At 69.0% G+C, this 227,000-nt stretch carries 216 protein-coding genes, 26 pseudogenes and 1 riboswitch (2 of these 243 cut by a window edge); of the genes and pseudogenes, 114 read left to right on the top strand and 128 right to left on the bottom strand.

Annotated features, from left to right (window positions below):
* The 3 genes from OG594_RS24505 to OG594_RS24495 form a co-directional block, all read left to right on the top strand.
* A protein-coding gene (locus tag OG594_RS24505; protein WP_266602427.1) for a DNA/RNA non-specific endonuclease crosses the window boundary here: on the top strand, positions 1-1,361 show its 3' portion. Its footprint begins 466 nt before the window's first position; 1,361 of the gene's 1,827 nt are visible here — the last part of the coding sequence; its start codon lies beyond the left edge, outside the window; its stop codon occupies positions 1,359-1,361.
* Positions 1,362-1,450: 89 nt separating this feature from the next.
* Positions 1,451-2,635, top strand: coding sequence for an IS701 family transposase (locus tag OG594_RS24500; RefSeq protein WP_266602425.1), 1,185 nt, complete (start codon positions 1,451-1,453; stop codon positions 2,633-2,635).
* A complete protein-coding gene (locus OG594_RS24495; protein WP_323185313.1) occupies positions 2,589-3,692 on the top strand; it encodes a Ku protein in 1,104 nt (367 codons plus the stop codon). Before OG594_RS24500 ends, OG594_RS24495 begins: the two co-directional genes overlap by 47 nt.
* A 471-nt stretch (positions 3,693-4,163) precedes the next feature.
* On the opposite strand, the gene OG594_RS24490 is transcribed toward OG594_RS24495, so the two are convergent.
* The 8 genes and pseudogenes from OG594_RS24490 to OG594_RS24455 all read right to left on the bottom strand — a co-directional run bounded on the left by OG594_RS24490 (position 4,164) and on the right by OG594_RS24455 (position 11,721).
* A complete protein-coding gene (locus OG594_RS24490) occupies positions 4,164-4,613 on the bottom strand; it encodes a spore-associated protein (protein WP_189968811.1) in 450 nt (149 codons plus the stop codon).
* 1,112 nt (positions 4,614-5,725) lie between these two features.
* Positions 5,726-6,130, bottom strand: a complete 405-nt coding sequence (locus tag OG594_RS24485) for a hypothetical protein (protein ID WP_266602421.1) — start codon at positions 6,128-6,130, stop codon at positions 5,726-5,728.
* Positions 6,127-6,914, bottom strand: a pseudogene (locus tag OG594_RS24480) (transposase). Before OG594_RS24480 ends, OG594_RS24485 begins: the two are co-directional and overlap by 4 nt.
* A gap of 171 nt (positions 6,915-7,085) precedes the next feature.
* Entirely contained in the window at positions 7,086-7,751 is a 666-nt protein-coding gene (locus OG594_RS24475; RefSeq protein ID WP_266602419.1) for a hypothetical protein, read from the bottom strand.
* 294 nt (positions 7,752-8,045) lie between these two features.
* The gene (locus tag OG594_RS24470) at positions 8,046-8,270 is read right to left on the bottom strand and encodes a hypothetical protein (protein WP_266602417.1); all 225 of its coding nucleotides are present in this window, start codon (positions 8,268-8,270) and stop codon (positions 8,046-8,048) included.
* A gap of 272 nt (positions 8,271-8,542) precedes the next feature.
* Complete coding sequence (locus OG594_RS24465; RefSeq protein WP_266602058.1) at positions 8,543-9,745, bottom strand: IS110 family transposase; 1,203 nt, start codon at positions 9,743-9,745, stop codon at positions 8,543-8,545.
* Positions 9,746-10,168: 423 nt separating this feature from the next.
* Complete coding sequence (locus tag OG594_RS24460) at positions 10,169-10,642, bottom strand: hypothetical protein (protein ID WP_266602415.1); 474 nt, start codon at positions 10,640-10,642, stop codon at positions 10,169-10,171.
* Positions 10,643-10,773: 131 nt separating this feature from the next.
* A complete protein-coding gene (locus OG594_RS24455; RefSeq protein WP_266602413.1) occupies positions 10,774-11,721 on the bottom strand; it encodes an ETEC_3214 domain-containing protein in 948 nt (315 codons plus the stop codon).
* A gap of 775 nt (positions 11,722-12,496) precedes the next feature.
* Positions 12,497-12,609, bottom strand: a riboswitch (SAM riboswitch).
* A 185-nt stretch (positions 12,610-12,794) separates the two neighbouring features.
* Here OG594_RS24455 and OG594_RS24450 point away from each other — a divergent pair.
* From OG594_RS24450 to OG594_RS24435, 4 genes are read left to right on the top strand one after another with little or no spacing between them, the layout of a single operon-like run.
* Positions 12,795-14,321, top strand: coding sequence for an integrase (locus OG594_RS24450; protein ID WP_266602411.1), 1,527 nt, complete (start codon positions 12,795-12,797; stop codon positions 14,319-14,321).
* Positions 14,318-16,186, top strand: coding sequence for a hypothetical protein (locus tag OG594_RS24445; protein ID WP_266602409.1), 1,869 nt, complete (start codon positions 14,318-14,320; stop codon positions 16,184-16,186). Before OG594_RS24450 ends, OG594_RS24445 begins: the two co-directional genes overlap by 4 nt.
* Positions 16,183-18,345: a hypothetical protein gene (locus tag OG594_RS24440; RefSeq protein ID WP_266602407.1), complete on the top strand. Its 2,163-nt coding sequence runs from the start codon at positions 16,183-16,185 to the stop codon at positions 18,343-18,345. The genes OG594_RS24445 and OG594_RS24440 overlap by 4 nt, the downstream gene beginning before the upstream one ends.
* Entirely contained in the window at positions 18,338-18,742 is a 405-nt protein-coding gene (locus OG594_RS24435; RefSeq protein ID WP_266602400.1) for a hypothetical protein, read from the top strand. Before OG594_RS24440 ends, OG594_RS24435 begins: the two co-directional genes overlap by 8 nt.
* Positions 18,743-18,790: 48 nt before the next feature.
* Here the strand turns inward: OG594_RS24435 and OG594_RS24430 are convergent, their stop codons facing one another.
* Entirely contained in the window at positions 18,791-19,420 is a 630-nt protein-coding gene (locus OG594_RS24430; protein ID WP_266602398.1) for a class I SAM-dependent methyltransferase, read from the bottom strand.
* 54 nt (positions 19,421-19,474) lie between these two features.
* Between OG594_RS24430 and OG594_RS24425 the strand changes: the two are divergent.
* Together OG594_RS24425 and OG594_RS24420 are read left to right on the top strand one after the other, a co-directional pair.
* Positions 19,475-19,642, top strand: a pseudogene (locus OG594_RS24425) (transposase); the annotation flags it as partial.
* Positions 19,643-19,680: 38 nt separating this feature from the next.
* Entirely contained in the window at positions 19,681-19,812 is a 132-nt protein-coding gene (locus tag OG594_RS24420; protein WP_266602396.1) for a hypothetical protein, read from the top strand.
* 93 nt (positions 19,813-19,905) lie between these two features.
* On the opposite strand, the gene OG594_RS24415 is transcribed toward OG594_RS24420, so the two are convergent.
* The 3 genes from OG594_RS24415 to OG594_RS24405 all read right to left on the bottom strand — a co-directional run bounded on the left by OG594_RS24415 (position 19,906) and on the right by OG594_RS24405 (position 22,634).
* Positions 19,906-20,061 (bottom strand): hypothetical protein, encoded by a 156-nt coding sequence (locus OG594_RS24415; RefSeq protein WP_266602394.1) that lies wholly within the window; start codon positions 20,059-20,061, stop codon positions 19,906-19,908.
* On the bottom strand, positions 20,058-20,216 hold the full coding sequence (locus OG594_RS24410) for a hypothetical protein (protein ID WP_266602392.1): 159 nt from the start codon (positions 20,214-20,216) through the stop codon (positions 20,058-20,060). Before OG594_RS24410 ends, OG594_RS24415 begins: the two co-directional genes overlap by 4 nt.
* Positions 20,217-20,561: 345 nt before the next feature.
* Positions 20,562-22,634, bottom strand: coding sequence for a PQQ-binding-like beta-propeller repeat protein (locus OG594_RS24405; protein WP_266602390.1), 2,073 nt, complete (start codon positions 22,632-22,634; stop codon positions 20,562-20,564).
* Positions 22,635-23,059: 425 nt separating this feature from the next.
* Between OG594_RS24405 and OG594_RS24400 the strand changes: the two are divergent.
* The 4 genes and pseudogenes from OG594_RS24400 to OG594_RS24385 all read left to right on the top strand — a co-directional run bounded on the left by OG594_RS24400 (position 23,060) and on the right by OG594_RS24385 (position 25,537).
* A pseudogene (locus OG594_RS24400) lies at positions 23,060-23,914 on the top strand (IS5 family transposase).
* Positions 23,915-24,289: 375 nt separating this feature from the next.
* Positions 24,290-24,784 (top strand): transposase, encoded by a 495-nt coding sequence (locus OG594_RS24395; protein WP_266602388.1) that lies wholly within the window; start codon positions 24,290-24,292, stop codon positions 24,782-24,784.
* 61 nt (positions 24,785-24,845) lie between these two features.
* Positions 24,846-25,313 carry an HIT family protein gene (locus OG594_RS24390; protein WP_266602386.1) on the top strand — a complete coding sequence of 156 codons (468 nt, stop codon included), beginning with the start codon at positions 24,846-24,848 and terminating at the stop codon, positions 25,311-25,313.
* Positions 25,314-25,390: 77 nt separating this feature from the next.
* Positions 25,391-25,537, top strand: a complete 147-nt coding sequence (locus tag OG594_RS24385) for a hypothetical protein (protein WP_266602384.1) — start codon at positions 25,391-25,393, stop codon at positions 25,535-25,537.
* Positions 25,538-25,772: 235 nt separating this feature from the next.
* On the opposite strand, the gene OG594_RS24380 is transcribed toward OG594_RS24385, so the two are convergent.
* Both OG594_RS24380 and OG594_RS24375 read right to left on the bottom strand, forming a co-directional pair.
* The gene (locus OG594_RS24380; protein ID WP_266602382.1) at positions 25,773-26,132 is read right to left on the bottom strand and encodes a hypothetical protein; all 360 of its coding nucleotides are present in this window, start codon (positions 26,130-26,132) and stop codon (positions 25,773-25,775) included.
* Between the two features lie 271 nt (positions 26,133-26,403).
* Entirely contained in the window at positions 26,404-27,345 is a 942-nt protein-coding gene (locus OG594_RS24375) for a helix-turn-helix domain-containing protein (protein WP_266602380.1), read from the bottom strand.
* Between the two features lie 181 nt (positions 27,346-27,526).
* Between OG594_RS24375 and OG594_RS24370 the strand changes: the two genes are divergently transcribed.
* Both OG594_RS24370 and OG594_RS24365 read left to right on the top strand, forming a co-directional pair.
* Entirely contained in the window at positions 27,527-28,267 is a 741-nt protein-coding gene (locus OG594_RS24370) for an SDR family oxidoreductase (protein WP_266602378.1), read from the top strand.
* Between the two features lie 245 nt (positions 28,268-28,512).
* Positions 28,513-29,265, top strand: a complete 753-nt coding sequence (locus OG594_RS24365; RefSeq protein WP_266602376.1) for a glucose 1-dehydrogenase — start codon at positions 28,513-28,515, stop codon at positions 29,263-29,265.
* Positions 29,266-29,695: 430 nt separating this feature from the next.
* Here the strand turns inward: OG594_RS24365 and OG594_RS24360 are convergent, their stop codons facing one another.
* The 5 genes from OG594_RS24360 to OG594_RS24340 form a co-directional block, all read right to left on the bottom strand.
* Positions 29,696-29,845: a hypothetical protein gene (locus OG594_RS24360; RefSeq protein WP_266602374.1), complete on the bottom strand. Its 150-nt coding sequence runs from the start codon at positions 29,843-29,845 to the stop codon at positions 29,696-29,698.
* A gap of 140 nt (positions 29,846-29,985) precedes the next feature.
* Positions 29,986-30,111, bottom strand: a complete 126-nt coding sequence (locus OG594_RS24355; protein WP_266602372.1) for a hypothetical protein — start codon at positions 30,109-30,111, stop codon at positions 29,986-29,988.
* A 226-nt stretch (positions 30,112-30,337) separates the two neighbouring features.
* Positions 30,338-31,720 carry an MFS transporter gene (locus OG594_RS24350; RefSeq protein ID WP_266602370.1) on the bottom strand — a complete coding sequence of 461 codons (1,383 nt, stop codon included), beginning with the start codon at positions 31,718-31,720 and terminating at the stop codon, positions 30,338-30,340.
* Entirely contained in the window at positions 31,717-32,313 is a 597-nt protein-coding gene (locus OG594_RS24345; RefSeq protein WP_266602368.1) for a hypothetical protein, read from the bottom strand. Before OG594_RS24345 ends, OG594_RS24350 begins: the two co-directional genes overlap by 4 nt.
* A gap of 576 nt (positions 32,314-32,889) precedes the next feature.
* Positions 32,890-33,657, bottom strand: a complete 768-nt coding sequence (locus OG594_RS24340; RefSeq protein ID WP_266602243.1) for a transposase — start codon at positions 33,655-33,657, stop codon at positions 32,890-32,892.
* Positions 33,658-33,720: 63 nt separating this feature from the next.
* Here OG594_RS24340 and OG594_RS24335 point away from each other — a divergent pair, with 63 nt between their 5' ends.
* Both OG594_RS24335 and OG594_RS24330 read left to right on the top strand, forming a co-directional pair.
* Positions 33,721-34,314: an HAD-IA family hydrolase gene (locus OG594_RS24335; RefSeq protein ID WP_323185289.1), complete on the top strand. Its 594-nt coding sequence runs from the start codon at positions 33,721-33,723 to the stop codon at positions 34,312-34,314.
* A gap of 489 nt (positions 34,315-34,803) precedes the next feature.
* Positions 34,804-35,721 (top strand): hypothetical protein, encoded by a 918-nt coding sequence (locus OG594_RS24330; protein ID WP_266602364.1) that lies wholly within the window; start codon positions 34,804-34,806, stop codon positions 35,719-35,721.
* A 211-nt stretch (positions 35,722-35,932) separates the two neighbouring features.
* Here OG594_RS24330 and OG594_RS24325 read toward each other — a convergent pair whose 3' ends face one another.
* The 8 genes and pseudogenes from OG594_RS24325 to OG594_RS24290 form a co-directional block, all read right to left on the bottom strand.
* A complete protein-coding gene (locus OG594_RS24325; RefSeq protein WP_266602058.1) occupies positions 35,933-37,135 on the bottom strand; it encodes an IS110 family transposase in 1,203 nt (400 codons plus the stop codon).
* Between the two features lie 303 nt (positions 37,136-37,438).
* Positions 37,439-38,597 (bottom strand): annotated as a pseudogene (locus tag OG594_RS24320) (transposase); the annotation flags it as partial.
* 65 nt (positions 38,598-38,662) lie between these two features.
* A complete protein-coding gene (locus tag OG594_RS24315; RefSeq protein ID WP_266602360.1) occupies positions 38,663-39,490 on the bottom strand; it encodes a hypothetical protein in 828 nt (275 codons plus the stop codon).
* Between the two features lie 213 nt (positions 39,491-39,703).
* A pseudogene (locus OG594_RS24310) lies at positions 39,704-40,561 on the bottom strand (class I SAM-dependent methyltransferase); the annotation flags it as partial.
* A 1-nt stretch (position 40,562) separates the two neighbouring features.
* A pseudogene (locus OG594_RS24305) lies at positions 40,563-40,754 on the bottom strand (prolipoprotein diacylglyceryl transferase family protein); the annotation flags it as partial.
* A 104-nt stretch (positions 40,755-40,858) separates the two neighbouring features.
* The gene (locus OG594_RS24300; RefSeq protein ID WP_266602358.1) at positions 40,859-41,311 is read right to left on the bottom strand and encodes a hypothetical protein; all 453 of its coding nucleotides are present in this window, start codon (positions 41,309-41,311) and stop codon (positions 40,859-40,861) included.
* Positions 41,312-41,443: 132 nt separating this feature from the next.
* Complete coding sequence (locus OG594_RS24295; protein ID WP_266602356.1) at positions 41,444-41,671, bottom strand: hypothetical protein; 228 nt, start codon at positions 41,669-41,671, stop codon at positions 41,444-41,446.
* 420 nt (positions 41,672-42,091) lie between these two features.
* Positions 42,092-44,593, bottom strand: a complete 2,502-nt coding sequence (locus OG594_RS24290; RefSeq protein WP_266602354.1) for a WD40 repeat domain-containing protein — start codon at positions 44,591-44,593, stop codon at positions 42,092-42,094.
* A gap of 608 nt (positions 44,594-45,201) precedes the next feature.
* Here OG594_RS24290 and OG594_RS24285 point away from each other — a divergent pair.
* Complete coding sequence (locus OG594_RS24285; RefSeq protein ID WP_266602352.1) at positions 45,202-45,360, top strand: hypothetical protein; 159 nt, start codon at positions 45,202-45,204, stop codon at positions 45,358-45,360.
* Between the two features lie 286 nt (positions 45,361-45,646).
* Here OG594_RS24285 and OG594_RS24280 read toward each other — a convergent pair whose 3' ends face one another.
* Both OG594_RS24280 and OG594_RS24275 read right to left on the bottom strand, forming a co-directional pair.
* Positions 45,647-45,823, bottom strand: a complete 177-nt coding sequence (locus OG594_RS24280) for a hypothetical protein (protein ID WP_266602350.1) — start codon at positions 45,821-45,823, stop codon at positions 45,647-45,649.
* Positions 45,824-46,063: 240 nt separating this feature from the next.
* A complete protein-coding gene (locus tag OG594_RS24275) occupies positions 46,064-46,327 on the bottom strand; it encodes a hypothetical protein (RefSeq protein WP_266602348.1) in 264 nt (87 codons plus the stop codon).
* 211 nt (positions 46,328-46,538) lie between these two features.
* On the opposite strand from OG594_RS24275, the gene OG594_RS24270 reads away from it, so the two are divergent.
* The 5 genes from OG594_RS24270 to OG594_RS24250 all read left to right on the top strand — a co-directional run bounded on the left by OG594_RS24270 (position 46,539) and on the right by OG594_RS24250 (position 51,965).
* Positions 46,539-47,900: a tetratricopeptide repeat protein gene (locus OG594_RS24270; RefSeq protein WP_266602346.1), complete on the top strand. Its 1,362-nt coding sequence runs from the start codon at positions 46,539-46,541 to the stop codon at positions 47,898-47,900.
* Positions 47,897-48,787 carry a glycosyltransferase family 2 protein gene (locus tag OG594_RS24265; protein WP_266602344.1) on the top strand — a complete coding sequence of 297 codons (891 nt, stop codon included), beginning with the start codon at positions 47,897-47,899 and terminating at the stop codon, positions 48,785-48,787. Before OG594_RS24270 ends, OG594_RS24265 begins: the two co-directional genes overlap by 4 nt.
* 243 nt (positions 48,788-49,030) lie before the next feature.
* Positions 49,031-49,819 (top strand): hypothetical protein, encoded by a 789-nt coding sequence (locus OG594_RS24260; protein WP_266602342.1) that lies wholly within the window; start codon positions 49,031-49,033, stop codon positions 49,817-49,819.
* A 148-nt stretch (positions 49,820-49,967) separates the two neighbouring features.
* Positions 49,968-51,419: an NF041680 family putative transposase gene (locus OG594_RS24255; protein WP_266602340.1), complete on the top strand. Its 1,452-nt coding sequence runs from the start codon at positions 49,968-49,970 to the stop codon at positions 51,417-51,419.
* Positions 51,420-51,566: 147 nt separating this feature from the next.
* Positions 51,567-51,965 carry a hypothetical protein gene (locus OG594_RS24250; protein WP_266602338.1) on the top strand — a complete coding sequence of 133 codons (399 nt, stop codon included), beginning with the start codon at positions 51,567-51,569 and terminating at the stop codon, positions 51,963-51,965.
* A 486-nt stretch (positions 51,966-52,451) separates the two neighbouring features.
* Here the strand turns inward: OG594_RS24250 and OG594_RS24245 are convergent, their stop codons facing one another.
* Positions 52,452-53,339: a LysR family transcriptional regulator gene (locus tag OG594_RS24245; protein WP_266602331.1), complete on the bottom strand. Its 888-nt coding sequence runs from the start codon at positions 53,337-53,339 to the stop codon at positions 52,452-52,454.
* A 222-nt stretch (positions 53,340-53,561) separates the two neighbouring features.
* Between OG594_RS24245 and OG594_RS24240 the strand changes: the two genes are divergently transcribed.
* The 4 genes from OG594_RS24240 (at position 53,562) to OG594_RS24225 (ending at position 56,542) form a co-directional block, all read left to right on the top strand.
* The gene (locus OG594_RS24240; RefSeq protein ID WP_266602329.1) at positions 53,562-54,344 is read left to right on the top strand and encodes a VOC family protein; all 783 of its coding nucleotides are present in this window, start codon (positions 53,562-53,564) and stop codon (positions 54,342-54,344) included.
* A gap of 117 nt (positions 54,345-54,461) precedes the next feature.
* Complete coding sequence (locus OG594_RS24235) at positions 54,462-54,764, top strand: hypothetical protein (protein ID WP_266602327.1); 303 nt, start codon at positions 54,462-54,464, stop codon at positions 54,762-54,764.
* A complete protein-coding gene (locus tag OG594_RS24230) occupies positions 54,743-55,327 on the top strand; it encodes a hypothetical protein (RefSeq protein WP_266602325.1) in 585 nt (194 codons plus the stop codon). The genes OG594_RS24235 and OG594_RS24230 overlap by 22 nt, the downstream gene beginning before the upstream one ends.
* Positions 55,328-55,357: 30 nt before the next feature.
* Positions 55,358-56,542, top strand: coding sequence for an IS701 family transposase (locus tag OG594_RS24225; protein ID WP_266602217.1), 1,185 nt, complete (start codon positions 55,358-55,360; stop codon positions 56,540-56,542).
* A 182-nt stretch (positions 56,543-56,724) separates the two neighbouring features.
* Here OG594_RS24225 and OG594_RS24220 read toward each other — a convergent pair.
* The 3 genes and pseudogenes from OG594_RS24220 to OG594_RS24210 all read right to left on the bottom strand — a co-directional run bounded on the left by OG594_RS24220 (position 56,725) and on the right by OG594_RS24210 (position 58,838).
* Positions 56,725-57,569 (bottom strand): annotated as a pseudogene (locus tag OG594_RS24220) (IS5 family transposase).
* 3 nt (positions 57,570-57,572) lie between these two features.
* Positions 57,573-57,809 carry an SDR family NAD(P)-dependent oxidoreductase gene (locus OG594_RS24215; RefSeq protein ID WP_266602323.1) on the bottom strand — a complete coding sequence of 79 codons (237 nt, stop codon included), beginning with the start codon at positions 57,807-57,809 and terminating at the stop codon, positions 57,573-57,575.
* A gap of 144 nt (positions 57,810-57,953) precedes the next feature.
* Complete coding sequence (locus OG594_RS24210) at positions 57,954-58,838, bottom strand: AraC family transcriptional regulator (protein WP_266602321.1); 885 nt, start codon at positions 58,836-58,838, stop codon at positions 57,954-57,956.
* Between the two features lie 251 nt (positions 58,839-59,089).
* Between OG594_RS24210 and OG594_RS24205 the strand changes: the two genes are divergently transcribed.
* The 5 genes from OG594_RS24205 to OG594_RS24185 all read left to right on the top strand — a co-directional run bounded on the left by OG594_RS24205 (position 59,090) and on the right by OG594_RS24185 (position 63,364).
* Complete coding sequence (locus OG594_RS24205; protein ID WP_266602319.1) at positions 59,090-60,205, top strand: serine hydrolase; 1,116 nt, start codon at positions 59,090-59,092, stop codon at positions 60,203-60,205.
* A 66-nt stretch (positions 60,206-60,271) separates the two neighbouring features.
* The gene (locus OG594_RS24200; protein ID WP_266602317.1) at positions 60,272-60,553 is read left to right on the top strand and encodes a hypothetical protein; all 282 of its coding nucleotides are present in this window, start codon (positions 60,272-60,274) and stop codon (positions 60,551-60,553) included.
* A 565-nt stretch (positions 60,554-61,118) separates the two neighbouring features.
* Positions 61,119-61,259 carry a hypothetical protein gene (locus tag OG594_RS24195; RefSeq protein WP_266602315.1) on the top strand — a complete coding sequence of 47 codons (141 nt, stop codon included), beginning with the start codon at positions 61,119-61,121 and terminating at the stop codon, positions 61,257-61,259.
* A gap of 233 nt (positions 61,260-61,492) precedes the next feature.
* On the top strand, positions 61,493-62,722 hold the full coding sequence (locus tag OG594_RS24190; protein WP_266602313.1) for a GNAT family N-acetyltransferase: 1,230 nt from the start codon (positions 61,493-61,495) through the stop codon (positions 62,720-62,722).
* Positions 62,723-63,010: 288 nt separating this feature from the next.
* On the top strand, positions 63,011-63,364 hold the full coding sequence (locus OG594_RS24185) for a hypothetical protein (protein WP_266602311.1): 354 nt from the start codon (positions 63,011-63,013) through the stop codon (positions 63,362-63,364).
* Between the two features lie 18 nt (positions 63,365-63,382).
* Here OG594_RS24185 and OG594_RS24180 read toward each other — a convergent pair whose 3' ends face one another.
* The 4 genes from OG594_RS24180 to OG594_RS24165 form a co-directional block, all read right to left on the bottom strand.
* The gene (locus OG594_RS24180; RefSeq protein WP_266602307.1) at positions 63,383-64,516 is read right to left on the bottom strand and encodes an IS630 family transposase; all 1,134 of its coding nucleotides are present in this window, start codon (positions 64,514-64,516) and stop codon (positions 63,383-63,385) included.
* 476 nt (positions 64,517-64,992) lie between these two features.
* Positions 64,993-65,703, bottom strand: a complete 711-nt coding sequence (locus OG594_RS24175) for a hypothetical protein (protein ID WP_266602302.1) — start codon at positions 65,701-65,703, stop codon at positions 64,993-64,995.
* Between the two features lie 194 nt (positions 65,704-65,897).
* Positions 65,898-66,293 (bottom strand): hypothetical protein, encoded by a 396-nt coding sequence (locus OG594_RS24170; protein WP_266602300.1) that lies wholly within the window; start codon positions 66,291-66,293, stop codon positions 65,898-65,900.
* Between the two features lie 102 nt (positions 66,294-66,395).
* Complete coding sequence (locus tag OG594_RS24165; RefSeq protein ID WP_266602298.1) at positions 66,396-66,725, bottom strand: hypothetical protein; 330 nt, start codon at positions 66,723-66,725, stop codon at positions 66,396-66,398.
* A gap of 701 nt (positions 66,726-67,426) precedes the next feature.
* Between OG594_RS24165 and OG594_RS24155 the strand changes: the two are divergent.
* Positions 67,427-67,621: pseudogene (locus OG594_RS24155) on the top strand (IS701 family transposase); the annotation flags it as partial.
* A gap of 142 nt (positions 67,622-67,763) precedes the next feature.
* On the opposite strand, the pseudogene OG594_RS24150 reads toward OG594_RS24155, so the two are convergent.
* From OG594_RS24150 to OG594_RS24140, 3 genes and pseudogenes are all read right to left on the bottom strand, one after another.
* Positions 67,764-68,592: pseudogene (locus OG594_RS24150) on the bottom strand (IS5 family transposase).
* 366 nt (positions 68,593-68,958) lie between these two features.
* On the bottom strand, positions 68,959-69,621 hold the full coding sequence (locus OG594_RS24145) for a response regulator transcription factor (RefSeq protein ID WP_266602294.1): 663 nt from the start codon (positions 69,619-69,621) through the stop codon (positions 68,959-68,961).
* Positions 69,618-70,751 (bottom strand): sensor histidine kinase, encoded by a 1,134-nt coding sequence (locus tag OG594_RS24140; protein WP_266602292.1) that lies wholly within the window; start codon positions 70,749-70,751, stop codon positions 69,618-69,620. The genes OG594_RS24145 and OG594_RS24140 overlap by 4 nt, the downstream gene beginning before the upstream one ends.
* 196 nt (positions 70,752-70,947) lie before the next feature.
* On the opposite strand from OG594_RS24140, the gene OG594_RS24135 reads away from it, so the two are divergent.
* Positions 70,948-71,367, top strand: a complete 420-nt coding sequence (locus OG594_RS24135; protein WP_266602290.1) for a DUF6223 family protein — start codon at positions 70,948-70,950, stop codon at positions 71,365-71,367.
* A 27-nt stretch (positions 71,368-71,394) separates the two neighbouring features.
* On the opposite strand, the gene OG594_RS24130 is transcribed toward OG594_RS24135, so the two are convergent.
* From OG594_RS24130 to OG594_RS47415, 6 genes and pseudogenes are all read right to left on the bottom strand, one after another.
* Complete coding sequence (locus OG594_RS24130; protein WP_266602288.1) at positions 71,395-71,553, bottom strand: hypothetical protein; 159 nt, start codon at positions 71,551-71,553, stop codon at positions 71,395-71,397.
* A gap of 65 nt (positions 71,554-71,618) precedes the next feature.
* A complete protein-coding gene (gene fxlM, locus OG594_RS24125) occupies positions 71,619-72,818 on the bottom strand; it encodes a methyltransferase, FxLD system (RefSeq protein WP_266602286.1) in 1,200 nt (399 codons plus the stop codon).
* Positions 72,815-73,288: a hypothetical protein gene (locus tag OG594_RS24120; protein ID WP_266602284.1), complete on the bottom strand. Its 474-nt coding sequence runs from the start codon at positions 73,286-73,288 to the stop codon at positions 72,815-72,817. Before OG594_RS24120 ends, fxlM begins: the two co-directional genes overlap by 4 nt.
* 442 nt (positions 73,289-73,730) lie before the next feature.
* Positions 73,731-73,946: a DUF5999 family protein gene (locus tag OG594_RS24115; protein ID WP_266602282.1), complete on the bottom strand. Its 216-nt coding sequence runs from the start codon at positions 73,944-73,946 to the stop codon at positions 73,731-73,733.
* 93 nt (positions 73,947-74,039) lie between these two features.
* Positions 74,040-74,357: a DUF6415 family natural product biosynthesis protein gene (locus OG594_RS24110; protein WP_266602280.1), complete on the bottom strand. Its 318-nt coding sequence runs from the start codon at positions 74,355-74,357 to the stop codon at positions 74,040-74,042.
* 160 nt (positions 74,358-74,517) lie between these two features.
* A pseudogene (locus OG594_RS47415) lies at positions 74,518-74,826 on the bottom strand (ATP-binding protein); the annotation flags it as partial.
* A gap of 1,163 nt (positions 74,827-75,989) precedes the next feature.
* Here OG594_RS47415 and OG594_RS24100 point away from each other — a divergent pair.
* Complete coding sequence (locus tag OG594_RS24100) at positions 75,990-76,307, top strand: hypothetical protein (RefSeq protein ID WP_266602276.1); 318 nt, start codon at positions 75,990-75,992, stop codon at positions 76,305-76,307.
* Positions 76,304-76,855, top strand: coding sequence for a GNAT family N-acetyltransferase (locus tag OG594_RS24095; protein WP_266602274.1), 552 nt, complete (start codon positions 76,304-76,306; stop codon positions 76,853-76,855). Before OG594_RS24100 ends, OG594_RS24095 begins: the two co-directional genes overlap by 4 nt.
* Positions 76,856-76,877: 22 nt before the next feature.
* On the opposite strand, the gene OG594_RS24090 is transcribed toward OG594_RS24095, so the two are convergent.
* From OG594_RS24090 to OG594_RS47410, 3 genes are read right to left on the bottom strand one after another with little or no spacing between them, the layout of a single operon-like run.
* The gene (locus OG594_RS24090) at positions 76,878-77,255 is read right to left on the bottom strand and encodes a toxin Doc (RefSeq protein WP_266602272.1); all 378 of its coding nucleotides are present in this window, start codon (positions 77,253-77,255) and stop codon (positions 76,878-76,880) included.
* A gap of 4 nt (positions 77,256-77,259) precedes the next feature.
* Positions 77,260-77,511 (bottom strand): antitoxin MazE7, encoded by a 252-nt coding sequence (locus OG594_RS24085; protein WP_266602270.1) that lies wholly within the window; start codon positions 77,509-77,511, stop codon positions 77,260-77,262.
* Complete coding sequence (locus tag OG594_RS47410; RefSeq protein WP_353962633.1) at positions 77,493-77,903, bottom strand: TOPRIM nucleotidyl transferase/hydrolase domain-containing protein; 411 nt, start codon at positions 77,901-77,903, stop codon at positions 77,493-77,495. The genes OG594_RS24085 and OG594_RS47410 overlap by 19 nt, the downstream gene beginning before the upstream one ends.
* Here OG594_RS47410 and OG594_RS24080 point away from each other — a divergent pair.
* From OG594_RS24080 to OG594_RS24035, 10 genes are all read left to right on the top strand, one after another.
* Entirely contained in the window at positions 77,802-78,089 is a 288-nt protein-coding gene (locus OG594_RS24080) for a hypothetical protein (protein ID WP_266602268.1), read from the top strand. The two genes, OG594_RS47410 and OG594_RS24080, sit on opposite strands and share 102 nt — an antisense overlap.
* The gene (locus tag OG594_RS47150; protein ID WP_323185312.1) at positions 78,037-79,083 is read left to right on the top strand and encodes an excalibur calcium-binding domain-containing protein; all 1,047 of its coding nucleotides are present in this window, start codon (positions 78,037-78,039) and stop codon (positions 79,081-79,083) included. The genes OG594_RS24080 and OG594_RS47150 overlap by 53 nt, the downstream gene beginning before the upstream one ends.
* A 577-nt stretch (positions 79,084-79,660) precedes the next feature.
* Positions 79,661-80,305, top strand: coding sequence for a transcriptional regulator (locus OG594_RS24070; RefSeq protein WP_266602266.1), 645 nt, complete (start codon positions 79,661-79,663; stop codon positions 80,303-80,305).
* 6 nt (positions 80,306-80,311) lie between these two features.
* Positions 80,312-81,445, top strand: coding sequence for a pyridoxal phosphate-dependent aminotransferase (locus tag OG594_RS24065; RefSeq protein ID WP_266602264.1), 1,134 nt, complete (start codon positions 80,312-80,314; stop codon positions 81,443-81,445).
* On the top strand, positions 81,442-82,383 hold the full coding sequence (locus OG594_RS24060; RefSeq protein WP_266602262.1) for an ornithine cyclodeaminase family protein: 942 nt from the start codon (positions 81,442-81,444) through the stop codon (positions 82,381-82,383). The genes OG594_RS24065 and OG594_RS24060 overlap by 4 nt, the downstream gene beginning before the upstream one ends.
* Before the next feature lie 67 nt (positions 82,384-82,450).
* Positions 82,451-82,915 (top strand): ATP-binding protein, encoded by a 465-nt coding sequence (locus tag OG594_RS24055; RefSeq protein WP_266602260.1) that lies wholly within the window; start codon positions 82,451-82,453, stop codon positions 82,913-82,915.
* 931 nt (positions 82,916-83,846) lie between these two features.
* The gene (locus OG594_RS24050) at positions 83,847-86,585 is read left to right on the top strand and encodes a SpoIIE family protein phosphatase (RefSeq protein ID WP_266602258.1); all 2,739 of its coding nucleotides are present in this window, start codon (positions 83,847-83,849) and stop codon (positions 86,583-86,585) included.
* Positions 86,586-87,290: 705 nt separating this feature from the next.
* The gene (locus tag OG594_RS24045) at positions 87,291-88,424 is read left to right on the top strand and encodes a substrate-binding domain-containing protein (RefSeq protein ID WP_266603154.1); all 1,134 of its coding nucleotides are present in this window, start codon (positions 87,291-87,293) and stop codon (positions 88,422-88,424) included.
* 776 nt (positions 88,425-89,200) lie between these two features.
* On the top strand, positions 89,201-89,410 hold the full coding sequence (locus OG594_RS24040) for a hypothetical protein (protein WP_266602250.1): 210 nt from the start codon (positions 89,201-89,203) through the stop codon (positions 89,408-89,410).
* Positions 89,347-89,598 carry a hypothetical protein gene (locus OG594_RS24035; protein ID WP_266602249.1) on the top strand — a complete coding sequence of 84 codons (252 nt, stop codon included), beginning with the start codon at positions 89,347-89,349 and terminating at the stop codon, positions 89,596-89,598. The genes OG594_RS24040 and OG594_RS24035 overlap by 64 nt, the downstream gene beginning before the upstream one ends.
* Here the strand turns inward: OG594_RS24035 and OG594_RS24030 are convergent.
* Positions 89,595-89,729, bottom strand: coding sequence for a hypothetical protein (locus tag OG594_RS24030; protein WP_266602247.1), 135 nt, complete (start codon positions 89,727-89,729; stop codon positions 89,595-89,597). The genes OG594_RS24035 and OG594_RS24030 overlap by 4 nt on opposite strands.
* Positions 89,730-90,067: 338 nt before the next feature.
* Positions 90,068-90,250, bottom strand: coding sequence for a hypothetical protein (locus OG594_RS24025; protein ID WP_266602245.1), 183 nt, complete (start codon positions 90,248-90,250; stop codon positions 90,068-90,070).
* Between the two features lie 115 nt (positions 90,251-90,365).
* Between OG594_RS24025 and OG594_RS24020 the strand changes: the two genes are divergently transcribed.
* Positions 90,366-91,133 carry a transposase gene (locus OG594_RS24020; protein ID WP_266602243.1) on the top strand — a complete coding sequence of 256 codons (768 nt, stop codon included), beginning with the start codon at positions 90,366-90,368 and terminating at the stop codon, positions 91,131-91,133.
* A 294-nt stretch (positions 91,134-91,427) separates the two neighbouring features.
* Positions 91,428-91,586, top strand: a pseudogene (locus tag OG594_RS24015) (AAA family ATPase); the annotation flags it as partial.
* A gap of 52 nt (positions 91,587-91,638) precedes the next feature.
* Here OG594_RS24015 and OG594_RS24010 read toward each other — a convergent pair.
* From OG594_RS24010 to OG594_RS24000, 3 genes are all read right to left on the bottom strand, one after another.
* Entirely contained in the window at positions 91,639-92,277 is a 639-nt protein-coding gene (locus OG594_RS24010; RefSeq protein ID WP_266602241.1) for an HAD family phosphatase, read from the bottom strand.
* Positions 92,278-92,584: 307 nt separating this feature from the next.
* The gene (locus tag OG594_RS24005) at positions 92,585-92,866 is read right to left on the bottom strand and encodes a hypothetical protein (protein WP_266602239.1); all 282 of its coding nucleotides are present in this window, start codon (positions 92,864-92,866) and stop codon (positions 92,585-92,587) included.
* A 395-nt stretch (positions 92,867-93,261) separates the two neighbouring features.
* A complete protein-coding gene (locus tag OG594_RS24000; RefSeq protein ID WP_266602238.1) occupies positions 93,262-93,810 on the bottom strand; it encodes a phosphotransferase in 549 nt (182 codons plus the stop codon).
* A 136-nt stretch (positions 93,811-93,946) separates the two neighbouring features.
* On the opposite strand from OG594_RS24000, the gene OG594_RS23995 reads away from it, so the two are divergent.
* Both OG594_RS23995 and OG594_RS23990 read left to right on the top strand, forming a co-directional pair.
* Positions 93,947-94,258: a hypothetical protein gene (locus tag OG594_RS23995; RefSeq protein ID WP_266602237.1), complete on the top strand. Its 312-nt coding sequence runs from the start codon at positions 93,947-93,949 to the stop codon at positions 94,256-94,258.
* A gap of 357 nt (positions 94,259-94,615) precedes the next feature.
* Positions 94,616-95,005: a hypothetical protein gene (locus tag OG594_RS23990; RefSeq protein WP_266602235.1), complete on the top strand. Its 390-nt coding sequence runs from the start codon at positions 94,616-94,618 to the stop codon at positions 95,003-95,005.
* Positions 95,006-95,081: 76 nt separating this feature from the next.
* Here OG594_RS23990 and OG594_RS23985 read toward each other — a convergent pair whose 3' ends face one another.
* The 3 genes and pseudogenes from OG594_RS23985 to OG594_RS23975 form a co-directional block, all read right to left on the bottom strand.
* A complete protein-coding gene (locus OG594_RS23985; protein WP_266602233.1) occupies positions 95,082-95,564 on the bottom strand; it encodes a thioesterase II family protein in 483 nt (160 codons plus the stop codon).
* Positions 95,565-95,843: 279 nt separating this feature from the next.
* Positions 95,844-96,643 (bottom strand): IS5 family transposase gene (locus OG594_RS23980; protein ID WP_266603152.1). Its coding sequence is split into 2 segments (ribosomal slippage): positions 95,844-96,305 and positions 96,308-96,643, totalling 798 coding nucleotides; the frame shifts between segments, so codons are not numbered across the junction.
* 122 nt (positions 96,644-96,765) lie between these two features.
* Positions 96,766-97,906 (bottom strand): annotated as a pseudogene (locus OG594_RS23975) (IS3 family transposase).
* Between the two features lie 163 nt (positions 97,907-98,069).
* Between OG594_RS23975 and OG594_RS23970 the strand changes: the two are divergent.
* The 6 genes from OG594_RS23970 (at position 98,070) to OG594_RS23945 (ending at position 102,159) form a co-directional block, all read left to right on the top strand.
* Positions 98,070-98,330: a hypothetical protein gene (locus OG594_RS23970; RefSeq protein WP_266602231.1), complete on the top strand. Its 261-nt coding sequence runs from the start codon at positions 98,070-98,072 to the stop codon at positions 98,328-98,330.
* Between the two features lie 480 nt (positions 98,331-98,810).
* Positions 98,811-99,413 carry a hypothetical protein gene (locus tag OG594_RS23965; protein ID WP_266602229.1) on the top strand — a complete coding sequence of 201 codons (603 nt, stop codon included), beginning with the start codon at positions 98,811-98,813 and terminating at the stop codon, positions 99,411-99,413.
* Between the two features lie 430 nt (positions 99,414-99,843).
* Entirely contained in the window at positions 99,844-100,602 is a 759-nt protein-coding gene (locus OG594_RS23960; RefSeq protein WP_266602227.1) for an SDR family NAD(P)-dependent oxidoreductase, read from the top strand.
* A 26-nt stretch (positions 100,603-100,628) separates the two neighbouring features.
* Positions 100,629-101,000 (top strand): MerR family transcriptional regulator, encoded by a 372-nt coding sequence (locus OG594_RS23955; RefSeq protein ID WP_266602225.1) that lies wholly within the window; start codon positions 100,629-100,631, stop codon positions 100,998-101,000.
* A gap of 165 nt (positions 101,001-101,165) precedes the next feature.
* A complete protein-coding gene (locus OG594_RS23950) occupies positions 101,166-101,474 on the top strand; it encodes a hypothetical protein (protein ID WP_266602223.1) in 309 nt (102 codons plus the stop codon).
* A gap of 58 nt (positions 101,475-101,532) precedes the next feature.
* Complete coding sequence (locus tag OG594_RS23945) at positions 101,533-102,159, top strand: nucleotidyltransferase family protein (RefSeq protein ID WP_266602221.1); 627 nt, start codon at positions 101,533-101,535, stop codon at positions 102,157-102,159.
* Here OG594_RS23945 and OG594_RS23940 read toward each other — a convergent pair.
* Positions 102,151-102,387, bottom strand: a pseudogene (locus OG594_RS23940) (transposase); the annotation flags it as partial. The gene OG594_RS23945 and the pseudogene OG594_RS23940 overlap by 9 nt on opposite strands.
* 98 nt (positions 102,388-102,485) lie before the next feature.
* On the opposite strand from OG594_RS23940, the gene OG594_RS23935 reads away from it, so the two are divergent.
* Entirely contained in the window at positions 102,486-102,659 is a 174-nt protein-coding gene (locus OG594_RS23935; RefSeq protein WP_266602219.1) for a hypothetical protein, read from the top strand.
* Positions 102,660-102,851: 192 nt separating this feature from the next.
* Here OG594_RS23935 and OG594_RS23930 read toward each other — a convergent pair whose 3' ends face one another.
* Entirely contained in the window at positions 102,852-104,036 is a 1,185-nt protein-coding gene (locus tag OG594_RS23930; protein ID WP_266602217.1) for an IS701 family transposase, read from the bottom strand.
* 97 nt (positions 104,037-104,133) lie between these two features.
* On the opposite strand from OG594_RS23930, the gene OG594_RS23925 reads away from it, so the two are divergent.
* A protein-coding gene (locus tag OG594_RS23925; RefSeq protein ID WP_266602215.1) for an IS5 family transposase occupies positions 104,134-104,993 on the top strand; the annotation gives its coding sequence in 2 pieces (ribosomal slippage) (positions 104,134-104,482 and positions 104,482-104,993; 861 coding nt in all).
* Between the two features lie 635 nt (positions 104,994-105,628).
* Here the strand turns inward: OG594_RS23925 and fxsT are convergent.
* The 4 genes and pseudogenes from fxsT to OG594_RS23905 all read right to left on the bottom strand — a co-directional run bounded on the left by fxsT (position 105,629) and on the right by OG594_RS23905 (position 109,022).
* Positions 105,629-108,067: an FxSxx-COOH system tetratricopeptide repeat protein gene (gene fxsT, locus OG594_RS23920; protein ID WP_266602213.1), complete on the bottom strand. Its 2,439-nt coding sequence runs from the start codon at positions 108,065-108,067 to the stop codon at positions 105,629-105,631.
* 328 nt (positions 108,068-108,395) lie between these two features.
* Positions 108,396-108,671, bottom strand: a pseudogene (locus tag OG594_RS23915) (Tn3 family transposase); the annotation flags it as partial.
* Positions 108,672-108,742: 71 nt separating this feature from the next.
* Positions 108,743-108,862 (bottom strand): Tn3 family transposase, encoded by a 120-nt coding sequence (locus OG594_RS23910; RefSeq protein WP_266602211.1) that lies wholly within the window; start codon positions 108,860-108,862, stop codon positions 108,743-108,745.
* Between the two features lie 49 nt (positions 108,863-108,911).
* The gene (locus OG594_RS23905; RefSeq protein WP_266602208.1) at positions 108,912-109,022 is read right to left on the bottom strand and encodes a Tn3 family transposase; all 111 of its coding nucleotides are present in this window, start codon (positions 109,020-109,022) and stop codon (positions 108,912-108,914) included.
* 1,120 nt (positions 109,023-110,142) lie between these two features.
* Between OG594_RS23905 and OG594_RS23900 the strand changes: the two genes are divergently transcribed.
* Complete coding sequence (locus OG594_RS23900) at positions 110,143-110,565, top strand: phosphotransferase (protein ID WP_266602206.1); 423 nt, start codon at positions 110,143-110,145, stop codon at positions 110,563-110,565.
* Between the two features lie 416 nt (positions 110,566-110,981).
* Here the strand turns inward: OG594_RS23900 and OG594_RS23895 are convergent, their stop codons facing one another.
* Positions 110,982-112,016: a hypothetical protein gene (locus OG594_RS23895; protein ID WP_266602204.1), complete on the bottom strand. Its 1,035-nt coding sequence runs from the start codon at positions 112,014-112,016 to the stop codon at positions 110,982-110,984.
* 161 nt (positions 112,017-112,177) lie between these two features.
* Between OG594_RS23895 and OG594_RS23890 the strand changes: the two genes are divergently transcribed.
* The 3 genes from OG594_RS23890 to OG594_RS23880 all read left to right on the top strand — a co-directional run bounded on the left by OG594_RS23890 (position 112,178) and on the right by OG594_RS23880 (position 114,249).
* Positions 112,178-113,431, top strand: a complete 1,254-nt coding sequence (locus OG594_RS23890; RefSeq protein WP_323185288.1) for an ISL3 family transposase — start codon at positions 112,178-112,180, stop codon at positions 113,429-113,431.
* Positions 113,358-113,720 carry a transposase gene (locus tag OG594_RS23885; RefSeq protein WP_266603148.1) on the top strand — a complete coding sequence of 121 codons (363 nt, stop codon included), beginning with the start codon at positions 113,358-113,360 and terminating at the stop codon, positions 113,718-113,720. Before OG594_RS23890 ends, OG594_RS23885 begins: the two co-directional genes overlap by 74 nt.
* Positions 113,721-113,781: 61 nt before the next feature.
* Positions 113,782-114,249: an HIT family protein gene (locus tag OG594_RS23880; RefSeq protein ID WP_266602202.1), complete on the top strand. Its 468-nt coding sequence runs from the start codon at positions 113,782-113,784 to the stop codon at positions 114,247-114,249.
* Positions 114,250-114,441: 192 nt separating this feature from the next.
* On the opposite strand, the gene OG594_RS23875 is transcribed toward OG594_RS23880, so the two are convergent.
* Positions 114,442-115,410: a helix-turn-helix domain-containing protein gene (locus tag OG594_RS23875; RefSeq protein WP_266602200.1), complete on the bottom strand. Its 969-nt coding sequence runs from the start codon at positions 115,408-115,410 to the stop codon at positions 114,442-114,444.
* Between the two features lie 131 nt (positions 115,411-115,541).
* On the opposite strand from OG594_RS23875, the gene OG594_RS23870 reads away from it, so the two are divergent.
* The 3 genes from OG594_RS23870 to OG594_RS23860 all read left to right on the top strand — a co-directional run bounded on the left by OG594_RS23870 (position 115,542) and on the right by OG594_RS23860 (position 118,790).
* Positions 115,542-116,579 carry a trans-acting enoyl reductase family protein gene (locus OG594_RS23870; RefSeq protein WP_266602198.1) on the top strand — a complete coding sequence of 346 codons (1,038 nt, stop codon included), beginning with the start codon at positions 115,542-115,544 and terminating at the stop codon, positions 116,577-116,579.
* Between the two features lie 209 nt (positions 116,580-116,788).
* A complete protein-coding gene (locus OG594_RS23865) occupies positions 116,789-117,334 on the top strand; it encodes a hypothetical protein (RefSeq protein ID WP_266602196.1) in 546 nt (181 codons plus the stop codon).
* Positions 117,335-118,019: 685 nt separating this feature from the next.
* Positions 118,020-118,790 (top strand): hypothetical protein, encoded by a 771-nt coding sequence (locus OG594_RS23860; protein WP_266602194.1) that lies wholly within the window; start codon positions 118,020-118,022, stop codon positions 118,788-118,790.
* Positions 118,791-118,924: 134 nt separating this feature from the next.
* Here OG594_RS23860 and OG594_RS23855 read toward each other — a convergent pair whose 3' ends face one another.
* The gene (locus OG594_RS23855; RefSeq protein WP_266602192.1) at positions 118,925-119,290 is read right to left on the bottom strand and encodes a hypothetical protein; all 366 of its coding nucleotides are present in this window, start codon (positions 119,288-119,290) and stop codon (positions 118,925-118,927) included.
* A 490-nt stretch (positions 119,291-119,780) separates the two neighbouring features.
* Between OG594_RS23855 and OG594_RS23850 the strand changes: the two genes are divergently transcribed.
* The 4 genes and pseudogenes from OG594_RS23850 (at position 119,781) to OG594_RS23835 (ending at position 124,836) form a co-directional block, all read left to right on the top strand.
* Positions 119,781-120,614 (top strand): helix-turn-helix domain-containing protein, encoded by an 834-nt coding sequence (locus OG594_RS23850; RefSeq protein ID WP_266602190.1) that lies wholly within the window; start codon positions 119,781-119,783, stop codon positions 120,612-120,614.
* A gap of 152 nt (positions 120,615-120,766) precedes the next feature.
* Positions 120,767-121,459 (top strand): SDR family NAD(P)-dependent oxidoreductase, encoded by a 693-nt coding sequence (locus tag OG594_RS23845; RefSeq protein WP_266602188.1) that lies wholly within the window; start codon positions 120,767-120,769, stop codon positions 121,457-121,459.
* A gap of 90 nt (positions 121,460-121,549) precedes the next feature.
* Positions 121,550-122,399: pseudogene (locus tag OG594_RS23840) on the top strand (IS5 family transposase).
* A 340-nt stretch (positions 122,400-122,739) separates the two neighbouring features.
* Positions 122,740-124,836, top strand: a complete 2,097-nt coding sequence (locus OG594_RS23835) for an ATP-dependent endonuclease (protein ID WP_266602186.1) — start codon at positions 122,740-122,742, stop codon at positions 124,834-124,836.
* Between the two features lie 342 nt (positions 124,837-125,178).
* On the opposite strand, the pseudogene OG594_RS23830 reads toward OG594_RS23835, so the two are convergent.
* From OG594_RS23830 to OG594_RS23820, 3 genes and pseudogenes are all read right to left on the bottom strand, one after another.
* A pseudogene (locus OG594_RS23830) lies at positions 125,179-125,562 on the bottom strand (XRE family transcriptional regulator); the annotation flags it as partial.
* A gap of 184 nt (positions 125,563-125,746) precedes the next feature.
* Positions 125,747-127,378, bottom strand: a complete 1,632-nt coding sequence (locus OG594_RS23825) for an NAD(P)/FAD-dependent oxidoreductase (RefSeq protein ID WP_266602184.1) — start codon at positions 127,376-127,378, stop codon at positions 125,747-125,749.
* A 65-nt stretch (positions 127,379-127,443) separates the two neighbouring features.
* Positions 127,444-129,017: pseudogene (locus tag OG594_RS23820) on the bottom strand (APC family permease).
* Between the two features lie 318 nt (positions 129,018-129,335).
* On the opposite strand from OG594_RS23820, the gene OG594_RS23815 reads away from it, so the two are divergent.
* Positions 129,336-130,388 (top strand): M4 family metallopeptidase, encoded by a 1,053-nt coding sequence (locus tag OG594_RS23815; protein WP_266602182.1) that lies wholly within the window; start codon positions 129,336-129,338, stop codon positions 130,386-130,388.
* A 138-nt stretch (positions 130,389-130,526) separates the two neighbouring features.
* On the opposite strand, the gene OG594_RS23810 is transcribed toward OG594_RS23815, so the two are convergent.
* Positions 130,527-132,878 carry a bifunctional polysaccharide deacetylase/glycosyltransferase family 2 protein gene (locus OG594_RS23810; RefSeq protein WP_266602180.1) on the bottom strand — a complete coding sequence of 784 codons (2,352 nt, stop codon included), beginning with the start codon at positions 132,876-132,878 and terminating at the stop codon, positions 130,527-130,529.
* Between the two features lie 91 nt (positions 132,879-132,969).
* Positions 132,970-133,491: a hypothetical protein gene (locus OG594_RS23805; RefSeq protein ID WP_266602178.1), complete on the bottom strand. Its 522-nt coding sequence runs from the start codon at positions 133,489-133,491 to the stop codon at positions 132,970-132,972.
* Between the two features lie 732 nt (positions 133,492-134,223).
* On the opposite strand from OG594_RS23805, the gene OG594_RS23800 reads away from it, so the two are divergent.
* The gene (locus OG594_RS23800) at positions 134,224-134,817 is read left to right on the top strand and encodes a DUF6461 domain-containing protein (RefSeq protein ID WP_266602176.1); all 594 of its coding nucleotides are present in this window, start codon (positions 134,224-134,226) and stop codon (positions 134,815-134,817) included.
* Between the two features lie 181 nt (positions 134,818-134,998).
* The gene (locus OG594_RS23795) at positions 134,999-135,538 is read left to right on the top strand and encodes an NUDIX domain-containing protein (protein ID WP_266602174.1); all 540 of its coding nucleotides are present in this window, start codon (positions 134,999-135,001) and stop codon (positions 135,536-135,538) included.
* 29 nt (positions 135,539-135,567) lie between these two features.
* On the opposite strand, the gene OG594_RS23790 is transcribed toward OG594_RS23795, so the two are convergent.
* On the bottom strand, positions 135,568-135,780 hold the full coding sequence (locus OG594_RS23790; RefSeq protein ID WP_266602172.1) for a hypothetical protein: 213 nt from the start codon (positions 135,778-135,780) through the stop codon (positions 135,568-135,570).
* A gap of 1,138 nt (positions 135,781-136,918) precedes the next feature.
* Here OG594_RS23790 and OG594_RS23785 point away from each other — a divergent pair.
* From OG594_RS23785 to OG594_RS23770, 4 genes and pseudogenes are all read left to right on the top strand, one after another.
* Positions 136,919-137,013, top strand: a pseudogene (locus tag OG594_RS23785) (IS5/IS1182 family transposase); the annotation flags it as partial.
* A gap of 556 nt (positions 137,014-137,569) precedes the next feature.
* Positions 137,570-139,171: a hypothetical protein gene (locus OG594_RS23780; RefSeq protein ID WP_266602170.1), complete on the top strand. Its 1,602-nt coding sequence runs from the start codon at positions 137,570-137,572 to the stop codon at positions 139,169-139,171.
* A 54-nt stretch (positions 139,172-139,225) separates the two neighbouring features.
* Positions 139,226-139,555, top strand: coding sequence for a trypco2 family protein (locus OG594_RS23775; protein WP_266602168.1), 330 nt, complete (start codon positions 139,226-139,228; stop codon positions 139,553-139,555).
* Positions 139,556-139,624: 69 nt separating this feature from the next.
* Positions 139,625-143,560, top strand: a complete 3,936-nt coding sequence (locus OG594_RS23770; RefSeq protein ID WP_266602166.1) for a trypsin-like peptidase domain-containing protein — start codon at positions 139,625-139,627, stop codon at positions 143,558-143,560.
* 217 nt (positions 143,561-143,777) lie between these two features.
* On the opposite strand, the pseudogene OG594_RS23765 reads toward OG594_RS23770, so the two are convergent.
* A pseudogene (locus OG594_RS23765) lies at positions 143,778-143,939 on the bottom strand (IS110 family transposase); the annotation flags it as partial.
* Positions 143,940-144,068: 129 nt separating this feature from the next.
* On the opposite strand from OG594_RS23765, the gene OG594_RS23760 reads away from it, so the two are divergent.
* The 4 genes from OG594_RS23760 (at position 144,069) to OG594_RS23745 (ending at position 146,112) form a co-directional block, all read left to right on the top strand.
* Positions 144,069-144,458 carry a hypothetical protein gene (locus tag OG594_RS23760; RefSeq protein WP_266602164.1) on the top strand — a complete coding sequence of 130 codons (390 nt, stop codon included), beginning with the start codon at positions 144,069-144,071 and terminating at the stop codon, positions 144,456-144,458.
* The gene (locus tag OG594_RS23755) at positions 144,455-144,577 is read left to right on the top strand and encodes a hypothetical protein (RefSeq protein WP_266602162.1); all 123 of its coding nucleotides are present in this window, start codon (positions 144,455-144,457) and stop codon (positions 144,575-144,577) included. Before OG594_RS23760 ends, OG594_RS23755 begins: the two co-directional genes overlap by 4 nt.
* Before the next feature lie 81 nt (positions 144,578-144,658).
* Positions 144,659-145,762 (top strand): hypothetical protein, encoded by a 1,104-nt coding sequence (locus OG594_RS23750; RefSeq protein ID WP_266602160.1) that lies wholly within the window; start codon positions 144,659-144,661, stop codon positions 145,760-145,762.
* Complete coding sequence (locus OG594_RS23745; protein WP_266602158.1) at positions 145,759-146,112, top strand: ASCH domain-containing protein; 354 nt, start codon at positions 145,759-145,761, stop codon at positions 146,110-146,112. Before OG594_RS23750 ends, OG594_RS23745 begins: the two co-directional genes overlap by 4 nt.
* 269 nt (positions 146,113-146,381) lie before the next feature.
* Here the strand turns inward: OG594_RS23745 and OG594_RS23740 are convergent.
* Together OG594_RS23740 and OG594_RS23735 are read right to left on the bottom strand one after the other, a co-directional pair.
* Positions 146,382-147,624 (bottom strand): annotated as a pseudogene (locus OG594_RS23740) (IS701 family transposase).
* 138 nt (positions 147,625-147,762) lie between these two features.
* Positions 147,763-148,203 carry a hypothetical protein gene (locus OG594_RS23735; RefSeq protein ID WP_266602156.1) on the bottom strand — a complete coding sequence of 147 codons (441 nt, stop codon included), beginning with the start codon at positions 148,201-148,203 and terminating at the stop codon, positions 147,763-147,765.
* A 782-nt stretch (positions 148,204-148,985) separates the two neighbouring features.
* On the opposite strand from OG594_RS23735, the gene OG594_RS23730 reads away from it, so the two are divergent.
* From OG594_RS23730 to OG594_RS23715, 4 genes are all read left to right on the top strand, one after another.
* Positions 148,986-149,690: a hypothetical protein gene (locus OG594_RS23730; RefSeq protein WP_266602154.1), complete on the top strand. Its 705-nt coding sequence runs from the start codon at positions 148,986-148,988 to the stop codon at positions 149,688-149,690.
* A 795-nt stretch (positions 149,691-150,485) separates the two neighbouring features.
* A complete protein-coding gene (locus tag OG594_RS23725) occupies positions 150,486-150,680 on the top strand; it encodes a hypothetical protein (protein WP_323185285.1) in 195 nt (64 codons plus the stop codon).
* Positions 150,681-151,311: 631 nt separating this feature from the next.
* Entirely contained in the window at positions 151,312-151,551 is a 240-nt protein-coding gene (locus OG594_RS23720; protein ID WP_266602152.1) for a hypothetical protein, read from the top strand.
* Positions 151,552-151,640: 89 nt separating this feature from the next.
* On the top strand, positions 151,641-152,027 hold the full coding sequence (locus tag OG594_RS23715; RefSeq protein ID WP_266602150.1) for a hypothetical protein: 387 nt from the start codon (positions 151,641-151,643) through the stop codon (positions 152,025-152,027).
* A gap of 57 nt (positions 152,028-152,084) precedes the next feature.
* Here OG594_RS23715 and OG594_RS23710 read toward each other — a convergent pair.
* A pseudogene (locus tag OG594_RS23710) lies at positions 152,085-152,228 on the bottom strand (IS5/IS1182 family transposase); the annotation flags it as partial.
* Between the two features lie 285 nt (positions 152,229-152,513).
* Here OG594_RS23710 and OG594_RS23705 point away from each other — a divergent pair.
* From OG594_RS23705 to OG594_RS23695, 3 genes are all read left to right on the top strand, one after another.
* Positions 152,514-152,768 carry a hypothetical protein gene (locus tag OG594_RS23705; RefSeq protein WP_266602148.1) on the top strand — a complete coding sequence of 85 codons (255 nt, stop codon included), beginning with the start codon at positions 152,514-152,516 and terminating at the stop codon, positions 152,766-152,768.
* Between the two features lie 151 nt (positions 152,769-152,919).
* On the top strand, positions 152,920-153,144 hold the full coding sequence (locus tag OG594_RS23700; RefSeq protein ID WP_266602146.1) for a hypothetical protein: 225 nt from the start codon (positions 152,920-152,922) through the stop codon (positions 153,142-153,144).
* A gap of 451 nt (positions 153,145-153,595) precedes the next feature.
* Positions 153,596-154,804 (top strand): IS701 family transposase, encoded by a 1,209-nt coding sequence (locus OG594_RS23695; RefSeq protein WP_266602145.1) that lies wholly within the window; start codon positions 153,596-153,598, stop codon positions 154,802-154,804.
* 136 nt (positions 154,805-154,940) lie between these two features.
* Here the strand turns inward: OG594_RS23695 and OG594_RS23690 are convergent.
* The 4 genes and pseudogenes from OG594_RS23690 to OG594_RS23675 form a co-directional block, all read right to left on the bottom strand.
* A pseudogene (locus tag OG594_RS23690) lies at positions 154,941-155,770 on the bottom strand (IS5 family transposase).
* 181 nt (positions 155,771-155,951) lie between these two features.
* Positions 155,952-156,284 carry a hypothetical protein gene (locus OG594_RS23685; RefSeq protein WP_266602143.1) on the bottom strand — a complete coding sequence of 111 codons (333 nt, stop codon included), beginning with the start codon at positions 156,282-156,284 and terminating at the stop codon, positions 155,952-155,954.
* 294 nt (positions 156,285-156,578) lie between these two features.
* Complete coding sequence (locus OG594_RS23680) at positions 156,579-156,902, bottom strand: hypothetical protein (protein ID WP_266602141.1); 324 nt, start codon at positions 156,900-156,902, stop codon at positions 156,579-156,581.
* A 527-nt stretch (positions 156,903-157,429) separates the two neighbouring features.
* Complete coding sequence (locus OG594_RS23675; RefSeq protein WP_266602139.1) at positions 157,430-157,921, bottom strand: LysR substrate-binding domain-containing protein; 492 nt, start codon at positions 157,919-157,921, stop codon at positions 157,430-157,432.
* Between the two features lie 13 nt (positions 157,922-157,934).
* On the opposite strand from OG594_RS23675, the pseudogene OG594_RS23670 reads away from it, so the two are divergent.
* Together OG594_RS23670 and OG594_RS23665 are read left to right on the top strand one after the other, a co-directional pair.
* Positions 157,935-158,372, top strand: a pseudogene (locus tag OG594_RS23670) (transposase); the annotation flags it as partial.
* Positions 158,273-158,767 (top strand): annotated as a pseudogene (locus tag OG594_RS23665) (IS5 family transposase); the annotation flags it as partial. The pseudogenes OG594_RS23670 and OG594_RS23665, both read left to right, overlap by 100 nt.
* 242 nt (positions 158,768-159,009) lie before the next feature.
* On the opposite strand, the gene OG594_RS23660 reads toward OG594_RS23665, so the two are convergent.
* The 5 genes from OG594_RS23660 to OG594_RS23640 form a co-directional block, all read right to left on the bottom strand.
* Positions 159,010-159,519: a hypothetical protein gene (locus OG594_RS23660; RefSeq protein WP_266602137.1), complete on the bottom strand. Its 510-nt coding sequence runs from the start codon at positions 159,517-159,519 to the stop codon at positions 159,010-159,012.
* 950 nt (positions 159,520-160,469) lie between these two features.
* Positions 160,470-161,408 carry a MerR family transcriptional regulator gene (locus tag OG594_RS23655; RefSeq protein WP_266602135.1) on the bottom strand — a complete coding sequence of 313 codons (939 nt, stop codon included), beginning with the start codon at positions 161,406-161,408 and terminating at the stop codon, positions 160,470-160,472.
* Positions 161,409-162,144: 736 nt separating this feature from the next.
* Positions 162,145-162,837, bottom strand: a complete 693-nt coding sequence (locus tag OG594_RS23650; protein WP_266602133.1) for an alpha/beta fold hydrolase — start codon at positions 162,835-162,837, stop codon at positions 162,145-162,147.
* A gap of 131 nt (positions 162,838-162,968) precedes the next feature.
* On the bottom strand, positions 162,969-165,950 hold the full coding sequence (locus OG594_RS23645; protein WP_266602131.1) for a LuxR family transcriptional regulator: 2,982 nt from the start codon (positions 165,948-165,950) through the stop codon (positions 162,969-162,971).
* Positions 165,951-166,074: 124 nt separating this feature from the next.
* Positions 166,075-166,257 carry a hypothetical protein gene (locus tag OG594_RS23640; protein ID WP_266602129.1) on the bottom strand — a complete coding sequence of 61 codons (183 nt, stop codon included), beginning with the start codon at positions 166,255-166,257 and terminating at the stop codon, positions 166,075-166,077.
* A 240-nt stretch (positions 166,258-166,497) separates the two neighbouring features.
* Between OG594_RS23640 and OG594_RS23635 the strand changes: the two genes are divergently transcribed.
* The gene (locus tag OG594_RS23635; protein ID WP_266602127.1) at positions 166,498-167,028 is read left to right on the top strand and encodes a GNAT family N-acetyltransferase; all 531 of its coding nucleotides are present in this window, start codon (positions 166,498-166,500) and stop codon (positions 167,026-167,028) included.
* Positions 167,029-167,083: 55 nt separating this feature from the next.
* On the opposite strand, the gene OG594_RS23630 is transcribed toward OG594_RS23635, so the two are convergent.
* A complete protein-coding gene (locus OG594_RS23630; protein ID WP_266602125.1) occupies positions 167,084-167,551 on the bottom strand; it encodes an HIT family protein in 468 nt (155 codons plus the stop codon).
* Between the two features lie 76 nt (positions 167,552-167,627).
* A complete protein-coding gene (locus OG594_RS23625; protein WP_266602123.1) occupies positions 167,628-168,053 on the bottom strand; it encodes a transposase in 426 nt (141 codons plus the stop codon).
* A gap of 173 nt (positions 168,054-168,226) precedes the next feature.
* On the opposite strand from OG594_RS23625, the gene OG594_RS23620 reads away from it, so the two are divergent.
* Complete coding sequence (locus tag OG594_RS23620; RefSeq protein ID WP_266602121.1) at positions 168,227-168,751, top strand: hypothetical protein; 525 nt, start codon at positions 168,227-168,229, stop codon at positions 168,749-168,751.
* A 131-nt stretch (positions 168,752-168,882) separates the two neighbouring features.
* Here the strand turns inward: OG594_RS23620 and OG594_RS23615 are convergent, their stop codons facing one another.
* The gene (locus OG594_RS23615) at positions 168,883-169,224 is read right to left on the bottom strand and encodes a hypothetical protein (protein WP_266602119.1); all 342 of its coding nucleotides are present in this window, start codon (positions 169,222-169,224) and stop codon (positions 168,883-168,885) included.
* Positions 169,225-169,750: 526 nt separating this feature from the next.
* Between OG594_RS23615 and OG594_RS23610 the strand changes: the two genes are divergently transcribed.
* The 3 genes from OG594_RS23610 to OG594_RS23600 all read left to right on the top strand — a co-directional run bounded on the left by OG594_RS23610 (position 169,751) and on the right by OG594_RS23600 (position 171,391).
* Positions 169,751-170,410, top strand: coding sequence for a glyoxalase (locus tag OG594_RS23610; protein ID WP_266602117.1), 660 nt, complete (start codon positions 169,751-169,753; stop codon positions 170,408-170,410).
* Positions 170,411-170,496: 86 nt separating this feature from the next.
* Positions 170,497-170,877 (top strand): YdeI/OmpD-associated family protein, encoded by a 381-nt coding sequence (locus OG594_RS23605; RefSeq protein ID WP_266602115.1) that lies wholly within the window; start codon positions 170,497-170,499, stop codon positions 170,875-170,877.
* Positions 170,878-170,959: 82 nt separating this feature from the next.
* Positions 170,960-171,391, top strand: a complete 432-nt coding sequence (locus tag OG594_RS23600) for a DoxX family protein (protein ID WP_266602113.1) — start codon at positions 170,960-170,962, stop codon at positions 171,389-171,391.
* Here the strand turns inward: OG594_RS23600 and OG594_RS23595 are convergent.
* The 3 genes from OG594_RS23595 to OG594_RS23585 are packed head-to-tail and all read right to left on the bottom strand — an operon-like array spanning position 171,376 to position 174,237.
* Positions 171,376-172,020 (bottom strand): response regulator transcription factor, encoded by a 645-nt coding sequence (locus tag OG594_RS23595; RefSeq protein WP_266602111.1) that lies wholly within the window; start codon positions 172,018-172,020, stop codon positions 171,376-171,378. The two genes, OG594_RS23600 and OG594_RS23595, sit on opposite strands and share 16 nt — an antisense overlap.
* On the bottom strand, positions 171,972-173,279 hold the full coding sequence (locus OG594_RS23590; RefSeq protein WP_266602109.1) for a sensor domain-containing protein: 1,308 nt from the start codon (positions 173,277-173,279) through the stop codon (positions 171,972-171,974). Before OG594_RS23590 ends, OG594_RS23595 begins: the two co-directional genes overlap by 49 nt.
* Before the next feature lie 22 nt (positions 173,280-173,301).
* Complete coding sequence (locus OG594_RS23585; protein ID WP_266602107.1) at positions 173,302-174,237, bottom strand: CPBP family intramembrane glutamic endopeptidase; 936 nt, start codon at positions 174,235-174,237, stop codon at positions 173,302-173,304.
* Positions 174,238-174,466: 229 nt separating this feature from the next.
* Here OG594_RS23585 and OG594_RS23580 point away from each other — a divergent pair, with 229 nt between their 5' ends.
* Together OG594_RS23580 and OG594_RS23575 are read left to right on the top strand one after the other, a co-directional pair.
* Positions 174,467-174,688 (top strand): hypothetical protein, encoded by a 222-nt coding sequence (locus tag OG594_RS23580; RefSeq protein ID WP_266602105.1) that lies wholly within the window; start codon positions 174,467-174,469, stop codon positions 174,686-174,688.
* A 281-nt stretch (positions 174,689-174,969) separates the two neighbouring features.
* Positions 174,970-176,283 (top strand): hypothetical protein, encoded by a 1,314-nt coding sequence (locus OG594_RS23575; protein WP_266602103.1) that lies wholly within the window; start codon positions 174,970-174,972, stop codon positions 176,281-176,283.
* 430 nt (positions 176,284-176,713) lie between these two features.
* On the opposite strand, the gene OG594_RS23570 is transcribed toward OG594_RS23575, so the two are convergent.
* From OG594_RS23570 to OG594_RS23560, 3 genes are all read right to left on the bottom strand, one after another.
* Entirely contained in the window at positions 176,714-177,007 is a 294-nt protein-coding gene (locus OG594_RS23570; protein ID WP_266602101.1) for a DUF6342 family protein, read from the bottom strand.
* 501 nt (positions 177,008-177,508) lie between these two features.
* Positions 177,509-177,772 (bottom strand): hypothetical protein, encoded by a 264-nt coding sequence (locus OG594_RS23565; RefSeq protein ID WP_266602099.1) that lies wholly within the window; start codon positions 177,770-177,772, stop codon positions 177,509-177,511.
* Between the two features lie 588 nt (positions 177,773-178,360).
* Positions 178,361-179,083, bottom strand: coding sequence for a DJ-1/PfpI family protein (locus tag OG594_RS23560; RefSeq protein ID WP_266602097.1), 723 nt, complete (start codon positions 179,081-179,083; stop codon positions 178,361-178,363).
* Positions 179,084-179,253: 170 nt separating this feature from the next.
* Here OG594_RS23560 and OG594_RS23555 point away from each other — a divergent pair, with 170 nt between their 5' ends.
* A complete protein-coding gene (locus OG594_RS23555; RefSeq protein ID WP_266602095.1) occupies positions 179,254-180,285 on the top strand; it encodes a GlxA family transcriptional regulator in 1,032 nt (343 codons plus the stop codon).
* A gap of 199 nt (positions 180,286-180,484) precedes the next feature.
* Here the strand turns inward: OG594_RS23555 and OG594_RS23550 are convergent, their stop codons facing one another.
* The 11 genes from OG594_RS23550 to OG594_RS23500 all read right to left on the bottom strand — a co-directional run bounded on the left by OG594_RS23550 (position 180,485) and on the right by OG594_RS23500 (position 189,157).
* A complete protein-coding gene (locus OG594_RS23550) occupies positions 180,485-181,144 on the bottom strand; it encodes an HAD family hydrolase (protein WP_266602093.1) in 660 nt (219 codons plus the stop codon).
* Positions 181,145-181,163: 19 nt separating this feature from the next.
* Complete coding sequence (locus OG594_RS23545) at positions 181,164-182,129, bottom strand: LLM class F420-dependent oxidoreductase (RefSeq protein ID WP_266602091.1); 966 nt, start codon at positions 182,127-182,129, stop codon at positions 181,164-181,166.
* Positions 182,130-182,209: 80 nt separating this feature from the next.
* Positions 182,210-182,698 (bottom strand): flavin reductase family protein, encoded by a 489-nt coding sequence (locus OG594_RS23540; RefSeq protein WP_266602088.1) that lies wholly within the window; start codon positions 182,696-182,698, stop codon positions 182,210-182,212.
* Between the two features lie 97 nt (positions 182,699-182,795).
* Positions 182,796-184,163 carry a mycothione reductase gene (locus OG594_RS23535; RefSeq protein WP_266602086.1) on the bottom strand — a complete coding sequence of 456 codons (1,368 nt, stop codon included), beginning with the start codon at positions 184,161-184,163 and terminating at the stop codon, positions 182,796-182,798.
* 431 nt (positions 184,164-184,594) lie between these two features.
* The gene (locus OG594_RS23530; protein ID WP_266602084.1) at positions 184,595-185,761 is read right to left on the bottom strand and encodes a glutamate--cysteine ligase; all 1,167 of its coding nucleotides are present in this window, start codon (positions 185,759-185,761) and stop codon (positions 184,595-184,597) included.
* A gap of 50 nt (positions 185,762-185,811) precedes the next feature.
* On the bottom strand, positions 185,812-186,933 hold the full coding sequence (locus OG594_RS23525) for an iron-containing redox enzyme family protein (protein WP_266602082.1): 1,122 nt from the start codon (positions 186,931-186,933) through the stop codon (positions 185,812-185,814).
* Positions 186,930-187,202, bottom strand: coding sequence for a CDGSH iron-sulfur domain-containing protein (locus OG594_RS23520; RefSeq protein ID WP_266602080.1), 273 nt, complete (start codon positions 187,200-187,202; stop codon positions 186,930-186,932). Before OG594_RS23520 ends, OG594_RS23525 begins: the two co-directional genes overlap by 4 nt.
* On the bottom strand, positions 187,186-187,827 hold the full coding sequence (locus tag OG594_RS23515; RefSeq protein WP_266603146.1) for a HemK2/MTQ2 family protein methyltransferase: 642 nt from the start codon (positions 187,825-187,827) through the stop codon (positions 187,186-187,188). Before OG594_RS23515 ends, OG594_RS23520 begins: the two co-directional genes overlap by 17 nt.
* Positions 187,828-188,106: 279 nt before the next feature.
* The gene (locus OG594_RS23510; protein WP_266602078.1) at positions 188,107-188,373 is read right to left on the bottom strand and encodes a DUF4235 domain-containing protein; all 267 of its coding nucleotides are present in this window, start codon (positions 188,371-188,373) and stop codon (positions 188,107-188,109) included.
* Positions 188,370-188,747 carry a DUF3618 domain-containing protein gene (locus OG594_RS23505; RefSeq protein WP_266602077.1) on the bottom strand — a complete coding sequence of 126 codons (378 nt, stop codon included), beginning with the start codon at positions 188,745-188,747 and terminating at the stop codon, positions 188,370-188,372. Before OG594_RS23505 ends, OG594_RS23510 begins: the two co-directional genes overlap by 4 nt.
* Positions 188,744-189,157 carry a phage holin family protein gene (locus OG594_RS23500; protein WP_266602076.1) on the bottom strand — a complete coding sequence of 138 codons (414 nt, stop codon included), beginning with the start codon at positions 189,155-189,157 and terminating at the stop codon, positions 188,744-188,746. Before OG594_RS23500 ends, OG594_RS23505 begins: the two co-directional genes overlap by 4 nt.
* A 390-nt stretch (positions 189,158-189,547) precedes the next feature.
* On the opposite strand from OG594_RS23500, the gene OG594_RS23495 reads away from it, so the two are divergent.
* Positions 189,548-190,021, top strand: coding sequence for a hemerythrin domain-containing protein (locus OG594_RS23495; protein ID WP_266602075.1), 474 nt, complete (start codon positions 189,548-189,550; stop codon positions 190,019-190,021).
* A gap of 96 nt (positions 190,022-190,117) precedes the next feature.
* Here OG594_RS23495 and OG594_RS23490 read toward each other — a convergent pair whose 3' ends face one another.
* From OG594_RS23490 to OG594_RS23480, 3 genes are all read right to left on the bottom strand, one after another.
* Positions 190,118-190,552: a MauE/DoxX family redox-associated membrane protein gene (locus tag OG594_RS23490; protein ID WP_266602074.1), complete on the bottom strand. Its 435-nt coding sequence runs from the start codon at positions 190,550-190,552 to the stop codon at positions 190,118-190,120.
* 761 nt (positions 190,553-191,313) lie between these two features.
* The gene (locus tag OG594_RS23485) at positions 191,314-191,859 is read right to left on the bottom strand and encodes a DUF5133 domain-containing protein (RefSeq protein ID WP_266602073.1); all 546 of its coding nucleotides are present in this window, start codon (positions 191,857-191,859) and stop codon (positions 191,314-191,316) included.
* Between the two features lie 4 nt (positions 191,860-191,863).
* Complete coding sequence (locus tag OG594_RS23480; protein ID WP_266602072.1) at positions 191,864-192,217, bottom strand: STAS domain-containing protein; 354 nt, start codon at positions 192,215-192,217, stop codon at positions 191,864-191,866.
* 126 nt (positions 192,218-192,343) lie between these two features.
* Here OG594_RS23480 and OG594_RS23475 point away from each other — a divergent pair, with 126 nt between their 5' ends.
* From OG594_RS23475 to OG594_RS23465, 3 genes are all read left to right on the top strand, one after another.
* Positions 192,344-192,673: a helix-turn-helix domain-containing protein gene (locus OG594_RS23475; protein ID WP_266602071.1), complete on the top strand. Its 330-nt coding sequence runs from the start codon at positions 192,344-192,346 to the stop codon at positions 192,671-192,673.
* An 822-nt stretch (positions 192,674-193,495) separates the two neighbouring features.
* Positions 193,496-194,710, top strand: a complete 1,215-nt coding sequence (locus OG594_RS23470; RefSeq protein WP_266602070.1) for an IS110 family transposase — start codon at positions 193,496-193,498, stop codon at positions 194,708-194,710.
* Between the two features lie 251 nt (positions 194,711-194,961).
* Positions 194,962-195,312 (top strand): VOC family protein, encoded by a 351-nt coding sequence (locus OG594_RS23465; protein ID WP_266602069.1) that lies wholly within the window; start codon positions 194,962-194,964, stop codon positions 195,310-195,312.
* A 639-nt stretch (positions 195,313-195,951) separates the two neighbouring features.
* Here OG594_RS23465 and OG594_RS23460 read toward each other — a convergent pair.
* Positions 195,952-196,416 carry a lamin tail domain-containing protein gene (locus OG594_RS23460; RefSeq protein ID WP_323185272.1) on the bottom strand — a complete coding sequence of 155 codons (465 nt, stop codon included), beginning with the start codon at positions 196,414-196,416 and terminating at the stop codon, positions 195,952-195,954.
* 609 nt (positions 196,417-197,025) lie between these two features.
* Here OG594_RS23460 and OG594_RS23455 point away from each other — a divergent pair.
* A complete protein-coding gene (locus OG594_RS23455) occupies positions 197,026-197,403 on the top strand; it encodes a VCBS repeat-containing protein (RefSeq protein ID WP_266602068.1) in 378 nt (125 codons plus the stop codon).
* A 145-nt stretch (positions 197,404-197,548) separates the two neighbouring features.
* Here the strand turns inward: OG594_RS23455 and OG594_RS23450 are convergent, their stop codons facing one another.
* Together OG594_RS23450 and OG594_RS23445 are read right to left on the bottom strand one after the other, a co-directional pair.
* Entirely contained in the window at positions 197,549-198,547 is a 999-nt protein-coding gene (locus tag OG594_RS23450) for a twin-arginine translocation signal domain-containing protein (protein ID WP_266602067.1), read from the bottom strand.
* 390 nt (positions 198,548-198,937) lie between these two features.
* Positions 198,938-199,489 carry an RICIN domain-containing protein gene (locus OG594_RS23445; RefSeq protein ID WP_266602066.1) on the bottom strand — a complete coding sequence of 184 codons (552 nt, stop codon included), beginning with the start codon at positions 199,487-199,489 and terminating at the stop codon, positions 198,938-198,940.
* Between the two features lie 530 nt (positions 199,490-200,019).
* On the opposite strand from OG594_RS23445, the gene OG594_RS23440 reads away from it, so the two are divergent.
* Complete coding sequence (locus OG594_RS23440; RefSeq protein WP_266602065.1) at positions 200,020-201,855, top strand: histidine kinase; 1,836 nt, start codon at positions 200,020-200,022, stop codon at positions 201,853-201,855.
* Positions 201,856-201,862: 7 nt separating this feature from the next.
* On the opposite strand, the gene OG594_RS23435 is transcribed toward OG594_RS23440, so the two are convergent.
* The gene (locus OG594_RS23435) at positions 201,863-202,471 is read right to left on the bottom strand and encodes a DNA-binding response regulator (RefSeq protein ID WP_266602064.1); all 609 of its coding nucleotides are present in this window, start codon (positions 202,469-202,471) and stop codon (positions 201,863-201,865) included.
* A 60-nt stretch (positions 202,472-202,531) separates the two neighbouring features.
* Here OG594_RS23435 and OG594_RS23430 point away from each other — a divergent pair, with 60 nt between their 5' ends.
* The 3 genes from OG594_RS23430 to OG594_RS23420 all read left to right on the top strand — a co-directional run bounded on the left by OG594_RS23430 (position 202,532) and on the right by OG594_RS23420 (position 204,004).
* A complete protein-coding gene (locus tag OG594_RS23430; RefSeq protein WP_266602062.1) occupies positions 202,532-202,702 on the top strand; it encodes a hypothetical protein in 171 nt (56 codons plus the stop codon).
* A 15-nt stretch (positions 202,703-202,717) separates the two neighbouring features.
* On the top strand, positions 202,718-202,936 hold the full coding sequence (locus OG594_RS23425; RefSeq protein WP_266602061.1) for a hypothetical protein: 219 nt from the start codon (positions 202,718-202,720) through the stop codon (positions 202,934-202,936).
* Between the two features lie 156 nt (positions 202,937-203,092).
* Complete coding sequence (locus OG594_RS23420; RefSeq protein ID WP_266602060.1) at positions 203,093-204,004, top strand: twin-arginine translocation signal domain-containing protein; 912 nt, start codon at positions 203,093-203,095, stop codon at positions 204,002-204,004.
* Positions 204,005-204,145: 141 nt separating this feature from the next.
* On the opposite strand, the gene OG594_RS23415 is transcribed toward OG594_RS23420, so the two are convergent.
* From OG594_RS23415 to OG594_RS47405, 3 genes are all read right to left on the bottom strand, one after another.
* Complete coding sequence (locus tag OG594_RS23415; RefSeq protein WP_266602059.1) at positions 204,146-204,694, bottom strand: hypothetical protein; 549 nt, start codon at positions 204,692-204,694, stop codon at positions 204,146-204,148.
* Positions 204,695-205,122: 428 nt separating this feature from the next.
* Positions 205,123-206,325, bottom strand: a complete 1,203-nt coding sequence (locus tag OG594_RS23410) for an IS110 family transposase (protein ID WP_266602058.1) — start codon at positions 206,323-206,325, stop codon at positions 205,123-205,125.
* Between the two features lie 166 nt (positions 206,326-206,491).
* On the bottom strand, positions 206,492-206,848 hold the full coding sequence (locus OG594_RS47405) for a DUF4259 domain-containing protein (RefSeq protein WP_353962637.1): 357 nt from the start codon (positions 206,846-206,848) through the stop codon (positions 206,492-206,494).
* Positions 206,849-207,001: 153 nt separating this feature from the next.
* On the opposite strand from OG594_RS47405, the pseudogene OG594_RS47145 reads away from it, so the two are divergent.
* From OG594_RS47145 to OG594_RS23385, 6 genes and pseudogenes are all read left to right on the top strand, one after another.
* Positions 207,002-207,088: pseudogene (locus OG594_RS47145) on the top strand (IS5/IS1182 family transposase); the annotation flags it as partial.
* Positions 207,089-207,275 (top strand): annotated as a pseudogene (locus OG594_RS23405) (ATP-binding protein); the annotation flags it as partial. It lies immediately after the preceding pseudogene.
* 100 nt (positions 207,276-207,375) lie between these two features.
* Positions 207,376-208,185 (top strand): alpha/beta fold hydrolase, encoded by an 810-nt coding sequence (locus tag OG594_RS23400; protein ID WP_266603144.1) that lies wholly within the window; start codon positions 207,376-207,378, stop codon positions 208,183-208,185.
* A gap of 106 nt (positions 208,186-208,291) precedes the next feature.
* Positions 208,292-209,113 (top strand): AraC family transcriptional regulator, encoded by an 822-nt coding sequence (locus OG594_RS23395; protein WP_266603142.1) that lies wholly within the window; start codon positions 208,292-208,294, stop codon positions 209,111-209,113.
* 88 nt (positions 209,114-209,201) lie between these two features.
* Positions 209,202-209,975, top strand: coding sequence for a hypothetical protein (locus OG594_RS23390; RefSeq protein WP_266602057.1), 774 nt, complete (start codon positions 209,202-209,204; stop codon positions 209,973-209,975).
* Between the two features lie 851 nt (positions 209,976-210,826).
* Complete coding sequence (locus OG594_RS23385; RefSeq protein WP_266602056.1) at positions 210,827-211,255, top strand: hypothetical protein; 429 nt, start codon at positions 210,827-210,829, stop codon at positions 211,253-211,255.
* On the opposite strand, the gene OG594_RS23380 is transcribed toward OG594_RS23385, so the two are convergent.
* The 7 genes from OG594_RS23380 to OG594_RS23350 form a co-directional block, all read right to left on the bottom strand.
* Positions 211,245-211,376: a hypothetical protein gene (locus OG594_RS23380; RefSeq protein WP_266602055.1), complete on the bottom strand. Its 132-nt coding sequence runs from the start codon at positions 211,374-211,376 to the stop codon at positions 211,245-211,247. The genes OG594_RS23385 and OG594_RS23380 overlap by 11 nt on opposite strands.
* 310 nt (positions 211,377-211,686) lie before the next feature.
* Positions 211,687-211,851 carry a hypothetical protein gene (locus OG594_RS23375; protein WP_266602054.1) on the bottom strand — a complete coding sequence of 55 codons (165 nt, stop codon included), beginning with the start codon at positions 211,849-211,851 and terminating at the stop codon, positions 211,687-211,689.
* Between the two features lie 379 nt (positions 211,852-212,230).
* Positions 212,231-213,154 carry an NADP-dependent oxidoreductase gene (locus OG594_RS23370; protein WP_266602053.1) on the bottom strand — a complete coding sequence of 308 codons (924 nt, stop codon included), beginning with the start codon at positions 213,152-213,154 and terminating at the stop codon, positions 212,231-212,233.
* A gap of 106 nt (positions 213,155-213,260) precedes the next feature.
* A complete protein-coding gene (locus OG594_RS23365) occupies positions 213,261-213,656 on the bottom strand; it encodes a MerR family transcriptional regulator (protein ID WP_266602052.1) in 396 nt (131 codons plus the stop codon).
* Positions 213,657-214,221: 565 nt separating this feature from the next.
* A complete protein-coding gene (locus OG594_RS23360) occupies positions 214,222-215,034 on the bottom strand; it encodes a hypothetical protein (RefSeq protein ID WP_266602051.1) in 813 nt (270 codons plus the stop codon).
* Positions 215,031-215,933, bottom strand: coding sequence for a sigma-70 family RNA polymerase sigma factor (locus OG594_RS23355; RefSeq protein ID WP_266602050.1), 903 nt, complete (start codon positions 215,931-215,933; stop codon positions 215,031-215,033). Before OG594_RS23355 ends, OG594_RS23360 begins: the two co-directional genes overlap by 4 nt.
* The gene (locus OG594_RS23350; protein ID WP_266602049.1) at positions 215,930-216,160 is read right to left on the bottom strand and encodes a hypothetical protein; all 231 of its coding nucleotides are present in this window, start codon (positions 216,158-216,160) and stop codon (positions 215,930-215,932) included. The genes OG594_RS23355 and OG594_RS23350 overlap by 4 nt, the downstream gene beginning before the upstream one ends.
* A 1,498-nt stretch (positions 216,161-217,658) precedes the next feature.
* Here OG594_RS23350 and OG594_RS23345 point away from each other — a divergent pair.
* The gene (locus tag OG594_RS23345; RefSeq protein WP_266602048.1) at positions 217,659-217,805 is read left to right on the top strand and encodes a hypothetical protein; all 147 of its coding nucleotides are present in this window, start codon (positions 217,659-217,661) and stop codon (positions 217,803-217,805) included.
* 89 nt (positions 217,806-217,894) lie between these two features.
* Positions 217,895-218,203 (top strand): hypothetical protein, encoded by a 309-nt coding sequence (locus OG594_RS23340; RefSeq protein WP_266602047.1) that lies wholly within the window; start codon positions 217,895-217,897, stop codon positions 218,201-218,203.
* Between the two features lie 488 nt (positions 218,204-218,691).
* On the opposite strand, the gene OG594_RS23335 is transcribed toward OG594_RS23340, so the two are convergent.
* The 6 genes from OG594_RS23335 to OG594_RS23310 all read right to left on the bottom strand — a co-directional run.
* The gene (locus OG594_RS23335) at positions 218,692-219,108 is read right to left on the bottom strand and encodes a hypothetical protein (protein ID WP_266602046.1); all 417 of its coding nucleotides are present in this window, start codon (positions 219,106-219,108) and stop codon (positions 218,692-218,694) included.
* 268 nt (positions 219,109-219,376) lie between these two features.
* Positions 219,377-220,630 carry a protein-glutamine gamma-glutamyltransferase gene (locus OG594_RS23330; RefSeq protein WP_266602044.1) on the bottom strand — a complete coding sequence of 418 codons (1,254 nt, stop codon included), beginning with the start codon at positions 220,628-220,630 and terminating at the stop codon, positions 219,377-219,379.
* A gap of 1,078 nt (positions 220,631-221,708) precedes the next feature.
* A complete protein-coding gene (locus tag OG594_RS23325; RefSeq protein ID WP_266602042.1) occupies positions 221,709-223,247 on the bottom strand; it encodes a hypothetical protein in 1,539 nt (512 codons plus the stop codon).
* Positions 223,244-225,391 (bottom strand): hypothetical protein, encoded by a 2,148-nt coding sequence (locus OG594_RS23320; RefSeq protein WP_266602040.1) that lies wholly within the window; start codon positions 225,389-225,391, stop codon positions 223,244-223,246. The genes OG594_RS23325 and OG594_RS23320 overlap by 4 nt, the downstream gene beginning before the upstream one ends.
* A 64-nt stretch (positions 225,392-225,455) precedes the next feature.
* Positions 225,456-225,677, bottom strand: a complete 222-nt coding sequence (locus tag OG594_RS23315; RefSeq protein ID WP_266602038.1) for a hypothetical protein — start codon at positions 225,675-225,677, stop codon at positions 225,456-225,458.
* A gap of 335 nt (positions 225,678-226,012) precedes the next feature.
* Positions 226,013-227,000, bottom strand: partial view of a pentapeptide repeat-containing protein gene (locus tag OG594_RS23310; protein WP_266602036.1) — the end only. Its footprint extends 1,259 nt past the window's final position; only the last 988 of its 2,247 coding nucleotides appear in the window; its start codon lies off the right edge, out of view — the gene reads right to left on this strand; it ends in the stop codon at positions 226,013-226,015.

Here is a 227,000-nt window from a genome sequence, read left to right as displayed (position 1 = left end):
GCGAAGTGGTGGTGCAGCCCGGACCCCACGACGACAACCGCATCGCCCAGAACCGCCTGGGCACCCTCAAGCGCTCCCACCTCGGAATGGCCGGCGACTGCGCCGTCGCGACCATCGAGGACCGCCGATTCGTCCAGGAGATCCTGGAACTCGACGTCGTCCCCGAAGAGCTCGGCGAGCCAGAACTCGGCGACAAGGTCATCAAGAGCGGTCGCACCACCGGAGTCACCCACGGCGTGGTCCGCCGCATCGAAACCCTTGCACAACTCGACTACGGCGAAACGGTGGGCCTGCGGAACATCGGCTGCTTCGAGATCGAACCCGACCCGGCGAACCGCCCAGCCAATGGAGAGGTCAGCCAGGGCGGCGACTCTGGCGCCGTGTGGATGTTCAAGTCCGGCAACGGCCGGCCGGGCAACGTGCTGGCAGGCCTCCACTTCGGAGGCGAGGACGAGTTCAGTTCCGACGAACATGCCCTCGCCTGCCTGCCACGCTCGGTCTTCGAGAAACTCGAGATCACTCTCAAGCCCCCGTCCGTCGAAGAAGCGGTCGTCGTCCAGGGCTACGACCCCGACTTCCTCGGCGTACGGATCGACACCCCGCGTCTGACCGCCGCAGTCAAGGACGACGCCGTCGAACTCGACGGAACCGACGTCATCCCCTACACCCACTTCTCCCTCGCCCTCAACGGCGTCAGAGGATTCGCGTTCTGGGTGGCCTGGAACATCGACGGCGCCACCATCCAGAGACTGCCCCGCCGAGGCATCAGATTCGTCAAGGATCCCCGCCTGCCCGACGACGCGCAGATCGGCAACGAGCTATACGAAGACAACCCACTTGACCGCGGCCACCTCGCCCGACGCGCCGACCTGCTGTGGGGAGCACCCCTGGAGGCCAAGAAGGCCAACAAGGACTCCTTCTTCTACACCAATATCACCCCCCAGATCGAAGACTTCAACCAGTCCAGCAAGGGCGGCCTCTGGGGCCAGCTCGAAGACGCCCTGTTCGCCGAAGCCGAGATCGACGACCTCAAGGTCAGCGCCTTCGGCGGTCCGGTCTTCCAGGAAGACGACCGCGTCTACCGCGGCACCCAGCTCCCACGCGCATTCTTCAAGGTCCTCGCCTACGTCGAACAGGGCCAGCTCAAGGCCAAGGCATTCATGCTCACCCAGAACCTCAACCGCCTTGAAGCCCTAGAACTCGACGAGTTCCGCGTCTTCCAGGTCACACTGAGCGAGGTCGAAGCAAGGGGCCGATTCCGCTTCTCCGCCGCACTGCGCAACGCCGACACCCTCTCAGTGCCCGAATCACTCGCCGCCCGTACTCCACTCGAGGACCTGTCCGACATCGACTGGCACTGACCGACCAGGCTGGAGGGCCAGAGCCGCCACCCTTAGTACTGCAACGGTGCTTGCCGTGACTGGTGGCCAGGTTGCTCGTTGGCCTGGTTATGGGTGGAGATCGTGGCGATGTCGGGTCGTGGGCGGCGGGTCTGGTCGAGTTGCATGAGCGTTTCGTGCATCGGTTTGCCAGGTCGGAGCCGCGGGAGTCGGCTCTTGCCTATATGCGGGGGCTGATAGCTCCGCTGGAGCGCAAGAACGGTTGGACGCTTGCCGAGGAGGCTGGTCACGCGGCTCCCGACCGGATGCACCGGCTGTTGAACCGGTGCGACTGGAACGCGGACGAGGTACTCGACGACGTTCGCGGCTATGCGGTCGAGCATCTCGGCGACCCTGAGGCGGTCCTGATCGTGGACGACACCGGGTTCCTGAAGAAGGGCGTCCGCTCGGCCGGGGTCCAGCGCCAGTACTCGGGAACGGCGGGCCGGACCGAGAACTGCCAGGTCGGTGTCTTCCTCGCCTATGCCCGTGCTCATGGCCGCACATTGATCGACCGCAGGCTGTATCTGCCCACGTCATGGACCGATGACCGAGAACGATGCCGGGCCGCCGGCATCGAGGACACCATCGCGTTCGAGACGAAAGTGGTCATCGCCAAGGCCATGGTCCGCCGGGCGATCGCCGAGAAGATTCCGTTCCGGTGGGTGACCGCGGACGCCGCCTACGGCTTCTCCAAGGGCTGGCGGACCGAGCTCGAGCGGGCGGATGTCTTCCATGTCATGGCCACCACCCGGCACGACACCGTGGTCTCCCGCTGGGCGATGAACCACCCCGTTCACGACCTGTTCAACGGCCTTGCGAGGCAGAAATGGAAGCGCCGTTCCTGCGGGAACGGCGCTCATGGCCTGCGGGTCTACGACTGGGCGAGAGTGGAGGTGAGGCCCTGGCACCGCGAGGACCGCCGGCACTGGGTGATCGCCCGCCGAAGCGTCGGCCGGCCGGACCAGATCTCCTACTACATCGCCTACTGCCCGGCCGAGACCACCCTCGACGAACTCATCCACGTCGCGGGCAGCCGGTGGGCGGTCGAGGAATGCTTCCAGACCGCCAAGCAGGAATGCGGCCTGGACGACTACCAAGTCCGCCGCTACCCCGGCTGGCACCGCCACATCACCCTCGCCATGGCCGCCCACGCCTGCCTCACCGTCCTGAAGGCCCGCGAGGCCGACACGGGGAAAGCAGAAACGGATCCTCCCAGCTCATACCCCTCACCCTCCCCGAACTCCGACGCCTGATCACCCGCCTCACCCACCGCCGACCAGCAACCGTCCAGCACGTCATGCACTGGTCCTACTGGCGCCACCGACGACAACACCAAGCCCGCGTCAGCCACTACAAACGACGCGGCCACACACCACCAGAAGCCAACAAACCATCACAGCAAACACCGTTGCAGTACTAATTCCCCTGGGGAGCCGTCGGCACTGTGGAAGGCGGCCCGGCAAGGAGGTGGAGCTGGAGCAAATCGTCAAGGGCTTCGACACCGGCGAGGAGTACGTGCTCGTCGAGCCGAAGGAGCTCGACGAGATCGCGCCGGGCCAGTCGAAGACGATCCAGATCAGCGGGTTCGTGGACCGGGACACCGTGGACCCGATCTTCTTCGACAAGACGTATTTCGCCGGGCCGAAGGGCAAGGAGTACGCCAAGGTCTACGGCCTGCTGGAGCAGGCACTGGAGGAGTCCAACCGGGCCGGGATCGCGACCTTCATGATGCGCGGCCGCGAGTACCTGGTCGCCCTGAAGGCGGAGAAGGGCCTGCTGGCCGTGCACACGCTGCACTGGTCGGACGAGATCCGCGAACCCCACCAGGAGATCCCGGACCTCCCCAAGACCGGCAGCGCGAGCGCGGGCGAGCTGAAGGTGGCCCACCAGCTGATCGACGCCCTCGCCATCGACTGGCAGCCGGAGGACTACCGCGACGTCTACCAGGAGAAGGTCGCCGCCCTCATCAAGGTCAAGCAGGCCGGAGAGACCGTCGAGAAGGCCGAACCCGCCCCGAGGGCCACCGGGGCCGTGGACCTCATGGAAGCCCTGCGCGCCTCCGTCGAACGGGCCCGCAGCCCCAAGGACACCGGGGAGAAGGCCGACACCTCCACGGCCGGCACGAAGACCACGGGGAAGAAGCCGGCCGCCAAGAAGCGCACCGGCTCTTCCGGAACCCGTGCACCGTCGCTCCGGTCGCTGACCAAGGCTGAGCTGTACGAGAAGGCCACCAAGGCCGGCATCCACGGCCGATCCGGCATGAGCCATGACGAACTCGCCAACGCCCTCACCAGCGCCAAGGGCAGCTGACGCTTTCCTGCCGACGCGGGCGGAGCCTGGTTTTGTAGTTGGGTTTCGGGTTCTGGCACAGATCTTGGGGAGTGGTCACAGATCGTGACGATGCCGTTCGATTACGGGGAAGGGGCACGAGGCCGGGTCCGTCAGCGTTCACGCATCCTGGTCCACCACCGCTGAGGACCTGTCCGTGATCCCGGAGGTGGTGGTCCGTTTCGCCACCGAGTAGCTGAATGTCGGTCCGGGTGAGCGCGGCCGGCCGAACCGGGACCGCATCTGCTCCCGGTGCCCCGGTTGCGGCGACGCGCCGACCGGATGGCCGTGCACCCGAGGGGGGAGGCCGGACGCGCCCTCGCCCCGGCAGGACTCGGCGAGTCTGCCGGGGCGAGCGGGACCGCGGCGGTTCCCGTGCGGTCGTCGGGTCGTAGGTCCTGCCCCCGACGACCGTACGACGGCACAGAACGTCGCGGTCAGGAGGAGCTCGGGTCAGCGGACCTCGGTGACCCGGTGCTCCTTGCGCGCGCCACAGTTGGAGTTGTACACCTGCACGTGCACGTTGCTGATGCCCCCGCCCCAGTCGACGCAGTGGCCCTTGCCGTACACGTAGGCCGGGCCCGCGTACGACGTGTACCGGCCGTAGTCCTCGCCCCGCTCCCAGGTTTCGGGGACTTCGATCCAGAGGGCCATGTCCACGGCCGCGCCCGGGTTGTTGCGGATGGTCGCGACGCAGTTCTTCCCGTTCGAGGCGTTGTACGTCAGGTAGACGGTGCCCAGCGAGCCGATGGCGGCCGAGTTCACGGTCTTGTAGGCGCTTCCGCAGACCTTCTGCGGCGTGGTGTTGGGCGCGGCGGTGGCGGGCGCCGCCAGCGCGGTCGTGGCCCCCAGGGCCAGGGCGGCGAATGCGGTAGTGGTAAGGACGGAACGGGTGAATTTCATGTTTCCCCCTGGTCGTCATTGGAGTTGGTCGCTCCTGCAAGGTGGGACATGCAGAAGCGGCGGAACGGTTGCGCATCGTCCGCAAAGAATGTGACCGCGTCGCCCTACCACCCCGCCCGCCGGCCGACGGACGGCGGGCGGGCGGGCGTCGAGGCCACACAGGCCGACTTCGCCGCGTTGTGCCAGCAGTCGACGGCTACGCCCGTCACCGCTTAGCGGAGTCGCTCCTCACCGCTCCGATCCTCCCCAAGGACCGAGAAGGCGTACGCGGTCTCACGCGTAGCCGTCTCCTCGCAATCGAACATCCAGGAACACTCCGCAACCGCTCCCCAAGATCAGAAGCGGGTTTCGAGAACGTCTGTTGCTCAATGGCGAGAACGCATTCTTCCTCGGGGAAGTGGTGTTGCCGAGTTCTGAGAGGGCGGTTCGCGAGTGATCGTCCGTTTCAGGACTGGGTTGGGTGAGGTTGGCTGGTGGCGGGCGGGGCTGCTCGTCTGCGCGAGTATCAGGTGACTACACTGGTTTGCTTGCTGACAGTTGGCGTTCCGGATCGTTGCGCGCTTAGATAAGCGCATGTCGGAGGGGACGCGGGGCTGGGCCCGTTGGCGGTATGGCGTATGGAGCGTAGTCATTTGCGCGATCTTGGCGGGTGCCGCCGCCTGGCTACTGAGTCCTGGTGAAGCAGACCCGCACGACTATCTCCGAGAGCGGGACGACGTGGTTTATGGCGACGGTTCGCTGGCAACCGTGCTTGCGCACTACGACGTGAGCCTGCCCGACGAGGCGACGGTTGTGCGCTTCCATGACGAAGAATCGCTGATCGGTTCCGAAGGGACCCTCTTCCTTCACTTCAAGGTTTCCGACGCCGGCTTGACGTCTTCCTTCAGACCCTCAGCGTGGGGCCACTCACGCCTGGCCTCCCTGCCGGCTGGGACGGCAGGGAGGGGCAGCGTTTCGGCTGGAGCTTCCCGGGCAGTTCCTGGCACGGAGCTCAGGGACCAGCCGAGGGAACCGTCACCGCTTCCGTCGCTGTCGCTCGGGCGAGCGGGGTCAACTCCGTCTATGTGATCGCCGAGCACGTCTGATCCAGTGCGAGAAGAGGTGCCACGGATTCACGGACGTGGCTTTCTGGTGAAGTTGCCGGTGTCGGCTTCGGCGAGGATATCGAGTCTGACCAGACGCTTCAGCTTGGCGCGGGTGCCTTCGATGTTCTTCGGTAGCAGTTCGTGGCCAAGGGCTTCGCAGACGTCACGGGCTCGCAGGGGGCCGGTAGCCTCGTTGAAGACGGCGAGGATCTGGGGGTAATCCGGGTGCTCGGGCAGGTCCGGCGGGGCGGCCGGGAGTCGGTGAGCGAGGCCGGCAATGGTCTTCCGGGTGATCTCGAGGTGTTCGAGGTGGGTCTCAGCCTCCCGCAGACGGTCCTGCAGTTCGGTGATCTGTCCACGGAGGTCGTCGGCCAGGGCCCGGGCGGCTTCCTTCTGGATGCCGAGGACGTCGAGCAGGGGTTGAAGGTTCATGCGGCCACCGCCTGCGGTCCGCGCCAGGTGGGGGTGTTCGCGCCGGTGAGCCGTCGGGCCATGACTTGGGTCATCGCCCAGTAGACGCCGGAGACGGAGGAGGAGGGGCGGTGCTCGTAGTCGCGGACCAGGCGTCGGTGCAGCATGAGGATCCCGCAGGTCTGCTCGACCCTCCACCGCTTCGGCTGCGGGACGAACCTCCGGTCCTGCGGGTTGCGTTCGACGATCTCCGCGTCGATGCCGAGCGCGGTGCCGTGGGCAACCACGGCTTGATCCAGCAGGGCGATGCCGGCTGCGTTGTCGTGGGTGTTCGCAGCCAGGACGATGACGGCGATGACCAGGCCCAACACGTCCACGGCCAGCCCCCTCTTGCGGCCCGGCACCTTCTTCGCCGGGTCCGGCCGGTCGTGGAGGCGGGGACCCCGGAGGCCGCGTGGACACTCTGGGTGTCCAGGACCACCAGGGTCGGGTCCTCTAATCGGCGGGCCCGTTCACGGACCTGGCAGCGCAGGAGTTCGTGGATGACTTGGTCGGTGCCGTGGTCCCGCCAGGCGGCGCAGTAGTAGTACGTCGCGCTCTTCGGCGGAAGATCGTGCGGGAGGTAGGCCCACTGGCAGCCGGTCCGGCCTTGGTAGAGGATCGCGTTGACGATCTCCCGCATCGCGTAGGCGCCCTGGTGGCCGCTGATCGAGCGGTGCCGGTCCTGCCATGCGGTGATCACAGGCTCGATCAGAGCCCACTGCTCGTCCGATAAGTCGCTGGGGTACGGCTTGCGTTCCGTCACACCACACCAGCAGGCGAGCGGTTGCGGACCGGCGGATTCCGCCCCGCACCCACCCCATCAGGCGACGACAGAGCAGCTCAAAGACTCACGAACCACCCTCTGAAGTGTTGCCGCAAAGGGGACCCAGCCCAAAGCCGCCTGCCTGGTTCACTCATGTGGAGGGCCCGGGGGTCACCAGTCGACGTGCGCAGTGATCCATCTGGCCAGGCCGTCTTCGTCCTCTTCGCGCGGCAGGTCAGGACCGCAGCTGAGTGGCGTGTAGGACAATTGAAGGTGGGTGAGGTAGCCGTAAGGGCCGTTGTCTGCCGCCGGTCCGAGTACCAGCGCGTGGGTGCGGGTGCGCCAGATGCGGTGCGTCAGCGCAGGACCTGTGACCACCGTTGCGGACGACAAAATCGTGCGCTCTGGCGCTGATTCGAGGTACTCGGTCACAGCCCGCGCCGCCTGCGCAAGGACGTGCTCGCAGTCCTGATCGGTGCCCGTTCGGCAGCCACTCCATCCAGCCTGCTTCTGCCAGTCGTCCATGAGACCGTACAGCCACGGTCCGTTCGTCACGCTCTCGTCGTCCGGGTCGACGGGGTAAACCTCGCCGAAAACCAGGAAATGCCGAGCCTCTGCCTGCCCAAACGGATTGCGGCCCTCAGTGCACAACACATGCCCGTACCCGGTGCGGAAAGAGTCACAGACCAGGTCATGCTCCCAGCTCCATCCCCGTTGCAGAACCACCGCGTCGACATCGTCCTCGTGAATGTTCAGCTCAGCCGGCAGAGCGACGAGCTCGGCGACAGCCGCCGCAGTCAACGGCCGGTGAGCAAAGGCATGTACGGGTATCGGCACGCGACCCACTCTAGAAGCCTCCCGGGCCACGCTCCCGGGGCCGTCTAGGGGTTTGGGGCGGCCCGGTGCGGGTGGGAAGGCTGCTACGCCGGGTGTGCCCCGCTTCTGCTCGTCGTTCGTATGCCGGTGCGGTACGGCGCAGGGCCCGGCCGGTGTGGCTACCGGGCGGCCGGGTCCTGCTTGCTCGGGACAACCCGTCGTCCGGTCTTCCCCATCCGGACTGTCACACGCCGGGGTGCCTTGTGTCGCGGCGGGGTGCGGCGGGTGGGTGACCCAGCCACCGGTACGGCGACGTCAGCGGGCCGAGCCGGTACCCGAGCCGCCTTCGGCGTCGACGCGCACCCCCAGGAGCGCGATGAAGAGCGCGCCCGCAGTTGCGAGCCAACGCAGCCGCCGAAACGTTCCCGCGGCCTTCAGTCCCTCGCGGAGCTCGCTCTTCTCCACGCTGCCCGTGAACCGCAGGACGACCTCGCCCGTGACCTGGGCCTGCTGCGGCTGTCTTATGTTGATGTCTTCCACAGGCGCGGAGCATAACGCTCCGCCACCGGGCCCCCCTCGTCGGCCGTCTCCTTGTCCGTCGCCCTGAAGGTCCGCCCGACCGCGGCCAGCCGTGCGGCGGCGCGGGACGGGTCGGTGCAGCGGATTCCGCCGCCGGGTCCAGTCGTCACCACCCCGTATGCGGTTCCCGTACCGGGGCAACGACCGATCCACCGCAGCAGCACCGCTCCCGGACCCGGAATCGGGGCCAGCCCGGCCCCGGCTCGCGCGGGGGGGTGCCCCTATGGGTTTAGTCAAGCTGATGGGGCGGGTTGGGGTTCGTAGAAGGTGCCGTCGCGGAGCATCGCGAAGAGCACGTCGGCTCGTCGTCTCGCGAGGCAGAGGAGTGCTTGGGTGTGGTGCTTGCCCTGGTTGATCTTCTTGTCGTAGTAGGCCCTGGAGACCGGGTCGGCCAGGGCGGCGAACGCGGAGAGGAAGAAGGCCCGTTTGAGCTGCTTGTTTCCTCTCCGGGACGGTTGCTCACCACGGATCGACGAGCCCGAGCTGCGGGTCGCTGGGGCAAGGCCGGCGTAGGCGGCGAGGTGGGCGGCGGACGGGAACGAACTGCCGTCGCCGACGTCGATGAGGATGCGGGCTCCGGTCCTGACGCCGATCCCCGGCATGGACGTCAGGACCTTGGAAAGAGGGTGGTTCTCCAGCAGTTCCTCGATCCGGGCGGCGAGGAGTTTGCGCTGGTCAAGAACTGCCTGGAGGGAGCCCGCGAGGCTGGGAACGATCAATGCGGCCGCGTCGGTGCCCGGGACGACGACGGTCTGCTCGTCCAGGGCCGTGAAGATGTCATCGACGAGACGCTCGGCCATCCGCGGGGCCTTCGGACGGATCAGTGTCACGAGCCGACGCCGTCCGGCCTTGCGTATCTGGGCGGGCGAGCCGAACTGGTCGAGCAGCCTGAGCACGGCCGGGTGCTGCACTCGCGGCCCCAGGACGCGTTCCAGCGACGGATGGATCTGCGTCAGCAGGCCGCGCAGGCGGTTGCTGATGCGGGTGGCTTCGCCAGCCAGGTCGTCGTCGAAGCCGACGATCATCTCCAGCTCGGCGATGGTCTCGTCCTCGAGATCGACCGAGCGGAGCGTGTGCGGCATGACGCGGGCGGCGTCCGCGATGACGAACGCGTCGCGGGCATCGGTCTTGGCCTCACCTGGGTAGAGGTCGGCGATCCGCCGCATGGTCAGTCCGGGCAGGTAGGCGACCGGGCAGCCCATGTCCCGGGCGACCGCCAGCGGCAGGGCACCGATGGAGGCCGGCTGGTCGACGACCACGAGCACGGTCCCGTGCTTGGCCTGTAGCTTGCCGAACACCTCGCGGAGCTTGGGTTCGCTGTTGGGCAGCCGCTTGTCGAAGGCCTTCTTCCCGGCCGGGGTGACGGCGGTGGCGTGGTGTTCGCCCTTGCCGACGTCCAGGCCCAGGAAAGCGCCGATGCCACTCGTGTCGATCACGTGCGTCCTCCGGTCGTCCCCACCGCCCGGCCGTCCCACGGCACCGATCGCCACATCCACATTACGAAGAGCCTCCCAAGCTCCCGAAGGAAGCCGGTGGTCATGCCCCTAATCAGCGGTCTGTCGATGCCTCCGGGCCGGTGACACCACCCCCCAGGCCATACGTTCAACAGGGGGGAGCAGTCATGCCGGACCCGGAGGCCGGGCACCCCATTGCGGGGCCACCAAGAAGGTAATGGGGGTGGCCTCCAGGTTCGGTGGCCGCGGCCAGGGCGCGCGTGGAGGGTCGACCCCGACACCGAGACTTGCAGGCTGTTCGGGGCGACGGGCGCCGCTGGCGTCTGCGTGCCTCGTCCGTGGAAGGCGTCAACCAGGCGGTTCCACAGGGAGCCGCCCGGCCGGGCCGTTGCGATGACCTCACGGTCAGAGCTGGCTCTGCAACTGCGGGAGCTCTCGCAGGGCGGCGGGCAGCTCGTTGATCCCGCGCTGCAGATACCAGGCCCGGGACCAGCGCAGAACGACGCCGCGGCGAAGGCGCCACTGGTCGCAGAACTGGGACAGGACGTCGTCGCAAAAGTCCTCCCGGAGCTGCGCCAGCACCTCGTCCTCCGGATAGGTTGCATAGCCGATGCCACACTTGTCCGGGTCGCCGAGGTCGAGCGCGTCGGCGAGGATCACCGCGGCCGCCGCGCTGGTGCCGCCGCCGTTGTAGCCCCAGCCGAAGCCGCCGTGCTCCGGCTCAGCCAGCTCACGCAGCACCGTCACGTCCTGCCGCTCGGTGGGACCGAACTCGGCCTCCTCGACCAGGATCCGGGCGGGCTGCCACTCCTTCCCGTCACTCCTGTTGCTCTCCGGGCCGTCCTGGATCCCGTGGTACGTCCAGTCCTGGTACGTCATGCCTCTCCCCTGGTCGTTGCGGCAGAACCTCCACAGCCTGCCGCAGCTGACTGACGGCGGACAGGGCCTGACCGGCCAGCCGGAGGCGGGAACGATTCGGGCACGCGTTCCTGGCCGATTTGCCGGAGCCCTCAGCCGAGGCGCCATGCGGCTTGCTTGTCCAAGCGGTTGCGCCGGCGCTCCCACCGCCAGTCCCGGACGTGGAGACGGGCACGGGTAAACCGGCTGTCGAACACGCGGTAGGACGGGTCGCTCAGCCGGACCATGTCCTGGTCGACGCCCAGTGACATGCCGAAGAACTCTCCCTTCTGGAGTTCCTCATAGAGCGCGATGCCACTGATGACGACGGTGTTGATTGGGGTCCTGGCCCGGTAGCTGTTCCGCTTATCGTCCGGCATCCGGTTGAGTTCGGTCTCGGAGTCGTTCCAGTCGAGCATGGGCGGGACGGGTTGGTAGCCGATGTCGTTGACTCCCACATACCAGTGGCGGTAGCCGCCCGGGTTGCCGAAGAAGTGTTCTTCCAGGTAGCCGTACCTGCGGTTCCCCTGCCACGCGCGGTGTTCCTCGGTGCGGTCGAGGTCGGCGAGGATCGACTTGCCGAGCCGGATCCGGGTGTTGCCGACGAGCACGCGGGGGCGGAACCACCAGCTGGTGGTGGTAATTCCGTACATCACCACCGCGTCTTTCTCGGACCACGTGACCAGGTAGCCCAGTTTTGAGAGCGGCCAGGTTCGCACGGTGATCTCCACGTCCCTGTCGTCCTTCTCGACTTCCCCCCTCGCCGTTGCCCTCCAGAAGCCTCCCCTGGCAGCCTTGGTCGACTCGGCGTCGGGGTCAGCGAGGCGCGTGCAGGTCATCGTGGACTGCCACTTCGGCTCACCGAGAAGGCCCTCCACGTAGTCGTGCCGAACGCCAGGAGCGATCTTGCGGAGCTGGGCAATCAGGTGCCGGCGGCGCCCGAGGGTGAGGCGCCACACCGCTGGTATCCACTTCACGACGGTCACGACGGCGACCAGCACGCCAGCCAGCTGCCAGAGGTTGAGGGTGGTGTTGTACCAGCGGTCAGGGTCGGGGTTCATCGTTGCAGGATGCCGTACTCCGGCCATCCCAGAACGGTGAGTTCGGGGGGTGGCCCGGATCCGGCAGCGCCAGGTCCGGTCGCGCGGAGAAGGACCCTGCCGCCACGGCGACCGTGCCCGCCCCGCGCCGGCGCGGCCGAGACGGCGCGGACTGGGGGCGGGCTACCAGGGGCATCCGTACCGGCGGTTGAGGTCGGCACGAGGACGGGTTCCGATTGGACCTGTCGGAGGTAACAGGCTGCGCGAGGCATGGCGCTTTGGCATCGAGCACCAGGTCCAGCTCACCGTGCTCAGCGCCGGCGGCCTGCTCGCCTTCGACGTCCAGCGCGCCGGATGGGAGCCGGAGCTGCTGCGCTCCCTGGACCGAGCCCTGCACCTCACACCCCTTTAGGCCTGTGAGACCCAACACCCCCGGCCGTCGTCGCAGGCCGGGGGTGTTCCCAGATCAACGATCACTGGGCCGTATCGGACCCCCCGTCTCCTTGGACCCGGTCGGGACTGGACCAGGACCGCCAGCAACGGTGGCCAAACCCACCGCAATTGCCACGAGCGCCGCACAAATCGCGACGGTCGCAGCGAAGGCCTTCGCTGCACGTCGGCAGCGGTCGGACCGGTGGGGAGCGGAGGAGTGAGGAAGCGCGGCTGCGATTACAGCGGCAATCAAACTCACTAGGAAGACGACCATGACGATCAAGAAGATGAGCGCCATGGAGGTGCCAGAAGGGGCGGAGGCCAGAGCAAGCATTCGACAATCCCGTGGTCATACGGCAGCACAAGCCGTCTCCTGACCACACGGCACACCCGTGCGGTCGGATATGACCCGGGGCATCCCCAACAAGGGGGATTGCCGGACGACGGGCCGGGACCTTGATTGTCGTCACTCCATCCTGGAGCCAGCCTACCCCGCCGCTTCCTGGCCGAACCAGGCGCAGAGACTGGGTTGCGGCGTTCCTCGCCGGACCCCGACAGGACGAGCCCGTCACCGTCGCGTTCGGTTGCGTCGGAGGTCTCTAGCCACAAGCGACTGTTGCTAGGAATTCAGTGACCGTGGGTGGCTGTACGTTTACTGATTGATGATCGGTGAACTTGAGGTGGAAGCGGGGCCGTTGGCGCGGTGGCAGGTGCATTGGTGCGACCCGCGGCGGGAGGTGCCGTGGTACGCGGCCGATCCGGTGCTGGCGGGCTTGCCGACCCTGGCGGAGTGGGCGCATGTGCACGGCACGCAGCCGGGACAGCCTGTTCTGCTGCGGTCCGATGGCTGGTCGGTGCCGGAGGTCAACGGGTTCTTCGCCTCGGCGCGGATGCGCAACGCGAGCGTGGGCACCCGGCGGAAGTACGCCTTCGCGGTGGCTGTCTGGTTGGGGTTCCTCGATGCGACCAGCCGGGCCTGGCACGACGCCGATGAGGAGGACGTCGCAGGGTTCAAGTTCTGGCGGATGACCGACGAGGCCAACGTCCGGCGGGTGGCTGGTGGGACGGTGCTGGACGACCTGGTCGCGATCAGCGCGTTCTACCGCTGGGCCGGGGTCCGGTTTGGAGTGAGCGATCCGGTGGCCCGGCGGCAGGTTCCCGGCCCTAACCCGGGCACGACCACGAAGTCGTTCGAGGCCGGGCCGCACCTCGTGCGTGGCAAGGACGTGAAGTGGCTGGACCCGGCCGGCTACGCCCGGTGGGTCGACGTCGGGCTGCGCGGGCTGGACCTGAGCGGTCGGGAGGTCGACGGATGGCGCGGGCGCAACAGTCAGCGCGACTGCGCGTTCGTCGACGGGCTCTACGGCACCGGGCTGCGGCTGAGCGAGTGGGCCAGTGTTTTGCGCCTGGAGCTGCCCGCCGACGATGAGGCCCGCACCTACTACACCTGCCGACTGGCGGCGGCCTGCGCCAAGGGCGGACGCGGCCGCCGGTTCTGGAAGCCGCGCAGCGTGCTGACCGACGTACTGGCCTATGAGGAGGGCGAACGCGCCGCCGCGGTCCGCCGCGCCCAGCGTGCCGGCCGCTACGAGCGGCAGCCGCGGCTGCTGCTCGTCGAGCGCATGTCGCGGCACCGACGGCTGGAGATGCGCGACGCCAAAGGCAACCAGATGGTCGCATCCTTGGACTCGCTGGACCCCAGCGCCCGCAAGCGGCTGTTTCGCCGGACCGCCGCCGGACTGGAACCACTGGCGGTCTGGCTGAACGAGGACGGCCTGCCGCGCGAGGCACACGGCTGGCAGCACACCTTCGACACCGCCAACGAGCGGGTCGTCCCCGCCGGACTGACCTCGTTCGAGGCGAACGCGCACATGATGCGGCACTCTTTCGCGCTGCGCTGGTACTCGGTCGGCCGGCTGCTCTACGAGCGGCAGGTCGCGCACCTGAACGCCGAGGAGGTACGCGACTTCCGCGCCCAGTTCGGCGACACCTGGTATCTGGTCAAGACGCTGCTGGGGCACGCCAACGTGACCACCACGATGGACATCTACCTGGAGCCCTTCCGTGACCTGGATGTCACGATGCTGATCGAGCACGCCCACGGCGTCGCGTTGTCGGCTCTGATGGCGTCGATGTTCGCGGCGCACCCGCAGGTCCTGTCCGATCCCCTCGCCGGAAAGCTGTCATGACCCGTGCTGCTGGGCGCCCGGCCGCGCTGCCGAAGCCCGGATACCAAGCGCCGCAACGGTTGTTCCTGGACGACGAGAAGTGCCTGGTCCGGTTTTTCCCGGAGCGCGGCGGCCCGGCGGTCGACTACGACTTCGCCGCCTTCCCGGTCGCCCGCGAGCTGGTGGTGTGGATGGCGACCGCGTTCGCAGGGTCGACCGCCCCGGCCGGGCGGCGCCGGACAACCTCTTCGGCCACGAGCGCCTTCGGGCTGCTACGCCGATTCGCCCAACACCTGGCCTCGCTGAACCGCCCGCCCGTCAGTCCGGCGCAGCTTCGAGCCGCGCACCTGGAAAGCTTCATGCTGGCCAGGCTCGGCACACCGAACCTGAACCGGGAGCTGCCGACGCTGCGCTCGGTGCTTCGGTTCGCACCCGACGGTGCCGGGCAGGACTTCCTGGCGCGGCTGGCCCGCAAGGGCCTGGAGCGCAATTCGACGCCCGCCGCCAGCTACACAACGGCTGAGTTCGACCGCATCACCACCGCCGCGCGCACCCAGCTTCGGCGGGCCGCCGACCGGATCCTCGCCGGGCGGGAACTGCTGGCCCGCTGGCGGGCCGGACGGATCGACCGCGAAGCCGAACCGCGCGCCTGGAAGCACGGCGAACTGCTGGACCACGTGGACCGGCAAGGCGACGTCCCGCGCAAGGACACCCGCTGGGGTCGGCAGCCCGACCACCGCATCCGTCCATTCGGGGCCGGCCAACTGATGGCGGATCTCCACCTGACCTACTCCGACATCGGCGCGGCCGGGGTGCTGCTGCTCTGCCTGACCGGGCAGAACTACAGCACGATCTCCACAGCCTCGGCGACGCATCACCGTGCCGACGGACACACCGGGGCCACCGCGACCGCGGTGGTGGACCTGGTGAAGCCGCGCCGCGGCCGGGACCGAGCGCACATGCCGACCGCGTTCTCCGGCACCGCGCCCGGCGGACCGGGCCGCAGCCCCCACCGGCAGCACGACCTACACACGCCGTTCGGGGTCTACGCGCTGCTGGTCGATTTGGCCGGCCCGGCACGAGTACACATCGGGACGGACCAGCTCTTGGTCTTCCACTGCTCCAGCGGAGTAGACCGAGGTCGTGGCTTTCGAGCGGGCCTGCCCAAGTCGATTCTCGCCTTCTGGGGCCGTGACGTGGACCTGCGCACTGATGCACTCGGCGAGAACGGCCGCCCGATGCCCCTGGTGGTCGACAGCCGGCGGCTGCGGATGAGCTGGCTGGAACGCCACCAGCAGCCGGTCGCGCACACCGAGCGGACGCTGGCGAACGAGTACCTGGCGCGCAACCGCGGCAACCTCGCCGAATACCAGAAGGTCGTCGCGGCCGTGCTGGAAGACCAGCTCGCCGGCGCGAGGGCCGCGCAGGTCATGCGGGTGCTGACGGCCACCGACGTCGCCGAGGCCCGCCACTCGCCCGAGACCGTCGCCCGGCGCCACAGCCTGGACCCGGCCACCCTGAAGAAGCTGCTGGCCGGGGAGCTGGACACCGTACTGGGAGGCTGCACCGATCACGTGGCCAGCCCGCACAGCCCTGCGGGCGAGCCTTGCCGAGCCTCGTTCCTGCTCTGCCTGTCCTGCCCCTGCGCCCGCGCGACTCCGGCACACCTGCCGGTGCTTGTCGCAGTTCATGAAGGCCTTGAGGCCCGCAAGCAGGAGATGACACCGCTGCGCTGGGCCGAACGTTTCGCTGGACCCGTCGCGCAATTGGCCGACCTGCTCGCTGCCTTTCCCACCGCGATGATCGCCACGACCCGAGCTGAGCTCACCGCTGAGCAGCGCGCCCTGGCCGAGCGGTTCCTGACCCGAGGACTCGACCTGACATGAGCCGTCTGGACACCGCCCCGGCCACCTCTCCGGCTCCGCTGCCCGACCCCGGCACGCTCGTGCTGCTCAACCGGCCGTTGCGTCCCGGCACAGATCCCAGCACGCTGTCGGTGTTCGCCGACCAGCGCTGGCGCCTTTCGCCCGCCGTCTTCGAGGGCCATACCACCGCGTTCTCGATCGACTTCAGCCCCATCACCGCACCATTCCTGCCTACGGTGAAGACGCTCATCTGGTTGCTCCTCAACCACACCAGCGCCGGAGTTTCCACCTTCTACTTCCGCCCCCGCACGTTGGCGATCCCGACGATCACCGCCACGTTCCGCAACCTCCGGCTATTCACCGACTGGCTTCACGGACGCGGCCGGACATGCTTCGGTGAAGTGTCCCTGGCCGACCTCGACGACTACGCCGCGCACGTCAAAGCGGCCGAGTCCAGCCATGCCCTGCGCGAAGACCAGCTCTCGATCGTGAACCGGGTGTGGTCCTACCGCGACCTGCTGCCCGACGCCGACCGGCTACCGCAAACACCGCCCTGGCGCGGCGAGCGCATCCAGGACATCCTCCAGCAGCGCCGCGCCATCCGCGAAGAGAACCGGACGCCCCGTATCCACCCCGAGACGATGTCGGCGCTGCTGGGCTGGGCCCTGCGGTTCGTCGAGACCTTCGCAGCGGACATCACCGCGGCGTTCGACGAACACCTCGTGCTCAGCGAGCGCGGCGGCCGCAGCCGCAGGGGCCGGGACATCCCGCCGCCGCGGCGCCCGAAGGGTGCGCTGACCGACGACCTGCGGGTCTTGCTGGCCGGCTATCGCGAGCAGGGACGGCCGCTTCCCGGCTTCCGTGACAATGACGGAACGGTCCGGGTCAACCTCTCGCACCTGGCGAAAGTGCTCGACACCGCCCGCGGCGCGCTGGACGTCCCCAGCAACCGGGCCGTCTTCGCCGAGGCACGGCTGCCCGTCATCGAAGGTGCGCCGCTGGACACGCCGGTCACCGGGCGGTTGGACGGCAGGCCCTGGCACGGCGCGACCATCGACTACGCCGAGGCCGGTCCGCTGGCCCGGCACCTGAGCACGGCCTGCTTCATCGTGATCAGCTACCTGTCGGGGATGAGGTCAGGCGAAGCCCTCAGCCTCGAACGCGGCTGCGTCGAGCGAGACCACGCCCACGACCTGGTCCTGCTACGCGGCAGACATTGGAAAGGCGTCCGCGACGATGCCGGTGACAAGAGGCCCGAGGGCGAGATCCGGACCGACCCGTGGGTCGTCACCGAGGTCGTCGCCACCGCCGTCACCGTCCTGGAACGGCTGCACACGAGCACCTGGCTGTTCCCGGCGACGTTGTTCACCGACGGCCGCGACGGCGCGGCCATGCTGCGCAGCCGCGTCGGCGGCTCCCGGTCGGAGACCCGGATCAACAACGATCTCGCCGAGTTCCTGGCCTGGGTCCAGACCTACTGCACCGAGAACGGCCGCGGCGACGGCATCCCGCCCGACCCGGTCCACCCGGTCATCTTCTCCGGGCGCCTGCGCCGCACTCTGGCCTGGTTCATCGTCCGCCGGCCGCGGGGCCTGGTCGCCGCCGCCATCCAATACGGACACCTCCGCGTCCAGATGACCCTCGGCTACGCCGGCAGCTACGCCTCGGGCTTCCCCGACGACCTCGCGTTCGAGGACTGGCTGGCCCGACTGGACACCCTCGCCGACGCCCACCAGCGGCTGCGCGAAGGCGAGCAGATCAGCGGCCCAGCAGCCGAGACCTACCGCCACCGCGTCCAGGCCGCCACTCGCTTCGCCGGCCGAGTCCTGCGCACCAAGCAGCACGCCAACGCCATGCTCGCCAACCCCGACTTGCAGATCTTCCCCAGCAAGGGCATGACCTGCGTCCTTGACCCAAAGCGGGCAGCCTGCCGCCTCCGCAGCGAGGAGGACGGCACCCGCCGCACCCCCGACCTCGACGACTGCCGCCCGAACTGCGTCAACATCGCGCGAACCGATCGCGACATCGAACAGGTCCACGCTCAGATCGCCCAGCTACGGCCGATCGTCGACGACCCGCTGGCTCCCGCCTTCCGACACACCCGCGAACAGCACGAGCTCGACCGCCTGGAGCGCATCATCACCGCCCACGCCAACACCGGAGAACCCCACGATGACTGACCGCGATGCCGAACGCGACGCCATCACCGCGGCGATCCAGCGGTTGCTCGACGGCCGCCCGACCCGGTCCACCGGGGCGCTCACCACGCTGCAACTCGCCGCCGAGGCCGGCGTCAAGCGCTGGGTCCTGACACACAAGCATGTTGACCTGAAAGAAGAATTCGCCCGCCGAAAGACCGAGTCGAACGGCATCCCGCCCGCCTTCCAGCACCTCCACGCACGCGCCGTCGACGCCGAAGCCACCGCCCAAGCATTGCGGGAGGACAACGACCAGCTCCGCGAGCACGTCGCCGTCTATGCCCAGGTCATCCACGAACTCCGCACAGAGCTGGACCGGCACACCGACAACACCACCCGCCGCAGCCCTGTCCGGAGCCTGCCCACCAGCACCACCTGACGCGCGCGACGAGCGGATGGAGCCAGCCCGCCAGCCGGACGGATGGACCTATGGGCGGCGGGCCAGCAGGTGGGCGTCGAGAAAGCCCCGTTCGGAGGCCGGGTCGTGGAGCAGCCGAGCGAAAGGAACGAGTCCGGCATCGGTCAGCAGTTTGGCGAGGTGGTCCGCTGGCCAGCTGTAGGCAGGTGCAACTTTGTGGTCGAACTTGACCGGCTCCGGTCCGTCGGTCCCGAAGAAGGAGACCAGGAGTACGCCACCTGGCGCCAGGACGCGGACCTGCTCGGCGAGCAGCTCGGGCAGTTCCCCCGGTGGGGTGTGGATCATTGAGTAGTGGGCCAGTACGCCGCCGAGCACACCGTCCTCGATCGGCAAGGACTCCATCCGCGCCTCCTGGAAGCGCAGCGCCGGATGGGCCCGCCGGGCGTGGTCGATCATGCCGTGGGAAAGGTCGAGTCCGAAGGCTTCCAGGCCCAGTTCGTGCAGCATGGCCGTCAGATGTCCGGGCCCGCACCCAACGTCGGCTGCCCGCAGGTTGCCGGTCGCGCGCACCAGTTCGGCGAAGGTGCCGATTATGGCCCGGGCGAACGGCTGCGTCTCCAGCCGGTCTGCGAACAGCGATGCGTACAGCTCAACGACTCCGTCGTAGGCCGCTCTGGTCTTGTCCTGATGATTCGCCACAGGGAGGACCCTATAGCCGGTCCAATAATCGGTCTTGTGGCAGGTTGAGGGGAGGTGACGGACGCGGCGTGGGAGCGGATAGAGCCCCTGCTGCCGCAGGCGGACGGACGTGGCCGTCCATGGCGTGATCACCGACAGCAGGTGGTCAATGGTGTGTTGCGGCGGCTGCGGACCGGGGCTCCTTGGCGCGACCTGCCTCAGCGGTACGGGCCGTGGCAGACCGCACCATGATCGATTGCCGTCGGAAGCAACAGGTCGAAATGGGCGAGAGAACGGGCGGCCGGCACCGTGCCGCTACGGCGGCCGCCGTCCTCGCCCAGCGCTGCACCGACTGGGGGCTGAACGTGCTCCTGGTCCATCGGGACCTGGACAAGGACGTCGTCGAGCGCTGAATACGAGGACGCCCATCGGGCCCCGTCCGCCAGTCGCGGACGGGGCCTTTTGCGGTAGACGGCCTGGACCGCGCCCTGCGGGCTCCAGGCCGGTCACTGCTTGAGCAGCAGGTGCAGAAGGGTCACCACGCTGATGCCGACCAGGAGGGCGATGCCGACGGCCGGGTGCAGGAACGCGATGTAGGTCGCGAATCCGCCGACGATCAGAAGCATCGCCGTGCGCAGGTCGAGCCCGCTTCCGCTGTTCACCGGACACCCGCCTTCGGTGCGGAGGTGCGGCCGGAGAGCGGCTCGATCTCCCCCTTGGCGACCATGAGTTTGACGCGGGCCCGCAGCCGGCGCATGTGCCCTTCCACGGCCCGGGAGCTGATCCCCAGCTCGTCGCCGATCTCCTTGTGGGTCATCTCGGTCTCCCAGATGCACCCGCGGCTCGGCCTGGACCAGCGGGTGGGCGGCGCTGAAGAGGTTCCGTCGGTAGCTGCCCGACCAGTTCCTGAACGCGTCCCGGAAGGCGTACATGCAGGTCCCCAGGAAGTAGGTGCGCATCGTGGCGCCCTTGTTCGGGTTCCAGCGCCCGTCCCGGAGGTACTCCTCGGTGAAGGTCCTCACCGCGTACTCGACAGCGGTGTGGACGACCTCGTCGCGGAGGTCGCCGCGCCGCCTCAGCGTCTCGATCTCGAACCAGCGGCTGGGGACGATGATGTCGCGCTCACCGCAGTCATACGAGAACCGGGCCGTTGTCGTTGAGGTCAGGGGGCGGAGCCGTCGAAGGAGTAGATCTGGCCACCGGGGGCGGAGGCGATGATGATGTCGCCGAGGGTCAGTGGGGGCGGAGGGTTGGGCCTTGAGCCCGGGAACTGTGGGTCAGGAGGTGGTTTCTTGTGCCAGAGGAAGCTCCCGCTGAGCCGGTCTAGGGCGATTACCTTTCCGTCCGCGGTGGACAGATGGACGCGGTTGCCCTGGACCGTGGGCGGGGAGACCGACGTGGCGAGTGTTGGGTAGGACCATAGGAGCCTCTGCTCGCGCATTTCGTATGCGCTCACGACTCCGTCCCGGGTGATCGTGTAGGCCGTGCTCCCCGCGGCGCCCAGGAATGTGGCCGGCTCCCCGAGCCGGATGCTCTGGGTCGCTTCGCCCCTGTTGTCGAGCCGGAACACGCGGCTGGTGAGGTTGTTGGTTCCGGTGCTGTCCACGTAGAAGGCCCCATCCGGGTCGGCCGTGACGAAGCGGGTCCCTTCCGGGGCTTTGTATCTCCGGTGGATCGTCCCCGCAGAATCGACCTGGGCCACCTCCTGGTTGCCGGCCCCGTCATAGCGCACCATGTGGATGGCGGTGTCGGGCGCTGCCGGGAACTGGCGTTCGGCCCCCAGGCTCCACTCCTTCTCCATGTCCCAGAGCCGCTTGCCGTCAGCCGGGTCCCAGGCGTCGACACCCGCCCCGCCGGAACAGACCACCATCTCCTTGATGGCCATACACGAGTTCTCTGACGCTGCGCCGAGTTGCTTGCCCGGTTTCCCCGAGTCGACGGCGAAGGTGCGCAGAGCGTTGTCGTGGCGGGTGTTGTCCGACACGACGACGTGAGTGTCCGTGACTCCCATCATCTGGACCGAGCCGCTCAGGGGCTGGCGCCAGAGGGTCTTGCCCGTCAGTGGATCCAGCCCGGAAACCGATCCCTGCCCGGCGCACAGCAGAACGGAGGACTGGGAGACGCAGGCTGGTGCGTCGTTCTCCGGACGGTCCCCTGCCGGCTTCACCGCCCACGGCTGCCACCCCGCGAGTCGGATCGGCGCCGGACTCTGCAGGGAAGGGCGCGGCGAGGCCGAGTTCGGCGCGCTCTGCGACAGGGAGCCCCGCGGAGATTTCGAGTCGGAGTACGGCCACCACACGACGGCTGCAGCCACCAGCGCACCGGCCGCCACGACGGCTCCGGCGGCCAGAGCGGTCCGCCGTACCCGTAAGCGCCTCGTGGCGACGGCCGCTAGGGCCACCCGGGCGCGGCGCTCCCGGCGGGAGGACAGCAGAGTCAGCAGCGCGTCCGCGTCCGGGCGGCCGGCGGGGTCCTTGGCCAGGCAGGCGGTCACGACCGGGAGCAGGGATGCGGGCAGTCCTGTTAGGTCGGGGTCCTCGTGGACCACTTTCCAGGCGACCGCGTAGGGACTGTCTGCGTCGAAGGGGCCGTGCGCTGTGGCCGCGTGGACCAGCACCGCCCCCAGGGCGAAGACGTCCGCCGCCGGTCCCGCGTCACGGCCGCTCTGGAACTGCTCCGGTGCCATGAACGGCGGTGTCCCCATCAGCTCCCCGGCCTGGGTGAGCGCGGTGGCGTCGGGGATCCGCGAGATGCCGAAGTCGATGACGCGCGGGCCGTCCTCGGCGAGGAGGATGTTGCCCGGCTTGAAGTCCCGGTGAACGAGCCCGACCCGGTGGATGTCGCGCAGCGCCTCCGCCAAGCCCGAGCCGAGCTGCCAGACGGCGTCCGCAGTGAGTGGGCCAGACGCGGCGACCCTGGCTGCGAGACTGGGGCCGGGTACGTACTGGGTGGCCATCCACGGCACAGGCCCGGTGGTATCGGCGTCGAGCACGGGAGCGGTGAACGCGCCGCTGACCTGGCGAGCGGCAGCCACCTCGCGGGCGAAGCGTTCACGGAAACCGGGCCGCTCCGCGAGTTCCTCGCGGATCACCTTGACCGCAACGGCGCGGCCCGACGGCGAGTGCGCCAGGTACACCTCACCCATGCCGCCGGCGCCCAGCAGCTCGGATACCTCATAGTGGCCGAGCACGCGCACGCGCACGCCCGACTCGGACCCCTCGTCCTCGACACCCACCGGTTCCCCCGCCGTCGACCTGGTCGAGGCACACCCTAGTAACCAGGGCGACTGTTTGAGAACGGCACCCGGCAATGTGTGATCACCAGACCGGTATCAAGATCGCAGATCTACCGCCAAAACTCGGTCGGATCCTCCCCGAGGGCCGCGTACGCGCTGCTGTCCCCCCGAGACGGCCGCCCGCATCCGGACCGAGCTGTCCCCCGTCCTGGACCGGCCCGGGGCCCGCACCGGCATGCTCACCGTGTGCGCCCAGGTCCTTCAGGCCCAGGACCGCGTCGACTTCTACGCGGAGCTCGCCGACCCCGTGCGCGAGCACCTGGCCCACCTGTAGCGCCCGGTCCTGCCCGGTTGCCCCCGTTGGGCCTAAGAGGTCCTAACAGAAGCTGTTGATCATGTGACTTTCGGTCCGGCTGGTCGTTGGTCTGGCCGTGGGGAAACGTCAGTCGCGACCGTGGATCGTGTCGGATGAACTGTGGTCGCTCATCGAGCCGTTGCTGCCCGAGCCGGCGCCGAAACAGGCGGAGGGGCGCCCTCGGGTGCCGGACCGGCAGGCACTGTGCGGGATCCTGTTCGTCCTCCATACCGGAATCCAGTGGGAGTACCTGCCACAGGAGCTGGGCTTCGGATCCGGCATGACCTGCTGGCGGCGACTGGCCGCGTGGAACGCCGCCGGCGTGTGGGACCAACTACACCTGGTGCTCCTGGAGAAGCTGCGGGTCGCGAAGAAGCTGGACTGGTCGCGGGCGGTGATCGACTCCTCCCACGTCAGGGCCGCTCGACGGGGCCCAAAAGCGGACCCAGCCCGGTCGACCGAGCACGTCCGGGCAGCAAGCACCACCTCATCGTCGACGGCCAGGGCATCCCACTCGCCGCCTCACTGACCGGCGGCAACCGCAACGACGTCACCCAGGTGATACCCCTGCTGAAGAAGATCCCCTCCGTCGCCGGCCTGGTCGGAGACGCCACGCAACCGGCCTGACAGCCTCCTCGGAGACCGCGGCTACCACCACGACAAATACCACCGTCTCGTCTGGGCGCTCGGCATCAAACCAGTGATCGCCCGCCGCGGCGTTCCACACGGATCCGGCCTCGGAATCCACCGCTGGGTTGTCGAGCGGACCATCGCCTGGCTCCATGGCTTCCGCCGGCTCCGGATCCGATGGGAACGACGCAATGACATCCACGAAGCCTTCCTCGGCCCCGCCACCTGCCTCATCACCCACCGACACGCCCAACGCCTTTGTTGTCCCGCCCGAGGGCTTCCCCGCACCCGCTGATTGGGGCGACCCCGAGAACCGCCGCCGCCCCAAATGGCGCCGCAGCAACGCCCAGCAGTACGCCGACACCCGCACCCCCAGCCTGCCGCCCGCCGGCGCCGGCAACCGAGCCGGCTCCCGCCGTGGCACCTCCTACACCGGCGACCCCGCCTCGCCCTCGCCCGCCAGGTCCTCGCCGAACACCCCGACGAGCGCCCCGCCCGGCACATCGAGCGCCTCCACCAGCTCATGCCCGGATCCTCCGCCAGCACCTGGACCAAAATCCTCCAGGCCGCCCGCCGGCCCGAACAGGACTGACCCTGCCGACCTGCCCCCGACGCCTTCAAGCCCTACCTGGATGACCGCTGGAACCAAGGCTGCACGAACGCGTGGAGGGTGTGGGAGGAGATCGTTCCCCTCGGCTATCGGGGCAGCTACCAGCGGGTTCGCGCCTATCTCCGGGAGAAGAGGCTCTCACCAGACCCCGTCACGGCTCGGCCACCATCACCCCGCGTCGTCACAGGGTGGATCCTCCGCCGACCCGAGACCCTCACCGAGACGGAGCACCTTCAACTCAAAGCCGTTCTCGTCCACTGCCCTGAACCGGACGCCCTCACCGGCCACGTCCGCTCCTTCGGTCAGATACTCACTGAGCGCCAGGGCGAACGGCTGCCGCAGTGGCTCGACGCCGTCCGGTACGACAACCTCCCCGGCCTCCACACCCGCGCCGCAGGCATCGACCGTGACCGCGACGCCGTCATAGCTGGCCTTACCCTGCCCTGGAGCTCCGGCGCCGTCGAAGGCCACGTCAACCGAATCAAGATGCTCACACGCCAAATGTTCGGCCGAGCCGGCTTCCAACTCCTTCGGAAACGAGTTCTCCCGGCCTGATCGATGCCTGGTGACGAAGGCCGACAGGGGTTCACAGCGAAACAGTCCTACGATCTGGTTCATGACGACTCCCGACTGCTACACATGCAGCAAGGAAGTAGAGTTCGACGACCTTCCACCAAGGGAGTGCGTGGTCCATGACCAGCACTGGCGGGTAGCCCACGCCTTCAACACCGCAATGCCCGGCTGGCTAGTGCTGCTGCCTCGACGCCACGTTGCCGCAGTTCATGACCTCACCGATGCTGAGGCAGCTGCCCTAGGGATGTGGCAGGTCAAGCTCTCCCGCGCTCTCCGAAGCATGACTGGTTGCGCCAAGACCTACGTCGTCCAATTTGCCGAAGCCGAAGGCTTCGCACACGTGCACTTCCACATCGTTCCGCGCATGGCAGATCTGCAACCAGAGCATCGTGGGCCGGGCGTTTTCGAGCTGCTTCGGCGGCCCGAGCAGGAGCATGTATCGGCTGACCGGGCAGACCAAGTGGCCCAGTCAGTCCGAGCTCAACTTCAGGGGCACCCGAACTCTCAGTAAGCAGACCACGGAATGTGAGCCAGAACCCGTTCTCGTGAACAAAGCCAAACGAGACAACAGGCGCCCTGAGCCTCCTGATGCGGGGCGTCACCGGCCCGCTGTGGGCGGCCGACTACGTCAACGGCACCTGGCAGGAAGCCCGCACCGTCCCTCGCGCCGAACCGCAGACCGCACCCGCCGCCGCGTACCTCAACAACCAGCCGTATGTGATGTACCTCCGCTGACCCAGGTCTCGGCCACGGCGCCGCCTACGCCATCACCATCTGACACCCACCCCGCGCCGCGTCACCGAACCAGGCCCACCACCACCCGCGGCCACAGACCTCGGCGCCTGCGTAATGGCCGCCGGCAGCAGTGGCTCTGCAGCGACCTGGTCGCTAGCAACACGGTCGCTCGGCGGACCGGCCGTGTGTCCGGCCGGTCCGCCACCCGCCACGATGCGGGCGAAAGCGAGCCTGCCTACCTGGCCTGCGGGGCGTCGAAGCGCACCGAGCGGACTTCCAGGGTGTCCTTGGCCGGCTGGCCGTGTGCCTTCAGCCGCCAGTCGAGGCCCTGGCAGTTCGCGCCGAGGTAGACGGTCACGGCGGTGTCGGTGTCGTTGTGCGGGCCGTAGCCCGGCTGCTCCTCGTCATCGCCGACGGCGTAAAGGTTGATGCACTTGCCGCTGTGCGGGTCGTGGAGGGTGGCCTGGCGCTCCACGCCGAAGCCGTCGACGTACTTGTAGGTGAAGTTGCCCTGGGCGGCCTGGGCCGAGCCGGCCATCGACAGGACCAGAGCGAGCGCGCCAAGACCTGCGCCGAGGGTGGTGCGGAGCTTCATGACAGGGGAATCCCTTCCAGAGATGATCAAGAGTGATGCGGGCCCGACCTTAGAAGCCGGGCCCGGCGGCGAAACGATCCGCCCAACCCGACCCTCCCGCGCGCCCCGCCACCACCACCCGATCGGACCGGCATCGGCTACTTCGACGAGGTCCTGGGGGCGTAGACCGGTTCGTGGCCGGGGCCCGGAGGAGACGACGGTGGCTGCGGCTCCTCAGACCCCCGGCAGGGCGCCGGCTGTCGGTGCCGGTCTCCCTCGCGTCGACTCCGCGTCACCTGCCGCGCCCTGCCCCCTTGCCGGGCGCGGGCTGCAGCTGGTGGGCGGAGGCCTCGGCCGGGGCCCCATCGGCTCGGGTTCCGTCCCTGTGGGTGTTGCTCGCGGTCCAGTCGGCGAGCATGCGCAGGGCGTTTTCCGACGATGAGCCGGGTTCGACGGTGTAGAGGCCGAGGGTCTGGTCTGGCTCGCCGATGGGGGTGAAGGCTTCGAAGCCGAGGGTCAGGTCTCCGGCGAGGGGGTGGTGGTAGCGCTTGGAGCCGTACTTGGGCTGGTACACGTCGTGCTCCGACCACCACCGGCGAAAGTCCCTGTCGCCGGCGGACAGTTCGCCGACCAGCTGTGCCAGCCGGGGATCGCGCGGGTGGTGGCTGGCGTACAGGTGGAGCATGCCGACGTTTTCGCGGGCGGTCTCGGGCCAGTCGACGTAGAGGTCGCGGGCCTCGGGGGCGAGGAACATGTAGCGGGCCATGTTCCGCTCGCCGACCGGCAGGCCCTCCAAGTCGCGGTAGAGGGCGCGGGCCAGGTGGTTGACGGCCAGGATGTCCAGGCGGTTCCCGAGCAGCAGGGCCGGGACGTCGGTGATGTTCTCCAGCACCCGCAGCAGCCCGGGGCGGGCGCGCTGGGCTGTGGTCGTATCCGTCTGCTGCCCGGTGGGGTTGGCCAAGGCAAACAAATGATTACGTTCAGTGTCATTGAGTTGCAGTGCGTGAGCAACGGCGCTCAGGACGGCGGCGGAGACGGATGTGGTGCGTCCGCGTTCGAGCCGTACGTAGTAGTCCACGCTGACGCCGGCCAGCTGGGCGACTTCCTCGCGCCGCAGGCCGGGCACCCGGCGCGCACCAGGATACGGGGCAAGGCCGGCTTGTTCCGGGGTAAGGCGGGCCCGGCGCGTGCGCAGGAAGTCCCGGATATCGGTGTCCGGCACGGGCTGGCTCATGTTCTCAGGCTAGCCCTGTCAGCCGGCCCCGCCCCGTGTCCGTGAGGGGGGTACTGATGGACCCCCCGTAGGCCGAACCCCGGGACGAGGAGGGTTCTACCTGGGGTTCCGTCCGACTGGTGCTCTGGATGTGTCGCCCGGCCACAAGGGCCGGCACACCACCCCAGGAAGAAGCGCAGCCATGAACACCACCCCGTCCACCAACGCCAACCGCAAGATCGTCCTGGTGACCGGCGCGTCCGGCGGCATCGGCGAGGCGACCGCCCGCCACCTCGCCGCCGAAGGCCATCACGTCGTCCTCGGCGCCCGACGCACCGACCGCCTGGACGCCCTGGTCACCGAGGCCGGCCACCGCGCCGAGTCCGCGCAGCTGGACGTGACTGATCGCGCCAGCGTGGAGGCCTTCGCCTCCGGCGCGCTGGAGCGCCACGGCCGTGTCGATGTTCTGGTCAACAACGCCGGCATCATGCCGCTGGGCTTGATGGAGGAGCTGCGCGTCGACGAATGGGACCGGATGATCGACGTGAACCTGCGCGGTGTGCTGTACGGCATCGCGGCGGTCCTGCCCACCATGGGTGAGCGCCGGTCCGGGCACATCATCAACGTCGCCTCGACCGGAGGCCACCGCGTGGACCCGACCGGGGTCGTGTACTGCGCGACGAAGTTCGCCGTACGGGCGGTCTCCGACGGCCTGCGCCAGGAGACCACCGACGTCCGCGTCACCGTCGTCAGCCCCGGCCTGACCAAGACCGAGCTCACCCACTCCGGCGGCAACGACGCACAGCAGGACGCGGTGCGCTCCGCGCTCGACGCGGTCGGTATCGACTCCTCGGCCATCGCCCGGGCCATTGGCTACGCCATCGCCCAGCCGGATGACGTCAACGTCAACGAGGTCGTCGTCCAGGGCACAGCACAGCTCTGACGCCCTGCCGGGCGGACCGTGTGCTGGCACCGCCACGGCCCGGAAGCCGGCAGTGGCCACCACTGAACGAGCTCACCGGCTGAGCCGATTCCCTCCCCTGGCCATCGGCGGCACCTCGCCCCCACTCCAGCGCGAGGTGCCGTCGGCCACCGGGCCCGGCCGCCAGTGTCACCGGCTGATGCGGTGCTCCCGGCAACCACTCCCGTACAGGCATCACCCCACAACGACATGAAGGATCCAGAGAGATGAACCAGCAGTTTGCAGGCGCTTCGGCGCTCGTCACCGGCGGCGGCAGCAGGATCGGGCGGGCCTCCGCCCTGGCCCTGGCAGCCGAGGGGGCACTGGTGACGGTCGCCGGCCGCACCGCGGCGTCCCTGAAGGAGACCGTCCGTCTGATCGAGGCCTCCGGCGGCTCGGCCCGCTACGTGGTGGCCGACATCACCGACGAGGCGCAGGTGGAGAAGGCGGCCGATGCCGCCGTCGCGGACATCGGCCGCCTCGACATCGCGTTGAACAACGCAGGATACGACGGTGAGTACCAGCTCACCCGCGACTACTCCACCGAGATGCTTGACCGGATGATCGCCCTGAACGTGCGTGGGGTGTTCCTGTCGATGAAACGCGAGCTCCGGCACATGACGGCGCAGGGCTCCGGGGCGATCGTGAACATGTCCTCCGGTGCCGGTCTGATCGGGGTTCCCGGCTTCTCCGGATACGCGGCCACCAAGGCCGCCGAGATCGGCATGACCAAGAGCACGGCGGTCGAGGTGGCGCCCCACGGCATACGCGTCAACGCCGTGTGCCCCGGCCTGGTCGACACCCCTATGATCGCCGCCCTGGACGCGGACCAGCGCACGTCACTTGACGCCGCCCACCCCCTGGGACGGATCGCCCGCGCAGAGGAGATCGCCGACGCCGTGGTTTGGCTCTCTTCGGACAAGGCCAGCTTCGTCACCGGCATCGCGCTCCCCGTCGACGGCGGATACACCGTGCCCTAAACAGGGGCCCGACCCTGCACAAGCGTCTGTTCGAGCACCACAGCAGGGTGCTGTGCGAGCGCGGCACCGGCGCCGGCGCCGTTGATACCCCATCCCCAGGCGGTCAACGGCGCCACCCGCTACCACCAGGCCACTGGCCGCTCCCAACCGGGCGCGGCCAGTGGTCCAGCCAGTCGCATACTGCGGAAGGGGCTGGTCGCCCTGGACAGGGTGCTCACGGTGTAAGTCGCAGTAGACGCTGTCGATCTTGATGCCCGGTGCGGATTCCAGCGCCGCACCGCACCTACCCGCCCGATGACGGCGTGGAGTCCCTGACCGGCTTCGCGACCGGGACCGGGACAGAGCACGGGACCGAGAACCCGTTGAACGCCTCGGCCTTGTCGGTTGCTGCGGTCACCGGGCCCGCTGTGCAGGCGTTGACGAAGAAGAGTCAGGACCTCGGCGTGCCCTGGTCTCGAGCCGCCAGGTAGTGGCTCCAGCTGTCGTTGGCGTAGCGGGCCCAGCGGTTGGCAGTGCTGGGGTGCAGGCCGAACAGGTCAGCAATGACGATCGGCGGCAGGTCGGTAGCAGCTTCGATCATTGCGGTATTGCGTGCGGTGAGAACGGGGAGGCCGTGTGAGCGCAGGAGGGCGCCGGCGCCGAGGGGGTTGCGGGCGCGGCCCGGTGCCTGGCCGGGCAGATCGGCGTCGGCGAGGCTTGTCAGGTGGGAGTCGAGCCAGGTCAGAAGGCGATGGCGGTCCGGATCTCGGTGCCGTCGGCTTTGGCGGCGCCGACGGAGTAGCGGTTGCGGGTGGTGCGGCGGCGGACATCACGAAGGACGTGCCATTCGACAAAGGGCCTGATCACTGGCGACGCAGTTTGTCGCGTCGGATGAGGGGAGCTTGTCCGACGCGATCCACAACCTGGCGGGCCGGCGCCGCGGCCCGCCCCCGACTGGGCCGGATCGTGGTTGCCCGGGGACCGCCCAGTCCGGCAGGCATGCATGGCAGGACGGGGACGCCGTCGCCAATCTCGGCGCGGTGCGGTGCGGTGCTCAACTGTGGCCGACGAAGCGGCCAACCGGCGTGGGCCCTTACGGGGCGGGGGCGGGGTGCAGGGGGGTTGAGCCGAGGTTGTGCTGGTCTTGGGTGCCGAAGGTGGACCAGAAGGCTGCGGTGAGCAGGAGGAGCGTGCCGAAGACGAGGTAGACGGGCCTGCCTCCGAAGCGGTCGAAGAGGAAGCCGGTGGCGAGGATCGCCCCGGCACTGACGATGCGGATGACGGCGTCGAGGAGGCCGTGCCAGGTGCCGAGCAAGGCGGCGGGGGCGCGCAGCTGAACGAGGAGTCCGGCCGACCTGAGGTACACGGTGAAGCCGAGACCGAAGAGGATGAGGGCGCCCGCGAGGATCCACTGCGTCCCACCGAGCAGTGCCGCCGTGAGGGTGCCGGCGCCCGCGAGGGCGGTGGCCCAGCGGAGGCTGGAGTAGATGCCTTCCGGGCCGGCTTTCGCGACGACGAAGCCACCGATGATGGCTCCGATGGTGGAGAACGCCAGGAAGGAGCCGGCGCGGGCCGGCGACATGTCGAAGGTCTCCCTCATGAGGGAGAGCAGGGAAAGGATGACCGTCGAGAGGGCGAGCACGGTCAGGGCGTGGAAGGTGAGGAAGCGGCGCCAGGCCGGGCTGGTGGCAAGGGTCCGCGCCACCACGCGGCGGGACGGGAGGGGGGCAGGGGCAGGGGCAGGGGCGGGGGCGGGTTCTTCTTCGGGTGCAGCGCTGGCGGCCTTCACGCTGGTCGCGGCGTCAGGCCCCTGCGCGTGAACGGGCTTTGGCTGCACGGATCCCGGCTGCCGGGCCACGACGGCGATGAAGCCAGCGAAGACGGCTAGGGCGAGGACCTGGAGGCCAGCGGCGACGAGGAGGGCCTGGGACCCGGGGAGCAGGGCGATGACCAGGCCCGCCACGACCGGGGAGAGTAGTTCGGCGGCCGAGCGGATGGTTCCGCCGACGCCCTGCACCCGGACGAGGGTCTTGGCGTCGAGGATCCGCGGCAGGAGCACGAACAGGGCCATTTCCCCGATGTGGTGGACCAGGTCCACCGTGGCGGCCGCGACGACGATCGCCCACAGGTGGGAGGAGAGGAACGTGGAGCCGATGCCGATGCCGACGAACACGCCGATCTTGACGAGATAGGCCACGACCAGGACGGTCTTTGGGTTACCTCGGTCTAGCAGGGGGCCGGCCGCGATCGAGGCGACGACCTCCACGCCGTAGCCCACGCAGTACACCAGGCCGACCGTGCTGACCAGGCCGGAGAGGTCCAGGGCCAGGTTGGCGAACGCGATGTCGTAGATGCCCTCGCTCAGGGAACGGGACGTGACGAGCACCGCGAAGACCACGAGCAGCAGCGTCAGCCAGCGTGACGCGGTGGGGAGCACGGTGCGGCCGGTCTTCGGTTCTTGCTGGGTCGCGGTCACGGGTAGGCCAGCTCTCGGACGACGTTGCCCGCCAGAGCGGCACCCGGCGTGTCAAAGGTCGGCAGTAATCCGTCGGCGTGGACCGGGACGAAGAGCTCGGGCAGGCGCGTGCCGCGGGAGTCGTGGACCTCGTACTCCACCCGGTAGTGGAGCGTCCCCCTGCCCCGGGCCCGCATGAGCACACCCGGTTCGATGGTCAGGACGGCCCGCGAGTCCTGCGGGAAGGGGAGGATCTGGCTGGCCCCGAAGGTGGGAGAGTCCGCGCGGCGGTCGACGAGTTGGAGGTCCATCTCGGGATTGTCATACAGCAAGGGAGACAGCTTCAGAGTGAGATGGGGATGGGAGCTGAAATACTGCGGCCAGGATGCCGGAATGTCGTAAACCATGGTGTCGGCTAGCCCGTTCTCGACGTTGGAGCCGATGCCGTACGAGTCATCACGGATCGACTGGTACGAGCCGATCCCGGCGGTGACGGTGGCGAGTTCCGACGCGGGCAGAACAGGCTGCTGCCCGGCGAGGTCCCGGTCGATGAAGTAGCGGTGGAGCTCGCCGCCGATCTCGGCGGAGGCAACAACGCCCCAGGAACCCGCCACGAGATGCCCCTGAACTGACGTCACCATGTATGGCCGCCCGGGGCATAACAGCACCAGGATCCTCCCGCCCCGAAAGCGACCTCGGCGATGATGCCGCCGCGACAGCCGAACAAACGAGCCATCACACCTGCGCGAGCCGACGGTCCGGGCACGGCTCTCGCACCGGCGGGCTAAGGAGATCCTCAAGGGGAACTACCAGTCCCGAGGGCGGTTGACGACACAAGCTATGACGGGCCGCGGCCGGTCAACTGGACGATCACAAGGTGTACCTGATGGAGTAGAGAAAAGCCCCAGGCGCCGGTCGGGGGGCCTTTCTATTTACCCTAGCGCGTCGCTAGCGATGTGTCGTCTACCTCACCAAGGGCCAAATCAAAGTAGTGGAGGGCGCCCCACATGGTGGTGTGCAGAACCTTAATTGACGGGCGGTTGTCCACCAGCAACCGGAACAGCTCATCTCCTACGCAGACAAGGCAACCCGAGCTGTCGTCGTCCGGCCCATGTCGACGCCTAAGGGTTGTCCCGTAAATGATCTTTGAGTCGCCTGAGGCGAGGTCGGTCGCAGTGCGATCCGATCGCCTATCCGGCGAGGGCGAGGTTGTGCATGCGGGCGATACCGAGCATGGCGTGGTGGACGCCGTCGCCTTTGAGGCGGCAGTCGCGGAGGATCTTCCAGGTCTTCATGCGGGCGAAGACGTGCTCGACGCGGGCGCGAACCTGCTTGTGGGACTTGTTGTGCGCCTGCTTCCAGTCGGGCAGGTCTTCGCCTTTGCGGCGTCGGTGGGGCATGACGAGTCCGGTGCCGGGGTAGCCGCCGTCGGCGATCGTGAGTGTCCTGCCGACGGCAGCTTTGGCGCCGGATTCCTCCCACGCCTTGCAGTCGTTGCGGTTCCCGGCGAGCGGCCGGCCGACTACGACGACCAGGCGGCTGTCGGCGTCGATGACGATCTGGTGGCTCGTGGAGTACCGGTAGTTCTTGGACTGCTCGGCCACGGCGTGGTCTCGGGTGGGCACGAGAGTGCCGTCCACGATCAGCACGGTGTCCTTGGCGAACCGCTTGCGCGGCTGCAGGGCAAGCATCGGCCCGAGGTGGTCGATGATGCGGTCGGCCGCCGACTTCGAGACCCCGAAGAGTGGAGCGAGCTGGCGGATCGTCAAGTTCGTGCGCCAGTACGCCGCCACCAGCAGTGCCCGGTCCTCCAGCGGGAGACTCCACGGCCGGCCCTTGCGGACCGCGTCCGCACCCTCGCGCCGCAGCACGGTCACCAGCTTCCCGAAACAGCGCGGGCTCAACCCCGTGAACGGGGCTATCCAAGACGGCTCCGACGCCGTAATCACACCAGCCACACCAAGATCATCTCACCTGCGACCTGCAGTTACGGGACAGCCCTTAGTAGGCCCTTCGATGCGGTGCTGTGCGACCTCGACAACGTGATCCGCTTCTACGACACGACGCAGCTGGCAAACCTGGAGCGTGGTGCGGGGCTGGCGGATGGCACAACCGAAAGGGTGGCGTTTGCACCGGAGATAGACCTGCCGCTGCTCCTCGGGGCGATCACCAAGCAGCAGTGGGTGGAGTCCATTGTGGTCGGCCTAGCAGGTCAGGTGCCGGAGGTGCAGGCGCGCGAGCTGGGTACCGCGCTAGCCAAGGCGCCGTTCTGGGCCGACGAAGTTGTGGTGGCCATGCTTCGTCAGGTGAGGGCGCACGTGCCCTTGGTACTGGTGACAAATGCGACCGTGGAGTTGGAGGACGATTTGGCCTCGCTGGGTCTGTCGGATCTCGCAGACCACGTCGTCAGCAGTGCCCGGGTGGGGGTGGCCAAGCCGGACCGGAAGATCTACGAGATCGCGGCCCAGCAGGTTGGTGTCGACATGAACCGGTGCCTTTTTGTGGATGACCGGCTCGAGAACGTCGAAGCTGCAGTCGGGCTCGGGATGACCGGCGTGCACTACTGCGGACCTGCCGACCTCCGTGGGCCGTTGGGCTTCATGCTGGACGACTGAAACCGCCGTGAGCACCCGCTGGCTATGCCAGGTGAACACCGCGGCGAGCGCCGTTACGTTCATCCAGGTCACGGTGCTGAGGCCGTCGGCAAGACCGAATGGTACGGGGACAGCGCGGGCAGCGCCTCGAACGACCGCGAGGCACCGGCCCCGGGCGGCCACCCGGGGCCAAGAACAAGCACCGGGCACCCCGCTACGACGTCGGCAAGACCGTCAAACGCCCCGAGACCTCGAGGCCATCGGCAAACCAGGAAGATCCTGGTAGATAAAGAACAAGCTGAGCTTGCCGTTTAGCCTGAGTTCGGTTTGCCGTGCACGAGCGCCTGAGCCTAGAAGCTGCCGTCAGAACTTGGCCCGGGCCACGCAGCGGCACAGGGAAATGAGCGAGCGGACTTCTGCGCGGGATCGGGGTTGTCCTGGGCCATCGCAGTGAGCTGCGTCGCGGGTCCCGGGAGGTCTGCTGTCAGGGGGGTGTGTCAGAGTCTGCGCATGCTCGAGATCGTGGTGAAGACGGAGAACGGGGAGCGGCACGTTCGTGTGTCCGCCGAGGCGTTGGCTGGGCTGGTCCGGCGAATCGGCGGTGATGGTGACCGGTTTCTGGTGGTCCATCGGATACCCGACCTGCCCGACGTCTTTGCCCAGGTCTGGCACCAGGCCGGTGGGGATTACACGCTGGAGCACCGCGACGGTGCCGCCGACCGGCACTTCCAGGTGATGGTCGACGGTTCCGAGGCCGTGGTTGCGGCGATGACCGGCTGGGCCCGGCAGGGGTCGGGTTGGGGCGCTGGTCTGGCCTGGTCGCTGCTGGATACGGGCCTCGCCCGCGAGGTGCCGCCGCTGGACCTGGACGAAGACGAGCGCGAGGGGTTGGAGAAGCGCGTCCGTGAGGTGCTGATCGGCGGCTACGCGGACCGCGCCGAACTGGCGGAGCTCGCTGAGGAGTACCTGGTCACCGCGGACCGCCGGCCTGTCTCGCGCGTGCAGGCGGAGGCGCTGGCCGACCGGATGTGGCTGGAGCGTGTCGCGGAGCAGGCCGGGTGGCCGGGCGAGACTGACCCGGAGCGGCTCACTCGCGCGTTCGCCGCCCTGCAGGAGGCCGGTATCACCGCCCGCGAGAACTTCACCTGCTGCCGCAGCTGCGGCCAGTCTGAAATCGGCGGCGAAGGCGGGACCGACGCCCGTGGCTTCGTCTATTTCCACTCCCAGTGCACGGACTCCGCCGCAGCCGGCCAGGGACTGGTGCTCCTCTACGGAGGCTTCGACGGCTCGTCCGAGACCACTGCGGCCATCGGCCACGAGGTCGTGGCCGCCCTGGAAGCGGCCGGTCTCCATGCCGATTGGGACCGTGACCCCGGCCGGGCCATCACCGTCACCGCCCTGGAGTGGCGCCGCCGTCTGGTCGGCTAGAGATCGTCTCCAGAGCGTCCGCTTCGCCATGGCCGCAGCGTCGGCCATCCGTGCAGCCGTCACGGGACCGATCCAGTTCGGCGGGGTTTGGTGCCTGCCTGGTGGTGGGTGGGTCGGCGGTAGGGCTGGCCAGTGACGAGTTCGAGGCCGACGTCGTGGCGTGTTGCCAGCCGTTGGTTCTTCGAGCCGGGGGGTGCCCCTATGGGTTTGGTCAAGCTGATGGGGCGGGTTGGGGTTCGTAGAAAGTGCCGTCGCGGAGCATCGCGAAGAGCACGTCGGCTCGTCGTCTCGCGAGGCAGAGGAGTGCTTGGGTGTGGTGCTTGCCCTGGTTGATCTTCTTGTCGTAGTAGGCCCTGGAGACCGGGTCGGCCAGGGCGGCGAACGCGGAGAGGAAGAAGGCCCGTTTGAGCTGCTTGTTTCCTCTCCGGGACGGTTGCTCACCACGGATCGACGAGCCCGAGCTGCGGGTCGCTGGGGCAAGGCCGGCGTAGGCGGCGAGGTGGGCGGCGGACGGGAACGAACTGCCGTCGCCGACGTCGATGAGGATGCGGGCTCCGGTCCTGACGCCGATCCCCGGCATGGACGTCAGGACCTTGGAAAGAGGGTGGTTCTCCAGCAGTTCCTCGATCCGGGCGGCGAGGAGTTTGCGCTGGTCAAGAACTGCCTGGAGGGAGCCCGCGAGGCTGGGAACGATCAATGCGGCCGCGTCGGTGCCCGGGACGACGACGGTCTGCTCGTCCAGGGCCGTGAAGATGTCATCGACGAGACGCTCGGCCATCCGCGGGGCCTTCGGACGGATCAGTGTCACGAGCCGACGCCGTCCGGCCTTGCGTATCTGGGCGGGCGAGCCGAACTGGTCGAGCAGCCTGAGCACGGCCGGGTGCTGCACTCGCGGCCCCAGGACGCGTTCCAGCGACGGATGGATCTGCGTCAGCAGGCCGCGCAGGCGGTTGCTGATGCGGGTGGCTTCGCCAGCCAGGTCGTCGTCGAAGCCGACGATCATCTCCAGCTCGGCGATGGTCTCGTCCTCGAGATCGACCGAGCGGAGCGTGTGCGGCATGACGCGGGCGGCGTCCGCGATGACGAACGCGTCGCGGGCATCGGTCTTGGCCTCACCTGGGTAGAGGTCGGCGATCCGCCGCATGGTCAGTCCGGGCAGGTAGGCGACCGGGCAGCCCATGTCCCGGGCGACCGCCAGCGGCAGGGCACCGATGGAGGCCGGCTGGTCGACGACCACGAGCACGGTCCCGTGCTTGGCCTGTAGCTTGCCGAACACCTCGCGGAGCTTGGGTTCGCTGTTGGGCAGCCGCTTGTCGAAGGCCTTCTTCCCGGCCGGGGTGACGGCGGTGGCGTGGTGTTCGCCCTTGCCGACGTCCAGGCCCAGGAAAGCGCCGATGCCACTCGTGTCGATCACGTGCGTCCTCCGGTCGTCCCCACCGCCCGGCCGTCCCACGGCACCGATCGCCACATCCACATTACGAAGAGCCTCCCAAGCTCCCGAAGGAAGCCGGTGGTCATGCCCCTAATCAGCGGTCTGTCGATGCCTCCGGGCCGGTGACACCACCCCCCAGGCCATACGTTCAACAGGGGGGAGCAGTCATGCCGGACCCGGAGGCCGGGCACCCCATTGCGGGGCCACCAAGAAGGTAATGGGGGGGGCCGTCGTGGCCTGGGCGGGAGGGTTTGGGAACAGCGGCTGGCGAGGGCAGCCGCGATGGAGGTTCCGGAACCCGCGGCGGACGCGGGCTGGGGTCAGTCTGTTCGGGTCGGCCGATTTCTCCCAGGGGCGTCGCAGGTCGAGAGCGGGCGGGCGGGCGAGGCGGAGCTGGGTGTGTGCGGCGATGATCAGCCCGGTCCAGCGGTCGGCAGCCTCCGGTTCTCGAACTTTCGGCTTGGTCCAGCCCATGGTCTGTTTGATCATTCTGAAGGTGTGCTCGATGTCGAACCGGCGCAGAAAGGCGTGCCAACAGCGGTCCACGTCCGCGGCTGTGGCGTCCACTCGTGACCACCACAGCCAGATCGGCTTCGGGTCGCCGCCGGACGGCAGGTGCTCGACTTCGAGACGGATGACGGTGCCGGAGATGATGGGCAGTTCACCATCGTGGCCGAGCCAGGCGGCCCTGCGGGTTCGGTGCCGTGCTTGGGCGGTCGCCCTTGGGGTCGTAGACGCGGGGCGGAGTCGGCCGGCGCGTGACCCGGTCCGAGCGCGTCCGGCCGAGGATTTCGACGGGCAGATCGCCCGGGGAGTGGGCGATGCGGGGCGCGTCGTATCCGGCGTGCAACACGATCAGGATGTCGCGGTCACCCGGAGCCCACTGGCCGGCGGCGACGAGCCGCTGGACGACTTCGCGGACTTGGGCGATCGTGACGGCAGCGACGTCCGCGCCCGGGCCGAGGCGGACGGCGTCCAGGATCGCGGCCCAGGAAGTGCGGCCGGTCTCCAGCGCGGCGACGAACGAGTACGGCCAGCCAGGGATGATTCGGTGCCGGGTCTTCCCCCGCCCGTAGGTGTGGCAGAACGAGCGGTCCGGCGAGGTCGCGGCGTCCGGCCGCAGCCACGGACTGACATCGACGGCCAGGACCAGGCGACCCTCCGCAGCCTTCGGCAGCGGCATCTCTGCCAGCGACCGCCGCAGCCGCGATACATCAAAACGGCCTCGGTTGAGGGCGCCGTACAGAGCCCCGTGACCACGACGATGTTCGGGAGCGAGCGCGAGATCGACCAGAGTCCGAACCGGACCGTCACTGCATAACAGCGCGTCCGTCAACTCGAACAAGGTGTCCGCACGTCCGGTCATCGACGCGTACAGCTCCGCCCGGAAGCGTGACAGCACCGCGAACGCCTCACACCCCGACTCCCCACCCAGCAGACTCATCCCCACGGGCTCCGGCTGCTTCACGTGCACTCCTTGCCCGGACGCACAGAATCAGGCGGAGGAAGTCATCCCCGCTGGATGCCGTCGGTGTTCTGCAGGATTCCACGCTGGCCGTCCTGCGCCTGGACCATCAAACCCCTGCTCGTGTTGCCGACTGCCAGGTACCACAACCCAGGCTGTAGCTCGATGCCTGGCGCAGCACCGTCGTCCGTGCATACCAGCGGGCGTGAGTTGGGTACGGCGAACCAGAAGGGCTGGAACTCGAGATAGTCGCTTATGGGAGTGGCACTGTCAGGGGCGGCAAGCGATGGGACGGGCTGGGCCTGGTAGGCCATGCCGGCGGGGAGCGGGCTGCCCCTGAAGTGCTCTGTCAGTCGCACCAGGAGAAAGTTCATTTCTTCGCTCACTTTCTCAACCCTTGCCCGCAGTTCCGCCGGCTCGTGCTCCAAGCAGGTGTTGGAGGTGTTGGTAAGTCGCTGGAGCAAGACCTTACGGACGAGTGCGCTGGTCTCGCTGAGCGCGGTCCGGGGTTTCCCCACACCAGGGACGTTGGCGAGTTCGACACCATCGACAGCGGCGAGCCGGTAGAAACCAGTGGCGAGGACGTCGAGCTGCTCCCTGACCGTCGCGTCATAGGTATCGAGTTCGACGGGATGGCCGGCCTCCAGGTTCTGGATCACCAGCTCCATATAAAGGCCCCATGAGCGCGTAGCGACGCGGCCTGCAGCGGCCGCTTCGAGGGCTGTCTGCTTCGCTTCCAGTGACTGCGTCCGTCGGACACCGTCCTCACTCGCCTTGCGGGTCGATCGCTGTAAGAGGCCGGAGCTGACAGCGCCGATCGCTGCGCCGCCCAGCACTCCAGCCAATCCGTATATCGCTTCGATGGTCGCCACACCTGCCAGTCTGGGCACGCAGTTGTTTGTGCGGCAAGGGTGCGCTCGGAGTGTCTCTCTGCCCGCGAGAATGACGAGCCGACGTCCTCTTCGCCATGCTCCGCGACGGAACCTTCTACGAAGCCCGGCCAGCTACGTCGGGCTGATCCTCATCACGCTCACCGCACGCAGGACAGTCGTACTCGTCGATCAAGTCGATCACGACCGGGTTACCGCCCAGCGGCCGCAGGAGAGGTCGTCGCGGAGCATGCTCACCGCCCGCTGCTCGGCCTGCGGCCCGACCCTGGTCCAGACGGATACCGCGCGGCGCACGTGTTCGTCCAGGTACGACTCGGGGCGGCGCCAGTGGGCCTCGAAGAAGCCGTCGGCGCAGTCCCACTGATGAGCACCGGCTCCGCGCGGCCCCCGACCGCGCGGGTCATGTCGGCCAGTGAAGGCCAGCCGACGAGCAGGTCGGCGAATTCGGGCAAGTAGTCGCGGGTGAGCCAGAACCGCTGGAGCCAGCTGGTCGGGCTGGCGTCGTACGTGAACACCACCACGCGCCGGGCCACCCTCTTGAGCTTGCGCAGCCCGGCGATCGGGTCCGGCCAGTGGTCAACTGTGCTGACCGCCATCGCGGCGTCGAAGGACTGGTTGGCGACCGGCAGGCGCTCCGCACTGGCGGCCACGCACGGCGCCGCGCTCGAGGGACGCTGCGCGCATGGCCGCCGACGGTTCCACCGCTGTGACCTCGCGGTCCGGGGGTTCGTAGGAGCCGGTGCCGGCCCCGACGTTCAGGACCGTCCGGGCGTCCCCGAGCGCTTCCCAGATCCTCGCGGCGATCCGCGGCTCGGTGCGCCGAGTCGCAGGGTAGGCGGACCCGATGGCCTCGTACAGCCGCGCACCGAACACTTTGAGTTTTTCCTCCGGTGTCGTCCTGATCCCCCTGGCCCGTGCCGTCAGTTCTCTGTCTATGGCCGGCACCGTCGCGGCGGCGCGGTCGCGATGTTCCAGCAGCAGGCTGCGCAGCCGGTGCAAGTGTGTGACCGCATCGGTGTTCGGGTCGTCGACCAGATCCGCGACCTCGCGCAATCGGGAGCGTGGTGGGGCGGCCGTAGAGTTCCTGGTTGAACCAGTTGCCCCAGCGGCCGATCGCCTGGGCCGGGGCCATGCCGGGGGCGACGGCGTCCGCGTGGGCGGGGAAGGGGATGCCGTGGCGGCGGCAGCCGAGCCACGCGCCGACACCGCCCAGGGCGATGGCGCCCCAGATGCCGAGCCCGCCTTCCGATGTCCTGCCTCCTGATCTTGGTCCACCCTCGGTACCCGGACAGGTAGCGGCCGTTCAGGCGCCTTTCGAAGCTGTTGCTGAAGCGCAGGAAAAAGCAGGGCTCACTTCTTGCAGGGGAACGTCACCTGCTCACTGCGGACGCTCTTCTTCTGGTCCGGCAGGTGGAGCGTGACGTACCCGGTCACCGCCTTGGCGTTCCTGGGCGCCGGCATGTCCACGACCTGAAGGTCGACCTTGGTGGAGGTGCCCGCGCCGAAGGCGAAGGTTCCCGGGGAGACCCGGGCGCGGCCGGTATTCACGGTCCAGTGGTAGCGGACCGTGCCCGGCCCGGTCGCCGTGACCTTCCCGTCGAAGGCCATGGCCACGGGAGTGCCGTTGCACTCGACGGTCTCCCCCGACTTCAGCAGGGTGACCACTTCGACTTTGGTGACTTTCACCGCCTGCTTGACCCCGCTCGACCCGGCGGTTCCGGCCTGCGCGACGTGGGCGGGGGCGAGGGCCACCGAGGAGGCGAGGAGCGGGGCTGCGAGGAGCATGAGGCATCGACGCCGCATCGTGCTGCCTTCCGGCTGAGGAAAGCCCCCGATCTCGGTCCCAGGATATCGGCGGCCCGCCCGGGCGGCCCGGCAGCCGGCGGTCAGCCCCGCGAAGGATCGGCGCTCTCGACACGGGTACCTCACCGAGCTCTACGCCACCGACCCGCCGCAGGAAGGGGTCGAAGGCGAAGAAGTAGGCCGGCCACGGGCGACGAGGCCGGCAGCGCCGCGGCCGCGAGCGGCGGCCCGGCGCTGCAACGCCTCGAACGACAACCGGCCTGCCTCGGTGTCCCAGACGACGAGTTCGCCGTCGAGGACCAGGCCGTGCGGCAACTGCGCCTCGGCGGCCGCCACCAGGTCCGGCCACCGGTCCTGCACCCAGAGCCCCGCGGCGGGTCTGCACCACCACCGCGGCGCCCGGCCCGGACGCGGTGAAGATGAGCGCCCGTTGACCGTCCAGCTTCTGCTCGTACGCCACCCCCGCCCACAAAGCGGCCGGGCCCGGCACAGCCTCTGCGGCCTGCGCCATCATCGGCTCCACCGACGGTCTGAGCGTCGCCAGGGCCTCCCTCACGGCTTGCCTGCCCCTCGTCCAGGGTCCGCCAGACCAGCCAAAGGCGGCCCTGCCGTACAGGCGGCCCGTCGTGTCCTCCATCCGAGGGGCGTAGCGGGCCCGTCGGAGGCGCCGTGCAGGGCTTCTGCGGCACGGTTGCGGCCATGCGTCGCTGGTCCCTGCCCCTGCTCCTTACCGCGCTGCTCGCGGCCTCGGGATGCGTCACCGTCCACCCCGTTCCTGCCTCAGCGATTGCGGTCAAGTACGACCACGTCGTCGCCCATGCCGATGACGAGGCCTTGGCCGACGGCGGTCATGCACTGGGCCCGCGTCGGCAGCGCGACCTTCTCCCGGAGCCGGGCCAGCGCGAGATCCCACACGTGGACCGCGCCGCTGCCGTCCAAGGTGATGGCGTCCGTACGGTCGTCCCGCGTGGTGCAGGCCACCGCGAGAACTCCTGACGGGTGTCCCGCAAGGGTGGACCGCAGAGTGCCGTCCGTCAGATCCCACACTTGTACTGCGGTGTCGTTCCCGCCCACGGTCAGCGCGTGGGGACGGCCCTCCAGGACGGTGCCGGCGAGTGCCCGTATCCAGTGGTGCCCTGTGTGGACGGTGGCGGTGACACGTCGGCCCTTCTCCGTGAGCCTCCACAGCCGCAGTGCGGCGTCATCACTGCCCGTGAGGAGGTGGGGGCGGCCGTCGAAGGTGACGGGCTCCATGGCCCGCACCGCCGACCGGGTGCGGTCGCTGTGGAGCGGGTGCTCCACGTCCTCGTCCAGATCCCACACGCGTATGGTGCGGTGCTGGTCGGAGGTGACCACGTAGGGACGGCCGTTGGCATCCGCCCACGCCACGGTCTCCACCCGGCTGTCGGGTCCGGGAAGGTCCCGAAGCCCGGTCCCTGCGGCGAGGTCCCAGACTCGGGCGACGCCGCAGCAGCCTCCGACGGCAGCGTAGGGGCTGTCGTGGACCGTTGTGCACGCCAGCGCCTCCACACGGTGCCCGTGGGGCAGGGCGCCTCGTTCCGTCCCATCGGCCAGGTCCCAGACCCGTATTGTGGTGTCGCCTCCGGTGACGACGTGCGGACGGCCGTCGATCTCCACGGCGTCCACGGCCTGCACGGTCCCGGTGTGGCCCTTGTGTCCCGCGGGCAGGGCGGCGTCGCTCAGGTCCCATACGCGTGGGGGCGCGGAATGGCCGCCGCTCACAGCGTACGGGCGCCCGTCGATCTCCGTGCTGGCCAGCGTGTCCACATAGCCGTGGTGTCCGGTCAGGACAGCGCGCTCCGTGTCCTCGGTCAGATCCCACACGTGCACCGTGCAGTCACCACCGGCGGTCAACACGTGGGGGCGTCCGCCGAGTTCGAAGCAGCTCACGGCAGCTATCCACGAGGTGTGCCCGTCCAGCACGGCGCGCTGCGAGCCGTCGGTCAGGCACCAGACCCGTGCCGCGTGCTCCCCGCCGCTCCCGGTGATGGCGTGGGGGATGCCGTCGATCACCGTGCAAGCCACCGAGTAGACGGCCGACGTGTGACCGGTGAGCACGGCCCGCTCGGCGCCGTCCTCCAGGTCCCACAGCCTCACCGTGTTGTCATAGCCCCCGGTCACGGCCACGGGGCGGCCGGCGACCTCGCTGAACGCCACCGCTCGTACTTCCTCGGTGTGGCCGGGCATCCGCGCACGTTCCGACCCGTCGACCAGGTCCCACAGCCGGACCAGGCAGTCCTCTCCCGCAGTGACGGCGTGCGGCCGACCGTCGATCACCGTGCAGCCCACCGCGTGTATCCAGCCCTTGTGACCTCCGAGGGCGAACCGCTCGGCCCCGGTATCCAGATCCCACACCCGTAGGCTGCCGGAGCAGGTTCCTGTGACGACATGGGGACGCCCGTCGATCTCGACGCAGTCCAGTGCGTAGACCCCGTCGTTCTCGGTGATGACAAGGCGTTCGGTTCCGTCGACCAGGTCCCACACGCGGACGTTCGCGTCGTAGCAGCCGGTCACCGCGTGGGGACGCCCGTCGATGACGGTGCACGCGGCGGCGTCCACGCCCAGTCCCGTCTTGGTGAAGCGCAGCGCTGGATGAACCATCGTGCCGGTCGCCCAGCGCGGCCGCCACGGGCGGCCGCGAGACAGCTCCCGGGCGAGGCCGGTCTCACCGTGGCGCGCGGCGTCGACGGCGAGGATGTCCCGTCTTTCGGGCAGGGTCGCGGTGGCATGGACGTGGACGGATGCCCGGTAAATGCTCCGCCGCACCGTCTCCCGGGAGGAGCCTGGGATGTTGAGCGCGCGGAGCAGCCCCCGCGGGGCCGCGTGCACCATGTACTCGGCGTCCTCGAGTATCTCGTCCAGGGCACCGGCCGCGGCGGCGTGGGCGGCGAGATGATCGACGATGTACGGTGCGGCAGCCAGCCAGTCGCGGTGCCCGCTGTCCCCGTCAAGGGGCACCTCGGCCAGCAACGCGCTCGTGACCGCCTGTTGCGTCTGCCGCTCGCCCGACCGAGCTCCTCGGGCACGCAACCGGTAGGCCACACCCTCCGGTGTCTGCGTCTCGACCAGGAGTTCGCCCGCCCGGTCCCGGAACACGCTCACGTCCTGAGCCGTCCACGGGTGACCCGACAGGGCACGTGCCAGGACCACCCACAGGGCAAGTGGCAGACCCCCGCCTTCGGCGAACGCCAACGGCCGCAACAGCGCGGCTTCGTCGTCGGAATCCAGCGTCGGCCCGACGGCCCTGTTACCGTTCGCCATCGCCACACGCTCCTCGCAGCCCGTTCACGACCCCGTCCTTCCCCACTGCGGGCGGACGGGTCACCAACCTGCCACGGATGCTACAGACAGCCACTGACATTGATACTCGTACGCGGGTTCCTGTGGTCGTGGCTCTGCCACTGACTGGCGCCCTGCTGGCTGTCTTCGGGCTCCACCGTCCGGCTGCCGGGGCCCGTTCTAAAGCGTGCGTCCGCTGCTCGATGTCAGGCCATGAAGGCCAGCAGCGCCTGGGTCTCACCCACGTGGTGATGGGTGTGATGGAGGTAGTGCTCACAAGCTGTCAGCCCCCGGTCCGGGTGACGCGGCGACCGGCGGCAGCGACCCCATCCGACGCCTGATGGCTCGCGTCTGCCCGAGCCGAAGGTGGCCGACGCCTCTCGGTCCGAGGTTCCCGCCCCCCTAGCCGGTGGCGGGCTACCGCGGATGGGGTCGGCCCGGTGCCACGCTGATGCCATTCGTGTCCTTTCGGCCTGCGCGGCATTGGCCGGTGGGTGTGCACGGGTTCAGAAGGCCCTACCGGAATTCCCCTTCGTCATCCGATGGCCGACCGCCGCGAGGGGGACGCACACAGCAGGGAGGTGCTTGCTGTGACGTCTCCTGAACCGGAATGGCGGCGGCGCCATGCCCTCGTCCTGCACTTCGACGAGCAGTACCGGCTGCCCGACCGCTTCCGCAGTCCGAATGGCACACCACTGGAGTACCAGGCCGGGGTGCACTCGGCGCACTTGAACTGGGGCCAAGAGTAGTAATCACCTGCGAGCAGGGCCCGCATCGCCTCACCGCCGGCGTCGAGAAAAGCGGCCCGATGGGCGGACACTGCTGCCAAGCCCTCCTGCGGCAGGTCGCCGTGCAGTACCGGCGCGACCCCCTCGATTCCGGAGGGAGCGTGCTGCCGCACTGAGAGCACCGCCGAACGATCTTCCTGGTCACGCCACCAGCGTCCTCCCGGTCACGCCGGTCACCCAGGAACCCCGCCGGGTGCGTTCCGTCGGCGTACACGTGAACGTCCCCATCCGCCCAGCTGGTGCCTGGTCAGCCTTCGAGCGGTCCGAACGGGCCGGGACAGCCACCAGGGAGGAGGGCTGGCACCCCATCGCCGTCACCGTCACCGTCGTGGGCGGCCGCCGGCAGTGCGGCGGCGGAGACGATCGCACCGGCGGCCAGGACCGTGGTGGCGATACGGCGTACGGAGGAAGAAGCGGAAGACATAGGTGGCGCTCCCTCAAGAACAGTGCCTCACCAGCCGAAACAGGTCGGTGAAGGCACCTTCGGAGTCGGCCCGGCCTGCGCGGTTCCGCCCGGAAGGGGCGGACGTTGTAGCCCGCCGGTGCGACCAGGTCGCGGAGCGGAAGTCTCGGGTGGGGCGGGCCGGTGCTCCCGAAGGGGGCGGGGGCATCGGCCCGCCCGTCGGCAGCGGCCCGGCGCCGGGTGGTGGGCTGCTGCGGTGGATCAGGTGGGCGCCTTGCGGATGTCCCTTATCAGCGCCTGCCGTTCCCGGCCGGTGGCAAGCCGCACCCACACGTAGGCCTGCTCGGCGTCGACGCCGTCCCATCCTGAGCCCACCTGGACGATGCGGCCGGTGAACTCCTCAGGCTGTTCGCGGCCACGGTCCTCGGGATGGACGTAGGAGGTGCCGGTGACCAGGTCACCGACGGCGTACGGGGCGCGGTGCGTGCGGGGTTCGGTCCGGCGGGGGCCGGGCGGGCGGGCCATGGCGCTCTCCTTCGGCTTCCGGTGACGGGCGAGGTCGGCCTGCGGGCGGGGACCAGTGGGGTCGTGCGGGCGCCATGGCCGGAAGGCCCGGACGGCCGGTGCCGGTGTCCGGCGGCGTGATACTCAGTCAACCGGCTGCTACGGCAAGTGAGTACGGTGGTGGCGTCGGGAACCCGTTCAATCCGTTCAAGATCGCTTCAGGGGGCCGAGGATGGCGGAGAGCCAGACACCGAACGAGAATCTGGCGGCTGTCATCGCCGAGGCCGGGGTCACCTACTTCGCGCTCGCACGCGAGATCCGCGCCGTCGCGACCGAGGCCGGCGAGAAGCTGAGCACGGCTCCGTCAGCCGTCGCCTACTGGGTGGCCGGCGGAACACCAAGCGGTCGAACAGGTGCGTATATCGCCGAAGCTCTCACCAGAAAGGTGAAGCGTCGCGTCACGACGGCCGAGATCGGTCTAGGCTCCGCAGTCATCGGGAAGGCCATGGGCGCTGATCCCCTGGCCACCGCCGCCGACCTCGGGAGATCAGTGATGCTCCGCCGCAGGGAATTCATCAACGCAGCGTTCGCCACCGCGGCGGTCGGCCTTCCCCTGGCCTACGACCACGAGGCCGTGGCCGCCACGTTCAAGGCGGCCGCGAGCGGCGGCAGCGTCGGCGCGGAGGAAGTCGTGGTTGTCCGTCAGCTCACCGAGATGTTCAGGAGCGCGGACGAGAAGCTCGGTGGCGGACACGGGCTGACCACGGTCACCGCCTACCTGACTGACACCGTCGCCCCGATGCTCACCGCCCGCTTCCCCTCCGCGGCCGTGCGCGAGGATGCTTTCGGGGCCGCCGCCCAGCTGGCCTGCCTGGTCGGCTGGAAACACCACGACCTCGGCCGCGAGGGCGCCGCTCAGCAGTACTACCTGCTCGGCTACCAACTAGCCTGCGAGAGCGACCCGGACGGGCACGGCGCGTGGCTGATGCGGGCCATGACGCACCAGGCCCTCGACCTCGGGCATCCGCACTCGTGCACGGAGCTCGCGGACGAGGCGCTGCGGCGGGCGTCAGGGAAGGTCGACCGGCAGACCGAGGCCCTGCTCCTGGTGACCTGCGCGCGGGCCTACGGGAGCAACGGACAGAACGGAAGGGCGGCAGCCGCACTGCTGGCGGCCGAAAACGCGCTCTCGGACACCAGGGATCCGGTGCCGTCGTACTCGGCCGCATCCGGTCCCGTCGCGGCGACGGTCGCCTCGCACATGGGCAAGACCCTGACCGCGATGAAGGACTACTCCGCGGCCGAGCGGCACTACCGCACGGCGATGCTGGCCCGCACGCCGGGCACTTATCAGCGCGGGCACGCCCTGACCATGATGAACCTGGGAAAGTCGGTCGCCGCGCAGCGCCGGCACGAGGAGGCCATCGGCTTGTGGAACCATGCGCTCGACTTCACGGACGGCGTGGTCTCCGACCGCAGCCGACAGGAGATCCGCTCCATCCGCCGGACGGCGGCCGGCTACCGCAGACGCGGGGTGCCCGGGGCTGCGCACCTGGACCAGCGCGCCACCGAGCTCCTGCGGGCGCAGGCATGACGGCCTCCGAGACGTCCGGGCCCACGGTCGGAGTCGTCGTGCTGACCATGGGCGACCGTGAGGACGAACTCCGTACGCTCCTCGACTCGGTGAACGCCCAGGAAGGCGCTCCCGCGACGGTGGTGGTGCTCGGGCAAGGCGTTAAGCTGCCCGCCCTTCCCACCTGGGTGGCGGCCGTCGAGCTGCCCGAGAACCTGGGGATCCCTGGCGGCCGGAACGCGGGCGTGCAGTGGTTGCGCGAGCACGGCGGCGTGGACATCGTCCTGGTCCTGGACGACGACGGCCTCCTCCCCCGCACCGACACCCTGCAACTCGTCTGCGGGGCCTTCACCAAGAACCCGAGCCTGGGGATCGTGGCATTCCGGATCGTCGACGAGCAGGGACTCACCCAGCGCCGGCACGTCCCCCGCCTCGGCGGCTCCGACCCCACGGTGTCAGGGCCGGTCACGACATTCCTCGGCGGCGCCCACGCCATCCGCATGACCGTGATCGACGAGGTCGGCGACTTTCCCGCACCGTTCTTCTACGCCCACGAGGAGACCGACTTCGCCTGGCGGGCCCTGGACGCCGGCTGGGACATCGACTACCGCGCGGACCTCCTTCTCCGCCATCCGCGCACCGCCGCCTCCCGGCACGCGGTCTACTACCGCAACACCGGCCGCAACCGCGTATGGCTGGCCAAACGCCACCTCCCCGCCATCCTGGTACCCATCTACCTCGCCACATGGGCCGCCTACACCATCACGCAACGGCCACCCCTGTCCGGCCTCAGATCATGGTGGGCCGGGTTCTTCGAAGGGGTTCGAGTCTCCTGCCCGCCACGACAACCGATGCGGTGGCGGACCGTATGGCGCATGACCCGCCTGGGCCGGCCCCCAATCATCTGAGTGACGCGCCTTCTCTGCTCCTCAAAGGCCTCAAGCAAAGAAGGCGGAACCGGGCCGCGGCGGGCGCGACCCGGACGGCGGGAGCCAGTAACAAGCGTCGGCAGCCTCAGTACGGGCCAGGTCCCATCCGTAAGCTTGAATTTTAACCTCGTACGCTGATTTGAGGATGTCTTGCTCTGCCCAGCGGTGTGGAAACCCAGCCCCGACGCACGGTCGCCCTCCGGTGTTCCCTAGCCTCCTCCCATGAGCATCGGCGTATACATCCCGGAGTACGTACAGGACTGCGAGTTGGTCGCGAGCGAGGACCTCGCGCGAGACCCCGCGTTCTGGCTAGCTCATGTCCTGTTGACGATGGGCGATCCCGGCGAACCAGCCGAGCCATACGGGGTGGACACGTCAGCCTACGAGGAAATGGTGGATCGCCTCGGTGACCCCGAGCAGCCCTGGCCGGTCTTGCGGGTCTGCTTCGACGGTGGCCATACGGTCTACGCCGTCTATGCCAACTGGGACGACCAGAACAACGTCGACTACTTCATCCGCCATCCCAAGTGGGGGCGCCTCGGCTTTCTCGGTCAGTGCGGCGCCGACGAGGCCGGCCCTGGCCTGTCCTGGACAGAGCTCCTCACCCTCGCCACGAGCACACAGGAAGGCACCGAGGGTTTGACCAATCCATCCGAGCGCCTCCTACTCCTGCTGCCCATGCTCGGCGACGCCGACATGCCCGGCGAGGCGTGCGACACCGTGGCACGCGCACTGTCCCACTGTGGGATCTGCGCGGAAGCTGCTAGCGATTTGGCCGCGGTCCTGCTGGGGGAACAGGACCCGGCGAACGGACCCTGGTGGACGCCGACCGGCGACAGCCCGATCGCCGTGTGCTCATCCCCGTACAGCCCTCGCCAGGTACCCCTCGCCCTCGGTATCACGCCGGACCAAGCCCAGGCTCTGGCCACCGCCCTCAGCAGCCCGGTACCCGGGCAAGAGGAAGTCATGGAATACCAGCGGAACGAGCACTCGGCGGGCAGACGGTCCTGAATCTGGACTTGTTCAATAGTGTCTGACCTCGAACGATGCCCCCGAACGTGATCCCCTGTACGTGGGTTCCTGGGACGTGAACGCGGCCTTCGCTTGATCCTGTGCTCCGACCGAAGAGACACCTGGCCAGCACGAAGGCCGTGGGGGAATGAGTTTGCTGCATCACGATGTCCAGCGGGATGCGTTCGCTGTGTCGTCACACTTCCGGGACGATTTCTATGCGTGTCTGACCTCCCGACGTGACGAGCTGTTCGAGCTGACCGACGCTCTGCTCTGCGCCGAAGGGCCGGTGACCGCGCCGGTGGACCTGACGCTGCTGGCCGAGCACCGCCGTGGGCACGGCGCGCTGTATGACGCTCTCAACCATGGCCGCATCGACATCGACGGGCTGCGGCGGACACTGGCTGAGCTGCCCCAGCCGGGGGCGGCCGATGACCGTCTCGTCCTGGCCGTGGACGTGACCAACTGGCTGCGGCCGGATGCCGAGTGCAGCGCGGACAGGCTGTTCTGCCATACCTTCGGCCGTGGCCGGGACCAGCATCTGATGATCCCGGGCTGGCCGTACTCGTTCGTTGCCGCTCTCGAATCGGGCCGCACCTCCTGGTGCCAGCTGTTGGACGCCGTGCGGCTCGGTCCCGAGGACGATGTCGCCGAGGTCACCGCCCGCCAGGTCCGCCGGGTAGTCGAGGACCTGATCACCGGCGGACGCTGGCGCGAGGGCGATCCCGACATCCTCATCGTCTTCGACGCCGGCTACGACGCCCCGCGCATGGCCTACCTTCTCAACGGACTGCCCGTCGAGGTCCTGGGGCGCGTGCGATCGGACCGTGTCATGCGACGGCCGACACCCACCCAACTGGAGTACGCCTTGGCCTATCCCCAGGGCGGCCGGCCACCGAAGCACGGCAAGGAATTCCGTTTCGCCAAGCCTGCCACCTGGGGCGACCCCGACGCGGCGACCATTCAGGTCACCGACCGCTACGGCACCGCCCGGGCGATGGCTTGGGACCGCATCCACCCCCGCCTCACCACCCGCTCCGCGTGGATCGACCACGACAGTGAACTCCCCATCATCGAGGGGACGCTGATCCGTCTGGAAGTCGACCACCTGCCCGGCGGCGGAGAACCGCTGCCGCTGTGGCTGTGGTCCTCCGCCACCGGCATGGCCGGCCCCGATGTCGATCTGCGCTGGCAGGCGTTCCTCCGGCGCTTCGACCTGGAGCACACGTTCCGGATGATCAAGCAGACCCTCGGCTGGACCCGGCCGAAGCTCCGCACACCGGAAGCTGCGGACCGGTGGACGTGGCTGATCATCGTCGCGCACACCCAGCTCCGTCTCGCCCGGCCGCTCGCCGAGGACGTCCGCCGGCCTTGGGAACGGCCGGCAGAACCGAACAGGCTGACCCCGGCCCGGGTCCGCCGCGGGTTCAGGAACCTCCGCCCGCACCTGCCCTGCCCGGCCCGTGCGCCCAAACCCACCCGGCCCGGTCCCGGCCGCCCACTCGGCTCGAAGAACCAGAGGCCCGCCACCCGCTACGACGTGGGAAAAACCGTCCGGCGCCCCGAGAGCATCATCGAACGCGACCGGATCAGACCATAAAGCACAAGGTAAGTGCCTGTTCCTGAGCCATGCATGACAAAAGGAAGCGGCTGGTGGCTGGGTGGGAACGGGTTGGGTCAGCGAGGGTGTCGGGTTCGGGTCCTGCCCTCTTCCTGCACCATCGGGTACGCCTGGTAGACAGTGGCCATGACGTACTACGCCGATCTGACGCCGTACACGTATGACAAGGACAACTGGGCGCGAGACGCGACGGGTCTCTGGCGTGGCGTCCCCTTGACCAACGTGGGCTGGCTCGACCGAGGCAAGCCTTACGAGAAGGGCACTGCTCCTCCAGGGCTGGCTGAGGCACTGAAGTGCCTGAGCCGTACGCACCGAGCCCAGCAGACTCGCGGCTTCCACCCGTGTCCATTTTGCACTTCGCGGGTATTCGGCAGGCGCGCCAGCCACCCGCAGGGTAGTGCAGAGATATGGCTGATGGGTGGTGGCGTCGCCTACGCCGCCCCTGAACTGATCACTCACTACGTCGAGACACACGGCTATTCGCCGCCAACCGCCTTTACCACGGCAGTTTTCGCTGCACTCTGAACTCGACTGTTTCACGGCTGTGTGGCGATTCACGCGTCCACGACGCCTGCGCTCCAAAGCCCGGCTCCGCCCGGAGCTCGCCGTGTCAGAACGACCAGCCGAGACCCGAAATCGCCACGGATCTCCCGTGGCCGACCGTGGCCCCACGGCGCGAGCACGGCCCCGCACGACGGACATGTAAGCCGACCTACCCTCAGTTGCCGTTCCACCAGCAGAGCATCCGAGTCGACAACCAGCACCGCCACCTCCGCCTGACCTGCAGCAACCAGCCGGAACCTCTCCAAACAGACCAGTGATCACGCCCGGATCGCCCCGTCAGTGACGGCAGAACACGGCCACGCCGTCCACCGCCATCGCGCGCGATGTACGGCCCGATCCTGCCACGGACGCCGCAGTCCGGCTCGCCCTCCGTAAAGAGATCGCGGGCCTGGTGAACGATGCGCCCAGCCTGCAGCGCGGACGACGTGGCGAGGTCGGCAAGCTGCGTCAGAAGCGGAATACCCCCAGGTCGCGCACTATGTCGGCCAGGGCGCGGATGAGATCGTTCTCGGCTTCGGTCCGCCAGACCAGGGCGAAGTTCAAGGTGGCGATGTCCGGGACGGGAAGAAATCGGATGTTCGACATGCCCCAGTACCTGGTGACATGACCGGGAAAGGTATTGATGATGTCGCCCATGCCGACCAGGCTGATCAGCTCATCAGAGTTATCCGCGAGCACGGTGCGCTCAATCTGCCGGCCCCGTGGGGTGTAGAAAGGCAGGTAGCCGTCCTCCCAGTAGTCCGGCAGGTCGAGGGCGGTGCTGTGCGGGAATTCGGCGAGCAGCTCCAGTGTGACGGAGTCCCGTTCCGCAAACCGATGGTCGGCGGCAACGGCGAGGATCCGGGAGTCGGTGCACAGGATCGGTCCGACGGTGAGGTCCGGCTCTTCCACAGGCAGCCAGAGGACAGCGACATCCATGGCACCACTGCGGAGCCGGCCAAACAGGTCGGTGAAGGTTGCCTGGCGGATCTGGAGGCCCCATTGCGGGTGGCGCGCGCGGAACGCCTTCCAGTAGGGGTGCAGATCGGCGACGTTGAAGGGCATGAGGCTGACACGGAGCTGTGCGGTGATGCCGCGAGCCGCCAGCTGGGCTCGCTCCAGGGATTCATGCAGGCCCGCGTAGACCGGTTGCAGGTCGTCGCGGAGCTGTCGGCCGACCTCCGTCAGGCGAACCGTGCGGCTGGTGCGGGCGAACAGCTCGGCCCCGATGCGCCGCTCCTGCTTCTTGATGGCCTGGCTGACGCGTGCCTGGGAGACGTGCAGCCGCTGTGCGGCCCGGCCGAAATGCAGCTCCTCCGCCAGTACGAGGAAGATCTCGATGTCCCGCAGCTCCACCGGCCCCCGCCCCCCTGCGTCGATAACCCGGCGGTTATCGAACCGCGTTGAAGTACGACTTGATCATATGCGCGGATCGCAAGATCGTTTAAGGCATGCATGCACGTATGAAGAACCGTGAAGAACGCAGCATTCGTCCGGCCCGATGAGCGACACCCTCGACCTGAGAGCGGCTGAAACCTCCAGCTCGTCCGCTCAACGCACACCAGCCAAGGAGCTGCCGTGAACGTTTCCAACTCCACCCTGTCCCTGACCGTCGCCGACGTCGACGCCTCCCGTGAATTCCTCTGCACCCACCTCGGCTACGAGGTGGCCATGGCCGACGACGGCTTCGCCACCCTGACCCGCGAGGACGCGGCCGTCGACATCGTCCTGCTCCGCAAGGGCACCGAGGTCCTGCCCGCCGAGCAACGGAACCGGGAGGCGGGCGGCCTGATCCTCGCGCTCACGGTCGCCAACCTCGACGCCGAGGAGGCCCGGCTGCGGGCGGCCGGCGCCCCCATCACCATGCCGCTGCGCGAAGAGCCGTGGGGCGAGCGTCTGTTCCAGATGACCGACCCCAACGGGGTCGTCGTCCAGCTCGTCGAGTGGGCGGTCCCCGACCGCCCCGCCGATCCTGACGAGGACACCGCCCCACACGTGATCACCCCCACGGCGGAGAGCGTCACCGTCTCGCCGAACGCCACCATGACCGGCCTGGCGGCTCCCAGCCGCGGCAGCGCCGAACTCAGCACCTGGACGGTCGCGATGGAGGCCGGGGCGACGGGTCCCGAGCACTCCATCACGCGTGAGCAGGTCTGGACGGTCACCGAGGGCGCCCTGGAAGTGACCTGCGACGGCCACACCCACAAGGTCCTGGCCGGCCAGAGCCTGATCCTCCCGCCCGGCCTCGTCCGTCGCATCCACGCCCCGGAACGGGCCGAGGCCCACGTCGCGATGCGCTCCGACGGGGTCGCTTCCGTTCCCGGCACCGAGGGCACCCGCGAAGTGCCATGGGCACGATGACCGCGACTGCCGCGAACGAACCTGCCCCCTGCTCCCTGGGAGGTTTCGGCAACGACCGGATCCCTCCCGCGCATTCGCCGGCCGAGGCCGGCATCCACAAGGAATGAGAGACTCGACATGCGTGTGCTGTTGATGGCGTACGGATCGCGCGGCGACATCGCGCCGCTGGCGGAACTGGCGGCAACGTTGCGAGCAGTCGGCGCGGAGGTCCGGGTGTGCGCACCGCCGGACGAAGAGTTCGCGGAACTGCTGGCCGGAGTCGGCGCGGAGCATGTGCCGTTCGGGCGGGACGTGCGAGTGCTGCGGACAGGAGCGCCGTCGTCGGACGCGGCCGCGTTCGCGGCCGGCTGGTCGCCGCGCACTTCGATACGGTCGGCAAGGCGGCCGAGGACTGCGACGTGCTGGTCGCGAGCGGCCTGATGCCGGACGGTGCCCGCTCGGTGGCCGAGCAGCTGGGCATCCGCTACATGTACGCCGGATTCCACTTGTTCGAGATGCCCTCCGCGCACTACCTGCCGTCCGGGCGGCCCGGCCCGCCGCCCCCGCCCGGCATGACCGACAACCAGGCCCTGTGGGACCTGGACGCCCAAAAGGTCAACGCGCTCTACCTCCAGCCCCTCAACGCACACCGGGCGGCGATCGGCCTGCCACCGGTGGACAACGTCCGCGACCACGTCTTCGGCGACCGGCCGTGGCTGGCCGCAGACCCGGTCCTCGGGCCGTGGGAGAAGCTCACGAACCTCGACCTCCTGCAGACCGACGCGTGGATCCTGCCCGACGAACGGCCCCTGCCGAACGACCTGGAAGCGTTCCTGGACACCGGCACACCGCCGGTGTACGTCGGCTTCGGCAGCATGCCCATGAACACGGCCACCGACATCGCCCGGATCACCGTCGAGGCCGCCCGCACCCAGGGCCGCCGCGTCATCGTCTCCCGCGGCTGGGCCGACCTGGCCCTAGTACTGCAACGGTGCTTGCCGTGACTGGTGGCCAGGTTGCTCGTTGGCCTGGTTATGGGTGGAGATCGTGGCGATGTCGGGTCGTGGGCGGCGGGTCTGGTCGAGTTGCATGAGCGTTTCGTGCATCGGTTTGCCAGGTCGGAGCCGCGGGAGTCGGCTCTTGCCTATATGCGGGGGCTGATAGCTCCGCTGGAGCGCAAGAACGGTTGGACGCTTGCCGAGGAGGCTGGTCACGCGGCTCCCGACCGGATGCACCGGCTGTTGAACCGGTGCGACTGGAACGCGGACGAGGTACTCGACGACGTTCGCGGCTATGCGGTCGAGCATCTCGGCGACCCTGAGGCGGTCCTGATCGTGGACGACACCGGGTTCCTGAAGAAGGGCGTCCGCTCGGCCGGGGTCCAGCGCCAGTACTCGGGAACGGCGGGCCGGACCGAGAACTGCCAGGTCGGTGTCTTCCTCGCCTATGCCCGTGCTCATGGCCGCACATTGATCGACCGCAGGCTGTATCTGCCCACGTCATGGACCGATGACCGAGAACGATGCCGGGCCGCCGGCATCGAGGACACCATCGCGTTCGAGACGAAAGTGGTCATCGCCAAGGCCATGGTCCGCCGGGCGATCGCCGAGAAGATTCCGTTCCGGTGGGTGACCGCGGACGCCGCCTACGGCTTCTCCAAGGGCTGGCGGACCGAGCTCGAGCGGGCGGATGTCTTCCATGTCATGGCCACCACCCGGCACGACACCGTGGTCTCCCGCTGGGCGATGGACCACCCCGTTCACGACCTGTTCAACGGCCTTGCGAGGCAGAAATGGAAGCGCCGTTCCTGCGGGAACGGCGCTCATGGCCTGCGGGTCTACGACTGGGCGAGAGTGGAGGTGAGGCCCTGGCACCGCGAGGACCGCCGGCACTGGGTGATCGCCCGCCGAAGCGTCGGCCGGCCGGACCAGATCTCCTACTACATCGCCTACTGCCCGGCCGAGACCACCCTCGACGAACTCATCCACGTCGCGGGCAGCCGGTGGGCGGTCGAGGAATGCTTCCAGACCGCCAAGCAGGAATGCGGCCTGGACGACTACCAAGTCCGCCGCTACCCCGGCTGGCACCGCCACATCACCCTCGCCATGGCCGCCCACGCCTGCCTCACCGTCCTGAAGGCCCGCGAGGCCGACACGGGGAAAGCAGAAACGGATCCTCCCAGCTCATACCCCTCACCCTCCCCGAACTCCGACGCCTGATCACCCGCCTCACCCACCGCCGACCAGCAACCGTCCAGCACGTCATGCACTGGTCCTACTGGCGCCGCCGACGACAACACCAAGCCCGCGTCAGCCACTACAAACGACGCGGCCACACACCACCAGAAGCCAACAAACCATCACAGCAAACACCGTTGCAGTACTAGGCAGTTTCCTTCGGATCACCTCGCCGACCAGATGAAGATCGCGGCGAGGTGGAGTCCGGCAAGGTAGATGGTGGCGGTCTTGTCGTAGCGAGTGGCCAGACCGCGCCATTGCTTGAGTCTGTTGATGCATCGCTCGACCGTGTTCCGCTGCTTGTAGGCCTCGCGGTCGAAGGCCGGCGTGCGGCCGCCGAGCCGGCCGAGACGCTTGCGGTTGGCGGCCTGGTCGGCCGGCTGTGGGATCACCGTCCGGATCCCGCGCCGCCGCAGGTAGCGCCGGATCGCCCGGGACGAGTAGGCCTTGTCGGCCAGGACTGCGTCCGGTGTCGTTCTGGGCCGTCCGGTCGTTCGGGGCACTCGTAATCGGCCCATGACCTGGGTGAACGCGGGTGCGTCGCCTGCCTGGCCCGGGGTGAGGACGAATGCGAGGGGGCGGCAGCGGCCGTCGGCGGCGAGGTGGATCTTCGTGGTCAGTCCGCCACGCGAGCGTCCGAGGGCATGGTCGGCGGGCTCGCTGGCCGGAGTCCCTTTTGACGGGCCCCGGCGGCGTGCTGGTGAGCCCGGACGATCGTGGAGTCGACCGCGACGACCCACTCCAGGTCGCCTTCGGCGTCGGCCTGGGCGAGCAGGGCGGTAAAGGCCTTCTCCCAGGTGCCGTCGGCGGCGCATTTCCGCAGCCGGTTGTGGGTACCCTTCCACGACCCGAAGTGCTCCGGCAGGTCCATCCACGGCGTGCCTGTGCGGTACTTGAACGCGATCGCGTCGATCACCTGCCGGTGATCACGCCACCGCCCACCCCGCCGAGGTGTCCGGTCCGGCAACAGCGGTTCGATCCGTGCCCACTGGGCGTCAGTCAACGACACGCATCAACCAACGATCCGATGATCTGAAGGAAACGGCCTAGCGGAGTTGGCCCGGACCGTGAACAGCCGGGCACCCCGGTCGGACACCTTGTCCAGTTGTTCGGCCGCGCGGTTGAGGCGGGCAGCGTCGCGGCCGGTGATGACAATATCGGCGCCGGCTTCCAGGAGTAGACGCGCGGTGGCCAGGCCCATCCCGCTGGCTCCGCTGGTGATCAGGTGGACCAACTGGGCCCAGAACAACCCGGGTCTCCCAGGGCCCCCTTCCGCAGACGGCGTGACAGCCGTCACCACATCGCTTGGACGTCCCACGATGCGACACGCACCGCCCGGGCCCGTGCATCAACCCCGAAGGACTTCCGGAACCGACCGCTCGGGTAGCAGTGTTCACGCCCCGGAACTCTCGCGGCTGCCCCGCTCGACCGGGATCCACAACTGGGAGTCGGTCTCCTCGCCGATCCCTACCGGCTGCGTCCGCAGGAGCTCCGGACCTGGCCGGCTCGCGTAGGGGTTTGAGGGGAACCACTGTGTGAACACATCTCGCCACAGCTCCTGGAGTGCGCTGGGGTAGGGCCCGTGGTTGTCGAAGACCGCCCAGGTCCCGGCCGGCACGTCGAGGGCGTCGAGCCCCTCGGCGGCTGCCTCGGGGCCGGTCACCACACCGATCCAGTAGTCCACCTCGGCGCCCTCCTCCCGGCTGTCGGTCAGGTGCACCCACGCCGACAGGACCCCCTCCGGCTCTCGGTGAACCAGCTCCTTCATCAGTGCGATCGCCTCCTCGTCCAGGCTCGCCAGGTGCGCCGCGGCAGCCGCGTTGACCCCCTCGTGGACGAGCGCCACCCGGGCCTTCCGGCCGACGACCCGAAACGACTCCTTCTCCACGATCCGGTACCGCATGCTCGTACCCCCTTCGACGACGACACGGAAGGACATGCGCGGCTGCGCGGTGAGCATCGCGCCCGTGCGTCGAGCCTCGCCCGGCCCGATGCCGTGCACCGACCGGAACGCTCGGGCGAAAGCCTCGCCCGAGCCGTACCCGTACCGCACCGCGACATCGAGCAGCGTCAGTTCGCCGGCCAGCACGTCGGCCCCGGCGAGCGTCATCCGACGGCGCCGCACGTAGAGCGGGAGCGGCATCCCGGCGAGCGCGGAGAACAGCCGCCGGAAGTGGTACTCCGACACCGCGGCAATGCGGGCCACCTCGGCCATGTCGACCTCCCGGTCGAGGCAGGCCTCCAGGTGGTCCAGCGCCTGGTTCAGCCGCTCCAGCACGTGTATCGGTCCTTCTTCCTTGTGCCCCCGCTGTAGGAACGCCTGTCGTGCCAACAGCCACAGGAGCCGGGGCGGCCTGCATCCGAGCCTAAGCCGGAGTCGCTCCCCGCGCGCGGCCTGCGGGGTTGAAGCGGGAGCCGTCGACCGCGCGGCGTGATGGAGTTGAGGAGATGTGATCGCGCCCCGGCCCGACAAAACCAGCGCGGGAATTGTTGGGCAGGAAGCCCTGGCGTTACCTGAGGCTCACACCCATGACTGATATTGAGGGAGTGTGCGAACCGCGGTTCGACGCAGTCCGTGAGGCGCTTGCAGCTTTGCTCGGCAAGGACGATGTGGGTGCCTCGGTGGCTGTCTACGTTGAGGGCGAGCCGGTGGTCGACATCTGGGGTGGGTACGCCGACGCGGACCGTTCCGTCAGCTGGGAACGCGACACCCTCACCGGCGTGAACTCGACGACCAAGAACATGGTCGCCCTGTGTGCGCTGATACTGGCGGATCGAGGCCAGCTCGATCTGTCCGCGCCGGTCGCCGCCTATTGGCCCGAGTTCGCCGTGTCCGGCAAGGAGAGGGTGCTGGTACGGCACGCTCTGTCGCACACCGCGGGACTGCCGGACCTGTCCGGGCTGACGACGGTCGAGGAGCTCTACGATTGGGAGAGGGTGGCAGCAGGGCTGGCCGCGCAGACTCCCGAATGGGAACCCGGGACGGCCGCCGGCTATCACGCGCTCACGTTCGGGTTCCTTGTCGGTGAGATCGTCCGCCGCATCACGGGCCGCGGTCTCGGCGAGTTCTTCGCCGACGAGGTGGCCAAGCCGCTGGGCGCGGACTTCCACATCGGGCTCTCCGCGGAGCATGACCACCGCCTCGCACCGCTCATCCCTCCGCCGTCTCTGACCGAGGAGTACGCCTCCAGCGCACCGTCCGGACCTGGCGGCGCACGCCGCAAGTACACCGGTGCCGCAATCCGGGTCAGGGACGTCAACTCCGTGGCCTGGCGTCGCGCGCAGATCCCTGCGGTGAATGGCTTCGGCAACGCTCGGTCTGTCGCCCTCGCGCAGTCGGTACTTGCGAACCAGGGGTCGGTCGGCGGTCTTCGACTGCTCTCCCCGCGGGGTTGTGAGCCCGCGTGGCAGGAGGTGTTCCGCGGCGACGACCGCGTCCTGCGGACGCCGATGTCTTGGACCGTGGGCTTCGGTAAGTTCGGCAACAGTTTCGGCTGGGGCGGCTGGGGCGGCTCGCTTGTCGTGAGCGATCCCGACTCACGCGTGACGGTTGCGTATGTCATGAACCAGATGATCGACCCGGAGCGGCAGGAGGACAGCCGCGGCATGGAGATCATCATGGCCGCCTATGGCGGACTGCGCTGAAAGGGCCACCGGGAGAGGGCAGTCCGTGCCTGCACAGGCTGCCCGCTCCCGCTCGCCGTTCTGCAGGTGAGCGGGGCCTGCCGGTGGCCTCCCGCTCTGGCGTCTCTGGGCGACGAGCAGGGGGAGCGGCTCGACGAACTCGGCTACGGACGCGGACCGGGCCACGGTGCGCTCCGCTTCGGTGTCCCCGACGACCAGCTCGCCATGCAGGGCCAAGCCGTACGGCAACTGCGCCTCAGCAGCCGCCACCAGGTCCGGCCACCGGTCCTGCACCAGCGCCCCCCGGCGGATCTGCACCACCACCGTGCCGCCCGCCCCGGACGCGGGGTGAACTGGAGCGCCCGGTGACCGTCCAGCTTCTGCTCGTATGCCACCCCCGCCCGCAACGCCGCCGGGCCGGCACGGCAGAGGCGGTTGCGGTCGCTGTACGTCCGGATCGTGGAGCGGCTTCGCAGCCGGGGCCGGTGGCGGGCGGATGTCGGTGGGTGGGCGTTGTCATTCAGGGCAGGCACGGCCGGTGGGTTGTTGGGGGTGCCCGTGCGCTTTTGACCTGGCTTTCGGGGTTTCCCGGCGACAGCTGGCAGGAGAGGTGGGAGGCCTCCCCGGCCTCCACCTGTCCACGGCGGTGGCGTCGGGAGGCAGAGTCCTGGGTGAACACCGCGGCCTCCGCCCGCAGCACCAGTATCCAGGCCGACTTGCTGATACTGGCCGCCGCCGACGTCCTGCGGCTGCCGCTGCCCTGGCAGACGGATCTCAACAGCTGCCACATGCGCACCGCCGTTGAGGAATGCCGCTACCCAGCCGGCTTCGATCGGCTGAAGGAGATCGTCGGCGCGGAGCGGTGGGCGTCTGCGGGAGGTGGACGGGCCCGTCGCGCGCTACCCGGATCATCGTGGCCCAGGGTGGCGGCCTGGTGGACATCACAATCGGCGACGCGCTGGAGTACGACGCCGAACTGCGCAGGAACGCGCGCGGCGTGAGCTCCGGCGGCACCCTCTACTACGCCTGGCTGCGCGAGCTGGGAATGCCGAAGCCGCGACCGGCCACGACGTGATCACCTCACCCGCGTCCGTCGGGACGAACGCTTACGGCCCGTTACAGCCTGACATCTCGCTGACGACCGACCGCCGATCACCGCACTCACCCCCGATGCTGGGCTGGGACCGGATTGTGCTGTGACCGGCCCGGGCTGAGCCGTAATTCGTTTGACCGGGCCACGGGTCAACACGGCACTGTGGCCGGACACCACGAGTCGTGGTGCCGGTATCCCGAGGAGGCACGGCAGCAATGGAGATCCGTTCTACGACCGACAAGGATCTCGACGTCTTCGTTGACACAGTCCATACCGCGTTCGGGCGCTTCCCGGAAACCCCGATAGAGGGCGGTGGGCTCTGGTGGTCGGCGCTCGAAACGGACCGCTGCCTGCTCGCCCTGACCGCGGACGGACGGCCCGTCGGCACCGCCGCCGCGCACCCTTTTGAACTCACCCTGCCCGGTGAGACCGTCATCCCGGCTTCCGGGGTGACCGCTGTCGGCGTCCTGCCCTCCCACCGGCGCCAAGGCGTGCTCAGCACGATGATGCGGCACCAGCTCACCGAGTTCCGGACCCGAGGAGAATTCCTCTCCGTGCTGCTGGCCTCCGAGGCCTCCATCTACGGCAGGTTCGGCTACGGACCGGCGACCTACACACAGCGGCTGACGGTGCCGCGCCAGCGAGCCGCCCTCGCCGTTCCCCGGGCCCGCACCGTCACGGGCGCCCCAGCGGCCGGCCCGGACAACACCTCGGTCGAGGTACTGCGGCGTGCCGAGTGCGGCGAGATCCTGGAAGAGGTCTACGACCGCTACCGCCGCGCCCAGCCCGGCGCACTGTCCCGGCCGCACCGCTGGTGGGCCCTGCGCGCGGGGCAGCCCCCGATATCGCCGGCGCCGCGCCACGTCGCCGTCCACCGGGACGCCGACGGCATCCCCGACGGGTACGCCAGCTACTCGGTCGAGTCCGGCACCCTGACGGTCGACGAGACCATCGCCACCGACGCCGCCGTCTTCACAGCCCTGGCCCGGTTCGCACTCGGACACGACCTGGTCTCTCAGGTCGTGTTCAAGCACGTCCCGCCCGAGCACCCGCTGCGCTGGCAGCTTGCGGACTTCCGCGCCGGCGAGGTGAGCGGCGAGATGGACTGGCTCTGGGTGCGGCTGCTGGACATCCCGGGTGCGCTGACCGCACGTGGCTGGTTCACGGACGGCGAACTCGTCCTCGACGTCGACGACCCGTTCCTCGGCGAACACGGCCGCTACCTGCTGACCGTCCAGGACGGCAAGGCCGTCTGCATGCCGACAGACCGGGAGCCCGACCTGTCCCTGGACGTGCGTGACCTGGGCTCGATCTACCTCGGCGGCACCGCCCCGAGCACGCTCGTGCGTGCCGGACACATCCGGGCCCACCACCTGAACACGGTCACCCTCGCCGACGCCCTCTTCCGCGCCGACCGTCCCCCGCACTGCCTGCACTGGTTCTGACCGCGCGCTCGTCGACCCCGCACAAGTCGCGTCAGCCCACAGTCACCCCTCGGGGCACATGCTCCCGAATCGCGAAGGGGTAAGCGGGTGTAGGTGGGGTCAGAAGTCGGGGGACGACGGCCGGGCTGGAACGGGCGCACCCTCACGAACGGCCCGACGACCTGGCCTCCCTGCAGCAGCGCAGCGTGCGCTCCCAAGTCCAGGTCAAAGCGATACGGGTCCTAGTGCCGCATCAGACAACGTTCGCCCCGTGCGTCGCACCGGTGAGGCGGGGTGGAAGATAGCCCCGTGAGCTTCGATCTTGCGGTTCTGGCGATGGACGAATCAGCCGACGTTGCGGCGGTGCGTGCGATGTTCGATCGGTGCACCTCCGACCACCACGACGAGGGCGAGTTGGATGAGCGAGTGGTCGGGTTCTATGAGCGGCTCCGCTCACTGTTCCCAGACCGCCCGCCTTTCGCCGCAGAGTCGCCGTGGATGTCGACGCCGCTGACGATCGGTATCGACCACGTGATCATGAATTTGAGCTTCTCGTCGCGGAGCGACGCGGCAATCAAGGCGATCGAGGAGCTTGCAGCGGAGTTCCGCCTGGTCATCTGGGATCCGCAGTCCCAGGACGCCCATCTGCTGGGGCGTGATTGACCAGGCGCTCTGCTCGATTCAGGCGATGTTCGCCCTGCTGACGACGCTGCGGAGGCGCTCGTCCTGGGCGTGCTTGTTCCGCCAGATGATGTAGCGGCGGATCATGCTGCCCTGCTCCCTGTGGCTGGCGTGGTCGGTGCCGTCGAGGGCGAAGTAGCGCAGGGCGGTGAACTGGGCCTCGATCCGGTTAAGCCAGGAGCTGTTGGTCGGGGTGTAGGCGATCTCCACGTTGTTCGTCGCAGCCCAGGTCCCGACCCGTTGGCACCGCTTGGTGGTCAGGTGGGGCGAGTAGTTGTCGCAGACGATCGCGATGCGTAAGTCCATCGGGTGCAGCGAGCGCAGGTAGCGGCAGAACTCCAGGAACTTCGAGCGGTTCTTCGTCTTCTTGATGTGCCCGTAGAGCTGGTCCTTGGCCAGGTCGTAGGCGGCGAACAGGTTCCGGACGCCATGCGGGCGGTTGTAGGTCGCTCGCCTGCGAGGCCGGGGCTCGCGGTCGGGGTCCTTGTGCCGGCCCCCGCGTTCGGCCCACTGCCGTCCGGGGTGGGGCTGGAGGTTGAGGGGGCCGAACTCGTCCATGCAGAAAATGACTTCCGGCTCGCCTTCCTCGGGTATGACCTCGCCGTCGGCGATCGCGTAGAGGTGCTCGACCCGGGCCTTCTTGGCCGCGTAGTCGGGGTCGCGGGAGGTCTTCCAGGTCTTCAGGCGTTGAAAGGAGACGCCTTCCTCGCGGAGCAGGATGCGCAGGCCCTCGTGGCTGATGTCGTCGACCACCCCCTCGGCGACCAGGAAGTCGGCCAGCTTCGCCAGGCTCCAGGTCGAGAACGGCAGGCCGTGCTCGACCGGCTTGGACTTGGCGGTCTTCTTGATCTCACGGCGCTCGGGAAGGGTGAACGTCCTGGGCCGACCGCCTCTGTACTTTGGATAGAGCGACTCGAAGCTATCGGCGTTGAAGTTGTGGACCACGTCCCGGACCCGGTCCACGCTGGTGAACGTCACCTCAGCGATCTTCGCCACCGGCATCCCCTGCGCTGACAGCAGCACCATCTGGGCCCGCCGCCAAGTCACCACCGAGCCGGTGCCCCTGCGGATGATCTGCAGTAACCGCCTGCCCTCGTCGTCGTCAATATTCCGAACCTGCACGCGCTCAGCCACGTGATCATTCTGGACGTCTGACGCCGTCCGGCGCAGAAACCGGACGACATGTCAGGACGGGGCAAACGTTGCTTGATACGGCACTAGTTCAGAGAAAGTGACTAGGCCGAAGCTGATCGCACCTGACCAGATCGGACACACTCGGACCTCCACGCCGTGAGTCTCTCCATCCAGCGTCGCACCGGCCGGCTCCCACCAACCGCCCCTCCCCCCACCACAGGACTCTCCACAATGCGGCCCCGCAGCGCCGCGCTCTCGCCGACCGCGGCACGGAGGCGATCTCAGGTATACGGACGAGCCGATCACGACACCTCTTCCGGGGGATCCACCAGCGATGGACAGCCCTGCTGCACCAGCCTCCCCCGTCTACGAGACGGCCCGCACACCGAGATTCTCTTGATCCCTTGAGGCTGAAGAGGGGACAGCGGTGGTGTCGGCGCATCGGCCTGCAAGCCGCCAGGGCCTACGAGGCTTGTTCATGGTTGGCGAAGGTTCAGCGGCGTCCATTGCAGGGTGCTTCGAGTTCCAGTGCGGTATTCGTGGGGGTCGACCTCGATCCGTGTGTCCACGGTCTGGGGGCTGGTGCGGTGCACGACAAGGGTGGGTTTGCAGACATCGGTCATCACCATCGCGGGGTGATCGATGTGCAGCCAGGTGGACATCCGGCGGGAGAGTTGCGGTTCGGGATCGACGACGGTGGTCAGCAGGAGAGGCAGGTCAATTCTGATTTCCCTGACGGACCACATCAGCTGGTCTGCCCGGGACTCGGGCTCGTCCGGGTGGTCGATGGGGTCATCCCATTCGCAGTACGGCGGTGGGGTGGGGCTGAGGCGCTCGTAGCGCTCGATGACCACGAAGGAGGGTTTCTCGCCGTTGATCCGTCGTTGTGCCCGTGCGTTCACGTCTGCGGGGGTGGGGTTGGGAGTCTCGTCGACGGCCAGCCAGTCGGGCTGTTCGTTGGGGGGATAGCCAGTGTAGAGGAGCGTGGGTACGCCGACCTTCGCGGCGTGAACGGCGATGTCCCTGCCGACTTTGGCTTCTCGGCTGCCCCGCTGCGCGATGATGCCCACCTTGTGGCGGAAGTTCAGCTCGGCGAGGTCGGTCAGGTCGGGCCATGGTGTGGGGATTGAGGTGCTGGTTTCCAGGGTTCGCCGCAGGGGCTGCGGTAACGCGTCGTGGTGGGTCAATGCTCTGCTCCTGCCTGTCGGGTCTTGAGGTTGTGCCGGGCTGATCGGCGACGTGGTGTTGTGGGTTCTCACTTTCGGTGTCATGTGCCGACGCTATGACCTGGACGTTCCCCTCCAGTCTCACGACTTGTCGGCAGGCGGTTGTCTCAGATCGGTGTCATTTCCCCAGACCGTCCAGCCGGCTGCGCCGGACCTCATGAACCTGCATCCGCGGCCGTCCGTTCCATCCACTCCCGCACCTTCACTGCTTGCTCGATGCGGTTGACGATGTCCTTCTTGGACTCCGTGTCCAAGGTCTCCGGGATCTTGTCGAAGGTGTCGGGAAGGACATCGAGGAGACCCCAAAGGTGTTCGCCAGTGCTGACGGTCAGCAGTTGCTGGCACCTCCACTGCAGCGGCACCTCGGGACGGTGCGTGAGCCGCTGCACGAGTGTCGGGAACAGGTAGTGCGTCGCCTCTGCGGCAAGGTGCTCTCGTAGCCAGTCGACTGGGAGACGCTGACTGAAGCCGTGCATGGCGGCCTCCTGGGCCAGGTCCAGGAGCTGAGCGGTGTCGACGGCTCGGACAGTGCGGGGAAGAACTGGGGCCATGCCGAGATGATGCCAAGAAGCCCTCGGAACACCGAGAGGTGGGCGGGGTCGGGCTGCAATCTGTCAAGGAACTCGGCCCAGGCTTTGTCGAACTCGCGGGGGTCACCCTTCCACGGACAGCCCGCCCTTTGTGCGGATCCATTCGTGGATGGTCTCGATGGCATCGAGGAGGTCCTGGAAGGTGCAGAGATCCCGGTGCTGTTGTCGGACCTGGCCTGTTGCCATGTCCCCGTACTCAAGCTCGGCTTCCCCGCTGCTCCAGACGATGAGCACGGCGACGAAGTCATCGTTTTCGAGCGTCATCCAGGTGCTGGTCTTGGTTCGGTCGTCCTCGGGCGACTGCTGGACCGCACCCGTGATTCCGCAGGATTGCAAGTGTTCCTCATGCTCGGCGAACCAGGCCTGGAGCCTCTGCGGCAGTTCGATCGACATGGGCTGCTTTTCTTCGCTTTGTCTCATGGCTGGGCGATGAACCCTGCGGATCGGTCGAGCTGAAAAGGAGACCCGGCCCTGGTTGGTTCCCAGCCTCGGTCCCGTGCCTCTCGGATGCTGGCAGCAACGTGGGCTGGGTGGATGGGCACTGCCTCGGCACCCACCCAGTTACTGGGATGGGCCTGGCCGCTGGTGACGATCAAGGCCGTGCCCGGCTGGCTGTCGCTGGCCGCTTCGACGGCGTAAGTCATCGGCGTCCAACAGAGTCCCTGCATGTAGGAGGGCTTCCTGCGGATCCGCCAGCAGTACTCGATCCCGTCAACAGCTATGCGTCGGGAACCCTTCTTGTTCAGCGCCATCATCCCTCCTCCGCTGTTGGACTCTAGCGCCGTGCAACAGGTCCGTCTCAGCCGGGTCCTGGTTGAGGCGGCTGGCGAGTTGAGGCGCGAGGAGCTGTGCCTGGGCCGCCCACGCTTTCGAGTCCGCACGCTCGGTGGAAGACACGTGCTGGATTGCGCACCCGACGATCTGTCCGGGCATCGAGCGTGACGGCTCCGCGGATACAGGTCTTGCCGATCTGCACCGGCAGTCCGCCATCAGTGCGTTGGCGTGACCAGCACTGCCCCACCCATGCCTCCGAAAGCACAGCGCCGGATGCCCAACCTCGCGAGTGTGAGCACTTCGACCCGTTCCGTCACAGCAGCCACATCATCCGGCTGACGAAAGCCCGGTGGCGGATCGAGCACGACTACCGCGAGCTGAAAACCTGCCTGGGCCTGGGCCACTTCGAGGGCCGCTAGTTCACCAGCTGGCACCGCCACGTCACCCTCGTGACCGCAGCCCACCTGTTCCTGACCGAACAGCGGAGGAACCCAAAAGCCCCTGCCGGGGCCTGACCCTCTACCAGGCCCTGGACCTCCTCAGACACCTCATCGCCACCTGGACCGGCACCTGCCCCACCCGCCAGCAAGCCGTCCCATGGCAGCCCCACGACACCACCTAACAAAGCACTACTAGCTAGGAGTTGTCGTCAAAGTGTCACGCCCACATCAGGAGCGAGGCGAGGGTGACGGCTGCTTGGTAGGCCTGGGCGGTCTTGTCGTATCTGGTCGCGATGCCGCGCCATTGCTTGAGTCGGTTGAAGCACCGTTCCACCACGTTGCGGTGCTTGTAGACCTGCTTGTCGAAGGCCGGCGGCCGGCCGCCCCGGCTGCCGCGCCGCGCACGGTTGCGGACCTGATCGGACCGTTCCGGGATCGTGTGCGTGATGCCGCGGCGCCGCAGCCAAGTACAGATGGCCTTCGAGCTGTAGCCCTTGTCGCCGATGACGTGGTCGGGCCGGATGCGCGGTCGGCCCGGTCCGGTCCGGGGCACTCGTATCGCGTCCATCACGGCGGTGAACTGGGTGCAGTCGTTCGTGTTCCCACCGGTCAGGACGAACGCGAGGGGTCTGCCCGTGCCGTCGCAGGCCAGGTGGATCTTGCTGGTCAGTCCGCCGCGGGACCGGCCGAGGGCCGGGCTGCGGAGCCCCTTTTCGGGCCCCGGCCGCGTGCTGGTGGGCACGGACAACGGTGGAGTCCACCGAGACCAGCCACTCGATGTCGCCTGCCGCGTCTGCTTGCGCCTGCGCGGCCTGGAGCATCCGATCGAAGGTTCCGTCAGCTGCCCACCTGCGGAAACGGGTGTGGAGGCTGGCCCACGACCCGTACCGGTCAGGCACGTCCCGCCAGGCGACCCCGGTCCGGAACTTCCACACGATCCCGTTCAGGATCGTCCGGTCGTCCAGCCGCGGCCGCCCCAGCACAGGCCGAGGCAGCAACGGCTGCACCAGTTCCCACTCGGCGTCCGACAGTTCATGGCGACGTATCACCCAACCATGATCCACAATGCAAGATCACTTTGACGACAGACCCTAGTCGCCGAAACGCCATGTTGCCCTGCCACGCACCGGACCGGCCCGGAGGAACAGGGGCCGGCCCGGTGCGCTCCCACGGGTGCTTCAACCTGGTGCCGCTCGGCGTGGGTGACGTGTTCGCCCTGGTGTAGGAGGGCGGCGAGTTCGCCGCCGTGCGATGCCCGCGTATGCCTCCGGCACCGTCCCCAGGCAGCTGCCGCAGGGATACCGGGTGGTGCCCCGCTTGCCGGGAGCCGGCTGACCCCACTACCTGGCGGCTCGTGACTGCCGGCCTCCCTCGCCTTCGTGACCAAGGCAGTCAGCGAATGCGGATGGATGTCAGGAGTTGCGTGGGGTCACCAGGCCGGATTCGTAGGCGAGGATCACGAGCTGGGCGCGGTCGCGGGCGTGGAGCTTGGTCATGGCCCGGTTGACGTGGGTTTTCGCGGTCAGCGGGCTGATCACCATGCGGTCCGCGATCTCGTCGTTGGACAGGCCCTGTGCGACCAGTACGACGGCTTCACGTTCGCGGCCGGTCAGTTCTTCCAGCGCGGGCCCCGTGGTGCTGGGGAGCGGCTGGCTGATGTACCGGTTGATCAGCTTGCGGGTGATCGAGGGTGCGAGGAGGGCGTCGCCGCGCGCAGCGACGCGGACGGCGTGCAGGAAGTCCTCAGGCACGATGTCCTTGACGAGGAATCCGGCGGCGCCCGCGGACAGGGCGTCGAAGACGTATTCGTCCAGGCCGTAGTTGGTGAGGATGACGACGTGGACGCCGGTCAGGGCCGGGTCGGCTGCGATGCGCCGGGTCGTCTCGATGCCGTCCATGACCGGCATCTGGATGTCGATGAGCGCGATGTCGGGCACGTGCTCTCTGGCGAGCTCCAGGCCTTCCTGTCCGTTGGCGGCTTCGGCCACGACCTTGATGTCGTCTTCGAGGTCGAGGAACGCGCGGAATCCGCTGCGGATGAGCGGCTGGTCGTCGACCAGCAGGACACGGATCACGAGGCCCGCTCCACGGGGAGTTCGGCCCGGACGGTGAAGCCGCCCTGGTCACCCGGTGCTGCCCGGAGGCGGCCTCCGAGGGCGGTGACCCGTTCGCGCATCCCGAGCAGTCCGATGCCGGGCACGGTGGCGGTTTCCTGCGTGGCCTTGCCGTTGTCGTCGACCTGCAGGGCTACGGCGTCCGGGCGGTAGTCGATGTGGACTGATGCCGTCGTGGCGTCCGCGTGACGGGCGATGTTGGTGAGGGACTCCTGAACGATCCGGTAGACGGTGCGGCCCACCGCGGCCGGTACGTCGTGCTGCCGACCTTGGCCTTGGATCGTCAGTGTCGCCCGCAGACCGGTCTTGCCTGCTCGTTCCACCAGTTCGGGGATGTGGTCGAGGCCGTGCGGCGGGGTGATGTCGTCGTCGCGCAGAGCCTCCAGGGTGGCGCGGAGCTCGCGGGACGCCTCCCGGCCGGCCTCACGGATGGCCAGCAGGGCCTCCGGGACCTCTTCGCCGCGCTTGCGGGCCACGTGGACGGCGGCTTCGGACTGCACCTTGATGACCGAGATCTGGTGGGTGAGCGAATCGTGCAGCTCCCGCGCGATGTGCAGCCGCTCCTCGTCGGCGCGGCGCCGCGCGGTCTCCTCCCGGGTGCGTTCGGCTTCGTCTGCTCGCTGCTCGGCCTGCCGTAGGGCTTCACCAGCGGCGCCGGCGGCGATGAGCCAGGCGATTTGGAGGGCGCCGCGGGCTTGTGTGAACGCCTCGCCCGTGTCGTGCAGGCCCGAGGCCAGGGCCGCGAGGGGGAGCGCGGCCAGCACGGCCACGCTCACCGCGACCGTGACGATGCGGTGTCCCGCCCGCATAGCCGCGTACACCGCGAAGAGGAACGCGACGGCAGCCACATCGAACCCTGCCGCCTGGTAGCCCACTGCGCACAGCCCGGTGACAACGAGGACGGCAACCGGAGCCCGGCGGCCCGCGGCCAGCGCCAGGCCGCCTACCGCCAACAGCACGTAGCCGAGCAGTCCGAGGCCCGTGGCGGAGTGCTGCCCGGCCAGCCCAGTGATCAGCAGCGCAGCTGCCACGCCTGCGGCGATCAGCCAGTCTCTGACACCGGCCCGAACGCGGAACCGTCCTTTGTTCATCCGCGCACCGTAGCCCGAGTCCGCCGCGGGCGAATCCCGCTCGCGGACGAGCGGTCGACTACTACGCACGCAGTAGCCCCGCAGCACCTGCCGCGTGCGTGGTAGCGCGAAGTGCCTGCGCCTGCCGGACGACCTGCCACGGCCCGGCCGACATGCTCGAACCACATCCAGCCGTGGGAAGAGAAGGAGCACCCTGATGTCCGCTCGTTGCCTGTTCGCCGCCTCCGCAACCGTCCTGCTCGCCGGGCTCGGTCTTGCCACCCCAGCAGCAGCGCACGCCTCGGTCCAGCCCGTCGCCGCCAGCGTCACCGGCTTCAGCCTCGGAAGGCTCGGAGCCACCACCGGCGGGCTGCTGGGGCTGGCCGCCGTGGTCATCGCCGTGCTGGCGCTGAGACGCGCCGGTCGACTCGGCATCACCACCGGGTCGCTCGGGGCCACGGTGGCCGTGGTCGCGGGGCTGATCGCCACGGCCCTCGGCGGGCTGGTCGCGGCCACCGCCGACGGTGGACTCGGCACCGGCAACGGGCTGGGCGGCGCCTACGTGGCCCTGCTGCTCGGGGTGGCCGGCACTGCACTGGGCGGGCGGGCTTGGAACCGCTCCCGCCGCACCCGTTGACCACAGCGGATCCGTGTTCCGCTGCGGTCATGCCCTACGGGCGGTCACCACGCGGCGAACGGTCAGGCGGATGAGCTGGTCGGCGGCCGCGCCGCCCTCGACGATGGTGATGTCGAGGTCGAAGCCGGTGTCGTCCTGCTCGGCGGTCGTCGCCGGGGTCGCGGCCGTGTCGATCTGAACCGTCATCGGGTCCCCTCCTTGGAGAGGTGGATGGATGGTGCGATGCCCCGGGGCCGGTCGGCCCCGGAGTCTCAGGCCCAGGTCACCGACACGTAACCGTGGCGCTTGCGTGCCGTGCCCGGGGGCAGCGGGGACGGTGCGGCACCCGGGACGTACCGGATCGTTGCCGCCCCCCTTTGCTGGTGGTCCGCTGCCCACCGCTGCAGCAGCTCGACGTACTGGGCGGCGAGCGCTTCGGCCTGCGGGCCGTGGGCGATGACGCCGCTCTCGAACCCAGCCGTCCCGGTGTCCGTGTTCGGGCGCCGGGTGCGGTAGGCGATGCTGTCCTCACCGACCAGGGCAGCCACGCCCAGGCGTGCGGAAGGCTCCACGAGACCGCTGTCGATCAGGTCCTGGCCGGCGTGCAGACGGGCCGGAGCCGCCAGGCTCAGGGTGAGGAACCAATCGAGCTCGTCGGGCAAGTCGTAGGCGGCTCCCGACCACATCTCCAACCGGTCGCCCTCCAGGGCCCGCGCCAGGGCCTGTGCGTTGAGCGGGACGTCCTCGTTGTCGGTCTGCAGGGCCACGCCGTCCAGCAGCATGATCTTGCGGTCCGGGGCGGCGCCCTCGCCCTGCATGGGCACGAAGGACGCCAGCCGGTAGGCGCGGCTGAGCAGGCCGTCCCCGGCGCGGTCGAAGGCGACCGAGCGGGTGGTGCCGCACACGGTGAGCGGGGCGACGAGCCGGCCCTTGGCCGTGAGTCCGCTGATCCACGACGGCGGGATGTCCCACGCGGACACCGTGACGATGATCCGGTCGAAGTGCCCAAGGACGACGGCGCTTTCGGCGTCGGCCACGACCGTCTTGACCCGGGTGTACCCGGCGGCGTCCAGATGCTTGCGCACCCGGTCGATGACGTCGCGGTCGATGTCGAGGCTGGTGACCTCGCCACCGGCCCCGACGAGTTCCTGGATGAGGGCGGCGTTGTAGCCGCCGGAGCCGATCTCCAGCACCCTCATGCCCGGCTCGATATCGGCCTGCTCCAGCATCACCGCTTGCAGGTGCGGAGCGGAGATGACGCTGATGTCGAGCCCGTAGCCGTCCTTCTTCACGGGCATGATGCCGTGCAGGTCGTAGGCCTGTTCGAGGGGAGTGTCCGGCGCGAACAGGTGGCGGGGGACTGCGGTGAAGGCGGCTGCGACCGACGGGGAGGTGATCGCTTCCTGGTCGTGCAGGGCCCGCACCATGTCGGCTCGCAGAGCCTCGGGGCCGACGGTCTCGAGATGGTTCATCCGGTTTCCTCTTCCTTGTTGTGGTCAAGCAGGGGAAGGACATCGAGGCCGGCCCGGAGCGCGGTAACGAGCTCAGGTCCGTAGTCCGGGTCCTCCCAGGTGGCAAACGGCGCCAGCACCGCAGAGGGATCTCGCAGCAGCGGGCGCATCCAATGCGCATCACCGTGCCCGAACTCGGCGGCGGCTTGGACGAGATAGCGCAAATGCGGGTACAGGACGTCGTCGCCGAGTACACAGGGGCCGCGGCGGTGGACGGTGACGGCGAAGCGGAACCAGCCTCCAGGTTGATCGGCTTCCACGGCCTTCCACAGCCAGTTCTCGGCCACCTCCAGGTCCCCCTTGGACAGCGCCAAGGACCCCAGGCGGTAGCAGGAGTGCGCGTGCTCCCGGAGCTCCAGGAGCGCCCTCTCCTGCGGCCGGCCCTCGCCCCAGTCGCCTTCGGGCCGGTCCCAGAAATCGCGCTTCTCCACAGTCGCCACCTTCGCCGTGCCCGGATCCATTCACGCGGCGCCTGGTACCTCAGGGCGACCCGGCCGGTAAGGATGCGGACCTCGTTCGCCGGCCGGGGTTCGTGCTCCAGGCTGACGGCCACGAAGCAGCCCCCACCACCGCGCACGACGTACGGCCAGATGAGGTCCTGCGGGAAGAAGGTCAGGACGTCGCGCGGGTGTCCGTAGTCCAGCGCCCAGTAGTCCCGGATGTTGTAGACGCACTGGCCTGTCCGCGGGAAGTGCCGGCCGTAGCGGAGGCCGAGTCCGCTCGCGATGGCCAGCATCGCCGTGCCGGCCGCCATATTGCGGGTGTGCGCGTGGGGATGGAACAGGGTGACGATGGGCACCGACCCGTGCAGGGTGTAGGTGGTGTCGACCTGGATCCCCGGCAGGAACTCCGGGTCCGGCGGTGCGAGCCTGCTCACCGGCTCCTCCCGCTGGCAATAGACGCCGCGGTGCGCGAGCGGTGCGGCTCCACGATCTGGCCGTTCGGGAGAAGCTCCCCTGTGTCCTCGAAGAGCAGCACCCCGTTGCACAGCAGGCTCCAGCCCTGCTCAGGGTGGTGCGCCACTGGGCGAGCTGCTTCTCTGTCAGAGGCGTCGGAGGTCGGACAACACGGCTGGTGCTGGCAGAACATGGCAATCCTCAGCGATCGGCGAGGGTTCAGGGGTGGGGACCGGGAGAGGGGCCAGGAGGTCGACCAGCCCGAGGCCGGCCACCGCCATGCGTCTCAGGTGCATTCGGACGCCGAGGTAGTCGCCGGGGGCTCCGTATCCAGCAGGAGGTGGGCCTTCGCGATGAGCGCGGCGAAGTCCGGCTTCCTGGCGTCGTGGAGAGGGACCCTGGGGAGCAGCTCCATGAGGGAGCCGCGCATCCGCATGATCAGGAGGGGTACTTCGTCTTCGTCGGGCACGTGGTCCGGGCCGAGGACAGCGTTGAGGACATCGAAAGTCGAGTCCGGCACGACTGGGGGCGGGAATGAGCGTCGGAGGCCTTCGAGTACCTGTAAGAGCACAGCCTCTCTCGTGTCGCCGACGTCGAGCCTCACTGGGTGCCGCCTGAGGTCTCGTGGTGGAAGACGCACCAGACTGCTCCGTCTTCGGCGACGCCCCACGCATCGGCGAAGGCCTCCACAAGGAGCGTGCCGCGTCCGGGCAGTGCGAGCGCGTCCGGGCAGTGCGGCTGCGGCGTCCAGGACCCCTGTCTCGGACCTCGATGCGCAAATGGGTGTCGGAGACAGACACCCGCATGGTCACCGTCTTGCCCTGCCCGTGCACGAAGGCGTTCGTGAGCAGTTCGGAGACCGCCGGGCAAGCGGGGTCCAGGTGCTCGGCACATCCCCAAAGCCGCAGGAGAGCTTTCGTGATGAGGCGCGCCTGCCGTGTGCGGGGCGCGTCTCGGTCGAACTGTCCGCTGCGCTCGAAGGACGCTTCGGCTCGGCGCTGCTGCGGCAGGGGGGTGCGCAACCCAGCGCAGCGCAGGGCGACGGAATCGAGCGGTGGTGCGGCAATCGACATGGCGCAGCCTCCGTGCTGACGTATCGTCCTGGAGCGATGACGCTCTGCGCCACCGGCGTATGAGCAAACCGCGCAACCGCGCTGCAGGGATAGGCAATTCATCGAGTCATCGCGCTGCAGGCAGGGGGTAATTTTTACCTTCTTTGCCATCACGGTGAGCCGCTGAGGGCTGCGTTGAGTACATGACGCACAACGTCCATCTGGCGGGGCGCATGGCTGCAGCCGGGTTCTCGCAGGCGGAGCTCGCCAAGTGCCTCAACAGCCGCGTCGAACAGCTCACCGGGCGCCCTGGGACGCTCCAAGCCCGGCACATCAGGAACTGGCTGGGGGAAAAACACGCTGGCCGCAGGAGAGACAGCGCAGGGTCCTGGAAGCAGAATTCGGAGTGAGCGCCGAGGAACTGGGATTCGTCCCTCCGACAGGTCCGTCCTCGCGCCCTCACTTAGCACCACCAGGGGACCCCGTGGATCGTGATCGTCGCCGCTTCACCGCCGCCGCAGCCGCACTGGCCGCCACCACACTGCTGCCCATATCCGACGCCGCCGCGAAACCCCGCGTCGGTATGAGCGACATCACCGCGCTTGAGAACCGCTTCGACGAACTGGTCGCGGCCGACAACGCGGCCGGCGGAACTCTCACCCTTGAAAGACGAGCCCTGGCCTTCGCACACCACGCCCTGGAACGCATCAGGGTCGGTACCGCCTCAGACCGCGTGAAGAACCGGCTCTACGCGAGCGCTGCAGCCTTCACCGGAACCGCCCTGTGGGCGGCGATCGACGCCCGCGAAACCGACCGGGCCGAACGCCACTTCGACCGCGCGCTGCGCTACGCCCGCCTCTCCCAGGACCCGGTCGCCGAGCTGCGCCTGTGGAGCCACCAGGTCCTCGTTTCCGGCCAGCGCCCCGGGGGGGGGGCAGAGCGAAGCACTGGCGGCCGCGCAAGCTGGCCGCACCTCCGCCGCCTGTCGGCGCGACCCGCTCTACCGATCCCTTGCGACGGCACGACTCGCCGGCGCCCAGGCACAGGCGGGCGAGTACACCAGCGCGCTGCGTTCCCTCGATCACGCCCGCACGGCGCTCTGCAAGGCCGACCCCGGAGAGCAGCGGCCGTCGTGGATCGGCTTCTACGACGAAGCCGAGCTCAACGGATTGACGGCGCTAGTCATGGAGGACACCGGCCGGCACGCGGAGGCAGAGGCGTTCCTGCACCGCACCCTGACCCGCCTACGCCCGGATCTGCTCCGCAACCGCGGGTACTACTCCGCCACGCTCGCCCTGGCCCAGCTGCACCAGGGCGAGGTCGAGCGTGCATGCGCAACGGCCCTGACGGTTCTGCCCGATCAAGCGGGTGGTTCACTGTCGGGGCGGACCAGCACCCTGCTCCACACCTTCCACCGAGAACTAAGTGCTGCGGCGCCGAACGCGTCGTGCACTTCGGAGTGGATGAATCGCTACACCGAGGCGAAGGGAACCCAACCGTGACGGTCGACCTCAAGCAGGTGACGGCGGAGCAGCTGCCGCTCGTCCGGCAGGCCATCCTCGATATCCACGTCGAAGTCCGACACCACGACTTCGAGCTAAAAAACGCGTTCAACTCGCGCGTCCGATTCGACGAGCGGCTGACCGCATACTCCTCACGGCCGGGATGGTCCGCGGTGATGGGGTACGAGGATGGTCGTCCCGTGGGCTTCTGCTTTGGTGTCCCGCTCGGAGCGGATACGGCTTGGTGGTCCTCGATGAAGGAACCTCTGCCCGAGGGCTTCACCGCCGAGAACGGCAAGCGGACGGTCGCGCTCAACGAGATCGTCGTACGGAAGCCGTGGCGGGGCGGCGGTGTCGCTTGGCAGCTCCACGAAGCCTGGCTGGCGCAGCGCCAGGAAGAACGCGTCACCCTGCTGGTGAACCCGGCGGCTGGCAACGGAGCTGTGCAGGCCGTGTACGAGGCGTGGGGCTACTCCAAGATCGGCGAGCAGCAGCCCTTCCCCGACTCACCGGTCTACGCCTCAATGATCAGGCCCGTAAGAGCCTGATTCAGGCCCGTAAGAGGCCAGCTCAGCCGACCTGGAGGGATCGGATTCGGTCCGCGATGCCGTACGAGTCGAGTCGCAGGGATCGGATGTCGGTGATGAGGTCGCGCCACGGTTCGTACTCGGCATTGACGCGCTTCCCTGAGGCTTCCAGGTAGGCGAGAGCGACGCCGTAGCCGTACGCCTCGTTGCGTGCAGGGAGGGGGCGCAGGAGCACGCACTCCTCCAGGAACGCCGCGGCGCGCCAGAACGCGTCAGGGTCTGCCTGGTCCAGGCGGGGGGTGTTGACCCGGTGCCGGGCGGCCATGCCGACCAGCACGGAGAGGTCGTTGACGGTGAGGTCGGAGCGGAGGATGTCCTCCTGGCGGTCCAGGAGCCATCGGTAGTCGACGAGCAGTTCCACCGGTTCAGGCCGCCCGCGGAGTGTCGTGGGCGGCGGCCGGCGGCAGCCCGCCGAAGTCGGCGTCGAAGCGGTCCAGGACCCCGGGCGCGCTGATGGCTCGCCGGAACGCGGCCGTGGCGGTGTCGAGCAGCTGCTCGTGTTCCTTCTCCGCGGCGACGCGCGCGAGGTAGTCCTTCATGGTCACGCCCGCGGCGTCGGCCAGTGCCTTGAGTCGGTCTCGGGTGGTGTCGTCGATCTTCACACTGGTGTCTGCCATGCTTCCGAGTATGCCAACAGGTATACCCAGCTGGCTACCGATTCGCGCACAAGCTCGCTGACCTGCCCTTTTAGGCATGCGGGCGGGTCATACGGCCGGGTCACTCCTCTTGACCTGCGGTCGCCGCGGTGCGGGCCTGCTCGACGGCGGCATGGCCGGGCCGCCGTACAGCGGCTCGCGCCTCGCTTGAGGCCGGCTTCCTGCCGACCGAGCTTGTCGAGGGCGCGTCCACTTGGGGGTGTCGAGGCTCTTCGGACCGAGGACGCCCGGTAGGGCTTGAAGTCAGTGCCGTGGACGCTGGCCACCACGGTGCCGTAGGCGTCGAGGTCGAAGCCGGCGGCTTCGGCCAGGGCGGGCAGGATGTACAGCTCGACCAGTCCTTCGACCAGCACAACAGCGGAGGCAAAGATGACCTCGGCACGGCTGAAGTCGAGGTAGCGCTCCAGAGCCGCGGCTTCCTCGCTGCTGACGGGGAGGTCGGCCGTCGTGGCTCCGGTCGTGCCGTTCTCCGTTGCCCGCAGGACGATGAAGGAGCGAACCGGGGCGACAGCAGCGATGTGGCGGGCTGTGGGTGGTGAGCATGAGCGACGGTCCGGTGCGCAGCAGGTATTCACTGCAGGCCGAGCGCCCCGACACAGGCCGGCGGTCCGGCCGGCGGGTGCGGTGTTCCTCAGCAATTGCTGGGTGGTGTCCGGTGACCAGTGGGCGGTGGAGGCGTTGATCTGGTGCGTCCCTGCGAGCCGATGCTGCGCGGCGTGGGGGCGTGCCGGCCGGTGGGGGGCTGATCGTGGCCCTGCCCGGTGGTCGGTGGGCTCTCACCTTCCCGTGACTCGCCCTTCCTTCGTGCTTTCAGTCTGGAGACATGTGTACCCACCCTCTGACACCGGCCTGTCTTCACCCGTTCCGGGCCGCCGCTGGCATCCCGCGTTGGCGGTTCCTGCCGTGGTCGTCGCGACGCTGTTCATTCCCCCACTCGGCGCCGCGCTGGCGTTCATGGCGCGTTGGGACAAGGCCGGCAAGGCGGTGACGGTCGTATTGGCGTCGGTCTGGTTCGGAGTGCTGCTGGTGGCCGGCGCCAATCCGAAGCCCGCCAGCGTTGACGCCAAGCCGCAACCTCAGTCGCAGCCGGTGGTCGTGGTCACGGTTACCGCCCCCGCTCCGGCGGCTTCCGCACCGGTCGCCGCGTCGGCTGCTCCGACGACGCCTCCCCCGGGGTCATTCCCGGTGTCGCCGCAGGCGGCGGATGCACTGGCGCCGCCGGCTCCTGCTGCACCTCAGAGGACGACCGGTACTGCCCGGCGGCCTCAGGGTGAGGCCGCGGCGGAGCCGGGGCGCCAGGCGGTGGCCGATGACGGCAAGGTCAGGACCTCCGGCAGCGCTCCTGCCGTCGGCGGATCCTCATCCCGCACCAGTACTGGCGGAAGCCGAAGCTCGGGCTCTGGGGGTGGGAGTTCGGTGTCGTACCGGAACTGCACTGCGGTCAGGCAGGCGGGGGCGGCTCCGATCCGGCGTGGCGATCCTGGCTTCGGGCCGCATCTTGACCGTGATGGTGACGGTGTCGCCTGCGAGTGATCCCGCCGCGCGGTAGCCGGTCAGCCGCCCGGCGGGCCGACAGTTGTGGCGCTGGTGGCGTATGCCCGCCCGGCGTGGCCATGGCAGCCCGGTTTCCATTCTGGATGATCGTCTCGGCGGGTGAAGGCGTGCGGCCACCCGCGGAAGGGAGCCGCTTCCCAGACGTGAGAGTCGGACGCTGTCCGGATCGGGCAACCGGGCGCTGCGTTTACCACGGTTCCGGCGGCTGGTGTGGAACAACAAGGCAATTGCATGGGGCGGCCGGATCGCACCAGCAGGTAAGAGCACCCGAGTCCGCGGTGCGTCGTCGCCCCGGCCCGCGTAGGCCGAGCATCGAACGCCAGGCAGGCACCAGCACCGCGGCGCGCTGTCAGGCCCCTACCGAGGCCAGGCCGGCGCAGGCCGTCAGGGGTCAGGACCACGGGAAACCCGCCACGGAACTCTGGTGCATCTTCAGGGGCGGGCCGTGCACCCGCCGTGCCAACGAGGTCCGCTTCGACCGGCCCCCACTTTCGGCCCCGGAAACGATCCCAGCAAGATATGGACACTATGTCCAGACTGGACGTACAGTTCAGCCATGAGTGGAACAGAAGCCGGCCGCGACCCTCGTCTTCGGATGTGGGGACCTGTGTGCCAGGCCGTCGCACTACTGCTCGGCCCGTATGCCGAGGTGGTCCTACATGATCCGGAAACCGACCAGGTGCTTCAGATCTGGAACCCGATGACCACCCGCCGGGCGGGAGATCCTTCGCTGCTCGGCGAGCTGGACGCACTCGCCCAATCGGCTCAGGACGTGTACGGGCCGTACCCGAAAATGCTCGTGGACGGCCGGCGCCTGTCTTCGGTCAGCGCGATTCTCCGGGATGCGCAGGACCGGCCGTCGGCGGTCCTGTGCATCAACCTCGACCGCACCCCGCTGGAGCAGGCCGCGGCGGTCCTGTCCGCCTTCGGCGCGCCAATCGTGCAGCGCCCCGAGCCTTTGTTCGAGGAGGACTGGTCCGAGCGCATCCAGCATGTGATCGGCTCCTACGTCCGAGAGACGGGCCGCCCCGTCGAACGCATGACCCGCCAAGACCGCCTAGCCGTCCTCGGCCGCCTCGACGAGGCCCGGGTGTTCGCGGTGCGCCGCGCAACCCCCGTCGTCGCCGGGGCGCTGCGGGTGTCCCGGTCCACCGTCTACGGCCTGCTGGCCGAGCTCAGAACACCCGGCACAAAGGACTGATGCACCATGACCCGTCTGCCCGATTTCCGCCTGGAGACGTACTTCTCGCGGTGGGAGTTCACCGCCCGCCATCACCTGACCGCCTCCGACGTGCAGACCATGACGCTCGGCGAGCTCCTCGCGCTGGCTGACGACGAGGACCGGGACGCCTTCGAGAACCTGCCCCTGGGTTACACCGAGACGTTCGGCGACCCGGCACTTCGCGACGTGATCGCGCAGATGTACGAGCGCGCCGGCGCCGACGACGTCATCTGTTTCGCCGGTGCCGAGGAAGCTCTCTACCTGGCGATGAACGTCCTGCTCGGCGCGGGCGACCATGCGGTGGTGGTGACCCCGAACTACCAGGCCGCCGAGACCGTGCCGATGGCGCTGTGTGAGGTCACCGGGGTGGCCCTCGATCCGGACCGGGACTGGGCCCTGGATCTCGACGAGGTGGCAGCGGCGATACGGCCGAACACCCGGGTCGTCTCGGTGAACTTCCCCAACAATCCGACCGGCAAGGTCATCGACGCGGCCGACTTCGCCGCACTCGCCCGGCTGTGCGACGAGCGGGACATCCACCTGTTCAGCGACGAGGTCTACCGAGGTCTCGAGCGCGACCCGGCCCGTATCCTGCCGCAGGCCACCGACCTCTCCGAACGCGCCTTGTCCCTGAACGTGACTTCCAAGTCGCTGGGGCTGCCCGGGCTTCGGATCGGCTGGATCACCTGTCGCGACCGCGAGCTGCGCTCCCGTCTGGAGCGCGCCAAGCACTACACGACCATCTGCAACTCCGCGCCCAGCGAGGTCCTGGCCCGTATCGCGCTGAAGGCCCGCGCCACGCTCCTGGATCGCAACCGGGCCCGGATCGCGGCCAACCTGCCTGCGTTCGAGGCGTTCTTCGCCGAGTTCGCGGACGACTTCGAGTGGCGGGCCCCGGACGGCGGATGCGTCGCCTATCCCCGCTATCTCGGCGCCGAGGGGGTGGAGGAGTTCTGCACCCGTCTGGTGGAGGAAGCCGGTGTCCTGCTGCTGCCCGCGAGCATCTACCACTCCGAACTCACCGCCACCCCCGCCGACCGGTTCCGTATCGGAATCGGCCGGCGCAACCCGGAAGAAGGCCTGGCCGCCTTCGCCTCGTGGATGCGGGCCCGCCGATGACTCTCCCCGTTTTCGGCCTGACCGACATCGAGCGGACGGTCACCTCGCGGCAGGTCCTGGACACCGTCCAGGACGGACTGATCGCCCACGCCGAAGGCCGTACCAGCGTGCCGCCCCCGCTCCACATGGCCTTCCCCGAAGCCGACGGCGACTGCCACGTGAAAGCCGGCTGGATCACCGGCGCCGCCCACTTCACCGTCAAGATCGCCACCGGCTTCTACAGCAACTCCGCCCTCGGTATCCCCTCCAATCACGGCCTGGTCTGTGTCGTCAGCGCCCGCACCGGACAGATCCGCGCAGTCCTCGACGACCGCGGTCTGCTGACAGCCTGGCGCACCGCGGCAGCGGGCGCGCTGATCACCCACGCCATGTCCCGCCCCGACGCGACGACCCTGGCCGTCTTCGGCACTGGCGAACAAGCCCGTCTCCAGGCCACCTGGCTGGCCGAACTCCGCACCATCAGCACCGTGCTCGTTCACGGCCGCACCCTCCACAGAACCAACGCCCTGTGCGAACAGCTCCGCATACACGGACTGAACGCCCGGCCCGCAGTTGCTCAGGACGCCGCCGCCGCTGACATGATCATCACGACGACTGCGGCCACCACCCCAGTTCTGGACGCCACCCACGTACGCGAAGGTGCACACGTGACGGGCATCGGCACGGACATGCCCCACAAGAACGAGCTCCCACCCGCGCTCTTCCACCGCGCACAGGTCATCGCCACGGACGACCACGCCCAGTGCATCGACCACGGCGACTTCGGCCACGCCGTCCGCGCCGGAGCCACCGCCCAGGACAGCGACACCGCGGCGGGCGAACTACTCAAAACACCCCTCGACCGCCCCGCAACAGCCATCACGATCGCCGACATCACCGGGGTAGGCGCACTCGACGCAGCCCTCGCCTCAACCGTGCTCGACCAACTCCTGCAGTAACCGCCCAGAGCCGGACCAGCCAGGATTCACCCACACCTCTCCCACAGCCGACCGGCAGGCCCCTGCCATGGACACCACCCCCCACACCGAAGCAGCCTCCTCCCCCACTGCGCCCCTACAGCCCGTCACCCACACACGGGCCAACACGCCCGGCATCTGGTGGCTGCCGCACTGCCCCGAGTCAGCCGGCACCGCACGCCGCATCGCCAGCGCAGTCCTCCACGCATGGAACGTGGACGACGACACCATCGACCACGCACTCCTCGTCGTCTCCGAACTCGTCACCAACGCCCTCGAACACGCCCTGCCACCCGTCGCCCTCCACCTGCACCAGGCCGAAGACGACAACACCCTGCGCATCGAAGTCAACGACGGCGGCCCCGCCCACAACAAGGGCACCTGGACCACCAGCTGCACACCAGAAGAACACGGCCGCGGCATGGCCATCATCACCCTGCTCGCAACCGCCCACGGCACCCGCACCCTCGCCCACACCGTCACCTACTGGGCAATCCTCCCGGCAGCCAAGTGAGAACTGAACGCAGTGCGGCCGCCGCTTACCGCCGATGAACAGGAACCATGTGCTGATTCCCATACGCCGGCAGGAGCAATTCGCCCATCCCTGACTGTGACCGACCCCCGCCACCGCCTGTACCAATCACGCTGCTCCTCCTGACGAACGGGATATCGGACGCCTACGGCTCTACGAGCGCCAGCGGCTCGACACCGGACTGTGGATGTACCGGCGGCGGCAGCGCGCGTAAGGCGGGCGCCCGCTATAGCGCGGTCTCGGCTCTCGGATCTCGTCACCAAAGGCGTGCTCCACGGCCTTCCCCACCAGGCTGAGGGCTGACTGGCTAGAAACCGGGCAGGCAGTGCACACCGAGGAACGTCATCTCTGCCGAGAAGGCACTCGGAGCCACGATCGGCGAGGGTGATGCGGTCTTGCTGTATTCCGGCCCTACCCGTCGACGCCGCGAACTGAGCACCTGGAATCCGGACACTGCGAGCGCGGGCCTCCATGTGAGCTCCCTGCCGTTGCTGGCCGAACACCACATCCCCCTGCTTGGCGAAGCACGGCTACCAGCGGGCTGTCGACGATGCAGACGAGAAGCCCACGCCATCAGTCACCTGCTGTGCAGGGGCCTGCGGCCAGTCCGTGCAGCGGGTCAACCAGCACCGCAGCGGTACTGTCCCGAGCTACCTCAGATAATCAGTGCTCTCTCAGACGGCCTGCCGCGAATGAACCGGCGGCAACGGCCACCTCACGAGGAACAACAGACCTGGCCTCCCATGAGGCTCTTCCTGGGCAGCGATCTTGGCCGACGCGATTCAGCTGGAGCTTCATCTCTATTTCAGCTCGCTTGCCACATCATTTCCACCTATGAGCAGTGGTTCTAGTATGGGGAGAGGTGCTTCCAAAGGATCATCGAGGTAGTGTCGTGGCGCGTTCGGTGAGGGAAATGATCGAGCGGGGCCTGGACGGGGACAATTGCGGCCCCACGGGTGCCCGTGAGCGATTCCTCATGGGGGAGCGTGTCGAGGACGGCGTGCGTAGTCCCATCCTGGGCTCGTGGGAGCGCTGTCATCTGATGGGGGTTTCGCCGGACAGCTCCGATCCCCCGTTCTGGGAAGATCTGGACTTGGCGATCCCTCTCGTCGATGCAGCCGAGCCAGTGCTCGACGGGCTGGAAGCGGTATTCTCGGGGAGCCACATGAATGTGGGACTCGCCGACCGGCGCGGGGCGGTGTTGTTGCGCCGTTTTGGTGACGCGTCACTCATACGTCATCTCCCTGCCTCCCACAGCAGGCCCGGTTTTGTTTTTGCCGAGCAGTTTGCCGGGACCAACGGCATCGCTCTTGCGCTCGCGGAGAGGCGGTTCTGTCAGGTTTACGGTGCTGAGCACTTCTCCGAGCGTTCCCAGGCGAACGCTTGTTGGGGGATGCCCATCCGCGATCCGCTCAATGGCCACATCGAGGGTGTTTTGGCTTTTGGCTGTCCCCGTCTCGAGGCGGATCTGGCGATGGGGACGGTGATATGCGACGCCGCTCGTGCTATCGAGGGTCGGCTGCTGGCGCGCAGCACGGAACGGGAGCGGTCTCTTCTGCGGGCTTACCTCGATGCCCGGCGCAGGGTGGGCGTCGACGGGCCGTTCTGGGGCAGGTACGTGATCGGAGAGGATGGTCTGGCCCGGAGCGGGCTGGACTGGCGTGACCAGGTGGTCTTGCAGGCGAAGGCCGCCGAACTGATCTCTTCGGCCCAGCGGGCCGCCGCGGTGGTGCCCCTGTCCCACGGCCGACAGGCAACCCTTCTGAGCCGTCCGTTGACGAGCCCTTCGGGGGTGGTGGGTTCTGTCGTCGAGGTCGTCCTGCCGATTGATGTGCCACGGCGTGGTAGCCCTCGCCTGCCCCGCTTCGGTGATTCTCTTCTCCCGCTGGCTGAGCACGCGCCTGCGACACTTCCCGTTATGCGGCCCCGGACTCCTGTGCTGGTGCCAGGCCAGGCGGACCGCCTGGTGCTGCTGGGTGAGCCGATTGTGGGGCGGCTGGCCGTCGCGGCGCGACGCCGTCTGGAGTTGCTGGCGGAGGCGAGCACCCGCATCGGCACTACGCTGGATGTGGAGCGCACCGCGTGGGAGCTGGCCGAGGTGGCGGTACCTCGTCTGGCGGACTTCGTCACCATTGACCTCCCCGAGGCAGTACTGCATGGGGAGGAACCCGTAGATCCTCGCACCGACCTGCACCGCACAGTGGTCCACGGCATCCGTGAGGACTGCAATTTCTACCCGGTCGGCGAGCGGGTGGACCTTCGGCCGAGCACACCTCATCTGCGATGTCTAGACAGCATGCAGGCGGTGCTGGAGCCCGATCTGAAGGCTGCCGCCGGTTGGCGCGCTCAGGACTTCGAGCGCACAGACATGCTGCTCGCCCAGAACATGCATTCCCTCATCAGCGCCCCCCTACTGGCCCGCGGCGTGGTCCTGGGCATCGCCACCTTCTACCGCTCAGGGGACTCCTCTCCCTTCGGTGACGACGACCTCTCCATGGCGCAGGAACTCACCGCCCGTGCGGCGCTGTGTCTCGACAACGCCCGCCGCTACACCCGCGAACACACCACAGTCCTGGCGCTTCAGCGCAGTCTGCTTCCTCACTCCTTGCCCGAGCACAGCTCTGTCGAGCTCGCTCACCGCTATCTGCCCGCTGAATCCAGCGTGGGGGGCGACTGGTTCGACGTCATCCCGCTCACCGGCACTCGTGTCGCCCTGCTGGTCGGTGATGTCGTCGGTCATGGGCTGCACGCCGCCGCCACCATGGGACAGCTGCGTACCGCTGCCCGCAATTTCGCCGAGCTCGATCTTCCCCCCGACGAGGTCCTCACTCACCTCGACAACCTTGTGGGACGCCTTGACGGGACGGACTGTGACCGCGAGCCCCTTATCGGTGCGACCTGCCTGTACGCCATATACGACCCCACCACACAGCTGTGCACCATGGCACGTGCCGGCCACCCTCCACCGGCGGTGGTGGGCCCCGACGGCAATGTGAGTTTCCCGAACCTTCCCGCAGGTCAACCCCTTGGCTTGGGCGGTCTCCCCTTCGAAACAGTGGAGATTCATCTGCCTGAAGGCAGCAGCCTGGTCCTCTACACCGACGGGCTCCTTGAGGACCGTCATCGTGACATCGACGAGGCCCTCGACCTACTGCGAAGTGCGCTGGCCCACCCCGGCCGCGCGCCGGAGGGCACCTGCACAGCCGTCATGGACGCCGTGGCACCCAAGCACCCCGGCGACGACATAGCCCTGCTGGTCGCCCGGACACACGCCCTTTCCCCCGACCGGGTCGCCAGCTGGGACGTGCCGGCCGACCCGTCCTGCGTCTCCGACGTCCGTGCCGCCGCCATGCGCCAGCTAGCCGACTGGAACCTGGAGGAAACCGCGTTCGCCACCGAACTACTGCTCAGCGAGCTGGTCACCAACGCCATCCGCTACGGCCGGGAACCCATCCGAGTACGCCTCATCTTCGACAGGTCCCTGATCTGCGAGGTCTACGACGGCAGCAGCACCGCGCCACGCCTGCGGCAGGCGGCCTCCACCGACGAAGGTGGCCGCGGTCTCTTCCTCGTCGCGCAGCTCACACAAGCTTGGGGCACCCGCTATACCGCTGAGGGAAAGGTCATCTGGGCCGAGTTCACCTCCGAGTAGCCCATCGGCACACACGCCACGGAGGGGCGGGCCGGTGGGCCGGCCAGTCCACACCGCCTGGCCTACCTGCCGCACTGAACGGCATGCTCGGGTGGGTCAAGGCTTCACTGCTGGAGCGAGACATGAACAATCCGTTGCGTGATAGATACGACTGGCAACTCATCGGGATCGCGGGAAGGCTCGGCCCATGCCTCGTATCTGCTCCCCCGTCGCTGGCGTGCGCCGAACCGCGCCGAATACAACGAGCTGCGGCCAGCCATCGCCGGATCAGGGCCCATCGCCGCCATGCTAAACAGGCCGGCCCCCATCGACCCGCCAAGCGCCCAGGAGCCAGGATGCATCCCCACTTCGCCGGTAGCTGCGGTCGCAGGTACGGCCTCGCCGCGTTCGGTGGATCTGGCCTGGTCGCCGGGGCCTATCGTGCAACAGTGGCTGCACGACAGCACCGCCAGCAGTGATTGCGCCGGCCCACCGCTCTGCAGCCGCGAGCGCGTCTGACCCGCCCGACCTGCTTCCACGTCGAAGGCCGTGTCCATCACGACCCTCGGCCGCGCCTGCGTCGGCACAGCCTCCCGCCACCACCCGGTCCTCGCATGACGGACAATCCGCCGCCACCCTGATTTGCCGGCGGCGTCGAGAGCCGCCGCCTTGATCCCCACCCCGGAACGGATCTCGTGCGCTGCCCCCGCAACAAGGACATCGCCCATGCACACCGTCTGTAAGAGACCCCTCACGGCGGCCGCGGCCCTCCTCACTCTCGCCACCGTCACGACCGGCTGCGATCAAGGCTCCAACGCCACAGGACCGTCGAAGGCCGGCTGCCCAGCCACCCTCGCACGGGCCAACGGCAACGTCGAACAGGCCATGAACACCCCCAGTTCCTGGAACGGCCCTACAACCGGTCCCAAAGCCGCCTCACACAGAACCATCGCCTTCGTCGCACAGGCCATGACCAACCCCGGGGTGTCGGGCGTTGCACGGGGCGTGAAAGAAGCTGCGAAGGTCATCGGCTGGGACGTCAGGGTCATCGACGGTCAGGGCACGCCAGCCGGGATCCAAGCCGCATTCAGCCAAGCAATCAACCTCAAGCCCGCCGGCATCGTCATCAGCGGCTTCGACCCCGCAGTGACCTCTCGGCAAATGGCGCAGGCCCATGCCCGGCACATCCCGCTCATCGGGTGGCACGCAGTTCCTGCTCCAGGACCGAGCGAGCATCCCAGGCTCTTCACCAACATCACGACCAAGGTCGAGGACGTCGCGACCATCAGCGCTGACTGGATCATCGCGCACTCCGACGGCAAGGCCGGAGCCGTCATCTTCACCGACGCCTCGGTGCCCTTCGCCAGGAACAAATCCGAACTGATCCGGAGAGAACTCGCCACCTGCTCCGGCGTGAGTCTCCTTTCCTACGAGAACATCCCCATCACGGACTCGGCCAGCCGCGTCCCCCAGGCGGTCTCCTCCCTCCTGGCTCGCTTCCGGAACAACTGGACCTACTCCGTCGCCATCAACGACCTCTACTTCGCAGACGCCGCCCCCGCTCTCCAAGCGGGGGGAAGGCAAGGCGACGGCCCGCCCTTCAACATCGGCGCAGGCGACGGCGACCCCTCCGCCTTCCAGCGCATCAACCGCCAGCACTACCAAGCAGCCACCGTGCCAGAGCCGCTCTCCCAACAGGGCTGGCAGATCATCGACGAATTCAACCGTGCCTTTACCGACAAGCCCGCCAGCGGATACGTCGCACCCGTCCACCTCTCCACCGCCCTGAACAGCAAAGACGCCACATCCTGGGATCCGGCGGGCTACCGGGAGGCGTACCGAAGGATCTGGGGCAGGTGACATCATCCCGCTCCCAGCCCACAGCGGCACACGGCCCGCCGTACTGACCTTGGACGCCCCGCCAGCGAGCTGGCCCCACACCTCCAGTACGGGTAGGAGGAGAAGGACAAGGACGCGTCACCTTCAGTGCCCGTACTGGGTCAAGGAGCCAAAGGGAGGCCCCGGCTGGCGGTCCCTGCTGAACGACGAGCGCCCGCAGTCAATCCCGACGCCCCCGTCCCGCTCCCGGCCGACGTGCTCGAGGTGCTGTGGTTGTTCAGCGAGCACATCGCTCTCACGACCGAGGACGCAGCCCTGCGACGTACGGCGGCGCGTTACCGCTGACCGTCTGCGCACGGCCCTGGACCAGGCCGCCTGACCGGACAGCCCCATGGGCGACTACGCAGCCTGAGCTTGCCCCCGCCGGCGGAGGCTTGCCCAGGCACCCCCTGGGCTTGTCCAACGCCTGACCTCTCACTCGGACCGGCGTGACCGATCGTCGGTCACCCAGCTGGGCTTCATGTCGTTCACGACTCCAGCATGACCTGGGTGCCGCTGCTGGCGGAAGCGTCGTGTCCCGCCGGTACCGGCAGTCGTTGTCCCCGGCGACGCGTGCCTGACCGTCCCCCACAAAGGCGCGTTGGAGGGGCCCTGTCCCACGCCCGGCCAGGGCCTCACCCCCTCGTTCACACGGCGCCGGCGAGAGCGCGCCTCATCCGTCCCTGGGGAAGGCCGGGCCACGATGGAGACCCGCAGGACGGTGCATGCGGGTGACGGGAGAAAGAAATTTGATCAACGTGGGCGTTCAGCACTGCGGCAACTCGGTCCTGATCAGCGCCGAAGGCGAACTCGATGAGGACGCGGGCGGGGTGCGCCTGCAGGCCCTGGACCACGTCACCACCGATGACCGGGACCTCCTGGTAGACCTGCACGGCGTGACGCCATGGACACCGGCGGCTTGTTCCACCTCCTGGACCTCCACCGGCACGCGGAACTCCTGCGCCTGAGAGTGCTGGTCACCGGCTGGCAGCCCCAGCCCCAGCGGCTCATGGCCGAGATGGCCGGCATCCCGGGGCCGGGCACGGCCACCGGGGAGCGGTACACGATGGCGGGCTTTCGCCGACTCCTCGAGGACTGGGCCCAGCGCGCACGCGACCACGCCGACTTCGCCGACGCCTGGCTGCCCCGCGCCTAGCCGCGGTGGACCGTGGAGTCGCACAGGGAGCGGCGCAGCAGCCCGGTGGGTCCGCTGCGGATTCCCTTGGCGCCTGTGGGCGGGTACAGGGCGTCGACGATGTCCAGGAGGCGGTATGGCTGCGGCTGCAAGTTGTACGCGAAGAACCGAATGCCGCGGCAAATCGAGCCGGTCGACGAAAGTAATCAGGCCGTTCAGGCCAGTGACGTCCATGAACGTGAGGTGCCGCATTGGCTTCGCCGCCGATGTACAGCTTGTCGAGAGCAGACCTGCTCTCCAGGTCGAGCTCACCGGCCGGGGCGAGTTGCACCGTCGGCCCGTAGCGCCTCGGCATCACACGGAAGTCCATGTCGTCCCACCTCGCCGCGATCGGCAGGATTGATGCGTACCCGCCCGGATCCGGGCCCCGGATGGCCCTGGTCGCGCCGCTCGGAACTCCTTGCCCAGGGCCGTGGGCTTGCCCAGGCGCTCAGGCTTGTCCGGCGGCCTGCTCCCACAACGGGTGAGCACGGCCGGTGCCGACGCAGTGGAAGCACTGGCCGCCGCCGGGCGTGCTGCGGGCCCCGATGGTGCCGACGGCCTGGCGCAGGAGCTGGGTGAGCCCGTGCACGTGGGCCGGGTGCAGCGTGAGTTCGTGACGCGTGCCCACCACGATTTGCAACGTCTCCCGGGGAAGTGCACGCCTGTCGTCCGTATCCAGGGCAGGCACCAAATCCGCTACTAAGGGCTGTCCCGTAACTGCAGGTCGCAGGTGAGATGATCTTGGTGTGGCTGGTGTGATTACGGCGTCGGAGCCGTCTTGGATAGCCCCGTTCACGGGGTTGAGCCCGCGCTGTTTCGGGAAGCTGGTGACCGTGCTGCGGCGCGAGGGTGCGGACGCGGTCCGCAAGGGCCGGCCGTGGAGTCTCCCGCTGGAGGACCGGGCACTGCTGGTGGCGGCGTACTGGCGCACGAACTTGACGATCCGCCAGCTCGCTCCACTCTTCGGGGTCTCGAAGTCGGCGGCCGACCGCATCATCGACCACCTCGGGCCGATGCTTGCCCTGCAGCCGCGCAAGCGGTTCGCCAAGGACACCGTGCTGATCGTGGACGGCACTCTCGTGCCCACCCGAGACCACGCCGTGGCCGAGCAGTCCAAGAACTACCGGTACTCCACGAGCCACCAGATCGTCATCGACGCCGACAGCCGCCTGGTCGTCGTAGTCGGCCGGCCGCTCGCCGGGAACCGCAACGACTGCAAGGCGTGGGAGGAATCCGGCGCCAAAGCTGCCGTCGGCAGGACACTCACGATCGCCGACGGCGGCTACCCCGGCACCGGACTCGTCATGCCCCACCGACGCCGCAAAGGCGAAGACCTGCCCGACTGGAAGCAGGCGCACAACAAGTCCCACAAGCAGGTTCGCGCCCGCGTCGAGCACGTCTTCGCCCGCATGAAGACCTGGAAGATCCTCCGCGACTGCCGCCTCAAAGGCGACGGCGTCCACCACGCCATGCTCGGTATCGCCCGCATGCACAACCTCGCCCTCGCCGGATAGGCGATCGGATCGCACTGCGACCGACCTCGCCTCAGGCGACTCAAAGATCATTTACGGGACAACCCTTAGGTTGTGCAGATCGGTCATGGTCTTTCCGCCGGCCAGCTCCACCCGCACCCTCCAGAGAAGTTCCGACCGTGTGAGAGACAGCTACACCTCCGGCCTCAGAAAGGGAACGGCGCTGCGGGGTGGGTTGCGTGGCTTTATCGGCGAGAGGGTTCTGGCACAGATCTTGGGGAGCCGTTGCGAAGGGTGACGGTGTCGTTCGATTTACGAAGGATGATCCCGAACCCCGCCAGCCCCACTGGTTGGACGAAGACCTTCACCGGTCCCCGTCTCTGCGCGGCCGTCGTCGACCGCCTCACCTTCAACGGCACCATCATCGAAGCGGGCGCCGCCGCCTACCGCCTCGCCAGCACCCGCGCCCGAGCCGAAAACGCAGGGGCGCGCTGATCAACCGCTTCAACGCCTGGCCGGCAACCGCTGAAAACCGGCCAGGCAGAAGTCATCCGAGCGGGACCTGCTCTGGGGCCAAGGGCCCGGCATTCAGATGAGCTGCGATGCGCGTGACGGTCCGGGCGTTGCCCTCGAACAAATGCGCCTGCATGCCCGCCGCCTGGGCGGCCACAACGTTGATTACGACATCATCGATGAACAGGCAGTTTTCCGGCCGCACATCCAAGCTGGCGCATGCTGCCTCGAAGGCCCGCAGGTCGGGCTTCTCGACACCGATCTCGTGCGAGTAGACGATCTGCTCCACCAGTTCGTCGAAGTGGTACAGCGTCGTCTCCCGCTCCCGGGCGCCGACGAAGCTGTTGCTCAGGATGCCCAGCCTGCAGCTTCCGCGCAGCCCTTGCACATAGGCGATCAACTCCTCGTTCGGCGTCCCTAGATACTCCGCCCAGAGATCAGCCATGAAGGCTTCAACCTGGGGGGCGTCGAGACCCAAACGGGCCGCCACCTGCTCGCGCACCTCTCGCTCGCTGATGCTCCCAACGCTCCCAGCCCGCCACACGTCGTGCATCCGCTCATGGACAGTGCCCAAAGGCAGCCTCAGCCGCTCCTCCCACCGTTGCACCCATCCCGTTTCCGGCGTGATCTCCAGCACGCCGCCGATGTCGAGAATGACGCAGGTCGCGGTCACACGAACTCCCCCTCTTCGTCCTGGTCTGACCAGCGAGCGCAGACCGCCCGCTCATGTGATCGACTCAGACACTGTCGTCTCTCCCTCTGGGGCAAGGTCAAGCGATCTCCGACGCTGTGACAGCCCTGTCGCAAGCCGCCGACCCGACTCGCCTGAATGAGCAGGGGCCTTGAAAAACTCGGTCTGTCACAGACCTTGGGGAGCCCTCACTGAGCGTCACTGGAGCAGGATCATCTTGCGAAGTAGTTCGAATCCGGCTCAGACATAGAGCTGCCTTTTGATCTTCTTGATGCGGTTCACCGCGCCCTCAATGCTGCCGGAGCTCCAGTTGAGGGTGAGGCCTGCTGTCACGGCGTCGAAGTCCCGGAGCAGGTGGTGCGAAGCCGCTGAGGCCGGGCAGCTGGCTGGCCTCGACTGCGTCGATCCAGGTGGGGAGTATGGAGCCGAGGTGGTCGGTGAGTATCTCGCCGAAGTCGCGAACGTGTCCGGCGGCAGTGTCCAGTTCTGGGCAGTGGGCCAGGACCTCCTTCAGGCCGGCCCGGTCTTCGTCGGTCAGGGTCGTGGGGTGCCGGGTGAGCCAGCCGGTCACCTGTCGCACCGTCGGCGGCCGCGGCGGTGCGGCGGACGGAGCCCCGCGCTATGTGGCGATGTGCGCGCGGACCATGCCGTAAGTAACGGGAGCTTGTCGGCAACCAGCTCTCCACACCGTTGGACAGGACGCTCTTGGGGTCACAGCCAAGACGCACGATTTCCCAGGCGAGGTACCCAGGCGTGGGTGGCCCGAAGTCCACGATCGCGGCGACATCGTCGTTCTTCAGCAGGATGTTGGGACCTGCCAGGTCGCCGTGCATGACCTGGACCTCAACTGTGGAAGCGAAGCAAGGATACGCTCGACGTCCCCCAAGACGGCCTGTCGCTCACGCGCCGCCTGCAGAGCCCGCGTCTCGAACTCCCCAAGTCTGGGCCTGTGCTCGTACGCGAGAATCAGACTCTTGAAGCGTCACGTGCGGCAGCCACGTCGCACACCCCGGCACCAGGTTCCAGGATGGGTGCGGCGGCGGGGTGAGTGGCGAGTCGGCTGTGGAGACGGCCCATCGCTGTGCCGACCGCTGCCCACCGTGCACCAGTCAGGTTGCCCTCGGCAGTCTCGGTGTGTGGCACGTACGACCATAGGGACATTGGCAGGCGGCCGCGGGGCTCGATGAGCTCGTGCTCGCGCGTGCGGGTTACCCGCGCGGTCGCGACACCTCCGTCGGCGGCGTACTCGGACAGTTCGACCGATGCCCGCTCCAGGTCCAGGCGATCTTGAGTGCGATAAACCTTGACGAAGTACCGACGGCCCTTCTGGTCCACGATGGCGTAGTTGTCCGTCGAGGTGCCCTCCGGGATTCGCGTTACTTCTGCCGGGTTCAGTCCGTAAGCGAGCACCAGCGTGGAGGCGACCGCCCTGATCTGCTCCCCCTCCGCGGTGCGGCCGGGTGTGGAAGGCCCGGCAACGGGCTTGGTGGCGGGCTGGTGAGATGCGGTGGACATGGTCTCCTCGTCGAAGCGCGCAGCGATAGTGGTCAGATGATGAGCGGGCGGCAGGTGGCCGGGGCGATCAGGACGCGGGCACGGGGGTGCCGGTGAGGCATTCGACCCGGCGGGCGATGTGCGGGGTGAACGTGGGGTGGACGCCTCTGCTGCAGGCCTACAGAAGCTGGCCGAGCGCGACCCGCTGGGCATCACCTCCCGGCCACCGGATCACCAGGCAGCAGTGTTCCTTGTCCAGGATGTCGCCTGGAGGCACCTGATCGTCGGGCGTGCCGGCCGGATGGACCGTCAGGATCGAATCGACGTGCTGGCGGTTGTCCTCGGCGCGCGCGTGACAGTCCCAGGCCCGGAGGCCGCCAGGTGCTCATTGAGCTGCGGCGGGCCGCGCCGGGTGCAGCGGCGCCGCAAGATCGCCGACGGACAACGCTCCGTCAATGCGGTCATCTGACTACGCCTCCCTCATTCGGGTTGTCGCAGTACCCGAGCCCGATCCGGCACCGCCAGCAGCTACCGGAAGGGGACCGGCCGACCAAGCCGATACCGCGACCCCCTGCCGCGTGACTCGGCTGTTCGAGGCGGTGAACGCGGCAACCGACACTGGTCCTTTCGTGGCGGGGGTGACCAGTTCGGCGTCTCTCAGGCGGGGCGTAAGGCCGACCGGCGGGCACTACGGCGCCAGGTCGGGATGCTCGTCGCATAGAGTGCTAGCGCGAGGGTGGCCATGACGTTCGCCGTAAGGCGATCTTGGACACCTTCGTTCTCATCTCCGTAGACACCCCTCGGGCCGGACCACCAGGAGGAACCAGTGTCGTCCCCGCAGTTGATCACCCCCGAGGAGAAGCTCGCCGATGCGAAGAAGCAGCTGAGCTTCCCGCGTATCGTCGCGATCTGCGGCTCCACTCGTTTCATGGCCGAGATGAACGAGGCCGATCTACGGGAGACCAAGGCTGGACGGATTGTCGTCAAGCCTGGTTGCGACCTGAAGTCGCCGCACGAGCTTTGGTCTGATCCTGTCGAGGCTGAGGCGCTGAAGATTCGACTCGACGAACTGCACCGGTCGAAGATCCTGCTCGCTGATGAGGTGCTCGTGGTCGGCGACTACGTCGGAGACAGCACCCGAGCCGAGATCGCCTACGCCCGGGAGCTGGGCAGGCCCGTGCGGTTCACGCACCCCGAAGTTGGCCCCGGCGCCTGAGGGCCCACCCCACACCCTCCGTGGACACCCCCTTGGGATTGATCACCTGGCGGGTGGCGTGGTGGTGATAGCGAGCTCAAGGAGCGGCGGAACGCATCGCGGCCGTGATGGCGACAGCGAGATGCTGCTGGTGGTTCATCAAGTAGAAGTGGTTGCCCTCGTACCTCTCGAGTCCGCGGAAGTGCGTCGTGAACGCTCGCCAGGAGAGCAGGCGGTCCTCGCCGATCAGCTTGTCGCGGCGGCCCCCGAATACCGAGAGTGGAACGGGCAGCGGCTCGGGGTTGCGGGGAGGGGCCCACGTGTCCACGAGTGTGAAGTCGCTGCGGAACGCCGGGGCGAACTTGTGCCAGACGGCGTCGTTGCCGAGGAGCTGGGGTGGGCTACCGCCCACGCTCCGCAGCCAGCGGCGCAGTTCGTCGTCCGACATCAGGTGAGGGCAGCCGTCGGCGCCGGCCTCACCTCGCGGGGCGCAGTAGGCGGACATACCCAGCCAGGTGGGGAGCAGGTCCTCCTGACGGCGAAGTCGGCGAGTGAGCTGGTAGGCGATGAGTGCGCCCATGCTATGGCCGAAGAACCCGAAGGGCCGGTCAAGCAGTGGAGCGACGGGCGGTTGGCGTGGTCATATCCGGTCCGGCGGAGGCCATGTTGTCGCTTGTGCTGTTCCGTGGCGGCTGGGCCGATGTGGACTTCGTCGCTGACCTTGACGACGCCGGGTGCCTGCCGGCGTCGGGGATCACCTCGGGATCGGACTTCGGGTCCTGGGTGGATTGATAGGTCGCTCGTGTGTTCGGGAGCCTCGACAGCGGTTGATGAGGGCTGCGCCGCCTTAGAGGTCATCTCATTTGGTGAGTCTTCGGTAGCAGATGAGGGTGCAGGCGATGCTGGCGAAGGCGAGGAAGTGGTCGGCTTTGCATTCGTAGCGGCGGTGGAGTCGGCGGCAGCCCGCGAGCCAGGCCATGGTGCGTTCGATGGTCCAGCGGTGGCGGCCCAGTCGCTGTGAGGACTCGATGCCTCTGCGGGCTATGCGGTGCTTGATGCCGCGCTGACGTAACCATTTCCGCAGGTGGGCGTAGTCGTAGCCCTTGTCAGCGTGGAGCTTGCCGGGCTTGCGCCGTCGGCGGCCACGGCGGGAGCGGATGGGCGGTATGCCGCGGACGAGGGGTTCGAGGGCCTGGCTGTCGTGCAGGTTCGCGCCCGAGATTCCGACGGACAGGGGCAGACCGGTCCGCTCGGTGATCAAGTGGATCTTCGATCCGAACTTGCCCCGATCGACAGGATTCGGACCTGTCAGGTCCCCCTTTTCAGGGCCCGCATGTTCACCGAGTCGATCGCGCAGCGGGACCAGTCCAGATCGCCGCGGGCGCCGAGCTCATCGAGGACCAGGCGGTGGAGCTTGGCCCACACCCGGGCCTTGCTCCACTCGGCAAAACGCCGGTGCGCCGTCGCTCCTGACGGCCCGAACGACGCCGTCGGCAACTGTTGCCACGTACAGCCCGACGTGGCAACGAACACGATCGCGGCGAGTACTTCCCGGTCGCCATGCCGACGCCGACCACCGCCCTGCGGTCGCGACGGGGCCTCCGGCACGACCCGCTGGAACAGCACCCACAACTCATCCGGCACCAGCCGGTCAACAATCCCCGCCACGACCGTCAGTCTACCCAACCATCCAAATGAGATGACTTCTTAGCTCACCTGGCCCCCTGTTGTTCATCGCGGGCTCGGGCGGCGGGGGCCTTGACCCCGGATTTTGAACACGTCTATGCGGCTTGGGCCAGGGCAGTTGCTGCTGGTTTGAGGCCGTTCTCGTAGGCGATCGGAGACCGCTGACCGAGTCGGGAGTGCCAGCGTCGGATGTTGTAGCGGGTCAGCCAGCGGAAGGCGTCGAGCCTGGCATCACGCTCGCTCGACCAGGCCCTCCGGCCTTTGAGCGTCTCCCTCTTGACGACCCCGGATGACCTGCAGGCTTCAGCGAAGGCCCTACTCGTATATTGCGAGCCGTGATCGTTGTGCATGATCGCTCCAGCCAGGCTCCCGCGGGTTCGCTCGGCGGCCGCCAGGGCATCGGTGACGAGCTCGGCTCGCATGTGATCGGCGATTGCCCATCCGGCCAGCCGGCGTGAGGCGAGGTCGATGACGGTCGCGAGGTAGAGCTGCTTCGCGCCGCTGACCGGCAGGTATGTGATGCTGCCGACGTACTTCGTGTTCACCACGACCGCAGTGAAGTCACGTCCGATCAGATCCGGCGCCTTCGGCGTCGCATGGTCTGCGACGGTGGTCTGGTGCCGGCGGCGCAGACGGACCCTTTCAAGTCCGATGGTCCGCATGATCCTCGCGACGCGTTTGTGGCTGATCCGTATCCCTTCGTCGTGGAGTTCGGCAGTGATTCTGGGGGCTCCGTAGGTGCCGTCGGAGTCCTGGTGGACCTTGCGTATCCGGGCCGCGAGTCCGGCCTCGGCGGTCTGCCGGGCCGCTCTTGCGGCCGCGGTGCGGCGCCAGTAGTCGAAGCTCGAGCGGGAGAGGCCGAGGATGTCGCAGAGCCGCTTCACGCCGTGGCGGCGCTGGTGGTCGTCAACGAACTGGCAGCGGTTCGCCAGCGCGTCTCCGTCGCGAAATACCGGGCCGCCTTGAGGAGAATGTCGCGCTCTTCCTCCAGCCCACGGATCCTCTTGCGTGCCGCGGCCAGCTCCGCCTGAACGTCGTCACCGCCCGTCTGCACGGCGGCCGGCGGTGCGGAGTGGGCGCCGGGCCGGCGGCCGTCGGCGGCCCTGATCCAATTCCGCAGCGTCTCGGTGTTCACCCCGAGATCACCGGCGACCGACCTGATCGTCGCTCCCGGCCTCGACCGGTACAACGCGACCTGTCCGCCTTGAACTCGGCGGGATAATGCTTCATCCCCACGGAGACTCCGTTCTCCTGGACCATCAAGATCCAAGTCTCTCCGGTGTCCAAAACCCGGGGGCAAGGCCCGTATGAGTTCCCACTCGGCATCGGACAGTTCATGGCGGCGTATCACCCGATCGGCGCCGGGCAGATCGGACGGCTCACGACCGGGAGGGCAGGCGTGGAGATCACCGGATTCGTGCTGCCCGAAGCCGACTGCCGCCCCCACGCCGTCGCGGTCGCCCCGGACGGGACCTGCTGGTTCACCGAGTGGGCCACTGGCCGGATCGGCTCCGTCACCCCGGATGGGACGATCACCAAACACCCGCTCACTCACCGCAACCGCGAACCCCACGGACTCGCCTTCGGCCCGGACGGCACCCTGTATGTCGCAGAGGAGCACAACGGCATCTCCATATGGCAGATACACCACGCCGCCTGACACCCCAACAGACGGAGCAAGGCCGACAGAACGGCCACGGCAGCGACAGCCTGGTGTCCCCGGTGGCGGGGCGCTGGCCAGGCCACAGCAGCACGGCCGCCTTCGCGGCAGCTTCCGCCTGCGCGCGAAACTCCTGCGCCGGCGCCGCAGCCGGCCCCTGGCCAAAACCGCGGGACGTCGTCCACGGTCACGTCCATGCGCAGCCGCTGGAACGTGAGCGGGTGCCGGAAAACACCCCGGTCAACGGCCCGATCGGCGCTGACCTCCGCCACCACATTCGGGCGGACGAGTACCACGTCCAGAACGTCACGACTCCCCCACGCCTCCGCGAACCGCACCCCGTCGTACTTCTACGCGGGGGCAGTCGCCGGCGGGTTGGTGCCCGCAGGGCGGGAGGAGCTCCGGTCGCTGTCGTACGGCCGAAGTAGTGTGTGGACGATGGCCACGACCAGTGGTTTCACGTTCGGATGGCAGGAAGCAATGACGACTCGGCACAGTATTCGACGCCCGCGGCGCATGGGCCTGGTGGCCGCCGCTCTCCTTGGCGGTGTGGCCCTGACGACGGGATGCAGCAGCACCGCAGGCGGTTCGCCGGGTGGGGCTGCCAAGTCCGGCTCCGCGGCGGGCGCGCAGGAACTCGTGCTCGGCCAGCCCAGCCAGAAGGAGCAGGAGATCACGAGGTGGGACAAGACGGGGAAGTTCCTCATCACCCCGCAGAAGGTCGTGGAGGGAAAGCCGGAGGATCTGCAGGAGCTCAAGGACGGCAAGTTCGCGGGTCAGAAGGTGGCGTGGGTGTACGTGGACGCGCGGCATGTGGGCGGGGAACCGGTGAAGGGCCCCATGATCATGAAGGACATCGGTGCCGAGACGGATGGCGGCTCCAAGGCAACCCCCCTGCTCGTGTTCGGGGATCTGAGCAGCAGGCCGAAGGACTGCGTCGAGGACGACGGGGAATCGGTCTTCAAGAAGGGCGAGAGCCACACCCGGTGCGCCCCGTACCTGATCCCCGCGGGTGCCAAGGTCGGGAAGGTGACCTACTCCCAGGGCTACTACCAGGAACCGCTGAAGTGGAAGGTGCAGTAGCCGCGGACGGATGGCCGGCAGCCCACTCACATGGGCTCCCGGCCCTTGGCGCACAGGGCAAGGCGCCCTCCCGGGCTGGCACCGCCACTCCGCGATGCGCACCGCCCCAGCGGAGGGGTAGGAGCGGGACCCAGATGCCAGGACCACGGGGCCGTTTCCGAGGTCGGGGAACCCGGAAGCGGTGTGCGTCCCACCCCCGTCAACGACGGACGCCCCTGCGCGTTCCGCCGAAGCGGCGTACGCGGGTATCCGGCCTCGCGGCGGCACGTCAGCAACGGCGGCCGGAGAAGACCACCGTGAACACCGCCACCAGAGCGGCGGCCACCACGCCCACGGCGCCGACCGGCGCGATCAGCTGGGTGAACCAGGCACAGGTCCGTCTGGCGCTGCTTGACCTTGCCGCTGGCGGCAGGGTTGCACGCTTACCGGCATGAAGAGCACCGCAGCGCAGAACAGCAGGATCGTCGCCGTCACCGGAGCCGGCACCGGGATCGGCCGGGCCACCGCCCGCGCCTTCGCCGCTGAGGGCGCCCACGTGGTCGCGATCGGGCGGCGATCCGAGCCCCTCAAGGGGACCGCGGCCAGGCACGACCGGATCACGCCGCTGACCGCCGATATCACCGCCGAGGGTGAGCCGGATCGCATCATCCGGGCCGTGCTGGAGACACACGGCCGACTGGATGTCCTGGTCAACAACGCAGGCATCGTGCGCAGCGGCGCCCTCGGCACGCTGACGCCAGAGATGATCGAAATTCAGCTCGCCACCAACGTCGTCGCCCCCATCCTGCTGGCTCAGGCCGCGCTACCGCTTCTGGAGGCGTCGCGCGGGGTGGTCATCAATGTCAGTACGTCGGTGGGGCAGCGCGCCTGGCCGGGCAGCTCGGTCTATGCAGCCACCAAGACCGCTCTGGAGCTGCTGACCCGCAGTTGGGCGGTTGAGCTGGCACCCCGTGGGATCCGGGTGGCGGCAGTCGCCCCCGGCGCGATCGACACCCCCATCGGCGAGCACCAGGGCCTGACGCCGGAGCAGATGGCCGCAGTGCGGGAGTGGCAGCTGGCGCACACCCCGCTGGCCCGGGTCGGTCGCCCCGAGGAGGTGGCTTGGGCAATCACCCAGCTCGCCGCCCCGGGTGCGTCGTTCGTCACTGGCGTGGTACTCCCAGTCGACGGCGGAGCGGTCGTGGCGTGATAGGAGTGACCCAGGAGGTAGGACGTATGCGGATCGGTGAGCTGGCCAGGGCAACTGGGACGACCGTTCGTGCGCTGCGGCATTACGAGCAGGCCGGACTGATCTCTTCCGAACGGGCCTCCAATGGCTACCGCGTCTACGACGAGCGGGCCGTGGCGCGAGTCCGCAACATCCGCCATCTGCTGGCCGCCGGGCTCACCCTGGAAGACGTGCGGGTGTTCCTGCCATGTCTGGATGGCGATGTGGCTGCGGCACCGCCCTCGGACAAGGGCCTGCGGGTCGCGCAGGAACGGCTGGCGGTCCTCAACCGACGGATCGCCGCTCAGACCGAGGCTCGTGATCGGCTGGAAACCGCGTTGCGACAGGCAGCCGGTGGCCGGGTCCGCCCAGTAGAGTGACTGCCCGCCTGGTCGCATAAGCCGAAGTCGTCCGGCGTCGCTACCCTCCCCGGTGACGGCGGCCGCCGGTGACGCCGCACCCGGATCCGGCCGAACGAGAAGCCGTCGGGCCCGGTGCGTGCGGGCACCCCCGACCGGCATGTTCCCTCCGCTCCGGAACGGCCGGTGCTGGCCCGATGGCTTGCCACGGCCCGTCCGCAGCACCCCCTCCTGGCCTGGCAGGAGAGCGCCCATAGCGGCGCACTGGACACGTTCGAGGAACTACTGGGCGGCCTGGACGCCCACGATGCGCAGCGCTGGAAGGCCCAGCGGGTCGACTTCGCCTCCCGCACCACGCTCGGCTCCCTGCTGAACGACCGCGCCGAGTACGTCGTCGGCCGGGCGCTGGACGCCGCGCAGGTCGCCTACCGGCTGGGCAACCCCAAGGTCCGCAACCCGGACTTACTGATCGTTTCAGAATCAGATCCTCCATGAGGGCTTCGCAGTAGGGGGCTGCGGGCGCTGTAGGCCCGTCACGTGGTAGGCATGGGCAATGATTGGTCGCCTCCCGCTCGAAGAGCAGCTTGCCGCCCTGAAGTCTGCGCTGGCCCGCAATGAGGTGCTGGTGGAGGTGCTGAACCGCACGGCAGGGCTGGGGCTGCCCAACTGGTACCTGACGGCGGGTTGCCTGTTCCAGACCGTCTGGAACGTGGTCACGGACAGGCATCCCACCAGCGGGATCAAGGACTACGACGTTTTCTACTTCGACGACCGTGACTTGTCATGGGAGGCGGAGGACACGGTGATCAAGGCCGCCGGTGAAGCGTTCGCAGGGCTGCCGGCGGAAGTCGAGGTCCGCAACGAGGCTCGCGTCCACCTCTGGTACGAGCAGAAGTTCGGCGTCGCGTGCGCTCCTCATGCTTCCACGGAGGCGGCCATCGACAGCTTCGCTGCGACCACTTGCTGCCTGGGCGTGCGCCTGGAGCCGGGCGGCCGATGGCGCGTCTATGCGCCGCACGGGCTCTCCGACGTGTTCAACCTTGTCATGCGCCCCAACCCGGTGCTTGCCCCGCGCGAGGTGTATGAGGCCAAGGCGGCCCGCTGGCAACAGCAGTGGCCTGAGCTGACCGTTCTCGGCTGGCCGTCGGAGTCTGTCGTCCTGGCTCCTTCTTCATCCTGAGGTGCGGAGCCGACGCAGGCAGATAATGCTGCACGCGAGTTGGAGCAGGCCGAGATGGATGTCGGCACGGCGCTCGTAGCGGATTCGCAGGCGCTTGAAGTGGTGAAGCCAGGCGAAGGTGCGCTCGACGACCCAGCGCACCTTGCCGAGTCAGGAGCCGAGGGCGACACTGCGTCGGGCGATCATCGGCTTGATACCGCGCTTCCACAGCAGACGGCGGTACTTTTCGAAAAGGGCTACGACTCCAACCCCAACCGGGGGAAGAGCTGCGTAAACGCCGGATCCTGCCCGTCATCTCCCGCGCAAAAGCCCCGAACATCAAGGACATGGGCAAGCTCCGCTACGTCGTCGAGCAGACCTTCGCCCTGCTCCACCAGTTCAAACGACTCGCCGTCCGATGGGAACGCCGCGTTGGGAGCTCGTCTCCGACCCTGTGGGCGCAGGACCACCTCCGCTCGCGCGGAGAGCACCCGGGTGGGACCACCGGCTCCAAGGCCTGACTCTTCTCCTGACCGCGCAGGACAGCTAGTACTGCAACGGTGTTTGCTGTGATGGTTTGTTGGCTTCTGGTGGTGTGTGGCCGCGTCGTTTGTAGTGGCTGACGCGGGCTTGGTGTTGTCGTCGGTGGCGCCAGTAGGACCAGTGCATGACGTGCTGGACGGTTGCTGGTCGGCGGTGGGTGAGGCGGGTGATCAGGCGTCGGAGTTCGGGGAGGGTGAGGGGTATGAGCTGGGAGGATCCGTTTCTGCTTTCCCCGTGTCGGCCTCGCGGGCCTTCAGGACGGTGAGGCAGGCGTGGGCGGCCATGGCGAGGGTGATGTGGCGGTGCCAGCCGGGGTAGCGGCGGACTTGGTAGTCGTCCAGGCCGCATTCCTGCTTGGCGGTCTGGAAGCATTCCTCGACCGCCCACCGGCTGCCCGCGACGTGGATGAGTTCGTCGAGGGTGGTCTCGGCCGGGCAGTAGGCGATGTAGTAGGAGATCTGGTCCGGCCGGCCGACGCTTCGGCGGGCGATCACCCAGTGCCGGCGGTCCTCGCGGTGCCAGGGCCTCACCTCCACTCTCGCCCAGTCGTAGACCCGCAGGCCATGAGCGCCGTTCCCGCAGGAACGGCGCTTCCATTTCTGCCTCGCAAGGCCGTTGAACAGGTCGTGAACGGGGTGGTCCATCGCCCAGCGGGAGACCACGGTGTCGTGCCGGGTGGTGGCCATGACATGGAAGACATCCGCCCGCTCGAGCTCGGTCCGCCAGCCCTTGGAGAAGCCGTAGGCGGCGTCCGCGGTCACCCACCGGAACGGAATCTTCTCGGCGATCGCCCGGCGGACCATGGCCTTGGCGATGACCACTTTCGTCTCGAACGCGATGGTGTCCTCGATGCCGGCGGCCCGGCATCGTTCTCGGTCATCGGTCCATGACGTGGGCAGATACAGCCTGCGGTCGATCAATGTGCGGCCATGAGCACGGGCATAGGCGAGGAAGACACCGACCTGGCAGTTCTCGGTCCGGCCCGCCGTTCCCGAGTACTGGCGCTGGACCCCGGCCGAGCGGACGCCCTTCTTCAGGAACCCGGTGTCGTCCACGATCAGGACCGCCTCAGGGTCGCCGAGATGCTCGACCGCATAGCCGCGAACGTCGTCGAGTACCTCGTCCGCGTTCCAGTCGCACCGGTTCAACAGCCGGTGCATCCGGTCGGGAGCCGCGTGACCAGCCTCCTCGGCAAGCGTCCAACCGTTCTTGCGCTCCAGCGGAGCTATCAGCCCCCGCATATAGGCAAGAGCCGACTCCCGCGGCTCCGACCTGGCAAACCGATGCACGAAACGCTCATGCAACTCGACCAGACCCGCCGCCCACGACCCGACATCGCCACGATCTCCACCCATAACCAGGCCAACGAGCAACCTGGCCACCAGTCACGGCAAGCACCGTTGCAGTACTAGCCCGGGTCTTCAAAGGGTTCTGATGGGGGATCATGTTGGCATGGTGCGTCGTCATGAGCTGACGGATGTGGAGTGGGAAGCGCTGTCCGGGCTGTTGCCGCGGTCGTCCTCGGGGCGGCCGCGGTTGGACGACCGGCGAGTGCTGAACGGGATCGTGTGGAAGCTACGGACGGGGTCGGCGTGGCGTGATGTGCCGGCACGGTACGGGCCCTGGAGGACTCTGTACACGCGTTTCCGCAGGTGGGCGCTGGACGGGACGTTCACGCGGATGTTGGCCGCGGTCCAGGCGGAGAAGGACGCGACTGGTGACATCGACTGGCTGGTGTCGGTCGACTCCACAGTCACGCGGGCCCATCAGCATGCCGCGGGCGCCCGCAAAAAGGGGCAGGGCAGGGGGACGAAATATGTGATCACGCCCTCGGACGATCCCGAGGCGGACTGACCACGAAAATCCACCTGGCCTGCGACGGCCGCGGCCGGCCGCTCGGCTTCGTCCTCACCGGCGGCAACGCCGCCGACTGCACCCGCTTCGAGGCGGTCATGGACACCATCAAGGTCCACCGGGCCGGGCCCGGGCGGCCCCGAACCCGCCCGGACCACGTCCTGGGCGACAAGGGCTACAGCTCCCGCAAGATACGCGCCTACCTGCGTAAACGCGGGATCGGCCACACCATCCCCGAACGCCGAGACCAGCGGGCCAACCGATCCCGCCGCGGCCGCGACGGAGGCAGACCACCTGCCTTCGACAAACAGCTCTACAAGAAACGCAACGTCGTCGAGCGCTGCTTCAACCGCCTCAAGCAGTACCGCGCGATCGCCACTCGCTACGACAAAACCCGCGAGTCCTACCAGGCAGCCGTCACCATCGCGTCCCTGTTCCTCTGGCTCAGACCCCTTTGAAGACACTGCCTGGGCTGGAGGGTCAGGGCCCGCCATCTTCAGCCCTCCAGCCCGCCCCTCGCCCCCGTTATGTTCTTCGCGCTCCTGCAATGGGGCCCCTGGCCTCCGGGCCCGGTACGACTGCGTCCCCTCTGTCTAACGGATGACCTGGGGGTGGTGTCGCCGGGCCTGGGAGGTGCCGTCGGAGACGCTGATGAGGGTCATGGAGACCCTGGCCCGAGGGCTGGAGGCCACGAAGCGTCTCACCCGGGCCGGATCAGGGATTCGGGCAGTGACCATGTTGGCGCGTGGCCTGCAGATCGAAGCCGTCGTCCCGGGTCCGGGGCGGCTGCTTCGTACCGTTTGACCCCAGCGCCGTGGCGAAGGCACCTCGGCTGTGGGAGTGTCGGCGTGCAGGACGAAAGTGACCTTGGCGGAGCCCACGGCACAGGCACACAAACGAAGCCCTGAGGGGCGGGGGTCGAAGCCGTAGCAACGGGCAAGGCCGGCCACCTCGGGTTGCCGCTCTTCCCCTCGGTCACGGGTTTGCCGACACTCACAGCCGTGGACCCAACCACCCCTACGCTCACGCAATGCAACAATAGTTACAGAGTGCTACTTGCCGCTTGGCGGCGGCTCGGGGATACAGGGCCTCCTCAACCGCCACTGGCTGCGACGTTCCTGCGCCGCAGCCAGTGCCACCACCGGCTCCGTGGCCGTTGGGTGGACATGGCTAGCGCTGTCTCCAGCGCGTTGCGGGTGCTCAAGGTATGCGTGTGCTCGTCGCCCAGGATGCGGACGCGGTCATCGAAGGTTCGGCGCAGCAGGTCTATCGCCTCGGCCTGCTCACCTGCACTGGTCAAAGCGAGAGCGAGGTTGTGGCGACTGGCAAGGGTATCCGGGTGCTCGGGGCCCAGGATGCGGGTGCGGCCCTCCAGGGTCTGCCGGTGCATGCGCACTGCTTGTGCGTGCTCGCCCATCCCGTCCAACGCGAGACCGAGGCTGTCCCGACTGGCCAGCGTGTGCGGATGCGCGTCGCCCAGAATGCGGGCGTGGTCGTTGAGCGCCTGCCGCAGCAGCTGTATCGCTTCCGTCTGCTCACCCGCCCTGGTCAGGGCGCTGGCGAGGTTGTGGCGGCTGAGCAGGGTGAGGTGGTGCTCGGGGCCCAGGACACGGATGCGGTCCTCCAGGGTGCTCCGGTGGATGCGCACTGCTTGTGCGTGCTCGCCCATCCCGTCCAACGCGAGACCGAGGCTGTCCCGACTGGCCAGGGTATGCGGATGCTCGGGGCCCAGGACACGGGTACGGTCGTCGAGGGTCTGCCGCAGCAGACGCACCGCCTCGGCATGCTCACCCGTCCCGTCCAAAGCGCATGCGAGGTCATTGCGGCTGGTCAAGGTATCGGGGTGCACGGGGCCCAGGATGCGGGCGCGGTCCTCCAGGGTCTGCCGGAGCAGACGTATTGCCTCGGCCGGCTCTCCCATTCCGAACAAGGCATTGCCCAGGTTGTTGCGGCTGGTCAAGGTATCGGGGTGCTCGGGGCCTAGCATGCGGGTCTCGACCTCGAGGACCCGTTCATGCAGCAGGCGCGCCGCACCGGAAGCGCCAGCCTTCTGCAGCACCTGCGCCAGGGTGTTGAGAGTGGTGCGGTGGTGCGCGGCGGTGCGCGGGTCCGCGTAGTCGAGCAGCAGCGGCAGGTGGGGGGCGAGGAGCACGGCTGCAGGCCAACCAGCGCGCCCGCGCTGGTTGGCCTCGTGCACAGCCGTAGCGAGCCGCTCGGCAAGAGCCCGGTGCCACACGACGAGATCGGAGGTCTCGGCCGTGAGGGCGACAGCGTTGATCTCTCGGATCAGGGGATGCAGCACCACCTGCGCCCCCTCACTGCTGCCCGACGCCGGGCCGGTGCTGCCGGGAGAGTGGGGCAGGCCGAGGAGACCGTAGCGGTGCAGGCCAGCGAACGCGGCCTCCAGGGCCGCCGCGGTGACGTCGTGTCCGGTGACGACGGATAGCAGGTTCGGGGTGATCAGGGACAGTGGGACGGGGGCTTGAGCCAGCAAGGCCAGCAGTCGCAACAAGGGGCGGGCCAAAGCGTTGCCCTCCCCGGCGAGCTGGTCCAAGGACACCTCCCAGGTGTGCCGCACCACGGCGCGGGCGACCTGCGGATGGGAGGCATTCGGGTGCGTCGATCCCAACAAGAACCGCAGTTCCTGATCCAGGGCCTGGCGGTAGGCGGCAAAGGTGCGGTAGCGGCTGGTGGGTCCGGCCAGATAGGTGCCGGCCGTGTGCAACGCCAGTGGCAGCCCGCCCAGTCGCGCCGCCAGCTCCCGGGCCTGCTCGGCGGTGCCGGCCACGGGAGCAGCGTCCAGCAGGACCTGCCCCGCAGGTCGCACCGCCAGCGGCTCCAGTGGCAGCAGCTGTGCGCACGGACCCCAGGTCTGCTCGCTGCCATCCCGGCTGGTCACCACCAGCAGGCCCCGGCCGTGAGGACGGATCCAGCCGCGATAGTCGGCCACCGGCTCCCCTGCCGGGCCGATCTCGTGCGGCTCGTCGGCGTTGTCCACCACCAGCAGCCACCGCCGCACCCGGCCCAACTGTCGCCAGACCACATCCGGCAGGCTCGCCTGCCCCGCTCGCGCGGCCTCCAGCTCTGCCTCTGGCAGGCCGCAGGCCAGCGCCGTCTCCACCATCTGCTGCGCCAGCTCGGCACTGTCGCGCCAGCGCACCCAAAACACTCGCCAGCCCGCCGCCTCGGCCTGGGTGGCCAGTTGCGCGGCCACCGTTGTCTTGCCCATCCCGCCGACCGCGCACAGCACCGCGAACCGGCCTTGTGGCCGCCGAAGCATGCCTGCCAGCACGGCGAGTTCTCCCTCACGCCCCCGCACGCGCTGAACATGCGGCGGGCGTAACGAAGCCTGCTGGCCTTGGGCCAGTCGGCTCACCGGTGCCAGCCGCGCCGGGGGCCTTGGTGCGGCATCCAGTCGGCGGCTCCACAGCAACAGCCCGATGCTGACCACCACCAGCACGGCGAACACCGGCCAGATCACCCACGCCTGCGCCGCCCAGCCAGGCACCGCGTCACTGGCGTAGTTGGTCACCGGCCCCAGCACAGCCGCCACCAATGCGGCCCCTCCCGTTACCGCCGACCCGGCCCACGCACCCCGTCTACGCCCCACGGTCTGCCACCCCCGTCCACCGTCACCAGGATGTTCCCGCCTGGATCACCTCCATGGAAGGGTGCGGGTAGTCACGACGCGGGCGGCGGTGTTGCTCCGGTTCAGCGGCCGGATGCCGAGCCTGCTGCTTGAACGCCGTCATCCGCCGCGCGGCGCGGCCCGGGCACCAGGGCAGGCAGCAGGTCGAGCCGCTTGTCCATGTCGAGGCGGAAGGTGCCGTACGGGTTGGTGTTCGACCAGAACAGTGCAGTCAGTCCTCGTCGGACAGCTTCTTCGCCCAGGCCGGTTCGGCGAGGACCTGCTGCAGCAGCAGGGTGTTGACGTGCACCAGGGCGGCCTGGAGCAGGTGCAGCGCGAGCATCGAGGTCTCGGCGTGTTCCTTGTCCGGGCCTGTCAGGGCGCCGTCCTTGCCGTAGTGCAGGACGGTGTTCGCGCTGTTCCAGTTCTCCACGACCTGGAGCCCGCCGTGGATCTCGCGGCGCAGGCCGGGGCTGGCGAGGTAGTCGCACGCGAAGGTCGTGCGTACGGCGCGGCCGAGTTCTTCGAGCGCGGAGTAGGCGGGGTGCTTGGGGCCGCCGCGGGTGAGGGCCGCAGCACCTACTCGGCCTCGGCGGTGCCCAGGCGCAGGGCGGTGGCGTACTTGACCATCTGGTCGTACTGCTGCTCGATCAGGTCCCACTTGATGGCCGGGTCAGGGAGCCGCCGAGCGCCGACCACCCGGGCGGGTTGTCGTCCGGGTGGTACAGGCGGATGCTGCCGATGTTCTTCAACCGGGCAGCAGCCGGAAGTTGAGCAGCTCAGTGAAGGCGAACCCCACCACGCTCGCGCCGTGCGTGTCCACGTAGTTGGACTCGATCTCGGCGTCCGTGCAGTGCATGCCCTGTGATCCTCCCCAGAGGCCTATCAGACGCCGGGCCGGGGACGGGGCGTCGGCGTCCGAGTTCGGCTGCGTAGCTGGCCCGGGGGCTACCGCTGACGGCGGCCCAGGTGGCGGCGGTGGTGGGTGCGATGCCGAGGGTCTCGCTGAGGATGGCCGTGGGCATCCTGGCGGCGAGATCGATGAGGGCGCTGTTGCGTCCTCGGCGGGAGGGCAGGCCGTGGGCGGCGAGTCGGAGGCGTAGGTGGCGGGTGCTGGCGGGGGTGCCGGGCCGAAGGCCGGGGAAGAGCCAGCGCTTGTGGCCGGTGGTGGCGTCGTCGTGTTCAGCGAGGGTGAGAAGGAGTTGGCCCAGGGGCGGGGGGACGGTGATGGGGTGTGGGCCGAGGGCGAGGCGGATTCCGTCGGGGGCGTGGTGGATGTGGTTGGCGGTGAGTTGGGCGATCTTGGTGACGGGCTGGCCGTAGAGGAGGCCGGTGACGCGGTCTGCGGTGGTGAGGGCGTGGTCGCGGAGGAAGCGGTGTGCCAGGCGCCATCGGTCGGTGTCGGGCAGTGTCCGGTAGGGCCGGTCGCAGGGCATCGGGGCAGCGGGCCCGGCCGGCTGCTGTTCGCGTTCTTCGCCGCAATGGCTGAGACCGAACGGGAAAACATCCCGAGTCCACCCTCGAAGGCTGGACACCGCCGCCCGCAAGGGCAAGCACGGCGGCCGGCCCCCCGTCATCACCGACGACATGCTCCACACCGTGCTCCGCCGCCGCGCAGCCGGCGAGTCCGTCGAGCAGATCCAGCCGCAGCACGCCGCCGACCAGTTCGGCCTGCGGGCCGCCGGTCGCCGGGTGTGGGGGTACCGGGGCCGAACCCTGTCGGGCGCCGCCGGCCCGCACTGGCTTCGCGTAGTCTGCGCCGAGTCCGGCACCGAAGGCGGAAAGCTGTGGGACGGCCCCTACCCCTCCCGCGCCCTCCCCGCCTCGGTGCCGCGCCCCGAACTGCTCCACGTCCGGGACTGGACCGACCAGGCGTACGCCTACCGGGCCGAGCTGTACACCTTCGCCCCGACCCGATCGTCTTCCCGCGCCCCGTCCTCGACGAGGACCCGGCGCTGGCCGAGACGTGGTGGAAGGAGATGCTGGCGGCCCTGGACGCCCTCGCCGATGTGCCGCGGCCGGCGAACCGCGAGGCCGTCCGCGAGGAGTACCTGCGCCGGGTCATCCCCCAGTTCACCGGCCACCAGGCCGAGGACGTCGTCTGGGCCCCCGCCCACGGCGATCTCCATTACGGCAACGTCACCCGCGGTCCGCACATCCTGGACTGGGAGGGATGGGGCCGCGCCCCGTACGGGTACGACGCGGCCACCCTGTACCTGTACGCGCTGCTGGTCCCCGAGGAGGCCGCCCGCATCCGCACCGAGCTCGCCCCCATCCTGGACCGCCCCGAGGCACGCACCGGCCTGCTAACCGTCTGCGCCCAGATCCTCCAAGCCCAGGACCGCGTCGAGTTCTACGCCGAGCTAGCCAAGCCCGTGCGCGAGCACCTGTCCCGTCTCTAGCCGCGCCTGTTTACACCCGGTTGGTCCCGTTAGACCCAACGGGACCAACCGGTGAACCCACGGTCCCAGAGGAGCGTCAGCCCTTCTATCAGACCCAATGGCCCAATACACCCAGCGAACTGAGGCAGGTCACTGGTTCAGGGATGAGCACCTGCCTGGGGCCTCGTGTCACTGCTGGGCCGAACGACTCCGGGTTCGTCGCTGATCGCGCCGAGTGATCTTCCAGCGCTTGAAGCGGAGGCGGCTCTCGAAGACTGCCACGGTGCGGTCGGACTCACCGTGGGCGCGAACGATGCTGGCCCTCGCCCGTGTGCAGACGAGGATCAAAGTCGTGGCACTGGAGGTGAGGATTACTGCCGCGATCAGCCAGGTCGGAAGACCTGGCTGAGCCAAATCGGTGATCAGAGGTGGCATGCTCAGACTCCCATCTCGGTGGCCGCAGTTCCGTGGGTGCACGTCGCAGGGTTTGCGGTCGCGCGGTGCCGCTTGGCGGCGTGCTTCACCATCCGACGGACTCGTTCGCCGAAGCGCTTCGGGTCCGAGGCATTGGCTAGAAGCGCCGCGTCATGCCAGTCGGTGTTGGAACTGCCGAACACGTACATGGCCACTGCCTGAGCCTCCTGTGGGGTGAAGTCGACGAGCAGGAGATCGAGGCACGGGTGGTGCCCGTAGGGCTGTCGGTCCAAGTACTGGTCCTCGGCTGACTTGCTCCTGGGCTGCTTGCGGCTCTCGCTGTTGACCCCAAGAACGATGTGGTGGCCCTTGAGCTGGCGGGTGTGGATCGGTCGCCAGTTGTCACGCTCGGACCTGATCTGGCGGTTGAGCGCGGAGACCACACTTTCGTCGTCGTAGAGCTCCACGCCGTCCCAGTCGATGCTGATCAGCCCGTTGAGGACCGCGGAGCGCTTGCGAATCGTCAGGTTCCATTTACGCGCGAAGGCCACAGCTGTCTCTTCGTCGCTGTGGAACACGTAGGCCGTCATCGCGTCGTGGGCTTCCTTGTAGGCCTTGCAGGTACCCGTCGGGAGGGGCCATGTGGCGGCGATAGCAGACAGCTCGCCGTAGATATCTGACGTCGGGCGTAGCGTCAACGGGCGCTTGAACGGCAATGCCTTGGTCAGGGCCTCACGGGTGAGGGGCTGACACCTGAACGCGAGCTGCAGAGCGTCGACGGGCTTACGGGAGTCGACGATGAACGGGATCTGGTCGACCCCATAGCGCTCGCGCAGGTGGGGGCTGTCGGGGATCACGACCAGCCGGGTTGCCACGGCGTCCGCGGCCAGGCCGACCCGCCTGGCAAGTGAGCGGTGCTGCTGGGGCGGCCTGCCGACCAGCCATCGTGCGGCGCGTCGTGCCAATTTGATGCGGGGGGACGTCGGAGTGCTGTCGTTCCTGGTACTGATCAAGACCGCAAGCCGCGTCTGGGCCTTCATGTGCTTGTCGTAAGTCATCGGATGCCTTCCCTAGGTGAATTCCTGACACCTGTTAGGGCCTCGCCCCGGGGTCACCGACAGCAAGAACAGAAAATGTGATGCAGGTCACATCTTTCAGTCTGGAATCTCCAGCTATGAGGAGAAAAGGAATGCCCTGCTGCTGTCGACGGTGAGGTCGCGTGGCAGGTCTGGTGCCGAGGCCGGCACCGAGGGCGGCACCCTGTGGAACGGCTCGTCCACCTCCCGCACCCTTCCCACGTCGGTGCCGCGCCCCGACCTGTTCCGCATCCGAGAATGGACCACCGACGGTCACGCCTACCGGGCCGAGCTGTACGCCTTCGCCCCGGACCTTGCGCGTCCGCAGGTTCCTTTGCCCGGTCAGCTCGTGCGGGCGACGGACCTTCGCCGAACAGCTGCCAGGGTTGACCCGTCGGTACGGTCGGCGGACCGAGCGCCTGCGCTCGACGCTGGCCGCGGTCGGCCTCGCGCTCGCCGGTCGGGCCGGTGCCCGCATGGCGATAGTGTTCGGCGTGTCCGTGAGCCGCAGCACGGTACTGCGGCTGGTCGAAGCGTTGCCCGACCCCGAAGTTCCGGCCCCGCGGGTGGTAGGCGTCGATGAGTACGCGACCCGCAAAGGGCGTCACTACGGGACTGTCCTGGTCGACGTCAAAACCCGGCGTCCGGTGGACCTGCTGCCCGATCGGGAGGCGTCCAGCCTGGCCGCTTGGCTCGCCACACAGCCCGGGGTGGAGGTGGTCTGCCGCGATCGGGCACCGTTCTTCGCCGAAGGTGCCACGGCCGGGGCACCACAGTCGGTGCAGGTGGCGGACAGGTGGCATCTTTGGCACAACCTGAGCGAGGCTGCAGAGCGGTGCGTCGCAGACCACCGCGGATGCCTGCAGGTCCTGGCGCCAGATCCAGTCCAGCCTGCCCCCGAGCCGGAGAAGTTCGAAGACCCCTCCGGCTCGCCCTGGCCAAGGGGACACCGCTTCTCTGATCGCACCCGCGTCAAGCACGCGTCCGTCCACGAATTACTGGCCGCCGGGCTCAGTCGGAGGGCGATCGGCCGCCAACTCCGCATGACTTCCCGCACCGTCAAGCTCGTCGCCGACGCAGCCACCCCGGAGGACCTGTTCAAGGGGCAGTGGCAGGGCCGGCTATCCAAACTCGACGCCTTCAAGCCTTATCCGGATGACCGCTGGAACCAAGGCTGCACGAACGCCTGGAGGGTGTGGGAGGGGATCGTTTCGCTCGGCTATCGGGGCAGCTACCAGCGGGTTCGCCTATTTCCGGGAGAAGAGGCTCTCATCAGGATCCGTCACGGCTCGGCCACCATCACCCCGCGTCGTCGCCGGGTGGATCCTCCGCCAGCCCGAGACCCTCACCGAGACGGAGCACCTTCGGCTCAAAGCCGTTCTCGTCCACTGCCCTGAACTGGACGCACTCACCGGCCACGTCCGCACCTTCGGTCAGATGCTCACCGAGCGCCAGGGCGAACGGCTGCCGCAGTGGCTCGACGCCGTCCGGCAAGACAACCTCCCCGGCCTCCATACCCTCGCCGCAGGCATCAACCGTGACCGCGACGCCGTCATCGCCGGCCTTACCCAGCCCTGGAGCTCCGGCGTCGTCGAAGGCCACGTCAACCGAATCAAGATGCTCAAGCGCCAAGTCTTCGGACGAGCTGGCTTCCAACTCCTACGGAAAAGAGTTCTTCTGGCCTGACCGGTGCCTGGTGATGAAGACCGACAGGGGTTCACAGCGAAACAGTTCTACGATCTGGTGCATGGCGACTCCCGACTGCTACGCATGCAGCAAGGAAGCAGAGTTCGACGACCTTCCACCAAGAGAGTGCGTGGTCCATGACCAGCATTGGCGGGTAGCCCACGCCTTCAACACCGCAGTGCCCGGCTGGCTAGTGCTGCTGCCTCGGCGCCACGTTGCCGCAGTTCATGACCTCACCGATGCTGAGGCAGCTGCCCTAGGGATGTGGCAGGTCAAGCTCTCCCGCGCTCTCCAGAGCATGACTGGTTGCGCCAAGACCTACGTCGTCCAATTTGCCGAAGCCGAAGGCTTCGCACATGTGCACTTCCACATCGTTCCGCGCATGGCAGATCTGCAACCAGAGCATCGTGGGCCGGGCGTTTTCGAGCTGCTTCGGCGGCCCGAGCAGGAGCGTGTATCGGCTGACCGGGCAGACCAAGTGGCCCAGTCTGTCCGAGCTCAACTTCAGGGGCACCCGAACGCTCAGTAAGCAGACCACGGAATGTGACCCAGAACCCGAGTTTCAACAGCACCCGGGCCTTCCTCGAGGGCCGATCGTGGCCTTCGACGAGTCCCTGCTCAAGGTCGTTCGCCTGCGCTGACAGTGGCCAGTTGAAATTCCCCATCGGCGGCCAGTAGGTGGGGAGTCAACTGGTCGCCGATGGCTACTGACCGTGAAGTGTCAGCTTCCGTGATGTGCGCTTGGGACTGGCTCTTGGGGGCGGAAGGTGCGGCGATAGGTGTCGGGTGGGACGCCGACGCTGCGGTGGAAGTGGCGGCGCAGTGTGGCAGCGGTGCCCATGCCGGTAGCCGTGGCGATGGTGTCGACGGTGGCGTTGGTGGTTTCCAGAAGTTCCTGGGCGTGGCGGATGCGCTGGGTATGGAGCCACTGCAGTGGTGTGGTGCCGGTGAGGTGTTTGAAGTGGCGGGCGAGGTGGCGTGAGCTCATGCGGGCCCGGCGGGCCAGGTCCTCCACGGTGAGCGGTTGGTCCAGTCGCTCCAGCGCCCAGGGGAAGAGTGCGCCTAGGGGGTGGTTGCCGGGCTCGGGCAGGGGGGTGGCGATGAACTGGGCCTGGCCGCCGTCGCGGTGGGGTGGAATGACCAGGCGGCGGGCGATCTTGTTGGCGTTGGCCGCGCCGTGGTCGAGGCGGACCAGGTGCAGGCACAGGTCCATGGCGGCGGCCTTGCCGGCGGAGGTGAGGACGTCGCCGTTGTCGACGTAGAGGACGTCGGGGTCGACGGTGGCCGCAGGGTGGCGCCGGGCCAGTTCCCGGGTGTGGGCCCAGTGGGTGGTGGCGCGTCTGCCGTCGAGCAGTCCGGCTGCGCCCAGGATGAAGGCGCCCGTGCACAGAGAGGCCACGCGGGCGCCGGCCTCGTGGGCAGCACGCAGCGCCTGGACCAGGTCGGTGGGCGGTTCGCGGTCGGTGTCGGCCCAGCCGGGGACGATCACCGTGTCGGCGTGCGCGAGCTGGTCGAGTCCGTGGTCGGGCTCCAGGCGGAAGCGGTCGACGTGTACCGGACCGCTTCCGCAGACGGAGAAGTCATACCAAGGGTCCAGAACGTGAGTCAGATCGGCGCCGAAAACCTCGAGGGCCACGGACAGTTCGTAGTGGAGCATGCCGTCGGTGACGGCCAGCGCGACAGAGGGCATGTCCGAAACTGTACGCATCATGTCGTTTCCGACGCTCGTGCGGGGTGCTGCCGCGAGGACAGGATGTGGGTGTCAGGCCGCGGCGGATCGACACCGCGGCGGGGGTGGTTCGAGTGCACGGGAGCAGTCTCATGGGGTCAGGTCAGCTGGTGGCGGTGTTCGGCGCGTACGGTCACACCGGGCGGTTCGTGGTCGCGGAGCTGGCCGCGCGCGGGTACGTCCCGGTGCCCTCCGGGCGCAACGCCCAGGCGCTGCAGGAGCTGGCCGACGAGCACGGCCTTGAGCCCCGGGTGGCGACGGTCGAAGATGCGGTGTCGCTGGACCGGGCCCTGGCGGGCACAGCGGCGGTCATCAACTGCGCGGGCCCCTTCGCGACGACCACCGGTCCCGTGATCGAGGCCGCGCTCCGCGCGAAGATCCCGTACCTAGACGTGGCCGCCGAGCTCGAGGCCAACCTCGACACCTTCGCCCACTACCGGGACCGAGCCCGAGAAGCGGGCGCGGTGATCGTCCCAGCCATGGCCTTCTTCGGCGGCCTCGGCGACCTGCTGGCCACCACGGCGATGGGCGACTGGACCGCAGCAGACGAGGCCCACATCGCCTACGCGCTCAGCAGCTGGCGCCCCACCGCCGGCACCCGCCTGTCCGGTGCCGTCTCCCGCGAGCGGCGCGGGGACGTCCGCCTGCGCTACAGCGGCGGGCAGTGGGAGCGCCGCACCGACGCCCCGCCCACCCTCCAGTGGACCTTCCCGGAACCGATGGGGGTCCGGGACGTGATCGGGGAGTTCACGATGGCGGACGTCGTCACCGTTCCCCAGCACCTGTCCATCCCCGACGTGACCACCTACATGACCATTGAGGCGGTCCGGGACGTCGCCGCCCCCCACACACCGGCACCGATCGCCGCCGACGAGGACGGGCGCTCGGACCAAACCTTCCTCGTCGACGCCGTCGTACGCTCCGGCGGAGTCGAACGCCGGGCGGCGGCCAGCGGCCAGGACATCTACGCCATCACCGCGCCCCTGGTCGCCGAGGCCCTCGAACGCGTCCTGACCGGCCGCACCAAGTCCGCAGGCGTCGCCTCCGCCGGTGAGATCTTCGATGCACCGGACTTCCTGCACGCACTCGCCCCTTACATCGCACTCGACCTCCACCCGCAAGGCGCCTGACCGCGGCGCTGCACGACGCACGCTCAACACCCAGCGGGTCGAGTTGGTTACCCGTCCGGTGACGACCGAGTTGGGGTGCTGACAAAAGCCGTGTCACCGGCCGCGAAGGGTGGTTTCACCGGTCTGGTGGGTTGACTGCCAGGCGGGGTAGCGTCCGGGGCGCGGCATTCCGTCCCGGTAGGCCGCGCCCGTCCGGCAGAGGAAATCCAGTGTCTTTGTTCGATCGTTTCCGTAAGGCGCGTCCAGTTACCGAGCACGCTGTTGAGCCATTCGGTGTCCGCTTCGCCGACGTTCTGGCTCTGTCTGGTCGGGAACGTGATGCGCTGATGGACGAGTCAGCACTCTGGGAGGCTGCCCGTCATCTGCTGGAGGAAGGGGAAGTGCAGTGGGTGACGTGTGGTGGTGTGTGGGTTCCGCCCGACGCCCCGCCAATGCCCGTGCGCTACTACCTCACGGACCGGCGGATGCTGATGCTCCTCGACGGTCCTCGTCTGCCGGCCGGGCACGACAACTTCCGGTTCGACGACATGGCCGTTTTCGACCCTGAGGGCGGGGTGAAGGGCAGGCCGAAGCGTGTCCGGTATCTGGTGATCACGTCTGCGAGCGGGCGGCCGGAGGACGGCGTTCGGGCCACGGTCGAGTTCAACCTCGACGCGGAGGGCCAACGGTTCGTGGGGACCGCGATCTCCGTGATAGCAGACCATGGCGGGCTGCATGCGCGACTCGAACGAACCCGAAAGCGGAGCGAAGAATGATGGCCGCTGTTTACGGCTGGTGACGCGGTTTACAGGCACCCCGGGTCCCGGCCCGGTGCCGTCCGGCGCGAACCGGGCTGTACTCGATTCAGCCGGACCGCGCCGGGCGGTGCCGGGGCAGCGGGTGTCCGGGGGAGGCCGCGGCAATCCGTTCGCCTGGCATCGCCCGACCACCAGGCATGCGGGACAGTCATGTCGGCGGGCCAATGCTGTGGCCGGACAGCGACATGTGGCCGGTCCGCCACGAGCCCCACCAGCGCGAAACTGAGGGTTACGCGCCGGACGAGATCCGCATCGCCCGGACCGCGGGCGAATCGCCGCGAAGCCGGCCATGCGCCACAGCCAGCCCACCCCAGGAGGATGGACCGGTGCCCTTCGTCGGTCTCGCCCGCGCTGGGCCTCGACGGGGCCGATGGCCATCTGCTGCGAGTCCTGCGCGACCCCGATGCGACTGCTGCTGACCGCCGGGGTCGACGAGATGGACGGACCTGCTGGGACGTGAGCGTGGACTCGACTGTCTACCAAGACCCACGCGGCGGTCGAGCAGGCCCAGAAGCCGATGCCACTCGTGGCCACGGCCCGGCCCGAGCAGGAACCGCTCACCCCGTCCGCCCGTCATGTTCACGGGAGTTACCAGAGAATCAACACCCGTTACGCTCTTCACCACCGAGGTCCGAGGAGATCCATGGTCGACACCGTCAACTCACTGGCCACCCGTGTTCACGAACTGCTGGTGGAGGCCATGACCAATGGTCCCGCCGCGATGGGCACCGCGGGCTTCCACGACGTCGTCGCGCGCGCCACGGCACTAGGCCCCGACGGCACGTGGCTCGTCGCCGCCGGCCACTCGAGCCTCGGCGTCATGGCCGTCCTACGCGGAGAGGCGAACCAGGGAATCTTCCACCTCGACGCCGCGGTGGCAGCCGGTTACAACGACTGCGTGGCGCTCCACGTCGCCCCCTTCCGTCCGCTGCACGACGATCCCCGCTTCCGGGCCCTGTACCAGCGGATGCGCATCACCCAGGCGGACCTCGACGAGTTCTTCTGGCTGCACCGGGAAACGCAGCTCATGGTGCAGGCCGCCCAAACAGCGGCCGTTGACAACATAGGCCGTCTCGACACCGGGGTGTCCCCGCTTCCGCAGGCCCCCATGCCGACCCGGGAACCGAACACCCTCGGCGTCCTGATCACCCGCATCGACCTCGCGGCAACCCAGACCGCACTCCAACAGGCCGCCTTGAAGTCGGAGTTCCAGCGCAGCTCCGGCAATACCAGCCTCAGTCTCATCGACGACTCGTGGGACTACGACCGTGCTAGGCGCGACGCCTGGCACGCCGACGAGTTGGATTCCCAGCGCCTGCGGGCCGCCGAGGCCCGGGCTTTCGTCGAACGCCCCGGCGCCGGCACCGTGCTCATCCCCTGCCCGCCGCTGGGCTCGATCGCATACCCGGGCTGAGGAGGACCTCACCGGCACGGTGGCCGGTGAGGCTTCTTCTCCGGCTTCCGTCCGCCATTTCGGGCGAGGCTGGTGAGAACCGGCTACAGAGCCCACGACGCCCCCGCCGGCCGGCGGGGGCGCGGTGGCGGTACTCAGGCTTCGGTCAGCCAGCCTTCTTCAAGACCGCCCAGAACAAACCCGTTCTCGAAGCGCACCCTGTACCTGATCTGAACGCCGACTCCGGAGTCGAGCCCTCCGTGCCGGATGATCTGCTGACGGAGACTGTCGATCAGGCCGGCCGTGTGGCCATCGAACTGGACCCCACGGACTCGCCGTTCGAATTCCGCGAGCCCGTCCTGGGCCACGCCGCCGGCTTCCTTTGCCGAGCCCGTGACGATGCCCTCCAAGCCCTCGGCCAGGCACAGCGGACCGGGGAAGCCGATCCTGGCCGCCGTGTCGTTTGCGGTGAGCTGCACATCCCTGGTCAGCTTCACCTTCGCGCCGGTCTCGTACGGCATGGGTGTACCCCCTCGTTCGATCTTGGCCGTGACCATGGCAAGCGTAGTCGGGGATGCCATGGAAGGAATGGGTGTCCGGCAAGATCAGAAGCCTCACGGCTTGCCAGGTGGGGCCCTTCGTATCGGCCTCGGCCTGCAACGCGCAGAACCCTGTTCCTGCTTCTCGTCAACATGTCCCAGAGCAGCCGCCCGCGGTCGCTCCCGGAATCCGGCTGCAACCGTTTCTCTATCTGGCCGGCGCAGCCACACGCCGCGACCCTGATGGCCGGGTACCCCACGCTGGCCGTACTTCAGGTGAAGGGCACCCGGGCTACCGACTTCGAGGGATGGCCCCGTCGCATGACCAGCACACCCGCGCGGTATCGACTCTGCGGGGCAGGCGGGGCCCTGGAGCGGAGATCGATCACGACCAAGGCCGGCGCCAGCGGAGCGACCTTGTGGTACTGCGCGTACCACCCAGCGGGGCGAGGTGTGCGGGAGGATCGTGTGCATGGATCAACTCGGTGCCGCGCTGCGGGCGTGGCGGGACCGGCTGGACCCCGCGGCGGTGGGCTTCGCACACGGCTCACCCCGTCGGGTCCCCGGTCTGCGACGCGCGGAGCTGGCGACGCTGGCCGGCATCTCGGTCGAGTACGTGGTCCGGCTGGAGCAGGGACGGATGGCGACACCCTCGGCGCAGGTCTGCTCGGCCCTGGCTCGCGCCCTGCACCTGTCCGACGACGAGCACGCTCATCTTTTGCGCATGGCCGGTCACGCAGCGGATCCGAGTCGGGTTCCACGAATGATCCCAGGGAGCCTGTACCGGATCGTGGACCAGCTCGCCGGCAACCCGTTGGCGGTCTACGACGCCACCTGGCAGTTGCTGCACTGGAATCCGCTGTTCGCGGCCACGTTCGGCGATCCCACGGTCCGCGGTGTGGGAGACCGCAACGTCCTGGTCTGGCAGTTCCTGGGTGAGCTGCCCCGGGTCCGGCAGACGGCAGCCGAGCGGGTGGCGTTCGAGGAGTCCCTCGTCGCCGACCTGCGCGCGACGACGAGCCGGTACCCCGACGATCCCGACCTCGCAGCGTTGGTGTCGAGGCTGAACCTCAGCCCACGGTTCTGCGAGTTGTGGAGCCGCCGAGCGGTGGGCGGTCACCAGAGTGCGCACAAACTCGTCCAGCACCCGGATGTCGGAGACATCGCCATGAACTCTGACATCCTCAACACCCAGGACACGAACCTCCGCCTCGTGGTGTACACGCCGCAGCCAGGCACCGACGCCCGCAGCAAACTCGAATTCCTTGCGGCCATTGGGGTTCAGAGGATGTCTCCTCAGGGGTGAAGGCCCGCGTTCTGCCTCGTCCGGTGGACCAGGCTGCTGGGTGGTACGCGCGGTACCAGGAAGTTCTGTAGCTCCCGCCAACCCTCCCGGGGACCCAGCATGGAGTGCGTGAACAGCGCACGACCGTGCTGTTCGGACCAGGAGGAGCCAGCATGACCACCACGTTCATCACCGGGGCCAACAAGTCCCTCGGTTTTGAAACCGCTCGTCGCCTCGTCGAGGCGGGGCACACCGTCATCCTCGGTGCCCGCCACCGTGAGCGCGGTCGGGCCGCGGCCGAGTCGCTCGGCGCCCGGTTCGTTCAGATCGACGTGACCGACGACGCCTCGGTCCAGGCCGCGGCCGCGGATGTCGCCGCGCATGAGGGAACGATCGACGTCCTGGTCAACAACGCCGGCGTCCTCGGCAAGGTCGGCCCCGTCGAGGAGTACACCGCGGCCGACGTGAGCGCCGTGCTCGACGTGAACGTCGTCGGGATCGTGCGCGTCACGCACGCCTTCCTCCCGCTGCTGCGCAAGTCGCCGAACCCCGTCATCGTCAACGTGTCCAGCGGGATGGGCTCCTTCAGCATGACCCAGGACCCGGCGCGGATCGAGTCGCAGTATGCCCTGCCCCTCTACTGCGCCTCGAAGACCGCGGTCACGATGCTCACGACGCAGTACGCCAAGGAACTAAAGGACGTGAAGGTCAACGCCGCAGACCCCGGGCAGACCGCGACCGACTTCACCGGCGGCCTCGGACACAGCGTCGCCGACGGCGCAGAGTCCATAGTGACCCTCGCGACGATCGGCCCGGACGGGCCGACGGGCCAGTTCACCGACCGATCCGGGAACCTCCCGTGGTGAACCTGCCCTGAGCTCAGGGTCGGTCGACCCACCTCCCTGGGCGTACCTCATGCTCGCAATCTCTATGCTCAGTGATCACGAAGGACGGCCGTGCCCACGCTGCCAGCTTGCCTGCTCGAACCCCTGTGGGACCAGTTCGCCGCGCTCCTCCCCGTCCGGGAGGAGTTCGTCGTCGGCCACCCGCTGGGCTGTCACCGCCGCCGAATCCCCGACCGAACCGTCTTCGAGCACGTCGTGCTCGCGCTGGCCCATGGTTCCGGCTACGAGCGGATCTCCACACCCGGATGCTCGGACCGCACCATCCGCCGACGCCTCAAAGAGTGGTCCCGGCAAGGGATTTCCAAAGCGCTGCACGCTCTCGCCCCGGACGCCTACGACCGGATGATCGGTTTCGACCTTGGCGAGATCTCGGTGGACGGCTGCATCACCAAGGCCCCGTCCGGCGGGGAGAAGGCCGGCCGCTCGCCGGTCGACCGGGGCAAGCAGGGACTGAAGCACTCCGCCGCCTGCGATGCCCGCGGCGTTCCATTGGGGATCGTCTCCGAGAGGGCCAATAGGCACGACTCGCCACTGCTCGGACTGGCCCTGAACGCCGCGCAGGAGCAGGTTGGCATGCTGCCGGACTTCGCGAACGTCAACCTCGACCGGGCTACGACAGCATCAAGTCCCGTGCGTTGATAGTCGAGTTGGGGTTCACTGCCGAGATCGCCCGCAAGGGTGTGCCCGCTCGATCCAGGCCAGCAGGCGGTGGCCCGTCGAGCGCACGCATTCGTGGATGAACGGCTACGGCAAGCTTCGGCGCTGCACCGAGAGAAGCGGCAGGGCCGTGGACTTCCACCTCTACGTCGCCGCTACCCTCGTCACACTTCGCATGATGATCTGGCAGGCACGCAGCCGCTACCGCTGGGATGGCCGACCCACCCGCTGCCGCCTCAAGTGATCCATTTGCCGGTCGGTCTAAAGCCAGACTGGTTTCGTGCCGCGCCGTTACGGCGACGCAGGGCACCTAGCACGACCGCGGCGGGACGGTGCGGGAGAACGCGAGAGGGCGGCAGCCCTCTCGCCAACCGGACCGCAATCCGCTGCGCGACAGCGACCAGAAGAGCCGCGCAGCCCCCCTCCACACGAAGCATCGACCGCCCGGGAGGGGGAGGAAGCCTCAGCCCGTGCCGACGGCGCAAGTCGGGCGAAATTTCCGGCACCGGCGTGAGCTGATCGGTACGCTTCGCAGATCACCAGCGTCGTGCCAGGAGCGACGTGCACACCGTGCTGGGGGCATCATGGCGATCACCTTCGCCGTCACCGAAGTCATGCTGACGACGGGCTTGAAGCTGGCACCTCCGACGAACGGCATGACGCTGTTCATCGGCTCCAACAACAGCGGGAAATCGCTTCTCCTGCGTGAACTCAACCAGCACGTCAACCAGCCCGGGGGTCCGGGCGGCGCGCCCTTCCATTGGATCCAGCACGCGTTCCCACAGCCTGGCGGGACTGCCGAGGACTTCATGGCGTGGCTGGACGCACGTGGGTACGGCCACTGGGACCCGACTGCGGGCGAGCAGTACACCGATCCGGACGGAGGCACGGTACTCAAGGGCACCGTTCCCCACGTGTGGCAGTCCGTCGCCCGCTCAGCACTGGTCCCCTTCCTGAAGCAGGATTTGTGGACGAACAACCGCCTAGAGCTCGAGGCAGACGCGCCGCGCTGGGACGAGCTGCGGGCTCCCCGATCCAAGCTTCAGTACCTCTACGCGAACCGCGACAAGGAGAGAGCCTTCTCTGAGCTGGTCTACCAGGCCTTCGGTGAGCACGTGTCGGTAGACCGTTACGCCGAGTCGATCCAGCTTGTTGTGGGCCGGCCTCATCCGGATCTCCGGGATGCCCTTCCGGGAGAGGCGCGAGAGGTCGCTGCGGCATACCGAAGCCTGCCCTCGGTATCCGATCAGGGCGACGGTTTCCGCAGCTTCGTCCAGATCCTGCTGCAGGTGATGGTGCGACCCGCTCCGCTCGTCATCATCGACGAGCCTGAGGCGTTTCTGCACCCGCCGCAAGCCCGTCTCCTCGGACGCCTGCTGGCTGGCATCGAAGAGCAGACGCAGCTGTTTGTCGCGACCCACAGCGCCGATTTCCTCGCCGGCGTCCTCGAAACGGAAAAGACGCGGCCGGTGTCGATCGTCCGCCTCGACCGTTCCTCGGACAGGCCTACCGCCCGGCTGCTGAATCCGGACACGGTACAGGACCTCCTGCGCACTCCCCTGTTGCGGTACTCGAACTTGTCCTCGGGCCTGTTCCACGACCGGGTCGTGCTCTGCGAAGGCGCCAGCGACTGCCAGTTCTATGCCGCGTCGTTCGACGCCAGCAAGGACGCGGCGGCCCCGCACGACAACATTCTCTTCCTCCACACCAACGGCAAGCCGCCGCTCGCCGACACCGCGCGACGGCTACGGCAGTGCGGTATTCCCACCGCGGTGATCGCCGACTTCGACTACCTCCGGGATAGCCTCGTCAAGGCAGTCAGACGCCTCGACGGCGTCGCCGCACGCCTGGATGCGGACACCAAGTGCCTCAACGCGGATGCGACCGGATCCCGGCTTGAGGCGTCCGCGGGCGGCTTCAAGACCGCGATGAACGAACTCCTGAAGGGCGTCAAGGCCGCCGACCCCCTTCCGGAGCAGGTACTCACCAAACTCACTGCCCTGGCCAAGGGCAGTAGCCGATGGGACGACCTCAAGAACTACGGCCTTGGAACCCTGAAGGGCGATCCGCGCAACGCAGCGAAGCGTCTGCTGCAGGCGGCGGCCGACCACGGACTGTTCGTGGTGCCCTGCGGTGAGCTTGAGTCCTGGGTGCCTGACGTGTCCCGTGGCAACAAGGCGGAATGGTGCCGGAGGGTGTTCACCGAAGGCTGGTACGCAAAGCCGAGCGGGGAACTGAAGACCTTCTGCGACAGCATTCGCGCCTACCTGAAGCACGGGGTCGCCGACCACACGCGTACCGGAGCCCAGGCCCTCCAGGTGACCTCTCGTCTCGACCACGCTCGCGCTGTCGTCATCAACAGCAGCGATGTTCCCCTGACAGCGGTGCGGGTCATCCGTGCGACCTACACCGACCAAGGTCGCCATCGCATTCAGCCGCTCTGGGGCACGCCCGAGAGCAAGACCTGCGGTGACCTCGGGGCAGGAGAGGAGTTCTCCGTCCCCCTCACGCTGCTGAGCGACGGATACGGCTACGAAGGGTTCCTCCCGCGCGAGTCGACGGACCAGGCGCTCACGGTCCACTTCCGCGACCAGGCCGGCCTGTGGTGGGAGCGCATCGCCGACGGGCACCCGACACCTCTGCCGTCCGGTCCCTCCTCACCCGACCCTGCGCCGGAGTAACCGTCCAAGCACCTCGTTCGGAGGTGAACGCTCGTTGGGCTGGACCTGCGGCCGCGACGCAACCTGTCCTGCCTGCTGCGTGTTCGCGGAGGTATGGGGCCGGGGTGGATGCTGTCGACCGGGGCGGTGACCGGCTACGTGTGACGGCGGCCGGGATCCTGGCCGCGGTCGACGGCGCCCGGGGGGCGGGAGCAGCCCGTCCGAGAGCGGCTCCCCGCAGGGGCTATTGCACCCTTCTTCCGGGCGAGACCGGCGTTGGCGCGCTGGTTCATGTGTGAGCCGCACCCGGACAGGTGCTCGTGTCCGGTTGCGGCTCTGCCGGGGCAGGCCCGGTGGTGGGGGTCAGCAGGAGACGTCGAAGTAGTCGATGTCGGTGGACTCGACCCGGAGCTGGTCGGCCCGGGTGCCGCCGTCCTTGAAGTAGATCTCCTGCAGTCCCTCGGCGACGATCGCACGCATGTCGCGGTCGTCGGTGCCGTGGGCGCGGGCGTCGAAGAGGCGCTGGGCGTAGGCGGGCGGGAGGTGGACGGTGAGGCGGCGCATGCGGCCGTCGTCGGTGGTGCCGACGGCGGCGGTGTATCCGAACCGGGCCCGGGTCTCGACGGTGATCCCGGTGCTGGTGGCGGCCTCCTTGCGGCGGCGGCCACGTACCACGGGCTGCCAGCGGGCCCGCACGGCCGTGTCGATGCGGTCCGCGACCGGCTTGGGCGGGGTCTTGCGGTCGCCTAGCAGGACCCGACCCACCCGTCATGCCACCCAGCACAGCCCAGGTCAGCCGTCCCCCGGGACGAAAACCACCTTTCACCAGGCAGACAGCAATGACCACCCGCTCACACCCATACCCCGCCACCACACCCCCACCTCACGCGCACACCACCGCCCCGCAGGGGCACGCCCGTGGTCCGCCGACTCAGGTGAGGGCGGCGATCACCTCTCGCGCCGCCCGTTCGCCCTCGGTGGCACCGCCCTCCATGAAGCCCTGGAAGTCGTAGCTGCAGTGCTCGCCGGAGAGGTGGACGTTGCCCTGCGCGGTGCCCTCGTACTTCGCGTACCGGTGCAGGTAGCCGGTCGGCCAGTACGAGTACGCGCCCAGCGAGTACGGGTTGCGGTGCCATGCGGAGAGCTGGGCCCGCCCCGTCCATGCGGCCCTGGTGCGGGGGAAGAACGCGTCGATCCCGGTCAGCGTGCGGTCGGTGAGCCGCCGCACGTACGGGTCGGACTCGGTGGCGAACGGTGTGGCGGGGGTCAGGGCGCGCGCCAGGGTCCCGCCGCCGTACTGGAGCAGGATGCCGCCGGTGCCGGGCTGGAGCTTGGTGGTGTCCCAGGTCTGCTGGACCTCGGAGTCAGTGAAGCAGTCGCCCGCCGACACGCCGGGCCAGGGGCCAGTGCCGCGCCACGGACGGCCGGTGAACTGCATGTTGAGCTTGGTGCAGGCGCCCATCCGGGCGTCGCGCAGCAAGTTCTTCATGAGGGGGTCGAAACCGGCCGCCGAGGTGTCGACGCCCTGGAGGACCGGCAGCGGCAGGCACAGGACGGTGTGGTCGGCCACGACCGTGCGGGTGGCGCCGGAGTCGTCGAAGGTGAGGGTCTGGGTGCCGTCGGTGTCGGCGCGCACGGCGACCAACTGGCGGCCCATGACGATCGAACCGGAGGGCAGGGCCGCGGCAATGGCGTTCGGCAGCTGGTCGTTGCCGCCGACGATGTGGTAGCGCTCGTTGGACAGGCCCCAGACGTTGAAGTTCCCGGGGTTGGGCTGGTAGCCCATCAGCAGGACCAGGGCGAGGGCGGACTGGTCGGTGGTGTCGGCCCCGTACTCGACGTTGTAGGCCACGTCGATGAAGCGGCCGAGCGGGGAGTCGTGCCCGCCGGGGACCCGGCTCTCGATCCACTCGTAAAGGGTCATGTTGTCCAGGGCCGTGCCGACGGGGGTGGTGGAGTTCCAGGACACCTCGCCGGAGTCCTGGAGGTCGCGGTGCAGCTGCTGGTAGACGGCCTTGAAGTCCTCGTCGGCTCGGGTGCGGGAGTAGTAGGTGCCGTTGAACCACAGGACCTCCTCGGCCCCGTTGGGGCCGCCGCCGAGGAAGTCCTCGGTCGGGAGGCCGAAGCGGCGGCAGAGTTCCAACATCTTCTTGTGGCTGGTGTCGATCAGTTCGCCGCCCACCTCGGAGGTCTGCCCGTACGCCCAGTGGTCGCGCTGCGTCCAGATCCGGCCGCCGACGCGGTCGCGGTTGGCTTCGTAGACGGTGCACGGGATGCCCGCGTCCTGGAGGGTGAGGGCGGCGGTGAGGCCGGCGATGCCCGCACCGACCACCGCGACGCGGGCCCGCTGGGGCCTTTTGCCGTCGAGGGCGGGGGTGGCGGCGCGGGCCGGGGCGGCGGCGACGCCCGCCACGGCGGTGCCGAGGCCGAGGGCGGCCGCCCGCCGCATAAGCTCCCGGCGGCCGAGGCCGCGCACGTCGGCGACGGGCAGACGCAGGCGGTGGGCGGCGGCGTGTTCGGCGGTGAGCCGGCGGAGTGCGTGCATGAGGGGCGTACGGGCCATGGCGGGGGCTCCTTCGCGGAGTGGGCGACTGCGGGCCGGGCGTTCGTGGATCAGGCGTACGCGGATCAGACGTCCGCATGGAACGGGGAGAGGCCGGTGGTGCCGTCGGAACCGGGGGCGGTGTCGTCGTCGGCACGCTCGGCGGCGTCCTCCAGGACAATGCGGCCGATGACCTCGTAGCGCTCGGGCGCCTTGGCCTTGAGCCACAGGCCGAGGCCCAGTCCGCCGAAGAAGACGGCGCCGACGATCCAGGGGATCAGCTTGAAGAAGACGGAGTCGGCGGCGGCACCGGCCGCGGTCTCCATGTTGACGACAAGCAGGACCACGACGACGGTCATCGCGATCCCACCGAGCAGGGGCGCGGTGAAGGTCCTGAACCAGTGCCGGTCCTCGGGGTGGTTGCGGCGGAAGTAGCCGATGACGGCGAAGGAGCACAGGGTCTGGACGATCAGGATCGCCATGGTCCCCAGGATCGCCAGCAGCGTGTACAGGTGCAGGTACGGGTCCTGGCCGGTGAGCCAGAAGCCTGCGACCAGGGTTACCGCGATGACGGTCTGGACGACGGAGGCGACGTGCGGGGAGCCGTGGCGCGGGTGGGTCCGGCCGAGCGCCGGGTGCAGGAAGCGCTCGCGGCCGACGGCGTACAGGTAGCGGGCGGCGCACTGGTGGAAGGCCATCCCGCAGGCGAACGAGCCGGTGAGCAGTAGCCATTGGAAGGCGTCCACGGCCCATGCGCCGATGAAGTGCCGGGTGGGGGCGAAGAAGAGGTCGAGGGGGTTGGCGGAGGCGGACAGTTCCACGGACCCGGTCAGGCCGTTGCCGGCGATGGTCATCCAGGAGACGTAGATGTAGAAGAGGCCGACTCCGACGACGGAGATGAGCGTGGCCTTGGGAATGACCCGCTTGGGGTCGCGGGACTCCTCGCCGTACATGGCGGTGGACTCGAAGCCGACCCAGGACCAGAAGGCGAAGAAGAGGCCGAGGCCGGCGGAGGTACCGGTGAAGGCGTTCCGGGGGTCGACCGGCTCGAGGGGGATCCCGTCGGGGCCGCCGCCGGAGACCAGTACGGCGGTGGCGACGGCGAACAGGACCGCGATCTCGGCGACCAGCATCACGCCGAGTGCCTTGGCGGTCAGGTTGATGTCGAAGTGGGCGAGGCCGGCGGTGACGGCGAGCATCCCGGCCGCGTACAGCACCCAGGGGAGGTCGACGCCGAGCTGGTCCTGGACCGTGGTGCGGGCGAAGTAGGAGAAGACGCCGACGATCGAGGCCTCGAAGACGACGTACGCGAGGACGGCGAGCATGCCGGAGGCCATGCCGGCGATCCGGCCGAGTCCGTGGGAGATGTACCCGTAGAAGGCGCCCGCGGCGGTGATGCGCTTGGCCATGGCCACGTAGCCGACCGCGAAGACGGTGAGGACGACGGTGGCGAAGAGGTACCCGGCGGGGGCGCCGGTTCCGTTGCCGAAGCCGACCGCGATGGGGAGATTGCCGGTCTGGCGGTGATGGGGGCGGCGGTGGCGACGGCCATGAAGACGACGCCGACCAGGCCGACGGAGTTGGCCTTGAGGCGCTGGACCTCGCCTGCGGGGCGAGCCGCCCGGGTGGATCGGGGGGTGCCGGTGGAACCGTTGGACATGTCGTCCTCTTCCGCTCGTGCTGGGTGTCCCGACGTGAGGCGGGCCACTCTGGCGGTACGTGACGCAGCCCACAATCGGCATGCGGTCCGATAATCGCCGTGTGGGGACGACGAGTTGTCGGGGCATCAGGAGCGGTTCGTACGCCGTCGGCGGTGGGCACGGCGGCGTGTCCGGCGGGCGGCCCGGGGACGGCTGGGCAGGTGGGGCCGATCCGGACCTTGTCAGGGTCTGTTCAAGCCGGGTGCCGGTGGGCGAGGATCACGCCCGCCCCACCCGTTTTCTTTCCCCACCACGCCTTCCCACCCCGGAGGATGTCCATGACCCGCCGCACACCCCGCGGCCTGCTCGCCGCGGCCACCGCCACCGTGGCGCTCTTCTCGCTCGCCGGCCCGGCCACCGCGCAGTCCTCGGCCCCGACGGCCGACTCCACCGCGCCGCAGGGCCGGATCTTCATGGTCAACCCCGTCCAGGCCACGGGCGACCAGGCACTCACCGACGGCAAGGACGCCGATTCCGTCGTCCCCGCCACCGCGTACGCCCTGGCCGCGCTGCGCAACCTGGACGGCGGCGGCGGACTCCACGGCCGCTGGGCCTCCGTGCGCTCGGACACCGGCCCCTCGGCCAGGACCGGCGAGGCCGCCGGGTACACCCGTCACGACGACCGGTTCGAGCAGGTCATGGCCTACTTCTGGGTCAACGAGGCGCAGGAGTACCTCCAGTCCCTGGGCTTCGGTACCGAGCTGCGGGGCGCCAACGACCGGGTGCAGCCCGTACGGATCAACCAGTGGGGCGCGGACAACTCCTTCTTCACCGACAAGAAGGACGAGATCCGCTTCGGCAAGGGCGGGGTCGACGACGCCGAGGACGCCGAGGTGATCGTCCACGAGTACGGCCACGCGGTGCACAACGCGCAGGTCCCCGGCTTCGGCTCCTCTCCCGAGGCCGGCGCGATAGGCGAGGCCTTCGGTGACTACCTGGCGGTCGAGGTCGGCGCCCATGCGGACGCCGCGTACGGCTGGCCGCAGCGGGCCGACCTGGCCTGCGTCGCCGACTGGGACGCGGCCTCCTACAGCGACGCCCCGCACTGCCTGCGCCGCATCGACGGGAACAAGGTGTACGCCGACCTGGTGGGCGAGGTCCACGCGGACGGGGAGATCTGGTCCCGCGCCCTCTTCGACATCCGCAACGCCCTGGGCTCCCGGACCGCTGACCGCATCATTGTCAACGCCCAGTTCGGTTTCGCGCCGGACACGTCCTTCAAGGACGCGGCCCTGACGACGGTTTCGACCGCCCAGCGGATGTACGGCACGAACGCTGCGGATGCCGTGCGTGCCGCGTTCAAGGCCCGGCATATCCCCGGCGTCCAGTAACGGCCGGGCCCTTCCCCGGACTCGGTGCACACCGCGTCCGGGGAGTGGTACATCGCCCCGGCGGGCCGGCGGGCCCGCCGGGGCTTCCGCCGCTTCCGGCGGACTGCGGACTGCGGACTGCGGACTGCGGACTGCGGACTACAGGTCGCGGTGCACCTGTGGCCAGATGTGGTCCTGCGGGCTGTGCGGGATCGGTGCCGAGGCGTGGGGCGCCCAGGCGGGGTCCGCCTCGTAGCCGCCGTGCGGCTCGCCCGCGGGACCGTCCCAGGCCCCGGCAACCTGCGGCGCCCCGGGCGCGGGCGGGCGGCCGTACGAAGGGTCGGAGGGCCGGGGCGGCACCGCGGTCAGCGGCTCGGAGGGGGTGGCGGGTACATGCAGGCTGCCGTAGCGCTCCATCCGCTGCCAGCGCAGCCGGGAGCCGGCGACGGCGGTGAAGACGGACTGGATCACCACCAGGTACATGAGCTGGCGGTAGACGAACTGTTGCAGCGGCAGGCTCCACAGCGGGCCCGGCCGCTCCCCGTCCAGGCGGAACGCGTACAGGCCCATCAGGACCTGGAGGAGCAGGAACGCCGTCCACAGGCCGAGGATGCGCAGGGGGTCGAGGAAGACCAGGCCGTAGACGGCGAAGACGTCCACGACGGGCGCGAGCAGGGGCAGCAGGACCTGGAACATCAGCAGGTAGACCAGACCGCGTCGCCCGAGCTTGCCGGCCTGCCCCCGCTGGGCGAGGGCGCCCCGATGCTTCCACATGGCCTGGAGGGTGCCGTAGCACCACCGGTAGCGCTGCTTCCACAGGGCACCGAGCGAGGCGGGCGCTTCCGTCCAGGCCTTGGCCCGCTCCTCGTAGACAACGCGCCAGCCGTCCCGGCACAGGGCCATGGTGAGGTCGGTGTCCTCGGCGAGGGTGGTGTCGCTGACACCGCCGACCCGCAGCAGTGCCTCGCGGCGGAACGCGCCGACGGCGCCGGGCACGGTGGGCATGCACTCGGCGAGGTCGAACAGACGGCGGTCGAGGTTGAAGCCGACGACGTACTCGATGTGCTGCCAGCGTCCGAGCAGCCCTCCCCGGTTGACCACCTTGGCGTTGCCGGAGACCGCGCCCACCCGGCGGTGGGCGAAGGGCTGGACGAGCATGCGGACGGCGTCCGGTTCGAAGACGGTGTCGCCGTCGACCATGACGAGCAGATTGCAGGAGGCGGCCGCGATACCCGTGTTGAGGGCGGCCGGCTTTCCGGCGTTCTGCTGCCGGATGACCCGCACGCCGGGCAACCGGAGGGCTTCGACGATGTCGGCGGTGCCGTCCGTGGAGCCGTCGTCGACGACGATGACCTCGAGTTGGTGGTCGGAGGCCACGAGGGAGCGGACGGCCGCCTCGATGCCGGCGCTCTCGTTGTAGGCGGGGACGATGACGCTCACGGGTTCGGTGACCGGAGCGCCCCAGGGCTTTCGGCGCATCCGTACGTGCCGGCGTGCGGCAACGAAGACGGCGACCGCACGCAGCAGGCTGATCGCGCCCGCTGCCCACAGCAGCCACGAGAGGGCTTCGAGGATCCAGTCACTGGTACGGATCGCGGTGATCAGGGCGAGGCCCTGCCACCGGTCTGTGGTCGCGGCGGGCTGCACGACCCCCCGGAGGGCGACCGCATCGCCCACCGTGGCGAACGTCCAGCCGGAGGCCTTCAGCCGCGGCACGAGCTCTTCGAGCGCGGCGACCGTCTGCGTGCGGTCTCCGCCCGCATCGTGCAGGAGCACGATCTGCCCGGCGGTGTCCTTGGGCGTGGCGCCGGCGAGGATCTGTTCCACGCCCGGGCGTCGCCAGTCCTCGCTGTCCAGGGTCGTCAGGACGGTCAGGTACCCCTCCTGCCCGGCCTGGACGACGGCGCTCCAGTCGGCGTCGTCGAGCGCCTTGCCGGTGGAGGAGTACGGCGGGCGCAGCAGCGGCGTAGTGACGCCGGTGGCGCCGGCGATGACGAGCTGGGTCTCGCGCAGTTCCAGGGAACGCCGCCAGGCGGACGCGGCGCCGAGATCGGTGTGGGTGAAGCTGTGCAGGCCGATCTGGTGGCCCTCGTCGACGATCCGGCGGGCGAGGTCGGGATTCTCGGCGACCCGGGTGCCGACGGTGAAGAAGGTCGCGGGCACGGCGTTGCGGCGCAGCACGTCGAGGATCTTCGGGGTCCAGACGGGGTCGGGGCCGTCGTCGAAGGTCAGGGCGATCGTGCGGGCCGCCGGGGCAGCGGTGCGGGCCGCCTCCCCCTCGATCACCGGCCCGCCGGAGCTGATCCCCGCCGGCACGGACGTCCCCGGGCCTTGCTCACGGTGAGCCCCGTCGGGGGTGGAGTCGAACAGGTGCTGGGTGTAGCCCTGGAGGAGCAGCGCCGCCGAAAGGGTGAGCACGAGGGTGGTCAGCAACAGCCAGTGGGTGCGCAGGGGGACGTTGCGTACGGTGCTGTGCCTGCCGCGGGGGCGGCGGCGACGGTTCTTCGACAAGGGGTGGGACTTCCTGCCTGCTGCGTGGGGCGGTGCGGTGCCGGCTGTGTGCTCTGTGCTGGGCCTGTCCGGCGTGACGGACGTGGCTGGCTCAGGGACGGCCGGTGGGCTTGCCGCCACCCTGGCCGGGGGGAGCGGTGACGCGGCCGCGGCCGCCGCCGCGAGGCGACGGAGCCGGGTCTGCCGGTCCGGTCGCGGCCTTCGTCGGACCCTGCCCGGTGCTGGGCGTCCTCTTGTCGGTCACGGTCGCGGCGGCCGGGGCAGGTGCGGCGCCACTGTGCGAGGCTGCCGGGGCGGGGCGTGTGCTGCTGCTCGCCGGACCACGGGTGGAGGGGCTGGCGGTGCCGGTCCCTGGCGTGCCCCCGGGCACGGGGGTGTGGGGAGCCTGGGCGGAGGGCAGCAAAGGTGACTGGAAGGTGGGGCCGCCCAGCAGGGTGCTCATGAGCAGCACGACATAGGCGACGGCCGGTACCACCAGCAGGTAGCCCCAGCGACGCACCCGGCGCTGTCTGCGCCCCGACGTGTCGACGAAGACGGGGGCTTCGGCGGCGGCCGGGACCGGCGGCACCTGCGCCGTGCCGTACGCAGCGATATCACCTGGGAAGAGCTCCATCGTGTCCGGATCTGGGATGCCGAAGGGTGGGTGCATGCGTGGTGGCCTCTGGATCGGGAAGCGGAGCGACTGATGCCGGGGACGCACTCGAGAGGGCACCCCATGCCCTTCAGCGCTGGAACCACCTTCCGTGTCACTCCCGGTGCCGAACCGGTCCCCTTCCGTACGGTGCCGACCAGGATGCCCCGGTCGGCACCGGTCCACCCGCTCCGCCCCCGCTTGACCGGCCGGCCGAGCCCTCCGTCCCGAAGGACCCGTCCGGTCCCGGGGCACACGCTGGCGCCGCTGCGCGAGGGAGTGCGGACCGGCAGGGTGCCCGCACGTACAACGCGTTGGACAGCAGCTCACCCTTCATCGAGACCGTGGAACGTGAGGAGCTGTTCGACGCCCTGGACTTCCTGGCGGACGAACCCAGACAGCCGCCAGCCGCGACCTGACCGCCGCACGCGCGGCGCTGATCGAAGGCGTGGGCTCTATCCGCGACTGGTAACCGCCGCCCAACCCACAGGCGCCAACTGGCTACGACTGATGCCGTTGTCCAGCGCCGGCGCAGCTTGAGCGCGGGCCATCGAAGGCCCGTGACGGGTCCTTTCGTGACAGCGAAGGTTGATCGCCCTGGTGGGGCCAGGCGATCAATCCTCGTATGCGGCCCTGTCGGTCCTGCCGACTAGGGTGATCACTTCGGTGGGTGCGGATGGAGGGACGATCTGTGCCCGTGAGGGGGGAGGCGCCATGAGTGGCGGCATTCAGTGGCTTGTGGATCAGGGCGACTGGCAGCACGGCGTGGTCTTCGCGCGCGGCATCGGCCCGCAGGAGCTGGGCGTGCGGATGGGCGGCACGCCGGGTTCCGTCGTGCCCCCGATCACGGACACAGAGGCATGGAACATGGTTCTGGACCTTGCGACTGACGACGATGACGTCGTGCGGGTCGGTGCCTGCGGTGGCTGGGCCTTTGCCGTTGAATACGGCATGGGCGACGGGGGTGACAGGCTGGTGGAGATCTCCCGGAACGGCGTGGAAGCCATCCACCTGGATCCTTCCCCGGATCATCCGCCGGCGATGTTCTCCTACGCCAGGGACGGTGCGGACGTCTGCAGTTTCGGAATCGGCGAAGAAGTCTGGCGATGGGGTGAGCAGCCGGACCTGCTGCTGCCGGAGCTGATAGCGGCTGGTGTGCTGCACCCGGACGGCGAGTATGCACGACCGGACGGCGAGTCCTACCTCGACCGCGACCGCCATACACTGGCGCTCATAGAGACCCGATTCGGTCTGTTCCTCCCCCGCGACGAAGTCGTGAACCAGCGCCTGCCGGCCTTCCTCATCTGAGCGACAACCCCGGATCGAGGCTCAGCAAGCGACCGAGGGGGGCGCAAGGCATTCGCCCTGCCGGGCCTACCAGCCACCTGACCGCCCGTAAGCGGACACGGTGTCCGGTTCCGGACGGGTGAACTCGGGGCACAGCCCGCCCGGATCCCGGATCCCGGATCCCTCCGGAATACTGGCAGCCATGATGAACACCCCTGCCACACCCGCCCCGTTCTCCCGGATCAAGATCCGGACCGGGGCGCTGGTGTTCTGCGGCGACGACGTCGCCCTCATCCGCCGCGACCGCGCCAACTCCACCCACTACACCCCGCCCGGCGGCAACGTCGAACACGGCGAAGACCTCGTCGCCGCCCTCGCCCGCGAACTCGACGAAGAACTCGGCCTAGACACGGCCGCGGCAGAAGGCGGGGACCTGATGTGGGTCGTCGACCAGCGCGTGACCCGCCCGGGCCCCACCCCGCCGCCCCGCAAACTCCACCTGATCTACCGCTTCCACATCAGCCCCGACATCCGCGCGACCCTCGCCGAACAGGAACTGGACGAGCTCCCCGATGGCAGCCACCAGGTCGGCGTCATCGAGTGGATCGACTACCGCAAGACCGCCGAGCTACCCATCTTCCCGCCCATCGGCCCCGCCCTCGCCGCCCTCACCGACCCGCACTCCGCCGTCACCAACGCGGCCCTGGACGCCGTCACCGACGCGAACTACACCTGGGTGTAGCGCCCCCACACATCGGAAGGCAGACCAGGTCAGGGCCGGATACGGCACCACGGCTTGTCGTACGCGCAGTCCGGCGTCGCGCAGCCGCTCCAGGAAATCGGTTCGCCGTCGGCAAGGGCGGCCGCGGTCCGGACGGTGCGCTGCAAGGACTCCCGGGCGGTCTCGGCCAGGCCGCGGCGGGCCGCCTTCCCCACCTCCCCGATGACCGGGCGGCGGCGCGCGGTGCGGTCCAGGAGTGACATCGGGGTGAGGCCCACCCGGCTTCGAAGGCGCGGGCGGCGATGCGCACGGCGAGGATGTCGCCGCGCTGCCGGGAGTGGCGGCCAGTCGCGGCGGTGACCAGCGTGACCAGCCACGCCGGAATGTACCGGAGCGTCAGATGCAGTCCGCCCAAGCGGAGCTCGAACAGGATCCCGTTGATGACCACCCCGGCTGTGCCTCGGCGAGACGGCACAGTCGGGGGTTTGAGATGCCGCCGCCGTCTACCTCCAGACGATCAGGTACCAACGGCCCATCTGAAGCTGATTGCAGTACGAGTTCTTCGAGTTGTAGCCGTGGTACTCGGCCATCATCTGGCACGAGCTCAGCGAGTGGTACGGACCACTGTGGCGCTCCCACCGGGCCGGTGCGACCGAAGTGGCCGACTGCGTCAATGCCGGCTGAGCCTGCGCGGCTACAGGTAGCGCAACGGCTCCGGCGAGGGCGGTAACAACTGAGATGACGGCTAAGCGAGCCTGCATGGTGCGCATCTCCGTTCTATCTGAGGGACAGGTGATCGTGGTTCGTAAGCCGGGCGTTCTTGCTCGTTCGGGCGGGGCGGTGCGCACCACTGCTGGTACTGCGTCCCGGCAGCACTACGACCGTATGCGCAGGTCAAATACCTGCAAGCTGCATATTCTGGGGTTGGCCGCGTGGAAAGAGTGGCCCAGCCCGGTGCGGAGTTCGACTCGTTTCGGCCTGGCCCGAATCGAGAGTGACGGGAGGGATGATCCGAGGGCGAGGGGGATGCGGTGCTGCTCCGGCCCGGGCTCCGCGGGAGCTGCGCGACGGATTCAGCAGGGTGCGCCGTGCGCGGCGCGGGGCGAATCTTCGCCACGGCTGAAACGGCTCAGGTGAGTGCCGTCCAATTCCCAACTGACAACCGCTGCCCCACCGAGAGCGGTACGCGAGTCCGTCGAGCGCCTTCTTGGCGTCTGCCTGTAGCGGAGCGTCCTGCACAGAGGAATCGCTGGCCACCGCGGCCTCTCTCGAGGGGTCTAGGCAGCAGTCCGAGAGGCTCTCGCGGAGGTGATGACTACCTATCCGGCAGCGGAGCTGGTTGGTGTGTATGGGTTGGTCAGTTGATCGGATGCGTCTGCCCGATTGGTGATCACTGATGCGATGTGGGGCCGGATCGAGGCGCTGATGCCGGCCGATCCGGTCCGGTCCGTGGACGGCGTTGGCCTGATCACCGCCGAACGCTCGAGGCCAGCGCGGAGACGGTTCCCTCCTGGCCGGAATCGCGGTGGCCGGCCACCGCACGGCAGACGTCTTGGTGCTGCTCGGCGGTATGGCGGAGAGCGAGGACGAGTACGGTGTGGCACCGGGCGCGGTCCGGGCGGACTCGCCGTCGGCGTTCCTGCCGATCCAGGAGCGGGTGCGGCTGATGACGGCGTTGCGCATCTGCTTGTTGACCAGGAGGCCCGGCCAGAGGGCGTCGTCGATGACGTGGTGGTCGGCGCCGAGGTTGAGCGCAAGGAATTCGACGAGCTCGACGGCTGCGCTCTGGCGGTTGGAGTCGATCCGGCCCGCGGCGCCCTCGATGGCTACCCGTCCGAGCAGGAGCACGGTCGGCGCGGAGTCAGGCGCCCTCCGGTACAACCCCCATGTGGCCCACACCAGCCGGTGCGGCATGCGGGCGGGCCGAACTGGGCAAGCCCTCTGCGTCCGCCCCGTTGATCTGCGGGGCCCGTCACCGCATGCTGTGGACTTGTGGAGAAGGCGACAGAACAGGCGCTCCGACCGGTCCGGTTCCATATCCTGACCGGTCTGATGAACCATGAGAAGGACGCGGCCGAAGCCGTGCTGCGAGCGTTCGGCGTTGCCTACGTGCACCTGCGGCCGGAGAGCAGCTCACCCGGTGCCGAGGGCGTGCTCACCGGTGCCGCCGAGGAGTCGGGGCTGCTCCAGGTCCTCCTCGCGCTGCTGCACGACCTGCGACACGGCTTGTTCGTCTGCCGGAACGGGCCAGAAGATCTCGTCATCCGGTCCACCGACACGGTGGGCCAGGGCCGGATCGTGCTGCGGACCGGGGACGGGGACATCGAGGTCCGTGACGCTGAGGGACTGGGCGGGGCCCTGAGAGCGATGCTCCGCGTGGGTCCGGTGAGGCGGGCCGCCCCCTCGTACGCGGCGAGCACGATGTTCGCCGAAACCCAGAACCGGGAACTCGCGGCCGAGGCCGTCAGGCTGATGCGCGTCTTCGCCGACCCGGACTTTCTCCGTCGGGCGGACCCTGGAGGAGGCGATCTGCTCTCCGATCCACGAAGGCTCGTCGAGCGCAATTCCCTGCCGCGTCACCTTCTGGACCTGCTGCTGCTCACGCACGCGATGTCACCGGCGGCAGCGGGCCCCGGCCCGCGCGCTACCCACCACGCGGGCATGGCGACGGCCGCGGAGATCGCGTCCAAGGTGGAGGTGTTCGTGGCACCGTCGGCCGCCGTCGAGAGCGGGACGCTCTCCCGCCCTCTGTCCGACGGCGGCACCGGCTTCCTCATCGCCCTGCCGGCCATGGCCTCCGAGGTGATGGCCAACCTGGCCTGGGTGCTCCCCACCCTGTTCGCCCTCGCTCCTGGGGCCGGGTTCCCCCCGGACGGCCAGGACCTTTCCGGCGCGTGGGACGCGCTCGACGATTCGCTGGCCTCCTACCTCGCCTCCCGGCGCCCCCGGCGCTCCACCGCGCCGCTGCGGGCGCCGCGCCCCGTGATCCCGATGACGATGCCGGGCACGGCGACCCCGAACGGCGCGGACGACCCGTCCGCGGTCTTCGAGGCCAGTTCCCTGTTCCTCATCGCTCGTGAGCTCGTACCGATCCTCGACGGCGGGTCTCGCGCGGGCGTGCCCGGCATACGACTGCCCCGCTCCACGGCGGGGCTGCCGGAGGAGACCCGGCTGGGGGTATGGGCGGACCGCGAGGCGTACGCGCTGACGATCAGCGCGCTGATCGTCGGAAGCGGAGAGCAGGGGCCCTACCTCCCGGACTTCGACAACATCAAGCGGTCGCTGCGTCCCGGTCGGCTCCCGTCGTTCGGCCGGAGCGCCCGCCTGCGCGAACGGGCCCGCCACGACGCGGACCTGCTCCTGAGGTGCATGAACCGCGCCACCGAGGTCCTGCTGTCCTACTACGCCGTGGCGGACGTCTTCGGTGCGGCGGCCAGGGCGGACGGACAGAGCCTGCTCGCACGGCGGCTGGAGGCGGTCGCCGCACGCCGGGAGCGGGTGTGTGCGTACGTGCTGCGTACGAAGCGGGAGCACTTGCCCGGGGCGTGGGGGATCCAGACCTGGCACGAGCAGGAGGAGGCGCAGTGGCGAGCCCTGCAGGAGTACGTGCGCCACGTTCAGCTCGATGTCGTCCCGCTGATCGCCGCCGCCTGACGTTTGCCTGCAACTCCTGTACCGAACACGGTAGTTGACCTTACGGTGGACGGCATGGACGAAATCAGCATCGGTGAAGCGATCGACCATCTCCGGGCCGAGCTCTCAGCCGCCCGGCTCCGTGCGGCGCACGACGGAGTCCGCTTCGAGCTGGGCGACATCTCGTTGGAGTTCACCGTGGAACTGAAGCGCGACAAGACCGCGAAGGGTTCCATCAAGGCATGGGTGGTCTCGGGCGAAGCGGGCGCTACCCGCACCGAGACGGCGACCCACCGGATCGCGTTCACCCTGCGCGCCGTGGACGGGGACGGCCAGGGCATCCGCATCGCGAACTCCGACGCCGCGACCGACGGTCTCGCCGGCGGAGGCACCCTGACGCGGTAGGAGAGGGCATACGCAGGGCCGGCCGGCCGTGAGGCGCGCCCGGCCGAAACACGAGACGGGGGGGCCGTGATGGAACTGGGGCGGATAGCCGCAGTCCTGCTGCCGGGGGCATCCGGGTACCAGGGCAACGGAAGCGGATACCTGCTGAGCCGTAGACTCGTCCTGACCGCCCGGCACGTGCTGGACGGCCAACCGTCCTGCGTCGTCCAGCTGCCCGGGGGCATCCCGGTCCGTTGCACCACCGTCTGGCAGGGCGGTTCCGTCGACGGTGCCGACGTGGACGCGGCGCTGCTCCTCGCCGAGGAAGACCTGCGGGAGACGGTGGCGCCAGTCCGCTGGGGTCGGCTCGTCACGGCCCGGCACCAACCTTGCCACGTCGCCGGCTACCCCGACGCGGGCCGGCGCGCCGACGGCCGTCTGGACCTTCAGCAGCCCCACGCCACGATCTCACCCGGCACGGCCGCACTTTCCCACCGGTACACGGTGGAACTGGCCAGCGCGCCACCACGTGATGGTGAACGGGCCCCCTCACCCTGGAGCGGCCAGTCGGGCGCCGCGCTCTTCTGCGGGGCCCCGGGCCGGTCGTCCCCGCTCCTGACCGGTGTGGTGGTGACCGACGTGACCGGCTGGGGCCTGCCCCGCTGGGAAGCCGTGCCCGTCTACGCGCTGCTCGCCGATCCAGGATTCACGGACCTGGTCGCCGAACACACGGGGGCGGCTCCGGTGGCGGAACCCGTCGACCTCCAAGGACTGATAGCCCCGGCCGCGGGCTGGCGGGTCCGTTCCCCGGCAACCCTGCTGGACCAGCGCGCCGAGGCGGTCCGCTTCCACGGTCGCGACGCGCTCCTGCGGGAACTGGCCGAGGACTGGTGTGCCGGAGAGGGGGTCCGGCTCGGGGTGCTCACCGGCCCGGGCGGAGCGGGGAAGTCGCGGCTCGCGGGAGAGCTGTCCGCACGACTGCGCGACGGCCAGGGCTGGATCTGCGGCTGGCTCGACGACCGCAACCCGGACGCCGACCACAGCGTGCTGGCCGAGGTCGACCGGCCCCTGCTCCTGGTGTCGGACTACGCCGAACTCCGCATTCCGCAGATGACCCGCCTCCTCACCATCCTGGACCGCAGGCCACCGGGCCTCCCACCCGTGCGGCTGCTGCTCACCGCTCGGGGCCCGGGCCGGAACACCGGCGGATGGTGGGACCAGTTGCGGACCCGCACGCGCGAGACACGAGCGCTGACCTACGACGCCGTCCACTGGGAACTGCAGCCCCTGGAAGAGCCGGCCGACCGCGACACCCACTTTCGGAACGCCTTGAACGATCTCGCCGACCTGCTCCCGCAGGCGCTTCCCCACACCCTCCGGGAAGCGACCGGGGACTGGCGCCCGCGCGTCGGGCTCGTGGCCCCTCGGAACCTGACCGGCCCCCGCTACGGCTCACCCCTCGCCCTCCAAATGACGGCGCTCGCCGACCTCCTCGCCACGCATGCGGCCACCCGGCCGCACGACATAAACCTGCTCGTGGAAGAGCAACTGCTCCTCCACGAACGCGCCTACTGGGAGGACAGCGCAGTCGGCCGCGCCGAACTCGCCGCGTCGGGACCCGTACCCCTGGCCGACGCCGTGGCCATGGCAGTCATCACCGCGGGCGCCGCTCCCGCACTCGCCCGGCCGCTGTTCCGTTCGGCCCCCGGCTTCCGTGCCGCCAAGGACCCCCTGCTCGGACAGGGCACCTCATGGCTCGCGGAGATGTACCCGACACCCGGCGGAAGCTGTTGGGGTGCCCTCCAGCCGGACAGGCTCGGCGAGTACCACGTCGGCGAACGCACCCGGGCGAGCGCCGACCTGGCCGCCATGCCCCTGGTCGTCCTGGCCGCCACGGGCCCCCGGACGGAACGGGACGCCCCCGACCGGGCCGGAGCGCTACTCGCCGCCCTGGTCACTCTTTCGCGCACCAGCGCGCTGCCCCGGCACTGGACACCGTGCGCACGCGCCCTCGACCGTGCCCTGGACCTCGCACCCGTCCTCGCCCCGCACGTGGTGCGGGCCGCCACCCTCTCCGACAACCCCGAGCCCCTCGTCGAAGCACTCCAACGGCTGGCGGACGCCCCTGAGACCGATCCCGCCCTGCTCCTGGACCTCTTGGAGGGCATCGGCGCGGGGAAGAGCCGCGTGCTGGCCGAGTGGGGAGCCCGTGCGGCGGCGACCGCCGCCGGGAAGCTCCCTCCGGCCCAGCGGGCCGTCGCACTCGTCCACGAGGCCGTCTGGCGACAGTCAGCCGACGACCACGACAGCGCCATACGCCGGTGCCAGGACGCGCTGGCCCTGTTCAGGCACGGCAGTTCGTCCGAGGCGGTGGAAGACACCGTCCTGGCCCTGACCGTCCTGGCTCGCTCCTACCGCTGGACTGCCGCCTTCGACGAGGCGACCGTCATGCTGGACCGAGCCGATGAACTGATCGGCGGACTGCCGCCCACCCGCGCCGACGCCGCAGCGCTGGCGACCGCCGAGACCCTGGGCGAGCGCGCTCACATCCACACCGCCATGGACGAGCACGAAGCGGCATTGCCCCTGCAGGAACGCAGGGTGTCGATCCTCACGGCACTCGCCGGCACGGACCAGCCCGGTGTGATCGAACGCCTCGCGGACGCGGAGGCACAACTCGCCCTGAGCCGCAGCCGCCGGGGCCGCTTTCGGGAGGCAGCGGCCACCCTCACGGACGCGACGGGTCAGGCCCTGCTGGACTTGGCGGGCGAACGCCCCGACTCGCTGGACCACGACGCGCTCGGCAGCCTGGTAGGACGTTCCAACCGGCTGCGTGGCGTCGGCAACCTGGAAGCGGCCGCCATCCTGCTGCGGGAAGCCCTCGGCATCGTCGACCGGCCTGAGAGCCTTGCCACCCCGCAGGCCGCCGAAGCCCTCGCCGCGGTGCTCAATGACCTGGGCGGCACCCTCGTGGGCCTGGGCCGGCCGGAGGAAGGCGCCGACCCGATACGCCGGGCGCTCGACATCCGCAGGAAACGGGCCGCGGACACCCGCCTGCCCAGCGAGGGGCTGGCGAGCTCCCTGCTCAACCAGACCATCGTGCTGACCCAGCTGGAACGCTTCGAGCCGGCGAGAGAAGCTGGAGAGGAATGCCTGGCGGCCTGTTCCCAACTGGTCCGTCTCGGATGGGCGCCGCCACGCCTGGAGGCCCGTGCAAGCAGGGTCCTCGCGGAATCGATCATCGCCGCCCGGATCGCGGGCGCCACCGATGGCGCCGAGGACGTACGCCGGGCCGAGCGGCTCCTCGACCGCAGCATCTCGCTCTACGGCCAGAAGCTCACCGACCTCCCGGGCGACCATCTGCGCGAGTTCGCCGACGCCCTGTCCGCATCCATCGACTTCCACAGCGTCTTCGGCAGTCCGCGCGCCGCACGCCTGCTCCGACGGCAGATGCTGTCGGTGAAACGGACCCTGACACGGGGCGACCCGGAACTGCACGGTGACGAAATGGTGTCTGACCTCAACGCCGCGGCGCGGGAGTACGAAGCGGCCGGACAGATGGCCCACGCGCTCCGGCTGTGGGCCGAAGCGGTCGGTCTCCGGCGGCACCTCGTCAGGGTACGAGGCCGAGGGAGCGACCGGCTCCGGCTGGCTGCGGCCATCACCGAGTACGGACGAGCCCTCTCACGGGACGGGCGTCAGCGCGAGCTCCTGCCCCACCTGCGCGAGGCCCTCGCCGTCGCGGAGGAAGCCCGCGGCGACGCCGAGCCGGCCGAGTACGCCCTCGTGGTGGCCCGCTGCCACCACAACCTTGCCGACACACTGCCCTGGACCGGCGCCTTCGCCGATGCACTGCGCGAGGTGGCAGCGGCAGAGGCCTGCCTCGCACCGCTCGCGACCCTAGACCCACGGCTGTACGCGGAGGAGATGCGAGACTGCGCCGCCGTGCGCAGGGCCATCGAGGACGCGGCTGTGAACGGCCTGCCCCCGCGCCCGGGACGTCGACGATGGTGGCGGCGGCGCTGACCGCCCAGCCTCCGTGAACAAGACCCCATCCGAGTAACAGGCCAGCCGTTTACGGGCGGCGATCCACGACAACACCCCCTCTGGCGAACTCCGCCTCCACCTGACCGCGACGCGCGGATCCCGGCAACGGCGCTTCCGCAGAAGTCGCCCGTTCTCGGGAAGTCGGAAGAAGCGCGGAGGAGCCGGCGCCTGGCACTGCTGCAGCCGCCCGGCCACGGGAGGCGTGGTGGACGGTGCGGCCGGGAAAGTAGAGAAGCCGCTGACCATGGCCAGTGAGCAGAGCGATCAGAAGTGCGCCCCCGCCGGCGTTCAGGTCGACGGCCCAGGTCACCGGGCCGTCCTCGGCCAGTGCCAGGACGTCGCCTATCAGCTCCAGGAGCCATATCGCGGGATCGACCAAGCCCCTTTCGTGGGGCCGAGGTTGACGCCGCGCCCCCGACAGTCGGCCGCAGACGTCCTTCCCCGGTCCCCTGCGGCCGGCTGCATTCCCTCGATTGAGGAGTGCACCATGACCGATCCTCTGCCCCACCGATGCCCGCCGGCCCGGTATATCCGGGATCAGCCGGAGTACGAACCCCGGGACGCGTTCAGCAGCGCCGGCCCACGTCCGGCACTGGTGGAGCGGGCTGCTCAGGGATGGGAACGGTTCCTGCGGGGCACCCGCCCCGACAACGGCCAGGAAGGCCGGCCGAGCAGCGGCGCGGAGGATCTCTGCGGCCACCGGCCGGATCCCCTCGGCTGCAGGCAGCTCCGGGACATCGCGAGCGGCACGGAGGGCGAGCCGATGGCCGTGGTCGCCGAGAAGATCCCGGACTTCGAGGGTGTCCTGATGACTGTGCCACGCGCCTTCGTCCTCCCCCTCCGGACGTCGCCGACGAACGTCGAAGTTCTCGGGTGAGTCCGTTACGAGGGTGGCGTCAGCGTCTGGCCGTGCTGGTCTACGTCGTCCTGGTCTACGTCGTCCTGGTCTGTGCCCTGGTCGTCGTGCTCGCCGCCGCCGGCACGCCCAGCTCATGAGCCCGCAAGCTCCCCGCCCGCCGGTCTCGCACGCTCCGGCGTGTGCGGGAGTTTCCAGCGCCATCCGAGGAAGGACCGAGGATGTACCCCGTCTCCCCGAACACCGTACTGGCGAACGCCCTGGGCAGCGCCGAGGACGTCCTGGCGCCCCGCATCCACGACACCAAGCCCCACCGGGCTGTGTTCGTCGTGGGCACGCAGATCAACGGCGCACCCCACATCGGCACCTCCCTGGTCCAGTCCCTCACCTTTGCGGCGGCGGCCCGGACGCGCGACCGCTATGGGGTGCCGGTCGCTGTCACGTTCGGCGCCCTTGACAACGCGCCGTACGAACTCGTCACCGACCCGGTCAGCGGCCACCGCTACCAGCGTGCATACGCCCAGGCCCTGGGAGAGCAGCAGGTCAGCGCGCAGGTCGGCGCCCTGTACCGGCCCATGTTCGACGCCCTGTCGGGCGCGACCGGTATCCCGTACAGCGTCGCGATGTACTCGGACCAGCAGCGTTCCGAGACGTACCGGCAGACGTGGCTCCGACTGCTGCCCCGGCTGGACGCCTGCCGGTGGTGGCTTGCCCCGTCGACTGGCGTTCCGCACGTCCGCGTGCCCTGCCCGCAACCGGGCTGCGGCTGGGCGGAGAAGCACGCCGAACGGACCCGCGTCATCATCGAGGGCAAGGAAAGGGTCACGGTCTCCGCGCAGTGCCTCCGCCACGGGCCGTACAGCGGGACCATCGGCACCCGTCACGGCGCGTACCTGGACCTCTCCACCCTCTACCGGAACCTGGTCAAGGAACTCGCCCTGTCCACCGACTCCAGGGCCTTGCACGTCATGGTCAAGGGCGGCGACTGGGTGTTCGGGTCCCAGCTGGTCGACGGCGCCCTCCAGGCCGCCGGGTTCGCCCAGGGCCGGCTCCCCGCCCGACTGTTCTGCCCCCAGGTCGTCACCGACACGGGCGCCAAGCTGTCCAAATCACTCATCCGTGAAGGCCGGGCGCCATTGCCCGAGGGCGCGGAGCCGTGGATGCTCGACACCAGGCTGTGGTCCGGCACCACAGCGGAGTACGCGGAGCGCCTGCTGGCCCTGGCGGAGACCCTGTTCTCCGATCCCCGGCATTTCTTCCGCTCGTACTCGGCGGCCGAGCTGGGCCGCCTGATGACGACCGCAGGGAGCCGTACCGCACCATGAGCGCCACCCCCGACATTCGCGTCCACGAACTCAACCTCTACCAGCAGTACTTCGACTTGGTCGCCGCCGGACGCAAGACAACCGAGGTCCGCGTGAAATACCCCCGACTGGAGAACCTGGCCGTCGGCGACCACATCCGGTTCTCCGTCAAAGGCACCACCGAGAGCTGTCTGGTCCGCATCCTGGCCGTCGCCGAGTACCCGTCCTTCGAGGCCCTGCTGGACTGCGAAGGCGCGGCCCACGTCAACCCCACCTCCACCCGGGAGCAGCAACTGGCCAACATCCGCGCGATCTACGGCCCTGAGAAGGAGGCCCTGGGCGCGCTGGCCATCCGGATGGAACTCATCTGAGCCCGTGCACCGCAGCCCCTCTCCCTCCACGTCGAGGAGAAGGGACGGCCTTCTGACCGACACCGGGTGGCGCCACCTCTGCTCCCGGGAGGCAGGGCGATGAAAATGCCGGCGGCTGGAGTTGCTGCGTGCAGCGTCGCCCGACGGCCGTGGGGCATGCGTGCACCAGAGCCTCCTAGGTACGGGGAAGGGCCGAGGTGGTGGCCGTTGGCTCTTCCTGCGGCGTGCCGCGGCTCGACTTGGCGCCGTCGAGAATGCCCTGCCGCAGATCAGGTGGCGAGTCGGCTGGTAGTGGCTATGCGGGCCCGTCCCTGGTGCGTGCGGCGCCATATCGACCAGTGGAGGACTCGGCAGGGTGAGCGTGGCTGGTCGGGGATCAGTGCGTTCATCAGGTGGTGGATCTGGTTGTCGGTCAGGCCGATCGGTAGGTGGCCGGGCCCTGCGGGAGTCGTGGTGGTCCGGCGACCAAGAAGGCCAGAACGCCCCCGGGCGGGCATGGCCAGGGTTATGTGGCGGTGCCAGGACGTGAAGTGCCAGACCTGGTAGTGGTCGGGACCGACCTGTCCCCTTGGCGGCCTGGAAGCACTCCTCGATCGACCAGCGCACCCCGGCGACGCGCACGAGGGTCGACAGCGGCGTCGGCTCCGGGGTGAAGCACAGGTAGAACGCGCGCTCGCCGGTAGCGGTGTTACGGCGAACCAGCAGTTGGCGGCGGGTGCCGTCGCCGTCCAGGGCGATCCACGCCCGCACGGATAGGTGCGCGGGCCTTTGGCGCCGGCCCCGGCACTGCGGTCCTGCCGGGCGTCCTCGGGAAGGCCCGCGGCCGCCGTGTCGGCGCGGGCCGGGGTGCGTCCGCCGTTGCTGTGCACGCGAGTCGTGTACGACACGGCCAGGAGATAGCCGGTGCCACGGGCCTCCAGATCCGCGCGCAGTGAGGGGGCCTGGCCGCCGTAGACCTCGTCCCCGGGGACCCACCGGGCAGGGGTGCTGGCGTCGAGTGCGGCGGCGATCACGTCGCGGGCGAGGTGCGGCTTCGTTGCGAACACCGGCTGCTCGCGTATGCCGACTGCCGCGCGGCGGGATTCGTCGGCGCACCAGCTGTCCTTCGGCAGGTAGAGCCGACGGTCGATCAGCGCGCGCCCGCGTCCGGACGCGTAGGCGAGGAACACCCCTATCTGAGAGTTCTCGATTCGTCCGGCGGTGCCGAGTACTACCGCTGGACACCGGCCGAGTGCTCGCCCTTCTTCAGGAACCCTGTCTCGTCCGCGATCAGGACCCGTCCGGGTCGCCCAGGCGCTCCACGACCAGGTCGCGCAGGTCGTCGCGGACCGCTTCGGCGTCCCAGCGTGCTGCGCGCAGGAGTCGCTGCATCGCGTCGGGACGCCGATGTCCACAGTGCTCGGCCAGTGACCAGCAGTTCTTGCGCTCCACGTCCGAGAACAGTCCGGCGACGAACGCCCGTGCCGTGGAGCGTGGTTCGACCCGAACGAACCGGCCCGCCACCTTGGCCATCACCTCCCCGAGCACCGATCGCCACCGGTCAGGATCTACCTTGTGGCTCGCGGCCACCGTCCGATCTTGAAGAGTCCACGCACCTCGCCGAGATCACGCGGTGGCCGTCCTGGTTCCCACCCGCATGCCGCTGGAGTGTCAGTACCGCCATCTGTCGCGGAACAACCAGGTCAACCGCTCGGTGTAGTGGTACCGCCAGAGCCACCACGGCAGCCGCCGATGGGCTACGAAGGACCACAGGTCGTCGTCGGCTTCGTTGCCACGTGGGCAACTACGCAGGAGATCGAGACACCGTCGATCAACGGTCCGGTGCAGACGGGCGACGTGGGCCAGAGCGATGACACCTTGTCGGCGGATCTCCGGGTCCTCTGACTCCAAGGCCTTGCCGACTCGGGGCATGATCGCGTCCGCGTCCACATGATTGAGGGCAAGAGCAATGACGGCCACTCCGACCAGCGGCTCGCCCCGGTCAAACGCAGCATCGACCTCGCCGGGCTGATCGGTCCAGCGCAGCGTGGAGCCGTCCTGCCAGTTCAGGACGGGTGCCGGATCGGCAGAGCCGCTCTCATCAGGGTGCACGGCCCGACCCTACCGAGCTGCCCCCAAGGGAGCCCCCGGATATTCGATCCAGCCCTCGCACACCCGACCCGCGACGTCTCAACACCCCGTCACGAAGTGCGGCTGGGGTACTAGGAGGAGAGATCAGTACGTTCCTCGAGCCTACGGGCTCCCCGAAACCGGCGTCGATCCGGCAGGAAGGGTCCGCGCGTCGCCGTCGGCCCCGAACCCTGCGACCCCTGACCGGGCGGCCGGACACGGCATCGTCCGGGGAGCCGCGACCGCCCTCGGGACGTTCCTCATGGGATCAGCCATCCGGTGGATCCAGCAGCGCTGACCGGGCGCAGCTGACCTGGGCCGCCCCGGCCGGCTCCGCACGGCCGACCTGGGCGCAGGGCCGGGCGGGCAGCCTCGGGTCGTGCGGGTTCGGCCGCTGCCGTCTGCTGGACGGGGCGAACGGCAGGCTCGAAAACCCGTTACGCGGGTCCTGGCGGGAACGCATAGGGTGCGTGTGCCGCGGCGGGGAAGCTGTAGCGCAGAGGCAGACGCGCCCTCTTGTCAGGAGGGGATGACCCCGGTTCGAATCCGGCCTGCTCCCCCACCCGGTGCGTACCCACGAAACGGCCGGCGCCAGGACGGGTTCCGCACTCCCGCGGCGGGTTGTGGCCCGCAGGCCGGGCGCAGCGCCGTCACGGGTCGTGCGGCGGCCGGTGCGGGCGCATCGACAGCCCACCCGCTCTGGGGCCGCCGTCCGGACACCCGTACCCTCCTTCCGATCCGCTCCCTCACTGAAGAGAGTCTCCGTGCACACCGCTCACCGCTTGATCGCCGCCGTCGCCCTCACCGGTACCGCGGCCCTCGGGCTCACCGGATGCCTGTCGTCCGAACCGTTCCCCGGTCAGCCGGGCTCCCGCGTGCTGAACGACTCCGTGACCGCGCTGCGCGGCGCGTCCACGTTCACCGTCAGCGGGACAGCGTCCAGCCAGGGCGTATCCATGCAGGTGAACCTGTCGATCAGCGGGACCGGCGAATGCAAGGGCACCCTCTCGGCCCAGAGCGGCGGCAACATCGAAGTGGTCCGCACTCGAAGTCACACGTTCCTGCGCGGCGACGAGGCCTTCGTCCTCGCCCGGACGCAGGACATGGCCGAGGATCAAGCGGTTCAGGCACGCAAGGAGATGTCGGGCCGCTGGATGCGCATGGAGGCCTCGGACCCCTCCATGAAGGGACTGACCAGCCTGTGTGACCGCGACGGCCTGCTCAGGGACATGTACAACGTCCCGGGCGCGGAGAAGGGCGCACTGACCAAGATCGACGGCCAGGAGGCGGTCACGGTCAACACGATGCAAGGAGTCTTCCTCGTGGCCACCAAGGGCGAACCGTTTCTGCTCAAGGTGACCGCCAACGGCCCGAACCCGATCGACCTCTCCTTCACCGGCATCAACAGCCCCGTACAGGTGGACGTCCCGGCCGACAAGGACGTCTACGACCCGGACGACAACGGCTAACGTCCGCCCGCGCCTGTCGCCTTCGATGCGCTCCTGACCTGCTGGCCGGGGCGTAGCCCTCTCTTGGGCCGTTCGGCCCGCGGGCCGAACGGGGAGCGGGTGCATCCTCCGACTCCGCGGCCGGAGCGCGCTCACGCCGCCCGTCGGGTGGCCGCTCCAACTGGCGACCAGGCGCTCGGGCAACGGCGCCGGAACGGATCCCGAACCTCCGTGGAGACCTCGAGTTGGGGCCTGCAAGCCCCGGGGCGCAGCGCGCGCCCCATCCGGGTCGTACGGCCGCTGCGGGGCGGCTCCGGCCGTACTGCGTCCGTGGGGACGGGACCTGTCCCCCCGCACTCCATTCCGGCACGGGCCGGGATGAAGCGCAGCCCGTCACGGAATTGCAGTACGTGACGCTGCGGAGGGGTATGGCCAACCCGGATGGTGGCCGGTGGAGCGCGGTCACCTGCTTGCACGGCAATTGACAGCAGGCGCCGCACCGAGCGCGGGTCTGCAGGACCAGGCCGCTGGGGCTATACCGCTGACAACCAGCTGCCGAATCTCCACTGACACTCCCCCGCAGACCATCAGGAGCGCCTCGGGTCGTGCCGGGTGGGGCGGGCGGGGCGGGCGGGTGACCCGGTGGGCATCACGGCGACATCACCGCGCCCGGCCGCTGCCCGGGGTCGAGCACGGCCCCGCATCCCCGCTCGCCGTGCCCGTCAGGAGCCCCACCGTGCTGGAACGCGCCCTGCGCAAGAACTCCGTCGAGGTCACCTTCGTCCTGGCGCCGACACTCCCCCGGCCGAGGTCAGCGTGGTCGGGAACTTCAACGACTGGCGCCCCGGCGTTCATGCCCTCACCCCGCGCAAGGACGGCAACCGGGCCGTCACCGTGGAACTCCCCAAGGGCAGCACCCACTCCTTCCGCCACCTCGCTGCCGACGACCACTGGTTCAACGACGACACCGCCGACGACCAAGGCGGCCCCAACAGCCGCATCCACACCTGAACGGCACGTGGCCGCGGCGGCCTCGCGTCGTGGCAGCCCTTCCGGGAAGGGCGGGCGACGAGGCTGGTGAGCGCTGCGCCGACGGGTCCGCCGCACGGTGTCCATGGGAGTTGCGCCGGTGCCCGGTCGGACGGGGCGCGGCTCGGCCTGCCGTCGCGTGGACGCGGCGGCAGGCTGGCAGAAGTCCTGGTTCGTCACGCGCCATGGGTGGCACAGCAGCGGCTGTGGTAGGCCTGCCGTCCTTCCCCCGCTGGCGGGCGGTGTCGTCCCGGACGGACTTCGGTGGGGCCTGCGCGATCACGCTCCGCCCTGGCGGCGATCTCTTCGTGGCCACCTCAGGCTGGCGCGTGGCGGCAGCTGCCACCAGTGTGGGCGAGGCTCCACCGCGTCATCCTCGACGGGCTCGGAGCGCACAACGGCGGCGCGGGCGCGGCCCGCCAGGCAGCGGGTGCCGGGGGTGCGAGCGGCTTCCTCGAAGGCGTCCGCTGCGCCCGGACCCGGTCACGGTCCAAGGCCGGGGAGAGACACGTCGGTCTCGGAGTGCATCTACTTCTGCGGTGCACGCACTCTGAGGAAGTACGCCGACCGGACGGGACGACTCCTGGAGAGCTCGCGTACCGTCCCGCACGCCGTGCTGCCGACCCGTGGGGGTGCCCTGGTCTGGGGAAACACGATCGACGGCGACCAGCTCTTCTTCGTGCCGCATAACGACGGCTCCTGGACCGTGTCAGCCTTCCGTCGCGGGTGGGGCGACTGGCACGACACCAACCTCGGGCTCAGCGACTGGTTCTACCAGGCCCTCGCCAGCGAGATCGGGACAGACTGGTTACCGGAGTGGGACGCGGGAATCCACCCGCTGGAACCTTCGTAACTGTCTGTTCCATCAGACCGATGGTGACTGGGTTGTGTCGGTGGCGTGGGATAGCTTCGGCGGCACTTGGAGGCGGGAGACCGCGTGCAATGGCCAGCGCTGAGGTCTGTGTGAATCACCGGGTGCTCACGGTCGGAGCAACCGACTGGCTTCCGATCATGGAGCTGAAGCAAGGGCCGGCTGTTGCGTGCGGAGCACATGTCCCGGTGCGGGTGCGGGTGCGGGCCCAGATCGGCTTCGTGCGCATCCGTGTTTTCACCGAGCCCTTCGACCAGCGGCTTCGCCCTGACGAGACGTTCATCGAGGCCTTCGCTGGGCCTCTGTCGTTCTCCGATGGGCGCCTGGTCGTGGGCGATGTGATGGGCGAGACCCGTTTGATCAAACTACTGGGGGAGCCTGACAGGCGGCGTGTGGGGTGTCAGTGGACGAAGCCGGCTGGAATGCCAGTGCGATCGATGTTCGGGTTGGCGATGTGATCGTGTAGATCGGTTGGGACACGTGAGCGCTGGCAGCTGGTTGAGGCTCTTTCGACCCTTGGCCAGGCGGCGTGTCATGAGCGTGATGGCTGCCCAAGTGATCAGCGTCTCGGAGTTTTGTACGAGCCGTTCGTAGTCGCGTGCTTGACGGCGGGCATGCGTCATCCAGGCCCAGGTCCGCTCGTCGACCCAGCGCCGAGGGCAGCAAGGCTACTGGTCCAGCTCTTACCGCCGTCCGCTAAGATCATCTTCTCAACTTGTTCGTTTAAGGGGCTGCTCATCGGCAGCCACGGGGGAATCATGTTCACGTATTTCCTACCAAGTCGATGTGGCGCTCCATGGCCGTTGACGCGTGCGCCTGGCTCTGTTCAGGGCCACCGCGGCTACGGCCACCCCCTCGTCCACCGCAGCGGGTGGATCCGTGTTCCAGAATCAGGGTTCGTTCCTGTGTCTTTACGCTCGAGCTGACGGGAGTCTGGCTCCGCCGTGATCGCGTGGGACTGTAACGGCGGCGCCAACCAGAAATGGCTGATCGGCCAGGACAGCGTCGTGAACGGCGCCGAGCTGATCCTCTGGAACTGCAACAACGGCTGGAACCAGGCCTTCCAACGGCACATGCCCTACCAGCTGGAGAACACGCCCTACGGCGATGTCATCGACGCTCCCAACGATACGCGTGGGACCCAGATGGCCATGTGGGGCAAGAGCGGCGGAAAGAACCCGCAGTGGGAGTGGCTGTAGCAGCCCGCCGACTCCCGACCGGTGGGTGGGCATCCCGCCGAGTGAGACCGTCGGCGACATCCTTCGACACCCCTGATCGGGGAGTCAGGGAAGACGGTTACAGCAGGTAATGCAATGAGGTTGAATACGTGAAGAATGATGGTGAACCCAGATGACCGGCATGGTCTTGCTCTACATCCTCATCGGACTCTTTATCCTGGGCTTGCTCGTATGGCTGTCCCCTTACATGCTGGGGCTCAGCTTCCTCGGACTGATCATCTCGATCGCCACATGGACGCCTCAGGGGATGCTGATTTCCTTCATCGCCTGCCTGGTCTCGGGCGGCCTGATGGCACTGCGCGAGCCGGACAAAATCTACGTCGTCATCAAGCGCTGAGCACGGACGGCGGGACCGACGGCTCGGCCGCGGACGGAAATGGGGCGGGGCGCCGTTGAGGGCCCGGTGTGCTGCTCACGTGTGGGTGCGGCGGTGATGTTACGTCAGGTATGGCGGTATCCGCTGCCCCAGGTAGCCGTCGAGGTCGAGCCGACCCCCAAATCCACTGCGTGCCGCGGACGACCCTTCGGGCCTACCGCCGCTCGGCGCCACGGCTCTACACGCCGCGGGTGCTGGGCGTGGACGACTGCGCGATCCGTCGCAGCCAGACGCCGTAGCCGCCGACCTCCGTCTCGACTGGAGGTCCGGCAGCATCGAGGGCGCCGTCAACCCTCATCGCGCAAGACCGTGACCTGCAACCTCAAGAGCTACTCGTGGCCGGTCTTGGGGGCCTAGTAGTGCTTTGTTACTGGGTCTTGTCACGTCGGGTGTTCGGTAGTTCGCTGGTTGTATGAGGGCTGGGGAGCTTGCTGCGGTGCGGGGCCGGTTGGAGGAGTTCGCCTCCGAAGTGTTCGCGCCGTTGGTGCGGCGGGACTGGCTGGAGAAGGGCCAGTTGTATCTGCGGGGCCTGCTGTTGGACGGCCGACGCAAGTCGATGCAGCCGATGGCCGAGCGTCTCGGGGTGGACCATCAGCGGTTGCAGCAGTTCATGACGTCCTCGACCTGGCCGGTCGAGGACGTGCGGGCTCGGCTGGCATGGCGGGCGGTACGGGCGGTGCGGCCCGAGGTGTGGGTGGTGGACGACACCGGTTTCCCCAAGGACGGCACCGCATCACCCGGGGTGGCGCGACAGTACTCGGGCACGTTGGGCAAGGTCGGCAACTGCCAGATCGGTGTCAGTGTCCACGCCGCTTCCGACATAGCCTCGTGCCCACTGTCCTGGCGGCTGTTCCTGCCCGAGAGCTGGGACAGGGCCGAGGCGGCCGGGCGGCGCAAGGCCTGCCGGATCCCCGATACCGAGCACCACCGCCCGAAGTGGGAGCTCGCGCTGGAGATGCTTGACGAACTGGCCGGCGCTGGTCTGCGGCCCGCCGCGCTGGTCGCGGACACCGGTTACGGCGCGAACGCCGATTTCCGCCACGGCCTGGAGGACCGGGGTCTGGCCTACGTGCTGCAGGTCAAGAGCGAGATGACCGCCCACGGCAAGGACGCCGAACCGCACCAGCCCGCCTATAGCGGGCTCGGGCCGCGCCCGCTGCCGCGCTACCGCACCCGCCCGGTCTCCTTACGCGAACACGTGATGGCCGCGGGCCGAGACCGGGGAGGGACCCTGACCTGGCGCAAGGGCTCCAAGGCGGCGATGAGCTCGCACTTCGTGCTCCTGCGGGTCCGCCTCGCCGGCCGACGGCCCAAACCCGCCGCCGACGGCACGATCCCGCTCAGCTGGCTGATCGCCCAGTGGCCCGAGGACGAGGCCGAGCCGGTGAGGTACTGGGTCTCGAACCTGCCCGACGACATTCCCGCCAAGGACCTGGTCCGCCTGGCGAAGTCCCGCTGGCGGATCGAGCACGACTACCGCGAGCTGAAAACCTGCCTGGGCCTGGACCACTTCGAGGGCCGATCCTTCGTCGGTTGGCACCGGCACGTCACCCTCGTGACCGCAGCCCATCTGTTCCTGACCGAACAGCGGAGGACCCCAAAAGCCCCTGCCAGGGCCTGACCCTCTACCAGGCCCTGGACCTCCTCCAACACCTCATCGCCACCTGGACCGGCACCTGCCCCACCTGCCAACAAACCGTCCCCCGACAGCCCTACGACACCAGCTAACAAAGCACTACTAGGCTCTGTCTCTTTGGTCAGCGTCGGGTCCAGATGAGGATGCCGGCGAGGTGGAGTGCGGCCTGGTAGGCAATGGCGAGTTTGTCCGTCCGTGTGGCCAGGCCGGGCCCCTGCTTGAGCCGGTTGATGCACCGCTCGACGGTGTTCCGCTGTTGTGGGCCTCGCGGTCGCAGCCTGGCGGGCGGCCACCTCGACGTCCCCGCCGCAGGCGGTGGCCGATCTGGTCGTACGGCTGCGGGATGACCGCGCGGATTCCCCTGCGCCGCAGGTGCCTGCGGATGGCGCGGGACGAGTAGGCGCGGTCGGCCAGCACGACAAAGGGTCGGGGTCGTGGCCTGCCCGGGCCGCTGCGGGGCACCCGGATACGAGCCATCACCGTCTCAAAAGCGGGTGCATCACCGGCTTGGCCTGCGGCGACGGTGAAGACCAAAGGTCGTGCTCCGCCGTCTGCGGCGAGATGGAGTTTGGTGCTCAGCCCGCCGCGGGAGCGTCCGAGAGCATGATCGGCGGGCTCACCGGAGCCTGTCGCCTCCTTTTGCGTGCTCCAGCGGCGTGCCAATGGGCTCGGACGACAGTGGAGTCCACCGACACCGTTCAGTCAACGTCGTCGGCGGCATCCGCCGCTGCCAGAACGGCGGCCAGGATCGTCTCCCCCGGTTCCGTCGACTGCCCATCTGATCAGCCGCTTCTGGGCGGTCCGGAAAGGGCCGAGCCCGTCGGGAAGGTCCCGCCAGGGCGAGTTGGTGCGGTACTTCCACTCAATGGCCTCGAGGGTGCGGCCCTTGTCGGCCCACCGCCTGCCGCGGACCGGGTCGGCTGGTATCAGCGGCGCGATCCGGTCCCACATCGCATCAGTGATGACTCATCGGACAGGACGCATCCGATTAACTGATCCCCCCATCAAAGAGGCACACGCTAGCCGACGGCGGAACCGGCGCTTGGCCTTCAGCGCTTGCGAAGGAAGCGGGTCCAGCGTGATGCACCCGGGTCGTCTTCGGGTGGGGGTGGCAACTGCAGCTCGCGCTGGACTACTGGGTGCGGGCACCAGGTGAGGTCGCGCACGCAGTCGCCCGGGATGCCCAGAACCTCGACGAGCGCCGCGAGGGAGGCCTCTCCTCGTCGTGGCTCTGCCGGCGGTCGAGCCATACGGTGACGCCCGTGTCCTCCACGTCGGTGATTTGGCTCAGCAAGAAGAAGCGCTGACCCAGCCTGAACGAGGCGACGTCCACCGCACCCAGGTCTTCCCCACTCTGCTCCACCTGCAGCACGAACCTGTCCGCGTACGCCTCCATAGGCGGCGGGAGCACACCGATCGGCCGGTGGGAGAGGGCAATCGAATCCCACATCCCGTACTGCAACACGGGGTTCGGATTCCCTCCCTGCTATTTGGGCGCGGGCCGCCAGTCAGGTTCCGGGGCGGGTACCGCGACCGGATCCCACCTCCTCGACTGACGGCCCCTGCGGATACGCGCCCGGTCATCTCTGCCCTCCGCCTAGCACACCTCTCCCGGTCGATGCGCACGCACGCGCAGCTGCACGCTCGTGCGCATCAGCGCACTGCTCCCGGCAGCCGTGTCGCGGGCCTGTTCCTCTCAGCTCGAGGTGAACGTAAAGCCAAGGAAGACCACGAATGCTCGCCGTCAGGGCTTGTTCGGTCAGTGGCTCACTGCCTGGTCCACCAGGAACCAAAGGACCATCAGGGCTGCCCAGCCCAGAACTCCCAGCGAGCCGAGTGTGACCCCCGTAATGGAGTTGATCCGCCCGGGCGTTGTGGCTACGCCGCGGCGTAGCGCGCCGGCACCCGATGCGACGGCTGCGATACCGAAAGGGAGAGCAAGGAGGACGAGGTACGGAAGGGCCGGCAGGGTGCCGAGCGCCAGGCACGCACTGGCACCGAGTACGAGGGATGCCGTGCCGGTGTGGTGGCTGCCGGGCTCAAGGTCGAGGTGGAGGGTGGGGGTCTGCTGGTCGGTGCTCATGGCGTCCACGGTAGGTCTGGCGCCGTGGCCGGGGTATGGGCGCAGCTACTCGGTTGTGCGTGAGTAGCCGGCCGCGTCCCGCGTCGCGGCAGGTGTCACCGTGTCTGGCGTGGTTCAGCAGCCTGTTTCAGGTAAGCGGCGGCCACCCCCGCGGGCGCGAGGTCGACCTGGACTCGGGCGGCGTGTGGTTGACCGTCCACGGATCAGCCGGGCCCGTTCGCCTCGTATGCGGCGGGCGGGGCGTGGTCCAGTTTGGTGGACCGGGGCGCAGTCGGCCGACCCGGCTGGAACTGGTTGACGAAAGCGACCAGTTACTGGCCAAGGCAAGCCGGGTGACGGCCGTCACGGACCACGAGTCCCTCGGGTTTCACCCCCGCGGGCCGGCCATCCCGCCGCCGGCCCGAACCCCTCCGCGTTCGACTGTCCGACTACAGGGCAAGAGCCGTTCCTTCTCTGCGTTCATCGTGTTCCAACTGCCGTCAATTGCAGCCGGTGCGTGCTCCTGAGACCTCACACCGACATCAGCATCACGCGCGATGCTGTTCGTGTGCTGCGGGCGACGCGGGCTGCTCTGCCTGGGCGTCCCGGGCAGCTGCAACCGCGCCGGCTGCGCGCACGAAGGCAGCTACGGCTGGGGAGCGAACGTCCTGCGGCCAGGCGACAGCGAGGGTGGAGTCGGGAACGTCGGCGACCGGGCGGTAGGCGATGCCGGGGCGTGGGTAACGCTGGGCCACCGAGGCAGGGGCGAAGAAGATGATGCTGCCGGTCTCGACGAGACTGAAGATCTCCGGCAGGTTCGAGGCCGGCCGCAGCGTGTCGTGTCGGGAGCGGGATTCGACGGGCCGCCCGCGGTTGGCCGGCGCCCCTCCCAGAGTTTCGCGACCTGCCAGGTCGTCCAGGCAGAGGGTGGTCCGAGCGGCCAGCGGGTCGGCGGTCGCGAGGGCGACCAGGACCGGTTCGGACAGGAGGGGTTCACTGTCCAGGCCGCGGTCGTCAAAGGGATGCAGGAGGAGTCCCACGTCGGAACCAACCGACGCGCTGCTGTGCGTCGAGGGGCCTGGGGTCTCGCCTGTGGATCTGGCGCTGGTGCCCGAGCACCGCCGTGGGCACGGAGCTGTGTACGGAGCCCTCAACCACGGCCGGATCGAAGTCGAGCGGTTGCGGACGGTGCTGGCCGGGCTGTCGTTGCCGCGGTTCGAGGGCGGGCGCTTGGTGCTGGCGGTGAATGTGTCGCCGTGGCTGCGGTCGGACGCGCCGTGTTCGGCGGACCGGCCGTTCTGCCACGTCCATGGGCGGGCGAAGTCCGCGTATCGGTTCATCCCGGGCTGGCTGTACTCCTTCGTCGCAGTCCTGGAGCCCGGCGTCACCTCGTGGACCGGGATCCTGGACGTGGTCCGGCTCGGGCCCGAGGACGACGCGACCGCGGTCACCGCCGCCCAGCTGAGGGCCGTGACCGAGCGACTCATCGCCTGATCGTCGACCGCCACGTAGCCCCGCTCGCCGTAGCCCTCACCGGTGGCAACCGGCACGACGTCACCCAGCTCCTGCCGCTGCTCGACGCCATCACGCCGATCCGGGGCCTGCGCGGACGTCCCCGCCGCAAGCTCCGGCGCCTGTACGCCGACCGGGGCTACGACTTCGACAAGTACCGCCGCCTGCTGTGGAAACACGGCATCCAACCCCTGATCGCCCGACGCGACGTCGCCCACGGCTCCGGACTGGGCAAGGTGCGCTGGGTCGTCGAGCGCACCTTCGCCTGGCTGCACCAGTTCAAACGACTCCGCACCCGCTACGAACGAGGCGCCGACCTCCATCCCGGACTGCTCGAACTGGCCTGCAGCCTGACATGCCTACGCCGTCTCCAGCGAGCGGCCAGACACGGGGTCGGTAGCGGAGGCGAGCCTCGGACCCATCAATACGCACCATGCAGGCCGGCCCGGACGGGCCTCCACAGGATGCCGTTCGGGACCTGGCGCCGGTCCCGCCCCGAACGGCCCATCCGGGGCGGGCGGGGCCGACAGCGGCTCGATCACTTCCCAGGCCTGATCGGTCAGTGCATGACGTCGCGCCACGAACGGAGCAACGGCCGACCGACCGGCGGACACCCCTAGCCGTTGTACGTCTTGAAGCTGATGACGGCGTCCGCTTCACCCCGCCATGTGACCGAGACCTCCACGGTGTCGATCCGTCCGGCCGAGGGCGGCACGAAGAAGAAGGTCTGGGGGGCGGATTCCTCACTCAGGACGGGCGGCCCCTCCCGGCGGGACGGCAGGCCGGTGAGCCAGTCTCGGACATCGGCGCGAGGCATGCGGAACGTTCCGGTCCAGGCGGTTGCGAAGATGCTGCTCTCGATTTCCGTGCAGGCCTCCTCGTCCAGGCGTGCCGGAGGCTTCCAGCCGATGCTCTTCAGGGCCTTCGCGCATGCGGCCGGACGTCTTTCGATCTCCTCGGGCTGTCCGATCACATAAACCACCCACAGCGGCAATCCGATCGCTGCGACAGCGGTCAGGGTCGTCAGGAACTTCCGCCATAGCGGCCACGGCGGGGCCGGTGGCGGCGGCCGCCAGGGTTGCAGCTTCGGCGCCCCCACGTAATTGCTGAAGTCCACCACGTCCACCCACCCCATGATCGATTTGAATGCGTTCAAGTTGAATGCGTTCAAGATTCTCGCACAGGTGACGGCCAACCAGATGATCAAGGAGGCGACCAACTCGTCCTGGCGGGACCTGCCCGACGAGCCCCGGCCTCTTCCGAACCGCCCACGAACGGCTGATCAGGTACGCAGCAGAACGATCGAGGCGACCGCCTGGCAGCTCGGGGCGGGGGCCGAATCCTTTCCGCCCGGCCGTAACGCACACCACACCCTCGCGATCGAGATCTCGCCCCGCGCTGTGGATCCGCTGGCACGGGGCCGTGCGCGCCGAACTCCCGGCAGGCGTCGCCCGCCTGCACCTGCCGGCCGGGTCGACCCGCTCCCCCATCCGGTACTCGCTGGCCCCCGTCACCGATACGGCAGTGATCACGCACGGCCAGGCGGTCTCTCTCGAAGCCCGAGAAAACGCCGTGAACCGGGATCGGCGGCGGATCGCGGCGGGGGGAAACGCTCGACCGCACTCCCCTACCCGCCGTTGATCCGGTGCCGAAAACGCGGCACAGACCGCTCAACTCCCGCATGGGCCAGGAGCTGATCGGGTTCGACTTCTAGGGACTCGTTCCCCCGACACCAGTCCGCGCCACACAGTCGGAGCTGCCCAGCAGATGGCCGGGCAGCTCGTCCCCCTTGCGACCTTTCCACACCGACCAACGCGGGCGTCTGCGACCTTGCCCCGTCCGCGTACGCGCCCACACCCCGGCGGCCCCGACAACGAGCGCGGTTGGATCCTCCACCGGCGGCGGACACGACGAAGAGCGCCGAAACGGCCCGCCTGGGACGCGACGCAAGGGGACGGGCGGTGGGAGAGCCGGACGGTCCGCGGAGCCGGTGCGGGGCCGTGCACGCCTGTTCCTCGCCCGGCTCTCCAAACCCCGACCGATCCCGTCGTGGGACGGTTTCCAGGGCGGCGGTGACTACACTTCACGGCCATTTCGCAGGGCCTGGATGAGCCAGGGGTACATCGGCGCCAGGCTCGGTACGACCTGCCAGCCGTTGACGATCCACACCAGCCGCCAATACCGGTCCACCCGGGGATCGTGCGCCTCTTCGAACTGTTGAGCCATCCAGTCCCGAAACTCCGTGTCAGGGGTACGCGCGAACACCGCGGCGAAACGGTCTACGAGGTCGTCGGCGAGGGATGCACCCCTGCCGCTGCGCGGGTCGATGCCCGACTCCAAGGCCTCGGCGACTTTCTGACGGGTGAAGTCCATCAGTTCCTCGCCGGCCTCGCTCTCGATGTCGAGCGTTCGCCCGGTGGCCTGGTACACGGCCGTGCGGCGCATCCGGGCACGGAAGTCCTCGTCGCCGATCAGCTCAGCGAGTTCCGCCCACGCCGCGACCTGCTCACTGGAGGGATCATCGGGGAGATCGGGAGTGGCAGCACGAACCATGGCCACCGCGGCCGGGGCGGCATCTGCTGTGCCGAAGGTGCCATCCATGAAATCGTCGATCAACCGTCGGCGTTCCTCGCCGGACAACTGCGTGAGCCTGTGCATGCGTTTCGTCTCCTCGGGACTGGACCCGCCTGCGGCCACGGCTCGCAGTACGCTCCGACGCAGTTGCAGCACCTGGATCTGGACGTCCAGTGCGTCGGCGTGCGCCGCGGCGACTTCCGCCACCGAGAGCTCGCGGTCCAGCACCCGTCGAACCGTGGCCAGGTCCATGCCCAGCTCGCGCAGGGTGCGCAGGAGTTCCAGACGAAGCAGTGCGTCGACGTCGTAGAGCCGGTAGCCGGCGGGACTTCGTTGGGTGGGCGCCACCACCCCCGAATCGGAGTAGAACCGGATGGTCCTCACGGGCAGGCCGGTCCGCCGGGAAAGCTCCCCGATCGAGTAGAGGGTCGTAACGTCCATGTCCCCCACTCTGCTGTCTCCAGTCACTGGAGACTCAAGGCCATTCACCAGCCGGGCCCCGATCGAGACGCCCTCCGAGTGGCTGAGCCTGCGTCCTGTGCACTCCGCTGCCCTTGAACCCAGTCATCCACCGAACGAGATCATCGAGGTTCTGAACGGGCACGAGCCCCCACGGTGTAGCCGGTACCTCGCGGTACGCCGCATCCGTCACTGCCGGCAGAACAATGCCCAGCACCGGGTACCGGCTTCCGGGCGGCGGCGGCCCGAGATCCCGGCCGGCAGTCAGCGCGAGCGCCGAGCAGGCGCTCCGCCATGAGCGGTCGTCTGTGCCGTGGTGCTTGGTACTCGGCCGCCGATGATCATCGCAATGGGAATACGGCAGTTCCGGCCGGTGAGTACGGTCAGCGGTCGCACGAAGCGGCGAAAGATCGACTTCCGCGCTGTGGGCCGCTCCGGGAGACTGCAGAGACACGGTCCTCGAAGGAAATCCGAGGTGCAGGATGGCCGAATCGGAGGACGACTACCGTGACGGCCCCGGCCACAACGGGTGGAGCGTCTCGAACGGGGCTGGCGAGTAGTGCTGGTTCGGTCCGTCCGTGGCCGTGGCGAGCCGTTCGAATGACTATGGCGATGCTCGAGGTGTATGGGTAATGAAGGCGTCCCAATGCTCGACGCCCGCCGAGCGACGGCTGCAGGTCGATCGGCGGGCTTCGGCGCGGTCGGTGTCGCGCCGGGTTCAGCCGCTGGCCGCCTGCCGGATGAGGTCGGCGACGGCGTCGGGCTGCGAAACGTAGATGGAGTGGCTGCCGGCGACCTCGACGGTCTGGGCACCGATCCGCTCGGACATCGCGTGCTGGGCCGGCGGCGGGATCATGCGGTCGTCGGTGGCGATCAGGTACCAGGCCCGCTTGGTCCGCCAGGCGGGCTGGGACACCGTGCCGGACAGGGCGTCGACGCCCCAGGGGACCTGGGAGTCGGCCATGAACTCAGCCTGCGCGGGGGGCAGGTCGCCGGCGAAGGATTCGGCGAACTTGTCGCGGTCCAGGAAGAGGAAGCCGTTGTCGGGCGGCAGGATCGGCGGGACGGGGGCGCCGGGGGGCGGGTCGGCGATCAGGGTGCTGACGGACTCGCCCTTGTCGGGGGCGAATGCGGCGATGTAGACGAGTGCGTTCACCTTGGGGTGGTTGCCGGCCTCGGTGATCACGACGCCGCCGTAGGAGTGGCCGACTAGGGTGACGGGTCCCGGTAGGCGGTCGATGACCTGTTGGGTGGCTGCGACGTCGCCTTCGAGGGAGAGGGTGGGGTTCTGCACGACGGCCACGTCGTAGCCGTCGGCGGTCAGGGCGTCGTACACGCCCTGCCATCCGGAGCCGTCCACGAATCCTCCGTGGACGAGCACGATGTTCCCGGCCGGTGCGTCGTCGGTCATCGGTTCCTCCTGTGGTGTGCGGGGTGCGGGCCCGGTCTGCTCGGGCCGTGCGGTGACGATACGAATGCGGCCGAATTCATCGCTTCCGTCATCTGACGTAGTTCCGGCCCGCCGGTGAGCGCCCGGTCGGGTCACTGCTGGTCGAGGCGTTTGAGCGCGTCGCGGAGTCCGGCTCGGGAGGTCACTCCGACCTTGGGGAACAGCTGGTAGAGGTGAGTGGAGACGGTGCGCGGGGACAGGGCGAGCCTCTCGGCGATCAGTTTGTTGGTCAGGCCGGCGGCGGCCAGGGTTGCGATCTGCCTCTGCTGGGGTGTGAGGACCGCGGTGCTTGGGCGAGGAGCCGTTCGGGCGGGGGTGCCGCAGGCGCGCAGTTCCTGGTTCGCGCGGTCGGCCCACGGGGCCGCGCCGAGTTGCTCGAAGAGGTCCGCGGCGGTGCCCAGGTGGTGTCGGGCTTGCGCGCGGGCGCGGGCGCGGCGGAGCCGTTCGCCGTGGTGGAGGTGGATGCGGGCCAGGTCGAAGGGCCAGCGTTCGCCTCCTTCGACGGTGAGGGCGTCCTGGAAGCCGGGGTGGTGGTCGTCGTCGGCCGTGAGTGCGCTGGTGGCGTGGACCAGCATCTTCAGGCGTGGGGAGAGCGTGTCCAGGCCTGCGGTGCGGGCTGCGGTGGCGTGGTCTTGGGCTTGGGTGCGGCGGCCTGTTCTCATGGCCGCTTCCGCCAGGTCCATGACGGTCCAGATCGCGTGCGAGGCGAAGGGTGGCAGTGTTCCGGGGGGTGTGATGAGCGTTGCCTGCTGGTAGGCCTCCTCGAAGTTGCCCTGTCCCAGGGCGGACAGGGTCCTGGCGTGGGCGGCGTAGGCGCGCACGGTGTCGGCGCGCCGGGGGCCGGCCCAGTGGTTCATCTGGTCGGTCAAGTTGCGGGTCGTCTCGTGGTCGCCGCGGGCTGCGGCGGTACAGGCGAGAAGGTATTTCCCGACCCAGGCTTGCATGGGGTAGTGGTGCTGTTCGCACAGGTCAAGCCCTTCCCGGGCCGCCTGTTGCAGGTGTTGCCATTGCCCGGTCAGCCAGGCGTAGTTGCCGAGGAGGAACAGGGCGTCGATGGCGGGGGCGATGTGCTCGCCGCGACGGCCGCCGGCCACGACGCGGTGCAACGCTTCGGTGCATCCGTCGAGCCGGTCCAGGTATGCGCCGGTGATGGCGGTGCGGACGATGCGGCGGGGGTCCGGATCGTGGGTGAGGCCTGCGATGGCTTCGTCCAACACGGCGAGGTCCGCCGGACTGGTGCGGGCGGGGTCGGCGAAGGTCCGGCGGGCCGCCGCCAGGAGAACGGGAGGCACGGGGTAGTTGGCCAGAGCGGTGTCGAACGGGGGCCACAGTTCGGTTCGGCCGCCGAAGAAGCAGACCAGCAGCAGGGTGTGGAGGGCATCGGCCAGTCCCGTGTCGGCAGGGTCGTAGGGTGCGGGCCGGATGGTGAGGGCGCCGTACAGCAGCCTGTGTGCGGTGTCGATGTCGCCGGAGCCGTTGAGGAGGTAGGCCGCCCCGGCCACCGCCATGGCTGGCGAGTCCGCCCCGGGCGCTGTGCGCCGCGCGGTGTCGAGCAGATGGGGCACGTCCCGCAGATCGCCGCTGATGTTCGCGCTGGTGCAGGCCGCCTCGGCGAGGCGGCGGGCCCGCTCGGGGGCTCGGGGGGTGAGGTCGGCGGCGCGCAGCAGCGCGGCCACTGCGGCGGGCCCGTCACCGCGGCCGGCGATGACGCCGGCTGCCCGTTCCAGCAGGGCGGCCACCCGTTCGTCGGGGCCTTGGGCGGCCTGGGCCAGGTGCCAAGCCTGCCGCTCCGGAACCTCCTGCCAGGCCCGGGCCAGCGCGCGGTGGGCGTTGCGGCGCTGGTCGCTGGTCGCCAGCTCCACCACCGCAGAGCGGGTCAGTGGATGCCGGAAGTGCAGGCCGGCCGGTTCGTGGACGCAGATCAGCTGGGCCCGTTCGGCGGGAGCCAGGTGTTTGAGCCCGCACCGCCCGGCGGCGGCGCGGCGCACCACGTCCAGGTCGCCGGTGGCGTCCAGAGCTGCCAGGAGCAGCAGGTAGCGGGTGGCCGGGGGCAGGCCGGTGATGCGGGAGGCGAACGCCGACTGGAGCCTTCGGCTGAGTGGTAACCGTTCGGGGAGCGCGGTTGAGGCCCTGGGTGACGCGTCGAGTGCGATCGGGAGCTCCAGGAGGGCGAGGGGGTTGCCCTGTGCCTCGGTGATCAGGCGTCGCCGTACTCGGGGGGCGAGCGCGGGAAAGGACCGTTCCAGCAGGTCGTGGGCGTCGGATTCGCCGAGGGGGCACACGTCGTGGATCGGGAGCCCGCTGTGATCGAAGAAGCTTTCGGTGCCCTCGCGGGCCGCGCACAGCATCCCGGCGGCGAAGCCCGTCATCCGCCGTGCGAGGTCGCCGAGGATCGTGGCGCTGGCCGGGTCCAGCCACTGGACGTCGTCCACGACGATCAGCGTCGGCCGGTGGCGGGCGAGCCGCGCGACCAGCGACAGGACGTCGCGGGCCACCGATCCGTGGTCGGGCGGCGGGCCGTCCCGGTGGCCGAGGGCCACGGAAAGGGCTTCTCCCAGGTCGACAGGCGACTGTACTGCGGCTGCCTCCCCGATCAGCCGGCCGAGGCCGCTGTAGCTCAGATGTGCCCGGTACTCCGCGCCGGCGGCCGCCACGACGTACATGCCGCGGTGCTCGGCTCGGGCCGTGGTGGCTGCCAGGAGCGCGGTCTTGCCGACGCCCGGCTGGCCGAGCAGCAGCAGCGGGCCTCCGCCACCAGGGGTGCGGGAGATACCTTCGAGGAAGCGGTCGATCCGGGCAAGATCCGCCGTGCGCCCGACCAGAGGAGCGTCCGCTTCGAACACCCGCAGACCGATCGGACCCGCCGCGCGGACGTCTTCGCCGCCGGCGGCGCCTGCTTCCTGCTTCGATGGAGTTGGCATCGCACATACATACCCGTTGTCGGCGAGGACGAAGGCGGCGACCTCTCGGGCGAAGCTCTCCGGCTCCTCGACATGGCCGAAGTGCCCACGGTGCTCGAGGACCAGCAGCCGCGAGCCGTGCAGCAGTTTGTGTAGTTCCCCCGCCCACCGCATCCCGCACACCATGTCGTGGCAGCCCACCCCCAACCCGGGCACCCGCAGCGCGCCCAACGTCTCGCGGTCGTCGAACGGACCCGCACACCGCCGCTCACGCCCCCGCCTCCGCGGCGCTTCGCGCTCACGGGCGCGGATAGCCGTGGCCCGGCGGCGGGTAGTCGCGGCCCGGGAGTCCGGCGACGCCGTGGAGCACGATCCGCTCGAACTCCGGCCACTCCCCTGCCATGTCGGCCTTGGCGCGGGCTTCGTCGATCGCCTTGAACAGGCGCAGCGACCGCTCCCGGTGCGCGTCCTGGCGCGCCACGGGCCCCGGCGCCCTGTGTCCGGCGCCGGCGGAGCCGGGCATTGACGCGTGCTGCTGGCTCTGTCCACGAGAAGGAGCAGCAGTTCGACGTCGGTTGGTGAGGCGCACTCGGCCAGGGAGTGCCTGGCAGTGTTCACGAGAACTGCCAGCACCGGGCCTTCCTCTCCGCATGGCCGTCAGTGAAGCGTGATGGGCTCCCTGCTCTTGCCCTTCGTGCGGAGACCCGTTCATGATCGCCCTATGAGTCAGCACTCGGTAACCTTGGACAAGATCGTTTTGGCGGACTGGCCGGCCGTTCACTCGTGGGCGTGCCTCCCGGAGGTGTGCCGCTATCAGTCCTGGGGGCCGAACACAGAGGTCCAGACGCAGGACTTCGTGGACGCCGCGGTCAAGGCCTGGTCGGGTACCCCTCAGCGCCGGTTCCCTTATGTCGCCCGGGTCGGGCGGGATGTGGTGGGCATGGGTGAGCTGCATGTCCGCAGCCATAAGCAGCGCCAGGGCGAGATCTCATACATCGTGCATCCCCGGGTATGGGGGCAGGGCATCGGCACGGAAATAGGCCGGCAGCTGCTCGCGCACGGGTTCGGCGAGCTGGGGCTCCATCGGATCCATGCCACCTGTGACCCGAGGAATCTCGGCTCCTCCCGAGTGCTGTCCAAGATCGGTATGACGTATGAGGGACGCCTGCGAGACACGGCGCTGCTCCGCGACGGCTGGCGAGACTCCATGATCTTCAGCAGCCTCGAAGGGGAATGGGACTCCACTGCGTAGCCCGCCTGCGGGGTGCTGTCGTTTCTCGGGTTCTGGCTCACATTCCGTGGCCCGCTTACTGAGCGTTCGGGTGCCCCTGAAGTTGAGCTCGGACAGACTGGGCCACCTGGTCAGCCCGGTCAGCCGATACATGCTCCTGCACGGGCCGCCGAAGCAGCTCGAAAACGCCCGGCCCACGATGCTCTGGTTGGAGATCTGCCATGCGCGGAACGATGTGGAAGTGCACGTGTGCGAAGCCTTCGGCTTCGGCAAATTGGACGACGTAGGTCTTGGCGCAACCAGTCATGCTTCGGAGAGCGCGGGAGAGCTTGACCTGCCACATCCCTAGGGCAGCTGCCTCAGCATCGGTGAGGTCATGAACTGCGGCAACGTGGCGCCGAGGCAGCAGCACTAGCCAGCCGGGCATTGCGGTGTTGAAGGCGTGGGCTACCCGCCAGTGCTGGTCATGGACCACGCACTCCCTTGGTGGAAGGTCGTCGAACTCTACTTCCTTGCTGCATGTGTAGCAGTCGGGAGTCGTCATGAACCAGATCGTAGGACTGTTTCGCTGTGAACCCCTGTCGGCCTTCGTCACCAGGCATCGATCAGGCCAGGAGAACTCACTTTCGAAGGAGTTGGAAACCGGCTCGGCCGAACATTTGGCGTGTGAGCATCCTGATTCGGTTGACGTGGCCTTCGACGACGCCGGAGCTCCAGGGCAGGGTAAGGCCAGCTATGACGGCGTCGCGGTCACGGTCGATGCCTGCGGCGAGGGTATGGAGGCCGGGGAGGTTGTCCTGCCGGACGGCGTCGAGCCACTGCGGCAGCCGTTCGCCCTGGCGCTCGGTGAGCATCTGGCCGAAGGAGCGGACGTGGCCGGTGAGGGCGTCCGGTTCAGGGCAGTGGACGAGAACGGCTTTGAGCCGAAGGTGCTCCGTCTCGGTGAGGGTCTCGGGTCGGTGGAGGATCCACCCTGTGACACGCGGGGTGATGGTGGCCGAGCCGTGACGGGGCCTGGTGAGAGCCTCTTCTCCTGCCGAACTCACGGCAGGTCCAGAGGCGCTGCTGGCTTCCTCGGCGGGCTGCGTAGAGTACCTGCGGTCATCGAACGGAGAAAATGTTGGACGCGGTCGAATTCCCTCTTAGCGCTCGTGTGCGCCGGGCCCGGCGATGGCTCGTGGCCACGAGCGCGGCGGGGGCTGTGATTGCGGGAGCCGCCGTGGCATCCGTGGTGGCCGACGCCTGCGGCTGGGTGCAGGCGTCGCGGACGGTTCAGTCGGGCCTGGTGCTGGTGACGCTGTTCCTGCTGCCCGTCGCATGGGTGGGAGTGCACGCCGTCTGGGCGCTGCGCGGACGTGCCGAGCTGTTCGCCGCCGCCGGCGAACACCGCCGGCGGCGTCCCACCGACCAGCAGCTGGTCAACCACCTGCGCAACGAGCACCCGCTCACCCCTCTGTGGTGGATGCTGGCCGTCCTCGGCGGCCTCGGCACGCTCTGCCTCGGGTTCGCGCTTCCGTTCGCCCTGGCAGACGGGGCCGTACTCGCCGGTGCACTGCTCGGCGCCGGGCTGGCCGCTTCCCTGACCGCTCTGGCCCTCGCCGTGCCCGGGATCCGCCGCGCCGACCGCCAGGGCGTGCAGGATCGGAAGCGGCGTACCGAGCTCTGGTCGCTGCCCAGCGCCGTCGAACGCCGGCTCACCGTCCCCCTCCTCGGCGCCGGCGACGGGGCACACTCCGGCGCCTGAACACAAGGCCAGGGACCGGTTTTACATCCCCACGGGTCAGCGAAGTTGATCAGCTCCCACGCGATCCGGCCGGTTCGTCCTTCGATCGGCCGCCCGAGCGGGGCGGGTGCGCTCCCCCTGCACCAGCCGGATCACGCGTGGCTGAGGATGACCACCAGCGCGGTGGCCTCGGCGAAGATCTGGACCGCGAGCGCGGCCTGGCGCACCCGCACGGCTGGCGCGGCGAGTGCAACGAAGAGCGCCACCGCACCGAGGCCGGCGCTCCACTCGAACAGCCAGCCGGGCAGTCCCGGGGCACACTGCTCGCCGTAGGTCACGCACCGGGAGGCCTGCTTCGAGGCCAGCGTCAGGATGCCGGTCGCCGCGGCAGCCGGCACGAACAGGAAGGCGGCCACGGCGGCCCACAGCCGGGTACGGTCAGTCGGCGAGGGGGATTGCACCGGGCGGGCGGAGACGGAAGCGGATGCGTTCATGCCCCCATCCCATCCGGGTGACTGGCGCTGCACAGCCGCCGGGCTACTCAGATCCGGGTGACCGCGTACTCAGGCGTCGGCGGGTACGAGACAGCGCCGGTTGCCGGAGCCCGGTCGCGCACACGAAGCGGGCAGCCGACCGGTTGTCCGTCGGGGGGCGTGGCGTATCCGCCGCGTCAGCTGGGGCAGCCGTCGCCTCCTTCGCGCCCCGCGGTGAACTCGACGGACCAGCGGTCCGGTGCCTGCTGGTGGGGCTGCCGGTGGTAGGCGCCGCGGCTCGCGGCCATCCGTCGAGTCGGCGCAGACCGGGTTCGCCCAGGGCGGGATTGCTGTCCGGGGCCTTCCGGCGCCAGGCGGCGGATGCGGGCGGTCAGCCGGCCAACCATGCCGATGTCGCGGGTACGGCCTGCGATGCGGGGTCGGCGATCGAGGTGCAGGGGATGCTCGCGTGCGTGGCGAAGCACGTCTCAAGACCGGTCAGGATTCGAGAAGCCCCGGCTGCCGCTCAGCCCCTAGCGTGATGGTCATGGCAACCACCGCTTCCACCGCAGCCCACACGTACCTCGCGTCCGTCACTCTTGAGGTGGCCGGCCTCGAGGCCGCCCGCCGCTTCTACCGCGCCTTCGGCGTGGACACGTACCTACGCCTGCGGGCGTCCGATGCGCACTCCACCGGATTCCGCGGCTTCACCCTGGCGCTCACGGTGGCCGGGCCGGCCACCGTCGACAGCTTCGTCGGCGCCGCCGTGGACGCCGGCGCCACGGTGCTGAAGCCCGCCGCGAAGTCGCTGTGGGGCTACGGCGGGGTCGTCCTGGCCCCGGACGGGACGATCTGGAAGATCGCGACCTCGGCGAAGAAGGACACCGGCGCCGCCACCCGCGAGATCGAAGAGGTCGTTCTGCTGATCGGCGTCGAGGACGTGAAGGCCACCAAGCAGTTCTACGTCGGCCGGGGCCTGACCGTGGCCAAGAGCTTCGGCGGCAAGTACGCCGAGTTCGCCCCGGGTCAGGCCAGCCCCGTCAAGCTGGCGCTGTACAAGCGCCGTGCCCTTGCCAAGGATCTCGGCGTCCCCGCCGACGGCACCGGCTCGCACCGCATCGTCCTCGGCAGCACCGCCGAGGCCTTCACCGACCCGGACGGGTTCGCCTGGGAGGCTGCCGAGTCGCTCGCCCCCATGCCGTCCTGACGCGGCAACGACCGGGCCGAGCGGCTCTACACCGGGTAGCCGCCGTCTCCTGCCTCACCGCCGTCCAGGACAGGGGGTGGTCCCCGGTGTGGGACGTGGTAGCAGCGCTCGGCGGGGGTGCGCGGCCGCCGGTGACGATCACGATCAACGGGCATTCCTGGAAGGGCCGGGTCGCCATCATGCGAGGCCGCCACCTGATCGGCCTCAGCAACGCCAACCGGCAGGCCGCGGGTCTCGCGATCGGCGAGGAGGCCGAGGTCGAGCTGGAGCTCGGCACCGAGCCGCGCGTCGTCGTCGAGGCCCCGGACTTCGCGCGGGCTCTGGACGACGACCCGGTCGCCCGCGGCGCGTACGACAACCTTGTCTCCAGCCGCAAGCGCGAGCATGTGCGCGCCGTCGAGGGTGCGGAGAGGCCCGAGACGCGCCGACGGCGCATCGAGAAAGCCATCGCCACCCTGCGGGGCTGACCCCCGAAAGCCAAAACTCAGGCGGCACTGCAATCGCCGTGCGGCGACCTGACCCTGCCCCATTCCTACGGAAAGGACAAGCATGTCGAAGCGACTCATGACCGGTCTGTACTGGTTCCTGGCCTTCGAGTTCGCGCTGGGCGCCGTGACCAAGTATTGGCCAGGCGACACGATGTTCAGCTCGGCGTACTCCGCGAAGTTCGTCGATTGGGGTTACCCGTCCTGGATGCGCTTCGTGGTCGGCGCCCTGGAAGGTGGAGCCGCCCTCCTGCTGGTGATCCCCGACAGGCGAACACGCTTCCTGGGTGCCACGACGCTGATGTTCGTGCTCACCGGCGCGGTCACCACCCACATGGTCAACCACCACCCGGCGGTGGAGAGCTGGGCCGCGCCGTCCCACCTTGTCATCATGGGCATCCTCGCGCTGGCCAACTGGCCTGCCGACTGGCGAGACCTCCTGCGGGCTCCTACCGCGTCTGCCGCCTCAGCGGTCGGTGGCTACCGTTTGAGGTAGGCCAGAACGGCCAGTACCCGGCGGTTGTCGTCTGCGGACGGTTCGATCCGGAGTTTGGTGAAGATGGCGGCGGTGTGTTTGGCGACGGCGCTCTCGCTGATGAACAGGGTTTGCGCCACGGCCGCATTGGAACGGCCCTCTGCCATCAGGGCGAGTACGTCCAATTCGCGCGGTGTCAGCTGGGCGGTGGTGCCCCGTGCGTCGCTGCGGGCCAGCAGCCGTGCGATGACCTGCGGGTCCATGACCGTTCCGCCCGCGGCGACGGTGCGTACCGCGTCGATGAACTGGGTGGTGTGCGTGATCCGGTCCTTGAGGAGGTAGCCGATGGCGCCTTGGCCTCCGGCGAGGAGTTCGTGGGCGTAGAGCTGGTCGACGTACTGGGAGAGTACGAGGACCGGGAGCGCCGGCCGTGATCGGCGTGCTTCCAGGGCGGCTTGGAGCCCCTCGTCGGTGAAGGTGGGTGGCAGGCGGATGTCGACGACGGCGACGTCCGGTTGTTCTTCGAGGAGCGTTCTGAGCAGGGCGGGGCCGTTGTCGACTGCGGCGATCACCTCGAATCCGTGTTCTCGGAGGGCGCGGGTCAGTCCGTCCCGGAGGAGGAAGAGGTCTTCGGCGAGGACGACGCGCACGGTATCTCCAAGGTCGCGGTGGTCGGGCCGCCCGGCGGGCTGTGCAGGACGAGGGTTCCGTCGAAGGGGTCCAGGCGGCGGCGTACTCCTTGTAGTCCGCTGCCGTCCGGGTCGGCGCCGCCGCGGCCTTCGTCGGTGACCGTGGCGCGCAGGGCGCCGTCGGAGTGGCTGAGGCGGATGTGCACCTCGGGGGCGCCGGAGTGTTTGGCGGCGTTGGCGAGGAGTTCCGCGACGGCGAAGTAGCCGGCGGATTCCACGGGGGCCGGGAGCCGGCCGGGCAGGGCCGTCTCGATGCGCACGTCGAGGTGGCTGTCGAGGGCCAGTGAGCGGACCGCGTCGCCGAGCCCGCGGTCGGCGAGTATCGGGGGCAGGACACCGTGGACGAGTTCACGAAGGTCCTGGAGAGCCCTTTGGGAGGTGGCGCGTACTTCGTGCAGGAGTGCGCGGGCGGCTGCGGGGTCGCGGTCGATGAGCCGGGTGGCTTCGTCGAGGGTCATGCCCAGGGCGACGAGGCGGGCCTGTGCCCCGTCGTGCAGGTCCCGCTCGATGCGGCGCAGTTCGGCGGCCTGGAGGTCGAGGACGTCGGCGCGGGATCCTGCGAGGTGTTCGATGCGGCGGACGAGTTCGGTGGTGTGCGGGGCTGCGAGCAGGCGTCGGCTCCAGCGCGCGTGGAGTCGCAGGGTGGTGGGGGCCAGCTTGAGTCCTGCGGCGATGAATCCGAGGCCGAGCAGGAGCGCGGCGAGCATCGTCGGGGTGGAGTCCACGAGGACGAAGGCGTACCAGTTGCCGTCGCCCAGGAGCCGCCAGACGAAGGGCTGTACGGCCGCGCCGAAGAGGCCGTACTCGACGAGGGCCAGCGGCACGGCGGCGAGCAGTGCGCCCGTCCACGGCTCTGCCCAGGCCCAGCGCAGGTCGTGCCAGAACCCGTCGTCGCCGAGGAGGGCGCGGGCCTGCCGGTGGCGGCCGGTGGAGTTCTCGGGTGGGGCCTGGCGGGACGGGAGCGGTTGCGGCGGGCTGATCTCGGTTCCCGTCCAGCGGGCGGCCCAGTCACGGTAGCGGTCGGAGATGCGGCGCAGGGCCGCTGCGGCGTGCGGGAGCAGGAGGAAGCCGATGCCGATGGGCAGGAGGAGCAGCGCCCCGATCACGAGGGCGCCGGCCCCGGAGACGGCGAGCGCGGCGAGCGAGAGCAGCTGGCAGCGGCCGATGCCGACAAGCGCGCCCCTGAGGCCGATGCCGGGGCGCCTGTCTCCCTGTGCCATGCCCACCTGTGGTTCCGTCATGTCAGCGCGGTCCGTCCGCTGTTGCGGCGGCGATCCTATCCGGCGCGGTCGCCGCCCGGCGGGCGGAGGCGATCCACGGGAGTGCTGCGGCCAGGCAGGCGGCGCCGAACACCGCCATCGGCGCAGTTGCCGGGGAAGTCTCGTCCGTCACGAACAGCATGCCGAGGTTGACCAGGGTGTGGAAGCCGCCCGCGAGCAGCAGCCGGTTGCTCCGTACGCGTTCCAGGGCCAGGCCGAGGATCACGGACATCGCGACGGTGGCCGTCAGGAATCCGGCCGCGTAGGCCGGCCCCTGGGTGAGGGCCGGTACGTGCCACAGGCCCCAGGCCGTCCCGACCAGGACGGAGGCGGCGACCGGGCCGAAGCGGGTGCGCAGCAGTGGCTGGAGGTAGCAGCGCCATCCGATCTCCTCGGCGCAGGCACCGATGAGTTGGGCGGTCACGAGCAGGGTGAGGGGGTGTGCGAAGGCTTGGGAGCTGGTGCCGGGGAGGGAGCCGGAGGTGAGCAGGGCGGCGCCGGCGGACAGTGCGATGATCAGGGCGGGGGTGAGGAGGAGCGCGGCTCGGTTGCCGGCCGGCAGCCGGGCCTCATGGTCGGCCGGTCCTTCGCTGCGGGCGGGCAGCGTTCCCGCGAGCCGGTTCCTGATCCGGCCGGGCCACAGCAGTGCCACGGCCGCCACGGCGAGGGCCGGGCCGAACTGGGTCAGTTGCAGCACCTCGGGTGGTATGCCGGTCGCGGGCTGGAGCGCCCCGCACAGTCCCGCCGCCAGGAGGGCGACGGTGAGGAACACCCCTGTCTGCGCCACCCATCCGCTCCGCGGTACTCGCCGCTGCTCCTGCCCCTCGTTCCGGTCCTGGTCCTGGTCGTGGTCCTGGTCCTGGTCGTGGTCCTGGTCCTGGTCGTGGTCCTGGTCCTGGTCGTGCTTGTGGTCCGGCATGGTGCCCGGCCTCCCCGGGGATCGCTGGGGGGCGCGGCTGTCACGCCCCGCGTTCGACTCTGCCGGCCGGAGTCGGGGCCGTCCTTGCACGTGGGTGCCGGAAGGGGTGTACCCAGGTACACCCCTTCTCGGGGTGGGTCAGGTTGTGGTGGTGAAGTGGTTCTTGCGAGTTCGCCAGTCGCGGCCGTCGCGGCCATAGCTGCCGCGGCCCGCTGAATCGGAGGCGCGCATGAGGCGCTCGGTCACAGCGGTCGGGGGCCGAGCCCGCCGCGCGCTGACCAAGATCATGGTCGCCAAAGGCGGCGGCCTGGCCGACATCACCGTCGGCGACGTGATCGCGTACGACACCGAACGCCGCAGCCCCGCCCACCGGATCGACGGCCTCCCGCACCCGCAGCACGGCGGGAGGTGCGACGGGCGCGGGTGCCGGGGTGGCGGGAGCGGGGGGTGAGGGAGCGGGGGCGGTGGCGGTGGCGGGGGCGGGGGCCGTGAGAGGCCAAGCAGCGACCGACGTCGCCGTTTGATCAGTCCGCGACCTGTGTCATCGATCCCCGGGTAGGACACGCCTTCCATATGTGAGGGCGTGCCGATGGCCGGGAGTAGCGTCTGCTGGAAGACATAGTCGGGTGGTAGCCATACCCGAGTGATCTGCCAGATGAGGTGTGGAAGCTGATCCGGCCGGTCGTCACGGCGGGGAGAGCGGGCACCGCTACTTCGTGCAAGGAGGTCGCCATGGCACACGACGACCAGTTCACCGCCCTTGGGCCGCCATTGGCCGGTTCGGGATTCCCGCGTGCGGCATTCTCAACCAAGGCCACCGGCATGGTCTACGGGGGGAACGTGCAGGGCGTGAGGGCCGGCATGTACGCCGAGAGCTCGCGCGGCAACACCGATCGCGAGGCCGATGTCGAGGGTGTAGGCGTTTTCGGTGTGGGTGACAATTTCGGCATCTTCGGGAAGATCGCGCCCAGCCCTGGACGCCCAGGCATCGCCGGGCTGTTCGGCCAGCACAACCGGGGTGGTGTCGGTGCTATCGGGGCCACGATGCGGGGCGGCATCGGCGTCGTGGGCACGAGCGTGCAGGCGCTGGCCAACCCGCTGGAGACGTTCGGTTCCGGCCCCGGGCCGGGCGACGGGTCCGGAACGGGGGTGCTCGGCACGAGCGGCAGCGGCGTCGGCGTGCACGGGATCAGCCACTCCGCCGAAGGCGTTCATGGCGAGAGCGCCCAGGGCGATGCCGTCGTGGGCCACAGCACCGGCGGACGAGGCGGACGTTTCCAGTCCGGCCGCACGGCCGCCGGTACCCCAATCGGCCAGATCGGGCTGGTTCCCCAGCCGCTGTCGGTTTCCGGCCGGGTCACCGCCTCTCCCACGATGTACGTCAGCACGGCGCTGGAACTGCTGCCCGCCGAGGGCAGCGGGGGCGACCTGCTCGTCACCCAGTCTGATGACGGCACTTGCGCGTTGTGGTTCTGCACGAACTCCGCCCAACAGGACCGGCGCGCAGTCTGGCGAGAGGTACTGCTCGGCCCTGCGCCGGTACCGCAGGCGGTGGAACTGGTCGACTGGACCGTGGTCGAGGGTGACCCCGCGACGGGAACCGCACAGGGGACTTGGCACGGTGCCGATGTGCGGCTGGTGGGGCCAATGGGCACCGGCAGCGCTGTCGACGGGTCCTTCGGCGGATTCTCCTCCAACGCGTTCACTCCGTCGTTGCCATCCAGCGATGCTGTGGAGATCCGCGGCGGAACCGCGCACGCCTTCACTCTCACCTTCGCGGCTGCCATCAAGGACCCGGTCCTGTATCTCGCGTCGATGGGATCGATCATGCAGTTCCCAGCCGGGACAGAGGTGACCCTGGTGAGCGGGCAAGGAATGAGCGTGTCCGGAAGCACCGTGACAGGCCTGGCTGGACCGGTCGACTCGAGCGGAACCATCAGGCTTACCGGCGTGTTCACCACGATCTCGTTCACTGCCACGACGAACGTCCCCACGCCGGGGGTCATCGATGGGATCCTCCTGCAGATCGGTGGTGTCCCGGCGTAGCGCCATCGTCGTCGCAGGAGCCTCTCCAGCGGGCGGCACACAAGCAGGCCCGCGCGGCGGTCCAGGACCCGGGGTCCGCCCCAGGCAGGACGAGGAGAACGGCAAGGCGTGCCCGGGACGGCGTGCCGGGTGCCGGCGGGTCGGGTGCCGGCGGGTCGGGTGCCGGCGGGTCGGGGACTTGCCCGGTGTGTCTGACTGCAACGTCGTCGTCCGCCCGCCACCCCCACGCCTGACCAGGGGGCAGCAGATGACCAGAGGGGCGGGAAGGGCTTGGCCTCCCGCCCCCCTGGGACATCAGTCGAGCCTGGACGCCTCGACGCTGTTCATGCCTTCCCGAACTCTCCGACGGTGATGCCGGCCTGCTGTGAGTTCACTGCGGCCCGACGTCTCCTTGGTGTTGCCGGCCGGGGAGGTTCGCTTGCGTCGCTGCCTAGTAGGACAGGTCCTTCTGCTCTGTGATCAGGCGACCAGCGATGTGTAGGTTGCCGTCGGAGTCGAGTACCGCGATGACCTTCTTCGTGGAGCCGTGGTGGGTCGTGAAGTAGATCTTGTCCGCCTCCTGTGAGGTGGAGTAGTTCGTGTTCACCGAAAGCTCGATGCTCACCGGAGAGCTGATGAGCACGTCCTTCGAGGTCGGGGCGATCTGGTTCTGCCGCAGTTTGATACGGCCGTGGTTGTCACCCTCATCCCAGTCCGACGCCACCCCGAGATCGATCTCAGCCATGAGGTTTCCCCTCCAGTTCCGGCGGGCCGTTTCCTCTGCCGGGCTCCGGCAGCGTCGTTCCGCACACGAAGCCCGACAAGACGCGCCCACTCCCGAGTGAAAGAACTTCCTCGGTTGGATGACATGTGACATCACCCGAACCGGTGAGGAGCCTACGCAACTCGGTCACCTGACGGGGACAGATTCCGAAAATAGTCATCTTATATCGCAGAGTGACTATTTTTGATCAAATCGGTCACACCGTAGTTGGAGTGCCGAACGCCCTGAAGGCTCACCGGATCGCTCGATGGCGTGCGCCGTCTGCCGCGCATACGACGCGGCCCTGGCGCTCCGTTGCCGGAGTGCCAGGGCCGAGGACGGTCCGGTCGTACTGCCCCAGAGCGCTCTGGGCACCGGCCCTGACCCGCGCACCCATGTCGGCGCGGACTGCCCACGACCCTAGCGGCCCGCCGAGGACCGACGGGCCCGGCCCACGCAGACAGCGGGCCGGGCCCACGGGGTCTATCGCGCCTTCGGCAGCGCGGCCAGGGCGCGGCGTTGCTCGCCGTGGCCGTTGCTGACGACCCGCCACACCGGAGCGCGGGCCCCGTCGCGGGTCAGCCGGGGCAGGGCCGTGGTCGCCACAATGAGCTGGTACTTCACGCTTCCCGTCCTGCCGGCAAGGGCCGGGGATTCGTCGCGCAGGTTGCGCAGCGCCCGGGGCACCTGGCTGGAGGTGAAGGGCCCGACCGCTCCGCGTCGGGAGAAGGCAACAGAACTCGGCAAGGCCCGCGCCTGCCACTGCGCCAGCATGTGCACCTGCCCGTGGCCCGGTGGCCAACCGGTCCTGTTGGGCTGGCCCTCCCACCGCAGCCCGAACCGACCCGGAGAACCATGCCCGGTACGGTCACGCATGGTGGGATCCGCGTACGGACCCGGCGCCTACCTCATCGAATGCCCGTAGTGCACCCGTGCCCACTGGGTCACCGTGCGCAGGCCATGGCAGTGCCGTGGGTGCCGCGCCAGCCTCGGAGCCACGCCCCCCTTCTACAGCCCAGCAGAGCAACTGATCCGCTTCGGCGAAGATGACTCGCTCGTCTCAGCCCTTGTCGAGGAGGACATGCGACGGCTCGCGGAGGAACAAGAACTCTCCGGAGCGGTCGGTTCGCCGGTTCCTCTTCGCTGCGGCGGGACGGCCATCGTGCTGCGCGGTCGAGCAGTGCGCGCGTTGTTCGCTCGTGCAGGAGTAGCTGACCGCCACCCCGAGGCCCCTTCTGCGTCGGCCCCGGTGCAGGTGCAGGGGGGCGTAGGCCACCGGCGGGGCAGGCCTGCCGCGCCCGATCGGAAGCCCGGCCCCCGCCCAGCCCACCGAGCTCAGTTGCTCAGGTGCGCCAGCAGGGCAGGGTGGTCGGTGAGAGCGGTTTGGAGCAGCTGGCGGGCGAAGGGCGCGTACTGGCCGCTGTCGGCGGGTGTCCAGTCGATCGGCCCGAAGGGCGGCTCGGGGTCGTACTCGATGAACAGCTGGACCATCCGTGCGACCTCTTCACCGGCGAGGCGGCCGACAAGATGCAGAGCCATGTCGATACCGGCCGAGACGCCGGCCGCGGTGATGAAGCGCCCGTCCTCGACCCAGCGCCGGAGGACCGGTGTTGCCCCGAAGCGGGTGAGCAGGTCTCGGTACATCCAGTGCGTGGTGGCCTGGCGGCCTTCCAGGAGCCCTGCCGCCGCAAGCAACAGCGATCCGGTGCACACCGAGCCGACGAGCTCGGAGCGCGATGCCGTTTCGCGCAGGTTCTGCAGGAGATTCTCGTCGGCCATTGCGGCAAGGGTGGGGACGAGGCCGCCGGGCACGATCACCGCGTATGGATCCGCCATCTTCTCGAAGGTGTGGCTGGGCACCAGAGACAGCGGGGTGTCGCTTCCCATCGGCTCGATCCGCTCGCCGACCACAACGGTGCGGTAGCCGGGGACCAGGTCGGACAACGCGGCGAAGACCTGCAGCGGGCCGACGATGTCCAGCGGGGTGAGGCCCGGGTACAGCACGAAGGCAATGGTTTTCACCGGTGCCTCGGACGGCGCGGGCGGGGTTTCGGTCATGGCATGTCTCCTGAATCGATCGGTGGTGGTCGCGGGCTGGCGGTGAACCGCCGCACCGGCGACTCCGACGACTCTCACCCACAGCTGCCGCCGAGGGGGGAAGTCCGCGGACCCGATGTCCGAAATCCTGGGATGCCTGTCCTACGGTCGGACTAGGTAGTGTCGAACGCATGACGACAACTGTCCGCCACCACGTGGTGGTCGTGGCCTACGACGATGTGGAGCTGGTGGAGGTCGCCTGCGTGACCAGCGCCTTCGACGGTGCGAACCGCCTCCATGCGAGTCCGCCCTACGAGGTCCGCCTGGTCACCCCGCAGGGCCGCCCGGTGCGCTGCTCCTCAGGACTGGTCCTGGGCGCGCAGGCCGCCCTGGAACGTACCCGCGGCCCGGTCGACACACTGCTGGTCGTCGGCGGGCCGGGTCACGCCGCGGCGGCGCAGAACACTCGGCTGGTTGAGCACGTGCGTCGCCTGGCCGGAATCAGCCATCGGGTCGCGTCGGTGTGCACGGGCACGAGTGTGCTGGCGGCCACCGGGCTGCTCGACGGCAGGCGCGTCACGACCCACTGGGCGTACGCGCGCAACCTCGCGCAGCGTCACCCGGCCGTCCACGTCGACGCCGCGCCGCTGTACCTTCGCGACGAGCACGTCTGCACCTCGGCCGGCGTCACCGGGGCGCTGGACCTCACCCTCGCGTTCATCGAGGAGGACCACGGTCCGGCCATCGCCCGGATGCTGGCCCGGATGATGGTGACCTACCTCCAAAGACCGGGCAATCAGGCCCAGATCAGCATGTTCGTCGGCGCACCGGCTCCCGAGGACGGGACCGTGCAACGGACCGTCGAGCACATCACCGGACACCTCGACGGCGACCTCAGCGCCACCACGCTCGCCACGTACGCGGGAGTCAGCGCACGTCATTTGGCCCGGCTGTTCCTCGACCACCTCGGGCAGACCCCGGCCCAGTTCGTACGCACCGCCAGAGCCGAGGCGGCCTCGCAACTCCTCGTCTCCACAGCCCTGCCGCTGGCCTCGGTTGCGCGGCGCTGCGGGTTCAGCTCCGCCGAGACGATGAGGCAGTTGTTCCTGCAACACTACGGAACCACACCCAGCCAGCACCGCACGGTCCACAGCACTTCCCGGGACGCACCCGCAGCGGGGCGACATGATCAATCGCAGCCGCTGGAGAGCGACATGACGTGAGGCACGGAGTGCTCCGCACAGCGCGCACCGGACGTACGTCACCGCGACCGGGGGTGCGCATCCCGAACGACAGCTGCTCCATCTCCACGCCGTACCCAACGCGGGGCGTCACGCCGCATGCGCTGTGCCGGCCGGCTTGTGCGCGAGGGGCGGGTAGCGGCGCTTCGGACGCAGCACACCGGGGAGGCCCTGGTACGGCTCACGCCGGAGGGCGCCCGCCGCCTCGGCGTGACACCCACAGGTGACGGATGGAGGCAGACCCGGGTGGCATCGAGTCAATCGACCACACCCACGGCGAACGCCTCTGGCATTCGTTCGCGGATCCTGAGCAAGGCCGCAGGCCTGCCTGCATGTCCCAGACGGTGTCGCCGACGAGTACGGCGCCCTGCGCGGGTGCGTCGGCGAGGCCGAGGGCGTGGTGCACCGGATCGGGAGCGGGCTTGCCCTCGCTCACGTCGTCGGAACTCGCCGTCGCGGTGATGGCGTCGTCCGCGTCGACGGCCCGTCTGAGCGCGTCGAGCTCGGCGTCTTTGGCCGACGTCACGAGCACGACCCGCCAACCCCGTCGGTTCAGCTCGCGCAGGAGATCCGCTGCCGAGCCCAACGGGGGCAGCCGGTCGAAGTACGTTCCGTAGAGGGTGCTGTGAGCGGCGCTGAGCGTGTCGTCCTCGGTCGTATCCCGATCCTCGCCCAGCACGTGCGCGAGGAGGTCCTCACCGGGCAGTCCGATCGCGCGGTGGATGTCGTGCATGGCAATGTCGTGGCCCGCCTGCCTCAAGGCCTCCCACCAGCACACCACGTGCAGGTGATTGGTATCGGCGAGGGTGCCGTCGACATCGAACAACGCGGCGCGCTTCACGTCCGCTTCCCGGCCGTTGTCACAGCTCCCCCAGAGCCGGCAGCAGCTTCGTCTGGGACCACTCCAGGAAGGGCTCCTGCTGGTCGCCGCCGATCTGGATCAGGGCGACTTCGGTGAATCCTGCGTCGGCGTAAGGGCGTACCGCATCGACGAAGGCGTCCACGTCATCGCCGCAGGGGATGGCATCCGCCACGTCCTCGAGCCGGGTGTACCGCGAGGCCTGGGCGAAGCTCGCGGGGCCGGGGAGTTCCGCGTTGACCTTCCATCCGCCGAGCGCCCAGCGGAACTGTTCGTGTGCCCGGGCCACCGCCGCGTCGCGGTCGGGGTCGTAGGCGACGGGGAGCTGGCCCACGCACGGTTTGTCGGAGCCTCCGTACGCGCCGAACGCGGTCAGCAGCTCCTGCTTCGGCTCGGTGGCGATGAGCAGGTCGCCGCAGCGGCCCGCGATCTCGCAGGAACGTCTTCCGGAGACGGCGATCCCGATCGGGGGCGGATCGTCGGGGAGGTCCCAGAGTCTGGCGTCGTCGACGTCGAAGTGGCTGCCGTGGTGGCTGACGTGACCACCGTCGAACAGGGAGCGGATGATCCCCACGGCTTCCTCGAGCATGTCCAGGCGGACGTGGGCTGCGGGCCAGCCCGCGCCGACGATGTGCTCGTTGAGGTTCTCTCCCGAGCCCAGACCCAGCCGGAAGCGCCCCTGGGAAAGGAGCTGCATCGTGGCCGCCTTCTGGGCGATCACGGCAGGGTGGTAGCGGAACGTCGGGCAGGTCACGTACGTCATGAGCGGGATCCGGGAGGTGGCCTGCGCGGCGGCGCCCAGGACGCTCCACGCGTAGGGCGCGTGACCTTGCGCCTCCAGCCAGGGGAAGGAGTGGTCGGAGATGACGGAGAAGCCGAACCCTGCCCGCTCCGCCGCCACCACGTGGTCGACCAGTTCGCGGGGCCCGGCCTGCTCGGTCATCATCGTGTACCCGATTCGCACCATGTTCGGCGCCTAACCCGTTCGGCCCCGTTCAAACGCGCCCCGCCCCCGGAAGCGGGGGGAGAGCGGCCCGGCCCGGGGCCTCAGGCCGGGTGGCCGGGCTCCAGGTCGCGCAGTTCCCGGTATCGGAGCAGTGGGGGCGGCGGGCCCTCGATCGGCGGGCAGACTGCTACCGGAGCCAGGAGGAAGCCCACGTGGTCACCGCCCTCGATCCGCCCTTCGATCCGGCCGGTGAACCAGATGGGCGCCCGCTCCAGGACCGGACTGCCCGCTCGTCCCGGCCGCCAGCCGACCCGCGCGAACTTGTCCACCTCGTCGCCCGTCTCCCCTCCGAAGAGTTCCGCCAGCGCCCGGTCGTCGCGGCGGAGCAGGTGCACGGTGAGGTACTCGGCCTCACGCGCGACCTGGTAGGTGCGGTTGGCGATCGACAGCCAGGTGGTGAACCTCGGCGGGTCGATGGAGCACTGCGAGGCGAAACCCACCAGGCAGCCGTCCCGCTCGCCACCGGACGCGGCCGTGACCACGTACACCGGGCCGTCGAGCACGTCGGTGAAGGGGTTCAACTCCGTCACGGCTCCTCCTCGTGTTCCGAATGGTCCAACGGCCCCCACAGCGGCTACCCCGAGCGATGATCCGCAATCCGTCGGCGCCGGCCGCTCGGCCCCGGCCTCACAGGTCGAGGTCGAGGAGGGCGTTCTCCACGACCTCGGTGAGCGCGGGGTGGATCCAGTACGGGGACTTGGTGAGGGTCGTGGCGTCGATGCCGAGGGTCGCCGCCAGGACGAGGGGCTGGATGAGCGTGGGGGCATGCTCGCCCATCAGGTGGGCGCCGAGGAGGCGCCCCGTACGGGGCTCGGCCAGCACTTTGCAGAAGCCGGTGGTGTCCTCCATCGCCCAGCCGTAGGCGATGTCGCCGTAACCGGCCGTGCCCACCCGGTAGTCCAGCCCGCTGTCGCGGCGCTCCTGTTCGGTGGCACCGACGGAGGCGATCTGCGGGCGGGTGAAGACCGCCGCCGGCACCAGATCGTGATCGGCCGCGATCAGGTCGTCCGGGTGCCGGAGGTTGTGGGCCACGACCTTCGCCTCACGGTTGGCCACGTGTTTGAGGGGCACCGGTGAGCAGATGTCACCGAGTGCGAACACACCTTCCGCAGTGGTGCGCTGGTGTGCGTCGACGATCACACGGCCGTCGTCGTGGGTGGCGATTCCGGCCGCTTCGAGGTCCAACCGGTCGCTGTTCGGCACGCGGCCCACCGCGACGAGCAACGCGTCCGCCTCGACCGTCGACCCGTCGTCCAGGGTCAGCCGTAGCCCGCCCGGCCGACCGCCGACCGCCGTGACCTCCCGGCCGAGCCGGAGGTCGTAGCGGGAGCGGGCCAGGTCGGTGAACCGCTCCCGGACCGTCTCGTCCTGGGGGCCGAGCAGCTGCTCTTCCTTCTCGACGATGGTGACGGAGCTTCCCGTCCCGGCGAACACATCGGCCAGTTCCGCGGCGATGTAACCGCCGCCGAGGATCGCCAGGTGCCGGGGCGGGGCGTCGATGCGCATGATGGTGTCGGATGTCTCGTACGGCAGGCCCGCGTCCAGCACGGGCCCCGGAACCAAGGGCCGACCGCCCGCCGCGACGACGATCTGCCCGGCGCTGACGTCGACGGGCCCGTCCACCCGGTCGATGCGGAGGGTCCTGGGGCCGGTGAACCGCGCCCTGCCCTCGTAGAGGGTGACCCATTCCTGCTGCTCACGGTACGTACGGCCGTCTTCCCGTTCGGCGTCCAGCCGCGTGAAGACCCGGTCGCGCACCTCGCGCCACCGCACCGCTCGCAGCTCGGCGTCCACGCCGTACGCGCCCGCTTCGCGGACGGTCCGGGCGACGTGCGCGGTGTAGGTGAGCATTTTGCTCGGGATGCATCCGGCGTTCAGGCAGGTTCCGCCGAACCAGCGCTCCTCCACGATGGCCACGTCCAGATCGGCGAACGAGTCGTCGATGACGGCGTTGCCGGATCCCGCACCGATGACGACAAGATCGTGGTGACGCATCCGGGCAGCCTACGAGGCCCTGCGCCGAGATGACGCGCGGGCGCGCTGATCACGCTGATGTCCACGGTCGTCGGCGTCCGCCTGCAGCTCGTCAGCGGGGCGGATCTGCTCCTCACGGCCGATGCCCGGACGCTGGTGCTTGGCACGGTGACCCCCGGCATCCGCGCTGCCCTCGGCCGTGCCCGAACGCCGCAGAACGGCATCGTCCGCCGGCTGCCGGGCCGCACGGGCACCGCTCGCGCCCGCGGCCCCGGACGGCTCGGTCCGCCGCGCGTGCTGCCTGGGCTTTCCGTGGTCCGTCACCGTGTCCTCCCTTGCTGGTGTCCGTGTCCTTGATGGTGTCCGTGTCCAGCGGCTACCCCGCCGTGTCGCCTTCAGTCGGTCGACGGCCTGGGTGCTCCGCTCCGGTCCGCGTCGACGTGTGCGCCGCGTCAGCCGGTGGCGGTGGTGCGGATCAGATCGCCCACCACTTCGCTCAGGCGTTCCCGCCGCAGGTACGCGGCGCGCTGGCGGGCGGCCCCGCCTCCGGAGCTCCGCACCCGGTGGAACGCCTCCTCCGCGAGTTCGAGGTCTCTCGCGGCTGCGAGCCCGGGCGCGGCACGGGCGAGGAGTCGCTCCGTCAGTGTCACGGCCGGTACGCACTCCCCTCGCACGGGGTCGAGGCCTTCGCCCGCCAGCCCGTGCCGGGCGGCGAGCCGGTGGGCGGCGCGCAGGCACCCGGCGGGCAGATCGGGCGGCGGGCGCCCGTCCCCGATCTCGCGCAGCAGTACGGTGGCCAGGCCCCGCACCAGGGCGGTGAGCAGCAGCACCACGTCGAGGTCGGCGTTCACGTCGCAGACCCGGATCTCCAGCGTCGGTACGTGCTCGGAGGGGCGCGCGTACCAGTAGATCATTCGGCGGTCCAGCAGGGTCCCGGTCGTCACCAGATGGTCTGCGAGGCTCTCGTAGCCGGCTTCGTCGAGGAGGGGCGCGGGCCCCACGCCGGGCCAGCGCGCATGCTCCACGGACCTATGGTCCGCCCAGCCGCTGTCCCTCCCGAGGGAGAAGGGCGAATTGGCGGCAAGGGCTTGAAGCGCAGGCAGCCAGGGACGCATGTGGTTGGCCAGCGCGAGGGCCTGCCCGCGTCCGTCCACCCCGACGTGGATGTGGCAGCCGCACACCATCCCGTCGTACGAACCGACCAGTGAGGGCCACCGGGCGGCCATCCGCTCGTAACGCTCTCCCGGGGTCACGGTCGGCGGGATCCCCGGTGGGATCACGGGAGTGCCGGCGGCCACCAGGCGGCATCCCTCACTGGCTGCCACCTCCCCCAGCACCTTGCGCAGCAGGGACAGTTCGGACCTCAGCTCGGTCAGAACCGCCGTGGGTTTGGTGCATACCTCTACCTGCGCGCTGAAGAATTCTGCCTGGACCTGTTCGCCCAGGACCGCGGTCGCGGCTTTCACCACGTGGGGACCACGGCCCGCAGGGCGTCCCGTCAGCCGGTCCACGAGCAGGAACTCCTCCTCCACCCCCACCGTCGGACCGTGTCCGGCCCGCGGCAGTGTCGTCCGTGCACGATCCGTGCCGCAGAGCGGGGCGGTCATCATGGAGGACATGAAGGAGCCCTTCGTCGAATGGGCCGGAGCGAGCCGGAACCGGCTCTCCCTCAGTACCTCGCTCCTACCCCGCCGCCCGGCAGCCAGTCGCTGAAGGAGACACTTCCCGCGCGCCCATCGCCCCCGTCACCGTGCCCGGGCGTCGTCCGCAAAGCGCTGCGCCCCTGGTCCCAGGCGTCTCGGAGGTGGACCGCGAGGCGGTCCTCCAGCAGGACGGTCGCCGCGCATCCGAACGCGATGTCCGCCTCCAGGTAGGGCTCGTCGGCCAGCAGGCCTCCGATCACCTCGTGGCGCACCACCTGTTCGTGGACGGCGTCGGCTTCGACGTGCTCCGCGTAGAAGTGCTCGGCGGAAGGTCCCGCTCCGCAGCGCAGCATGGCTTTGGCGAGGCGCCTGGAGCCGGGCGACGAGGTGACCTCGACGCATGCGAAGTGACCGACGAGCGCGCCGCGCAGGGCGCGGTGGAGCCCGAAGAGGGACATCAGGTTCACGGTCGCGAGCAGCGGCGCCGGCGCGCGGTCCAGGTAGCGGCCGTAGTCGGGATCCAGTTGCAGGTCGACCATGAGGTCCGCGAAGAGCCGTGCGTGGATGCGGTCGGCGCGGCCCGCGCCGAACTCGTCGTACTCGATGGCGACCATGGCGGCCTTGGCCCGTCCGGTGAGGCGCGGGATGATCCAGGCGTGCGGGTCGGCTTCCTTGAGGTGGTAGAGGGAGCGCAGGGCCGCGTACTCACGCAACTGCCAGAGCTCGCCCTCGGTTTCCAGGTGGTGACTGAGACTGCCGGAGAGGTCCACGGGCTCCACCAGAAGCGGGGCGAAGGCTTCCTCGACCGTTCGGGGTGGGTCGGGCAGCTCAATGCGCAGGGCGTGCAGGACGCGGGTCTCCAGCGACTGGCGCAGCCGCAGTAGCTCCGGGTCCCATTCGCGCTCGTCGTCCACGCCGTCGAAGCCGCGGTAGTGCAGCTCGTAGAGCAGGTAGAGGGCGAGCTGGAGGTCCTCGCCCCAGGGGTCCGCCTTGAGTACGGACCCCGTGGCGTACACCGGCGGGCCGCCGGATCGCAGGGCCTCAGTCACGGCGCGGGACAGTTCGCCCCGGGCCTCGACCAGGCGGGGTCCGGCGGCCGGCGCCACCGTGTACGGGCGCGGGTTCGACGTCGGGCTCGGCGAGGTCATCGCGGGTTCCTGTCCTCGGGAGGCGGGCCGACCCGCTCACGACAGCGGTGGCTGGTGTCGCACCACGGGTACGCACGGCTGCGGCGGCAGGTGCACACCGCGACCATGAAGCGGTCGGACCGGGCGACCGTCCCGTCGTCCAGGACGATCTCGACCGGCCCCTCGACCAGGACCGGACCTAGCGGGTCCACCGATACCCGGCGGGCCGGCGCCCGTACGGAGGCCCAGGCCGGGGCCGGGGCCGGGGAGCTGTCAGAGGGACCGGGCACGGATGATCACCAGCTCTTCCCACTCGTCGGTCTCTGCCGCCAGACCCCGCTGCTCCAGCCAGGCCCTTCGCGAACGCAGTACGGGGCCCCACGGCACCGAAGCACTCGCCGTAACCTCCGCTGCCAGCCCCACGCCGGCCAGGCGATCCAGGGTCTCACCGGCCCCGCACATCGCCGAGTGCACCATGAGCAGGACGCCCCCGGGACGCAACAGGGAGGGGGCTCGGGCGCAGATCCGGTCGATGACCCCGCGCCCGTCGGGGCCGGCGTCCCAGGCCCGCTCCGGTCCGCGCGACGGCAGCCGGACCCCCGGGGCGGGGACGTACGGCGGATTGGCGACCACCAGGTCGAACCGGCACCCTGCGGTGCGCGCCGCGAAGTCGCCGTGCAGGACGCGTAGGGGCAACCGTCGGCGCAGCGAGTTCAGCCGCGCCGTGACCACGGCGAGCCACGACACATCGACCGCCGTGACCCGGGCTCCTCTGACCGCGGCGTGCAGTGCCAGCGCGCCGGTGCCCGTACCGATCTCCAGCGCGTCCGTACGCGGCCCGAGTTCCTCCTGGGCAAGCGCCTCCGCGAGGAAGAGGGTGTCCGCCTGCGGCCGGTAGACGCCCGGCAGGGCCATCAGGTCACATGGCAGCGGAGGCAAGGACAGGACCGTACTGGGCACCGCGTACCTCCCGGTGGAAATGCGGTCCTCGGAGCGGACCGCAGAAATCGGACGACATTCTGCGACTGCCCTCGCCGTCGCGGCCCACCCACATCATCGGCGCTCTTCAGAGGATCGGACGAATGCCGGACCTTGATCTCCCGGCTCGCCACCTGCCCCTGCGCCACGGATTCCACGCAGCCGACCGAGCAGGAGCCCGGCGCCGTACGCCTCTGTCCCGTGTGGCCGTGCGGGTCAGCCCGGCCAGGTGCCCGTCATACGACGCGTGGCCACGGCGCCGGAGCGGTCGACCGCGGCCTTGACCACGGCGAAGATCGCGCCCTGGAGGGCGGCCGCGATCAGGATCTGCCGCCAGGAGCGGTCTTCGTCCGTGGCGCTGGGAGCGTCGTCCTCGCCTTCGACGACCTTCCAGACCTGCTTGAACGCGGCCCCCGCGATCAAGCCGCTGACGGCGCCCAAGGCCAGACCGACAGGCTTGTAGGCCACCTTCGAGGCTTTCATCGCCGTGCCCTGCTGCGCCGCAAGATCAGCAGGAGGACGGCCAGTGAAGCGCCGGCCACGAGCAGCGGCTTGCGGTTGGCACGTGCCACCCTCGCGGCCTGACCCGCCCTGTCGAGCACCGGATCGGGTGTCGTGTCCTTCACGAGCTGAGCGGCATGCTGGGTCCGCACGCGGATCTGGTCGGCGACCGCGGCGGTCTTCTCGGCGGCCTGTTCCTTCACGGCGGCTGTCTTCTCCTTCACCTGCGCCTTGACGTCGGCCTTGTACGCCAGCGCCTCGACGGTCTGCCCGAGCTCGTCGCGGGTGTGCTCGACCTGCTCGCGCAGCTCGTCAGGGGTGGGCGTGCCGAAATTCGTTCGGGGTTGGTCGGTCATCGGTGCACCTTCTCCTTGATTTCGGCCAGATCGGCCTTGACGCTGTCCATGGTCTGCTCCGGGACGGGTGCGCCGGCCTCTGCGATCTGCTTCTTCCCGGCCATGGCGGTCACTGCGGCGACCACCGCCAACACCGCCGTGACGATCAGGGCCGATGCCCAGACCGGGAGCATCGACGCGAGCGCTGCGATGCAGGCTGCGGTCAGGGCCTGAGCTGCCAGGATTCCGATCAGGCCCGCCGCACCGAAAAGGCCGCCGCCCTTGCCGAAGCGTTTGCCCTTCGCGGTCATTTCTACGCGGGCCAGCTGCATCTCCTCGCGGACCAGCTCCGAAATCTGCTGGGAGGCGCGCGAGACCAGCACACTCACGGATTCATCGGAGCTGTGGATCTGCCGCTCTATCGTGCTCATGCGGAGTCTCCCCTTCACGATGTGCACGCTGTTGTCGTGACGCGCCTACCCGGTATGCGAAGGGACACCCACACCACGAGCGGAAGCTTCTGCGCACACCGCAGTGCAAGGGCTAAACCACCAATGCCCCGGGCGGGTGCTGGTGCCGGACGAGTGGGCCGTATGGCCGGTGCGGCCATCACCGCCATCCGCACCGTGTGATCGCCGCCGGCCCCTGCGGCCGAGCCGAGCTCCGCCGGGGGCGACAGGCCGAAGGCGCATCAGCGTTCGGCGTAGGGAGGGTCGCCTGTACGAGGCATCCCCTTCGGTCACCAGTGTCGCCAACGCACCACCGGGTACACGGGTCAGGGCGGTCGGCTGCTCGCCCGATGGACGACGGAAGGAGACCCGGTGGACGGGATCGTACTGCTCAAGGAAGACCACAAGACGGTGGAGAAGCTCTTCAAGCAGTTCGAGAAGGCCGGCGACGGCGCGCACATCACCAAGCGGAAGATCGCCGACCAGGTGATCGAAGAACTCACCGCGCACACCTGGATCGAGGAGAAAATCTTCTATCCGGCAGCCCGCGAGGCGGCCCCCACCACCAAGGACCACGTCCTCGAAAGCATCGAGGAGCACCACGTCGTCCTGTGGATGCTTTCGGAACTCAAGGACCTCGATCCCGCTGACGAACGGTTCGACGCCAAGATGACGGTCCTGATGGAAAACGTCCGCCACCACGTCGAGGAAGAGGAGAAGGAGTGGTTCCCCGAGGTCCGCAAGGCCATGGGCCGCAACCGCCTCACGGAACTCGGCGAACAGATGGAAGCGGCCAAGAACGCCGCACCCGGCGACCCCTTGGCCGTCCCCAGCGCCGACCACTGACATTCCCCCACACTGCCGAAGGCGCCCACCGTCATCCGTCCACCGTGGGCTTCTACCGCGCGCCTTCTCCGACTCGTCGGTGTACTCGCGGGTGCGTCACCGGTGCCCGTTCAGGCCCTCTGCGATGAGGGAGATGCCGATGCCCAGCATCCAGACGTCCTTGGCCAGCACGATTCCCTGCTCGGTCGGGCGCAGACTGCCCTCCTCACGCATCCCCGGCGTACGCAGATAGAGCCCGATCGTGCCGACGGAGAACGCGGTCAGCGCAACCCCGGCGACGGCGGCAGGGACAACCGGCACGAGCAGCGTGGCGGCTATGGCGAGTTCCCCGGCGGAGAGCAGCCGTACGAACTTCTGGGCGTCGGGCTTGCCCAGGAACGGGTAGGTCGTGGCGGCGAACTGCTGCAGCTTCTCGGAGGTGGTCTCGTCCGCGCCCAGTTTCGTGAGCCCGGAGTTCAGAAAGAACGCGCCTACCGTGAGCCGGAGCGGAAGTTGCCGTGCTGCGGAGCAGCGTGCCCAAGCGGATGCCATGCCAAGCCTCCCAACATTGGCCCCGGACACCACCCTGCCACCCGTTGCAACCATGTCAACCGGGGGCCGAGTCAACCGCGGGCCGATCCGCCCCACCCTCCGGACCGGGTTCGCTCGGGCGGGATGCCGGCCGCCTGGCAGGACTGTCGGTCATCCGTGGGCTAGGTATCGGTGGCCGAGGTATCGGTGACCGCTGGAGCCGTGGGGGTCGAGCTTCCCCCCGGGCGCGCAGCCGCAGCCGCAGCCGCCTTCGACAGCAAGGGACCCCGTCGCCATGTCGCCCATCTCGCCCTAGAATGTCCAACGACCGCCCCGCGCCGATGGCCGCTCGGACGCGTGCCCCAGCAGACCGCTCTCCTCACGTCGACAGGGTCCGTTCACTGGCCCAACGCCCGCTTCAGCTCTACCTTGTCCATCTTCGAACGGCCCTAGATACCCTTCTGCTTCGCCTCGTTGTAGAGAACCTCATTCAGCGCGCTCGCGACCCCTCTCCCGCGTCCGCCGGCAGTTGCTCAACGGGCTTCCGGTGTGTTGCTTGCTTCCCGGCACGCTCCACACGGGCCGGGTCGGCAGGCGGGCTCACGCCGGTGCCTGTACGTGACGGGGCTCCCGGCGGGCGACCGTGCTCGTCCACGGCCGCTCCCAAGTCGGGAAGCAGGTTGGGCCGCGGGTCTTGTTCGTTCTTGGCGTTCATGATCGGCCGTCTCTCGTTGTGGGTGGGCGGGGCCCTGCCGGCCGGCCCGTACTTCGAGGCCATGAGGTCAGCCCGCGGTGTACTGGACGGCCTCGCACAGTGCCTCGGGGGCGAAGGGTTGGCCCATGAGGATGCAGAGCCTGAACAGGGAGTCCTCGAAGGCCCGGCATGCCTCCGGGTCTCCGGGCTCGGCGGTCAGGCTCAGGCAGGTCTCGAAGAACCGGCCGAGGTCCTTCTCGGCCCCCTCCCGCAAAGGCAGCAGGTACGGGCCCGACGTCGAGGACGGTAGGGGGACCGGGGTGCGGGCCGTGTGGACAGCCTGGCGCAGCACCTGCTCGGCGCGGGCCGGGACGGGTGTGCCGCGGGAGGCCTCGATCGTCGCGGCGGCCGGGACGGTCTCTGGCAGGCCGGCACCTGCGACCGCGGCGGACAGGACGCGCTCGGCCTCGCGGGCTGCGGCCGGGGTCGTCAGTATCAGCGTGCACACCTCCCACGGGACTGCACGTTCGGAGGGCGGGTGGGTGGTGGCGGTCTCGGGGATGCGGTGGCGGACTTCGTGGCTGTGGGCGAGGGGGACGGAGGCGGGCATGGAGATCACTTGCTTTGAGCGCACGCGTTCAGGTGAGGAGGGAGCGGGTGTCGGTGAGGGTCAGGAGCCGCTCGACGCGGCGCCCGGCGGCCGTGATGTACAGGGTGCGTCCGGCCCGCAGGGCCGTGTGGCGGGCGGTCAGGAGGGCGTTGAGGCCGGCGCAGTCGCAGAAGGTCACCCGCTCCAGGTCCACGAGCAGGGTCGCGCGGTGGGAGACGAGGGCGGCCAGGAGGGCCCTGCGGAGGAACGTGGCATTGTCGAAGTCGATCTCGCCACTCACCACGACCTGGACCGTCCCGGGCCGTGGGCCGGGGGTCACCCCGACCTCCAGGCCGGCCGCGCTCGAGGGACAGGGCCGGTGGTCGGGCGTGGTCGCGGTCATGGCTGCCTCCCCACACGTTCTGGGGGCTGTTTCTGCTTCCAACAGCATGGTCGGCATTGGACCAACATACGTCAAGAAATACATGAAAAACAGGACGTATATACAAGACGGGTGCAAGCTGGAGGCATGGGTGATGAAGGCCTTCCCCAGGGGGCATGGACCTTCCTGACCAGTCATGCCCGTGTTCTGCTCGCTCTCGCCCGCGACCCCGAAGTCCGCCTGCGGGAAGTCGCCGAGACCTGCGTGCTCACCGAGCGGACCGTCCAGGCGATCGTCGCGGACCTGGAGCAGGAGGGATACCTCACCCGGGTACGCGAAGGACGACGCAACCACTACCGCATCAACCCCGGCGCCCAGTTCCGCCACCCCGCCGAGGCGGGGCGCGACATCGCGGGGCTCCTCGCCCTCTTCTCCGACGACCCGCCCTCAAGCCGTCACAAACGGCAGCGTGCCTGACCGGCCTGCACTTCTGTGTCGTGGCGTGCGGTGCGTGCGGGGCGGCCCCGCGCGTGGCACGGTGGCAGGGCGACGAGGGGTCCACGCACGCGGTGGGCGCCGCTCGACGAAGCCACCCCGGCCGGGCTCCGCCACGGACGCCGGGACACTTCTCAAACCCCTCGCACCGGGAGCCCCCACCCGTTCACACCGCCGGTCGGGTGACCTGCCAGCGCGACGCGGCCGGTCCCACCGCAGCAGGCCGCGGCGCGGGCGAGGGTGCCCCCCGACCCCATCACGGCTTGGGATCTACGTGCTCGACCGCAAGCGACTCAAGGGCCGCACCAGGGTCACCCACTGGAGCCCCGCCACCCACCCCCCTCGAACCCCGGGGCGACGGCACCCGCGCGGCCGACGTCTTGCTCCCGGCGCACAGCAGCCACTCGTTCCGCTACCTCGTGGCCAGCGACTACTGGTTCGACGACGAACACGCCGACCACCACGACGGCAACAGCTACCGCATCCACACCTGATTCACGCATGACGGTCCCGTCTGCACCACGGCCAGTTCGGGGAGCCCCCGTTATGTTTTTCGCGGTCCTGCAATGGGGCTGCTGGCCTCCGGGCCCGGTATGACTGTGTCCCCTCTGTCGAACGAATGACCTGGGGGGTGGTGTCGCCGGGCCCGGGAGGTGCCGTCGGAGACGCTGATGAGAGACCCGGCCACCGCCCGGCCCGGCGCAATGCCGGGCAGAGATGTGGGCGGCAGGTCTGCATAACGTAGATGCGCGAGCACGGTGCCACCGCCAAGGGCGGCACGGTCAACACCTCTGGAGTCGTGCGATGTTAGACACCGAAGGCATAGGCGTCTTCCTCGGGTTGGACGTCGGCAAGACGGCCCACCATGGCCACGGGCTCACGCCGGCCGGGAAGAAGGTCTTTGACAAGCCGATGCCCAACAGCGAACCGAAGCTGCGGGCCGTGTTCGACAAACTCAAGGCCAAGTTCGGCACCGTCCTGGTGATCGTGGACCAGCCCGCCTCGATCGGCGCCCTGCCCCTGACCGTCGCCCGCGACGCGGGCTGCGAGGTCGCCTACCTGCCCGGACTCGCGATGCGACGGATCGCCGACCTCTATCCGGGAGAGGCGAAAACCGACGCGAAGGACGCCGCGGTCATCGCGGACGCCGCCCGGACGATACCTCACACTCTGCGATCGCTGGAGCTGACCGACGAGATCACCGCCGAGCTCACGGTGCTGACCGGCTTCGACCAGGACCTCGCGGCCGAGGCCACCCGCACCACCAACCGGATCCGCGGGCTGCTGACCCAGTTCCACCCCAGCCTCGAGCGGGTGCTGGGCCCGCGCCTGGACCACGCCGCCGTCACCTGGCTCCTCGAGCGCTACGGATCCCCGGCCGCACTACGGAAGGCCGGCCGTCGCAGACTCGTCGAGGTGATCCGGCCCAAGGCCCCGCGCATGGCCGCCCGGCTGATCGACGACGTCTTCGACGCCCTCGACGAGCAGACCGTAGTGGTCCCGGGAACCGGCACCCTCGACGTGGTCATCCCGTCGCTGGCCCGCTCGCTGGCCGCGGTCCACGACCAGCGCCGGGCCCTGGAAGCCCAGATCAACAGCCTGCTGGAGGCGCACCCTCTTCACCAGGTCCTGACTTCGATGCCGGGAGTCGGAGTCAGGACCGCCGCCGTCCTGCTGGTCACCGTCGGCGACGGCACTGGCTTCGCCAGTGCCGCCCACCTCGCCTCCTACGCCGGCCTCGCCCCCACGACCAGGTCGTCGGGAACCTCGATCCATGGTGAGCACGCACCACGAGGCGGAAACCGGCAGCTCAAACGCGCAATGTTCCTCTCCACCTTCGCCTGCATGAACGCCGACCCGGCCTCCCGCGCCTACTACGACCGGCAACGAGCCCGCGGCAAAACCCACACCCAGGCCCTCCTCCGCCTCGCCCGCCAACGCATCAGCGTCCTGTTCGCCATGCTCCGCGACGGCACCTTCTACGAATCCCGGACCCCCGACGTCACTCTCGCCGCATGACCACCCCAAACACTCGCATACCAGGCACCACGTCCTTGACGAAGGACATAGAGACACCCCCCGGGCCCGAAAGCCCTCTACTCCGTCCGTCCGGGCGGGCGGGCGGGCGGGCGGGCACATCAAGGAACACGGACTCCGTTGGACATTCAAGTCAGCCATCGTGTCATCGAACCCAGCCGGGGATCTTCTGGACCTTGGCGTGCCAGGATGCCGGGGACGACCGTCAACACGTTGATGGACAGGGGCCAACCATGATCAGCGGTGCGCATGTCATCCTCTACAGCCAGGACGCCGAGGCGGACCGTGCTTTCATCCGTGACGTCCTCGACTTCCCCATGGTCGACGCGGGCGGCGGCTGGCTCATCTTCAAGTTGCCCCCGGCCGAGGTCGCCGTACACCCTGCCGATGGCCCACCCCGGCACGAGCTCTACCTGATGTGCGACGATCTTGATGCCCAGCTCCGCGAATTCCGCGCCAAGGGCGTCGAGATCACCCGCCCGGTCAGCGAACAGCGCTGGGGCAAACTGACTGCTGTCCGGCTTCCCAGCGGCGCCGAACTCCCTCTGTACGAACCGTCGCACCCCACCGCCCACAACTTGTGACTTCGACAGCACTCGGCTCGGCCCATCGCACGACGAGCCCGAGGCTGGTAGCCGCTGACCCACACGCTTCTCCTCCCCGACCAAGGCTCTCCGGGCGCCTGGCAGGTACCCCACGGGAGCTGCCGGATCCCGGCCCGGCCGAGCTCTACGGGACGGCCCCTCCACCAACAAGATCACTACGGTTACGACTACAGGCCCACCAACGAGCGCCCTGTACGACGAACTGTCTCCGTACGGCCTCGCGGGCACCCAGTTCGCCCCGCCCGGCTACCAGGAATGCGCGCTTGGCCTGCCGGCCCTCCCTCACCCCGAAGGTCTCGGAAGCACCGCAGCTCCCTGCGTCCGACCGGCGGAACCACACGGCTCCCCCACGCCGCAGGGTGGGAGCACTGCCGACCGTCGCTCTTTTCGCCGTTCTCTTCGGCTCCCCCTCATGTGAGCTGCGGCGCCGGCCAGCAGTTCTTCGGACCGCCTGTTGAGGGCAGCAGTGTGGGCCGTCGCCCGGTCGGGGCGACGGCCCGTGCTCGCGTGCCGGTCAGTGGCTGGTGGCCGTGTGGTCCGGCTGCGGGTGGGTCATGTCACGCAGGTTCCGCGGCGCGATGCGCGGCCTGCGCGTGGTCGTGGTGGTGGGGGTGGTGGTTAGCGGCGGCCCCAGGTTTCGGTGTCGACGGTGCGGCCGCGGTCGTCGCGCAGGGTGGCGGTGTCGGCGCGGTTGCCCCAGATGTACTCGCGGCGGTCCTGGAAGAGGTCGGTGCGGGTGTCGCGGCCGTTGCCGGTGTGGATGCGGATGGTGGCACGGGAGGCGAGGCGGACGTTGTCGAAGCGGTAGCGGTTGCCGTCGCTGTCGCGCAGGGTCCAGCCGCGGAGGTTGATGGCGTTGCGGGTGGTGTTGGTGATCTCCACCCACTCGTTGTTCAGGGAGCGGTTCGAGTGGTCGTCGCGTCCGGGGCTGTCGGCCTGGACCCGGCTGATCTCCACCCGCGGCCGCTGGTGGTGACGGTCCCCGTCCGCGGCGGACGCCGGCAGAGCGGCGGCAGAGACGATGGCGCCGGCGGCCAGGACCGTGGCGGCAATACGACGTACGGAGGAAGAAGCAGAAGACATGGGTGACGCTCCCTCAAGAACAGTGCCCCACCAGCCGAAACAGGATGGTAGAGGCAGTTGCGGGGGTGGCTCGGGGTGAGCCGTGGCCACACTCTCGACCCGACACGAGCCCCACCGCAGCCCCCACCGACGCCGGTTACCGGACACGGACATATCCGTCACACTCGCCTGCACACCGCACGCATTCCTCCCGAACGTGCCCCTGACATTCACTGACCGCTACACCCACCCGCCCCACGCACCGCGCCCACGGCGCGGCGTGCTCCGGCGCACTACCGGGCGCACTTCTCCCCCGCCTCACCCGCCCGGGCTAGTTGATCAAGTAACAACCGTTCTGCGGAATTCTTCGCACCCAAGTCCGCAATTCGCACACATTTCTCACCCTGCAGCAGGCCGCGTACCCCTCAGCCGGTTCGGTCGGGTACTTCGAGGGCCCGAAGTGGCCGCTGATCATCGGCGGCGTGTTCGCGGTCTGGTTCGCGCTGGCTCTCGCCGCCGTCCGCCGACTCGGCGGGCGGGGGCTGGAAGGCGATCGAGCGGTGCATACATGGCAACCTCGGCTGGGCCGAGTGGCTCTGACCTGACCGATGCCGGGCTTGGCGGTCACTCGTGCGCACCTCGAACCACTCCTGCCCGGCTGGCGAACCCCGGTCCGCCAACCGGCCGCCCGACACAGGCTCTCCAGCACGCTCCTACCTTGGGTTATGCACACTCGACGCTTCAGGTGGCTGGGACTTCACACAGACCGCCGCCGCGAACTTTGACGGCAACGGCAAGGCCGACCTCACCGCCCGGGACGCCACCGGCTACCTGAAGATCTGGGCCGGCCACGGCGACGGCACCTTCGGTTGCGGTGCACAGCTCAGTGGCGGCTGGGACTTCACGCAGGCCGTCGCCGCCGACTTCGACGGCGACGGCAGGACCGACATCATCGCCCGCGACGACACGACCTTCGCAAGCCCCACCACGCTCACCGCAGGATGGTGACCCCCGACACAGCCCTGGTCATCTGGCTGCAAGCCTGCGGCGTTCTTAGAGGCTGTCCAGGTATCCGGCGCTGGTGGTCGGCCGGTTCACGGGACAACTGCGGACGGCCCGGCCCTACGTTCGTCCGGCCCCTTTCGGGCGCCGCCTACACGAACTCGCTCTTGTAGAAGACGCTCGCTTGGCGGGTTCCCGACGTGTTCGAGTAGAAGCCGAAGGCGAGTCGCGGGCCGCCCGGGGACTGCCAGATCGCCATGCCCTCCGGCTCGCGGCCGGGCAGTGACTGGCCCGCGGTGGTCACGAACCGGTCCACCACCGTGGAGTTTCCGACGTCGTTCAGGTCGACCGTGGTGAGGTACGTGGGCTTTCCCCTGGCACCCTCCAGCAGGTACGCGTACCGGCCGAAGGCGGCGAAGCCCTGGAAGGGGTTGGCGTCGCCCCACTCCTTGCGGTCCGGCAGGGCACGCTCGACCAGCCGGTTCGCGCTGGTGAGCCGTCCGGCGCGGGCATCGCTCAGGGCGAAGGCGACGATGCGGCGCTGGGTCGTGCCGACGTTGTAGCGCACCAGCAGCCGGTCGGTGGACGGGTCGATCACGGGCTGCGGGTTGATCATCCTGTCGCCAATGGAGGGCGTACGATCTTGGATCGAGGGATCGTCCTGCTCCAGCACTCCCCCGTTAACGAACGGGAACCGACCGATCCGCGTCCCGAATCCGCTGGTGCTCGTCTTCCACTCGGTCCACAGGTAGACCTGTCCGTCGTACGGCTCCACCGCGATCGAGACACCGTGGCCGAAGCCGTGCAGAGCCATGGACCCCAGCTGGTTGCCCGCGGTGTCGGTCTTGGTGACCCACAGGTCACCGTTCGTGCTATCGGTCTTCGTCTGCAGGAAGTAGACGTGCTGGTGGACGTTGTCGTATCCGAAGGACTGCATCACCCAGTTGGCGTGGAGCGACTTCTTCCATATCGGATTTCCGCCCGCTCCGTCGAGCTTGAACTGCGGCGAGTGAGGCACGGCCGCGCTCGCGGGGGAAGCCGTGAACAGGGGCAGTGCGCCGCCGCCCACCACGGCGGCGGCGACGCCTCCGCCCGCTTTGAGGAATCCACGCCGACTGGTGGCCCGCTTCGCTGATCCGCTGGTGCTCATCAAGAAACTTTCCCTCGTTCGAACGCACGCGCATGTAGGTGCGAAACCGGCAAGCCATCATTTGCTGTGCATGAGTGGGTATTTACGCAACATCCGCCTTCCGATGCCTGGCAGCCCGGCACCCCCTGACGCCGTCGATACGACGGATGCGCTGTGAGCCCGGGTGGCTCGCAGGGCATCCGTGCCGGCGGGGCAGCGTGCTGTGGGGCTGTATGCCCGGGGGCGGGGACTGTCCGAACGGCTGCGCCTCGGTCGGGGATTTGGAGGCGACCAAAGGGCTGTTCGCCTGAGGATGGCGGTGGGCTCGGCGCGATCCAGGTTCGGCTGGGGTAGCTGGCATTGCACGTGAGTTCCGGCTCACTCGCAGAGCCACTGGTGTGTTCAGGCGGTCTACCACAGCCTGGTTCCGGCCTGTCCCCTGCACTCCCAGAGTTGGATGCGGGCGCCGTTGGCGGTCCCGGAGTTCTCGACCTCGAGGCACTTTCCGCTGGCGTGATTCCTGAGGGTGTAGTAGTCGCCGCCGGCATTGACCCGGTACCACTTGGCTCCGGGCTGTCCGTTGCAGTCCCACTGCTGGATGCGGGCGCCGTTGTTGGTCCGGGAGTTCTCGACCTCGAGGCACTTTCCGCTAGCGGAGTTGATGATGTACTCGTAGCTGCCGTGCCAGTCGGAATGCCAGGTGGATCCGGCCTGTCCGTGGCAGCCCCACTGTTGGACGCGGGCGCCGTTGTTGGTCCGGGAGTTCTCGACCTCAAGGCACTTGTTGTTGAAGGTGTGGATCAGCGAGCCGCCCGCCGCGGCTGCGGACGCACGCTGATCGGAGGTGGCCGGTTCGGCGCCGGGCAGGGGCGAGGTGCCAGAGGCGGCTGCGGAGGCGGGAGCGACGCCGAGCGCCCAGGCGCTGACTAAGACGGCGGTAAGGGTGAGAAGGCGACGGGGCATACGTGTGTCCTTTCGGTGCCGGCCTTCGGGCCGGGGTGTAAGAGAAGTTGCGGAGAAGCTTGCGGTACTGTCATGGCCAGTTCAATTTGATTTCATTTGTTGGCCCGAACTGGCCGGGCGGGGTTCTGCTCGCTCGGCTACGTATCAGCGGCACGGCCTGGCTAGAACATGTATGGCCGCGATCAGGGTTCCCCTCTTCAAAGCTGACAGCCGCGACGGAGAGCCGCGCGGCGGAGGTGATCGTGTGAGCAGCGGCCATCGTGGTCAGGTTCCGTATCGACGTCGAACGCATACGTCGACGATCTCGTTCGGGGACCGGTCGGCGGCAGTGCGAGGTGCATCGGCCGATGTGTATTTCACATGGGTGGGGCGGGTGCGGTGCACGGACGTGCGTCTAACGTGACCCCATGAGCGGGTGGAGTTGGGCATTGCGGCGCGGGCGCAAACCTGGGGGCACCGCGCCGGAAAACTGCGAGTCCACGGACCCGACGGGCGGGCCGGCCAACGGCACGGCCTCGAAGGAGCACTCCTTGGGATCCGGCCTGTTCACCGATGCGGATGCGGATGCGGATACCGATGCTGCTGCGGATGCCGACTCCGACGCCGGTCCGACGCCGGCGGTCGTCTCGGTGATCCTCGTCATCGTCATTCTCGGCTTCGCCTTCGAGCCCGGTGTCGTCCTGCCGCGCCCGGCCGCCGTTCCGATGGTTCTGCTGCAGTTGGCCATCTGCCTGCCTGCGACGTGGCGGCTGCGCGGGGCCTGGACCCTCGCAGCACAGGCCCTCCTCACGCCCTGGTCCGGGCTGCCCGGTTTCCTGGGCGCCTCCGTGCTGCTGGTCGTCGAACGGCCCGTCCGATGGGCTCTGTTCACGGTCGTCGTGCTGGCGGCCGGGCCGCTCGCACCCGGCGACGGCAGTGTGCATTCCGTCCTCAACGGCATCGGTAACGCCCTCGCCCACGGATTGATCCTCTATGCCCTGACCCGGCTCACCGACCTCTACGCCGAACTCCGCACCACCCGTGGCGCACTGGCCCGGGCCCGGGTCACCGCCGAGCGGGAGCGCGCCGGGCGGGACCTGGACGCGGTACTGGGTACGGCCTTGGCGGAGATCACCCGGCTGGCCGGGCAGGGCAGGCGGGCGGCGGAAGAGCTCGTGAGGGTCGCGCGGGCGGCGACGGAGCGCGTGCGGGCAGCGCCGCCCACACAGTCAGCCGACGGGGCGGACAACCCTTTTGGTGCTCTGGCGCCTCGGCTGGTGTGGCCCATCGTGGTCGCCACGCACCTCGAGTACCTGGTCGTGGGCACGACGTTCCTGCTCGGTGCCGGGGTGCGGGGCTGGTGGTTCGTCGCGTACGCGACCGCACTGGCGGCCGTGGTCGGACTGCAGGCGTACCACTGTCTGCCGCGTCCGCCCGGTGTGTGTCCCCCGTACGTCGCGTGGACACTGGGCGTGCAGCTCACCCTCGCCCTGGGCATGCTGGCCGCTCCGGACGGGCCGTACCCTCAGCTGATGGGTTTCGCGGCAGCCTCGGTGCTGATCGTCCTTCCCGGCCGCACCGCCTGGCCGGCGGCCGGAGCGCTGACCGCACTGGTGGCGATCGCGATGCTGCTGTGGCCGGACGGGCCCGCGGCTCCTGGCACCGCTCTCCTCCTGCTGGACATCGTGGTGATCGCCCTGGTCTTCTACGGCATCGCCCTGCTCACCGGCCTTGTCCACCAGGTGCGGGAGGCCCGCGGGGCACTGGCGGCGCTGGCCGTGGCACGAGAGCGCCGGCGCATCGCCCGGGACGTCCATGACCTGCTGGGCTGCGGGCTGTCGGCCATTGCTCTGAAGGGCGAGTTGGCGGTCCGCGACCCTGACCGGGAGCGGGCCGACCGTCATCTGGCCGATGCGGCAGCGCTGGCGGACCGGGCTCTGGCGGACCTCCAGGCGATCCCGGGGGAAATCCAGAAGATCACGTTGGCCGAAGAAGTGGCCTCCGCCCGGGAGGTACTGGCGGCCGCGGGCGTCGTCGTGCTGGTGCGGGGCGGGTTGGAGGCGGTGGACGGGAGGTCGGAGGCGCTGTTCGCCACGGTGTTGCGCGAGGCGGTGACGAACGTACTGCGACACGCGGCGGGAGCTCGCCGGTGCGAGGTGAACTTCGGCCCCGGACTGCTGCGAGTGGCGAACGACGGCCGTGCGGTCCCCCGACTGGCATGGGGCCAAGAGGGCCGCCGGGCAGGTGCCGGCGGCAACGGGCTGAGAAATCTACGTGAGCGCACGGCCGCATTGGGCGGGGTCCTGGAGGCCGGGCCGGCCCCGCACGGCCGAGGCTTCGTCCTGACCGTCCGTCTGGAATCCGCTCGTGTCTCCGCTGTCGGATGACTTCGTGTCAGTCCACCCAGCCGTGCTCCCGGGCGATCCGCACCGCGTCGAGCCGGTTGCGGGCATCGAGCTTGGTGACGGCCGCACCAAGGTAGTTCCGTACGGTGCCCTGCGTGAGGTGCAACTCGCCGGCTATCTCGTCGAGCTCGGCGCCGCCGGCAGCCAGCCGCAACACATCGGTTTCGCGTGGGGTGAGCGGGCTCTCTTTGGCGGTGAGCGCCGCGGCCGCCAGTCTCGGGTCAATGACGTGCTCCCCTGCCGCCACACTGCGGATCGCGGCGGCGAGCTGATCCGGCTGGGCGTCCTTGAGCATGAACCCGCCCACCCGGGCGGCGAGTGCCGACCTCAGTGCCTCGGGCCGGCCCAATGCAGTGAGGATCAAGACCCGGCAGTCGGGAAGCGCGGCTCCGAGGTCGCGGGCAGCGGAAAGTCCGTCGGCGCCGGGCATGCCCAGGTCGAGCACTGCGACGTCGGGGTGGTGGGCGAGGGCGGCGGGGACGACGGCGTCTCCGCGGGCCACCTCGGCCACGACCTCCATGTCAGGCTCCAGGCTCAGCAGGGCGGCCAGCGCCCCACGGATCATGTGCATGTCCTCGGCCAGCAGAATGCGGATCACAGTCCCTCCCGGAGGATCGTAGCGGCTTGCAGGTAAGGGATCCGGCCCGCTTGGACTTCCGTGGCCACCGGGCTCTCCCTTGACCCGGGCCAACCCGAACAGGGCTGCCTCGCGCTCGGCGACAGCCTCTTCCAAGAGCACGGCGTGTTCCGCGCGACGCTGGCCTTCACCGACAGCGGCGTGCTCGTATCGCCGGCGGCGCCGTCGACCGCGTACGAGAAGCTGACCTAGCGCCAGTCTCCGTCCTTGCACCTGGGATTGCTACTGCTGTCCACCGTGACGGAGCTGGGCGCGGCCCTCGTGCCATTGACGCTGGGCATGGTGGCGGGGACGATCAGGGCCTGGCTCCGCAGGGGGTGGAGCGTCACCGGCCGCATCACGTTCACCGTCGCAGCGGCGGCCGCGGTCACGATGACGAGCATGCTGCTCACTACCACCTGGTGGGCCACCCGTTCGCCCGGCTGACGAAGTGAACTCCCGGTGCCGCCACGCGGTCACACGGCGTTTCCGCCCGTGCGCCGCCCGGCCGCTCCTGAGCCAACCGCCAGCCGCCAGCCGCCAGCCGCCAACCGGTACGAGGCACACGACCATCCGATGCCACATCAAGCAGAGGAGCAGATCATGAGCACGTGGACCAGGCGCGGTCTCCTGACCGCCGGCACGGCAGCGGGAGCTGTCGCGCTCATCGGCGCCGGGCCGCCGTCGCCGCGGCAGCCGCAGCCGCAGCCGCTCGACATCGTGACCGGCGAGGACGGGTTCAGCACGCCGGCAACCGCGGTCGCCGGCGCGGTGACCTCCCGGGTACGGACGACCAGTCCCCGCACCGGCAACGTCGGCATCGCCCGCCTCCGCCGCGGCATCGGTGAGGCCGCCTTCCGCAGGCACCTGCGCGACGTCTTCGAGAAGAAGAGCCCGGAGGACGTCATCCAGGCGTCCAAGGACCTGATGGCCGACGCCGAACTGATGGGCGGCGCCATGGCGGTGTGCGGTTCACAGTCGTCCTTCACCGCATGGCTGCCGCCCGGCCCGTACCTGGTCCTGGAGTACAAGGACTTCGAGGGCCCGTACATCGGACGCAACCCCCTCCCCGGCGCAGAGTACGTCAGCCCGCTCCTCGTCCGGACGGCGGACCACGCCGGAGCCGGGCGCCCGCGTCCGTCCGCCACGATCACCGCCGTCGACACGGCGCGGGGCCCGCGCTTCGTCCTGGAGGGACGCCTGCGCCGGGACCGGCCCTTACGCTACGTGAACGCCATGCGAGGTCAGGTCGACGAGCTCGCGGTGTACCCACTCACCGACGACTCCGTCACCGAGGCCGACATCCAGAGGTACTTTCAGGACACCCAGCACACACCCGAGCCCTTCGACCTCGCCGCGCAGCTGGGCACGCCGCCCCTCTCCCCGGGCCGGAGCACGGTCATCGAGTTGCCCGTTGACCAGGGCCGCTACGCCCTCACCAGCTGGGTCGCCAGCATGAAGGACGCACAACACCTGTCCGCCCACGGCCAGGTGCTCATCGTCACCGTGCCCTAACCCGACCCGCTCGTGGCCCGCGCTCGAACCCCGCTGTGGGGTGAGCCGGCTTCCGGTTCACCCCACAGCGGGGCCCACGGAATCCGTGACCGCGGCAGCATGGCTGCCACGTCCTCCTCAGAGGCCGCTGACGCCGGACGGTCAGGACCGTTCAAGCAACGTCGAATAGGCCTGCTCGATGCCCTGCGTGTAGCCGGTCCCCAACTCGACGTAGACGTGCCCGGTGGCCGTACACGCTTCGCGCAAAGCAGCGCTCCGCTCCCTGACCCACGCGGCGATCTCCCGGTAGGTGGTGTCATCGGCCTCGGCTAGCCAGTCCGGGGCGGCTCGCAGATGTTCGGGAGTGAGCTTCGTGTTTCCTAGGAAGACCGAGGTCAGCGGTATCCCGAGAGCGGCGGCGGCCGTGGTCGCCGCCGGTGTGACGATGTCGCCCTCGACCACGTAGCCGTCTTGGGGATCGGAGGCGTCGAGAGCCTCTGCAGCTGCACGGATGAACTCGACGAGGAACGGCTGGGCGAGTGCTGCCTTGTCCGGATGCGTACCATGCCGCACGCCGTGCTCGGGGGCAGCGCGTTGCAGCATCGACACCAGGGCGTCGGTCGGGCATCCCGGGAGGCCCTCTCGCTCGAGCAGCATCCAGGCCAGGGTGCTTTTGCCCACTCGGGGTGGGCCGCCGATCAAGTAGATCATGTGAAAACGGTACTCCGGGCGCCTACTTGGAGGAGCTGACGGATCTCACAAGGCCGCCGGCCCTGCAAGCCTCCCCCCTCGGGGCGCAGACGACCTGCGGGCTATTCGCCGAGTTGTTCGACTCGAGCGGTAACAACATCATCGCCGTTCGGCCATGACACGCGCCCGCCAAGCGGGGACGACGGTGGGCGCGAATCGACCGGTCGTCGTCACGGCAGGGGATCGGAGAGGGTGGGTTTCATCGGCGGCGGTGATCTCCGACGCGGTGCTGTGCCAGCCCGGCCGCGGCGCCGAGGTCGACCGCTGGTCGATGTCCCGGCTCGTCTCGGGAGGCCTTCGCCGCGGTGGCAAAACCAGCGGTGTGCATCGGCCTGGTCGCACTGTCGTGCTGGGCGATCTCTGCGGGGGGGGTGCCCCTATGGGTTTAGTCAAGCTGATGGGGCGGGTTGGGGTTCGTAGAAGGTGCCGTCGCGGAGCATCGCGAAGAGCACGTCGGCTCGTCGTCTCGCGAGGCAGAGGAGTGCTTGGGTGTGGTGCTTGCCCTGGTTGATCTTCTTGTCGTAGTAGGCCCTGGAGACCGGGTCGGCCAGGGCGGCGAACGCGGAGAGGAAGAAGGCCCGTTTGAGCTGCTTGTTTCCTCTCCGGGACGGTTGCTCACCACGGATCGACGAGCCCGAGCTGCGGGTCGCTGGGGCAAGGCCGGCGTAGGCGGCGAGGTGGGCGGCGGACGGGAACGAACTGCCGTCGCCGACGTCGATGAGGATGCGGGCTCCGGTCCTGACGCCGATCCCCGGCATGGACGTCAGGACCTTGGAAAGAGGGTGGTTCTCCAGCAGTTCCTCGATCCGGGCGGCGAGGAGTTTGCGCTGGTCAAGAACTGCCTGGAGGGAGCCCGCGAGGCTGGGAACGATCAATGCGGCCGCGTCGGTGCCCGGGACGACGACGGTCTGCTCGTCCAGGGCCGTGAAGATGTCATCGACGAGACGCTCGGCCATCCGCGGGGCCTTCGGACGGATCAGTGTCACGAGCCGACGCCGTCCGGCCTTGCGTATCTGGGCGGGCGAGCCGAACTGGTCGAGCAGCCTGAGCACGGCCGGGTGCTGCACTCGCGGCCCCAGGACGCGTTCCAGCGACGGATGGATCTGCGTCAGCAGGCCGCGCAGGCGGTTGCTGATGCGGGTGGCTTCGCCAGCCAGGTCGTCGTCGAAGCCGACGATCATCTCCAGCTCGGCGATGGTCTCGTCCTCGAGATCGACCGAGCGGAGCGTGTGCGGCATGACGCGGGCGGCGTCCGCGATGACGAACGCGTCGCGGGCATCGGTCTTGGCCTCACCTGGGTAGAGGTCGGCGATCCGCCGCATGGTCAGTCCGGGCAGGTAGGCGACCGGGCAGCCCATGTCCCGGGCGACCGCCAGCGGCAGGGCACCGATGGAGGCCGGCTGGTCGACGACCACGAGCACGGTCCCGTGCTTGGCCTGTAGCTTGCCGAACACCTCGCGGAGCTTGGGTTCGCTGTTGGGCAGCCGCTTGTCGAAGGCCTTCTTCCCGGCCGGGGTGACGGCGGTGGCGTGGTGTTCGCCCTTGCCGACGTCCAGGCCCAGGAAAGCGCCGATGCCACTCGTGTCGATCACGTGCGTCCTCCGGTCGTCCCCACCGCCCGGCCGTCCCACGGCACCGATCGCCACATCCACATTACGAAGAGCCTCCCAAGCTCCCGAAGGAAGCCGGTGGTCATGCCCCTAATCAGCGGTCTGTCGATGCCTCCGGGCCGGTGACACCACCCCCCAGGCCATACGTTCAACAGGGGGGAGCAGTCATGCCGGACCCGGAGGCCGGGCACCCCATTGCGGGGCCACCAAGAAGGTAATGGGGGAGAGAGAGCGGCGCTGATGGCCGTAGTTTGGAACACGCCGGCTCGCCGTCACGGTGCTGTGCGACAACCAGGGCGGCCGCGGCCGCGGCCACTGCCATTCGCCGTCGGAAACATCCAGGTGACCCACGGGGTCGGGCGGCGCGCTCGAGTGGCCCATGGATCATGGATTCGCGTTGCTCCAGCGGCGCCTCGTCCAGATCGCCCCCGAAGTCGGCGACGGGGTCGTTGCCGAAGGCCGATGTCCCAGGTACCGGTATCTTGAAGCCTGCGCGTCCGTACATCCGCCACCTGATCGTTTCGATGTACACTCATCGCAATCGGGCACCGACTCCACCACCTCGCCAGCATCCGAGCACGAGCTGAAGAACCCACTTGATGGTTGTGAACGGCCCCTTCCATAGTTGCGGTCCGCAACCAGGCAGGACACTACCTAGCAGACCTACGGGATCCTGATACTGCACCGGCGCCTGGTCCGCGACTACGAGCACCGTCCCGCCTCATCCGCCTCCCGCGTCTACTGGCGCAGCGCGGGCGACACTGGTCTCGGCCCCGACTCCCCGTTCCGTCTTCCATACCTTGAGCCCTACGCCGAGGCGTTCCGCACGTGGCTGCACGCCGCGGCCGAGGTCGTCGACACCACACACCTCACACCTACACCTCACACCCGCCCAGGCCGCCCTTCAGATCGCAGAGGCCGTCAAGAGTTGATGTCCCGCTCGCCGTGGAGGCAGAGGTGTCCGGCGAGCGTCAGTCTCGCGACGACATTTGTACAAGACTGAGAGCGGGCAGTGCAGGCATCGTCCCGTACATGGGACATGACGACGTCACGCACGTGCACGGGATGCATGTGGTCCACTACGGCCCGCGGCAGGCGCCGCCGCTGGTGCTCATCCACGGATCGGGATTCTCGGGCGGCTCCTGGAGCCCGGTGGTGCCGACACTCACCGACCAGTATCACGTCATCCGAGTCGACCTCCCGGGTCACGGCCGGTCCTCGCCCGCGCCGTCGTACGACGTGCCTGAGCAGGCGAGTCGCTTGGCCGCGGTGCTCGACGAGCTCGGTCTTCGTCCGGTCACCGTAGTCGGGCACTCCAGCGGTGGATACGTCGCCACCGCGCTTGCCGAACAGCGCCCTGACCTGGTTGGTTCGCTCGCGCTGATCAGCAGCGGTCCGAGTCCCGACGCGCTCCTTCCGCAGCCCGTCCTCCTTCAGATGCTGATTGCCCCGCCGCTGGGCCCGCTCCTCTGGTCGATCCGCTCGGACGCCATGCTCCGCAGGGGGGTGACCGCGGTGTGCAACCGCCCGGTGGACGTCCCTGACGACCTGGTCGCCGAAGTCCGGGGCATCGGCTATCGCACGTTAAGGACGGTGCTGCGCCGAAACACCGCGTACATCGCCGAGCGGAGCGTGCCCGAGCGCCTCACCGCCCTCGACGTCCCGGTCCTGGTGATCTTCGGCGCTGCCGACCGCCGCTGGGATCCGTCTTCGGCACACCACTACGACACGGTGCCGAACGCGCGCGTCGAGCAACTGCCCGACGTCGGACACCTCCCCATGTTCGAAGCGCCGGAGGCGACAAGCGAGTTGCTGCTGGCCTTCGCGGCGGCCGGCCGTTGACACCGATCGCTACCCTGGAGCTGTGTGGGCCACAGAGTCACCACCTCGCTGGACGTCGGTGGAGGTCGCGATCCCGCGGCAGTCAGAGCGACTGCCCGGGATCAGCATGGCCGGGTTCGGTCAACGTGTCCCGGCGCCCGTGGACATCGCCATGGTCGCGCACCCATCGGTCACCCTGTTCGTGGACCTGAGCGAAGGAGACGGCCTCGTCTACGACGCCCACGACCGACGCGAACGCGGCAGCGTGGTCGTAGGACTGATCCCGGGCGACCTTCGGATCAGCGGCCGGACGGCCGGGGCAGGCCAGTGCCTCCAGATTCGGTTGTCGCCGGTCGTGGCGGCTGCAGTGCTCGGCGCATCGACCGAGCTCGTCGGGACCGTGGTCTCGCTGGAAGATGTCTGGGGTCGCGACACCGGGCGAACCGAAGAGAGGCTGCGCGCCGCCACGTCGTGGGACGAACGGTTCACGATCGCGGCGGATGTCCTTGGCCGACGGCTGGACGCCCGCCCGCCGCTCGATCCGGAGATCGCGGCTGCCTGGCGGCGGATGCTCACCAGCCGGGGACGGGTGCGGGTCGACAGCCTGGCGAACGAGGTGGGATGGAGCCGTAAGCGCCTGTGGTCCCGCTTCCGGTCCCAGATCGGCCTCACTCCCAAGCGCGCCGCCCAGCTGGTGCGCTTCGACCACGCCGCCCACCTTCTCGCAGCGGGTGACGCCACCGCTCGGGTGGCGGCCGCAAGCGGCTACGTCGACCAGTCCCACCTCCACCGCGAGGTCAAGGCGTTCACCGGGGTGACGCCCACCGCCGTGGCCGCTGCGCCGTGGCTCGCGATCGACGACGTCGCGTGGCCGACTTCGTTCGCCGGCCTGCCCGGGAAACGGTCAGCCTCACGAACCGCCCTCCGAGTGCTTCAGTTGGCAGGTTGAGCACTTCGGGCGAGACCGTGTGGGCACCGTGGTGTAGCGGCCCTCGCCGGTGTCGATCCCATCGAAGCTCGGCCGCTACGATCTGCTCATGTCCTGTGTCTTCTGCGGCAGCTCCCCCGTCACCAAAGAACACGTCTTCCCCCAGTGGCTGAACCGGTATCTTCCGCCGGGGCGGCAGCAGACCGAACAGGCCCGCTATGGGGCGGGCGCCTACGAGGTGACCAGGGAGAGCTTGGGCCTGGACTTCACAGTCAAGAAGGTGTGTGCCCCGTGCAACAACGGCTGGATGTCGAAGCTTGAAGCATCCTCCAAGGACGTACTCGAGCCACTGATCATTCGGCAGGACCTTGACCTCATATCCCTCCAGCAGCAACGGCAGATCGCGCTCTGGGCCACGAAGACTGCGATGATGGCCGACCAGGTTCAGCAGGAGCCCCTCCTGCCGTCCCATCAGCTCCGGAGAATGCGTACTCACCGAGCGATTCCTGGTGGGACGCGCGTCTGGCTGGGGTCCTGCCCCGAACGCAACCCCATCGTCACCAGTCACACCGTGAGGATCGACCTCACCGGTGTATCCGCTCCTGACACCCCCCAGCCGGTGGGGTTCTTCTGCCCCATGAAGATCGGGCACCTGTGCATCTACGTCTATTTCCCGGCCGTGGACGTCGTCATCCAGCACGCGCGTGAGTTCCACCTCTCCGTCGCCCGGATCTGGCCCCGTCGTTCCAGCGATCTGCCTTTCCCCCCACCCGTCCAGCCACGGAACGGGGAAGCCTTCGAGGCAATGGCCGATGCGCTTCGCCAGAGTCTCTACCTCTACACACCTGAGCAGGCGGCCAAGCACGGGATCAAGGAGTCCTGAGTTCGGGGCCAGGCCTGGCAGCAAACCCCGCTCAACAAGGGCGTGCCTGAGCGCTTCGGCTCGCCAGGTGTCTCGACTCTCGGGCGCTCAGTGCGCCGCCGGGCCCAGATGCACGTCCGCCATCTGAAACGCTCAGTCACACGGGTGTGGCTGAGCCTCTGATTCGGCGAGTTGAGCAGAGTACCCGTACGGCCTGTTGTCGATGCCGGTTTGGGCCTTCTCGCGTGCACGGCTCGTGCTGTGCGGTGTGCTCCGGCCGTGGGTGACGTACAGGTCGTCGATGTTCCGGTAGGTCCGGTGCGGTCGCACGCCTGCCGCTTGGAGGACCTTGCGCTGCCGTACGCGCTTCCCGAGCGGGCCACCGAGTGCCTGGATCTTGGGCCAGGGTGGCCGCGTACATGGACGGTCACCTGGAAGGTCGGGAAGTCCGACGTCATCGTCCCGGCGAAGGTCAATTCGGCATTTGGTGTGGCATGCGGGGGCGAGGGTTGACGCCTTGCGCTGACACCGCCGCTCCCACCGGAGCCCGGACCTGATCCACGCCCGAGTCCGCAGGCTTGGTACCGGACGTCGTCGACCAGGCCCTCGATCGCCTCGTCGAGCCGCTGTCGCAGCGGCCCGGGGCCCGTGTGTTTCAGGCGCCCCGAGAAGGGCCCTTCCACGGCGTGGGCGATTCATGTCGAAGCGGCATCCGGGGGCGTGTTGGGGAGCGCAGGGACCACCGGGGAGCTTCCCGTGCCCTCTGAACTGGTGGTTTGGCACTCCAAAAGCGTGGCGGCCGCAACGGGGCCCCTAGCGTGAGACACGCCGCCGCCCAGGGGGGCGGTGGCCATCGTATGGAGGGAGCCAGCATGTCGTTGAAGAGCCGCATGTTCCAGAGCAAGCGATCCCGCGTCATCGCCTTGACCAGTGCCGGGCTGTGCCTGGCGGCAACGGCAGGCGGTGCGGCCGTGGCAGCGGCGCCCGGAGGAGCGAACGCCGGGCACACGCAGGCAGCAGCGATCATCAACGCCGACACAAGCATCGTGCGCTCCAAGGGCATCAGCTCGGTGACCAGCCCCTACGCCGGCCGGTTCTGCGTAAGGCTCGACCCCGTAGGGCTGAACGTCAACGAGATCATCCCGATCGCGACACTGACCACCGGCGGCTACCCCGGCCAAATCTACGTCCACCCCGGAGCGACCAGCGAGTGCGGCAACCGCGCCGACACTCTCCTGGTCGTCACCACCAACTCCAGGGACGAACCGGAGAACAAGCAGTTCTCCCTCATCATCCCCTAACCACCCCCGAGGCGGTCCAGCCGTCGTCGCCGTCCCCGTGACACGCCTGAACGGCGAAGGCGAAGGCGACGGGGACGGCGACGACGGCGGCCGCGACAGCGGACCAGATCGTGATCATCATGGGCCGGTTCCACCGGCCCCCCGCACCGTCAGCAACAGGCCACCCCGGCCCCGTTCACCCGCCCACGCACACGGTTCACCTGCGAAACGCCACCGCACCCCACCCGCCCGGTGGCCTGCGCACCTGTTCGCGGTCGCGGTCTCGTCGGCGATCTGCCGCTTCGGCCGGTACAGCGGCAGGCCCTCTTCTACGCACGTCCTCTGACGCGTGGTTGGGGGGCAGGGTGCGGGCTAAGGGGGGTGCGTCGGGCGGGTTTGGCGGTTGCTGCCGCTGCGGCGGTGGCCGCCGCGGCGTCGACCGTGGTGACGAACTACGTGACGGATGTGCTGCTGGGCTGGGCCGAGGACCCGTGGGTGGTGTGGGCGGTCTTCATCGCCTCCGTGGTCGTCGCGGCCGCGCCGGCCGTCCCGGGCAGGCAGCCAGATGGGCGGTGCAAGCTCTCGACCACCTCGAGCGCGAGCTGGGAAACGATCACACCCACGTTCTCAACAGCCGCAACAACCTCGACCGGCCCGGTCGGTGGCGTCGGGGCGGTCTCCAGCCCCGTGGGCGCGGGTGAGCAGCTCAAGTCGGGGATGGCCTCGTACGCCCTCGGCACACGCCCTCGGCGCAGGCCCTCGGACCGGTGCGAGGCCGACAAGGACCGGCCGAATGGCTCCCGCCCGCCGCCACCTACCACTGTGCGTACATGACGGGCTGGGCCGGGACCAGGCTCCGCTGGGGCCTGGTCCCGGCGTACGCCTGAACGTGCTCAACCCCCGTACAGGTGACCGTGCTCAGTCGATGATGCGCTGACCACGGGTGCTCGTCAGCCCGCAACGGACCGTCGACGGCGTCGGGCAGCCGGGCACTTCTCATGCCACCTTGATGACGACCTTGCCCGAGGCGTGACCGTTCTCGACGGTGGCGAGGGCGGCCGGCGCATCGGAGAGCGGATGGACCGCGGTGATTGCGGGTGCGAGGAATCCGGCGAGGGCCAGCCGGGCCGACCGCTCCAGGTTCTCGCGGTCGACGCGACGCTCGACGAAACGCCCACCGAGATCGGTCACAGACATGTCACCCACAGCGATGACGTTGAGGGGATCCCGGGCCAGCGGAGCGACCGTCCGCAGCGACGTTCCTCCGACCAGGTCGACGATCCCGTCGAAGCCGTCCGGAACCAGCTCGCGTGCCGCGGCGGCGACGTCCTCGTCGGTGTAGTCGATGAACCGCATCCCGATGGCCTCGGCGTGCTCGCGTTTGGCGGTGCTCCCGATGCCGGTCACGCGCAGCCCTTGCCCGATCGCCAGTCGGGCGACGGCGAAGCCGACCCCGCCCCCGACCCCGTTGACCAGGACCGTGGCACCAGCCGGGAGGCCGAGCTGGTCGAGCACGTCCACCGCGGTCGTCCCGGCCACTGGCAGCGTTGCCGCCGCGGTCGCGGACAGACCGTCCGGGATGCGTGCGGTGTTCGGCGCGGACAGCACCGTCGTCTCGGCGTAGGTGCCGCCACCGGTGAGTGCGAAGCCGAAGACCGCGTCACCCACCTCGAGCCCGTTGACGTCCTCGCCCAGGGCGAGAACGGTTCCGGCTGCCTCCATGCCCAGCACGCGGGGAAACGGACGCCCCCCGTCGAGCCCGTCGACCAGACCTGAGCGCAGAAGGTGGTCGAGGGGATTCACGCCGACGACGTCGACCTGGATCAGTACCTCGCCGCGACCGGGGACGGGATCGGGACGATCGAAGAACTCCTGCACCTCGGGCCCGCCATACCTGCCGAAACCCCACGCCTGCCCCATCTTCTGCCGCCTCTCGTATGACCGACCCGGTGATTCCGGTCGTTGTCGCCATCCTCACCTCTGACATTGGTGTGAGGGGCAACAGGCTGAGATGCAGATCACAGCATCAGGTCGGCTGCGCCACCGGTTTCGGGCCCGTGGACAGCTCCGCCCGGTGCCGGCTGTTGGCCCCGATCAGCACGTCGAGTGCATCCCGGGTCTCGATCAGGTGGGCGATGTCGGCGTCGATCCGGTCGCGCTGGCGGGTCATCGCCGCGAACGTCTCCTCGGCGACGCCCAGGTCACCCGGGACGTCCACACACGGCAGCACAGTCGCGATCGCCCGGCTGGACATGCCCGCATCGAACAACTGCCGGATGAGCGACACGCGCTGGACCGCAGCATCGGAATAGTGACGCTGCCCCGCGTCGGAGCGTGAGCTGGTCAGCAGGCCCTGCTCTTCGTAGTACCGCAGTGAGCGCGGACTCACGCCCGTGCGCTTTGACAACTCGCCTATCCGCATCCCCGAGAGCCTACGCCTGCGTGCGCCCCAGCCCCAGGTTCAGGCCGCCGACGGGTCATGGGCGCTCGCGGATACCCCCACGGCCGCAGGGTTGTCGTCCCGGTCCCACGCCTGAGCACGTTCGTCCGTACACGCCTGAGCGCGGTTCTCAGTACGCCGACACCGGCCGACACCGGCCGTCGACGGCCGCGGCGGGTGCGGAGGCGCCCCTCGGGCTGGCGCAGGACCCCCTCGGACTGCGCGTCATCGTCAAGCACCCCGACGAGAACCATCAGGGTCCTCGCCTCATCCCCGCTGATCAGTTTCAGGCGCGGCTCGATAACCGCGTCGAGGAGCACGTCCAGCATGTCGTCCGCGCCGCGAACAACGCCGGGCCGCCGGTCGGGGTGACCCCCGATCGGCCCGCCGCCGTGACGCCCGGAGGACAGCCGTACCCGTGTGCTCCAGACTCACCGATCCGGTCACCAGTCACCGGGCCGAACCTCATCAAGCTGGCCAAGCACACGCTGGTGAGCCAAGTTCAGCGCCCTCCCCTGCGGGCAGTGCAGGGGAGGGCGGGGGTGGTTCAGTGGGTCGCTGCTTCGTCGATCTGGCGGCGTGCCCGTCGCGTGGTCCGGGTGGTGTCTCGCCGCAGGGTCGGGCGGGCCGGGAGGTCGCTGGGGCCGTCGGGTCGGTTGGCGGCCGCAGCCAGAAGGGTCCGGACCTTGTGCGCGAAGTCGGGGCCGGGCAGGGGCAGCTCGCTTTCGGGTTCGCGGAGGTAGCCCACGGCCACGGCGGTGGGCATGTAGGTCATCAGCTCAGCGACCACGGCGGACCGGGGCCGGCTGACGTGTCCGGCCAGGCCGCGCATGACGCGCAGGAGTGTGGTGCTGGAGGCGCCGTCGTCGTGGTGGAGAACGAACGGGTCGCCGTCGCAGCGGATGGTCGTATGCACGGTGGGTGCGTCGGGTTTGGCCGTATCGGTGTGCGTCTGATCGGTCTGGGTGCGCCACCAGCGGGCGGTGTGAGTCTCGCCGAGGGAAAGGTGGTGCAGGTAGAGGCAGTAGGCGGCGGCCGGATGGCCAGCGCCAGCGGCGTACTGCCACCAGAACCTGGCGCCGTCGTCGGTGTCGGTCAACTGAAGCACGCAGGCCAGAATCAGGGCGCTTCGGGGTTCGGGTACTTGTTCGGTGACGAAGCCGGCGACCGTTGTGGCCGGGGTGTGATGGACCAGGGCCTCGCACAGTGCTCGCAGTTCCTCAGCTGCACTCGTCTTCGGAGCCTCGATCGCCACCGGATGGTTGCGTGAGCTGGTCTCGCGGATCGGAACGATGTCGCGGGGCACGGCTCGGTTGGGGGTGAGCAATGCTCTGGACAGCAGGTGTTCGAGGGTGGTCATGGAGTGGGTCCTCCGGTTCGGGGCGGCAGCTCGATGGTGTCGTCCAGGAAACGTCTGGCGTGGCGTTCGTCGGACCGGACGGCGGCTAGGGGGATACCGAGGAGATCGGAGACCTGCTTGGGCTGGAAACCGCACAGGCGCCGCAGCACCATGACGTCGAGTTGGGCGTCGGGCAGTTTGCTGATGGCAGTGAACAGCTCCAGGATCTCGGCCAGCCCTGTGGGCTGCTCTTCCGGGCCGGGGTGGCTCAGAGAGATGGTGTCGAAGGCGGCTTCGGCCAGCACCGGGCGTTCATCCCGGTAGTTGGCCTTGGCCTTGACGGTGGCGCGCAGGATGTTCCAGGTGTAGCGGCGGATGTCAGGGCTGGCGAGGGCCTCGTCGAAGCAGAGCCACAGAATCGCGAAGGTGTCATCCACTGCGGTCTTGTGAGTGCCGTCGGTGAGGAAGACTCCTGCGTAGGCGAGATATCCCTCCACTACGGTCTGGCACAGCGCCCAGTGTTCGAGGGGCTGGTCGGAGCGGGCGGTGGCCACGGCGGTCGTGCCCTCAGTGGACCGGTCGACCCAGTCCCGGCTCTTCCCTGCGTCCATGGCGGCCTGCTTCCACAGCCGATACAGGGGCCAGCCGGGTATGTCCAGCTCGCCGGCCAGGCGGTGGATAACCTCCCAGCGCGGGTAGTGTCCAACGCCGCGTAACAGCTCAGACAGCTTCGATTTGGCCAGGACGTTACGGCTGAGGTCGCTGAGGGTGCGGCCGCTGGCCAGGTAGTGCTCGCGGGTCGGCTCCAGCCAGGCGCGGTGCGAGCTGCTGACCGTGTCCGCGATGGGGCCGAGCTTGCGGCCGGGGCGGACCGGGGCCGGCTCGGAGGCCGGCCCCGGCGTGTTGAACGACGTCGTCACGGAGCGCCGTCCTCCTTGTCGGGCACCGTGGCAACGCGGTGCCCGGAACCGGCCGTGGTCCGCGAGCGGGTGCAGCGCACGACCTGGGTGACCGTCAGGCCAAGGACCGGAGCCAGCCCGGCTATCAGGCCCGCGTGGCCCATCGCCGCCATCACCGCGCTCCAGCCGAAGACCAGCAACACCACCAGCGCCAGCGCCATTGCCGCCGCTATCTGCTTCTTGTTCATCACCGTTCCTTGATGTCGAGTCCGCAATCATCCGAAAGACCCCCAAGAGGGGGGTCCGTCCAACGAGCGGGTGCCGAACCGCTGTTGGAGGAGCATCAGCATGACCCCAGGCATGCAGATCACGCGACGTGATCAAGAAATTACGGAACATTAGGAGTCGGAGACGGTCGGCGCGCGGCCGGAGATGACCGTTCCGTTGCACGTAGAGGGCACCGAGAGCAGCGAACGCATTAAGTTCCCGGTTTTTCCTTGCAATCCCACCCCGACACCCCGTCATATGGAGACAGGACACCTTGGTGTCGGCCCTTCCATCCGGAAGAGGCGTGCTCCCCGTGCCGAAGATGGGGATCACGCCACGCGCCCTCGCCCGGCCTGAGATAGAGGCCGGGCGAGGACCACGCGCGCCCTGTGGGGAAGACGACCGTAGCGCAGGCCACTGACATCGGCGCTCGTAGCGGGTTCCGGTGGTCGTGGCTATGCCACTGACTGACGACGATGCTCCGGCGGCAAACCCTCGCGGTGCCGGGAGCCGGGCGGGCGACGGTGGCGGCGCGGGCCCAGCGCACCACCGTCACCACGGCCACGATCAGGGCCGTGCTGAGCAGCAGCGCCACGACCTCATGCGCCCGCCCCTCTCGCCCCGCTCCGGCACGGCCTTTTCGCCGGCAGCCGTGTCCGTCCTACCCACCGGACAACGACCTCCGGCCCCGACCACCACGACCGGCGCCGCCGGGGCTGGGTTGTGGGAGCTGCCGCTCACCGGCCGCGTCCACGCGCCTGGCCGGGGCGACCTGCTGCCGGTGGGCGGGTACCGCGGCCTTGATGCGCGCCGTGTTCGCGGTGACGGCCTGGTGGACCCGGCGGTCATCCAGCCCGTCTGCGGCAGGAACGCACCCAGGTCGACACCGCCCTCCTGCACGCCGACGAGCCTGCCGGCCATCAGGGGCCAGTCCGCGCCCTGCATCAGCACGGCCATGACAGCGTCGCCGAGGTGACCGCGCAGCCTGCCGGCCGACCGGCCCGGCAGTTGTCCAAGCTCGTGTCCGATCTGGACGCCTTGCGGGCCAAGCCTGCCGCCTTCTAGCCTCGTGCGTGCTAGTCAGGAAGCGGACGGGACGAGGTGCGCACGCGTAGAAGGCCCGGTCCCGGCCGTGGCCTCAGCCTGGTCGTCATCACGCTGACGGTGAAACCAGAAACTCGGTCGTGCTCGCCGACGGGGTCCTCTCGAGTTCACCGGAGCAGGGCGCCTACCCATGTGTGCACCTTGTTGCGCACGCCAGCGCAGCCGCTCGAAGAGCCCTACTGACTCAGTGTGGCTTCCTGTACCACTACTCGAAGGGGAACGCTGATGCGATTACGTCATGCCCTCACCAGTGCGGGAATCGGGGCCGCGCTCATCGTCGGGATGGGAGTGACTGCAACACCGGCAAGCGCCAAGCCTGCTGGCTGCTGGAGCAATGGCAAGGGCTCGTCTTTCGGCCGAGGAGGATGTTCGGACATGTCGGGGGGTGGCCGGTGGCGGCTGGGCATCAGGTGTTCCGACGGCGACTACAAGTGGTCACTCTGGAAGGACACGGCCACGCCCACCAGCCTGCGCTGCACCGGCGGAACCATCATCACCCACGACTGGGTCGACGTTCAGTAGTACTCGGGACATCAGGCCGTACGAGCCGGACGGCCAACCGCTCTCGTGCTCATACGGCTTCGTGCACCACCACTCGAAGGGGAGAACCGATGCGACTACGTCATGCCCTCACCAGTGCCGGAATCGGGGCCGCGCTCATCGTCGGAGTGGGAGTCACAGCATCACCCGCGAGCGCCACACCCCGCGGCTGCTGGAGCGAGCTGACCAACCCGACCTTTGCCCGGGGCGCGTGCTCAGACATGTCGGACGGCGGCATCTGGCGGCTCGGTATCAGGTGTTCCGACGGCGACTACAAGTGGTCCTCCTGGAAGCGGGACACCCGTCCGACCAGCCTGCGCTGCACCGGCGGAACCGTCATCACCCACGACTGGATCGACGCGAAGAACGAGACCAGTTAGCACGGACCTCTTCGTCGTCGAGCCCGTGTCTCAGAAATGAGACCGATCAAGCCGCTTCGAACAGCTCCACCATGACGAGCGGGCAGCCCCACCGTCTTCCGAGAGCCGGCGCAGCCACGCGGATACCCCGAGCGGATCATTCCTCACCGACCAGCCACAGTGTTCCTGCACGGGGCCGGACCCGGTCCCGGGACGTGGACCGGGGACATGACGTTGTCGTGCCGCGCCGCGCACGGCGTCACCAGCCCCGCCGTGGCGGCGCTCTGCCACCAGACGTACGGCCGATGACGGGAGCGTGGCGCTCGCGGAGTCCCACGCACGGGCGACCCTGACCATCTGGCGGCGAACGTATCGGCGTCGTGCTGCGGCTGTCCGGAGACGACCTCACGCTGCTGCACTCCCTGCACGGGCGCACCGTCCGACGGCCCGCCGGGACGCCGTAGGGGCCGGACCCGGCGGGTCCGGCCCCTACGGCCATGTGTGGAGCGTCAGTTCTTGACGGGCTCCATGCAGAGGACGAACTTGTCCGTCTCGAGCTGCTGCGCGAGAGCGACCTCGGCCACGCCCTCGCACTTGTCGACGTCGAAGGTGTTGTCGACGACCTTGACGACCTTGTAGAGGTCGGCCACCTTCTCGGTGCAGCCCTTGCTCTCGACCTTGGGGGCGTTCTCCGGGCCGGTGACGACGACGCAATCGCCGGCCTCCGCGTGCACCGGGGCGTCGCCCGTCAGGTGGGGAAGGCCCAGGCGCCAGAACAGTGCGACCGCGATCACCACGGCGACGCCGAGGATCTTCTTCCCCAGGCCGCCCTTCTTCTTCGCGGGCTCGGACGGTGCGACGGGGGCGTCGGACGGGCCGGGAGCGGCGGGCTGCTCGGGGATCTGCGGCGCGGGAGGCGTGGCCATGGAGGGTTCCTTGGGGACGAGTACACGATCGAACGCGCGTACGTTACCGACTCCTGGAACCACAAAAGGGACTCTTCCCTTCCGTTTTCCAATCAGATGCGGAGTCGTGATCCTGTCGACTCGTCAGGGCGGCGCCGCCCGATCCCGACCTAAGGGCGGGCCCGGCCCGGAGGTCCGCGTCGAGGACTCCTACCGTGTGTGGCCGAGGAGCGGCCCCGCACCGTGCAGCGGTGGCTACGCGGAATCTCGCTCGTGAGGGGGCGGGTTGTTACGGCCAGCCCTGCTTCACTTTGGCGGGTGCGGTGTTCCAGCTCTTGGGTATGAAGGTGATGACGTAAGTTCCGCGGTCGAAGTCCGAGTATCCGGAGGACCAGTTGCGGAACTTGCTCTCGTATACCTGCATGGGCCCCATGCCGCCTTCCGGCGAGTGGTAGTGGTTGGCATGGGTCCATATGGTGTTGTCAGGGTTTGTTTCTTTTTGGTCCCCGAACCAGCCGTAGTCGAAGTTGACGTAGCTTTCGCCGGGCTTGGCGGGGCTGCGCGAGGTGTTCCTGTCCTTCGACATGTCGACGAGGCCCGTGTTCTGGTTGGGACGGAAGGCGTCGGGGTCCCCGTACTTCCGCTTGTCGGCGGAGCTCCGGGGGTCCTGCCCGCTCCAGAAGTGCTTCGAGTAGATGACTGCCTTCATCTTGGACGGATCGTGGTTGCCCCCGTTCCTGTCCTTGAAGGACGGGGTGTTCCTCAGCGCCGAGTAGAAGTTCGAACGGCTGTCTTCGGCGGCGAGAGCGTCGTCGTTCTTTGCGAGCTCTGCCTTGAGGTTGCTCAGGTAGGCACTCTCGTCATGGGCGCTTTCCAGGGCCTTGTTCATGACGGATGCCACATCTCGAGCCCGATCGAATCCCTTTGTCTCGTCAAAGCTTTGCTTGGCGATGCGCCCCTCGAACTCCGCCCGCGTCTCGCCCGGCCGGGGGCTGGTGTTCTCCAGAGCGTTCCGGTGCTTCTCCTCGTCGAAGGACGCGAAGGCCAGTTTGTTCGTCGGATAGGGACCTGAATTGACCCAGGTGACGCCGACGCAGCCGTAGGACAGCTGCTCCCGCTGCTGTTCGGTCATCTGCTGCACTCGTCCGTCGCGGTGGCTGTAGACCTGCTGCCACTTGCGTATGTAGTTGCTGATGCCGGTAGTGGCCCTGTCTCCATGGGCCCGGTACGCGTCGGGCATGCGCTCCAGCGGCTCGGCAGGCGGCGTCACCCTGTCGCCAACCGCTGCCGTGGCCCTGAGGGACTCGGTGGCGCTCGGCAGGTCCCCGCCGGGGGTCGTGCCCGGCCGCCCCAGGACCAGGGCCTCTTCGTTCAGCTCGTTGATGAGCCTGACGTCACCCGCTGTCAGCCCGTTGCTGTCGGCATAGGAACCCTGCCCGTCGGCGGTACCGCCGGCTGCCTGACTGACGGAAGGCGCGAGACCAGCGGTGCACAGCACGATGCCCGCTGTGGTGAGGGCGAGGAACCCTGAACGTTTGTACATGAAATCCTGGAATTCCTTTCATTGAAAAGTGGAATGAGAGAACGCGAAGCATCTGCGCGGCGGCATAAAAGAGCTGCCGAAGCCGGCATGGCCCCTGCTCCCGCTTGGCCTCGACGCGTCCGGGAGCAGCAAGAAACCGGCCCCGGCCGGGATTTCACTGCTCCTGCTCCGGTTCTCAAATGGATGGTCAGGTCGTGCGAGAAGTGATCATGTCCTGGCGCCGATTCCTCGACAACACTGCGGCTCCACATTCGGCCAGCAGGTCAATGGGGTGGTATTCGGTCATGCGGACCGGACCTGCCCTGCGCCGGTACGCGCAGCGGCAGCGTTCTCCTGACCCCTGCCGCACGATCCGTGGCGCGGGCGGAGCCGACCGCCTCGAAAGCCCCGCGGAACGGTCTGCGGCGGCGCTGTCAGCCCGCCGGGGAAGGCCGGGCGCCGGCGGCGATACGGGCGCGGGAGCTCCGGCCGACGCGTGCGGAACTCCGGGATGACGCGGCTGTGCCCGCCGGAAGGACCGCAAGGTCTTCGCCACTCTCCCTCGCGAACCTCGGTCGGCACACTGCCGGCCCAGCCCTGTCATGAGCCGTCTTCTTCCGTAGAACGGCTGGTAAAGCCCTCTCCGTGCGGAGTTCTCGGCGAAGCCGCCGCCGCCGACGACGACGGCGGCAGCAGCAGCAGCAGCAGCAGCGTGCGCGGTGTCCCGGGAAGACGGTGTGGGCTTCCGCATGAGGGGTCAGCCGATGCGGACGGTGATCTCGGGGATTTCAGCGTCCAGCCCTGGCGCTCCAGCTGCACGCAGACCGCGTCCGTGCCCACAGCCCGGCAGGAGCAGCTCAACCGCCCCTGACCGTGACAGAACCCGCACCCCACGCAGCCCGTACCGATCACGCTGCTCCTGCCCGATGGGCTTCGCCCAGGTACCGCTCCAGCAGTGCGAACAGCTCGCGGTTCGAGCTGTCCAGGGACGGGCGTCTCATGAGCGGGTCCGAGGTTCGGGAAGACGCGTGCTCGCCCCTCGCACTGCGGGCAGGCCCCGGGCGGGCGCGGCGGGCGGGGGCCGGGCCTGCCGTCGGCCTCAGTTGGGGATGGAGCAGTTGGCGTCGGGGGCGCGGCCCGCGGGCCAGGCGATGCCGTCGAAGACGGCGGTTTTGGTCGTCGGGTCGAGATGGACGATGGAGACGGTCTTGTTGTACGGGTTGCCGTACTGGTCGAGGCAGATCCAGCCGCTGGCGCCCTCGACCCGGTTGTTGCCGTGCAGCCGCAACCAGTTGTCGGCTACCTCGGAGAGGGAAGGCATCTTCACGCTGCCCACGGCGTCGTTGCGGATGCCCGCGATGGCGGTGGAGACCGCGTCGTAGGTGATGATGACGCGGCCGTCGGAGAGGTTGGCGGGGCCGATCGAGTCGGGCTCCTTGGTGCCGAGCTTCTGGACCAGGTCGGTCAGCTCCTTCAGCGCCGCCTTGGAGCCGCCGGTCGGCATCGTGCTTCGGTCCCCCCAGGCATCGGGGTGGGCCAGGCCCGGGTAGCGCAGGGTGATGCCGGCGCCATGGGTGAGGGCGCCCCACTGGTCGGCGAACTTCTCGTCGACCGTCAGGGTGGAGGCGTGCGAGCCGCTGATGACCGTGTAAGGCTTGTTGCACTTGCGGTTGCTCAACTCGACGAGGAACAGCCGCAGTTGCACCGGTCGGCCGGCGAAGTAGATGGTCTTCGCGTCGGAGGAGCAAATGTCCGGCACCATCTGGTGGAAGTCGTTGGCGAGGTTGCCCTCGTCGTTGAAGTCGGGCGGCGACCGGAAGGTCTCCGGGGCGTTGGGCGCGCCCTTGGCCAGCTTCTCGAAGGTCTGACGCAGGCTGGCCAGGTAGTTGTCGCCCTCGCGGATGTCCTCGACCACCAGCGTCTCTTCGGGCTTTATGTCCGACCCGTACGAGGCGAGGGCGTCGGCCTGGTCGGTGTTGCCGGGGGCGATCCGGGCCAGGCCCGGGTAGCGGTGCGGGTCGACTGCGGTGTTCTTGATGTCGTCCGCGGTCATGGGGCCCGCGACGACCGGGATCCCCTTGTCCTTCGTGAGGTAGCGGACGGCCTCTTCGGTCTCGGTGATGCTGATGTTGATGCCGGCGACGGCGCGCAGGTTCTCCTTCTTGTCGGCCGCGGCCCGCGCGAGCTGGTCGGCGACGGTACGCCACTCCTTGTAACCCCGGCCGGGGTTGGCAAGCACCAGCCGGATGGGCGGCTGCTTGCCGTTGGCCTGGTGGTTCGCGCGGTACTGCGCCAGATAGGCGCCCTGCACCTGCTCGACGTACTCATGCTGCTCGGCTTGGGTGTCGGAGATCATGGGGATCATCAGGGCGATGGTGGCCGGCGACTTGCCGGCGACGCTGTCGTTCTCCGCCTTGATGCGGTCGGTGACCTGCTTCAGCGACGGGGCGAATACGTAGCTGCCGTCGGTGACGCCGACGCACTCGTTCCGGGGGCCCCGCTTCGCTACGCCGGGGGCGCAGGCCGGGTCCTCGGCGAGCCACCGGTCATAGGAGACGTAGCCGCCGGTTCCCAGGACGACGGAGACGGCGGCGATCAGCAGGGCACGGTTGAGCGGTCCGGCGGGCCAGAGTGTCATGGGCGGGGCTCTCCGTAAGTCGGCAGATCGGGTGCCTGGATCCAGCGGTTCAGCAACTGGGGCCACTCCTCGTAGGCCTGGTAGAAGACCTCCTGGGGGCCGACGGCGCTGTTCTGGGCCAGGGTGAGCAGCTGCAGCCGGACTGCGTTGACCTTCCTCGGGTCAGGGTGCGCGAGGGGATGCGACTGCCGCCACAGGTTGAGGACGAGGAGCTGTACGGCCTGGCGCACGGGGTCGTTGTCGGCCGCGAGCCGGTCTTCCACGGGATCCGCAGCCGGGACGGCCGGGTGCTCCGGGGGATGCGGTGCGGCGCAGACGAGGTTGAGAGTGGCGAGCCACCCCGGCGCGTCCTGCTCGGCCAGGCGGCGGTGCAGGGCGCGCACGACGACGTCGGTGTCGCCGATCGCGAGCGAGTGGTGCAGGTAGCAGGCATCGCGCGGGTCGGCGGCGCCCGGCGCGTACAGGAGGCGCAGCCGCCGGTGGCTGCCCCGCCAGTCCCCACCCCCGGGCGCCGCGCCAGTGCGGGTGCGGAGGTCGTGCACGAGCAGGGCCCGCAGGGTGGGATCACCGACGAAGGGCCCGCCGGTGCCCGGCCAGGGGTGATGGCTCCAGCAGTCCTTCCGCAACAGGCGCTTGGTCTCCGCCACGGGCACTCTGACGGTCGCGGCCACGGGCTGTCCGTCAGCTCCGTGCGGCACGTGGTCGGCGTCGAGCGCGTGGGCGGCCGCGTCGTCGAGCGCCGGGGTGTAGGAGGCGAGACGGGCCCGGGCCTCACCGTCGGGGATCAGGAGCCGGAGCAGCCGTTCGTACACGGGCAGCGTCGGCCCGTCGTCGAGCGGCAGCGCGAGCGGAAGGTCGAGCAGCGCGCCGTGGTCGACGGGCTCATGGAGGCCGATCTTCTGCCGGACGGACAGCACCAGGGCGTGGGTTATCCCAGCGCGCCCGGCGCTGAGCCGGTGGATCACGTGAGCGGTGTCGGGCTCCGGCCGGTCGTTGCCGAACATCTCCTTGACCTCGTCGAGGTCGAGCTGTGCCATCGGCAGCCTCAGCACCCAGCCGGCCGCCGTCTGCGGCCTGTCCTGCCGCCAGTACGGGCCCGCCGCACTCCTCGTCGACGGGGCGGTGCCCTCGGCGTCGGGCACGGCGGGCTCCTGGGCGAGGGCCGCCGTGACGACGCCGGGGTGTGTCCGCGTGGGCTCGTCGTGCCAGGCGCGGGTCAGCGCGTCCAGGACCGTCACACCCAGCGGGGTGTGGACGTTGTCCAGGAGCAGCAGCGGGCGCGGCACCCGGTTCTTCAGGCGCATCCAGGTGTAGTGGTCGGCCATGTCCTCCAGGAGGGCGGCCACCAAGTGGTGCTCCGCCCGCCGCCGGTCGCCCCCGTCACCGCGGAAACACATGGCGAGATCGGTCAACTGGGCGTGTCCGTCCCCCTGGGGGCCGACCCGACGGCCGGCCCACCAGCCCAGGCCCTGCCTGTTGGCGCGCGGGCCGAGCAGTTCGGTGGTGACGATGTCGGTGAGCGGCCCCACGAGTTCGCTCACCCCGGGTCCCAGCCCCGCTGCGGCGCTGACGCCCTGGGTGACCTGTCCGATCCAGCCCGACACCCGCTGGTTGCGCGCCTGGAGGTCGGGCTGGCTCTCCCGTAACAGCCCCGCGAGGCGACGACGGGCGGCCTGCAGCTCGGCGGGCTGGACGTCCTCGGACTGCCAGCTGGTGACCGCGAGCAGCCCCTGGGTAAGTCGGGGGAAGGACAACTTCCCGGCGAACTCGTTCGGCTTCCGGCTCAACCCGTCCATCAGGTAGAAGAGCAGGTCCGAGGTGCGCGAGGCGTTCGCCGTGGTCTCGTCTGCCAGGGAGGCGAGCCCCGGCTGGCCGAAGTCCGCCGCCCCCAGGTCGGCGTACGCCTGCGGGATGCGCTGCGCGTACCGCTTCGAGAGCTCTTTCAGCAGCGCGGTCTTGCCGGTGAGCCGCCCGCCGCCGCACTCGATCAGCAGCGGACTCCCGCCCGGTATCCGCAGCCGGGCGGCTCCCTGCGACTCGAGCCCCACCAATGAAGGCACGACGGCATCGAGCACCGCCGCCCGTCCGTACAGCGTCACCATGACCCCCCAGTCATGCGGCTCGATGGTGCACCGTCGCCGCATGGCAAGGAGCGTAAGGGGACGGCTACATGTCGCCACCGACATTCGACGAAGCCGCACCTCTCGGTTACGCTTTCGTGACCCACAGTGGGGCGGGGCACTCCTTCGGCCCGTGTGTCGCCTCTCCGAGCTCTGGGGAACCTTCCGGCACAGAGCCGGTGACACCAGGCCCAACGTAGAGCGCGCCGAAGTGCAGCCCGCCCTGATGGGTGGCGGCGCCGGCATGCGGTGTGGCGAGGAGCGTGGCGACGAGTGCCGGAGTCGCGGCGAGCATCGCGGTCTTCTTCATGATGATGCTCCCCCCTGAGGCGGTGTCAGCGCACCGCCGTGGTGTGAGCAGCGGCCAATACATCCGCGAACGGGGCGGTCGGCTGCTCACCGGAGATCAACGGCGGGCTGGTGAGAGCGGCACGGCCGACCCCCGCCCGTTCCAGCGGCGCCGCACCTGCTCGGCCGCATGCCCGCGTCCCGTGACAGCCGCACTTCCAAGGCGGAGGGGCGCCCGTGTCCTGGACGTACTCCCGCGCGCCCCGACAACCTGGGGGTCCCCCGGACGGAGTCGGGGGGATCAGGTGCGGTGCCGGGCGTCTCGGGCCCGACGGGACTTTGACGACAGGGCCTCGGCTACCGCTTGACTCGTCCGCGCACGGCAAGCACCGCGAGCCCCAGCAGCACGGGCTCGGTCAGGCGGGATGCCATCTCGGTGTAGGTGCCGGTTGTGGTGAGGTGCTGGCCGGAGGAGCGAAAGACAACGGAGTTCACGACGATCCGCAGGGACTTCTCCCAGCGCTGTGAGGTCACTCGGGTGCGCAGTGGGCCGGAAGGGTTCACGGGGGTGGGGTTCTTCGTGGTCAGTGAGATGTTCTGCCCGGTGAGCTGCCCGGTCGTTACGGCCTGTGGGTCGTTCTCCGGGATGCCCCACAGCATCATGATCAGGACTGTGGCGGTCATGGCGCCCAGGAGCCAGGCAAGGGCCCTGGAGGCGCGCAGCCCGTAGCCGGACAGGGCCCAGTACAGGGTGAGCAGCGCGCGCTCGGAGTAGGGCCGGTCGCCGTCGTGGCGGCGCATCTCCATCTCACCGTAATAGAAGTCTGCTGCGTCCGGTTCGTTCTTGGCGTCCTCGAGGGACTTCCGCAGCTGGCGGTACACGGGTGCGAGGGCGGCAGGCTGTTGGGGGGACGTTCCGGCAGGCGCGGGTGTCCAACCGGTTGAGCCGGTGGCCGCGCGCCAGTGGTGTTCCTCAGCGAGGCTGCGACGCTGTGTCCAGCGGGTGGGAAAGGTGCCGTGCCGGTGCAGGCCGGTGGGAGCGGCCGCGAAGGCGCAGCGGCCTTCCAAGCGGAGCTGGTCGAGGTGGAAGGTGCCGGTGAGCCTGCAGCTGGACAGGTCGACGTCCGTCAGCGCCAAGTGCGCCGCGTCCACACCGGTCAACGAGGTGATCCGGGCACTGGGGTCCCGGCCGGCCAAACCGGACTCGTCCACTGGCCGCCGGTCGTACATGAAGGCAGACGGGCGCGTGGCCACGCTCACCGGGTACTCGAAGACGGCGTCCGTGAGATCCACCGTCGCGTAGCGCAGACGCAGCGTGGCCGTGGAGTCCCAGCGAGTCCTGACA

Origin of the sequence: Streptomyces sp. NBC_01214, from assembly GCF_026340975.1 — a bacterium.
In the GTDB taxonomy this organism is placed as follows: domain Bacteria; phylum Actinomycetota; class Actinomycetes; order Streptomycetales; family Streptomycetaceae; genus Streptomyces.
Note: the sequence above shows the minus strand (reverse complement) of the source record. Positions and strands in the feature narration are given on the sequence as shown.

Coding starts and splice junctions, on each gene's coding strand:
- OG594_RS24000 (WP_266602238.1), bottom strand. CDS start 93,810: ATGTCCACCGCATCTCACCAGCCCGCCACCAAGCCCGTTGCCGGGCCT.
- OG594_RS23655 (WP_266602135.1), bottom strand. CDS start 161,408: ATGGACGTTACGACCCTCTACTCGATCGGGGAGCTTTCCCGGCGGACC.
- OG594_RS23775 (WP_266602168.1), top strand. CDS start 139,226: ATGGACGAAATCAGCATCGGTGAAGCGATCGACCATCTCCGGGCCGAG.
- OG594_RS23415 (WP_266602059.1), bottom strand. CDS start 204,694: ATGATCTACTTGATCGGCGGCCCACCCCGAGTGGGCAAAAGCACCCTG.
- OG594_RS23340 (WP_266602047.1), top strand. CDS start 217,895: ATGCGACTACGTCATGCCCTCACCAGTGCCGGAATCGGGGCCGCGCTC.
- OG594_RS24330 (WP_266602364.1), top strand. CDS start 34,804: ATGCTCGAGATCGTGGTGAAGACGGAGAACGGGGAGCGGCACGTTCGT.
- OG594_RS24485 (WP_266602421.1), bottom strand. CDS start 6,130: ATGAACCTTCAACCCCTGCTCGACGTCCTCGGCATCCAGAAGGAAGCC.
- OG594_RS24360 (WP_266602374.1), bottom strand. CDS start 29,845: ATGATCGAAGCTGCTACCGACCTGCCGCCGATCGTCATTGCTGACCTG.
- OG594_RS23895 (WP_266602204.1), bottom strand. CDS start 112,016: ATGACTTACGACAAGCACATGAAGGCCCAGACGCGGCTTGCGGTCTTG.
- OG594_RS23600 (WP_266602113.1), top strand. CDS start 170,960: ATGTCGAAGCGACTCATGACCGGTCTGTACTGGTTCCTGGCCTTCGAG.
- OG594_RS24270 (WP_266602346.1), top strand. CDS start 46,539: ATGGCGGAGAGCCAGACACCGAACGAGAATCTGGCGGCTGTCATCGCC.
- OG594_RS23835 (WP_266602186.1), top strand. CDS start 122,740: ATGGCGATCACCTTCGCCGTCACCGAAGTCATGCTGACGACGGGCTTG.
- OG594_RS24060 (WP_266602262.1), top strand. CDS start 81,442: ATGACTCTCCCCGTTTTCGGCCTGACCGACATCGAGCGGACGGTCACC.
- OG594_RS23770 (WP_266602166.1), top strand. CDS start 139,625: ATGGAACTGGGGCGGATAGCCGCAGTCCTGCTGCCGGGGGCATCCGGG.
- OG594_RS24280 (WP_266602350.1), bottom strand. CDS start 45,823: ATGTCTTCCGCTTCTTCCTCCGTACGCCGTATCGCCACCACGGTCCTG.
- OG594_RS24100 (WP_266602276.1), top strand. CDS start 75,990: ATGGAGGACACCGGCCGGCACGCGGAGGCAGAGGCGTTCCTGCACCGC.
- OG594_RS23535 (WP_266602086.1), bottom strand. CDS start 184,163: ATGCGTCACCACGATCTTGTCGTCATCGGTGCGGGATCCGGCAACGCC.
- OG594_RS23870 (WP_266602198.1), top strand. CDS start 115,542: ATGGGGTCAGGTCAGCTGGTGGCGGTGTTCGGCGCGTACGGTCACACC.
- OG594_RS23575 (WP_266602103.1), top strand. CDS start 174,970: ATGGCACACGACGACCAGTTCACCGCCCTTGGGCCGCCATTGGCCGGT.
- OG594_RS23555 (WP_266602095.1), top strand. CDS start 179,254: ATGACGACAACTGTCCGCCACCACGTGGTGGTCGTGGCCTACGACGAT.
- OG594_RS23615 (WP_266602119.1), bottom strand. CDS start 169,224: ATGAACGCATCCGCTTCCGTCTCCGCCCGCCCGGTGCAATCCCCCTCG.
- OG594_RS24300 (WP_266602358.1), bottom strand. CDS start 41,311: ATGCGGCGTCGATGCCTCATGCTCCTCGCAGCCCCGCTCCTCGCCTCC.
- OG594_RS23350 (WP_266602049.1), bottom strand. CDS start 216,160: ATGAACAAGAAGCAGATAGCGGCGGCAATGGCGCTGGCGCTGGTGGTG.
- OG594_RS24225 (WP_266602217.1), top strand. CDS start 55,358: ATGGGTGGAGATCGTGGCGATGTCGGGTCGTGGGCGGCGGGTCTGGTC.
- OG594_RS23370 (WP_266602053.1), bottom strand. CDS start 213,154: ATGGGGCAGGCGTGGGGTTTCGGCAGGTATGGCGGGCCCGAGGTGCAG.
- OG594_RS23650 (WP_266602133.1), bottom strand. CDS start 162,837: ATGACCGACGACGCACCGGCCGGGAACATCGTGCTCGTCCACGGAGGA.
- OG594_RS47405 (WP_353962637.1), bottom strand. CDS start 206,848: ATGTACGGACGCGCAGGCTTCAAGATACCGGTACCTGGGACATCGGCC.
- OG594_RS47150 (WP_323185312.1), top strand. CDS start 78,037: ATGAAGGAGCGAACCGGGGCGACAGCAGCGATGTGGCGGGCTGTGGGT.
- OG594_RS24410 (WP_266602392.1), bottom strand. CDS start 20,216: ATGACCCACAAGGAGATCGGCGACGAGCTGGGGATCAGCTCCCGGGCC.
- OG594_RS24140 (WP_266602292.1), bottom strand. CDS start 70,751: ATGAACAAAGGACGGTTCCGCGTTCGGGCCGGTGTCAGAGACTGGCTG.
- OG594_RS23480 (WP_266602072.1), bottom strand. CDS start 192,217: ATGACCGCGACCACGCCCGACCACCGGCCCTGTCCCTCGAGCGCGGCC.
- OG594_RS23515 (WP_266603146.1), bottom strand. CDS start 187,827: ATGGCCCTGCCGGGCGTCTACCGGCCGCAGGCGGACACCCTCTTCCTC.
- OG594_RS24165 (WP_266602298.1), bottom strand. CDS start 66,725: ATGTCGATCGAACTGCCGCAGAGGCTCCAGGCCTGGTTCGCCGAGCAT.
- OG594_RS23505 (WP_266602077.1), bottom strand. CDS start 188,747: ATGACCGACCAACCCCGAACGAATTTCGGCACGCCCACCCCTGACGAG.
- OG594_RS24450 (WP_266602411.1), top strand. CDS start 12,795: ATGATCGGTGAACTTGAGGTGGAAGCGGGGCCGTTGGCGCGGTGGCAG.
- OG594_RS24275 (WP_266602348.1), bottom strand. CDS start 46,327: ATGGCCCGCCCGCCCGGCCCCCGCCGGACCGAACCCCGCACGCACCGC.
- OG594_RS24260 (WP_266602342.1), top strand. CDS start 49,031: ATGAGCATCGGCGTATACATCCCGGAGTACGTACAGGACTGCGAGTTG.
- OG594_RS23875 (WP_266602200.1), bottom strand. CDS start 115,410: ATGCCCTCTGTCGCGCTGGCCGTCACCGACGGCATGCTCCACTACGAA.
- OG594_RS23335 (WP_266602046.1), bottom strand. CDS start 219,108: ATGGCCACGCCTCCCGCGCCGCAGATCCCCGAGCAGCCCGCCGCTCCC.
- OG594_RS23935 (WP_266602219.1), top strand. CDS start 102,486: ATGGGCAAGCTCCGCTACGTCGTCGAGCAGACCTTCGCCCTGCTCCAC.
- OG594_RS24500 (WP_266602425.1), top strand. CDS start 1,451: ATGGGTGGAGATCGTGGCGATGTCGGGTCGTGGGCGGCGGGTCTGGTC.
- OG594_RS24385 (WP_266602384.1), top strand. CDS start 25,391: ATGCGGGGCGTCACCGGCCCGCTGTGGGCGGCCGACTACGTCAACGGC.
- OG594_RS24440 (WP_266602407.1), top strand. CDS start 16,183: ATGAGCCGTCTGGACACCGCCCCGGCCACCTCTCCGGCTCCGCTGCCC.
- OG594_RS23845 (WP_266602188.1), top strand. CDS start 120,767: ATGACCACCACGTTCATCACCGGGGCCAACAAGTCCCTCGGTTTTGAA.
- OG594_RS23800 (WP_266602176.1), top strand. CDS start 134,224: ATGAGTGGCGGCATTCAGTGGCTTGTGGATCAGGGCGACTGGCAGCAC.
- OG594_RS24070 (WP_266602266.1), top strand. CDS start 79,661: ATGAGTGGAACAGAAGCCGGCCGCGACCCTCGTCTTCGGATGTGGGGA.
- OG594_RS23955 (WP_266602225.1), top strand. CDS start 100,629: ATGCGGATCGGTGAGCTGGCCAGGGCAACTGGGACGACCGTTCGTGCG.
- OG594_RS23780 (WP_266602170.1), top strand. CDS start 137,570: ATGAACCATGAGAAGGACGCGGCCGAAGCCGTGCTGCGAGCGTTCGGC.
- OG594_RS23320 (WP_266602040.1), bottom strand. CDS start 225,391: ATGCGGCGACGGTGCACCATCGAGCCGCATGACTGGGGGGTCATGGTG.
- OG594_RS23905 (WP_266602208.1), bottom strand. CDS start 109,022: ATGCACTGCACGGACGCCGAGATCGAGTCCAACTACGTGGACACGCAC.
- OG594_RS23380 (WP_266602055.1), bottom strand. CDS start 211,376: ATGATGATCACGATCTGGTCCGCTGTCGCGGCCGCCGTCGTCGCCGTC.
- OG594_RS23585 (WP_266602107.1), bottom strand. CDS start 174,237: ATGCCGGACCACAAGCACGACCAGGACCAGGACCACGACCAGGACCAG.
- OG594_RS23525 (WP_266602082.1), bottom strand. CDS start 186,933: ATGACCTCGCCGAGCCCGACGTCGAACCCGCGCCCGTACACGGTGGCG.
- OG594_RS23700 (WP_266602146.1), top strand. CDS start 152,920: ATGACCGGCATGGTCTTGCTCTACATCCTCATCGGACTCTTTATCCTG.
- OG594_RS23750 (WP_266602160.1), top strand. CDS start 144,659: ATGTACCCCGTCTCCCCGAACACCGTACTGGCGAACGCCCTGGGCAGC.
- OG594_RS23580 (WP_266602105.1), top strand. CDS start 174,467: ATGAGGCGCTCGGTCACAGCGGTCGGGGGCCGAGCCCGCCGCGCGCTG.
- OG594_RS24205 (WP_266602319.1), top strand. CDS start 59,090: ATGACTGATATTGAGGGAGTGTGCGAACCGCGGTTCGACGCAGTCCGT.
- OG594_RS24050 (WP_266602258.1), top strand. CDS start 83,847: ATGATCGAGCGGGGCCTGGACGGGGACAATTGCGGCCCCACGGGTGCC.
- OG594_RS23400 (WP_266603144.1), top strand. CDS start 207,376: ATGGGACATGACGACGTCACGCACGTGCACGGGATGCATGTGGTCCAC.
- OG594_RS24250 (WP_266602338.1), top strand. CDS start 51,567: ATGACGTACTACGCCGATCTGACGCCGTACACGTATGACAAGGACAAC.
- OG594_RS23855 (WP_266602192.1), bottom strand. CDS start 119,290: ATGCCGTACGAGACCGGCGCGAAGGTGAAGCTGACCAGGGATGTGCAG.
- OG594_RS23560 (WP_266602097.1), bottom strand. CDS start 179,083: ATGACCGAAACCCCGCCCGCGCCGTCCGAGGCACCGGTGAAAACCATT.
- OG594_RS23760 (WP_266602164.1), top strand. CDS start 144,069: ATGACCGATCCTCTGCCCCACCGATGCCCGCCGGCCCGGTATATCCGG.
- OG594_RS23530 (WP_266602084.1), bottom strand. CDS start 185,761: ATGTCCTCCATGATGACCGCCCCGCTCTGCGGCACGGATCGTGCACGG.
- OG594_RS24375 (WP_266602380.1), bottom strand. CDS start 27,345: ATGAGCCAGCCCGTGCCGGACACCGATATCCGGGACTTCCTGCGCACG.
- OG594_RS23860 (WP_266602194.1), top strand. CDS start 118,020: ATGGTCGACACCGTCAACTCACTGGCCACCCGTGTTCACGAACTGCTG.
- OG594_RS23510 (WP_266602078.1), bottom strand. CDS start 188,373: ATGAAAGCCTCGAAGGTGGCCTACAAGCCTGTCGGTCTGGCCTTGGGC.
- OG594_RS23420 (WP_266602060.1), top strand. CDS start 203,093: ATGAGCACGTGGACCAGGCGCGGTCTCCTGACCGCCGGCACGGCAGCG.
- OG594_RS24390 (WP_266602386.1), top strand. CDS start 24,846: ATGACGACTCCCGACTGCTACACATGCAGCAAGGAAGTAGAGTTCGAC.
- OG594_RS24115 (WP_266602282.1), bottom strand. CDS start 73,946: ATGTTCTGCCAGCACCAGCCGTGTTGTCCGACCTCCGACGCCTCTGAC.
- OG594_RS23445 (WP_266602066.1), bottom strand. CDS start 199,489: ATGCCCCGTCGCCTTCTCACCCTTACCGCCGTCTTAGTCAGCGCCTGG.
- OG594_RS24265 (WP_266602344.1), top strand. CDS start 47,897: ATGACGGCCTCCGAGACGTCCGGGCCCACGGTCGGAGTCGTCGTGCTG.
- OG594_RS23645 (WP_266602131.1), bottom strand. CDS start 165,950: ATGCGGTGGGCGGGGGAACTACACAAACTGCTGCACGGCTCGCGGCTG.
- OG594_RS23570 (WP_266602101.1), bottom strand. CDS start 177,007: ATGGCTGAGATCGATCTCGGGGTGGCGTCGGACTGGGATGAGGGTGAC.
- OG594_RS23900 (WP_266602206.1), top strand. CDS start 110,143: ATGCTGGCGGCCCTGGACGCCCTCGCCGATGTGCCGCGGCCGGCGAAC.
- OG594_RS24190 (WP_266602313.1), top strand. CDS start 61,493: ATGGAGATCCGTTCTACGACCGACAAGGATCTCGACGTCTTCGTTGAC.
- OG594_RS23930 (WP_266602217.1), bottom strand. CDS start 104,036: ATGGGTGGAGATCGTGGCGATGTCGGGTCGTGGGCGGCGGGTCTGGTC.
- OG594_RS24035 (WP_266602249.1), top strand. CDS start 89,347: ATGGACACCGGCGGCTTGTTCCACCTCCTGGACCTCCACCGGCACGCG.
- OG594_RS23360 (WP_266602051.1), bottom strand. CDS start 215,034: ATGACCACCCTCGAACACCTGCTGTCCAGAGCATTGCTCACCCCCAAC.
- OG594_RS23490 (WP_266602074.1), bottom strand. CDS start 190,552: ATGGCATCCGCTTGGGCACGCTGCTCCGCAGCACGGCAACTTCCGCTC.
- OG594_RS23390 (WP_266602057.1), top strand. CDS start 209,202: ATGTCCTGTGTCTTCTGCGGCAGCTCCCCCGTCACCAAAGAACACGTC.
- OG594_RS24045 (WP_266603154.1), top strand. CDS start 87,291: ATGCACACCGTCTGTAAGAGACCCCTCACGGCGGCCGCGGCCCTCCTC.
- OG594_RS23680 (WP_266602141.1), bottom strand. CDS start 156,902: ATGAGCACCGACCAGCAGACCCCCACCCTCCACCTCGACCTTGAGCCC.
- OG594_RS23630 (WP_266602125.1), bottom strand. CDS start 167,551: ATGACGACTCCCGACTGCTACACATGCAGCAAGGAAGTAGAGTTCGAC.
- OG594_RS23545 (WP_266602091.1), bottom strand. CDS start 182,129: ATGGTGCGAATCGGGTACACGATGATGACCGAGCAGGCCGGGCCCCGC.
- OG594_RS23815 (WP_266602182.1), top strand. CDS start 129,336: ATGACCCGCCGCACACCCCGCGGCCTGCTCGCCGCGGCCACCGCCACC.
- OG594_RS23985 (WP_266602233.1), bottom strand. CDS start 95,564: ATGGGCGCACTCATCGCCTACCAGCTCACTCGCCGACTTCGCCGTCAG.
- OG594_RS23395 (WP_266603142.1), top strand. CDS start 208,292: ATGGCCGGGTTCGGTCAACGTGTCCCGGCGCCCGTGGACATCGCCATG.
- OG594_RS24490 (WP_189968811.1), bottom strand. CDS start 4,613: ATGAAATTCACCCGTTCCGTCCTTACCACTACCGCATTCGCCGCCCTG.
- OG594_RS24290 (WP_266602354.1), bottom strand. CDS start 44,593: ATGGCGAACGGTAACAGGGCCGTCGGGCCGACGCTGGATTCCGACGAC.
- OG594_RS23610 (WP_266602117.1), top strand. CDS start 169,751: ATGGCAACCACCGCTTCCACCGCAGCCCACACGTACCTCGCGTCCGTC.
- OG594_RS23460 (WP_323185272.1), bottom strand. CDS start 196,416: ATGTCTTCTGCTTCTTCCTCCGTACGTCGTATTGCCGCCACGGTCCTG.
- OG594_RS23695 (WP_266602145.1), top strand. CDS start 153,596: ATGAGGGCTGGGGAGCTTGCTGCGGTGCGGGGCCGGTTGGAGGAGTTC.
- OG594_RS23965 (WP_266602229.1), top strand. CDS start 98,811: ATGACGACTCGGCACAGTATTCGACGCCCGCGGCGCATGGGCCTGGTG.
- OG594_RS24460 (WP_266602415.1), bottom strand. CDS start 10,642: ATGACGTACCAGGACTGGACGTACCACGGGATCCAGGACGGCCCGGAG.
- OG594_RS23365 (WP_266602052.1), bottom strand. CDS start 213,656: ATGCGGATAGGCGAGTTGTCAAAGCGCACGGGCGTGAGTCCGCGCTCA.
- OG594_RS23945 (WP_266602221.1), top strand. CDS start 101,533: ATGATTGGTCGCCTCCCGCTCGAAGAGCAGCTTGCCGCCCTGAAGTCT.
- OG594_RS24170 (WP_266602300.1), bottom strand. CDS start 66,293: ATGGCCCCAGTTCTTCCCCGCACTGTCCGAGCCGTCGACACCGCTCAG.
- OG594_RS24055 (WP_266602260.1), top strand. CDS start 82,451: ATGGACACCACCCCCCACACCGAAGCAGCCTCCTCCCCCACTGCGCCC.
- OG594_RS23330 (WP_266602044.1), bottom strand. CDS start 220,630: ATGTACAAACGTTCAGGGTTCCTCGCCCTCACCACAGCGGGCATCGTG.
- OG594_RS24365 (WP_266602376.1), top strand. CDS start 28,513: ATGAACCAGCAGTTTGCAGGCGCTTCGGCGCTCGTCACCGGCGGCGGC.
- OG594_RS23325 (WP_266602042.1), bottom strand. CDS start 223,247: ATGACACTCTGGCCCGCCGGACCGCTCAACCGTGCCCTGCTGATCGCC.
- OG594_RS24435 (WP_266602400.1), top strand. CDS start 18,338: ATGACTGACCGCGATGCCGAACGCGACGCCATCACCGCGGCGATCCAG.
- OG594_RS23590 (WP_266602109.1), bottom strand. CDS start 173,279: ATGGCACAGGGAGACAGGCGCCCCGGCATCGGCCTCAGGGGCGCGCTT.
- OG594_RS23960 (WP_266602227.1), top strand. CDS start 99,844: ATGAAGAGCACCGCAGCGCAGAACAGCAGGATCGTCGCCGTCACCGGA.
- OG594_RS24455 (WP_266602413.1), bottom strand. CDS start 11,721: ATGAACCCCGACCCTGACCGCTGGTACAACACCACCCTCAACCTCTGG.
- OG594_RS24445 (WP_266602409.1), top strand. CDS start 14,318: ATGACCCGTGCTGCTGGGCGCCCGGCCGCGCTGCCGAAGCCCGGATAC.
- OG594_RS23315 (WP_266602038.1), bottom strand. CDS start 225,677: ATGAAGAAGACCGCGATGCTCGCCGCGACTCCGGCACTCGTCGCCACG.
- OG594_RS24380 (WP_266602382.1), bottom strand. CDS start 26,132: ATGAAGCTCCGCACCACCCTCGGCGCAGGTCTTGGCGCGCTCGCTCTG.
- OG594_RS23475 (WP_266602071.1), top strand. CDS start 192,344: ATGGGTGATGAAGGCCTTCCCCAGGGGGCATGGACCTTCCTGACCAGT.
- OG594_RS24085 (WP_266602270.1), bottom strand. CDS start 77,511: ATGGCAGACACCAGTGTGAAGATCGACGACACCACCCGAGACCGACTC.
- OG594_RS23465 (WP_266602069.1), top strand. CDS start 194,962: ATGATCAGCGGTGCGCATGTCATCCTCTACAGCCAGGACGCCGAGGCG.
- OG594_RS24235 (WP_266602327.1), top strand. CDS start 54,462: ATGCGTGTGCTGTTGATGGCGTACGGATCGCGCGGCGACATCGCGCCG.
- OG594_RS23745 (WP_266602158.1), top strand. CDS start 145,759: ATGAGCGCCACCCCCGACATTCGCGTCCACGAACTCAACCTCTACCAG.
- OG594_RS23470 (WP_266602070.1), top strand. CDS start 193,496: ATGTTAGACACCGAAGGCATAGGCGTCTTCCTCGGGTTGGACGTCGGC.
- OG594_RS23790 (WP_266602172.1), bottom strand. CDS start 135,780: ATGTCACTCCTGGACCGCACCGCGCGCCGCCGCCCGGTCATCGGGGAG.
- OG594_RS23805 (WP_266602178.1), bottom strand. CDS start 133,491: ATGGAGCTCTTCCCAGGTGATATCGCTGCGTACGGCACGGCGCAGGTG.
- OG594_RS23385 (WP_266602056.1), top strand. CDS start 210,827: ATGTCGTTGAAGAGCCGCATGTTCCAGAGCAAGCGATCCCGCGTCATC.
- OG594_RS23450 (WP_266602067.1), bottom strand. CDS start 198,547: ATGAGCACCAGCGGATCAGCGAAGCGGGCCACCAGTCGGCGTGGATTC.
- OG594_RS23880 (WP_266602202.1), top strand. CDS start 113,782: ATGGCGACTCCCGACTGCTACGCATGCAGCAAGGAAGCAGAGTTCGAC.
- OG594_RS23715 (WP_266602150.1), top strand. CDS start 151,641: ATGGCCAGCGCTGAGGTCTGTGTGAATCACCGGGTGCTCACGGTCGGA.
- OG594_RS23795 (WP_266602174.1), top strand. CDS start 134,999: ATGATGAACACCCCTGCCACACCCGCCCCGTTCTCCCGGATCAAGATC.
- fxlM (WP_266602286.1), bottom strand. CDS start 72,818: ATGAACCATCTCGAGACCGTCGGCCCCGAGGCTCTGCGAGCCGACATG.
- OG594_RS24420 (WP_266602396.1), top strand. CDS start 19,681: ATGGGCGAGAGAACGGGCGGCCGGCACCGTGCCGCTACGGCGGCCGCC.
- OG594_RS23345 (WP_266602048.1), top strand. CDS start 217,659: ATGTCGGGGGGTGGCCGGTGGCGGCTGGGCATCAGGTGTTCCGACGGC.
- OG594_RS23825 (WP_266602184.1), bottom strand. CDS start 127,378: ATGGCCCGTACGCCCCTCATGCACGCACTCCGCCGGCTCACCGCCGAA.
- OG594_RS23635 (WP_266602127.1), top strand. CDS start 166,498: ATGAGTCAGCACTCGGTAACCTTGGACAAGATCGTTTTGGCGGACTGG.
- OG594_RS24255 (WP_266602340.1), top strand. CDS start 49,968: ATGAGTTTGCTGCATCACGATGTCCAGCGGGATGCGTTCGCTGTGTCG.
- OG594_RS24370 (WP_266602378.1), top strand. CDS start 27,527: ATGAACACCACCCCGTCCACCAACGCCAACCGCAAGATCGTCCTGGTG.
- OG594_RS24130 (WP_266602288.1), bottom strand. CDS start 71,553: ATGACGGTTCAGATCGACACGGCCGCGACCCCGGCGACGACCGCCGAG.
- OG594_RS23500 (WP_266602076.1), bottom strand. CDS start 189,157: ATGAGCACGATAGAGCGGCAGATCCACAGCTCCGATGAATCCGTGAGT.
- OG594_RS24135 (WP_266602290.1), top strand. CDS start 70,948: ATGTCCGCTCGTTGCCTGTTCGCCGCCTCCGCAACCGTCCTGCTCGCC.
- OG594_RS24065 (WP_266602264.1), top strand. CDS start 80,312: ATGACCCGTCTGCCCGATTTCCGCCTGGAGACGTACTTCTCGCGGTGG.
- OG594_RS23850 (WP_266602190.1), top strand. CDS start 119,781: ATGGATCAACTCGGTGCCGCGCTGCGGGCGTGGCGGGACCGGCTGGAC.